This is a genomic window from Idiomarina sp. (assembly GCF_019431395.1).
In the GTDB taxonomy this organism is placed as follows: domain Bacteria; phylum Pseudomonadota; class Gammaproteobacteria; order Enterobacterales; family Alteromonadaceae; genus Idiomarina.
Genome location: NZ_CP080268.1, coordinates 805,635 through 1,036,320, shown reverse-complemented (window position 1 = coordinate 1,036,320; position 230,686 = coordinate 805,635). Strand labels below are relative to the sequence as shown.

Below are 230,686 nucleotides of genomic sequence, written 5' to 3'. Positions count from 1 at the left end.
TTGATCAGGCGGCGGTTGACTGGTTGGCCGAGAAAGGTTATGACAAAGCCATGGGCGCGCGGCCTATGGGTCGCATTATCCAGGAAAACATTAAGAAGCCGTTAGCTAACGAAATCTTATTTGGACAACTGACGCGCGGCGGCAGCGTAAAAGTCTCGAAAGGCAGTGATGACGAGCTGAAATTTGATTACGACAGCTCCAATGAAACCGTTGAAGGCTAGGGCATATCCCTAGCCAATAACATAAAAAAGCTGCTCGTTCAGTTCGCACTGAGAGCAGCTTTTTTTATGCCGTTTTCAGTAATGACTTAACGGGCGCGGAAGACAATACGTCCCTTGCTCAAATCGTACGGAGTAAGCTGAACGGTTACCGTATCGCCGGTTAAGATACGAATATAGTGCTTACGCATCTTGCCAGAAATGTGAGCGGTAACAACGTGCCCGTTTTCTAACTCGACACGGAACATTGTGTTAGGCAGTGTGTCTAGCACCGTGCCCTGCATTTCAATGCTGTCTTCTTTCGCCATTAATATCCTCTGCGTTTATCATTATTGTGCGATTGTTCGCACGATTAGCTTAAAGTGTGGGCGATTTTACCGCTTTTTTCCACTGATTGCCAATGAGACGTTCATTTGGCGTGAATTTAGCTTTGTAATTCATCTTATTACAGGCATCAATTTGGTAGCCAAGGTATAAATAATCTTTGTTTTGCTGCTGACACAGCTCGATAAGCGCCAGAATCGAGAAGGTACCGGGCGAGCGTTTATCATGGTCTGGCTCGAAAAAGGTATACATTGCTGACAGCGCGTTAGGCAGGGTGTCGATTACCGAAACCATGATGAGCTTATCGTTGGGGTCGCGCCACTCGACAAATTGTGTCTGCATCCAGTCGCAATCACACCAATGCCAAAAGCTGTCAGGATCCGGCGGGTACATGGCACCGTCTTTATGCCGTAACTCGATAAAGCGACAGAACAGTTGGTCATAGTCGGGCTGTGGTTTAGTAGCAATGCGTTGCGTCAGATCCGCGTTTTTATTTATCACCCGGCGCTGACTGCGGCTGGGCCTGAATTCAGGCGCCAACACACGCAGCGACTGACATGCCTGACACAGTCGGCAGTAGGGGCGATAGACGTCATTGTGCGAACGGCGGAATCCATGCTCCAGCAAATGTTCATAGAGTTCCGCGGTCATCGGCGGATTACCGTCTGTTACAGCAACGAGTAGTCGTTCCTGCTGCTGGCTTAAATAACCACACTGGGACTCACGGGTAACGCCAAACTGCAACGTCATAGCGCTATACCCAGCCTGGCATCAGCGATGGTGCGTGGTTGCCAAAACCCTTGGCTAAGGTTAGCTTCCTGCGCAATATGCAATTGCACCAAAAACTTGTCGCGGTCAATGTTGCGGGCCCCTAATGAACTTAAGTGCGGGTTTGCGACCTGACAGTCGATTAACTGCCCGCCGGCTTGGGCAAATGCCTGTGCAAACGTATTTAAGGCAATTTTAGAGGCGTCTGTTTTGGTGTGGAACATGCTTTCGCCACAAAACGCCCGGCCAACCGATATACCATACAGTCCGCCGGCCAATATGTCCTCACACCAAACCTCTACTGAATGCGCATGGCCCAGCTGATGTAGTTGGCTGTATGCTTCGCGCATCGGTTCAGTAATCCAGGTACCTTCCTGATCCCGTCGAGATGCCGCACAGCCTTCGATAACCGCATCGAAATCCTGGTTAAGGGTGACCCGCCAAGGAGATCGACGCCAGGACTTTTGCAAGCTGCGGGAAACATGAATTTGCTCAGGGTAAAACACGGCGCGGGGATTTGGTGACCACCATAAAATAGGGTCATCAAGGCCAAACCAGGGGAATATACCGTGCCGATAAGCATGCATCAAGCGTTCGGGAGATAAGTCACCGCCGACCGCCAGTAAACCGTTAGGTTCATGTAACGCGGTCGCCGGTGGAGGGAAGCTGATTGAGCGGGGATTTAACTGAACTATCATCAATTATTCAATCATCGTTGCTCAATCGCCTCCGGGCTACTTAGTCAATGCGTCTAAATAGCGCTCAGCGTCCAGGGCTGCCATACAACCGCTGCCAGCCGAGGTAATAGCCTGACGATAGATATGGTCCATAACGTCACCCGCGGCAAATACACCCGGTACGCTGGTCGCTGTCGCGTTACCTTCTAAGCCGCTTTGTACTTTTATGTAGCCGTTATTCATTTCCAGCTGACCATCAAAAATACCGGTATTGGGTTGATGACCAATGGCAATAAAACAACCTGCAACGTCGAGTTCTTCAGTGCTACCGTCTGCGGTACTCTTAATACGGACGCCGGTCACGCCCATGTCGTCACCGAGTACTTCATCCAGCGTTTTATTCAAATGGAAGGTGACATTGCCGTTTTGTTCTTTGTCATGTAACCGGTCAACCAAAATTTTCTCAGCGCGGAACGTATCACGGCGATGGATTACGTGGACTTCACTGGCAATGTTTGACAGATAAAGGGCTTCTTCGACAGCGGTATTTCCGCCGCCAACTACACAGACTTTTTGGTTTTTGTAGAAAAAGCCATCACAGGTTGCACAGGCCGATACGCCTTTACCCATAAAGGCTTCTTCCGAATCCAGACCAAGATATTTAGCTGATGCACCGGTGCTGATAATAACCGAGTCAGCGGTATATTCGCCCACGTCGCCTTTTAGGCGGAACGGGCGCTCCGAAAAATCGACAGCATTGATATGGTCAAACACGATTTCGGTGTTAAAGCGCTCAGCGTGCTGCTGCATACGAACCATCAAATCAGGGCCGGTTAAACCTTCGGCATCGCCGGGCCAGTTTTCTACGTCAGTGGTCGTGGTCAACTGACCGCCTTGCTGCATACCGGTAACCATCACCGGATCTAAGTTAGCACGTGCCGCGTAAACCGCTGCAGTGTAGCCTGCAGGCCCTGAACCCAAAATCAATAATTTACAATGCTTGGCGTCTGCCATGGATAACTCCTGACTGCTTGTATTCTTTTAATGTAAGATAAGAGATGTATGGGGACTGATTGTAGGGTTTGCAAGCCTGTGGAACAAGACAAAAAATTAAAAAGCCCGCGACTAAAGCGGGCTTGATACTTTATGTAACATGATTATGAGTTGATTAACTCTGCAACGCCTCACGCGGGTCTTGGTAATCCAGGCCTAACTTCTCGCCTAAGTCATCATGTACCGCTTTGTAGGTGATCTTGCCTTTGTGCATGTTAAGACCTTTGAGCAGGTGCTCGTTTTCCAGCATCGCTTTAGGGCCTTTGTTTGCCAGTGCTATACCATAAGGCAGGGTAGCGTTGTTCAGCGCGATGGTCGAGGTACGCGCAACACCGCCTGGCATGTTAGCGACACAGTAGTGCACTACATCGTCGATAACGTAAACCGGATCTTGGTGCGTGGTCGCTTTCGAGGTTTCGAAACAACCGCCCTGGTCGATGGCAACGTCTACCAGCACTGAACCTGGCTTCATGTTTTTGATGTTCTCGCGGGTCAGCAGTTTTGGTGCTGCAGCGCCTGGGATCAGTACTGCGCCAACAACCAAGTCAGCTTCGCGGGAGTATTTATCGATAGCATCAACGGTTGAGTAAACGGTTTGTACCCGACCGGCAAAGATATCGTCTAATTCACGTAAACGCGGCAATGAACGATCTAAAATAGTGACTTCTGCGCCAAGGCCGATAGCCATTTTCGCTGCATTGGTGCCAACCACGCCGCCGCCGATAATCAGTACTTTACCGGGGGCAACACCCGGTACGCCGCCCAGCAGGGTACCGCTGCCGCCATGGGCTTTTTCCAAGTAATGTGCACCCGCCTGAATCGACATACGACCGGCGACTTCGCTCATTGGTGCTAACAGCGGCAAACCATTGCGGTTGTCGGTAACGGTTTCATAAGCAATAGCCGTACAACCTGATTTACCTAACAATTCAGTTTGCGTCGGATCCGGAGCTAAATGCAGGAAAGTATAAAGGATTTGGCCTTCGCGCAGCATCTTACATTCGTTTGGCTGTGGCTCTTTTACCTTAACGATCATGTCAGCGCGGGCAAAAATCTCTTCCGGTGTATCGATGATTGTCGCACCGGCTTCGATATATTGGTCATTGGTAAAACCAATCGCCGCACCACCGTTATTTTCGATAATAACGTCGTGACCATTTTCTACGTATTCGCGCACCGCTGCCGGGGTTAAGCCAATACGATACTCATGGTTTTTAATTTCTTTTGGTACACCAATTAGCATTTCACAGCCTCTAAATTGTTAGTGGTTAGAACATCAAAATTTGCGGCAAATTATAGACGCAAAATGCAGTGTGTGACGTACTTTTTTTAGGCTTAAAATTAGCGTAAAATCCATTTATCAATCACTGTTTTAGAATAAAACTATGTTTATTGCCGAAGAACCCGCAGAAATCACTATTGACAGGATCGACCGTAAGATTCTGCGACTATTGCAGGATGATGGACGTATCTCGAATGTGGCCCTCGCTAAGCGGGTCGGATTAAGCGCAACCGCATGTCTGGAGCGGGTTCGCAAGCTAGAGCGGGAAGGCGTGATCGAGAGCTATCACGCTAAAATCAACCCCGCCAAACTGGGCGCAAACCTGATGGTGTTCGTCGAAATAACATTAACCCGAACGTCGGCTGATGCCTTTGCTGAATTTAGTGAAGCTGCGCGAAAAACCGAAGAAATTCTAGAGTGCCACTTAGTTGCCGGTGATTTTGATTTTTTAATAAAAGCACGGGTGCCGGATATGCGCGCTTACCGTAAACTGCTCGGCGAGACCTTGTTAATGATGCCCGGCGTTGATGAATCGCGCACCTATGTGGTGATGGAAGAGGTCAAACAAGAAAATAAAGTATTAGTAAAGGGCTAACATTCAGCGTCAGTTTCGCTACAATCAATGCGTTAGCAGGATATAACGATAATAAACAGGATACTCGATACGCGCGATGACAGGTGTACAACGTTTACTTGAAGCGGGATTATTGCTGAGCGGAGCGCTGGCGATTTTTATATTTTTGTCGCTGGTTAGCTTTAACCCGGCGGATCCCAGTTGGACGCAAACTGGCTTTGAAGGCTCAATTCACAATGCTGGTGGTGCGGTAGGTGCCTGGACGGCCGATGTCCTGTTATTTACCTTTGGCTTCGTTGCTTACCTGATTCCCTTTGCTTTTGCCGGGCTGGGTTACCTGCTGTTTCGACAAACACACAAACTGCTTGAGCTTGATTACCTGGCCGTCAGCCTGCGTTTGGTCGGGGCATTGCTGACCTTGATAGGTGCGTCCGCGCTATCGTCGATTAATTTCGACGACATTTATTATTTCTCGGCCGGGGGCGTTTTTGGTGACGTGATCGCGGCATCATTACTTCCTTATTTAAATTTTGTTGGCTCAACCCTGCTGTTATTAACCTTTTTAGCTACGGGGTTAACCCTGGTCACCGGGGTTAGCTGGTTACAAATCGCCGATAAACTGGGCGAATGGGTAATCACCGGCGTGGTGTGGCTGGTAGAAAAAGTGCAGGCTACCTGGAGCCAGCGTGGTGATAAAGAGCATGTGCAAAATTCCGTGCAAGAGACAGACGGGGCGCAACAACCGGATGACAGCGTGCTGGCTATCGAAAGTGACGAGCGCGGCCGCGCCGATGAGCCTGAAATTGATTTAGAAGGTCTGTTTGGTAAGAACGAATCAGAAGATGACAAGGCCGAACCGACGCTTGATTTACCATCAATCAGTGCCACCGATGACGAACCAGAACCTGAGCCGCCGCGCTTTTCTAAACAAGCGGCCGAGAAAAAATCAACGGCTGTCGCGGTCGCAAAAACGGTCGACAATGGTCAAGACAATAGTGAAGACGAAGGTGAACAAGATCCATCGCTGCCGCGGTTGCCATCCATTGAATTGCTAGACCGGCCTAACAAAAAAGAGAACCCGATTACACAAGAAGAGCTGGATCAGGTTTCGCGAACCGTCGAAACCGTGCTGAAAGACTTTGGTGTGGATGTGACTGTTGCACATGTGCAACCAGGCCCTGTAATCACGCGCTTTGAACTGGATTTGGCGCCGGGAGTTAAGGTTTCAAAAATATCTAACCTGGCTAAAGACATCGCCCGCACGTTATCAGCGGTGGCAGTACGCGTGGTTGAAGTGATACCGGGTAAATCTTACGTCGGATTAGAATTACCGAACAAGCATCGCGAGGTGGTGCAGCTTAGCGAAGTGATTAACTGTGATGCATTCCAGGGCAGCAATTCGCCACTGACGATGATTTTAGGTAAAAGTATTTCCGGGTCTCCGGTCGTGGTTGATCTGGGCAAAATGCCGCATCTATTGGTTGCTGGTACTACCGGCTCCGGTAAATCGGTGGGTGTTAACGTTATGATCCTGAGCTTGCTGTATAAGAGCACGCCCGAGGACGTTCGCCTAATTATGATTGATCCGAAGATGCTCGAGCTGTCGGTTTACGAGGGTATTCCGCATCTGTTGACCGAAGTTGTCACCGACATGAAAGACGCTGCCAATGCGTTGCGTTGGTGTGTGGGCGAAATGGAACGTCGCTATAAATTAATGTCGGCGCTCGGTGTTCGTAACTTAAAAGGCTATAACGCTAAGGTTGTCGCTGCGCGCGAGGCGGGCAAGCCATTGCGCGATCCGATTTGGAAGCCGGGCGATTCGATGGATGAATTACCACCGGAATTAGAAAAACTGCCGAATATCGTGGTGGTCATTGATGAATTTGCCGACATGATGATGATCGTCGGTAAGAAGGTTGAAGAACTGATTGCGCGTATCGCACAAAAAGCTCGTGCGGCGGGCATACACTTGATTTTGGCAACACAACGGCCGTCGGTCGATGTTATTACCGGCTTGATAAAAGCCAACATACCTACTCGTATTGCCTTTCAGGTTTCATCAAAAGTGGACTCACGCACTATCCTCGATCAACCGGGAGCGGACCAGTTGTTAGGGCAGGGTGATATGCTCTATCTACCGCCGGGCAGCGGCTCGCCGGTGCGTGTACATGGTGCTTTTGTTGATGACCACGAAGTTCACGCTGTGGTTGCCGACTGGAAAAAACGCGGTAGTCCGAATTATCTGGATGAGATTTTATCTGGTGATCAGGGTGAAGAAGGTCTATTACCGGGCGAGCAGAGTGAAGACGACGATGCTGAGTCTGACCCTTTGTATGACGAGGCGGTTGCCTTTGTCACCGAGGCCCAGCGGGTTTCTGTATCCAGCGTACAGCGTAAATTCAGAATTGGTTACAATCGCGCTGCGCGTATTGTCGAACAAATGGAAATGAGTGGTGTCGTAAGTACAGCCGGCAACAACGGTCAACGCGATGTACTGGCACCCCCGCCAGTGCGTTAAAAGATTGTCATTGATAAGGAAAAGCAATGCTCAAAGTTGTTTCTACACTGTTTGCAGCCACGTTATTAAACGCGATACCAGCGGTTGCCGCCGACGCTAAACAAGAGTTGCAGCAAAAACTGGAATCCATGCAAAGCCTGCAGGCCAATTTTTCCCAGCAAGTCACTGCAGATAATGGCGATGTGCTGCAGCAGCTGACGGGTGAGCTGACTATCCAGCGGCCCAATAAAATGCGCTGGAAGACTAATCCCCCTGATGACACCCTGATGATCGCTTCTGGCGACACGGTTTGGTACTACAATCCGTTTGTTGAGCAGGTGACTATTTATCAGCAACAGGATGCAACCGCCAATAGCCCGATGCTGTTGTTGTTAACAGGTAGCGATGAGCAGTGGCAGGGGTATCAGGTAACTGAGTCTGCACCTAACGAATATCACATAGTCAGCGACACAGCCGAGAGCGAACTGAACCTGGGCTTTACAGATGACACGCTGACCGATATCGAATTGCAACAACAAGGCGGTGATACCATTACCCTGGAGCTGACCGACGTTGCTGTTAACCCTTCGTTAGAACGCCAATTATTTACCTTTGACGTGCCCGATGGGGTTGACGTGGATGACCAGCGATAGTTTGGATCTTGATTTCAAACCCGACTTTCAGCCGCTGGCTGCGCGTTTGCGTGCCCGCTCTTTGGATGAATACGTAGGTCAGCAACACCTGTTAGCGCAAGGCAAACCACTGCGTACTGCAATTGAGCAAGGGCATTTGCACTCGATGATCTTATGGGGCCCGCCCGGTACCGGTAAGACCACCCTGGCTGAATTAATAGCTCGGCATGCAAACGCTTCTGTGAGCCGTTTAAGTGCGGTTACTTCAGGGGTAAAGGACATTCGTCTGGCTATCGACGAAGCTAAGCAGCGCTCCCAGCAACAGGGGCGTCGCACGCTGCTGTTTGTGGACGAAGTGCACCGCTTTAATAAAAGCCAGCAAGACGCGTTTTTACCCCATATCGAAGACGGTACCGTCGTTTTTATTGGCGCAACCACCGAAAACCCTGGCTTTGAATTAAATAATGCGTTGCTGTCGCGGGCTAGAGTTTACCGGTTGCAGAGTTTGACTCAAAACGATTTGGAGCAGCTGTTGGAACGGGCGCTGGCAGATACTGAAAAGGGTTTGGGCGAACGTAATATCCAACTAGCGGCAGATGCGCGTGCACGGTTACTTGATTTGGCCGGTGGTGATGCGCGTCGATTACTGAATTACCTGGAAGTGGTGGCTGATTATTTACCTATGGATCAACGCCAGGTCAGCGTCGAACTGATTACCGACGCCATCGGTGAAAAAGCCACCGCGTTTGATCACCAGGGCGACCACTACTACGACATTTTATCGGCGTTTCATAAATCGGTACGCGGGTCGTCACCGGATGGTGCATTGTACTGGTATGCACGGTTATTAGTCGGCGGCGGCGATCCATTAATTATCGCGCGGCGGCTGTTGGCTATTGCATCAGAAGATATTGGTAATGCGGATCCCCGGGCAATGCAGCTAGCGCTTAATGCCTGGGACACCTTCCATCGGGTAGGTCCTGCGGAAGGTGAACGTGCCATTGCCCAGGCGACCATCTATTGTGCCTGTGCCGCAAAGAGCAACGCGGTTTATAATGCCTTTAAGCAGGCACTGCGAACGGCAAAAGAACATGGCGATGCGCCGGTACCTGAACATTTGCGCAATGCGCCCACTAAAGTTCACAAGGCACAGGGCTACGGCGAGGATTATCGCTATGCGCATGATTACCCGAACGCGTATGTGGCGGGCGAACAGTATTTACCGGACGAGCTTGCAGGTACCCGGTTTTACCAGCCGAACGAACGCGGTCTGGAGATAAAAATTAAAGAGAAACTGCTGCGTTTACAATCGCTTGACGAGCGCAGCCCGTGGGCAAGGGGACGTAGTGATGGCAACAATTAATGCGCTGTTACTCGTGGCAGCTGGCGGTGCGTTAGGCGCATCGGCCCGTTATGGCGTAAGTTTGGCGTTGATTAACAGCGCCGGGCGGTTCCCTTTTGCCACGCTGACCGTTAACATATTGGGCTCATTTTTATTGGGTTTGCTGTTTGCTTACTCACAACACACCGCCATTAGCGAAGGTTGGCGGCTGTTTTTAGCCGTTGGTGTGTTAGGCGCCTTTACCACCTTTTCGACCTTTTCGGTGGAGGTGGTGGCATTATTGCAGCAGGGCGAGCTGGGTAAAGGGCTGCTTCATGCCGGCCTCAATATGATTTTATGTATTGCCGCTGTCGCACTGGCTATCGTTTTAATGAATCACTTGTTGAATCTTTCTGTTAAGTAGGACACTCATGCTAGACGCGAAACATTTCCGCGAAGAATTAGAACAAACCGCAGAACAACTCAAAAGCCGCGGTTTTAAACTGGATGTAGCAACGCTGCAGCAGCTTGAGCAGCAGCGTAAAGAAATTCAAATACGCACAGAGCAGTTGCAGGCGGAGCGTAATAGTCGCTCCAAAGCCATTGGCAAAGCAAAGGCTGCCGGTGAAGATATTCAGCCGCTATTAGACGCAGTGAGTGATTTAGGTGATCAGTTAGATTCGGCCAAAGAAGAACTGAAAAGTGTGCAACAGCAGTTGCAGGATATCATCATGGGTGTGCCGAACCTGCCTGCGGCGGGTGTGCCCTTAGGCGAGGACGAAGCCCAGAACGAAGAAGTCAGCCGCTGGGGTGAGCCACGCTCGTTTGATTTTGAACCGGCTGATCACGTGGATGTGGCGGAAAAACTTGGCAAAGGGCTGGATTTTGAAACCGCCGCTAAGTTAACTGGTGCGCGCTTTGTGGTTATGCGTGGTGGCATGGCACGTCTGCACCGTGCGTTGACGCAATTCATGTTGGATCTGCATACCGAACAACACGGTTACGCCGAAACCTATGTGCCTTACATGGTTAACCACGATTCACTTTACGGTACCGGGCAGTTGCCTAAATTCGGCAAAGATTTGTTTCACATCGAAGGTGAGTCACAAGACCAAATCCCGATGTCGCTGATCCCAACTGCCGAGGTGCCGCTGACCAATATGGTGCGCGATGAAATCGTTGACGAAGATGCGCTGCCGTTTAAGTTTGCCGCGCATACGCCTTGCTTCCGCAGTGAAGCGGGTTCTCACGGTCGGGATACCCGTGGTTTGATCCGTCAGCATCAATTCGATAAAGTTGAACTGGTGTGGATGGTTAAGCCCGAAGACTCAATGGATGCGTTAGAACAACTGACTAACCACGCCGAAACTGTGCTACAAAAACTCGAGCTGCCATACCGTAAAATGCTGCTGTGTACCGGCGATATGGGCTTTGGCGCAACCAAAACCTATGACTTAGAAGTATGGTTGCCGGCACAGAATACCTACCGTGAAATCAGTTCGTGTTCAAACATGTGGGATTTTCAGGCGCGCCGGATGCAGGCACGTTTTCGCCGCAAAGGGCAGAAGAAACCCGAACTTTTGCACACCCTGAATGGCTCAGGCCTGGCCATAGGTCGAGCATTGGTAGCGGTGCTGGAGAACTACCAGCAAGCCGATGGCTCAGTGGTAATCCCCGAAGCGCTTAAACCTTATATGGGTGGGATCGAAACGTTAACCCCTTAATGGCTTAAATACATTTTGCCGGCTTGGGCAGCCCGGCTATCCGGGTTGCCTGCTTGGCTGGTCCTTTGGGGAACAGCTTGTACAAATAGCGGCTGTTTGCCTTTTCTTCGCCTAACTGCTTTTTCATGGCTTTAACCAGCACGCGCATAGCCGGACTGGTATCAAATTCTTTGTAAAAATTCTGCACAAAGTAGACGACTTCCCAATGCGCGTCACTCATCTCAATGTTTTCCAATTGTGCTATATGCAAGGCCAGGTCTTCATTCCAATCCTCAATATTGGCTAAATACTCGTGTTTATCGGTTTGGTATTGGTGACCGTTAAATTCCAGCATGTGATGATTCTACCAGGTGATTTGATGGGGAAAGTTTAACACCAATTCGAGCCATTGCGGATCGTCAATTAGCGTGACGTAATCGGGCAGGGCTGTCGTTATTTCTTGACTCAGTGCATAACAGGTGTTGTTTAGGGGCGCACTGCGAGGCAAATTCTCGAGCCCTTTATCGCTCAGCAACAAGGCGTCGTTAACGTCTAATAATGAACGGTTTTGCTCAAGCCACTGGCTTAATGAAGTGGCTCTAATCCAATGTAATGTCATGAGAACTGCAACACCTCGTCAAATGAATCAAGTAGCTCACGCAGCTTCGCGGTTGCGATAATTTGCGTATCTAGACCAGGATCGATGTTGAGGTCGTTATCGCTAACCAGCCCAATCGGCTCAGCATCGAGTAACTCCAGCATGGCATAGCGTTTAGATGGATTTTGCTGCAGAACCTTAACGGCATCGCCCGATAAAACTAGCTGTACTGGCTGATCCATACTAGCCAGTGCCAGCGCCATATCCAGTGCTTCGGTTGCGGTATTAGCGTTAGCGGATGTTTGTAAAATGGCCGTTCTTCGCGTCATGGTCTGTTGCTCTTAAAACTGTAAGGTTCGGTCTGCGCTAGCCATCGCTTGCACCAGCGCCGTTAATCCAGCGTCCTGGTAGCCTGGGGCAAAATCACTTAAACCCATACGTTCAGCTACAGTATGACAGACGATCAATGGCACTTGCTGTTGCGTAGACCAACTCTGCCATTTTTGTTGCAGGGCTTGTGCTGAGCCAGACAACTCAGTTTTGGCATGGTTAACGGCAGAGCGGTAAAAAAACACGCAGTTAATCTGATGGCCTGCGGCAACGGCCTGCTGTGCAAAACGCAGGGCACGCTCGCTGTAAAGATGCTCACTAATACTCTTTTGAAGGATTAAACAAAGTTGCACCGGCATGTCCTACTAACTGGCTCAAACAAAAACGCCCCGCAGTGCGGGGCGTTTGATTACAATTTACTGTGCAGCGGTTCTATTCGTCGCCGCCACCAAACGCCATTAACAATGTTAGCAAGTTTACAAACAAGTTATAAAGCGAAACATACAATGTGACGGTTGCCATGATGTAGTTGCGCTCGCCACCGTGAATGATGTCACTGGTTTGCCACATGATTAACATTGCCATCAATGGAATCATCAAGGCTGACAATGCAAGCTGCAGCGCAGGTAACTGGAAGAAGAAATTAGCAATCATAGCAACAAATACCATGATGATGCCGGCGGTAATTACGCCGCCTAACTTCGACATATCCTTTTTAGTGGTCAACACATAAGCTGACGTTGCAAAGAACGTTAATGCGGTGCCACCAAGCGCTGTAGCAACCATCTCGCCACCACCTGGCATGGACAACGCCATATTAAGCAATGGCCCTAAGGTGTAACCCAAAAATCCGGTCAGCGCGAAGGTTAATACAATGCCCATACCGCTGTCTTTGGTTTTGTGAATACCAAACAGCAGGCCAAAGTAAGCAATTATGGTGATGAAGAAGCCAGGGTATGGCAAGTTCATCATGGTGCTGATGGTTGCGGTGACGGCACTGAATGCCAGTGTCATCGCCAACAGCGAATAAGTGTTACGTAGTACCTTGTTGACGGCCAGTGTCGATGCTTCTTGACCGACATACATCTGACTGCGATCGTTCATAGTTGTCTCCGTGGTTAACGACTATTTATAAGACTTTTTATACGTTAAAAAGTTTCTATACCAGTGCATGAATTTACTGTGTTCGATACTACCGTATAAATGGGGGCGTTGGGTAGCCAAATCAATGCCTTTTCGTAGCGTTCAATACGTAGATTGATGGAATATCGATCGGTTTGACTAATTAGTCACCAAACGAACCAAAAACTGCAATTTTGTTTCAATTTTTACTTTACAAGAGAATCTCAGCCCTTTAATATTCGCTTCGTCTTGAGGCAACAGCCCCACAGACCAAAATTTGGAGAGGTGGCAGAGCTCGGTTTAATGCACCTGACTTGAAATCAGGCGTAGGTTCATCCCTACCGGGGGTTCGAATCCCTCCCTCTCCGCCAAATTTAAAAAGAAAAGCCCTACTCATCGAGTAGGGCTTTTCTTTTTGCGTTTGAGGAAAGGGCGGCTCGATGAGAACCCCACGGATAGCACGAGTCAATCCCACCCGTGAAGCCTGTCCCCTCCGACCGAAACGCTGTGGTGTGTGCTATATTGCTGACAACATCCTTTGTCATTATGGTGATTATTGGTATTCTTAATGCCTAATTCAAACAGGTGTTTAATAGGGAAAGTCCATGCAGCTTCATCAAACTTTAGCGTTAATCGAAGATAACAAAAACAATCAGACCATCGAGTTGCCTGAAGGCTGGGCACAAGGTCGTGCATTTTTTGGTGGCTTTAGCGCGGCGTTAGCTGCTCAGTTTTTATTGCAGCAATTTCCGGCGGATTACCATTTACGCAGCTTTGCTATCTCGTTTGTGGCACCCGCCGCTCCGGGGGCAGCAACACTGAGTTACCGGGTACTAAGGCAGGGGTCTTCGGTGCTGCAGGTTGCGGTGGAACTGCTGCAGAATGATCAGGTCATGCTCGCCGGACTTGCCAGTATGGGTAAAGCACGGTCGTCGATGGTTAATGTTAGTGGCGAAACGGCGCCGGATCTAAAAACGGTCAACGACGGGCCGGGACTTCCCGATGCGGAGATTGTGCCTGAATTCGCCAAGCACTATGACTACCGCATAACCTCCGGTGGTATGCCGTTTAGTGGACAGCCGGGCAGAACCTTTGGTGGCTGGGTACGGTTTAGGCACGAACAGCAGCAACTAACAACCGCCGCTATTATTTCTTTAGTTGATGCCTGGCCGCCGGCGGTATTGCCTCACCTCAATAAACCCGCACCGGCGTCATCACTTACCTGGACAATCGAGTTTCCTAACCGCGATTTGAGCCCATTCAATACCCATGACTGGTTTCAGTACGAGGCATTTATCGAGCACGCCGCTGATGGCTATGGTCATAGTCGGGCAGGGTTATGGTCTGAGCAAGGCGAATTACTGGCAATTAGTCGCCAGTCCTTTACTGTGTTCGCGTGATGGGTTCAATATGAACCTGCCGCCACGCAAAAATGAACCCATCATAACTAAACAGCGATAAAACGGTTGCGATAATGGCGATTATTAACAAAGTTTAATGCTGATGTCGCAGGGTAGAAAGACGTAATATGATTACTGTGGTCGCAGGCATCGATTTACACGGACGTTTTGTTTAATTACTGTAAAAGGATAGCCACTGTGCATCATATTATTTTAGCAATATCTAACCCATTCACCAGTGCCGGAATGGCCTCTATTCTTGAAGATGGCCTTAGCCATAGCATCGAAACTGTTACCTCCATGATGCAACTACGTACTGCATGTCACAAACACGATGACGCCATCGTTGTGCTGTGCAGTCAACTCGGTAAGGATTCGACGGTAGAGGTTTGGCGGCGGTTAGTACGCCGTTTTAAGGAGCTTCGTTTAATTGTGTGGGGCAAAACTTACCAGGATGTACTGGATTTTCAGTGTAGCGTTCCGCATGTGGATGGCTATTTGCTGGAATCAAGCACCGGCCAGGAACTAAAAGAAGCCGTATTAGCGATAAAACATGGCGGTGTTTATGTTGCTGCTCCGGTTGCCTGTTATCTGGCGAAAAATCCGCACTTGGATCGCTCGACGCCCATGGTTGATAAGCTCAGTGAACGGGAATTACAAGTCGCGCAGATGATTAGTCGTGGCGTTAAAGTGTCAGAGATCGCTGATCATCTTAATATCAGCAGTAAAACCATTAATACCTTCCGCTACCGAATCTTCTCTAAACTCGGCGTGCAAGGTGATGTACAATTGACCCATCTTGCCATTAGTAATGGCCTTGTCGAGGTCAAGCAACAAAGGGATTATGACGCACGCATTTGACGCTGAAAACTTCCTTCGTCACCTGACTCATCAGCCAGGCGTTTATCGCATGTATGATGAGGCAGGTGACGTTATTTATGTAGGCAAAGCCAAAGATCTAAAAAAGCGCGTTTCTAGTTACTTCCGTGACAAAGTTGATCGCGTCAAAACGCAAGTTCTGGTGAAGCAAATTTGCGATATGGACGTCACGGTAACTAACACCGAAGCCGAAGCGCTAATCCTCGAAAACACCTTCATTAAAAAATATCGCCCGCGTTATAACGTGCTGTTACGCGATGATAAGTCGTACCCTTATATTATCATGACCGATCATCAGCATCCGCGGCTGGGCTTTCACCGCGGCGCGCGCCGCACTAAAGGTGAGTATTTCGGACCATTCCCCAATGGCGCAGCGGTACGCGAGAGTCTGCGCCTGATGCAAAAGATTTTTCCGGTGCGTCAGTGTGAGGACTCATACTATAGAGCGCGCAGCAGGCCATGTTTGCAATATCAGTTGCAACGTTGCCTGGCGCCCTGTGTGAATGTGTGCACCGATGAAGAATATGACGAGCAAGTACGCTTTGCTAAACGCTTTCTACAGGGCAAAAATCAGCAGGTAATTGACGAGCTGGTGAGCAAAATGGAGCAGGCGAGCGAGGCGCTGGATTTTGAAAGGGCAGCGCGTTATCGAGATCAGATTGCGATGTTGCGACGTACCCAGGAACGCAACTCAGTTACTGGCTCTCAGCAAGAGCTCGATGTTATCGGCCTGGCGCGGGGCAACGGCATGGTCACGGTTCAAATGCTGTTTATTCGTGATAACCACTTACAGGGCAGTCGCAGCTACTTCCCGAAAGTGCCGGCAGATACCTCAGATGAAGAAGTACTGCGTGCGTTCTTACTGCAATTTTATCTATCTGATACAGCGGGTCGCAAAGCGCCGGCCGAAATCGTCCTGCCGACCGCAGTTGAGCGTGACGAAGTACTGGCTGAGGTTATGGGACAAGCGCTGAATAAAAAAGTACGTTTATTGCAAAACGTACGCGGCGAACGTAAACAATACCAACAGCTAGCACACAAAAATGCCGTAAATGCGTTGGAAAGCAAGTTAAACCAACAAAGCACCATGAACCGCCGTACCCACGCATTGCAGCAAGTGCTGGAGCTGGGTATACCGATTCAACGTATGGAGTGTTTCGATATCAGCCATACCATGGGTCAGCAGACTGTCGCATCCTGTGTGGTATTCGACCAGAATGGCCCCAAGAAATCCGATTACCGGCGCTATAATATCGACGGTATTACCCCAGGCGACGATTATGCGGCCATGTCTAAAGCGTTGGCCAAGCGCTACGATAATGCTAAAGACGCCGGGAATATTCCGGACATCCTGTTTATCGACGGGGGGAAAGGGCAGCTGGCACAGGCAGAAAAATATTTTGCGGACTGGGGTAAAGATGCCCCCATGCTAATCGGTGTGGCCAAAGGAGAGTCGCGCAAGCCGGGTTTAGAAACGCTGATTATGGCCGGCAGCCACGAGACCATACCGCTGAGTAAGGACGCAAGTGCGTTGCACTTAATTCAGCATATACGCGATGAGTCACATCGTTTTGCCATTACCGGCCACCGCCAAAAGCGTGGTAAAGTTAAGCGCACTTCAAGCCTGGAGCAGATCGAAGGCATCGGCGCTAAGCGTCGGCAAAAGATTTTGCAAAATCTGGGTGGATTACACGAGGTGAAAAACGCTAGTATTGAACAAATCGCCAATGTACCGGGAATCAGTCGGGCGTTAGCAGAAAAGATCTATTATTCATTTAGAGATGAGTGATACAGCCTAAAAGGAAATGGCGGATAATGAAGTGGAATATCCCGAACATTTTAACCAGTTTTAGAATTGTCCTGATCCCGGTCTTCTTGATCATCTTTTACTTGCCGTTTGAAGAAGCGCGCTTCTGGTCAGCGTTTATCTTTTTGCTGGCTGCGGTAACCGATGCACTGGACGGTTTTGTAGCACGTCAATTTAACCAATACACCGAGTTTGGCGAGTTTTTAGACCCCGTTGCCGATAAAGCCATGGTGGTAGCCGCGCTAGTCGTTGTCGTGGAAGATTTTAATGCCTGGTATATTACCATCCCGGCTTTGACCATGATTTGTCGTGAATTAATTGTCAGTGCGTTGCGCGAGTGGATGGCACAACGGGGCAGTCGCGGCAAAGTGGCCGTATCCAATTTGGGTAAATTAAAAACAATTGCGCAAATGGTGGCGTTGATCGGGTTGCTTTGGAACGCAAATATTTATATCTTTTGGCTTGCGCTGTTCTTATTCATCGTTTCGTTTGTGTTAACGGTGTGGTCAATGTGGGAATATTTACGCTCAGCCGGCAGTGAATTGACTAAGAATTAACTGCTTTGTCGTAAATTTAGCCAAACAGTCACAAAAATAGCAAAAAGTCGTTGACTGAAACCGAATAGACAGTAGAATGCCACGGCAGATGACGGTGCGGGAATAGCTCAGCTGGTAGAGCACAACCTTGCCAAGGTTGGGGTCGCGAGTTCGAATCTCGTTTCCCGCTCCAAACATCGGCGGGTTGGCAGAATGGCTATGCAGCGGATTGCAAATCCGTGGATCTCGGTTCGACTCCGGGACCCGCCTCCATTATTCGAGAACACTTCTATGTAGTGCCCGGGTGGTGGAATTGGTAGACACAAGGGATTTAAAATCCCTCGCTGGTAACAGCGTGCCGGTTCAAGTCCGGCCCCGGGCACCAATTCCGAATCAGTAGCTTGCGCTTTCAGCGCAAGAGTAAGCTCCGATTATTTCAAAATCAATGGCTTGCGTCCTGACGCAAGTAAAACCTACTACCATGGGACCTTCCGAAGCAAAATATCTTTAAACATCACCCAGTCGCCCAGCAAGCTGTAAAAAGGGTGGGTGAAGGTTGCTGGACGGTTATGTTCAAAAAAGTAGTGGCCGACCCAGGCAAATCCATAGCCCGCCACCGGCATGAGCCAGAGGTAAACATAGTTGCCGCTGAACAAGGCATAAAACAGAATCGCGAGAACCACTAAACTGCCGGCAAAGTGTAAGCGGCGGCAGATTTTGTTTTTATGCTCTTGCAAGTAATAAGGGTAAAACTCCTTAAAACTATTAAATGATTTTTTATCGGCTACGCTACCCATTTTAGCCCCTCATCAACACAGTTTATTCGTTAGCCTAGCAATTTAGTCAATAAGAAGACACATAAATTGCTGAGTCCTGAATTATTATCGATAACTCGCAGAAGATGAGGCAGCATGATTCAAATAAATACGCCTCCGAATTTACTGGTTCGATTCAAATTTTTAACTGCGCTGATCTTTTGATGATTCCATAACAACCATTGTGGTGATGGCATTGACATGCGGGCACTCACCCAGCACGTTGGAGTGTATGCGTTGAAAATGTTTGAGGTCAGTTGCCTCAACGCGCAACAGATATTCATGGGTCCCCGTTACGTTGTGACACTCAACGACTTCGGGTACATCCGCAACGTGTTGCTCAAACGCTAACTGCGAGCTTCTGCGGTGATCACTTAAGCCAATGGTGACGAATGCGACAAAGCCGATTTGGAGCTGCTCAGGGTCTAAAATTGCGCGATAGCCTTTGATAACACGCTTGCGTTCAAGTTCTTGTACTCGTCGAAATGTTGCCGACGGCGATAATCCAATACGCTCTGAAAGTTTGATATTGGAAATTCGTCCGTCGCTTTTCAGCTCTTGCAATATCTTTTCGTCAAATTTATCCATAAAAGAATATCGTTTCTTAATTTACGCAATTACTGGCAATAAAAGCATAAAATTTCATAGCATTCCAGTTATTCTATGCGTCATATTTTACTGACAAAGGTTGCTGTCATGGATCAGTCATTAGTGGCGCTTGCGCTGTTCGCTTTTGTTTCTACCTTTACACCGGGCCCCAATAACATGATGCTGATGGCGTCGGGGGCCAACGTAGGCTTTAGACGGACTATCCCCCATATGTTGGGCGTCATCTTTGGCTTTGGCCTTATGATTTTTTTAGTGGGACTGGGTTTAGCCGAGGTTTTTAAGACCTTGCCCAGGGTCCATGATGTGCTGCGCGTAATTTGTGGCGTGTTTCTCGTTTACATTGCATTAAAAATTGCGCGTAGCCGTCCGAAGGTGGAGAACGCCTCGTATCAGCCGATGACGTTCTCGGCCGCTGTTTTGTTTCAATGGGTAAACCCAAAAGGTTGGACCATGGCTTTATCGGCGGTGAGTCTGTATAACCCGACAGCAAGTTTATTTGGACTGACGTTGGTCACACTGGCGTTTGTATTCGTCAATATGCCTTCCGCCTCAATTTGGGCATACGCAGGCAAAAAAATCAGTCGAGTATTAAAACAGGAATTGCACATGCGGCTTTTTAACTGGAGTATGGCATTGATCTTGGTAGGCTCTACTTTGCCGATGCTGGTTTAAAGTTCTGCGGCCTTCAGTGGTAATATATAGAGATACTTTACGGCATGAAATTGCTTATTTTGCTGCAGGCCCATCTCTGGAGATGCTCGAAAAAAATTAATGATTTCTCGGAAACAATAGAGAAAGCCCCGCTGGCGATTAAACCGTACGCAGTTAAAGCGCCAATGTCCGCCCCTGGCACAAACCCGCCTAAATACAAAAGGAACCCTATGCCGCATAAACCGATAAACTTCGAAGAAAAACTGAGCCAGTTTAACGAACAATGGTCGCCGAAAGTGATTGCCGAGATGAACGATTATCAGTTTAAAGTGGTTAAGCTGCAGGGTGATTTTGTTTGGCATGACCATAAGGACACCGATGAAACGTTTATTGTGCTGGCGGGGCGGTTGCGCATCGATTTCAGAGATGGTTATGTCGAGCTGTGCGAGGGTGAAATGTATGTCGTGCCGAAGGGGGTTGAACATAAGCCGTATGCGAAGGAAGAAGCCCAGGTGCTGCTGATTGAACCCCGGGGTGTGGTCAATACCGGTGATGAAAATGACAGCAAGACGGCGGAGAATGACGTTTGGATTTGATGTAGGGTATAGTAATCAATCGATTCATTAAAACGAGACGCTCACTGAGTGTTTGCTTTTAAGTCTCTGCAAAGGTTAACGATGGAGCTAACAATTAAAAAAATAATCCCATTTTTAAGTCTGGCGCTGTCCTTATCGGTAAGCACTTTGCAAGCTCAGGAAAGCGTGTTTGATGCCACTCCCAAAATGTTACGAAATGGTGAGGTTAGTACAATACTGGCTGAGTTTTCTGAGCAACCGCAAACGCTGGCTCAGATTTATGTGAATATGGGACGTCCGGATAAAGCTCACGATTTGATGGAGCGTTTTTCAAGCGCAAGTTATTGTGACGTTGAGCCCGAATTTGAAAAAGTGTCGGGCAAAGCACTGGCTGAAGAATTGTTGGCTGATCAACGCATTTTGATGATCAACGAAAACCATTTTAACCCCGCAGCGCGAACTCTCGCGCTAAACTGGCTACCATGGCTCAAGGCGCGGGGAATTACTCACGTTGGTTTTGAAGCTTTTGAACCCGATGCACAACCAACGGAAGCTTTCTACATTCAAGAACCTATGATGTCGAACCTGTTTCAAGAGGCGACGAGGCTTGGTTTAAACGTGTTTGGCTATGAGGCAGAGACACCGGCTCCAAAAGGTGCAGGTTTTGTGGAACGCTTTGAATTTCGTGATAAACAGCAAGCGGAAAACATTGTCACCCGCATTGATGATGCGCCAGCAGATGCCAGGTTTCTGATCTTTGCAGGATGGGGGTATATCGCAGAGGCGCCATTAACCGGTCCTAACCTAGAGCCTTACCGTGTTATGAGGGATTTTCTTAATAACCGTTATGGCTATGAGACTTTGAGCATTGATACCACAGCCTGCTCGTTTGAGGGGAGGAACAAAGACCCTCTGGCTACCTATGCGTACCGGCATGATGACAATATCATCAATGTGGGATCGGTGCAGAATGTCGATATTCAACTGCGTCTTCCTATGGCTCCTGCCGATGACCCCAGTTACTTTCGTCAATTATTGGGCGAACCGTATTTACCAAACATCGATAAATGGCCTGAAAATGCGAGTGTCATTTTACAGGCTTACCATACTGAGACGGGGTTTCCTGCCGATCGGGTGTTGTCCGAAGCAGGACAAAAGTTACCGTTGTATCTTAAAAGCGGCAGTTACCACGTCACACTGCACGATCTTGACGGAAACTTGCTGTGGGACAAACGCATTAATTTAAGGAAGAAATAACGTCATATATAGCGGACTGTACTGTTTTTTTTGATGATTTAACTGGGCAATCTGCCCAACTGATTGCTGGCACTTCGAACGAGAGCAAAAATGTTAATAGCCGAGGCCAGGAGGTGGTTGTCATGCACCAGCGATATCAGGCAGCTTGAGCAGAGCATTTATACGTTTTTTATCTTTTGCTTATCCGTAGCAAGCTGATATAGCTAATAAGAGGTAAGTTTAGACAACCTAAGGATTGGACAATGTCAGAACTTTTTACAGATATGCTTCGTATCGTTGCGCCCATCGCACTTATTGGCAGTGTTGTCCTGGCCAATCGGCTTATTGGGCTTAAATACCCTCTGGGAGCGCTCTCTTGCATTGCTGTATTTTGTCTTTTTTATTTCGGAATAGAGCTTATTAGTTCATATGCCAACGACAAAGAAAGCACGTCGGGGCCGTTAGACAGTATTTTTGACGTGGCTGTGCCGGTGTTATTGGCTGTTATTACACTATGGGCTGATGTGATTGCATCCAAATTGTTTCCGGGGCGGCAAAGGGTTATGCAGACCAGGCGAATATTCGATAACCGAACTGGGCGTTAGACAACTGGCCATTTTTGTCGCTCACTCATACGGACGCTGGTTGCAGGTTGTTTAATTCATTTGCAACACACCACAAACTTCGGGCATAGTATGAATTGCATATACAGACGTTAAAAAGGCTCTTAAACATCCTATGAAACAAGCTCTTATTGCAGCTACACTGTCGTTTTTTATTGTTAGCTGTGCATCGACCGAAGAAGCAACGATCCCCGCTAACCAGTTTCTAAACTTGACCGCAGAAGAAGACGCTGATGAAGTCGAACAATATTGGCAGGTCAAAAATCGTGCTGCGCCGATGTATCCGCCTGAAGCAGCAAGAAATCGCGTTAACGGCTGCGTCGATTTGATTTTTGGTATTGGTTCGGATGGTACAGTTGAAGGCTATCGAATTGAATCTTCATACCCGAAGGGTGTGTTTGACGATTATGCCGCTGCGGCCTTGATGAAGTGGACTTATGAAGCGGCACCGGAAAACAGCGAACGCATACCGGTATTAACCCATGTTCAGCTTAACTTTACTGTAGAAGACAGTGGACCGGACCCTAAATATGACACCAACTGCAAAGACGAAGAGAACTCCTGATACTCACGTTAAAATAACGGGGAACTAGCTGCTACCGGTCTAACTCACTGGCCTCTGCCTGCGTTGGCAGAGGCTCCCCCTCATCATCCCGTAGCTGATAATCGAAGGCGGCTTGCAGGCCGGTTTCTTGCTCGGGCACTTGCGTATCGTCTTCGATATGGACTGGGTAAAACGGCGATAACAAGCTGGCAAAAATACCGATGGTTGCAAATATCGAAAAACTTGCAGCGTAGCCAAATTCACTCACTAGAAAACCGATAACCGGCGAACCTATTGACTGACCAAGAGCACAGGCCACGAAGGGTAAGACCGGTCCCAATGACAGCCGCCCGGGTAGTAACCGAATGCCCGTCATTAAGTAAAGGCCGGTCAAACTCATATAGGCTAAGCCAAACACTAACGCCGAAAACACGGCAAGATAAATTTGATCGGGACTAGCAGCTAGTAGCGTCAGGCTGGTGGTTAACATCATCAACATCAATGCATGTGTAATTGCCGGGTTATTGCGATCTGCGATGTCGCTGATAATCGCGCCGCCTAAACCAGCTACACCGACGGCCAACCATAGCCAGCCACTTTGTCCCGGCGCTAACGCGCCTAATTGGGTGACTAGATCCGGACCAAACGTCCAGTATGCGGCGGCCACAAATCCCATCGCAAAAGCAAAAACAAATAGTTTGAACAGGCGCACTGCTCGTTGTGCCGTAATTTTTCCCGGCGGTGCGGCATTAGATGGGGTGACTCGAGAAACTGACGGGATTAGAAACCAGGCTAGAAAAACACCAACAATGGCTAATAACGCGAATGCAAACGCCAGGAATTCATAAAGAACAATACGGCTGGGCCTGACAGGGCGACACCAATACTGGTGCCGGCATTCATTACCGAGCTAACGCGGCCATGAATCGAGCGATCAACAAGTGCCTGCATGGCTGAGGTTAACGCCGGCATCATTAGACCGGTCGAGATACCGCAGGCGAGGGCGCCTAAGCCAAGTGAAATAGGGCCAATGGCCTGACTGATTAGAACCAACCCAAAGGCCGCAAAAGCAGCGGATAACACCGTGGTATTGCGTGCGCCAAAGTATTTAGTAATTAGCGGTGCAACAAGACTTACGATGACAAAGCTGATGAGCGGCAGCGCCGCGATAATACCAATAAGGTTTGCACTAAGTCCCAACGCATCCCGAATCTGCGGCACGAACAAACCAAAGGCAAAACGCGCCAAGCCAAAACTGATAGCAATCAGTATGGCACCGACGGTGGCAAAGCGCATGCCTGATATCTGGGTCATTGATGGCCCTCTACGGCTTTTTCCGCCACTGACCATCAACTTTAATGAAATGACCGGATGCGCTGCGTTCGATAGCGCGTTTGCCTGCCAGTAATTCAACATCGGCAACGGCAATATCGTTTTCTTCGGCTATGCGAGTATATTCCTGACGACGTGCCTCATTAATTCTTTCGGCGATCTGTTGTGCGGTCGCGGTTTGTTCAACAACGCCCAGATAACCATTTGGCTGCTCGCCTACCCAGCCGTTTGCTTTGGCTTGTTGTAATTGGTCCATGGCCTGCTGCAAGGTCATTTGCTGCGCATGGCTGGCTGTAGATATAGTGACGCTTGATAACGTAAGTAGGGCGATAAATGTGCTGACTAAGAACTTTTTCATAAGACAATCCTTTGTTAATTAAAACAGACCGCTGGATTCAGAAATCACATCGTCGAGCGCTCTGTCGACTTTGACGTAAATTTCATGCTCGATTTTAACGTTAAGGTTAATGGTGATTGGCTCTTTTGGAGCGGCAACCTGAACCGTTGGTGTGCAAGCAGATAATAGCAGAAATGCTGTAAATGCCATACTGATAGGCGCTAGATATTTCATATCATCCCCTGATGTTGCGGTGCATGTTAATTAACACGCTGTTGTATTCGCTGACGAATGACGTCACTTACACTATTACTTAACTGTAGCCCCTGGATTAGAGCGGGCAAGTCCTCTTGCAAGGTAATATTCAGTTTAACGGTACGTCCATTTTCGACTGCCGGGTTGTAACCGGTTAATTCTAACCCCAGCGTCAGGTCGCCATTCTCATCGTAATCAATAACACTGGCAAGCTCTTGATAATAGAAGTTTTCTAACACGCTGGCGAGTGTTTGCAAGCTGGGATTGCCGCCGACCGCTGACCGCAGTGCGGAGGAGTCGACCTGTAACTTGCCACCGGGCGCTACCGCATTTACATAGCCACGCTCAACCGTTAATTGTTCTGAGTTCCAGCGTAGCGGAATAGTTCCGGACACCTCGCCATCAATAGCGATTTTATCAGTTGGATATTGGCGCATCAGTTCCCCGAGATTTAACCGCTCAAACACAATGGGTATAGGTAAATCCTGGCTCAATTGATAGGACTGATTGGGTAGGGTGATGTTGCCACCAAAGGCTCTAATACGGTGCTGCTGGAGCGTTACCTGACTTCCTGCAATGTCACCTAACGGAATTTGTGCCGTAAAATTGGCGCCCATAGGGCCGACACTAAAACCTTGCTGAATACTGCCTAACTCTAGCGATGCTTGCGTTAATGATAAGTTAGCAGGCGTCAGGCTAAAATTCGCATCAATATCCAGGTCTGCAATGGCTAGCGTGTCGTATATCCCGTCCACATCCTTGATGGTTAGCTTCCCATCCGTCACTCCCCAATCCGATGTTTTAAGATCCGCGTGCATAACCGCCTGAGTCTGGATATTGCCGTTAGATAAAGTCAGTAGCGGTGCAAACTGGCTGAGAATAGGTTTTAACCGGCGTTGCGTAGAACTTGCGGCCAGGCTTTCAACGTTGGTTGAAATGGTCGATGACAGCTGCAAATTTTCATCAATTTGGGTGTTGTGACTAACTGAAATACCATCACCAAAGACAATGTCGCCGTCGATAGTGGCGTGCCGATCGTTATAACTAACTCGCTGACTTAAGACCGGGTCGTAAATGTTGTTAAAATCGGCAAAAAGCCTTTTATTTACGTTAATATCGCTAATATTAAGCGAAAAATCGATACTGGAACTTAGTGGCTTGCTGGTGTCGATAATAGCATTGAAGTTGCCTATATCTGCATCAAAAGATAACATTTTGGTTGTTAAATGTGACGAAAATGCATTATTAAGTTTTAGCTCGGCTTTACCTCCGCCAAAGCCTATATCAGCGTTAAAATAGCCTTCTGTTGTTGTGATTTTAGGCTGTTTTTCACTGAATTGTGGCAATTGAACCCGATCATAACGAATGTCTGTGTTGGGAAACTCCGTTGCTAAAAACTGACCGGCTTGTTGGCGTATGCTACCGTTTAGTTTTACGCTCAACTTATCAATATCATCGCTATTCTTGCCTGCGTTAACATTGACGACCAAAGGCCAACGGGTTTTCTGCAGAGCCTTGCTCGGCATTAATATATCTACTGCCAGGCGATCAGAGCTTTGCAGTTGCCAGTCGATGTCGCCGAGCTCCATGGGAATGTCCTTGGTTGGGGTAAGCAGCCCGGATAAGTCGAGTCGATAATGGTTCAGCATGCCGCTATCGACTGCAAATGTTGCACTGCCGAGTACTGTTGCCGCTAATTTCGGGTGTTTAATTGCCAGTTGTTCGTCTAGTTGTATCTTTGTATCGGCATTGACTTGTCGTAACAGCGCCAGCGGATCAGAAACCGGGGTTGTTGCGGGTAGCCTACCGTTAACCAAAGCAAGTACAGGCAAGCTTTGAGTGATATACCCTCGGCTCCAGCGGTTAACATGCTCTGTGGTTAGCAAAGCCCTGGCGTTTACATCGAAACCGCCTATAGCTGCATCGTAGTTGAACTGGGCATTAATGATGGCGTGTGAAAGCGTTGCGCGAATGCGTTGGGCATGTCGCGATACCTCAAGCGTGGCGTTAGCAGGGCGTTTAAGTGATACCGTGATTACAGGCTCCTCACGCGTATCAATGCGTAAACCACCGACAATTTGTTCAACGCTGTCGATGTTTTTAACCGTTACCTCAAGTTGATTAATGACTATCTGTGTGGGTAGCCAGGAGGGTAGTTTGTAATTGACTACATCGCTAATGGTCAACTCATGCGTATCGGACGTGTTACTCGGTGTGGTGTCTTGTTGATAGGTCAATTGCAACTCATCGATAACGAGTTGCTCGGCACTAATTTGGCCGACCTTAATGTGCCAGTCAGTTACGCCACTATTGGCGAGCCATTTATCAGCAAAGGTTGGCGCCAACCACAGAGCAAACAGTATAAACATCGACAGCGTCAGTAACGCGCTGCCGAATGCGACTAGCGGACGCCAAAGGTGACGCCAGCGGTACATGGTTAGTCCCAGTCAGGAGAGAAGTCGGGATCGATCAGGCGGTCACGTTGATCGAGCGCTTCGATATCAGCCATGTTTTCGTCGGTTAAACGCAGTTTCTGTGCCGCCAAGTTACTGCGCAAGTGAGAAACCTTGGTGGTCGACGGTATCGCTACAAATCCTTTATGCAACTCCCAAGCAAGCGCAATCTGTGCTGCACTGGCATCATGCTCAACCGCGATGCGCTGCAAGGTACTGTTATCCATTACTGCGCCTTTGGCCAGGGGCAAATAGGCGGTTACCTTTACCCCCAGCTTTTCGCAGGCTTCAGTGACCTTGCGGTTTTGCATAAACGGATGCACTTCGATTTGGTTGGTCATGATATTTTCGGCGCCAACGTGATCGACCGCGCGTTGCAGCAAATCAACAGTAAAGTTTGATACACCAAAATGTTTAATCAGGCCGCGGTCACGCGCCTCTGTCAATGCATCCAGAGTTTCTTCCAGCGGCACCTCGTCATTAGGAGAAGGCCAGTGAATAAGCGCTAAATCAATACAATCACGTTGTAACTTGTCAGAACTGATTTTCAAACTGTCCAGCACCTGCTGATATTTTAAACTTTCGTACCAGACTTTGGTGGTCACAAACACGTTGTCAGATTGCGTCTGGCTGAGTGCTTTACCAACATCTGCCTCGTTATCATAGAACTGCGCGGTATCGATCTGCGGATATCCCATCTCGATGGCTTCGCTGACCAGGTCGGTTAATGATGGGCCACTTAAACGAAAGGTTCCCATACCAAAATTCGGGATCATAACAACTCCTTATTTTCTTTCCCTGTCATAAGGGTAATACCCAATAGATCGAAAAAAAGTCCAATCCGTCATTGGGTTGCTCGATGTCAGCATTCGAATAATGCGTGTATTGTATCGATACCCGGGCATCAGATTTGGCACTGTACTGCCACGACAACCCAATACGATCTTCGAATTGAAACCGTGTCGATAGACGACGATTGCCGATGTGTGTTTGATCAATATAGCTACCGCCAATGCCGGCTTCAAGAAAAAGCGGCTGCGATGAGTCGGTTAGTTGCCAACTGACGATAGGGGAAAAAGTTACTGCAAAGATATTATCAGCGGTATCGTTACTGTTTTGCCACTGATTTAGCGCGCCTTCAAATGCCAACGTTGGAGAGCCGGCCCAATCCAGCCAGTCGTATTGTTTAGCTTCGGTACGATAACCAACTCGCGCACCGCGCATTTGGTCGGCCGAATAGGCTGCGCCAATATGTATTTCGCTGCTCAAAGCGGGCTGACTAGTGGTTAGCAATGGTAGCAGCGATACCAAGCTTGCGGTCAACAATAAACGTTTCATCAAGTACTCCAAAATCTTCAAAAAACGAATTATCATACATGCACGAATGTATGTAAATGAGGGTTTTTCGATTAACGCATTCTAAAAGTTAGGTTGATCCGTACATTTCCGGTGAGTGGATGGCGCCCGTCAGCGAGCTTTTTAATGCCATGATAGCGCAATCGATCCTCCCGACCCCAAACCAATACATCACTGTGTTGCAGAGGAATTTTTTGAGGGCTGCCGCCACGTTTTAAACCGCCCCATAAAAAGGTTACGGGTAAGCCAAACGAAAATGAAACGATAGGTTGTCCGAAGTCACTTTCGTCTTTGTCTTGATGGAGACCCATGGCGGCGCCGGGTTTGTATACATTAATTAAGCACACATCCGGCCTAAAGTCGGTAAAACCACAGTGTTTAGCTGCACTGATCGCACGCTGTCTTAAGTCATTGGGCATTGCCGGCCATGGTTTTTCTGTGACCGGATCGACTTGAGCATAGCGGTAACCCCGGGGGTCAGCTACCCAGCCATAATCGCCGCAGTTACTGCTTAGTACTGACATCGACTTGCCACTGGGAGTGGTGAAGTGCCGTAACGGCGATATCCGCACGCAATCTCGCACGCGGTCAATCAATCGTGGAGCATCGGCGGCTAACCATGCCGGCAGGTGGAACCCGGCCTCACTAAACTGAAAAGGTTCACGAGCATCATCAACAGTTTGTGAAAATAAATCATGCTGCATAACAATAACTACGCTAAAGACTTATTTGCTGATCAATTGCAGCCATTGCGTAAAGGCAACCAACGCAACCGACTGTTGACGGCGTTTACGATAAAACACGGATAACTGAGGTTTTAGCGGTTGTGCGAACTCGTTAAATACCTGTAGCGCCGGAAACTGCGGAGATTGCGTATAGCGCTTGTCGATGAGGGTGACGCGCGGCTGTGATTGCAGCAATTCCAGTGCCATCAAGGTGTCATCACAGTGCACTAAGTGGGTTTGTTTGAGCTCTGTTGTGTGCTCTTTTAAAAAACGTTGGTGGCTAACGTTATCTTTGTTAATTAACCAGGGTAGTTGCCATAGTCGCGCGGGCTCGGCCTCGGCAGAAACGGGAACCAGCTCGATTTCACCCAATGTTTGTGAGCTGATATTTTTGTCACGCAACGTCGCTGCTGCAATAACTAAATCGACACTGTCGTGGCTAAGGCGCGCTGCTAATTGCGCTGTTTGTTCTGCATCAGGCACGTCGCTACAGGTAACAAAATTAAGTTGCACGTGCGGGTAGAGTGACTGAAAGTCGTCCAACTGCTGATTTAGCCAAAACCGTAAGCGTGCAGTGGCAATAGCGACAGTCAGGGTGGTCGTGTTATTCTCACTCAAATGTTTGGCTCGCTCGAGAGTTTGGTCGAGCTGCTTAAAAATTGATTCCAGTTGCGGAGCAAGCTCTAATCCGGCCGGTGTCAGCGCATGGACGCGATTATCGCGATGGAATAGCGTCATTTCCAGCTGTTTTTCCAATGCCTGAATTTGTCGAGTCACGGCGGCTTGGGTTACCCCCAGTTGCTGAGCTGCTTGTTTAAAGCTTTGGCAACGCGCTGCAACATCGAACACGCGCAGTGCATTAAGCGAGGGAGCGGCTTTTCTGGACATGATTTTCTCTTTATTAAAAACTAATCAGTATTAACTTAAAGTAAACCAACTTATACGGAGTCGCAAGCCTTGTCATACTGGACAGAGTTTTTAACCATTGCCTTGGTGCATTTGCTGGCCGTCGCAAGCCCGGGTCCTGATTTTGCCGTGGTGTCGCGTTACGCGCTGAGTTTTGGGCGCAAAGCTGGCTATTGGGTCGCGGCGGGTATCGCCACCGGCATCATTATTCATGTGGCTTACTCGTTGGTTGGGGTTGCAGTTATCATTCATCAGAATGACTGGGTTTATTTAACACTGCTGGCAATTGGGGCGCTGTATCTTGGCTATATTGGTTTGGGTGCGATAACCGCAAAGCCACGTGCACAAGTTGGCGATGATATTGATGCGGTTAAACTACCGCGCAAACGCAAGGCATTCTGGGTTGGTTTTTTAACCAATGGACTTAATGTTAAAGCAACGCTGTTCTTCTTAACCTTGTTTACCACGGTTATTAGTCCAACCACACCGTTTAGCATTAAACTTGGCTATGGCGTGTATTTAACGTTGGCTACGGGGGCTTGGTTTGTGTTTTTGACCTGGTTACTGACGCAACCTAAAGTATTCAAAAAGCTCTGGCCGTACAGCCACTGGATTGATCGTTTGATGGGAGCGATTTTAATCGCTTTATCACTGAGTTTGTTATGGGAGTGGCTGCAGTTAGTGCTATAATGCGCCGCAATAAAAGACCGTAGGTAGCTGTTGTAATGCAATTATTTGTTAACGATTTAACTGTTATTGATTGTTCCTATTTGTGCCCTGAGCGCGGTATTGTCGGCGAGAGTTGGATCGTCGATATCGTGCTGGATGGCGCCTTAAATGAGCAGTCGATGGTGCTGGATTTTGGCCGGGTTAAAAAGCAAATCAAACGTATTATCGATGATTCTGTCGACCACAAGTTGGTGGTGCCGGCAGAGCACGCCTATACCAGCGTTACCTACAACGACGACGAGAGCTCGCAGTGGGTTGATTTTATGCGACCTAACGGCAAATCAATCCATTTATATTGCCCGGCTGACGCCTTTGCTTATATTGATGCCGAGCAAGTTAATGAGTTAACCGTTACGGATTACCTGCGCGCCGTGATCAAACGCGAATTACCCGGTAATGTCGAAGGGCTAAAACTGATGCTGCGCCTCGAATCGATTGATGGTTTTTACTACCATTACACCCACGGTTTAAAAAAACACGACGGTAATTGCCAGCGTATTGCACACGGGCACCGCTCTAAGATCCAGATTTTTCTTGATAACATTCGCCAGCCGGTGCTGGAAAAACAGTGGTCTGATCGCTGGGCTGATATTTATCTGGGCTCAACTGATGATCAGGCCGACCTTAAATCGTTATTGCGTTCGGGCAACGCTAAACAGGCGGCAACGGCGGCGACACATATCGGCTACAGCTATACGGCAGATCAAGGTTTATTTGAATTATGTGTACCCAAAGCTGAGAACTACTTAATCGATACAGACTCTACGGTCGAGTGTATCGCGCAATATTTAGCTGATACCATCAAAACATCGGTAGCGGAACAAGCTGTGCAGGTTCGTGCCTACGAGGGCGTTGGAAAGGGAGCAATTGCCTATGCTTAAGTTTATAAAAACAGCACTGGTTGCAGGTTTATTGCTGGCCACCACCCATGCGATTGGTGAAACCACTACTGACGTACCGCTACAGTTAAAAGGTAAGCTGACTCAGGGGGCTTTATTGCTGGGTAAAACCGCACCAACGGCCAAGGTTGAGCTAAACGGCGATGCAGTGACAGTAACACCTGAAGGCCATTTTGTTATTGGTTTTGCCCGCAAAGCTGATCTGGAACAACAGCTCAGTGTGACAGTAAAAGGCGCGACTCGCACCCAGACGTTGCAGCTTAGCGAACGCGAGTACAATATTGAACGTGTTGATGGGGTTCCCCAGCGTACGGTCACGCCGGATCCGGAACAAGTTAAACGAACTAAGCGCGAAGCGGCAAAGGTGTGGAAAGCCCGCCAGACAAAGTCGCAGCGCAATGATTTTTTAACCCCGCTGGTTAAGCCGGCAGAAGGGCGTATTAGTGGTTATTATGGCTCGCAGCGTATTTTAAATGGTGAGCCACGCAACCCGCATTACGGCGAAGATATTGCGGCGCCAACGGGTACTCCGGTTAAAGCACCCTGGTCGGGTGTTGTTACCCTGGCCGAGCCGGATTTATTTTACTCTGGTGGTACCATCATCATTGATCACGGCTATCGGGTTAATACCACCTATTTACACTTGAACTCGGTCGATGTCAGTGTTGGCGACACCATAGAACAAGGCGATGTTATCGGCACTATCGGTGCTACCGGCCGTGCCACAGGTCCACATCTTGACTGGCGCGTAAACTGGGGCAACGAGCGGCTGGATCCCAGTCTGTTGCCCGCACTTTACCAGCAGCCATTAGCGCTGGATTAATTCCACTCAAGCCAGCCATTTAAGTGTTCTGGGTGTTGAACGCTTAAGTGGTAGCTGGTTTTCTTCGGCTCATCAAAGGTTAGCGTCAGCGTTAACAACTCATCTCGTCTGAACGCATGCACGGTAACACTATCCCCCGGCTTAAAGCGATTAAGCAGCGATGTAACGTTATTTTCACTGACTTGCAGATGGTCAATCGCAATAATTCTGTCGCCGGCCGCTAGTCCGGCACGGTACGCTGCTTCATCGTGATACACCGCGAGCAACTCCGCGCCGGTGGCTGCGCCTTTAAAACGTGCGCCAAGCTGTACGGAGGCCCCTTTATCAACCGCTTTACCATTGCTGCTGTTATCGTCTGCCGGCACCTGGCGCCGCACGCTGATACCAAAGTTTTGCAGTAGTGTATCCAGCGGTAATGACTCTTTGTCGTATAACGCATTATGCAGCATGTCGGTAACGTCAATACCATCATACTGTTTTAGAAATTCAATAACCGTATCATCAGCCGTGCCCATGCCTGTTTTGCCAAAAGCATGCCATAAATCTTTCATGACGTGCGCCAGGGTTAACTGATGATCACTTTGCAGCCGCAAGGTAAGGTCAAGGCTTAGCGCGATCAATGCCCCTTTGGCGTAATAACTGACAATACTGTTAGGCGCGTTTTCGTTCTGCTGATAAAACTTGGTCCATGCCAGATAACTCGATTCAGTCACTGATTGCTGGTATTGCCCGACGCCTCGCTCAACTCTGGCAATGGTATCGCCCAGTACTTTTAAATAACGTTCGCTATCGATGACACCACTGGCATGAGTTATATAGTCATCAAAATAAGATGTCATGCCTTCGTAGAACCAAAGCTGCTCGGTGTAAGACTCTTTATCCAGCTGATAAGGTAAAAAGGCCTGTGGTTTTAATGTCTTAACATTCCAACTGTGGAAGTACTCGTGGCTACACAGGCTTAAAAAGGTTTGGTAATCATCATTCATGCCGTTCTGCGTTGCGCTGATTAAGCTCTTACGACTGCACAACAGGGCGGTTGAATTACGGTGTTCGAGGCCGCCAAAACCGTCGCCGACGACCATTGTTAAAAAGGTATATTGTTTGAACGGAGCCTCGCCGAACAATTGTATTTGGTGCTCGCAGATACGTGCCAGATCAGAGGTAATTCTGGACAGATCAGCGTAATGACGGCCACTCAGTACCAGCGCGTGTTTAATGCCATGGGCAATAAATTCTTCGATGGTTAAGTCGCCCATTAAAAACGGATAATCGATAAGTTCGTCGTAATTTTCCGCTTCAAAACTACCAAACCCATGCTCAGCGCCCGAGGTTCGCGGCATACCGGTAGCAAGCTTCCATTGTGGTTGTTGATCTGGGGCACTAACGGTCAGTGATATTGGCTGATGCTCCTGCCCGGCGACTGCCAGACACAGACTGGTGTTATTAAAAAATCCTTGTTGCTGGTCAAGGTACGCTGAGCGCACTGATAAATCCCAGGCGTAAACTTGATAATGAACGGTAACGGGCTCGTCATTTGTTTTTGTATCGAGTTGCCACTCGTGTTTACTAATTTGGTCGGCCTTGACGGGCGTTTTACCGCGTTCGGCATATAAACCGATTATATGTTTGCTAAAGTCGCGTATGAGGTAACTTCCGGGTATCCAGTTAGGTAACCATAAGCGTTGTTGCTGGTCGGGGGCTTTGATCGTGAGTGATACTTCAAATAAATGACCGTTTAAATCTAACGGGCGGACATGGTAATGGATCAAAGTTTACTCCTTTTCTTGACACATGCTGACATCTGGCGATCATAATAGCATACGTAGAAAGCCCGATAAGAGGACTTCATGACGGGAAAAATACAGCAATTAACCGTGGGGCAACGGGTCGAAATTCAGATTTCAGGCTTGAATGTTCCGGCCCGGTTTCAAACCGATTTTGTCGGCGTTATCAAGGGCCGCTGGTTTATTGTCGCGATGCCTGATGCCAAGCGCTATGGCGAGTTGAGGGAACACTTGCATGAAGGCGTGCCGCTCATTGTAAGGTTTGTATTGGAAAATGATAACGGCGAAATCTGCGCCTTCAGAACCGACATAGACTTTGTCGTAAACCACCCGACTAAAATGTTGTTTTTGGATTGGCCGGGGCAGGTCGAGAGTCGTGTCATCAGGCAAGGGCGTCGGTTTGATGCATTTTTGCCAGCCGAAATTAACCGTTTGACTGAGGATAATGGTAGCGACCTTACCGATAACGGTGTCATTTTGGATGTTTCTGAAACGGGTTGCCGGTTAAAGCATAAATACAGTACTGATGAAGACGGCGAGCCGCAAAAACCTGATTGGGAAAGCGGCCAGCGTGTGCAACTCACTGTCCAGCAAAAAGGCAATGGCGAAATAAAACTTGGCTGTATAGTGCGGCAAATAAAGTGCAAAGAAGGCGAGTGCGAGCTGGGCATGCAGTTTAACGGCAACCAGAAAGACGCAATTAACGCGCTGTTTTCCGGAAGTTTAGTGGATATTAATGCACTGGCCCGCTCGGGCGAATAGCGGGTTAGTAAATCAGAGGTATTATGGCAGTTATCGATCGGTTTTTGGCTGGCTCGTTGTTTGAACACCGTAACCGGTCGTTTTGGGTGCTGCAAATCGGCGGCTGGGCAGGTTATGCGCTAGTCAATTATATCGGCTCGTTAATGCACGAGATGCGCGATATCTATACCATCGTCTTGTTGCTGGGTGCTTACGCCGGCTTTTTACTGACGATTCCACTGCGCTATCTTTATCAACGTATCTGGGAGCTGCATCCTATCTGGCTGATGTTGGTGGTTATCAGCACGTCCTATGTCTGTGCCTCCGTGTGGGCAGTGATTGACAATGCGACTTACTGGGAAATCTATAAATTTGGCTTTCGGCCTGACAGCAGTTTTTTCTACTTTAAAAATAATCTGGCTAAGTTTTATATTATTTTAAGCTGGAGCGGTCTGTATTTTGGTATTAAGTATTACCAAATGCTGCAGAGTGAGCGCCAAAAGGCGTTATTGGCATCATCGCGTGCGCATCAGGCGCAACTTAAAATGTTGCGTTATCAGCTTAATCCGCATTTTTTATTCAATAGCTTAAATGCCATTTCGACATTGATCATGGTTAAAGAAAACGATGTTGCGAATAAGATGGTCAACCGCTTAAGCCACTTTTTGCGCTTTTCATTGGATAACGACCCCATAAAGAAAATCACACTACAAAAAGAAGTGGATGCACTGATGTTGTACCTGGATATCGAGAAGGTCCGGTTTGACGAGCGGCTTGATATACAGGTTGAGTTATCTGATGAGGCAAAGGTCGCGCTGGTACCAAGTTTATTGTTACAGCCGTTAATTGAAAATGCGATAAAGTATGCCATTGCCAAAGTCGAAACCGTGGGCGTATTGCAATTGCAAGCCTGGCAACACCAAAACGAACTCCTTATTCGGCTATGTGATAATGGCCCGGAAGCGCCGGAGCATCCCGAATTATTATTAAAAAATTCAGGTGTCGGTCTGCAGAATACACGCGACCGTTTACATGCACTTTATGGTAAACGGTTTAACCTGACCATGAAGCGCAATCAGCCGCAGGGCCTTTGTGTCGAAATTAAACTGCCTTACGAAACCTTGGAGAATCCATGAAGCCGCCACTAAAAGCGTTTATTGTTGACGATGAATCGTTGGCACGTAAAGGGCTTGCTCTGCGCTTAGAGCCGTTTGAGCAAGTGCAGCTAATTGGTGAGTCGGGTAATAGTCGCGACGCACTTGAACAAATTGTTGAGCTATCGCCGGATGTCGTTTTTGTTGATATTCAAATGCCCGGTCTCAATGGCTTTGAATTGTTACGTGAATTACAACAAAGAGTCGATAATCTGCCCGCGGTGGTTTTTGTTACTGCCTTTGACCACTACGCTATTCGCGCATTTGAGGTTCGTGCACTGGACTATTTGCTGAAGCCCGTAGATGAGGAACGGTTGGCGGAGACGCTGGAACGGGTGCAACAAGAGCTAGCGCCTAACAGCTACCAAAAAACACAGCAAAAGCTGGTTAATTTAGTTTCTGAGGTGACCGGGCAACAGGGCGACGCGATTCTTGAGCAACTTGCCCGTGGGGCGGATATTTCGGAGTTGAATCGATATCCGGAACATATCGCTATTAAGGATAGCGGCGAAATTACCCGGGTACCGGTGAACACTATTGAGTGGGTTGATGCAGCCGGCGACTATATGTGCATTCATGCTGCCGGAGAGACCTTTATTCTGCGTCGCACCATGAAAGAATTAGAGCAGGAGCTCAATCCAAATCGTTTTCAGCGTGTGCATCGCTCGGCCATCGTCAATATTGATCAGGTCGAAAAACTCTGTACCCGGCACAATGGTGAATATCACCTGGTATTAAAAAATGGTCAAAATCTAAAAGTCAGCCGTAGTTATAAGGACCGTATAAAACAACTGATATTGAGCTAGATGAAACGACTGCTGATTACCTGCATTACCATAACACTGGTGCTAACCGGCTGTACTGCCCAGCTGGGCTATCGGTTTGCTGACACTTTTATTGAGTGGCAACTGGACGATTATGTTGAGTTAAACGATGCCCAGCAACAGCAGGTTAGCACCCTTATTGACGAGCTTCACGTCTGGCATGCGCAAAATGAGCTGCCGAAATATCGCGAGGAACTGGCTCAATTACGTACCAAAATAGCCGAAAACACCTTAGTTTATGACGATATTGATCGGGTTGAAAATAAGCTATGGGGTTTTTGGTCGACTGTTCAGCAGCGAGTGGCTGAGCATGCCGATTTGCTGCAGCAGCTGTCGGCGAGCCAGCGTAAAGCGTTAATCGGCGCTATGCAGAGCAAGCTGGAAGAACAGCGCGATGAAGAGCAGGAAGAAGCACAGAGTGAATTGTTAGAACAGATTGATCGCGTCAGCCGTCGCGAGGAGCGCATTAAAGATTGGACCGGCAGTATTACTGAACAGCAGCAAACGATTGTCCGGCAATGGGTGCGTGAACGTCCCACGGGCGGTTACTGGCTGGATTATCGAGCGCGGTGGAATGATGAGTTTGCTGATGCGCTGTTGTCTGAACCCATGGATATGGACGCGATTAATGCATTGATCGTAGAGCCACGACAACTGCGTTCGCAAGCACATAAAGACTACACTGAAGTGCGCACGGCGGTGCGGCACAAGTATTTGTGGAAACTGCATCAATCATTAACGGATCAACAGCGGCAACGGTTACTTGAAAAGGCCGACGAGTACTTGGCGTTACTCGACGACCTGATTGCGGATTTTGCTGATAAGTAAGTTAACAGGGAGTGCGTTAGCGAACTTCGATGATCTTGCAGGTGTTGCTGGAACCAACGGTTTCCATTACGTCGCCGTGTGTCAGGATGACTAAATCACCTTTATTGACATGGCCCAGCGATTTGATCAGTTCAACAGCATCCAAAATAGGTTGTTTGCTGCTGGTCGAATCGAAGTTGACCGGGTAAACGCCGCGATACAGCGCACATTTATTGCGGCTATCCGGGTGACGGGATAGCGAAAACACCGGTAAGTGCGAGGTAATACGTGACATCAATTTAGCCGTAAAGCCTGACTCAGTCAGTGCGATAATGGCTTTAACGCCGGTTAAGTGGGTTGCGGCATACATAGCTGACATCGCCGCAGCTTCTGAAATACTGCTAAAACTCTCTTCTAAATCATCGTGGCGCAACTGTGCACTTGGATGCTCTTCGGCGCCCAGACAGATTTCCGCCATGGCTTTGACCGTTTCCACCGGGAATTTACCGGCAGCCGTTTCGGCAGACAACATGACAGCGTCAGTACCGTCGAGTACGGCATTTGCAACGTCCATAACTTCTGCCCGAGTCGGCATCGGGTTTTCGATCATCGACTCCATCATTTGCGTTGCGGTGATGACTACTTTATTTAACTGGCGAGCGCGCGAAATGATTTGTTTTTGCTTACCAACCAATTGCGCATCACCAATTTCGACACCTAAGTCACCGCGAGCGACCATTACAGCATCAGATGCCCGAATGACGTCATCCAACGCATGCTCACTGGCAACAGCCTCGGCTCGTTCGATTTTGGCACAGATAACGCCCTTACCGCCGGCCTGGCGCAGTAATTGACGAGCCTCGTTAAGGTCTTCACCACAACGCGGGAACGATACCGCGAGATAATCAACACCGATCTCGGCTGCGGTTTTAATATCGCTATAATCTTTTTCTGTCAGCGCCTTTGCCGACAGGCCGCCACCCAGACGATTGATACCTTTATTATTGGATAAAGTACCGGCTACGGTAACCTTGGTATGCACAGCACTACCGTCGATATAGTCCACTTTAAGACGGATGCGACCATCGTCCAGCAATAAAATATCACCGCTGCTAACATCCTGCGGTAGTTCTTTGTAATCAAGACCAACGATGTTGTTGTCACCACCCTTGGGATCAAATTCTGCATCCAGGGTAAACTCCTGTCCCAGTTTTAATTCGACTTTGTCGTTTTTAAACCGTGCGATGCGAATTTTTGGACCCTGCAAGTCGCCGAGTATCGCAACGTGAGCATTTAACTTCTTGGCAATTTTGCGCACATTAGCGGCGCGTTGCTTTTGCTCATCGGCGCTACCATGAGAAAAATTCAGTCGTACAACATTGGCACCAGCCAAAATGAGTTGTTCTAGAACGTCGGATTGATCGGTCGCGGGACCTAGTGTCGTAACAATTTTTGTGCGGCGTAGCATGCGAACTCCAGCAAGCAATTAGGTGAAAGTGTTTTATTGTTGTATAAAAAGTCTAGCATAGCGGTGATGTCAGAAGTAAGTCTAAAGGAGTGTTTATGTCGAAAAGTGATAACAAAGATCCCGAATGGCAACAGTTGAGTGATGAACAGTGGCGTGAACGTCTGTCCGATGAAGCTTATTACATACTGCGACAGCAGGGCACCGAGCGGCCCGGTAGTGGCAAGTATTTAAACCTGGATAAACAAGGTAATTATTTATGCGCCGGCTGCGGGCAGCCGATTTTTAAGGCCGATCACCAATTTGATGCACATTGTGGCTGGCCCAGCTTTGATCAAGCGATAGAGGGTGCGGTGGAGCATCGCCGCGACATGAGCCACGGTATGGTGCGAACAGAAATTGTTTGCAGTCGGTGCGGCGGCCATCTGGGCCATGTGTTTGATGACGGACCAACCGACACCGGACAGCATTACTGTATTAATTCAGTAGCTATGACGCATCAGGACGACGTTTAAATTCGCCGTCCTCAATCTCATCAACGATGTTTTCGGCCAAGTCCTGCCAGTCGTCATACTGTTCGTCGGAGGCGTTAACGATAGTTCGCATCTGCTGTTCGTTCATTGTTTCGGAACCGAACGCAATGGCTACTCGAGCCCAGATGATTGCATTGCTTTGGTGTTTTCCAGCACTAACAGTTGCTCTAAAGCGTCGGTGTCGCTGCGGTTAGCCCAGTGCCAATACAGTAACAAAGGTGCATCGCTGGTTGCCGTTTTATCCGCCAAAGCCTTAATTGCGTCCAGGCTATTTAAATAAGCCTCGATACGATGAGATTGTTTTGACTTGAGTTTACGGTGCTCGATGCCCGACGCCAACTCAATGCATTGCGAGTTTTTTTGCAAATCTTTGAGTAAATAATACTGATTCTCCGGAATCTCTTGCAGCTTGTTGGCATAGCGGGAGATGATCAGCTGACGCCGTTCCGCACGACACCAGTTGTCCTCGTTAAGAACAGCGCACAAGCCAGGGTCCTGGTCACACATCTCGCGTACGGTCGGCATCCGTTCTCCGCAGGCAGTTAGTCCCAGCAGCGCGGTTAAGCTTAACAGCGCTAATTTGTTCATCCATCTTTGCATCTTGCTACTCATTTAATCGAACTTTTACTTCGTTTGGATTGGCTATAGAGCCAGCTTTTCAGTACAATAGCGCCGAATTTTCCTAAGCTTACCACAGAACGAGGACAGAGCTAATGAACTCAACTCAGCAAGATCCAACGCTGTCGAGCTGGCAAGAACGCCAGGAATATGCCGAGTTAATGCAGCCATTGATTGGCAAATTATACCGCAATTTTGGTGTCGAGATCTTGGTTTATGGCCGTTCTTTATTGAACGTCGATACCATTAATATCATTAAGGCACATCGCCTGATCCGTCGTTATGAAGGCCAGAAGGTCCGTTTGCGCGAGAGTTTCCCGTTTTTAGAAGCGATGGCGAAAATGCAATTAGCGCCGGGTCGTGTGGACTTGGGTAAATTAGCTTATGGTTATTTGTTTGCCGGCAAAGACGATGGTTTGTCGGTTGAAGACTACATTCGTCGTGAACTGAGCGACATTGTCGATGTTGCCGATAGCATTGAACCTCGTGATGTGGTTTTGTATGGCTTTGGCCGTATCGGTCGGTTATTGGCACGGTTACTGATTGAGCGCAACGGGGCTAATAACAAAATGCGTCTGCGTGCAATCGTTGTACGTGGCGGACGTGAAGGTGATTTAGAAAAACGCGCCAGTTTGCTGCGCCGTGACTCGATTCATGGTCAGTTTAACGGTTCGATTACTGTTGATAAAGAAAACAACAGCATAAAAGCCAATGGCACCAGTATTCGGGTTATTTATTCAGATGGCCCTGATCAAGTTGATTACACGCAATACGGTATCGACAACGCCATCGTTATTGATAACACCGGTATCTGGAAAGACGAAGATGGCCTGGGCTTGCACCTAAAATCAAAAGGCGTAGCCAAAGTTCTGCTAACAGCGCCGTCGAAGGGCGATATCAAAAACATTGTGTTTGGTGTTAATGATAAAGACATCACTGATGGCGACCGTATCGTGTCCGCCGCATCTTGCACCACCAACGCAATTACGCCGGTACTGAAAGCGCTAAACGATGAGTTTGGTATCAACAACGGCCATGTCGAAACCGTGCATTCGTACACTAATGACCAGAACTTGATTGATAACTATCATAAAGCCGAGCGTCGCGGCCGTTCTGCGCCTCTGAACATGGTTATTACCTCTACCGGCGCAGCTAAAGCCGTAGCGAAAGCGTTACCGGAACTTAAAGGTAAGTTAACGGGTAATGCCATTCGAGTGCCGACCCCGAACGTATCCATGGCCATTATGAATTTGAATTTAGCTAAGCCGACTAGCCGTGACGAGCTCAACGCGTACCTTCGCGATACTGCGCTTCACTCGGAGCTAGAAAATCAGATCGATTATACCGCATCGACCGAAATCGTATCGTCGGATCTGGTCGGTTCACGTTACGCCGGCATTGTCGACTCTCAGGCTACTATCGTTGAAGACGACCGCGCTGTGCTGTATGTGTGGTACGACAATGAATTTGGTTATAGCTGTCAGGTCGTGCGTGTCGCAGAAGCGATGGCAGGGCTGAAAGTGCCCAGCTTACCTCGATAATTCAAAAAAAGCGCCGTTTAACCGGCGCTTTTTTTACATGTCGCTATTTTGCAGTACGCAATATTAAGAACTAATTAAAGGATTCATTTATGCACATTAACGCTAATTTCGATAGCGGTAATATTGACGTAATCAAAGCTGACTCAGCCGATGATATCCGTCTAGCGATTCGTAAAGACCATCAATCAGACTTCTATCAATGGTTTCACTTCAAGTTATTTGGTGAAGCGGGCGAAGAGCATGTCATGACCATTGAAAATGCAGCAGGTGCAGCTTACCCTGACGGCTGGAAAGGCTACCAGGCACTGGCATCTTACGACCGTGAAACCTGGTTTCGCGTGCCAACCGACTATGACGGCAAGCAATTGACCATCCGTCATACGCCTGAGCAAGAGTCTGTATTCTACGCGTATTTTATTCCGTATTCTTACGAGCGTCACCAGGACCTTATCCAGTCAGCACAGCAGTCGGTGGATTGCTATCATGAGCTACTGGGCGAGACGCTGGATGGACGTGAGTTAAACTTACTGGTTATCGGTGAGCCGGCGGCGCATAAAAACACGATCTGGGTCACTGCAAGACAACATCCGGGCGAGACCATGGCTGAATGGTTTATGGAAGGCTTTATCGCGCGCCTGCTGGATGACGAAGATGGTGTCGCGCGTAAGCTGCTGGAACAAAACGTGTTCTACGTAGTACCAAACATGAACCCTGACGGCAGCGCCCGCGGTCATTTGCGCACCAATGCGGTTGGTACCAATCTAAACCGGGAATGGGCTGAGCCGAGCCTGGAAAAAAGCCCGGAAGTTTTCTATGTGCTTAAGCGTATGCAGGAAACAGGCGTTGATATGTTTCTGGATGTACATGGTGATGAGGCATTACCATACAACTTTGTCGCCGGTTGCGAAGGTATTCCGTCGTACGATAAACGTCACGAAGATCTGGAAGACACGTTTAAGGCCGCGTTACTAGCTGCGACGCCCGAATTTCAAACACAATACGGTTATGAACGCGACGAACCGGGTAAAGCCAATATGACAGTGGCTAACTCGGCGGTTGGCGAGCGCTTTAAGTGTTTGTCCTATACACTGGAAATGCCGTTTAAGGATAACGCGGACTTACCGGATGAAGATTTTGGTTGGTCAACAGCCCGTTGCCAACGTTTAGGTGAAGATGTTTTAACGGCAATGTTGGCAGTATCACCTAAATTGCGTTAATAATAGATAGACAACCAACAGCAACAATAACAATAACCAGGGGAGCTAACGTTGGAAGCGCTCAATAATTTTCTACTTTGGATTGACGGGTTTTTAGGTTCTGCAGCTTATTTCCCGTTCCTTTTACTGGGTGTGGGTTTGTTTTTCACACTGTATCTTGGTTTTCCACAGGTACGCTACTTCCGCCACGCATGGAAGGTGTTAGGCGGTAAGTTTGACAAAAAGGGTACCGAGGGCGATACCAGCCACTTCCAGGCCTTGTCAACGGCATTATCGGGTACCGTAGGTACCGGTAATATCGGCGGCGTGGCACTGGCCATATTTCTGGGTGGTCCAGCGGCTATCTTCTGGATGTGGATGACGGCGTTTATGGGTATGACCACCAAGTTTGTGGAGGTCACCTTATCGCATAAATACCGGGTTAAGACCGAAGACGGCACTATGGCGGGCGGCCCCATGTACTACATGGATCGCCGTTTGAATATGAAATGGCTGGCAGTAATTTTTGCTATCGCAACCATTGTCAGTTCATTTGGTACCGGCAACATGCCGCAAATTAACAACATTGCACAGTCGATGGAACAGACGTTCCAGATTGATCCCGTCTGGACCGGCGCAGTTTTGTCTATTTTGTTGGCGATGGTCATTATCGGCGGTATTAAACGGATTGCAGCAGTAACCTCAAAGATAGTACCGATTATGGGTCTGCTGTATGTGATCGGTTCATTAAGTGTCATCTTCTTCAATATTGATAATATTGGTGAGTCGTTCGTGTCGATATTCCGTGACGCATTCACCGGCTCTGCAGCGGCAGGGGGCTTTTTGGGTGCCAGCTTTGCTTACGCTTTTAACCGCGGTGTTAACCGGGGTTTATTCTCGAACGAAGCAGGTCAGGGCTCGGCGCCTATCGCACACGCCTCGGCACGTGCTAAAGACCCCGTATCAGAAGGTTTGGTTTCTATTTTAGAACCGTTTCTGGATACCATCTTAATTTGTACGCTAACCGGCCTGGTTATTCTGTCGTCAGGTGTATGGACTGAGAAGTTTGAAAACAACTTTGCCCGCAGCGATCTGGAATTTATTGTTGGTGATTACAACGATAAAGAACAAGCGGACCGCGAAGCGCTTTACGCCTACCTCAATGACACCTCCGAAAATACCATCGAACGTTATAATGGTCAGATTCAGGTTATTGACGGTGAAGCGCAAAGCAACGGCCAGTTTACTATTCTGCATGCCCGTTCAGTAGCCGAAGACGTACGCTTTATTGTAGCCGGTGAGGATGCTTACACGGGTGTCGTTAATGTCAAAAACGGTGACCTAATTAAAGAAGACATTGAGGTAGTTGGTAAGTCGTTGGTGCACTCTGCCGCGCTGACTTCACTGGCCTTTGCGAATGGTTACTTTGGTGACTACGGCCAGTATATTATTCCGCTGACGCTACTGATGTTTGCCTTCTCTACAGCCATTGCCTGGTCCTATTACGGCGATAGGGCGGTCGTTTATCTGGTTGGCCAGAAGGGCGTTATGCCATATCGGATTATTTATGTTGCCGGTTTCTTCTGGGCATCATTTGCTGATACGACCCTAGTCTGGACAGCATCGGCAGTAGCGATTGTATTAATGACACTGCCTAACTTGTTGGGCATGATCCTGCTGCATAAAGAGATGAAGAGTACGGTCAAGTCTTACTGGCAGGACTTTAACAAAGAAAACCCACCGAAGAAGTAACGTGGGGGGGTAAGCAAACGGCTGGTCGGTTGACCGGCCGTTTTTAATTCTGCACTACCCTTGAAATTATGGCTAAAAGCCTTATATTGCAGGGATTGCGCAAAATTGATGACCTTCAGAAAGTAGGAAACCGCATGTTATGGCTTTAGCTCAGTGCCCGTCGTGTCGCAAACGTGTCTCGTCGAAAGCGACAGAATGCCCGCATTGTCAGTTTGTCTTTGCCGGACAATCTGAACAGGATTTAGAGCGTGAGTTTATTCGTATTCAACAAGAAAAGCGGGATAAACTGGTATCGCGGTCGATGTTGGCTTTGCTGATAGCTATCGCTGGCTTCGTTTATTTATTTTTGCAGCAACCAATGCCCGAAACCTGGCAATATAATGTCGCGGTCGGCGTATTGGTGGCAGGGCTGTTATGGTTTGTAGTTAACCGTGTGCAGTTATTGTTTGTTAAGCGTAAACGCTAGAAAGTGAGAAACCATGCAGTTTGACGATTTAGTTGCTTCTATGAGCCGTGACACCTATGACCGTCTGGTGGCTGCGGTAGAGACCGGACGCTGGCCTGACGGCAATAAATTAACGGCGGAGCAACGCGAGAATTCGTTACAATTGGTGATGGCCTACCAGGCTCGTTATATTCCCTCCGACCAGCACATGAGCATAGGCGCGGATGGCCAGATGCTGATGAAGTCCAAACGTGAATTGAAACAGCAGTACAGTGATAAGCCAGAGCAGTCGATCGCGCGCTTTTCGCTGAATGAAGAACAATCCAACACCCGGGATAGTTAATGTTTGATCTAAATAGCCACAGCGATTTATTACTGCAGTGCAAAGCAGTTACCGAAGACGAACCCGACCTGATTGCCAACTTAGCGAACATCAGTGCTATTATCTTTGATGGTATGGCCGATATTAATTGGGCTGGGTTTTACTTTAGCCGTAGCGACGATGAGCTCGTACTGGGACCTTTTCAAGGCAAGGTTGCCTGCGTGCGAATTGCCTTTGGTAAAGGTGTGTGTGGCGTAGCAGCAGTAACAAAGCAATTGCAACATGTTGATGACGTGCACCAGTTTAGCGGCCATATAGCGTGTGACGCGGCATCTAATAGCGAAGTGGTGGCGCCAATTATGGTTAACGATAAGGTGGTTGCAGTATTAGATATTGATAGCCCGAAAATTGCGCGTTTTTCTGAGCAGGACGCTGCACAAATCGCAGCGATAGCTGAATATTGTCAGCAGCTTGATTGGTCACAGTTGTAACACCTATGCTTGATCCATTCGATATTCATTTGTATTTGGTCAGCCATACGGACACTTGGTTTTTTGAGGACCATGAAGAACACGCGGCTGATAATATCAATGAAATGCTGCATTTAATTAACCACTATCGGGACGAATCTGATAGTTTAGAGCAATTGGAAGAAGCGGTACGCAAAACCCTGTATGATTGGATTGAGGAACCTGCGTTACTGGATTTAGAATTCGAAGAAATGGACGATTACGTAAAATCCGTTTTAAAAGTTGTTAGAGAACAGGAAGAAGATTGGAATGAATGAACCGGCTAAGCTAACCAAAAGCAAAGATGTTATCGCCTATTTAGCGGAACAGTTCCCTCAGTGCTTTTCAGTAAAAGGTGATGCAAAACCGCTAAAAATCGGTATCTTTGATGATTTAGCCAAACGTCTGGAAGACGATCCGATGGTTAGCAAAACGCGGTTGCGCACTGCGCTGCGCCATTACACCAACAGTTGGCGTTATCTACACAGTGTGAAGCAGGGCGAACAACGTATCGACCTTGATGGCAGTGCTGTTGAGCCCGTGACTGAAGAGCATCAGCAACACGCGCAGGAATCGCTAAAAGAATCTAAAGCGAAAGTTGCAGAACGCAATAAAGCACGTAAACAAGAACAAGCAACTGATAGCGATGCAGCAAAAGAAAAACGTGTGCAACGCGCTAAAGTTCCTGCGAAAGGTAATAAACCGTCTGCTAAAAAAGCACGTAAACCTTCTAGTAAGCCAAAAGCAGCAGCAAGCCCAAAACTAAACGATGTGGAACTTAATAGCCTGAGTGTAGGTCAACAGGTTCAGGTTAAGGCGGGTAATAGTCCAATGCCGGCTACCGTCACTGAAATTGACAAAGACGATATTCAGGTTCAGTTAGACAATGGTTTGAGCATGAAAGTTAAGATTGCAAACGTGTTTGTCGCTGCCGAGTAGTAACTTAATAGTTTGAGGTAGGAGTCGCCTGTGAAGTATTCGGTTTTTAAGAAGAGCGCCCTGGCGTTGATGCTGGTATCACCATCACTGTTGGCGATTCCCCCGGCTCACCAAGTCAGCGAGCTACCGGAGCTAGAACAAGAAAGTCATCACGATACAGCCGCAGAGCGGGCAACCGCGTACTTTACGCGCTATCATTTTTCGCAGCCTTCATTAAACGACGCGTTGTCTGAGCAAATCCATGAGCGTTATTTAAAATTACTTGATTACAACAAGATGTTCTTGTTGCAGTCGGATATTGAAGCGTCTCAAGAATATGCGACGCTTTATGACGACATGTTAAGCAGTGGTGAGTTGGATGTGGCTTATGACCTCTACCAAACCAGCCTCAAACGTCGTTTTCAGCGCTACGAGTACGCGCTATCTATACTTGATGAAGAACAACCGATGGATTTTACCGTCGCAGATGATAAGTATTATTACGACCGCGAAGAACAGCCATGGGCAAGTTCTACAGAAGAGCTCAACGACCTATGGTATGCGCGGGTAAAATATGATGCACTGAATTTAAAGCTAGCGGGTAAAGAGTGGCCGGAAATTGTCGAAACTCTGGGCAAGCGCTACAACAGTGCATTGAATCGTCTGACCAAGTCAAAAAGCGAAGATGTTTTTCAAACCCTGTTAAATGCTTTCGCTCGCTCCGTTGAAGCCCATACCAGCTATTTGTCACCGCAAAACTCTGAACGATTCCGTCAGAACATGAACCTGGAACTTGAGGGTATTGGTGCAGTATTGCAGTCAGAATATGACTATACCGTTATTCGCAGTTTAGTACCTGGTGGTCCGGCGGATAAAACTGACGAGCTTTCACCAGAAGATAAAATCATTGGCGTCGGACAAGGCGTTGGTGAAGACGCCGAAGATTTTGTTGATGTTATTGGTATGCGACTCGATGACGTAGTCGATATGATCAAGGGCCCCAAAGGCACACAAGTTCGTCTGCAAATTCTGGAAGCATCGCAGGGCGCTGGTGGCACACCGAAAGTGGTCGAAATAACCCGCGATAAAGTTAAATTGGAAGATCGTCAGGCAAAACTTGATATCAAAACCATGGATGACGGACCTTATAAAGGTCGTACTATGGGAGTTATCGAGATCCCGGGCTTTTATAACAACCTAACCGCCGATGTCCGCGCATTACTCGAGCAAGTCAAAAACGAAAAGGTTGAAGGCGTGATGGTGGACTTGCGCGGCAACGGTGGCGGCTCGCTGGCTGAGTCGATTAATCTCACGGGTTTGTTTATTGATCAAGGGCCTGTTGTTCAGGTCAGTGACGGCCGCGGTCAGGTCGATGTGAGTTCAGATCGGGATGGCAAAAGTTACTACGATGGACCTTTAGTGGTTATGGTCGATCGTTACAGTGCCTCGGCTTCGGAGATTTTTGCTGCCGCTATGCAGGATTACGAGCGTGCACTCGTTGTAGGTGAAAATACCTTCGGCAAGGGTACTGTTCAGCAGCACCGTGGGCTGGCACGTCGTTTTGACTTTTTCGATGAGCCGCTCGGTAGTGTGCAGTACACTATTGCCAAGTTTTACCGCATAAACGGCGGTAGCACCCAGTTAAAAGGCGTTCAACCGGACATCGTATTACCGTCTTATGTCGAGGCGTCGGAGTGGGGCGAGAGCAAGGAAGAGAATGCGCTGCCCTGGGACCAAATAGATAAAGCGCCTTACAAGCCGGTAAATCAAGTTGCTGAGGAGGAACTCCCGCAACTGCAACGTGCAGCTAATGAGCGCATAGAGAACGATCCGGAGTTTGACTACATCTTTGATGATATCGAACGAATTCGCGCTGAGCAGGACAAGACCTGGGTTAGTCTGGATATTAATGCGCGCAAAGCTGAGCAGGAAGAGCAAAAGGCATTGCGGTTAAAACGTATCAATGACCGCTTAAGGCGTTTAGGCAAAGAGCCGCTGGAATCAGTCGATGCAATCGATGAGCTGGATGAGGAAATACTAGAAGTCGATCCTTACCTAGAGCAAGCAATGGCAATTGGCTTTGATTATATTGACGAGACCAAACTAGCAAGTAATAAAGCGAGTTAGCCAAATTGGTGCTGCTTAAATCGTTTAAAAAACCGCCACTCACGGCGGTTTTTTGTTGTTTGAATGGCAAACAATGGCATTTTGTGGTCAACTATTCCGTTATTAAAAATTGACCTAAAGCAACAATGACAACAACAAATACAATATCAAGCCGTTGGTCAAGTAGACTATCTTTTGTGCTGGCCTCTGCCGCAGCCGCAGTTGGCCTCGGCAACATCTGGAAATTCCCGTACGTGATGGGTGAGAACGGCGGCGGAGCTTTCGTTCTGGTTTACCTGCTGTGTATCGCCTTTATTGGTTTGCCGATTATGATGGCCGAGGTGGTTATTGGTCGACGTGGCCGCCACTCGCCGGGATATGCGGCTAAATCAGTAGCGCAAGAATCCGGTAAATCATCTGCCTGGCAGCTTGCCGGGTGGTTGGGGATGTTAACAGGCTATCTGGTACTCAGCTTTTATGCTGTCATCGCCGGCTGGGGAGCTGCTTACGTCGCCAAGGCGGCGCAAGGTGTGTTTACTGGCGCGGACGCCGAGCAAATCGGCAATACCTTTGGTCAGTTACTGTCTTCGCCGTTGGAGCTTACCGCGTGGCATACGTTGATTATCGTGGCTACCATATTAGTGGTGGGCAAGGGGGTTAATAAAGGGCTAGAGCGTGCGGTGAGGTTTTTATTACCGGCGATGATTGCTTTATTACTCGGTATTGCTGTTTATTCCGGCGCCATTGGTGATTTTTGGCAGGCATTCCACTTTATGTTTGACCCGGACTTTAGCAAGTTATCGGTTAACGGCGTGATGATTGCACTGGGCCATTCGTTTTTTACTCTGGGGCTGGCATCGGGTGTCGTTATTATGTACGGCGCTTATTTGCCTAAAGAAACGTCGATTGTGCAAACCAGTATCTGGATCGCAGTGCTGGATACCTTTGTCGCGTTATTGGCAGGCTTGGCAATATTCCCATTGGTGTTTGGCTTTGGCTTAACGCCAAGCGAAGGACCCGGTCTTATTTTTACCACCTTACCCATTGCCTTTAGCGAAATGACCGGTGGTGCTTTGGTCGGCACGCTGTTCTTTTTGATGCTGGTTATCGCGGCATTTACCTCGGCTATCGCAATGATCGAATCCTCGGTTGCCTTTGTTTCGGAAAAATTTAACGTCGGCCGCTGGCCTGCCACCATCATATCGGGCACAGTACTTTGGGGATTAGGGCAATTAACGGTACATTCATTTGCCGGCGCCAGCTGGACGCAACTTGATATGTCATTCTTTGGTAAGCCATTGGCCAGCATATTCGATCTTATAGATGCGTTAACGTCCAGTTTACTGCTGCCGCTTGGTGGTTTATTACTCGCGTTACTGGCAGGCTGGGTTATGCAACGTCAATACTCGGAAGACGAGCTGGACAGCACTCGCGGTCTCTATGATGTATGGCTACTGTGCCTGAAATATGTAGCGCCTATTGCTATCATCATCATCTTTTTGCAATTAATCGGTGTAATTCAACTGTAGGTCACTTATCTAATGACGCAATCAACTAAACAACCGTCACTTTTGCAAGCGCTCATCCCGTTATTAGCGCTTATTATTATGCTGGCTTCATCGGTGTACTTTTTTGGTGAGGACTCCTCTTATGGACCAAACCAAATAGCACTATGGGTCGCCTCCGGTATTGCGCTGATCATTGGCTTTAAGAATGGCTTTAGCTGGGCCCAAATCGAAGAAGGAATCACTGACGGGATTTCTGTCGCGCTTGGCGCCATGCTAATTATTCTGGCGGTTGGTTCATTAATTGGTACCTGGTTATTATCGGGTACCGTACCGACTTTGATTTATTATGGTTTGGAACTACTCAACCCCAGCCTTTTTTATGCGGCTAGCTGCATAATCTGTGGCGTGGTAGCGCTGTCTATCGGTAGTTCCTGGACCACAGCGGCTACCATCGGTGTTGCCTTGATGGGCGTTGCATCGGGTATGGGCCTGGAACCGGCAATTGCAGCGGGTGCTATTGTTTCGGGTGCTTATTTTGGTGACAAAATGTCGCCATTATCCGATACCACCAACCTCGCACCCGCGGTAGCCGGTACCGACTTGTTCTCACACATTCGCTACATGGGCTATACCGCTATTCCGGCATTTGTTATCTCTGTAGTTATTTTTCTGTTTTTGGGGCTCAATGCCGACACCAATGTCAGCCTGGTAAGATTGGAAGAAATGCAATCGCAATTATCCGACACCTTTAACATAGGCTGGGAAATGCTGGTGCCTTTAGCGGTGCTGCTGTATTTAGCTGCAACCCGCAAGCCGGCGTTGCCAACGGTATTTTTCGGGGCTCTTTTAGGTGGTGCATGGGCATTAATTTTTCAGCCCGATATGGTTGAGCAAATGGCCGGAGAAACAGGGTTATTAGCGGGTATCAAAGTGGTGTGGCTGGCTATGTCCGACGGCACCACCGTCAGTACCGGCAGCACCAACCTGGATTCGTTATTAAGCGGCGGCGGCATGGTCAGCATGCTCAATACCCTGTGGCTGATTTTAAGCGCCATGACCTTTGGCGCTATTATGGAAAAACTGGGACTGCTTAAGCGCTTCATTCAAGGCATGCTGAAAGCATCCAAAAGCGTTGGCTCATTAATTACCGGTACCATCTTCACCTGTTTTGGCGCTAACGTGTTAACCGCTGATCAATACATGGCTATTGTGCTGCCCGGACGTATGTTTAAAGAAGAGTATGCGCGCCGTAATCTTGATCCAAGGGTATTGTCCCGAACGTTAGAAGATAGCGGCACCATAACGTCTGCATTAATTCCGTGGAATACCTGTGGTGCGTATATGTTTAGCGTGTTGGCGGTTAGTCCGTTCGAGTACGGCATCTATGCGTTCTTTAACTATTTAACACCGCTGATAGCGATTGTATTTGCCTACACCGGTTGGACGATTTTGTATCTTAAACCAGAGTCTGATGCGCAAACGCAAAACGCTTAGTCATCATTAACTAATAATGGAAGGTTATGTCACAAAAAACGGCAAAATATCGTAAGGATTATCAAGCGCCCGATTTTACTATTCATTCGGTCGATTTGACCTTTGAACTGGATCCCAACCAGACGCGTGTGACCAACACCATGGTGGTTGAACGTCAGGGCAGCCACCAACAGCCGTTGGTGCTGGATGGCGAAGGCTTGCAGTTGGTACAGGCCAGTTTGGATGACAAAACATTAAACGGCGATGATTATTCGGTGAACGATCAGCAATTGGTACTATCAACCGATAAAAACCGTTTCACACTGACCATTATTAACGATATTAACCCGAGCCAGAATAAAGCCCTCGAAGGACTCTATTTGGCGGAAAATACTTACTGTACGCAATGCGAGGCAGAAGGATTTCGGCGCATAACCTATTATCTTGATCGTCCCGATGTGTTGGCGCGTTTTACCACCACTATTATTGGCGATAAATCGCAGTACCCTTATTTATTATCAAATGGCAACCTGATAAAAAACGAGCAGCGCGGTGACAAGCATGTTGCGGTATGGCAGGACCCTTACCCTAAACCAAGTTACCTGTTTGCACTCGTCGCCGGTGATTTTGACGTATTACGCGACAGTTTTACAACCCGCGAAGGGCGTGATGTTAAGCTGGAGCTGTTCGTCGATAAGGGTAACCTTGACCGTTCAGAGCATGCCATGACGTCGCTAAAGAATGCGATGAAATGGGATGAAGAGCGTTTTGGCCTGGTTTATGACCTCGATATCTACATGGTTGTGGCGGTTGATTTTTTCAACATGGGCGCGATGGAGAACAAAGGCTTAAACGTATTTAACGCTAAATACGTGTTAGCCAATCCAGCTACCGCAACTGACCAGGACTTTCTAAATGTTGAATCGGTGATTGGCCACGAATACTTTCATAACTGGACCGGCAACCGTATTACTTGTCGCGACTGGTTTCAGTTAAGTTTAAAGGAAGGCCTGACGGTATTCCGCGATCAAGAGTTTAGTTCGGATTTAGGCTCTCGTGCAGTCAATCGTATTCAGGACGTTAAAATTATCCGCTCGCATCAATTCACTGAAGATGCCGGACCGATGGCTCACCCGATACGCCCCGACAAAGTGTTGGAGATGAATAACTTCTATACTGTCACCGTTTATAACAAGGGGGCGGAAGTTATACGTATGCTGCACACATTGCTGGGTGAAGCAGGCTTTCAGCGCGGTATGCAATTGTATGTCGAGCGCCATGACGGTCAGGCGGTTACCTGTGAAGATTTTGTCGCTGCGATGGAAGCTGCGAACGAGCAGGACTTCAGTCAGTTCCGCCGTTGGTACTCGCAGGCGGGAACGCCGCAGGTAGAGGCCGATGTGGACTTTGATCAGGATAAACAACAGCTCAACATTGCGTTGCGACAGACTACGCCTGCCACGCCCGGGCAAAGTGAAAAGTTGCCGTTTCATATACCGGTTAAGATTTCTGCTGTAGCCCCGTCGGGTCAGGTCATCACCTTGAATGAGGGCTTGTTGCACCTTCAAAAGGAGCAACAACAGTTTGTCATTAATGGCGACTTTAGCGCAAAACTGCAAGCCGGCGAACAGCCCGTGGTGTCACTGTTTGATAATTTTTCGGCGCCGGTGAAGGTATCGCGTAAGATAAGCGCAAATGATTTACGAACACTGATGGCACACGCGCCGGATCCGGTGAGCCGTTGGGATGCATCACAACAATTGTTTGGCGAATTAATTCATCAGGCAATAGCGCAACAAACGACGGTTAAGTTAGACCAACAAACAATCTCGGCATGTCGGCAACTATTAACTAGTGACGCAGATCCTGCTCTGATCGCATTGGCTTTGACGCCTCCCGGTGCTGCCACACTGGCTGATAACTATGACGAAATTCCGGTAGAGCAACTGCGTCATAATCTTAAACAGTTAAAGAAACAGTTAGCGCAGGCGCTGAAGGATGATGTCATGGCGCGTTATCAGCAGTTAACTGCAACATTAAAAGCGCATGACTATCAGCTGCAGGGGGATGACATCTCGCAACGCCAGTTACGCAATACCTTGCTAAGTTATTTAGCTGAAATTAACGATGACGCGGCATGGTTCGAGTCAGTCTATGAGCAAGCAGACAACATGACTGATACGCTGGCTGTTCTGCAAGCGGTAACCTGGACTGAGCATAGCGTCGCTGAAGAGCTTTTAAACCGCTTTGATCAGCAATGGCAGGGCGAAAAACTGGTGATGGATAAATGGTTCCAGACCCAGGCTCTGGCAGATAACGATGCTACTGTCGCACGCATAGAAACATTGATGCAGCATGCTGATTTTAGTTTGGATAACCCTAACCGGGTGTATTCACTATTAGCTGCATTTACTCAAAACCTTGCACAGTTCCATCGTGCCGACGGCGCTGGTTATCGCTTAATTGGTGGTGTTATTCAAACGCTGAATGACAGCAACCCACAGGTTGCCTCGCGCCTACTTAGCGCGTTTATGTCCTGGAAACGCTATGATGCGAACAGGCAGGCGTTAATGAAGCAACAGCTGGAAGAATTAAGCGCGTTACCGAATTTAGCCAGTGATTTGCAGGAAAAAGTGGAAAATAGTCTGGCTGCATAACTATTACAGTCAATGCAGGCCACTAGGGTGTTCTATGAGGCGTAATAATGACCCTAAGCTATGAGTTTTCGGTGTCGATGACTTACCAGGAGTTCACCGAAATATACTATGGCGGTGGCGCACAACAATTAGTCGTTACCGCTACAAACGGCATGCGTGTTGCTATTCCGGCAGGGCGCATGGTGCCGTTTGTGGATTCTTCCGGCGTTCGGGGGTTGTTCAGGCTTACCGTTGATAGCCAGAATAAATTCAAGGGGCTGGAACGCTTACGTTGAGCAAGTTTTCAGCGCCGTTATGAGTTTATGGGTTAATTATGTCAATAAAGCTCATATCCTTTAAAATTGGCTGGTCTAAAGAGTGAAGTATTACGTCAAATAGCGTTGAAAGCCTAGGCTAAATGTCCGACAATAACATCCATCATAGATTATCGGGCCGTGGGTCGCTGTTCGGCTTACCTACGACGTTTCACTAATAAAGCTCAAGGACACTGCAATTATGTCGTTGGTCGATGGTCAAACTCCAGTTTTACTGGAGAAAGTTGTTGATTTAATCAAGAACAAAGTCCCTTCTTCTCAATCCCAATTGGTACAGGAGTTTGCTAAACGTCTGTATCGCAACATTGCCTCTGACGACCTCAGTCACCGCAACGACAGCGATATGTATGGTGCTGTACTCGGTTTATGGCACAGTTTTAATGAATATAAACCCGGTGATAAGGCGTTAATAAAAGTCTATAACCCGGATGTGCCAAACGACGGCTGGGAATCACCACATACCATTATCGAGATTATCCAAAGCGATATGCCGTTTATGGTGGACTCGGTGCGTATGGCGCTGCAGCGACTGGGCATTACTACGCACTTGTTGTTACATATGCCGATTAGTCACGAACGCGATAACGACAATCAAATATCGTCGATGTTAAAGCCGGGCACGCGCGGTGATAATCACGTCGATACGGTGTTCCTGATTGAGATTGACCGTCAAACCAGCAAAGACGACATTAAAGCCATTCGCAAAGAATTAATCTCGGTGATGGAAGAGATCAGCCTCGCGGTTAGCGACTGGCAGCCGATGCGCGAACGGTTAAAAACGGTTGCCGGGCAGGTAAGTGCCGATAGCTATCCCGGCACTAAGGCTCATAAGAAGGAAATTGAACGTTTCTTAAGCTGGCTGACCGACGATAATTTCACGTTAATTGGCTGTCGATCCTATGACCTTAAGCCAGTTAAAGGCGATTACGAGCTGAAACAAGTCAAAGACAGCTCGTTGGGATTGATGCGTAACTCCGTTAGCGATAAAGGTCGCTTAATTTCGACATTGCCGGAAGACGGTCGTGAAATTAGTCACGACGACCGCATATTATTGCTGACCAAAACCAACAATAAATCACGCGTTCACCGTCCGGCCTATTTTGATTATATCGGTATAAAGCGTTTTAACGAGCAGGGCGAGGTTATCGGCGAAGAACGCTTTATCGGTTTGTATTCGGCGCACTTCTACAACGATAGTGCCCGCGATATTCCGCTGGTTAGCGAGAAGATTCAACGCGTGCTCGAATTGTCGGGCTTTGCGCATCAGTCTCATGCAGCTAAAGCCTTGTTAAATATTCTGGAAACGTACCCGCGCGATGAAATTGTGCAAGCAGACGAAGAAGATTTGCTAGACGTCGGTTTAGGTGTTCTGCAAATGCAGGAACGCGATATGACCCGTGCCTTCGTCCGCCGTGATATTTTCGGTCGTTTTATGTCAATTATGGTGTATGTACCAAAAGAGCGTTACAACACCATTCTTCGCCAACGCACACAACAGATTCTGCAACGCACGTTACAGACTGATTACGATGTCGACTTTACCACGTATTTTTCGGAAAGCTCGTTGGCCCGTACGCATTACACCGTTCGCTTGCGCGATGAACAACAGGACGTGAACGTGAAAGAACTAGAACAGAATTTAATTGAAGCCGCCCGCACATGGGAAGATAACTTTGAGCGTATCGTTCATTCAACTTTTGGTGAAGCGAAAGCAACGCAGCTTTTAAAACGCTACGGTTCTGCGTTCCCGCGTTCCTATAAAGAAGAAGTTTTACCATCGGTCGCTATTTCTGACTTAAAACAGTTAGAGTCACTCGACGATGACCACAAGCTTGGCATGGTGTTGTATCGGGCGCAGGAAGAGAAAGATGACAGTGTTCATCTGCGGCTTAAGTTGTTCCATAAAGACGAGCCGATCCATTTGTCTGATGTGTTACCTATGCTTGAAAACTTCGGTTTACGGGTGATTGGCGAAAGTCCATACCCTATCCGAACTGCCGACGGCGTGGTTTACTGGGTGCTGGACTTCCAGATGATCCATACCGGTGGCCCACTGGTGTTGGAGGAAACGCGTGAGCTATTCCAGGCAGCCTTTGCCAAGGTGTGGAATGGCGAACTCGAGGACGACGGCTTTAACCGTTTGGTACTGGGCGCCGGAATGACCGGTCGTCAGGTAACTATTTTGCGCATGTTTGCTAAATATATGCGTCAAATTGGTACCACCTTTAGTCAAAACTATATCGAAAGCACGTTCAGCAAATATCCGCTGCTGGCGAAGCTGGTGGTAAAAATGTTCTTCACTCGCTTCGAACCCGGCACCAAGGACAGCGACAAGAAGCTGGACGCTTTACATACGCGTATAAACACCGAGTTGGATAACGTCGCCAACCTGGATGACGACCGCATCATCCGTCGTTATGTCGAGTTGATTGATGCCGCTCTGCGCACCAACTTCTTCCAGCAAGACGAGCAGGGTAACGATAAACCTTATATCTCAGTTAAATTTCTGCCTGAACTGGTACCGGAAATGCCGTTACCACTGCCAAAATTCGAAATCTTTGTGTATTCGCCACGGGTAGAGGGTATCCATCTGCGGGGTGGGAAAGTTGCCCGGGGTGGTCTGCGCTGGTCAGATCGTCGCGAAGATTTCCGTACCGAAGTTCTTGGCTTGGTTAAAGCACAACAAGTTAAAAACACCGTTATTGTGCCGGTAGGTGCAAAAGGCGGGTTTATTTGTAAAGCCTTACCGGATGACCGCGAAGGCATGATGGCCGAAGGCCAGGCTTGTTATAAAACCTTTATTCGGGCGTTACTGGACATCACCGACAATATCATTGAAGGCGAGATCATCCCGCCTGAAAACGTGGTTCGCCATGATGAAGATGACCCGTACCTGGTGGTCGCAGCGGATAAGGGTACTGCAACCTTCTCCGATATTGCTAACGGCATCTCAGCAGAATATAAGTTCTGGCTTGGCGATGCGTTTGCGTCCGGTGGCTCGGTCGGTTATGACCATAAAAAAATGGGTATTACTGCCCGCGGCGCGTGGGAGTCAGTTAAACGCCACTTCCGTGAGATGGGCATAGATTGCCAAACAACCGATTTCACCTGTGTGGCGGTTGGCGACATGGGCGGGGACGTGTTTGGTAATGGTATGTTGTTGTCTAAGCACACTCGCTTGCAGGCAGCGTTTAACCACATGCATATCTTTATCGACCCGAACCCGGATGCTGCCAGTTCGTGGGAAGAACGCGATCGCTTGTTTAAACTGCCGCGTTCGAGCTGGGAAGACTACAATGCTGAATTAATTTCTAAAGGCGGTGGTGTATTCAAACGCAGCGCTAAGGCGATTGAACTGACGCCGGAAATGAAGCAGATGTTAGGTTCACAGAAAAAATCAATGACACCTAACGAATTGATCAAAGCCTGCTTAACCATGAAGGTCGATCTGATCTGGAACGGTGGTATCGGTACTTACGTTAAAGGCAAGCAGGAAACCGATTCTGATGTTGGTGATCGTGCTAACGACGCCTTGCGTGTTAACGGCAGCGAATTAAACGCTAAGATTGTCGGCGAAGGCGGAAACCTCGGCTTTACCCAATTGGGACGTATCGAGTTTGCCCAAAAAGGCGGGCGTATTAATACCGACTTTGTTGATAACGTGGGTGGCGTTGACTGTTCAGATAACGAAGTCAATATCAAGATCCTGTTAAACGGGCTGGTTAACAGCGGTGATCTGACTAAGAAGCAGCGTGATCAGTTATTGTATGACATGACTGACGAGGTGGCAGAAATCGTTCTTGATGACTGTAACCGTCAAACGCAGTCTATCTCGGTTACTGCGCTGCGCGGTGCCGATCAAATTAAAGAGTTACAACGCTTTATTCATGAGCTTGAGCGTGAAGGCTCGCTTAACCGCGCGCTGGAGTTTTTGCCCAGTGATGACGAGTTAGCCGAGCGTCAGGCCGCCAATAAAGGGCTGACACGTCCGGAACTGTCGGTTATTACGGCGTACGGCAAAATGGTATTAAAGGAACAGCTGATTTCTGATGAAATTACCGAAGACCCTTACCATGCCCGCGAACTGTTTGACTCGTTCCCGAAACCGTTGCGTAAACGCTTTGCAGAGGCTATGGAGTCGCACCCGCTGAAGGGACAAATTATTGCCACTAAATTGGCGAATAATATTGTCAACGACATGGGTCCGAACTTCGTCTTACGTAAGCAGGAAGCGACTGGTGCGACTGAAGCCGAAATTGCAACGGCCTATGTTATTGCGCGTGAGTGCTTCCGTGTAGAAGAGCTGAATGAAGAGATTGAAGCGCTTAATAACAAGGTGCCGGCCGAGTCACAGAATGAAATTTTATTCCAGCTGCGTCGCATGGTACGTCGCGCAACACGTTGGTTCCTGCGCCATCGTAACCCGTCGTTGAACGGAATCCAGGAGCACCTGGACTTTTATATGCCGGCTTTTGATGATCTCCGTGACAACTGTCTGGATTACATGACGGAAGACGAGGCAACCGTGCTTCGTGATAATGCGACTAAATACGAGCAGTTGGGTTATCCGGAAACGCTGGCTAAACGCATCGCGTGTTTGAGTACCGTATTCTCGGCAATGGATGTTGCTGAAATTGCTCATAATACCCAGCAGGACTTTAATACCGTTGGGCGTTTGTACTTCTTCCTTGGCGCTAAGCTTAACCTGCACTGGTTCCTGAATCAGATTAACGGACAGCCGGTCGCTAACCACTGGCAGGCCTTGGCTCGCGCGGCGTTCCGTGAGGAGCTGGACTGGCAGCAGCGGTCGTTGACGCTAGTGGTGCTGAAGTCAACCGAGGATAGCAGTAAGCCAGAAGCACGCTTGCAGGAGTGGATGGAACAAAACGAGGTGTTACTGCAGCGTTGGCAGAGCATGTTGTCTGACTTCCGTACGACTAAGAGCCACGAGTTTGCGAAATTCTCAGTCGCTTTACGAGAGCTCATGCTGCTTAGCCACAACTGTGCGCCTAAGATTGTTGGTTAATGAATAGGAACTGATAACAGTGTATTCATTAGTCAAAAGCTGGCTGTTTAAACAGGATGCCGAGCGCTCGCACGATCTAGCGCTGGGTATGCTGCAACGCTTTTCGCGTACGCCGTTGGCGCTGTTTTGGCGTCAGCGGGTGCCTTCCAGGCCTGTCACTGTGATGGGTATAACCTTTGACAACCCGGTTGGGTTGGCTGCCGGTTTAGATAAGAATGCCCGTTGTATTCATGCATTTTCACAAATGGGCTTTGGTTTTATCGAAGTTGGCACTGTTACCCCAAAGCCGCAGCCAGGCAATGCAAAGCCGCGATTATTTCGATTAACCCGGGATCAGGCGATTATTAACCGCATGGGTTTTAATAACGACGGCGTTGAGGCTTTGGTCGAGCAGGTAAAAGCGACCCGCAGTAAGGGGTTTGGTGGTGTACTGGGCATTAATATCGGTAAAAACAAAACCACTGAGGAAGCTGATGCGCTGGACGATTACTGCCAGTGCCTGGATAAAGTCTACCCGTGGGCAGATTACGTGACGATTAACATCTCGTCACCCAACACACCGGGGTTGCGTAACTTTCAGCATGGTGATGCTCTGGACAACTTGCTTAGTGGCTTAAAGCAACGCCAGGCGGAGCTAACTGAACAGCACGGTCAGTACGTGCCATTAGTGGTTAAAATTGCACCCGATTTATCAGCATCAGAGATCAGCACCATGGCTGCGGCGTTTAACCGCACCGGGATCGATGGTGTGATTGCTACCAACACCACGTTATCGCGCGACGGTTTGCAAGATCAAACGCTGGCGGGCGAAGCAGGGGGTCTAAGTGGTCATCCGGTGCGATTGCCAAGTACAAAGGTGATTAAAACGCTGCGTCAACATTTAGACCAGCACATTCCAATTATAGGCGTTGGCGGTATCGACTCAGCCGAGAGCGCTCAGGAAAAGCTATCCGCAGGCGCAAGTTTGGTGCAGGTTTACACGGGCTTTATCTATCAAGGTCCAAAGCTTGTTAAGAACATTGTTCAGGCGTTATAACGAATAATAGAACTTTGCCCTTGTAAGCGAGGGCAGGTTTTAGTATTTTATTTGCGCAATTCTAAAAAACAAAACCATAAAGGATTGATTTTGCAAGACGCAATGCAATGGCGCTGGCTCTATAATGAGCAGCAGCAACTCGCTATCGATACGGGTGACGGCGATGCTGGTATTTATCGTCTTCCCTACAAGCCGCAGCAACTGGTTAATATATCTTTTGCGGAGCAGCCATTCGATATTGATGATGCCAATGCTTACCAGACCTGGTCAGAAGCCTTGCAACACTATGGTGATGATACCTTGCCAGTTGATGCCCACACAGCCGCCTTGTGTGCGGTTGCCTTTATTCGTTTTGGTTGCCCTCAAATGCCACAAAGCTGGCACTTTCAAAAATCTGACCTAGAACAATGGCCTGCGGAACGCACACTGTGTGAGCTTAATTCAGGCTTTGATCAGGGGATTTTCTTAATTCTCGATATCGATGACGAATTTGCAAGCTGCATGTTGCTAAGCCCGTCTATGCAGGTTTCAGCGATCAAGACTTTACGTCAATATCAGGTGATGAAGGTATTGAACAATCGCTTATTACCGGCAACGATCGATTTAGCTAAGACAGCACAAACTGCTTGGTCGATGAAGTTAGCCTAAAAGATTATTTGAGATATTCGATGAAAAGCATTGAGTAATAAGGAAAGAATTGGTTGCGGGGGCAGGATTTGAACCTACGACCTTCGGGTTATGAGCCCGACGAGCTACCAGACTGCTCCACCCCGCGTCCGATGCGATGCATAGTAGTGATTATGTGACGCCAACGCAAGCGTTATTTTGGTATTTTTATTTGTTCGGCTAATAAGTCATCAAATTGCTGTTAAATCATTCAGTTGGCTTAGCTACAGACACCTTGCCTCGCATTCTGTATAATCATCGCAGTTTTAACGTCAGCTAAGAGAAACTTCCATTTTGATGCAAACCTACTTCATTGCCTGTGCTAAAGGTATCGAGCCGTTATTGTTTGAAGAGCTTAAACAGCTGGGCATTGACGATGTAAAGCAAACCATGGCCGGTTGCCAGATTACCGCGTCATTACAACAAGCCTACACTGTCGCGTTATGGTCACGTCTGGCCAGCCGAGTTCTGCTGCAGCTGGGTAGGGCAGATGTTACTACCGCTGCCGACATACAGGCGGTTATTACCCAATTTGACTGGCAGCAGGTGATGCGTGCGGATAACACACTTATCGTCGATTTTAACGGCCGCAGTGATGAGATCCGGCATAGTCAATTTGGTGCGCAAATCATTAAAGATGGTATTGTTGATTACTTTACCGCGCGCGGCTTTGCCCGCCCCAATGTCGATAAACAAGATCCGGACATTCGCATCGCTGCGCGCTTGGCAAAAGGGCAGCTGGTTTGGTCACTGGATTTTTCCGGCGAAAGTTTGCATCGGCGCGGTTACCGGCAACAACAAGGCGAAGCGCCTTTGCGCGAAAACCTTGCGGCGGCGGTATTACAGCGGGCAGGAATCAGTGATGCGTTAAGTCAGCCGTGTTTTAACTTTTTCGACCCTTTCTGTGGCTCCGGCACTCTAGTTATTGAGGCTGCATTAATGGCAACCGACTGTGCACCTGGGCTGGGTCGAGCTAATTGGGGCTTTTTGTCCTGGCAAGGTCACCAACCTGCCGTCTGGCACGAACTGTTGGAGCAGGCTGAAGCCCGCTTTAAGAAAGGGCGGGCGCAATTCAACGGTTCTATTAGCGGGTCAGATACTAATCCGCACTTAATTGATGCTGCACGCAGCAACGCAAAACGCGCGTTACTTAAAGACATTGTCAGTTTTGATGTTGCCGATGCGTTGCAAACACAGGCGCCTGCATCTGACGGGCTATTAGTAACCAACCCGCCTTATGGCGAGCGACTGGGTGAAGAAGTCGAGACTTTGCTGTTGTACCGTCGCTTCGGACGCCAGTTAAGCGCTCAATTTCAGGGCTGGAAGCTCGGCATTCTGGCCGGCGATGAAAGTTTGTTAAAACGCCTGAAATTGCGCAGTGACAAAAAATATAAGTTTCTTAATGGTGCGCTAGACGTGACGTTGGCGTGCTATGACTTAACTAAAGAACAGCCCGTATTTACAGAAAGTAAAGGCGATGACATTGCTAACCGGTTAAAAAAGAACCATCAAAAGCTGTCTAAATGGGCGGCCAAAGAAGGTCTGGAAGCATGGCGCCTGTACGATGCCGATTTACCCGACTACAACGCGGCTATTGATGTTTATGCCGATTATTTAGTCGTGCAGGAATATGCACCGCCGAAAACGATTCCGGAAGGTGTCGCCCGCGATCGCCTTTGGCACTTGCTCGAGACCATTAGTGATGTATTGCCATTTGCCGAAGAGAACATCATATTAAAAGTACGTCAACGCCAGTCAGGAACGCAGCAGTATCAGAAGCGGCAACAGCGGTCTGAAAGCGTATGCCTTAACGTGCGGGAGTACCGTGGGTTGTTTGAGGTTAACTTAACCGATTACCTGGATACCGGTTTGTTTCTTGATCACCGGCTAGTTCGCAAAGAGCTATTTGATAAGTGTGACGGGCTTGATGTTCTGAATTTATTTGCTTATACCTGTTCGGCCTCCGTTCAGGCGGCTCTCGGTGGTGCTAATCGAGTCGTTTCGGTTGATATGTCGAAGACGTACTTGCAGTGGGGTAAACGAAATTTTGCGCTAAACGACTTACATGGGCCGCAATACGAATTCATTCAGGCCGATTGCTTTAACTGGTTAAGAGAAAATCGCGACAGCGCACCATTCGATGTTATCTTCCTTGATCCGCCGACCTTTAGTAACTCCAAACGCATGGACGGCACGCTGGATATTCAGCGTGACCATGTCGGGTTAATAAAAACTGCGGCTCGTTTGCTGACTGATGACGGGGTTATTTTGTTTTCTAATAATCGCCGCAAGTTTGACATCGACGTAGATGGCCTCGATAAAGCCGGTTTTAGCGTTAATGACCAGACCCAGGCGTCGATCCCGGAAGACTTTAAACGCCATAAAGGCATACATCATTACTTTATTATTTCTCGTATTTAGTCGAATTTATCATGTATTACTTATTGACCAAATCGAACTGTCCTTTATGTATCCAGGCGTTGCAGTTGCTTTATGCGCTTGACCTTGATGAGCCGATCGATCTGAACGTCGTCGATATTGCTGCCGATGCTGCTTTACAAGAAGAGTACGGGTGGCTGGTACCGGTACTAAAAGATTCACACGATAATGAGCTGCGCTGGCCCTTTGACCAATCGCAGTTGCTGGAGTTTGTCACGGCATGAATTTATTGAGAGTTCAGGATGCACAACTGGCCTTCGGTGCCGATGCAATTTTAGACCACGTAAACTTTGTGCTGGAGCCGGGTGAGCGGGTTTGTCTGGTCGGCCGAAACGGTGCCGGCAAGTCAACGTTGCTAAAAGTTATTTACCAACAAGTAGTGCTTGACGACGGTCAGGTACAATACGTTGGTGATACGGTGGTCACGCGGCTACCTCAGGATCCCCCGGCACAATCTCCGCAACGGGTTTACGATTACGTCGCAGAGGCGTTGGCAGAAAGCGGTGAGTTACTGGCACGCTACCATTTACTGTCCGAGAAGATGGCAGCAGGCGATGCCAGTAGCGGACTGTTGAGCGAAATGGATTCGTTACAAGCGAAAATTGACGCACTTAATGGCTGGCAAATGGAAACCCGCATTGAACAGGTGCTTACCCGTTTAAATCTGCCGGCGGATACGTCGATGGCAGAGCTATCCGGGGGCTGGTTACGGCGTGTGGCTCTAGCGCGCGCACTGGTGGTCGATCCCGATGTACTGCTGCTGGACGAGCCGACCAACCACCTGGACATCAGCATGGTGCGCTGGTTAGAAGAACAAATAAAAGAATTTAAAGGGGCGGTGCTGTTCATTAGTCATGACCGTGCTTTTATTCGCCACCTGGCCACGCGAATAGTGGACTTAGACCGCGGCCAGTTAACCAGTTACCCCGGTGATTATGATCGCTATCTGGCTAAAAAGCAGGAATTACTTGAAGTAGAAACCGCACAAAATGCCGAATTTGATAAGAAATTAGCGGCCGAAGAAGTCTGGATCCGCCAGGGCATTAAGGCTCGGCGTACCCGCAACGAAGGTCGGGTGAGGGCGCTACAGGATTTACGTAAACAGCGTCAGCAACGGCGTGAACTGCAGGGTAAAGCCAACTTACGGGTTAACGAGGCGAGCCGCTCAGGCAAGCGCGTGTTTGAGGGCGAACAGTTACAGCTGCAATTTGACGATAAACCGATCATTCGCGATCTTGATCTGTTGTTGCAGCGCGGAGACAAGGTTGCTTTCGTGGGCCCGAATGGGTGCGGAAAAAGTACCCTGATTAAAGTGATTCTGGGGGAGCAGGACGTTGACGGCGGCAAGGTCAAGCTCGGCACGAACCTGGAAGTGGCGTATTTTGATCAACACCGTTCGCAACTTGATCCGCAAAAAAGTGTGATGGACAACGTCGGTGACGGCAAACAAGACATTGTTTTCCAGGGGCGTCCGCGCCACATTCTGAGTTACTTACAAGACTTTTTGTTTTCGCCTAAACAAGCGCGTACGCCAGTGTCCGCTTTGTCGGGCGGCGAGCGGAACCGTGCATTGCTGGCTAAAATACTGTTAAAGCCCAGTAATCTCCTGGTGCTGGATGAGCCGACCAATGATCTTGATATCGAAACGCTGGAACTGCTTGAGCAAATAATAGCTGAGTACCAAGGGACTGTGTTGCTGGTAAGCCACGATCGGGAGTTTGTCGATAATACGGCGACCGCGGTGTTGTATTTTGAAGGTGACGGCGTGATCACTGAAATTATCGGCGGCTTTAGCGAACTCGAACACTATTTAGCTATGAAGTCGGCAACAGCCCCGAGTCAGGATAAATCAAGCACTCAGGGAACCAAAACTGACGCGCAACGGTCACATAGCACAAGTTTGTCGGATAAGGGTTCTGCACAACGTCAGAAAAAGTTATCCTACAAGTTACAGCGTGAGCTTGACGGGTTACCCGCAGCGATAGAAGAAAAAGAACAACAGCTGGAACAGATTCAGCAACAACTTAATGAGCCGGAGTTTTTTAGTCAGCCTTTAGAGGTGACAGAACCAGTGATGCAACAGGCAGCAGAATTAGAAGAAGCGTTGATGATGCTGCTGGAACGCTGGGAAGAACTCGAAAATTTATCAAAACAGAGTAGTTAGTTAATGATGAAACAATTTGCACTTAAAGGGTTAAGCGCAGCAATATTGGCGTCGGTAAGTTTGACTGCAACGGCCGATATTTTCGAAATCGAAGAACTACCAACAGCAGAAAATTACCGCAATAGCTTTCCTAAAGCGATAAATGAAAGCGGATTTGTAGTCGGTATCTCACGGTTTCCGACAAATATTGATATCGATTTGAGTCAGGTGTCGCCGACAATTTTAGCCAATGCCGGTATTACCGACATAGAAGAAGTTGATGAGCTGACGCCGGAACAGTATGAGTTCATACTGAACAACGTTGCGATTAACGCAAACAATAATGTGCAACAAATCCAAATCGGTTTAAATACCGCGTTTTTGTATGACGGACTGACACAGTCGGTTCCTTTACTGGGCGATACACCGGTTATAACTGCTGATAGCTTTTTATACAGTATTAACAACGCCAATTCAGCGGTAGGGGTTACCACGGGTCCGTTTTATCCGACCGAATTCACCTACACTAACTCTGATGACGAAGAAGTTACCCAGACGTTTTACGTGCGTGACTATATAACACGCGGCGTATGGCATCGCGATGGCACCACTACCATGGTTGAACCGGCAGAAACAGCTGTTTTGGGTGGTGAGAGTGCGATTATGGACGTAAACGACTCAGGTTTGGCGGCAGGTTACGCCAGCACCGCACTTAGCCCGTTTGCGCAAGAGCGCATTGATGCCTGTAGCAGCGATGACCCTGATGCTATTGTGACGCGCCCTGACGAAGTCTGTGTCTATGGTGTCTGGTTAGAGCTTTATAACCAAAGAGCGTCAAATATCGCGCCAAGTTTCTTTTCTCGCAGTGATTATGCAGCCCGTCGTTCAATCTACGACATTCGCGGTCATTTATGGCAGCTGGATAGTAATGGTGAGGTCATCAGTACGACTGAGTTAGGCACACTGCAGCAGCGCAACGAAGAGGATGATCGGGACTTTTCCAGTTATGCCTTTGCGGTTAACAATAATGGCATTGCTGCCGGTCAGAGCTGGACTTATCACCCTCAGCGTGGCGCCGTTCGTATGCCGGCAATTTTCCAAAATGCAGATGCTATACCTGTGACAGAAAATGAAGACTTTTTCTGGGGCGCAGCAACGGATATTAACGATAACAATCAGGCTGTTGGTTATTTAGTGGAGAGCCGTGCCGGTAACCTTCGCAATACAGCTTTTATCTATGATGTTGATGCTGCATCTGACGAACAACCGTTAACCTTGTTACCCGGGTTCTTCTCTGGTTCATCAACTGTGCCAAATGCGATTAACGAAAACGGTATTGTTGTCGGTACCGGCGAAATCGAAGCGACCTTATCGTCAGTCCGCCGTCGGGTCGGGTTTTGGTACGACACAACAGCCGAGACGCCCGAGTTCATTAATTTGAATGACGCGGTTTCCTGTGACAGCCCGTATTTTATTGTCGAAGCTAATGACGTTACAGAGTCCGGTGAAGTGTTAGCGACTGCGCTTAAAACTCAGGAGTACGTCGATAGTAATGGCGATACTCAAACCCGTGAGGTGGCGGTTGCGATTAAAATGAATCCGATAGACGGTGACGTTAATAGCTGTCGTGAAGAAGAAAATCGCGTCGAGCGCAGTGGTGCGGCATTTGGCTCAGGGGGCTTAGCTGGACTAGCCCTGCTGGGTTCACTTATAACTTTTGTGCGTCGCAATCGTCGTCAAAATATCAAAAAATCATAAAGAAAACGTCATCAAAAAGTAACACAGATTCAACTTGTTATCGTTTTGCAAGTTCACTGTGTTACTTTTTACCATTGAACTATCACCAATAAAGACTATCAATAATAGTGAGGGCGCTAATAATGTCCTCCGATAATCTTTAAAAACAATCTGTGAAAACAGGCACAAGGGGTAGTTCTATGAAAAGACAAAAGCGAGATCGCTTTGAAAGAGCCCATACTCAAGGCTATAAAGCCGGATTATCTGGACGTTCAAAAGAGAATTGTCCGTATCAAACGCAGGATGATATTCGTTCGCAGTGGCTAGGTGGATGGCGTGACGCAATGGAGGCGAGAAATACCGGCTTGTTCCGCTAATTTGTCTCTGACACAATTTTAGAACACGGCGCCGACAGCAATCGCTGTCGGCGTTTTTCGTTTTATCGACGACTAAAAAGTTGTGGTATCGGTAAATAAACCCACTTTAAGATCTTTGGCAGTGTAAATAGGGCGGCCATCAACCTCTACACGGCCGTTACCAACGCCCATAAACAGCCTCCGCTTGATAACGCGAGTCATGTCGATGTAATAGCTGACCTTTTTGTGTTCCGGCAAAATCTGCCCGGTAAACTTAACTTCGCCAACACCGAGGGCGCGACCGCGTCCCGGACCGCCAGACCAACCCAGGTAAAAGCCGACTAATTGCCACATAGCATCCAGACCTAAGCAACCAGGCATTACCGGATCGCCTTTAAAATGGCAGTCAAAAAACCATAAGTCAGGGTTTATGTCGAGTTCGGCATGGATAAATCCTTTACCATGTTCGCCGCCATCGGCATTAATCTCAACGATCCTGTCCATCATTAACATGTTGGGGGCAGGCAAGCGGCTATTGCCTTCGCCGAAAAGTTTACCTTCACTACAGTCAAGAAGATCCTGGCGCGAAAAACTGGATTGATTCATAACAACCTTTAGATTTATGTGAAAAAATAGGATGTTGGCGAGTTTAGCGTACAGCTGTACGCTAAACAACTCCGATTAGTCAAACAAACGCTTCCACCAGCTTTTGCGAGGTTCAACATTGTCATGAATACGTTGTCTGACCGCATCAAATAACTGCTGCTTGGGTAAGTCAGTAAGTAATGTTAACGCTTCTTCGACGTGTTCAACCGTGTGGATCTGGAATAACCCATTGTTAACAGCGTCAATCACCACCGGTGCTAAGTTAAGCTGGGGTTGATTGGCGGCAGGGATAATAACCCCATGAGAACCATCTAACCCGCGTTCGCGACAGAGCTCAAAATAACCTTCGATTTTCTCATTAACAGCACCAATGGCCTGCACGTTACCAAACTGATCCATGGCACCGGTTATCGCTAATGATTGCTTAAGCGGTTCTTCAGCCAAAGCCGAAATCAAACAGCACAATTCAGCCATTGAAGCGCTGTCGCCATCAACTTCAAAATACGATTGCTCAAATACCACGGTGGCTGATACCGACATGGGTTCATGGCGGGCAAACTGATTGGCAAGGTACGCACTTAAGATCATTACGCCTTTTGTATGAATGTTGCCTGACATTTCTGATTTGCGTTCGATATCAATAATGTCGCCGTCACCATAATGGATCGTGGCCGTTATCCGAGAGGGTTCACCAAACTCTGCGCCGCCGATGGTAATCACGGTTAAACCATTAAGTTGGCCAATGACTTCGCCAGCGGTGTCTATACGTACCTGATTCTCGATAATGCTGCGACGACTCAGCTCAGCGATCTGGCCCTCACGATTACGTTGTTGTGCAATCGCCAACTCAACCGAGTCACCATCAATTAACGTTTTAGAGGCAGTCGTCGCAATATCATGTGCTTCTTTTAACAGCTGCAATAAAAATACGCTATCCAGGCTGAGCTCCTGTTGAAACTCAGTGCGCCGCGCGCTAGCGCAAAGTAGGGCGCTGTACCCTGAGTCATCCAGTGGTAATACGTCAGCGCGTTGCCAGACGTGCTGTAAATAATGAAAGTAGTCAGCGATAGGTTCGCGGTAAAGCGGAAAATCACGGTGAAAATCAGCCAAAAACGGAAACAAATGATCAAAATCTTCGTCGTATTCACGTAGCTGGCTGTATTCGTTGCGGTTGCCGACTAACACAATTTTGATATCAATTGGCACCGGTTGTGGCCGGTAAAAGTAGGCAGCGCCGCTATCTGGCGATGGCTGAGGCCATTCGAATTGGCCACTCAACAAAGTATCTTTAAGGCGTTTCCACAGCTCGATTTGCTCTAGTAACTGGTTAACTTCGAGTGCTAACACGCCACCATTGGCTTTATGAATTAAGCCGGCTTCTATTAAGTGCAGGTCTGAACGCACAGTGCCTTCAACTGATTGCACACCAATTTGGCCAAACAAACGGTTTTCTGTCACCCGATCACATAAATAATAAGGTGCAGGGTGTTCGTGTCCGACGATAACCGTTGCTAATTGGTCGCTGGCAAAGTCATCAACGGTTTTCGTCATAATCCGCTGTACGTAATCACGTAGAGCCGGCGTATCAAAGCGTTCAATCACTTGCTGCTGTAATTGCGGACGTGCGTCCTTATCAGACTGAATAAACTGTAACAGCGCCTGCATTATATCCGTTGCGGTTCCCGACGGTACGTTAACGCATAATGGCCGGAGCGCATCATCAGGATCTGCCAGGTACAACCAATCAAACCACTGGCTGTGATGCCATTGGTTATCAGCAAAATAAGCCTTTAAAACCTGATGTTTTTGTAAACCGGTGGGAATAATGGCAAACGAATTTGAATAGCGGCCGCGCTGACGCATCGATTGCGTCAAGGCATTAACCGCACGTTGTTGGCCGACTAAAAGTTTCTCCTGACATTCGTTGGGTCGCTGCTGCAACCAAACACCGGTGTCGGGGCGAAGAGCCTGCGACGATAACTTCATCGTTGTTTGTTCCTTAAACCGAAAACGCCTTGATAAGCGCAGTAAGTGCTAATGCAGGCATTCTAACAGAATTTGCTAAAAAGCCCGCTAAAAGCCTTAAATATTGAATTGCGTATAATGTATATTATGTTAAATACGCTATATAAATGATATTAGAGCACGGCTAGTACTAACTATTTAAAATGCGCGCTCTGCTACTTTTGGGAGTTTTTCAGCCAGATAATCTATTAATACACGCACAGCTGGCTTTAATCCGCGTCGATGTGGATACGTCATGTGCATGATGCCGACGGGCAAGTTCCAGTCCGGTAGTAGTTGCTGTAAACGACCTTCGGCAACCGCCTGTTGACATAAATAGTTAGGCAATGCGACCACACCCTGACCTTCGATTGCTGCCTCGCGCAGCAAAATCATGTCGTCGCTGATAAGGCGAGGCTCAAACTGGAGTTGGGTGCGATTGCCGGATTGATGTGTTAACACATAGCCGTAACGGCCACTGGTATAGTGCAAACTGAGTTGTGGGTAATGCAGTAAATCCGTCGGCTCCGCTATGATGGAATCGCCGATCAGTTTGGGTGCTGCAAATAGCGTTTGCGGTGCATCGCTTATCGGTCGTGCAATTAACGACGAGTCTTCAATGCTGGGCCTTACCCGCAGTGCCAGGTCAATATTCTCATCCAGTAAATTGACCGGTCGATTGGTGACCATCAGGTTTAGCTGTATCTCGGGATAACGCGTCATAAACTCGGGTAGCACCTGCGTCAGCAAACTTTGGCTAATAGCATAAGGCGAACTGACGTTAACGCGTCCCCTGGGTTTGGCTAGTAAATGCTGGGTTACCTGGGTAGCAGAATCTGCTGCATCGACCAAGGCGTCACAATGCACTAAAAATGCTTCGCCAACATCGGTCAGTCGCAATCCCTGTCGCCCCCGGTGAACCAGTCGAACGCCCTGCTCTGTTTCTAACTGGCTTATACGTCGACTAATAGTTGACTTGGGTAGCTCCAGCTCTCGTGATGCCGCATTAATACTGCCGCAACGCACGGCTTTAGCAAAAAGATAATAATTTGCGATGTCAGGTAGTGCCATAACGCCTCTGGTTAAAATTAATTATGTTCCAAATATGGAACGCTAAATCCCATTATAGACACTTTTTTGCTTAATGCGGAACGAATAGAATAGCCTTAATAAATTAATCAGGAGGTTAATATGAAGGTATTGCATTTAGATTCAGGCATTTTTGTCGATGGCTCTGTTAGTCGTCAGCTCAGCAAAGACGTTGTCGCAAAGCTCAGTCAGGATAAGGCTGCAAGCGTTACTCACCGGGATCTGGTCGTTGACCCTATTCCACACTTGCAGTCAGACGAATTATTGGCAGAAGATAAGCCACTCATTAACGAGTTGGTTGCCGAGTTGCAAGACGCTGACGTTATTGTCATCGGCGCCCCGATGTATAATTTTACAATTCCGACCCAATTAAAGGCATGGTTTGATCGCGTCTTACAAGCCGGTGTTACCTTCCGCTATACAGATAATGGTCCGGTTGGTCTACTGGAAGGTAAAAAAGCCATTATTGCGTCGGGCCGCGGTGGTGTTTACTCAACCGGTGATGCCGTAGCACTCGACCACCAGGAAGCCTACCTTAAAACAGCCTTAGCCTTTATTGGTATAACGGATGTCGAAATCGTTCGTGCAGAAGGCTTAAATATGGGCGACGAAGCGCGCAGCGAAGGTTTGTCCAAAGCCAAAGATCGCATTGCTGAACTCAGTTAAAAGTCCGGTTATACTTTTTATTAAGGCGGGTATATAACAACCCGCCTTAATCCTTCGCGATAGTTATTACGTAGTGGATAGACAAGTGCCCAACTAACCTGTCTATTTATGAAACGAACGTCGCTTATTACGCTATTTTACACCGTCGCTTTGTTTGTTCTGTTTACCACAGTGGCTTTGTCATTTCCTGCGGCTGCACAAAGTTCGTCGGCAGAGGCAACCAAAGTAGACGTGGTACCTGTTACCCGCTATCGAACTGGACTTACCATTCGGAATTGACGTGACCGAAACATCAATTCTGGTTAACAATGCGTTAAGTCAAGCTCCTAATTACGTAGACAATGTCGATCAGCCAAGAATATTTGCAGCTTCTTTCTCGAGTAACGCGTTTATGTATTTTCGGGTCGCTCCCCTGCCCGATAATCCAAAGAATATCGACATGGTGCGTATGCGTGACTACATCGAGGACAACGTTCGGCCACGTATGTCATCGGTGGCCGGCGTCACCGTTGGTCGCTACGACAGCCTGGAGCAAATGCAAAACACCATCATTAAACGTGATGGCGATCGCATTGTTCGGCTTAATGATATAGCTGAGATCGATTTAGACCATTTTGAAACCAATAGCGAATCCTGGTTTAAAGACGAACAGGTACTGAGCTTGCAGGTAAAGCGTGAGTCCGGTTCAAATGTTATCGACATTAAATATGCAATGCTGCAAGAGGTTGAGCGGATCAATGAAGATTTGCTGAAACCGGCTGGCATGCAAATTATACTAAATTCCGATGATGTCCGTTACGTCGAAGCGTCAATCTCCAATGTGTTATTCAATTTATCGTTGGGTGCCGTTTTTGCGACCTTAGTCATGTACGGGTTGATGCACTCTGGGCGCGCTACCATGATTGCGGTGATCGGTATTCCTATTTGTACACTGGCCGGCATTGCATTCGCCATTGGTATGACGCTGGACAATACCATTGTGGTGTTAGAGAGCATTGCGTTAGAACGACAAAAAGGTGCAGACCCCAAGCGAGCCGCGGTGTTAGGCGTGCAACGAGTATGGACGGCAGTGTTGGCGTCAACACTAACGACGGTGATGGTGTTCTTGCCTATTCTCTTTATCGTGCAGGAAGCCGGCCAGTTTTATTCAGACATTGCCATTGCCATCTCTTCTGCGATTATCGCCTCAATGGCGGTATCAGTCACATTGGTGCCGTTATTGTCAGGCTACATTAGCTATAGTGTATCGCCCAGTAACATGCGTATTATTGCTGAAACACGCGTTCCTAATCGCATTGAAGAGTTAATGGATGCCATAACAACCGTATACGAACGGTATCCGGGCATGCGTGCTTTTGCGACTAAAGGCTCGATTATCAGTAGTAACGATGCTGGGTTTTCTCATCTTAATGGGTACGGTTATCAATAACCCAATATTAGTTGTCGAACGTGCGGTATATCTTCGCGACAAAGAGGGCTACGAATTAATAGAGGCTATAAAAGAAGGTCTGCGTTCACGCGTCCGCCCTATCACTATCACGACACTAACCACCTTGTGCGGGATCGCCCCACTGGTGTTTATCCCCGGCGAAGGTACCGAACTCTATCGTGGCGTTGGCATTATCGTCATGTTCGGCCTAATCGGCGCCGCCCTCGTCACCATCCTAACCCTACCCGCCCTAAGCGCCCTGGTGCTGAAACCGCGGCTCGGCAATAAACATATGGCGGGTGATTGACACTCCTTACCCAAGGGATGCAGTGGTTTATTAGGCACTGGGGTGGCTTGCCAAAGGGACGCTGTAAATACATCCCTGTACGCTTGTTTCCGGCCATCCATGGCCTCCAACACCCTTTGACAAGCCACCCCAATACCTAATACCACTGCACCCCAAGGGTAACGACCGATTGTCTTAACGTGCTGCCTTTATAAAAGTGATGACTTAAAGAGTGGAACTGATAAAAGGTGAGAAAAAGGGATTGGGTTAAAGGATTGGCGCTAAGTGATTGAGCAGCTCCTTAGACAAGCCCTACAGGGATGTACTTGCGGGCGTCCCTTGGCTAAGGAGTGTCAATCACCAGCCAATCGTTTAGCCCAATCCCCGTCTATTAGCTTCTTTAGTTTACGGGGTAATTACTTGATCGATGACGTGAATTACGCCGTTGCTGGCATTGATGTCAGCTTTGATCACGGTGGCGCCGTCGATGGTTACGCCATCAGTGGCGTCGATGCTGACGGTGCTGCCCTGGACAGTTTCTGGCATCAGGGTTTTGCCGGCAATGTCACCGCTCATTACTTTGCCGGGTAGCACGTGGTACGTCAGTACTGCACTTAGCTGCTCTTTATCTGCCAACAGGCTTTCCAGCGTGCCTTCAGGGAGTGCGTCAAAGGCCGCGTTAGTGCATGCTTAATGCTAGTTTGCGAAACATAAAAATGCCTCCTCATAATGTTAGGGCATCAACTATTACGCAGGGAGTTTGACTATGGTCTACTTTTAAAAGTGTAAATAATGCGTAAATTAGGACGATAAAATAGAAAACAGACATCTTTAAGGGAACACGATGGGGTTTATTCAGCGTTTTAGTATTACTCAGCGACTTATCGCTTTGTTAGGAATTGCTGCGTTCGGCACGGCACTGATGGTTGCGTTTATGATGTTTATTCTTAACGGATTGTTAGTCGACGAAGAAAAACGCAAGCTGGATGCGGTGCTGGATTCGGCGTATACCACGGTCGATTATTACTACCAGCAGGCGCAGGATGGCGTGTTGAACGAGGAGCAAGCGCTGGAGCAAGCTTTTGCGCGGTTGGATGAGATCCGCTACGAGGGTTCTGAGTATCTGTTTACCCTGAACCGCGATGGCGTGATGGTGCAACACCCGTTTACCAAGTCGTTGGTTGGCAAAAACGTGCTGTCCTATGAAGATCCGGAAGGCACACGACTGTTCCAGCAAATGGTCACTAAAGCGCGTAGCAGTAATCGGGCTACGGTTGAATATATTTGGCAAAAAGGCAGCGATAGTAACAATTTAGTGCCCAAGATTAGTCGTATCCGCGTATTCGAGCCATGGAATATTATTATGGGTACGGGTCAATACACCGATAATATTCAGGCCATGCTGTGGCAGGAGTTTTTTAAACTGGCGGGTCTGGCGCTGGTACTTTCGGTTCCGTTGTTACTTTTATTTGTGTTGATTATTCGCAGCATCACCCGCCCGCTTAAGCGTATTAATGCGGCCATGGTTGATATTGCCCAGGGCGAAGGCGATCTGACTCGTCGCTTAAGTGCTGAGGGTTCTGATGAGTTGTCGCGGCTGGCCACGTCGTTTAACGAATTTGTTAGTAAAATTCAGCAGTTAGTTAAGAGCGTGCAAAACAGCGCCCGCGAGGAAGAAATTGCTGCCGAGCGATTATCGTCGCTCAGTAATCAAAGTAGCGCGCAAAGTGACGAGCTAAGAGCGCAAACCGAATCTGTTGCTACAGCTATTAATGAGTTGTCGTCATCTGCAGGTGAAGTTGCAGATCACGCCCGCAAGGCTGCTGAGTCGGCAAACACGGCTGACGAGGAATCAGGACGTTCAGCCGTTATCGTGCGCGAAGCGGTGAATAATATTGATGCGCTTACGCAAGAGTTGCGTAAAGCCGGTGATAAAGCGCGTTTGCTGCAGGATGGTTCAGATAAAATCGGCAATATTCTGGGTGTTATCGTGGCTATCGCCGAACAGACTAATCTGCTGGCACTAAACGCAGCGATTGAGGCGGCGCGTGCAGGCGAAGCCGGCCGCGGGTTTGCAGTCGTCGCGGATGAAGTGCGCACACTGGCTACCCGCACACAGCAGTCAACGGACGAAATTTCGTCGATTGTTGATAGTATTCAGGGTGCAATCAAAGACGTGACACAAATTATTGCGGGAGTTGAAGATCGCTCTAAAACCACTAATGACGGTGCATTAAAAGCTGAACAAGCGATTAGTCAAATTCAGGAAGCGGTTGCTAATATTTCCTCCATGAACGTACAAATTGCTTCGGCAACAGACGAGCAAAGCCGTGTTACCCGTGACTTAAGCGAGAACGTAACGGGTATCAGTGACCTTTCTAACGACAACCAAAACGCCAACCAACAAGTGGCTGAAGTAAGTCAGCAATTGACTAAAAACAGTATTGATCTAGGTCAATTGGTGTCGCGATTCAAGACAGAATAGCCTTTATTATTATGGGGATATTAGTATTATCCCCTCTGTACCTTTGCGTACATAAGGTGTAAAATTCGAGTACTTTTACAAGGAAGCTGACTTTTAGTTAAGCGGGTAAAAGTCACCATTTTCCTGATCTCAATCACCGCGGAATAAAAAGATGAGTCAAACAATTCCACAACAACCGATCGAATATAATATGAAGGTCGTGCGCCAGTTTACTGTCATGACCATTATTTGGGGTATCGTCGGCATGGCGTTGGGTGTTTTGATTGCGGCCCAGCTAGTCTGGCCGGAACTAAACTTCAATACGCCCTGGCTTACTTACTCTCGGCTTCGTCCGTTGCATACCAATGCGGTAATTTTTGCATTTGGTACCAGCGCCCTTTTTGCTACCTCGTACTACGTGGTACAAAAAACCTGTCGCACACGTCTATTTTCAGACAAATTGGCCTCGTTTACCTTCTGGGGTTGGCAGGCCGTTATAGTCGCAGCAGTCATCACGTTACCCTTAGGCCTGACCAGTACTAAAGAATATGCTGAGTTAGAGTGGCCTATCGATATTTTGATTGCGGTGACCTGGATCGCCTATGCCATTGTCTTCTTTGGCACGCTGGCGATTCGCAAAACGTCTCACATCTACGTAGCGAACTGGTTCTATGGTGGCTTTATCGTGGTTATTGCGATGCTGCACATTGTTAACAGCATGGCAGTGCCGGTAACCTTCACCAAGTCATATTCGATGTACTCCGGCGCCGTCGATGCGATGATTCAATGGTGGTATGGTCACAACGCGGTTGGCTTCCTGCTGACAGCTGGCTTCCTGGGTATGATGTATTACTTTGTACCGAAACAAGCTGAGCGTCCGGTCTATTCATATCGCTTATCAGTGGTGCATTTCTGGGCGTTGATTTCGCTTTACATCTGGGCTGGTCCTCACCACCTGCACTACACTGCCCTGCCTGACTGGACTCAATCATTAGGTATGGTGATGTCGGTGATTCTGTTTGTTCCTTCCTGGGGTGGCATGATTAACGGTATCATGACGCTGTCCGGCGCATGGCATAAACTGCGCACCGACCCGATTCTACGCTTCTTGATCGTGTCGCTGTCGTTCTACGGTATGTCGACCTTCGAAGGTCCGATGATGGCAATCAAATCGGTTAACGCGCTGTCGCACTACACCGACTGGACAGTGGGTCACGTTCACTCTGGTGCACTGGGTTGGGTTGCGATGATCACCATTGGCTCGATGTACTACCTGGTACCGCGTTTGTTCAACCAAAAACAGATCCACAGCATTAAACTCGTCAACGTGCATTTCTGGTTGCACACCATTGGCGTGGTTTTCTATATCGTCTCAATGTGGATTTCGGGTGTTATGCAAGGCTTAATGTGGCGTGCTACTAACGCCGACGGTACGCTCACCTACAGTTTTGTTGAGAGTGTCCAGGCTTCTTACCCGTTCTGGGCAGGACGCTTCGTTGGTGGTGTCTTTATCGTAGTTGGTATGTTGCTAATGGCGTACAACTGTTATCAAACTATTCGGGCTGGCCGTCGTGAGACTGCTGCCGGTAACGTCATTCAAACCGCCTAAGGAGAGCACAATGAGTCGCATTAAACACGAATTTGTTGAAAAGCACCTGGGTTGGTTGTCTGTTTTGATGATTATAGCGGTATCGGTTGGCGGTATCGTCCAAATCACACCACTGTTATTCCAAAGCCAGGTACAGGAGCCGATCAAGGGTCTTGAGCCCTATACTGCGTTGGAGTTAGAGGGACGTGACATTTACATGCGTGAAGGTTGCGTTCAGTGCCATAGCCAGATGATTCGCCCATTCCGTGCCGAAACTGAGCGTTATGGTCATTACTCGCTAGCGGGTGAACACGTTTGGGAATTCCCTTTCCTTTGGGGGTCTAAGCGTACCGGACCTGATTTGGCTCGTGTTGGCGGTCGTTATAGTGACGAATGGCATTACGTGCACTTGATGAACCCGCGTAACGTAGTGCCGGAATCAAACATGCCGGCCTTCCCTTGGTTAGCCGAGAATACCCTAAGCGGTGAAAATACTGCGAAAAAGATGCAAGTGATGAAGCAACTGGGTGTTCCTTACACCGAAGACGACATTGCTGGTGCTAAACAAGCAGTACAAGGCAAAACTGAAATGGAAGCGCTCATTGCTTACTTGCAGTCCCTGGGTACTGCGTTATCACAGGCTGATAAGTAATGGGTTTTGGTGAATGGCACGGCATTTGGACGATTATCATACTGGTCTTATTTTTGGCCATTGTAGGATGGTCGTTCTTTAGCCGACGCGCAAAAAAACAATTTGATGAAGCTGCTAATTCAATATTTGAAGAAGAAAACGCAGAATCATCAGTGAAGGACAGCGACAAACCGGAGTCGAAGAAAGATGAGTAGCTTCTGGAGTGCATGGATAATCGTTCTGACATTAGCAACCCTGGTCGTATTGATCTGGTTGTTACGCTGGAACATGAAGAACTACACCCACATCGAAGAAGGTCAGGAAATGGACCATGAATTCGATGGAATTGTAGAGATTAATAACCCATTACCTAAGTGGTGGACCTATTTATTCTGGGCTTGCTTTGCCTGGGGCTTTCTGTATTTAGCGCTCTACCCTGGCTTAGGTAATTTTCAAGGCTTGTTGGGCTGGAAGAGCTCTAACCAGGACGTGCGCTCACTGGAAGAGTCTCGTCAGGCGATGCAGCAAGCGCATGAAGACGGCATGCTGGTCGAATACGACCGTGCGGTCCGCGATGCAGAAGAAAAGTACGGACCTATCTTTGAAGCTTTTGCGGAGCAACCAATTCCACAACTGGCTAAAAACGAAGATGCACTAGACGTAGGTCAGCGTTTATTCCTGCAAAACTGTGCTCAGTGTCATGGCTCTAATGCCATGGGTGGTCCGGGCTTCCCTAACCTGACCGACGATGATTGGTTATATGGTGGTGAACCCAACGATATCAAAACGAGTCTGTTGCAGGGCCGTCAAGGTGCTATGCCGGCGTTTGGCGAGCAATTCACTGATCAGCAAATCACCGAGTTAGCACACTACGTAGCTAGCTTGAGTGGTCGCAATGTGGATCCTGCACTTGCTGAGGCCGGACAACAGAACTATGCCGTATGTGCGGCATGCCATGGTCAGAATGGTAAAGGTAACCAACAATTGGGCGCACCAAACCTTACCGATAATATCTGGTTATATGGTGGTTCAATTAATAACATTGAAGAAACTCTGCAGCATGGTCGAAATGGCGTGATGCCGGCATGGAAAGATATTCTCGGAGAGGATAAAATCCATGTGGTATCGGCTTACATTTACAGCTTGTCAAACGACTAACTGTTCATTGTTGTGTAAACCCCGCTACGGCGGGGTTTTTTGTATGAGGTAGTTATTATGGTGAAGCCCTGGTATAAGCAGTTTTGGCCGTGGTTTTTAATATCAGTGCCGGTGGTAGTAATGATTGTATGCGCGATCATCATTTACCTGGCGGTGACGCAAGGCAACTTCTCGATGGTTGTTGACGATTACTATAAAAAGGGTAAAACCATTAACGCCGTTATTGAGCACGTTGAGCGAGCTCAGGAACTGAATATTTCGTTTGAATTTAAAGCTGATGATGAGCAACTGGCACTGCGTTATAAAAGTGGTGCACCCGAGCAGTTAGCAGCACTTAGTGTTAAATTCGTGCACGCAACAGATGCTGCAAAAGATTTTAGTCGACGGGTTACGGTAGCGGCGGACGGCATTTATCGTACCGATATTCCGGCCAACATCGATGGTCGTTGGACGGTTACAATTGAACCTTTCGACAGACAATGGAAAGTGAGCCAGAAGTATACCTTACCGGCGATAGACTGGACGCTGGTAGAACCCCTCCTGTATGGCGTTTAATAAGGTTCGGTTGTACTAATGCAGGAACTCCCTAAAGACGCATGTTTTCATTGTCTGCAGCCCATTCCGCGTGGCGTCGAGCTAACCGTTGATTATGAGCAGCAGCCCCGGCGGGTATGCTGCGCTGGCTGTCAGGCCGTTGCCGAAACGATTATTGAACATGGCCTGAGCGCTTATTACAAACACCGTGATCTGGATAAGCCACAGCAAACACCGATACTCCCGGATGAACTGAACAACCTTGATGTGTATGATCACCCCGATGTACAACGTGAGTTTGTGCGGGTGCTCGATGGTGACATGCAACAGGCCGCGCTTACGGTATCCAATATCACCTGCTCAGCTTGTGCCTGGCTGATTGAACGAGAGTTACAGGCAATTACCGGTGTTGATAAAGCGGTAGTTAATTTATCCAGCCAACGGCTACAGGTCACCTGGGACCCGAATCAGGTATCGGTGAGCGAAATGATCAAGCGCCTGGCCGGGATCGGATATCAGGCGTTACCCTTTCAGCCAAACCAGCAAGAACAACAGTTTAGCCGCCAGCGCAAAGGGTTTATTCGACGCCTTGGGTTAGCCGGCCTGGCGACGATGCAAGTTATGATGCTGGCATTTGCGCTCTATTTTGGGGTGGTCAGTGACTTAGACGAAACGACCCGCGATTATATCTGGGCGGTAAGCCTGGTATTTGCAACACCGGTAATTTTATACAGTGCCCAGCCTTTTTATATGGGGGCATTGCGAGCACTGCAGGCCAAGCAGCTAAATATGGACGTGCCGGTGAGCATTGCCCTGCTTGGCGCATATACCGCCAGCGTTTATGCGGTATTTAAGGGCACTGGCGAGGTATACTTTGAATCGATATCGATGTTTACGTTTTTCCTGCTCTCAGGTCGCTACCTTGAGCTGTTAGCAAAAGAACGGGCACTGCGTTTTGCCACCAACCGACTTACCTTAATGCCGCAGTTAGCGACGCGTGAAACCGAGCAAGGTAACGAATCAATTGCTGTTAAGCAGTTACAGCAAGGCGATGTGATTGTCGTTAATCCGGGTGAAACGATCGCAGCGGACGGAGAACTATTGTCCGCAGAAGCCTGGGTTGACGAGAGTCTGCTAAGCGGTGAAAGCCTGCCTAACCGGCGTGTTACAGGCCAGACCGTGGTTGCCGGTAGTATCAATCAACAATCAGCAATTCGAATAAAAGTAACTGCGGCGGCACAACAAACGGTACTTGCTGGCATCGTTGCCATGCAGGACTCGGCACTGGCCGAAAAGCCTCAGGTACAACAAGTGATTGATAAAGTCGCAGGTTACTTTGTCAGTGGTATCTTAGTTATTGCCACCCTCACCTTTTTAAGTTGGTGGTGGATTCAACCCGAACACGCGCTTTGGGTAACCTTGGCGGTGTTGGTTGCGACCTGCCCTTGTGCACTGTCACTGGCTGCGCCGACGGCGATTACCGGCACCATACATCGGCTTAATCGTCAGGGTATTTTGGTAAAAGGCGCGCAGGTGCTTGAATCGGTTAAATCACTGGATGTAGTTTGCTTTGATAAAACCGGTACCTTAACCGAGGGCAAGTTCAAATTGGTTGATCGCATTGATGTTGCTGATATTGAATACACCAACGCGTTGATCTCGGGCATGGAGGCATTTTCTGAACACCCTCTGGCGTTACCGCTTAAACATCTTAGTGACCGGCCCTACGGTTTTGAGCAGCAAATAAAACTGGTAGCCGGAATGGGATTGGAAGCAGTCACTAATAAAGGTGAACATTTACGCTTGGGTAGCGCCGAGTTTATCCGACAGTGGTTGCCTGAGGCTGACATTGAGCCCGGCTATAATGTTATTTTAGCGAGCCAGTCGCAGGTACTGGCACAACTTAAAGTTGAAGATGAATTACGCGAAGATGCGGCCGCGACCATCAACAAGCTTCATCGGCTTGGCGTTCAAACTCAATTGATTAGCGGCGACGATATGTCGCGGGTCAGAATGGTTGCTGAACAACTCGGAATACACGAGTATTACGGGCAACAAAAACCCGATGACAAGCTGACTTTAATCAAGCAGTTGCAGCAACAAGGCAAAACCGTGTGGATGGTTGGTGATGGCTTAAATGATGGTCCGGTGCTGGCTCAGGCACATTTGTCGATGACCTTTGCCAACGCCTCTGATTTAGCGAAAACCGCCGCCGATGTGGTCATACTGTCCAATAAACTGGGTAGCGTTAACGATGTCATTGAAAGTGCGCAAAAGTCTCGTGTTATCATGCGGCAAAATTTTAGTTGGGCGTTACTTTACAATGTATCGGTTTTGCCGGTCGCCGCATTAGGAGGTCTAATCGCGCCCTGGGCTGCAGCATTAGGCATGTCATTAAGTTCGCTGTTGGTCATTGCTAACTCGTTGAGGTTATATCGCGAATGAGTGTAATTTACGCATTAATTCCGGTTGCAATTCTATTTGTGATTCTGGCCGTCGTTATTTTCTTTTGGGCGGTCAAGTCCAATCAATTCGAAGATATTGAGCGCGACGAAGGCATGCGCATTCTGCTCGATGACGACGAAGAACAAACTCAGCAACAGCAACAATCAGCTAATAAAAAAGCGGATGATGAATCAAAACATTGACGTAATAACTGCCTTTATTATGGGATTGGCGGGAGCCGGCCACTGTTTGGCAATGTGCGGCGGTATTGCCAGTGCCATTGGTGTGCAGCAGCGCGGGCTTAATATTGTGCTGTATAACCTCGGCCGCATGTCATCCTATATTCTGTTAGGCGTGATTGTCGGTGGTGCGATTGCATTAATAGCGCCGGACTCACCGCATACTACAATCATCCTGCGCTGGCTTGCGGTCGCGTTTTTGTTCGCGCTGGGGCTTTACTTTACTGGTTGGTGGCCGGTATTAAGCCAACTGGAGCGAGCAGCAAAACCGCTTTGGCAAGTCATTAAAAAACTAGCACCACAGCAACGCGGCGGCAGCCTAAGCGTATTTTTTGCCGGCGCGGTTTGGGGCTGGTTACCATGCGGACTGGTTTATAGTGCATTAAGTTATGCCGCGGTTAGTGGTAGCGCCGTGCAAGGCGGCTTGTTGATGGCGGCTTTTGCTATTGGTACCTTCCCCGCAATGATCGGTGCCGGTTATTTTAGCCACTCCTTACGCACAATACTGCAAGCTCAGGGTTTTCGTACGGCCATTGGTGTATTATTGCTGGTTTACGCGCTGTGGACCGCGCTTACACTAATCCGACCTCATTTTTAGTGATTTTTTGTCCGCGATCACTAGGTAGTCCGCATTATCTAAGCTAATCTTTAGGTTAGACTCTTAATCGTAAAAGGTAACCGTTATGGATGCTTTCCGTCATATTCTGGTGGTTGTTGATCCCGCTGATGAGCAACACAAAGCCATTAATCGTGCGCTGCATATGGCTCGCCTGAGTGATGCGCGGCTGACCTTGTTTTTATCGATTTACGATTTCTCTTACGAAATGACAACCATGCTGTCACGGGAGGAACGAGATACGATGCGCGCTAATCTTATCGCAGACCGAAAAGCCTGGTTAACCGATGTGCTTGCTGACTATGATACGACTGAAGTCAGAATGGATATTGAGGTGGTCTGGCATAATCGTCCATTCGAGGCCATTATAGAAACTGTAATAAAACACGGTCACGACCTTATCATTAAAGCTTCGCAAGTTAAGTCCAGTCTACAAAATTTGTTGTTTACACCCACGGACTGGCATCTATTACGCAAAGCGCCCTGTGCAGTATTACTGGTAAAAGAGCATGCCTGGCCCCAGCATGGTCAGATTATTGCTGCGGTGCACAGCGGCTCTGACGAGGTTCATCACGAAAGTTTGAACCAACGTGTTATCGAACATGCAGAAGCCATGAGTCACGTATTAAAGGCCAGCGTGCATTTGGTTAACGCCTACCCGGGCGCGCCCGTTAACGTGGCAGTCGAAATCCCCGAATTCGACGTTACCCAATATACCGAAGAGCTACAGCATCACCATCAACATAAAATGCGTGAGCTGGGGCGCCGTTATCAAATCGCCGAAAAGCAACAACATGTTGCGCAGGGCCTGCCGGAGCAAGTTATTCCGGAATTCTCGGAAAAGCTGGATGCAGAACTGGTTGTTATGGGAACCATTGGACGCACCGGAATTAGCGCCGCACTGCTGGGCAATACCGCCGAGCACGTATTAGAGCAATTAAATTGCGATGTGCTGGCCGTTAAGCCGGAAGATTTTGTTAGTCCGCTAGCCTAAGCTGCTTGCTGTCAGGTATAATCCCGCGCTGTTTTATAGGTGAGTAACAATTAGCAAACGAATGGGTTAATGATGGCGGCAACGGCAGAGCAAAAATACGCATTTAATAAACTGCAAAAACGTATTCGACGGGAGACCGGCAAAGCGATAGAGCAGTTTGGCATGATCGAAGCCGGTGACAAGATCATGGTTTGTTTGTCCGGCGGCAAAGATAGCTACACGCTGCTCGATACCCTACTCTATTTGCAACGCGTTGCGCCAATTCGATTTGAGCTGGTGGCGGTTAATCTTGATCAAAAACAGCCTGGCTTTCCCGAACACGTGTTACCTGAATACTTAAACGACTTAGGTGTCGCCTACGAAATCGTTGAGGAAGACACCTACAGCATTGTTAAGGACAAAATCCCGGAAGGCAAAACCACCTGTTCATTGTGTTCGCGACTGCGCCGCGGCATCCTTTACAAAACCGCGAAACGTTTAGGTGCGACCAAGATCGCACTGGGTCATCACCGAGATGACATGATTGAAACACTGTTTTTAAATATGTTTCATGGTGGCAAGCTCAAGTCGATGCCGCCGAAATTAGTTAGTGACAATGGCGAGCACGTAGTGATTCGACCACTGGCGTTTTGCCGGGAAAAAGATATTGCTCGCTATGCCGATGCCATGGCCTTTCCGATTATTCCCTGCAACCTTTGTGGCTCACAAGAAAATTTACAGCGCAAACACATCAAGCAAATGTTGAATGACTGGGACAAGCGTTTTCCCGGTCGCATCGAAAGCCTGTTTACAGCGATGCAAAACGTGACTCCATCACATCTAGCCGATGCCTCGCTGTTTGACTTTAAAGCAGTGGAAGCAACCGGCGTGGCGGATGAGAATGGAGATACGGCGTTTGATGCGCCGCCATTTACTGAAACAAAAAAAGGGCCGCAAAGCGACCCCGTTAATACCATTAAGATTACGCAAATCGCCTAGTTGGCGGTTTGCTCCTGGCTTTGTTTTACCGCGTTAACGATGGGTCGGTTAACACGGATCATTGCCTGTAGTTCGTCAATGTATTCGTCACCGCGCTCAGAGTAACTGCCCAAGCCTTCAACCAGTTCAATCGCTCTTAGCTCTTGATCGCGAAGTCGCTTACGCTCGCGTAATAGACGCAGGTCAGCGTAAGGCGGATGGGTGTTAATGTTACGCATGTAGCTGCGCACTGACTGATTTACCGAGTCAAACTTTGCTACTTCATAAATTTGGTCTTCCGGTCGTTGAGCAGGAATAATCCCACAGCCTTCGCGGTAGCACCATTGGCCAAACAAATTTAATCCTTGTTGGGCGAAGCGTGACGTTCCCCAGGCAGACTCATTGGCTGCCTGCACTAACACCATCATTTCTGGCACAATATCGACACGGCGTTTAAGCAACGCAAACTGTTCCTCGGCCGGCAAGCTCGGGTCAACTTCGTAGTAGCCCACCATTTGCGCCAACTGCGCACGATCAGCGTCCGAGATCATATTTGCCTTGTAGTTCTCTTCGATTTCAAACAGCTTTGCGCGCATGTGTAAAATGCGTAGGTTTTCCGCCTCTATCAGCGGCAATAAATAGCCGAAGAATTCCGATTTTTTCTGTTGCACGTCGGTGTATTGCGAAAAGTCCGGTAGTTCGTCATAGACGCCCAGCTTTGGCACGGGCGGTAGTCCTTCAACCCTAATTTGCCCGGCTTCAGGTCGTTCGAACTCTGTTGTAAATGGCAGAAGTAAAGCGAGCAAGCTTACAATGATAAAAAATACAATAAATGCAATGCGCATAGTCAGCCTCAATATTATGCAGACCAGGGAGTTTGATCATCGTCGAGAGATTGCGTTTTGTCGAGTTTTATTGTCACCCCGACAACCTCTTTGTAAACGACGCCCACCAGGTTAAAGATCAGTGGTACGACAATGATCAACGGCAAAAAGAAGGCAAACGAACTAATGATAATCAGCCCTGTAACCACGAATAACAAGATCACAAATAGCGGTAATTTGTAGTGAACGATCCGCACTGAGTAATAAATAGCATTAAGCGGCGTAATAGCGCGTTCGATAACCAAGGGTAATGCAAATGCAAAAATAACGCTAAAGTAGATTTGCGCTAGCACGCTGATAAGCCAATGTATTTGGCCTGTTAGCAATAATGCCAGCTGGGTGATAACACTGGTCGTCAGCAGCGTTATAATTAAAGCCCCTGCGCGCGAAAAGCCATCAAAAACGTCAGCCGCTTTGGTGGGAATATCGACACTATGACGAATTCCCATAAGCACTAAGCCACCCCAGAACGGGGCTCCAACCGCTGAACCTATCAATGATAAAACTAATAGTCCGTTTTGCCCGACCTGCGGGTTGGATTCAGTCGGTATAACCTGATTGACCCAGGCTTCCGGCAGTAGGTTGAATGCGACTAATGTCAGAATCAATAAAATGCCAAAAAATGCTAAAAACCCCAAAAACAAGGGTGCCCAATGACTCTTGGTGACAGTAAATGTTTGTTTAAAGACCTCGCCTAAACTTAAATGATATTTGCCAGCCAGCGCCTCTGTTAGGTTTCCGCCAATAATCATTGGTTGTTGTTCGTCATTATGTTCTTGCATGAGTTACCATAGGCTTAAAACGATAGCGCTATATAGTAGAGGATCTGCCCCCTGCTTAACAATCAAAAGGACGTATTCATGCAGCGAAAACGTAAAAATCACAGTTCGCGGCCCCGCCCGGCAAATCCCAAGCTGGTGTTACTAAACAAGCCTTTTGGGGTTCTGTCTCAGTTTACGGGCGAGCCCGGTGACGCCACACTAAAAGACTGGGTGCCTTTTAACGATGTTTATCCTGCCGGCCGCCTGGACAAAGACAGCGAGGGTTTAATGCTACTGACCAACGATGGCGTTTATCAGGCGCGACTGTCTAACCCTAAATATAAGGTATGGAAAACCTACTGGGCTCAAGTCGAGGGAGAGCCAACCAGCGAGCAATTAACGCAACTTCAGCAAGGCGTCGAACTTAATGATGGCATGACGCGCCCCGCTGAAGCTTTTGTGATGGCCGAACCAATGAACCTGTGGCCCCGTAACCCACCGGTACGAGAACGCAAATCAGTACCTGACACCTGGCTGTGCATTAAGATCCGGGAGGGAAAAAATCGTCAGGTGCGGCGTATGACCGCACACGTAGGTTTACCAACATTGCGTTTAATCCGGGCTCAAATTGGTCCCTACAAACTGGCCCGATTACAGCCGGGAGAATGGCGCGAAGAGCCACCGGTGTGGTAGAATACGCGCCAATTTAATGATGTAATTAACTTATGCGGTGTTTTGATGACAGACGTAACAGCCAACGCCAATAAAAAAGTCATTGTCGGTATGTCCGGCGGTGTAGATTCCTCAGTTTCTGCTTACCTGCTGCTCCAGCAAGGCTACCAGGTCGAGGGTCTGTTTATGAAAAACTGGGAAGAAGATGACTCTGACGAGTATTGTGCGGCCGCTGATGACTTAGCGGATGCTGAAAAAGTTTGTCAGACACTGGGTATTGAGCTGCACACAGTCAATTTCGCAGCCGAGTACTGGGATAACGTATTTGAACACTTCCTGGAAGAATACAAGGCGGGCCGCACCCCTAACCCTGACATCATGTGCAACAAAGAAATTAAATTTAAGGCGTTTCTTGAGTTTGCAGCAGATGCGTTAGGTGCAGACTATATCGCCACCGGGCATTATGTGCGACGGGCTTATGATGGCAAACACTGGCAGTTATTGCGCGGTGTAGATAATAACAAGGATCAAAGTTATTTCCTCTATACACTAAGCCATGAACACGTCGCGCAGACATTGTTTCCGGTTGGTGAACTAGAAAAGCCTGAGGTGCGCCGGATTGCTGAAGAGCAAGGTTTAGTGACTGCCGATAAAAAAGATTCAACCGGCATCTGTTTTATCGGCGAACGTAAATTTAAAGACTTTTTGCAGCAGTACTTACCGGCTCAGCCGGGTCCCATCGAATCAGTAGACGGCGATGCGCTGGGTCAACACGAAGGTTTGATGTATCACACCATTGGCCAGCGTAAGGGCCTGCATATTGGCGGCCTGGCTGAAGCCAGCGATGAGCCCTGGTATGTGGTCGATAAAGACACTGAACGTAACGTATTGATTGTTGCGCAGGGCAAAAAACATCCGCGCCTCTTTTCGAACGGCTTAATTGCCGGTCAATTACACTGGGTTAATCGGCAATCACTGGCTGAGCCTTTGCGTTGCACGGTTAAAACGCGTTATCGGCAACAGGACATTCCGTGTCTGCTAACGCCTCGTAACGACGGTAGCGTAGAGGTTACCTTTGATAATCCTGTCGCAGCAGTAACCCCAGGCCAGTCAGCGGTCTTTTATCTGGATGAAGTTTGTCTGGGTGGCGGCATTATCGAACAACGACTTACCGACTTTGAGGTTAAACTATGAACGACTGGCAGCAGCGCGTCGTAGCGCTTGCCGGTATGGCGCTGAGCGCGGCCGCAGTGCAACAACTGGCGCGTTCTGGTCAGGTACTGCACGATACCGTTACCGAAACCCTGCTTAATAGCACACTAAATTTAACCCCCGACTCGACCCTTGCGGTATATGGTTCGATTGATGAGGTTCGTCCCGGGCTACGTACGCTGATCCAACAAATGGGCAGTAGCCGCCAAAAAGATTTAGAGTTGACGCGCTATATGGTGGGCATGATCCACCTCTCGCGACGGTTATTGGCTAATGATGACGCCATGAACACGTTAGGACAACGTCTTGAACAGGTCAGCAGGCAATATCACGAGTTCGGTTTTGAACGCTACCGTATTTTAGAGAGCCTTGCCGGCATCTATCGCGAGGTTATCAGTCCGTTAGGCCAACCTATTAAGGTCAACGGCAATCCCGTACATTTAAAAATAGAATCTAACCAACACCATATTCGCGCACTGTTGCTTGCCGGAGTGCGCAGTGCTGTGCTGTGGCAGCAGGTTGGCGGCAAACGTCGCCACTTTTTGCTATCGCGTAAGCGGATGCTGGAGACTGCTCAGCAATTGGTAAAACTAAGCTGATTAATTACCTGGAACTTTTATTATGAACACTGGAGAACCCACCATGCTGCCCTTTTCTACTCTGACTGCGTTATCCCCTGTTGATGGCCGCTACGCCAATAAAGTGGAGGCGTTGCGTCCGATCTTTAGTGAGTACGGGCTGATAAAATACCGTGTGACGGTAGAGGTTCGCTGGTTACAAATGTTAGCTAACGAGGCTGGCATTAAAGAAGTTCCGGCGCTAAGCGCCGATGCCAATAAGGTGCTGGATGCGATTGTAGACGAATTTAACGTGGCCGATGCTGAGCGTGTGAAAGCCATTGAGAGCACCACCAATCATGACGTTAAAGCGGTCGAGTATTTGTTAAAAGAAAAAGTAGCGACGCACGCGGAATTGGCCAAAGTTACTGAATTCATTCACTTTGCCTGTACCTCCGAAGACATTAACAATTTGTCTCATGGGTTGATGCTGGAAAGCGCCCGCGAGCAGGTATTAGTGCCGGTTATGGAGCAGATTGTCGATGCCGTAAAAGCTAAAGCGAAAGAATATAAATCTGTTGCCATGATGGCGCGCACGCACGGTCAGCCCGCCACACCAACGACCATGGGTAAAGAATTTGCCAATATCGCCGTGCGCCTGCAGCGCCAACTCGACCAGCTTAAAGCGGTTCGCATAATGGGTAAAATAAATGGTGCTGTAGGTAACTATAATGCCCACCTTGCAGCTTATCCTAACGTCGACTGGCATGGCCTGTCTGAGCGTTTTGTTAATTCGCTTGGTTTGGACTGGAATGCTTACACCACACAGATTGAACCGCACGACTATGTGGCAGAGCTATTTGACGCTGTTGCCCGTTTTAACACGGTATTAATCGACTTTGACCGTGATGTGTGGGGCTATATTGCGCTTAACCACTTTAAACAGAAGACGATTGCCGGTGAAGTTGGCTCTTCGACAATGCCACATAAAGTTAACCCTATCGATTTTGAAAATTCTGAGGGTAACCTGGGTATTGCCAACGCAGTGATGTCACATTTGGCGCAAAAATTACCGATTTCGCGCTGGCAACGCGACCTGACCGATTCCACCGTACTGCGTAACCTGGGTGTTGGTATTGCACATGCTGTTATCGCCTACCACGCAACGCTTAAAGGCTTAAGCAAGCTTGAGGTTAACGAGGCGGTATTAGCCCGCGAGCTGGATGCCAACTGGGAGCTGCTGGCTGAGCCGGTACAAACCGTCATGCGTCGTTATGGTATTGAAAAACCTTATGAGAAATTAAAAGAATTAACCCGTGGTAAACGTATTACTCCGCAAGACTTGGCTAACTTTATCAATGCCCTCGAGCTGCCGAATGCAGCCAAGGAAGAAATGAAAGCGTTATCGCCGGCCACTTATATTGGTCGCGCAGAAGCATTTGTGGATGAGTTATCGTGAAACTGAATCCGACAGTTTTTAACCGGCAAACGTTTTTAACGTCTTACTGGCAACAACGTCCAGTCGTTTTAAAACAGGGATTTGACGACTTCGTTGACCCGGTAGCGCCGGAAATTCTGGCCGGTCTGGCGATGGAAGAAGGTGTCGATGCGCGTGTCGTTCAGTGCCAGCAGCCAGACGCCCCACTTGGCTGGAAGGTCACTCATGGTCCGTTTAGTGATTATGAAGCGTTGGGCGAAAGTCATTGGACGTTACTGGTGCAATCAGTTAATGAGTGGCTACCGGATGTTGGTGAATTACTGACGGCGTTCAACTTTTTGCCCGAGTGGCGCGTTGATGACGTGATGGTCAGTTTTTCCTGCGAAGACGGAGGAGTTGGCCCTCATCTTGATCAGTATGACGTGTTTATCATTCAGGGTCAGGGGCGCCGTCGTTGGCGTGTCGGCGACCGCGAAGCCATCAACAGCTTTCAGCCCTGTGCTGATCTGACGTTGATTGAGCAGGACTTTACCGCGGTTATCGACGAAGTGCTTGAGCCCGGCGATATTTTGTATATTCCCGCAGGTTGCCCGCACGATGGTATTGCGCTGGAGCCAAGCTTGAACTATTCGGTTGGATTCAGAGCGCCCTCTCAGGCGGAGTTGTTGCTGCAGGTAGGAGACCTAGCCTTACAGCACGACGTGTTTACCCGCCGTTATCAAGATCCTGAGCTGTCAGCTGATAACAAGCATTTTGTTGTTGACGAGGCACAACTACAGCAAGCTAAACAATTACTGACTGATGCCATGAGTGCGAACACCGCGGATGATCTACTAATGCGGGTGTTTTCGCAAAGCAAGCGGCCGCTCGTTGAACCAGAACTGCCCTATACGGCGGAACAAGTCCCGGAGCTGCTTAGGCAACAGGACGCCGTGGTTAGTCGGGCACCAGGGGCGCGTTGGCTGCATTGTAAGGTTACCGACAGCTTTTACAGCAATGGCGAGCGTTTTGAAATGAACTCTAAAGTCAGAGCCTTTGCGCTGGCGTTGGCCGCAATACAACAGGAGCAATCGGCATCTGGCATAGCCGAGCTTTGTGATAACGCAGCTTGCGCCGACATGTTTGCGGAATTATTGAATATGGGTACGTTTGCGGTTTTTTTGGACAGTGATTAGCAGTTTACGTCAACTGTAAACCCAAGTTGCTAAACACCCGTTTGAAATCCTGATTTTAATTATGCAAGACAGTAGCGCGCCCCAAACCATAGTGGTAATGTGCGCGCAATTTCGAGAACCAATGAGGAAGGAAATTCATGTCTCTGTTCGAGCATCCTGAATTTGATCATCACGAAGAAGTCGTATTTTGCCATGATGAAGAGTCCGGTCTAAAGGCTATCATCGCCGTTCATGACACTACCTTAGGCCCGAGCCTGGGCGGCACCCGATTGTGGAATTACAGCTCTTCGGCCGAGGCGCTGACTGACGTACTGCGTTTATCCCGCGGTATGACCTATAAGAGTGCAATGGCAGGCCTGCCGCTCGGTGGTGGTAAAGCGGTTATCATTGGTGATGCTAAGAGCATCAAAAGCGATGCCCTGTTCCGTGCTTATGGTCGCTTCATTAATAGCCTGGGCGGTAAATATATTACTGCCGAAGACGTTAATATTCGCACCTCAGATATCGACATCGTTGCGCAGGAAACACGTCACGTTGCAGGAACCGCAGACAAAGCCGGCGACCCTTCTCCACATACTGCGTTAGGCACTTACTTAGGTGTTAAAGCCGCAGCTAAACATCGCTTAGGCAGCGAAGATCTTAGCGGTGTTAAAATTGCTGTGCAGGGTCTGGGCGCTGTGGGTTACGCTTTCGCCAAATATTGCCGTGACGATGGCGCTGAACTCATCGTTACTGATATCAATGAAGAAACGCTGGAGCGGGCAAAATCAGAGCTTGATGCAACGGTTGTCGGTTTAGACGAAATCTATGGCGTTGACGCTGACATCTATGCACCCTGTGCACTGGGCGCTACCATTAACGATGAGACCTTGAAACAACTTAAATGCAAGATCATAGCGGGTAGTGCCAATAACCAGTTGGCCAATCCTAAGCATGACAAAGTGGTTAAGGATATGGGCATTTTGTATGCACCAGATTACGTGATAAACGCCGGTGGTGTTATTCACGTTTGTTCAGAAGCCGCTGATATGTCGCTCGAAGAGACCGACAAGCGTGTTCGTGATATCTATAACACCCTGGACAAGCTCTTTGCCCGCGCCAAGGAAGAAGACCGGCCGACCGGTGAACTGGCCGACCAAATGGCTCGTGAGATTATCGCTAACGCTAAATAAGCGATTAACTCAAGCAGGCAAGAATAACTTCAAGCGGGTGTCTCACCCGCTTTTTTTCCATCCGTTTTATTTGCGAACGGCAGGAAAAACCTGTCGCAACAATGCCCATATTGCCATAGGCATCGACAGCTTGTTCCCAACCCATTTTGTACAGTGCTTTACTGTCTTGCTGATTATTCTTCTCATGACCAAAGGTCCCGGCCATACCACAGCAACCAACACTGACAACATCCAGCTTTAAACCGAAGGCACTGAATAGCCGTTGCCAATGTTTTGCCGACTCAGGAATAAAGCTTTGCTCAGTACAATGCAGCAATAAGCCATAGGTTCGGTTAGATATTTCTGCCATCGGTGACAAAGGCTTGCCATCAAACCACTCTACTACCGTTTTGACGCATAACTGCGCGGCATCACTGCCCAGTACTTGTTGATATTCGTCGCGAAATACCAGTGCCGTAGAGCTGTCAACGCCAACCAAATCAACACTCGCCTCATGCAAAGGCAATAATTGCTCCGCAACCCGTCGCGCTGTTTGTTCAAAGGCCTGCAAATAGCCTTTAACGTGTTGCGCTTTGCCGTGCCCTTTAAACGGCAATAATACCGGAGTATAGCCCAGGCGCTTAACCACATGGGCGAATGCCTCGACGACCTCGGCTTCGTAAAAACTGGTAAAAGGATCCTGTACGATAACCACATAATTTGAGCGTTGCTGTGCATCTGCTGCAAGAATTTGTTCCGTCGTCAGCTGCAGATAGCCGGCTTTCGACCAGCGGCTGCTCAGGTTGGGAGCAGAAAAACTGGGCGTATCCACATAACCGACCGCGTTAGCTAACACAGACTTTGTTATCGGGTTATTGACCAACAGGTTACTAAAACGCGGTAGCTTAGCCCCCCACTTTGCTGTGGTTTCGACCGTTTTAACTAAGTTGTCCTTAAGCGGGCGACTGTAGCGACTGTAGTAGTGCTCTAAAAACCTTGCTTTAAATGTAGGCACATCAACGCTAACCGGGCATTGATTAGTACAGGCTTTACAGGCCAGGCACTTATCCATCGACTGCTTAACTTCGGCGCTAAAATCGTCGCCGCTGCTAAAACTATTTAGCCAGCGCTTAAACCACGGCAGTGGTGTCGCTGTTTGCGTGGCATCATAACCCGCGTTGCTGTTAAGGCGCAGCCACTCCCGCATCAGCGACGAACGTCCCTTAGGCGAATAACGTCGGTCGCCGGTAACTTTGTAGCTTGGACACATAACCGCTGCGGCATCGTAATTAAAACACAAGCCATTACCATTACAGTCCATGGCGTTGCGATAACTGTCGCGGGTGGTTACCGGGATTTGACGATCGTAATAGCCACGCTTAGTCGCATCCACCGAGACTAAATTATGATCGCCCTGCAGCGGCGTACAAATTTTCCCGGGGTTTAACTGGTTGTATGGATCAACGGCAGTTTTTATCTTCCGTAACTCGGTAAATAGTTGTTCACCAAAAAATGCCGGTGCATATTCGGAACGATAGCCTTTACCATGTTCGCCCCACATTAAACCGCCATACTTTTCGGTCAACGCAGCTACCTTGTCGCTAATTTGGCGCAATAGGGTTTCGTCTTCCGGCTCGGTTAAGTCTAATGCCGGACGGACGTGCAGAACACCGGCATCAGCATGGCCAAACATGCCGTAATGCAGTTGCGCTTCATCCAGAATAGCTCGGAACTCCATAATGAAGTCGGCTAGTTTTTCCGGCGGCACGGCGGTGTCTTCGGCAAAGGCAACGGGTTTGCGGCGTCCCTTGGTTGCGCCTAACAGCCCAACCGACTTTTTACGCATGGCGTAAATCGTCTGAATGCTGGCAAGGTCATCGCAAATTTGATACCCGATCACCCCTTGGTTATCTTTGCTCTTAATTAACTGATCAAGTCGCTTGCACAGCGCATCGATTTTAGTCTGGTTGTCCTGCTCGTCGGTGCTGGCAAATTCGACCATGTTAATACCATCCATGGTCTGGCCTTCGACATCGGTAAGCAAGGGTTCAACGCTGTGCCAGATAATATCTTGTCGGGCAAGGTTCAGCACTTTACTGTCGATGGTTTCGACCGATGTGGCATTTGCCTGCACTAAAAAAGGCGCATTCCGCAATGCCGCCTGAAAGTCACTGTACTTGACGTTAATCAGGGTACGGTACTTGGGGATTGGGGTGATGTTAAGTTTAGCTTCGGCAACGAAGCCTAGGGTTCCTTCCGAGCCCGCAATTAGCCGCGACAGATCAAGGGTATTATGCTCGGGATCATAACAGTGCTTTAAATCATAGCCGGTTAAAAAGCGATTCAATGGCGGGAACTTGGCTTCAATCTCATCACGATAACCAATACAGGTATCTAACGCCTGTCTGTAAAGTCTCCCACGAGCATTGTCCTGTTCGCTTAAGGTCTGTGCCTGCTGTAGCGAAACCGGACCGCTATCCAGCCGTTCACCGCCAACAAGGATGGTAGATAACGCTAAAATATGGTCACTGGTTTTACCATAAACCAATGAACCCTGCCCTGACGCATCAGTATTGATCATACCGCCAAGGGTTGCGCGGTTACTGGTCGACAGATCCGGCGAGAAGAAATACCCCAGCGGACGCAAGGCATCATTCAGCTGATCTTTTATTACGCCGGCCTGAACTCTGACCCAGCCCTGCTCTGGATCGATTTCTAACACCTGGTTCATGTGCCGACTCATATCGACGACTAAGCCCGGTGTCAAAGACTGGCCGTTGGTGCCGGTGCCACCGCCACGCGGAGAGAACTGAATCTCATTATACTGGGACTGACCGGCAAGTTTTAAAATAACCTCTAGGTCAGCTGCACTGCGTGGGTATAGAACCCCTTGCGGGATTTGTTGGTAAACGCTGTTATCGGTGGCGGCAATCAGCCGCCCCGAGTAACTCACATCCACATCTCCGCTGTAACTGCTGTCGCTAAGCTCACGTAAAAAATCGCGCGTCACTTGCGGTAGGCCGCTTTCGGCGACCAGTTTAGGGAGTTGTGTCATGTTGGTTTACCGCTCCTTACTTATTGTATAAAAAGGCGTTATTACAGGTTATCGGCAAGATACATCCAGGTTTCCACAACGGTATCCGGGTTCAGCGATACTGAGTCGATACCGTGCTCGACTAACCATGCGGCAAAGTCCGGATGGTCGGAGGGCCCCTGCCCACAAATTCCGACATATTTGCCACGCTTTTTGGCCGTTGTAATAGCCATCGCTAACAACCGTTTAACCGCTTCGTTACGCTCATCAAACAAGTGTGCGATAACACCCGAATCGCGGTCCAGACCCAGGGTCAATTGGGTTAAATCATTAGAGCCAATAGAAAAGCCGTCAAAAATATCAAGGAATTCGTCAGCCAAAACAGCGTTCGACGGGAGCTCACACATCATAATCACGCGCAGGCCTTGTTCGCCCTGTTTTAGCCCCTGTTCTTCCAGCAGCTCTATAACTTTGCGGCCTTCTTCTAAAGTACGTACGAATGGGATCATAATTTCGACGTTGGTCAGCCTCATATCGTTACGTACCCGCTTGATCGCCTCACACTCCAGCGCAAAGCAATCACGAAACTCTTCCGAGATATAACGCGAAGCACCACGGAAGCCTAACATGGGGTTCTCTTCATCAGGCTCGTACTGGCTGCCGCCGATTAAGTTAGCGTACTCGTTAGATTTAAAATCACTCATGCGTACGATCACGCGTTCCGGCGAGAAGGCAGCGCCCAGCGTTGCAATACCTTCGGCTAATTTAGCGATATAATATTCACGTGGGCTTGAATAGCCGGCAATCATGCCGCGAATGGTAGCCTGTAATTCCTCACTTTGCTCGTCAAAATTAAGCAAGGCTTTGGGATGCACGCCAATCATCCGGTTAATGATGAACTCCAGCCGCGCCAGGCCAATACCTGCATGTGGTAAGCTGGCGAAATCGAAGGCTCGGTCAGGATTACCCACATTCATCATGATCTTCATCGGCAAAGGCGGCATCTTGTCTACCGCGGTTGAGGTGACGTCATAGTCCAATTCGCCATCATAAATATAACCGGTATCGCCTTCTGCACACGAGACAGTCACTTTACGACCGTTACTAATAAGCTCGTCAGCATTGCCACAGCCAACCACGGCTGGGATACCCAGTTCACGCGCAATGATAGCCGCGTGACAGGTACGTCCACCACGATTGGTGACAATAGCGGCAGCCCGCTTCATGATAGGTTCCCAGTCGGGGTCGGTCATATCGGTGACCAGCACATCGCCGGGCTGGACTTTATCCATTTCGCTAATGTCATTAAGCACTTTAGCAACTCCTGCACCGATACGCTGGCCAATCGCCCGGCCTTCGCAGATAACGTCGCTTTTGTCTTTTAATGCAAAGCGCTCAATGGCCTGACCTTTTTGATTAGAGCGAACAGTTTCCGGGCGCGCCTGCACTATGTACAATTTGCCATCAATACCGTCTTTGGCCCATTCGATATCCATCGGGCGACCGTAATGCTTTTCGATAATAACGGCCTGGCGAGCGAGCTCTTCAACTTCGTCGTCGGCTACCGAAAAGGTCATTGATTTCGCCGGTTCAATGTCTTCGATCAATGTCTGTTTACCGTGTGCACGGTCTTCAGAGAACACCATCTGTATCTGTTTACTACCGATATTACGGCGTAATACTGCAGGACGACCTGCCGCCAACGTAGGCTTGTGTACATAGAATTCGTCGGGATTGACTGCGCCCTGCACGACCATCTCGCCTAAGCCATAAGACGAGGTCACAAACACCACATCTTCGAAGCCAGATTCGGTATCGATGGTAAACATCACACCTGAAGACGCGATATCACTGCGCACCATCCGTTGTACACCGGCTGACAGGGCAACACCACGATGGTCATACCCCTGGTGAACCCGGTAAGAAATAGCACGGTCGTTAAATAGCGAGGCAAATACGTGCTTTATTGCCTCCATTACAGCATCTAAACCACGTACGTTCAGGAAGGTCTCTTGTTGCCCGGCGAAAGATGCGTCCGGCATATCTTCGGCTGTGGCAGAGCTACGCACTGCAAAACTGAACTCGTCATTGTCTTCGCTGAGTTCTGAAAACGCCGCTTTGATGGCTTGTTCAAATTCAGGCTGAAACGGGGTGTCGATTATCCATTGGCGAATTTTCTGGCCCGCCTTAGCCAGCTCACTCACATCGTCAACATCAAGGCTATCAAGTAAGTCGTGAATCTTATCGTTCAGACCGCTTTGCTCCAGGAACTGGTTGTAAGCATCTGCGGTGGTGGCAAATCCGCCGGGCACTTCGACGCCGGCGCCGGCCAGGTTGCTTATCATTTCGCCTAAGGAGGCGTTTTTACCCCCTACTCGATTGACGTCCTGCATTCCTAATTGCTGATACCACAATACGTATTCTTGCACGTCACTATCCTCAAAGTTGTGTCGATGGAGGTGAAAGTGCTCAGTATTTTACACTTTGGCGGTCAACAAGTTAATATCTGTGGAGATATTATTAAAATAAGAACTGTAAATATGCGCACCGCCTTTTATATATCCGACGGCACCGCCCTGACTGCTGAAGCCTTCGGTCATGCATTGTTATCGATGTTTCCGGTCGAATTAAACCACAAAACACTACCTTTTATCGATACTCAGGAAAAAGCCGAAAATGTTTGCCGTCAAATCAAACAGGCGCTTAACGACGATGGCGAGCCGCCGCTAATATTTCATACTTTTGTTAACGAAAAGCTTAAATCCAAAATTGTTAATTGCGGCGGTATTGGTTATGACTTTTTAGAACAGTTTAAAGGTTCAGTAGAACAACAGCTGCAGGTTAAGGCTCAGCCAAAAACGCACCGTACGCATGGCGCACATAAAAATTATAACTTCCGCGTCGATGCAATTAATTACGCACTAGACAATGATGACGGTAAAAAACTAAACCAATTAGATGAAGCTGATATTATTTTAATTGGCGTGTCACGAACGGGGAAAACGCCTACCAGCCTCTATCTGGCGCTGCAGTACGGTATAAAGGCAGCCAACTACCCGATTACCGACGATGATGACTTTGAACGTCTGGATGTACCACGAGAATTAAAGTTACAACGGCACAAGCTGTTTGGGTTGACGCTTAACGCGCAACGTTTGCATGAAATCCGTAGCGGGCGGCGCCAGGGTAGTCACTATGCATCGATGCAACAATGCCGGTTTGAATTGCAGGAAGTTGAAAAGCTTTATCGGCGCGAAGCCATTCCGTTTATTAATTCGACGCACTTTTCAGTTGAGGAAATTGCAGCCAAAATCTTGGCTAAAACAAACCTGCAGCGACGCCGGTTCTAACCGACGTCGTGCAGTTAAGTGTTAGGATGCGTTAGTGCTTTCAAATATCTTGTCGGCAGAGGCGGCAACAAAGCCCGTGTAAAGTTTACCGTCTTCTAGTTCATAACGCTTTGCAAACTCATAGAAGCAGGATGGAATCTCTACAGTTTGGTCGGCAAATTCAACCGGCACACGATTGGCCATCGTTGACGATTGTTCCAGATAAACTTCGGGCGAACCTTTGATTTCGCCACCCGATGTATTCAAGGTGAAACCAGACTGTTTAAGTGTTTCATTGACCTGCTCTAACGAATCAAAGCCCGGTAAATAATTAACACTCACGGTAAAGTGGTTGGCACAAAAACCGAACGCCGCCATCCACGCTGCATACTCGCTTTCTTCCAGCAACTCAAGGTAGTCAGCATGGCTAACCTGCCAGTGTGTGCCGGAATACAGGAAGTTATCAGCTTTAACCGCAGCTGCGTCGACTTGTGCAACCATCGCCTTAACTTTCTGTTGCAGCGAATCACTAAACTCTTCCGTCATTAATTCGCTGATAAACACCTTCGGTAGCGTCGGATCATCGTGCTCGAAGTGTTTAGCGCGTAATTTCTTCGCTTCAAAATGATAATCACCGCCTTCTTTGTAACCTAGCGCTAAAAAGTGCTCGGCCAGTGCTTCTAAGCGCACCGGGGCGATATCAAAAGTACGAAACGCCACGTGGTCATTAACAATGTCGTGACCTTTACCTAAGACGTCGTGAACTTTAGGTGCTGATGGCGTACGCGAAATGTAATCTTGCCATAAACGCTCAAATAACTGCTCAACTTGCTGAGACATGACAATAAAATCCTTTACTGCTAAGTAATGAGAAAATGTTAGCCGTGTCCGTTACGCGCTGAACGTAATGACTCAGCCACCAAAAACGCCAATTCTAACACTTGATCGGCATTAAGTCTTGGGTCACATTGTGTACGGTAGCGGCTAGACAGGTCAGCTTCGCTTATCTGGTATGCGCCACCGGTACATTCAGTAACGTCCTCTCCGGTCATTTCTAAGTGAATACCACCGGCATAGGTGCCTTCTGCCTGGTGTACGGCAAAGAATTGACGGAGCTCTTTATGGATGGCGTCGAAATTACGGGTCTTTAAGCCGTTGTCAGCCTTAGTGGTATTGCCGTGCATCGGATCGCTGGACCAGACCACGTGCCGCCCTTCCGCTTTAACCCGACGTGCCAGTTTAGGCAGGTTATCAGCCAGGTTATCAGCGCCCATTCTCGAGATTAAGGTGATACGACCCGCTTCATTATCCGGGTTAAGCACATCCAGTAACTGAATTAGCTCGTCTTCCGGCATCGTTGGCCCAACTTTAACGCCGATGGGGTTGTGAATGCCCCGCATAAACTCTACATGCGCATGGTCAAGTTGACGGGTGCGCTCGCCAATCCAGATCATGTGAGCTGAACAATCGTAAGGTAACCCCGTTAACGTATCAGTACGCGTCAGTGCTTGTTCATAAGGCAGTAGCAACGCTTCGTGTGAGGTGAACAGCTGCGTCTCGTGCAGGGTCGCATTATTGTCTGCATTAATACCCAGCACTTCCATAAACTGTAGAGCCGACTGGATTTGTTCGGCAATCTGTTGGTAGCGGTCTTTTAGCGGATTAGCTGCCAAAAAGCCAAGGTTCCATTTATGCACTTTGTGCAGGTTAGCTAAACCACCTTGCGCAAATGCCCGCAGCAAATTAAGCGTTGCCGCCGAATGGTGGTAAGCCTTTAACATCCTTTGCGGATCCGGTTGCCGCGCGGCGTCGGTAAAATCAATACCGTTAATAATATCGCCACGGTAACTTGGCAGACTGACATCATTGATGGTTTCTATGTCGCTTGAGCGTGGCTTAGCATATTGCCCCGCCATACGCGCGACCTTGGTTACCGGGCAGTTGCCGGCAAAGGTCATGACAATCGCCATTTGCAAAATAACTTTGAAGGTGTCGCGGATCTTCGGCGCATTGAAGTCACTGAACGATTCGGCACAATCACCGCCCTGAAGTAAAAAGCCATTACCATGGCAAACGTCGGTAAGTTGCGAACGTAAGGCCCGTATTTCTTCGGCAAAAACTAACGGCGGATACTGACCGAGTTCCTGTTCAACCAGTTTAAGTTGTTCAGGATCGGTGTAATTCGGTTGTTGTTGGATGGGCTTATCGCGCCAACTACGTGCATGCCACTGGCTCATAACTGCATACCCAGATGTTGAATGATTAGGAACACTCAAATCTAACGGGGATAGTCGCTAAAAGCAACGCCATCCCCGGTTTTTCTTAGCAATTAATTAACGGCGCTGACTGACGCAACGCATGGATACGTTCATCCAATGGCGGGTGTGACATAAACAGTTTACTGAAACCACTACGCTTGCCGTTAATGCCGAAGGCTAGCATCGAACCCTCTAATTTCGACTCCTGAGCACGTTTTAGTCGCTCCAGCGCTGCAATCATTTTTTCTGGTCCAACTAACGACGCAGAGCCTGCATCGGCGCGAAATTCGCGCTGCCGCGAGAACCACATAACAATAATGCTGGCAAAGATGCCGAATATTACCTCTAACACCATCACTACGCCGTAATAAGCAAATAGACCCAGGCCCCCGCCCTGTTGATTATTGCCGCGCAGCGCATTGTTAATGATCGACGCTATAATTCGGGCAAAGAACATCACAAAGGTGTTTACCACGCCCTGGATCAGCGTCATCGTAATCATGTCACCATTAGCAATATGGCTAACCTCGTGAGCCAATACAGCCTCGACTTCTTCCTGACTCATGGCGTCCATCAATCCGGTCGAAACCGCAACCAGCGACTGCTTTTTACTCCGTCCGGTAGCAAATGCATTAGGTTCAGGTGACGCATAAATAGCGACTTGGGGCATAGGCAGCCCTGCTCGTTGCGCCTGTTGCTTTACCGTCTGCAATAGCCATTGTTCGGTGCTGTTGCGCGGCTGTTCAATGACACGGGCGCCCGTTGCGCGCAATGCCATCCAACGAGATATCCATAACGACACCAGGGCGCCACCAAAACCAAACAAGGCACAAAAAATTAATAATCCACCGGCATTTTGCAAGCTAACGCCGGTGGCGCGGCTAATAATGTTATAGACAAAACTAACCACCAGTAAAATAGCGAGGTTAGTGGCTAAAAATAATGCGATGCGTTGCATACAACCCTCATCAAGTTAACTAACTGACCCTTATATGCCCTCTTGGCGCTCAGTTTACAAGTGATTTACCGACAAAAGTCATTGATATAGGTAGACAGATCACGACCTCGCCAGTCAGGCGTGTATGGCAGAATACCCAGGCACGGTGAGGTTAAGCGGCGAGTTAAGGTCGCAATATTCTGCTCTCGATACGGCATTTCAGCAGACTGCGTATCGACGGCTACCCAGCCGGCTACCCGCATATCATCGGCGCGAATAGCCCGTTCCGTTAACACCGCATGGTTTAAACAGCCCAGTTTTAGGCCAACCACCAGCACAACCTCAGCATTGGTTTGTTTAACAAAGGTAGGCATGCTCAGGGTATCCGAGAGCGGTAATTCCCAGCCACCGGCACCTTCGATAACTACGACATCGGGTTTTAACGCACGCACATCATTAAAAGCCCCGATTAACACCTGCTCGGTTATTTCGATATTTTGTTCGGTTGCTGCGATATGTGGTGCGATAGCCGGTTCAAACGAGTAAGGATTGGTTAACGAGTAATCGCAATCCATTGTCATGACTTCGCGCAAAGCTAACGCATCGTCATTAACCCAACGACCCCGCTGCTTAAAGCATCCTGACGCAACGGGTTTCATTGCCAGGGTACTGAGTCGTTGCCCGGCAAAATAGTTCAACAATGCTTTTGCCGCGACAGTTTTGCCCGCGTCAGTATCCGTTCCGGTGACAAAAAAAGATTTCATAAGGTTAATTCACATTAATTTTTAGTTAATTTTACTTAGAAAATAGAACTGCCCAACTTGCCAGTTTAATGGTAATCCGTTTTCTGTTCGGTATTGCTCGTAGTTCTCAGAAAGCCGTGCGAATCGCCGCGGCGTCATTAAGCCCGGATTATTATCGCGGCCAACGAAGTTAGCGCCGACGCCCTTAATGCTGCGCATCAGCGACTTTAAATCGGCAAACCACTGAGTATGCTCGATAACTGCGTAGTGATAACCGGTAATGCCTGCCTGTTCGATCTGGCTTAATACCGTGTTGAGTGATTTAAACGGTTGGGTATGTGGCAGATCGTCCAGTTGTCGCCAACTTTGTCGCAACTCGTTAAAGCTTCCTTCAAGAGGCAGGTTAAATGCGGCTTGTCCATGTGGTGTCAACACGCGCTTCATCTCGGTTATTGCCTGGATCAGGTTTGCGCACCATTGCAGGCTCATATTGGCAAAACAGACGTCAACGCAGGCTGTTTGCAATGGTAGCGATTCTGCATCGGCTAATAACACAGTATCCGTTCTCTGTAACTTGCGACGTGCAACCGCGACCATTTCTGTCGCCACATCAATGCCGACATAATGATCGCCTAATGCTCTTAACGGCTGATACAGAGACGCCGGACCACAACCAATATCAGCGATGCGTCCGCCAGGTTCTGATAAATACTGCATCAAACGCTGCCCAAGAATCTGTTGGATCTCGTCGTGGCTGGTGTAGGCATGCGCTGCACGAGAAAAATGACGGGCAATTTGGTGGCGCCGCTGCGCGCTTAGATTATTAGCCTCCATCATGACAACTTATCCAGTTGTTGGCACAGCGCGGCAATGTGCTGAGGTTGATGTTGCGCTTGCAGGCTAAAGCGTATCCGGGCACTGCCCTCAGGCACAGTCGGCGGGCGCACTGCACTAACAGCAAAACCAGCCTGCTGTAATTGTTGTTTAAGCAACATCACCTGCTGATCATCGCCGACAACCCAGGATTGAATGGGTGAGTCTGATGCAATCAGGTTTAACTGCCGCTGTTGTAGCTGACCTTTAAAGTTATCAATGTTGTGCGCTAACCGAGCTCGTAGTTCGGCTCCTTCGTCGCTACGGATAACGGTTAAAGCTGCCTGGATAGCAGCTGCTTGCGCGGGCGCAAACGCAGTGGAATAAATGTATTCGCGACAAAACTGAATTAACTCTTCAATATCGTCGCCTGAGCCGGCAACAAACGCTCCACTGGCGCCAAATGCTTTGCCGAAGGTGCCGGTCAGCAAACGGATATTGTCGCGTAATGCCCCATAACTTGCCAGCCCCTGCTCGCCCCAAACGCCCAAGCCGTGGGCATCATCAAGCAAAACAGAAACCTTGCTGCGCTGCTGAAGTTCGCTTAGCTCCTGCTCCGGAATACGGTCGCCATCCATACTAAAGGTACCTTCAGAAACAACCCAGTCTTCTGCTGTCGGGGTCAATTCAGCAGACAAGTCAGCAATACGATTATGCTCAAAGCGCTTAAAGCGTCGTTTGGTAGACCGTATGCCATCGATAAGCGAGGCATGACTGAGGCGGTCAAAGTAAATAGTCCCGGTCTGAATGAGTGTGCTGATGGTGCCATGGTTAGCAGCAAAGCCGCTGTTAAACAGCACCACAGCCTCGACATCCAGCCACTCGGCCAGCGCTTCTTCCAGCTCACGGTGTGCGTTGCTGTAACCGCTTAACAATGGCGAACCGCCACTACCGAACCCCCAGCGATCCAGCGCATCCTTAGCTGCTTTTAGCACCTGCGGATGCTGACTTAACGAGAGGTAGTCATTACTGGCAAATTGTTGTTCTATGGCAGTCGCTGTACGCGTTTGACGACGACGGAAACGTGACGATTCACGCCGCTCGTCAAGACGCGTCATAAAACCGTGCCGGTTGCTGCTGTTCATGTATGGCGTCTTCGATAACGGCACTATGAACTTCGTCGTCGTAGCCTTGATGGGGTTCAGGTTCAATGCCCAGGCGCTGAAATAAACGTAAGTCCTTATCCGCCTGCGGATTAGCCGTGGTCAGCAGCTTTTCGCCATAAAATATTGAGTTTGCACCAGCAAAAAAGCACATTGCCTGCATTTCGTCACTCATATCCTCGCGACCTGCCGACAAACGGACATGCGATTGCGGCATTAAAATTCGAGCGACAGCAATAGTGCGCACAAATTCTATTGGGTCTAAATCTTCTAGTTGTTCAAAGGGTGTCCCTTTTACTTTTACCAGCATATTAATAGGTACACTTTCAGGGTGCTTAGGCAGGTTAGCTAGCTGTACCAGCAAGGATGCGCGGTCATTAACCGATTCGCCCATGCCAACGATGCCGCCAGCGCACACTTTCATACCGGCATCCCGAACATTTTTTAGTGTCTGCAGCCGATCCTGGTACGTCCGCGTGGTGATAATGTCACCATAAAATTCCGGCGATGTGTCCAGGTTATGATTGTAATAATCGAGACCCGATTGTTGTAACAACTTAGCCTGTGCGTCACTCAGCATGCCCAGTGTCATACAGGTTTCTAAGCCCAATGCTTTTACCCCTTGAATCATTTCGATTAAGTAAGGCATGTCGCGATCTTTAGGATTACGCCAGGCAGCGCCCATACAAAAACGACTCGCGCCTTTTTGTTTTGCTGCTTCGGCTTCGGCGAGCACTTTTTGTACTTCCATCAGTCGTTCGCGATCCAGACCGGTATGATAGTGTGCACTTTGTGGACAATATTTACAGTCTTCCGGACAAGCTCCGGTTTTTATCGACAGCAAAGTGCTAACTTGTACATGGTTGGGATTAAAATGTTGCCGATGCACCTGCTGCGCTTCGAACAGTAAGTCATTCAGTGGTTTTTTAAGTAACGAGACAACCTCGTCGATACTCCAATCCGTTCTTATTGACGTCATATTTTGCCCTGGGTGTTAATTACTAGCGTGTTGTTGTTGCCACTAATGCGCTATGGATGCGCCACAAATATCGACTAGCCTAATTCAGACAGGTAAACTGTCAATTAATTTGAAGGGTTTAAACTTTACTAATGGTTAAATATTAATCTATGACATCCACTGACAGCGCACAACCTTTATGGCAACAACAACTGGACTTTGATCAGCAGCACATATGGCATCCATATACGTCAATGACACACCCGCTGCCCTGCTATCACGTAAAATCAGCTGCCGGGGTGTCAATAGAATTATCCAGCGGAGAATATCTCATCGATGGGATGTCCTCCTGGTGGGCAGCTATTCATGGCTACAATCATCCACGCCTGAACGCTGCCGCCCATCAGCAAATAGATAAAGTCGCTCACGTGATGTTCGGGGGCTTGACTCACGAACCGGCGGTAACGCTGGCCCAGCAGCTGATCGAATTAACGCCGCCGCCGTTAAACCGTGTTTTTATTGCAGATTCGGGGTCAGTAAGTGTAGAAGTCGCGATTAAAATGGCGTTGCAATATTGGGTTGGCCGCGAGCTGCCGCAAAAAAATCAGCTACTGACGGTTCGCGGTGGTTACCACGGCGATACGTTTGCGGCGATGTCGGTGTGTGACCCCGTAAACGGTATGCACCATTTGTTCAAGCATGCATTGTGCAACCAGCGTTTTGTCGAGCGCCCGGCGTTACGTTACTGGGATGACTGGCGCGATGACGCGGTCGATAGCTTGCGTGACGCATTTGATCAACATCACACGCAGCTTGCTGCTGTTATTATAGAGCCGGTTGTGCAAGGTGCTGGGGGCATGCGTATGTACCACCCTAATTACTTGCGCGAATTACGCCGCCTGTGCGATGCCTATGGGGTGTTGTTAATTTGTGATGAAATTGCTACGGGGTTTGGTCGTTCCGGTAAATTATTTGCCTCGGAGCACGCCGATGTATGCCCTGATATTATGTGCTTGGGCAAGGCATTAACCGGTGGCTATATGACATTGGCGGCGGCGGTGACAACAACCGAAGTGGCTGAGGGCGTCAGCAGTGAGAACGCCGGCGGAGCACTTATGCACGGCCCCACCTTTATGGGCAACCCACTCGCCTGTGCTGTTGCCACGGAGTCATTGCGGCTGGTCGCTGAAAATCACTGGCCGGCTCAGGTTGCCGCTATTGAGGCACAGTTAAAAACGCAGTTATTGCCGCTGGCGCAGCATCAACAGGTCGCTGATGTACGTGTGTTGGGTGCCATTGGCGTGGTGGAGATGCAGCAACCGATTAATGTCGCCGAGGCACAACAGTTATTTATCGCGCACGGTGTTTGGATTCGTCCGTTCGGCAAGCTGCTGTACATTATGCCACCGTATATTATTGAGCCCGAGCAACTAGCGCAGTTAACAACAGCGATTAGCGCGTATGTGCATAGTTAAAGTGCAGTTTTAAAAGCCAAAGAAGTACAAGGCCAGACCACCAAGGAAGGTGCATATCAGGATCATCGTGTTCAGCCAGAGGTGCTGCCGGTGTTGGCTAAATAACACGATATTAATGGTAAAGGTGACTAGGCTGATTAACAGGCCAAGTAGTAATAGCAAAACAAATAAGTCGCCCAGTGTGATATGCCAATGCTGGCGTACTGAAATACCAAAAATTTCTGTTAGAATGGTGTCATGTTCGGGGCGTGCGTAATGATATACAATTAGCGCGGCAATAAAAACAGCCCAGCCGATAATTGAGAGCCAGCCTAAAACCCGGCTCCAGAACGACAGCTGTTTGAGTTCCTGTAAGCTACCAACGCGCATATCAGCCCCTTTTAAGATCAGGTTGTTCTTGAGTCTGCGCCAAAGCGCGGTAACATAGCAACCTTTATCGCCAAATTTGTATCATAAAATTCGTATTTCGGAGAATAGTAGCTCATGTCGTACGCTTCTGTAGTTGACGTTTTAGCAGGCAAAGTTGCGGTGGATGATACCGTAACCGTTCGTGGTTGGGTGCGCACCCGCCGCGACTCAAAAGCAGGTATTTCGTTTATTAACCTGCACGATGGTTCATGTTTTGACGCCATTCAGGCGGTGGTCCCTGCTGAACTGCCCAATTACACTGATGAAGTACTGAAGTTAACAACCGGTTGTTCGGTTGCTATCACCGGCGTTGTGGTCGAATCACAGGGTAAAGGCCAGTCCTACGAACTGCAGGCCACTGGTGTAAAAGTGTATGGCTGGGTTGATGATCCAGATACTTACCCAATGGCTCCGAAGCGTCACAGCATGGAATATCTGCGTGAATACGCGCATCTGCGCCCGCGCACAAATGTAACCGGTGCGGTGATGCGGGTTCGCAACACCCTGTCGCAGGCTATTCATCGGTTTTTCCATGAAAATGGTTATCTTTGGGTCAGCACACCTATCATCACTACCTCTGATTGCGAAGGCGCGGGTGAAATGTTCCGCGTATCAACCTTAGACATGCTTAACGTGCCGAAAACAGAGCAAGGCGAGGTTGATTTTAGTCAGGACTTTTTCGGCAAAGAAGCGTTTTTGACCGTATCAGGGCAGCTGAACGTTGAATCTTATGCTTGCTCGTTAAGCAAGGTGTATACCTTTGGCCCGACTTTCCGCGCCGAAAACTCAAATACCAGCCGTCACCTGTCTGAATTCTGGATGGTTGAACCCGAGCTTGCATTTGCCGACCTCAATGATATCGCTCATTTGGCCGAAGACATGCTGAAGTACGTGTTTAAAGCGGTATTGGCAGAGCGTCCTGACGACATGGCATTTTTTGAACAACGCATTAACGCTGACGTGGTTAAACGCATGGAACAGATGGTTGATGCTGACTTCGTGCATATGGATTACACCGACGCTATTGAGATCCTTAGAAGCTGTGGTAAGAAGTTTGAGTACCCGGTTGAATGGGGAGTTGACTTGCAGTCAGAGCATGAACGTTACCTTGCCGAGGAACACGTTGGCGCACCCATTATTCTGAAGAACTACCCGCGTGATATTAAAGCGTTCTACATGCGCCAAAATGAAGACGGTAAAACTGTCGCCGCAATGGACGTATTAGCTCCGGGTATTGGCGAAATTATTGGCGGTAGTGCACGTGAAGAGCGCCTGGACGTACTTGATAAGCGCATTGCCGAAATGGAGCTGCCAGAAGAGGAATACGGCTTTTACCGTGACTTACGCCGCTATGGTACAGTCCCTCATGCCGGCTTTGGTCTAGGCTTTGAACGCCTGGTAGCATATGTAACGGGAATGCAAAATATTCGTGATGTCATTCCGTTCCCGCGAGCACCTAAATCTGCACAGTTCTAATAGCACGGGTTTTCGCTATAAGCCGGCAACTACGCCGGCTTTTTTTGTACCTATTCGCTGCGTAAGATATCAGCGCCATTAATAAAAAACGGTTCGGCTTGCTGCTCTGGCTTGACCGGCGTTGGCACAGCTGGCGTGCCAACATATAAAAAGCCAACCACCTCGTCATCGACACCACAGCCGAGTTGTTCCCGCACATAGTCATCTTCAGCCAACCAGCCGGTGCGCCAAATTGCACCCAGTCCCATCGCGAAACATGCCTGCTGCATTGCCATGGTGGCACAGGCAACAGTCGCATATTGTTCATGACGGGGTACTTTTTCGTTATCGACATAACGTAGACAAGTGGCGATAATCATTGGCGCGCGAAACGGAATTTGTCCGGCCTGCTCGACCCGTTCACTGGAAAAGTTATTAAGTCTTGCTGCCTGTTGATAAATATCAGCCAATAGCTGGCGGTCGCGGCCAAGGAACTCGATGAACCGAAACGGCGACAAGTTCATGTGATCAGGCACCCGAATGGCTGCTTTTCGGATCATTTGCAGCTGTTGCGGCGTTGGCGCAGGCTCAATTAAACGCGGCATCGAAGAGCGCGTTGTCAGTAATTCTAATGCGTCCATGTCAGTCCTTAAAATTCTTATACATTTGTCACGCTTCGTTACATTATTACGATGGTACTGATAAGATGGATTGTATAAGCTAAAACATAATAAATAGTAAAAAGCGAGATGTTATGCGGTTTCTAGGCTCAATGTTCAGGTATTTGTGGCGTTTTATCAACGCTATTCGGGTTATTTTACTTAATATTGTCTTTTTTGCGTTGTTAATCGGTTTTATCGCCGTACTTATGCAAGAGGAAGATCCTGTAGAGGTACCGGATAACGGCATTTTGGTACTTAACCCGCAGGGTATTCTGGTTGAAGAAAAAACCTATATCGACCCTGTTGATCAGTTTTTCAATAAAGCTTTTGGCGCAGAAGATCCTGTTCCTGAAGTGCTCCTGAGTGATGTCGTTGATGCGCTTGAAAAAGCCAAGACTGACGAGCGTATTGGTGCCGTTTTTCTTGATGTTTCGGGTCTGTTCCCCAGCGGTATCAATAAATTACAACGGGTTGCTACAGCGCTGGAAGAGTTTAAAACCACTAATAAACCAGTCATCGCTGCTGCCGATTACTATGCGCAATATCAATATTTCCTGGCATCACACGCGGATACGGTTTACCTGAATCCACTGGGTTCAGTCGCGTTTGACGGCTTTGAATATGGTGGCATCTACTTTAATGACATGCTGACTAAGCTCAAACTAAAGCCACATGTATTTAAAGTTGGCTCTTATAAATCTGCCGTTGAGCCATTTATTCGTAATAGTATGTCTGACGAAGCACGCGAAGCGAATGCATTTTTATACGATGAATTGTGGCAGCAATTTAAACAAGCGGTGGTCAACCAGCGCAATATCGATAATGCCGTTATTGACGGTAAACTCGACCCTTACATGGCTGCATTTGAAGCTGCCGATGCCAATATGGCTAGAATGGCGTTGGATGCCAATTTCGTTGATGCATTAAAAACTCGCGCCGAGGTGCGTAACGAGCTGATCAATTTAGCAGGGCTTGACGAAGACAAAGACACCTATCGCCATGTCGCTTTTGCTAACTATGTTCGCGAAAGTAATGGTGAACAGTCTGCTTCAATGCCGGGTAAGGATAAACCGCAGGTAGCGGTTGTCGTGGCACGTGGGCAAATCGTCAATGGTAGCCGCCAAGCGGGAATGATTGGTGGTGACAGTACCGCTGAACTCATTCGCAAAGCGCGCGAAGACGAGAACACCAAAGCTATCGTGTTGCGTATCGATAGCCCCGGTGGTAGCGGCTTTGCTTCAGAAATTATCCGCCAGGAAGTGTTACAGGCTAAAGCCCAAGGCCTTCCGGTCATCGCCTCTATGAGCAGTGTTGCTGCTTCTGGTGGTTACTGGATAGCCGCGGACGCGGATCAAATTTGGGCAGCGCCCAGCACCATTACCGGATCTATCGGCGTATTTGGTCTAATGGTGACAGCTGAGGATAGCGCAGAAGCACTCGGTATCTATAGTGATTCGTTTAGTACCACGGAGCTGCCGTCAATTAATGCGCTGGAAGGCATTACTGACGCGCAAAAAGATTTACTTCAGCGCTCCACCGAGCAATTCTATGATTATTTCCTTGAGGTTGTTGCCAATGCGCGTGACATGACCAAGGATCAAGTCGATGCTGTCGCACAAGGTCGTATCTGGACCGGAACTCAGGCACAGCAGCGTGGCTTAGTCGACTTTTTGGGCAATTTCGACGATGCCGTGACAGCCGCCGCAGAAGCTGCCGGTTTAGAAAGTTACGAAGTGAATACGGTAAAACAATCGCTGAGTCCGCAACAGCAGTTCTTTGCTGAACTCATGGGCGATGCTACCGTTGGTGCGCTGTTAAGCAGTTCTTCACCAGAGCCACAGCACTGGCTAATGGGTACGGTTAATACGGTATTGCAGCAAAGTAAAGCATTGCAGAACTTTAACGATCCTAAAAATATCTATTCCTACTGTGCACTCTGCGTTCAACCGCGATAAAATAACGGCCATCACCTACTCAATTTTGGATATTTGATGGCCGTAAAGCGTAAAAGAATCTACGTCGCCTACACTGGCGGTACTATTGGTATGCAAAAATCGGCTCAGGGATATGTTCCGGTCGCGGGACACCTGAGCCAATGCGTCGAGCGCATGCCTGAATTCTATCGCGAAGAAATGCCCGAATTTCAGATTCATGAATATCAGCCGTTGATGGACTCGTCGGATATGACCCCATCGGACTGGGTGACCATAGCCCGTGATATCGAAGCCAACTATAACGACTATGATGGTTTCGTTATTTTGCACGGCACCGATACCATGGCCTATACCGCATCGGCATTGTCTTTTATGCTGCAAAACTTGGCTAAACCTGTCATCGTAACCGGTTCGCAAATTCCTTTATCAGCGCTGCGCAGCGATGGTCAGACAAACCTACTCAATGCCCTGTATATAGCCGCTAATTACCCAATTCATGAAGTTGGTCTGTTTTTTAACAACACGCTGTTTCGTGGCAATCGCTCAACCAAAGCCGACGCTAATGGTTTTAACGCATTTGCCTCGCCTAACTACCCGTCTCTACTCGAAGCTGGTATTCAGATTAGCCTGAATGCAGGTAAACTGCGTGAGGTAAAAGACAACGAGTTACACGTGGTCGAAATGACACCGCAGCCGATTGGCGTAGTAATGCTTTACCCCGGTATTTCGGCCCAACTGATTGATAATCTGTTACAACAACCCGTTAAAGCAATGATTATCCAAAGTTACGGGGTCGGCAATGCACCGCAGGATCCTGCCTTGCTGGCGAGCTTTAAACGCGGTATCGAACAAGGTATTACGATTGTAAATTGTACTCAATGTTTCCGCGGCCGGGTTAATATGGGTGGCTATGCTACCGGAAACGCGTTGGCCGAAATCGGCGTTGTTTCAGGCTCAGACATGACTATTGAAGCGGCACTAACCAAGTTACACTATTTGCTTTCGCAAGATCTGTCCAACGAGGTTATTGCGGAACGTTTAACCGATAACTTGCGCGGCGAACTGACCACCGCGTAAAATCGTTAGACAATCGATAATTTATAATAATAAAGATAATGACAACCTTATGACAACACGTTCACCCGCTTTTGCTTCACGCCTAGGGTTTATTTTAGCCGCTGCCGGTTCCGCCGTCGGAGTTGGCAATATTTGGGGATTTCCAACACAGGCTGCCAGTAACGGCGGCGGTGCTTTTCTGCTTGTTTATCTTATTATGATAGCGCTGCTGGCCTACCCCATGTTGGTAGCAGAGATAACTATTGGTCGTATTCGTCGGCAGAACCCCATCGAAGCGTTGCGAAACATGTCAGAGCGCCCTTTTTGGCGTGGCTTTGGTCTGTTAAGCGGTATTGTCGGACTGGTTGTGTTAAGTCTCATTCTTAGCTTTTATGCGATCGTATCGGGCTGGTTAATTGCCTACATGCTGGCGCCTTTAATGGAGCTGTTGGGGCTGGCAAGTACCGCAGAATGGCTATTGACGTTTTCGTTAGAGCGCAACCTCATTACGATGTTGTTCTTTATGCTGTTAACCATCTACGTCGTGCGCTCCGGCGTCAACGACGGTATCGAGCGGTGGTCACGGCGGTTAATGCCATTGTTATTTGTTTTGCTGATTGCCATGGCTGCTTACATCCTGACGCTGGATGGTGCGATTGACGGATTGAAAATGTATTTAGTGCCGGACTTTTCAGCGATTTCCGATCCCAACCTGATTGTGCGAGCCATGGGCCAGGCGTTTTTCTCATTGTCACTCGGTGTCTGCGTAATGATGACTTATGGCGCGTACCTGTCTGAGAAAGAAAATATTCCAAAAACTGCAGCCTGGGTGGCGGGCATAGACACTTCTGTTGCTTTCTTAGCAGGCCTTTTAATTCTGCCAGCTATGTTCGTAGCACAGAATAATGGCGTGGCTATATATGCCGATGACGGCTCGCTACTATCTGCTGATACCCTGGTGTTTACCGTTCTACCGGCGATGTTTGATACCCTGGGCAGTGTCGGCCCGTTCGTGGCTATCGGCTTTTTCCTGCTGATGGTCATTGCCGCTATTACCTCGTCCATCTCCATGCTGGAAGCACCGGTTAATGCGTTACGTGAAGAAACGGCCTGCAACCGCCATAGCGGCGTGTGGTTGGTAGCATTTGTAGTGACCATACTTTCAACCATTATCATTTACCACTTTGAGACCCTATTCAGCTTTGTGATTACCCTCAGTACGGTCTATATGCAGCCGATAATGGCGCTCATCTTTGGTGTTATGTTGACCTGGGTGCTACGCCAGCATCGTTTGCTTAAAGCACTTCAACAAGGTTCACCGCAAATTAATCAGAGCCTGTTCTGGAAAATCTGGCCATGGTACGTCAAGTTTATTTGCCCGGTCTTAATCCTGCTGGTGATCTGGCGCGGTTAACCCGCGCCGTTTAGGTAACCAATAAGTCCATAAACTGGTTAACAGGCGTGTTAACCAGTTGCTGAGGGTCGCGATACAAACGCATAATCTGCTCCACCCGCTGACGCGCAAAACGCGTACGAAGATTGTTTTCAAACTTCTGCTCCAGCACCTTGAAGCCCTCTTCACGGCGACGGCGATGCCCGATTGGATATTCAACCTCAACCTTATCGGTTGCGCTGCCATCATTAAAAAAGACTTGTACCGCATTAGCGATGGAGCGTTTGTCCGGTTGGTGGTATTCCTCGCTGTAACGTTTGTCTTCACTGACAACCATTTTTTCGCGCAATGCATCGATTAGCGGGTTAGCCTGGTGGAATTCATCCTCGTAGTGATCGGCGGTCAGTTCACCGAAGATCAACGGTACTGCCGTCATATACTGTAAACAGTGATCGCGATCGGCGGGGTTAGCCAGCTCTCCCTGCTTAGAGATAATACGAATGGCGGACTCGTGGGTTGTTATTTCGATACGTTCAATCTGGTCAAGTTTATCCTCAACCTGCGGGTGTAATGTAACCGCAGCTTCGCACGCCGTTTGGGCATGAAACTCAGCAGGAAATGACAACTTAAACAAAATATTCTCCATCACGTAGCTGCCGTATTCTCGTTGAAATGAAAACTTTTGCTCGGCCTCTGGCTTAATCTGCTGATCTTTATTTGTTTTACTGAACAGCACATCGTAAAAGCCCCATTGCGGTGCGCTCAGCGCACCGGGGATGCCCATTTCTCCGCGCAGGCTAATATCCGCCAGGCGCACCGCACGAGAGGTGGCGTCACCAGCGGCCCATGATTTGCGCGAGCCCGCGTTTGGCGCATGCCGATAGGTCCGTAGTGACTGTCCGTCAACCCAGGCTTGCGAAACAGCTGCCATAACCTGCTCGCGGTTACCTCCCCACAGCCAGGTAGCGACGGCGGTAGAGGCTACTTTAACCAGCACAACGTGATCAAGACCGACTCGATTAAAGCTATTCTCAATGGCCAGGTTTCCCTGTATCTCATGAGCCTTAATCATCCCTTCCAGTACATCCTTAATGGTAAGCGGTTTATCCCCTCTTGCGACGCGCTGTTGCGAGATGAAATCAGCCAGTGCCAGAATCGCACCTAAGTTGTCTGATGGGTGCCCCCACTCGGCTGCCAGCCAGGTGTCGTTAAAATCAAGCCAACGTACAATACAGCCGATATCCCATGCTGCTTTAACCGGATCCAGGCAATACGACGTGCCGGGCACACGCGCTCCGTTCGGCACCTGCGTATTGGCAACAAGCGGCCCTAAATGTTTGGTACATTCGGGAAAACGTAATGCCAGAATGCCGCAGCCGATTGTGTCAGCCAGGCAATGCCGCGCGGTTTCCCACGCTTGTTCCGAGGTGACCTGATAGTTAATCACGTAATCGGCTATACGCTGTATCTCTGCATCATAATCAGGACGGTCTGTCCGCTCTGCAATAGTCATAGTATCCTCTCGAACGATTGGAATAACTGTTGTTAGTATAGCTACGCAGAATCGACAGGAACCGATCGATAGATAAAAAAAACCCGGAACCAATCCAGATTGTTCCGGGTATAGGGGAATGGCTCATGGGATGAGCCGTGCGCTAACTCTAAAAAAAGCGGTTAATTTTTAGTCTAGCCAAATTTTAGAAAAATACATAATTTTTTTTAAAATTTTTAAGTTAATAAATTATAAACGCTTTATTACCCCTATACCCAGCTTATCCACAGCTTACGCAACGCCTTTAAACAGCTTATAAAAGTTGGACGTTGTGGTTTCTGCAACCTCATTAAGCGTCAGTCCTTTAACATCAGCAACGCATTTTGCAACGTCTACCACATAGGCGGGTTGGTTTTGCTTGCCCCGATGCGGCACTGGCGCGAGCCATGGGCTGTCCGTTTCGATGAGTAACCGCTCCAACGGCAACGCCTTAACTACCTCGCGTAACGATTTAGCGTTAGCAAACGAAGCGATACCCGATATTGAGATATAGAAATCCAGTTCATCGATAGCTTGCTTTGCCATCTCCAAAGACTCTGTAAAGCAGTGCAGTACCCCGCCCGATTTTTCAGCACCGCCCTCTTTTAGTAAGCTAATAGTATCTTCACGTGCATCGCGGGTATGAATGATCAGCGGTTTGTCCAGCTCTTGTGCAACCTCAATATGGGCGGCGAAATTCTGTTGCTGTAGCTGTTTGCTTTCGGGATGATAGAAATAGTCGAGGCCAGTTTCACCGATAGCGACGACTCGACTATCGCTGGCCAGCTGCCGCAAGGACGATGCTACTTCATCAACGGGTGTCTGACTGTCTTGGACGTACAACGGATGTACGCCGCACGAAACCGAGACATCAGCATATTCCGCTACGGCGGCCTGCATGGCAGCGTAGTCTTCTAAGGTTACACAGACACACAGCATGTGCTGCACGTCATTATTACGCGCATTTTCGATAATCTGAGGTAGTTCCAGGCCAATTTTTTGCGGATCTATTTTATCTAAATGACAATGCGAATCGACGTACATTAAAACTCCTGCTAAGCATATATTTTTGCGATCAGTCTACCATATTCATGGCTTAACGTGTGTGTCAGGCGCCGTATTCGTTGCTCAATGTCGGTATCCTGATCGTCGACAATAGCCAGCCCAATCCAACAACTGCCGCCCGGTTGCCGCAACATGCACGTAACACTAGCAGTGATATTCGGATTATATTCACCACTATCAGGCAAATTAATATCGATATGGATTGTACTGTGCAGCGGCGGTATATCGACGGTTGCCGGCAGGGGTACAAAAATTAATAGTTGTTCGAACCGGGCTAAGGTGCTTTGAGCAAGCTCCAGAGCATCATTAAAACGATGGCTAAGTTGTGGTATTGAAGCCATGATAAGTCCATTGTTGCCAACAAAGACTTAACAATAGCGGTAAATTTAATCCTTTTGACTGACGATAGCGCTGACGCAATTGTCGGCATTCATCGACAGCTTTAAGCAGTCGCTCTGTATGCAAGTTGTGCTGATTTGTCAGCTCCCTGTAGCGTGGTTGTAACTCGGTGTAATTAAAGCGCGCACTGGCGATGCTTTGTGTCGCCGCTGACAGATCAAGTAACAAGCGTTCAGTTATGTCAAGCCACTCAGTAGCTTTGCTCTTGTCTTTGATAACCGGTGGCAGGGCCCCGGCAAACAAGGTGCTTAATAAACTGTTGGCCGACTCGTGATCGTCGTTGCCGGCTACCGCAGGTAATTGCAAATTAATCCATTGCATGCGGCTTCGTAAAGTTGGTAGCAGCTGTTCGGGTTGCTGTACCGAAATTAGCCAAAACATATTAGCGGGTGGCTCTTCCAACACCTTTAGTATGGCATTACTCGCCTGCTCAGTCAGTTTATCCGCGGGTGTTAAGATGGCAACTCTGGCACCGCCCTGGTTTGCAGTCTGTAGCAGTTTATTCTGCAGTTTACGCACTTCGTCGATGCCAATACTGGTTTCTTCCCGCGCGTCGATATGCCAAAAATCAGGATGACTGCCAGCCTGGTATAGCTTACATGATTTACACTGCCCACAGGCGCTTTTATCGGGCTGCTGGCACAGCAAAAAATTGGCCAATGTCTGCAAGAACTGGTCACTACCCTGTTCCGGCGCATGCCGCAAATAATATGCGTGTGCTAAACGTTGCTGTTTAGCACTGTCGATAAGACGAAGCCAAGGTTCACGTAACCAGGGATAACTCATACAAATAATTTCTCTTCGATAGCGCGGAGTATATCTTTGTGCACCTGTTGCATGGGTTGCGAGGCATCGATAGCAACTATTGAGGGGTCTGCAGCCACCAGTTGCTGGTAACGTGCCCGGGTGCGTTCAAAGAACGCTAGATCTTCTTGTTCGATACGATCCAGTTCGCCTCGCCCCTTTGCGCGCTCCAGGCCGGCCTCAGCATCGATATCCAGATACAAAGTAAGATCCGGCTTAAACTCACCCAGAGTAAGCTGCTTTAGTTGCTGTAGTTTTTCACTACCCAATTGTCGGCCGCCACCCTGATAGGCCTGTGACGACAAGTCATGGCGGTCGCCGATGACCCAGCGACCTTTATCCAGTTCCGGTTTAATCACGTTATCGACAAGCTGAACGCGACTGGCATACATGAGCAATAGCTCTGTCATTGCACTCACTTGTTCCTGCCACTGCTTCTTTACTAAGTCTCTCAACGCTTCAGCCATCGGTGTGCCACCGGGTTCTCGAACAGTTTCTGCCCTTATACCCTTGGCCTGCAGATGGCTCACGATACTTGCAATAGCCGTACTTTTACCGGCTCCTTCAAGCCCCTCTATAACAATAAACTTGCCGTTCATATTATTCCTTGTCCTGCTGATGCGGCTTGATCTGATACTTATAAACCGCTCGGTTATGCTCCTCAAGCGTTTTAGAGAAAACATGACCGCCGCTATTGTCCGCAACAAAATAAAAGTAGTCCGTTTGTGCCGGCTGAGCCGCCGCAGCTAATGATTCCGCCGATACCATTGCAATGGGTGTTGGCGGTAAACCGTCGATGCGATAAGTGTTATAAGGCGTTTTCGTACGCAGGTGCTGACGCGTTAAATTGCCATCAAAATCATCAATTCCATAGATCGTTGTCGGGTCTGACTGCAGCCGCATGCCGTTATTGAGCCTGTTACAAAATACACTGGCTACGGTTTCACGCTCACCGTCGATACCGGTTTCCTTTTCGATGATAGAAGCCAGTATCAGCAACTCATAAGGGGTTGATACCGGACACTCGCGGTTACGAGCGCGCCACGCATCGTCAAGTTCTCTTTCAAGTTCTTCGTGCGCCTGGGTTAGTAACTCAAGATCACTGGTCTGCGCGCGGTAGCTGTATGTTTCGGGTAAAAACAAACCCTCCGGGCTGGGGTAGTCCTGCAAAAAAGGTAGTTGTTCAGACAAACTGTCAGTTGTTAGTTCAGCACTCAAATAAGGCTGCTGTTTAAGCTGCTGCAGCCACTCACTAAAACGCAGTCCTTCGATTAATGTCACCTTAAACTGCTTTTCGTCGCCACGCGCTAGTTTTTGCCAGAATTGCTGCCAGGAGTCAGCAGGAGATATTTCATAAAGCCCTGCTTGTATGCGATCAACGCCAATAAAAAATTGTGCTAAACGATAATCGAGGGTGTTACTGGTGCGAGCAAAATGCTGATTAACTCTGGCACTAATCGAGCGGGCTGTATCGCCTCGCTTTACTTGCAGTAACATTTGCTCGTGTGTCGAGTTGGCTAAGGGCTTTTCAAGGTATGCAAGAGCCATACTGCGCACTGCCAGCCCGGCAATAGCCACGGTAATGACTAACACAACGACACTAATGATGAGTTTTTTTAGCATGCAGTCAATTGCTTTAACAGCTCAGGTAAATCAGTACTCAAAACTTTACCATTTAATTGTTTAATTGGCACGGCTCCACGCACACTATTGCAAACAAATGCTTGATCTGCCTGGTATAAATCCTCAAGTGTAAACACGCCCTGGTTTACCCTTCCCAGCCATTGCTGGTCGATTATGACTTGTCGCGCAACGCCTGCTACCCCGGCCTGTTGTAATGACGGCGTAAACCACTGGTCACTACTGCGCCAAAAGATATTACCCTGGCAGCACTCGAGCAACGCATTGTGATGATCGAGTACCAAAAGGTCGTCCACGCCCCTCTCTTCACGTTCCCGGGCAAGTAACACCTGTTCCAACCGGTTCAGTGTTTTTAAGCCGGCTAATACCGGCTGACGTGCCAGTTGCAGCGCAGCCACGGCAACTGTGTCGATAGTTGCTGCAACCGGCGGTAACGGACTAACTTGCATATAGGTATTTGACTCTACCGCCGCCGGAGGCATATATCCACGACCACCAAATCCGCGGGTAACGATAATTTTTGCCACGCCGTCTGGCTGGCCTGCGGTCAACTCTGCCAACCAGGCCTCAACTTGTTGCCGCTCAGGCACCGGCAGTGCCAAGCGCTGGCTGGCTAGCACTAACCGCTGCCAATGGTAATCCCACCATAAAGGCTTACCATTATGCAAACGTAGGGTTGTAAAATGGCCATCGCCAAACTGTAAGCCACGATCCAGCGGCTGGTAATGTTGTTTTCCGTTGCACAAAATCATGATTTATCGTCAGTGCGTGTCGCTCCACAAACAAAAAAGGCAGCCCCAAGGACTGCCTTTCGCTAATTAAAACGTAGCGGTTGACGATTAATCGTCAGAGTGAGCCGATACGTAATCAATAGCTGCTTGAACAGTTTTAATTTTCTCAGCTTCTTCATCTGGAATTTCTGTTTCAAATTCTTCTTCCAGTGCCATCACTAGTTCAACAGTATCCAGTGAGTCAGCGCCCAGGTCGTTTTCAAAAGAAGCTTCTGGTTTAACTTCTTCTTCTTTAACGCCCAACTGCTCGATGATGATTTTCTTTACGCGTTCTTCGATAGTGCTCATGATATTAAAATCCTTCAATAGTCGTCACGAGTGTCAAATTTGGCTGTAGTGTAGTGAATGCAGCCACAATAATAAAGTAAAAATTAGCTTAAAATAAACAGGTCGTACCCCTTGAGGGTTAAACCATTGCCATTCCGCCGTTTACATGAATTGTTTCGCCGGTAATATAAGCTGCCCCGGGCGAAGCTAAAAAGGCAACTGCTGCTGCGACTTCTTCAGGTTTGCCCAGACGTTCTGTTGGAATATTGGCAAAAATCGCTTGTTTCTGATCATCAGTCAAGGATTTCGTCATATCGGTATCAATAAAGCCCGGCGCAACGCAGTTGACGGTAATGCCGCGCGCCGCCACTTCTTTTGCAAGGGACTTACTAAAACCCACCAACCCGGCTTTTGCCGCACAATAGTTAACCTGGCCCGGATTGCCCGTGGTTCCGACCACCGAGCTGATGTTTATGATGCGCCCATTGCGACGTTTCATCATGCCGCGAATCACGGTTTTACAAACTCGGAAAACAGCTGACAAATTGGTATTAATCACTGAATCCCACTCATCATCCTTCATTCGCATCATTAAATTATCACGGGTGATACCAGCGTTGTTGACCAGAATATCAATTTTGCCAAACTCTTTTTCCAGTCCCTTCACGGTTTCGGCTGTCTGCTCAGCATCGGTCACGTTGAGCGCAATACCTTTACCCTTTTCGCCTAAATAATCACTAATCGCACTAGCCCCTTGTTCAGAAGTTGCGGTGCCAATAACAAAAGCACCCTGAGCAACTAATGACTCAGCAATGGCTTTACCAATGCCGCGGCTTGCGCCGGTGACCAGCGCCACCTGTTCTGCTAGAGATTGCATAAATTTATCTCCCGTTATAATTGTTCAAACGCATCCGGACTGTTAAGTGCTGTACAGCCAAATGCTTTGGTTATGCGTTTATTAAGCCCGGTCAGAACCTTGCCTGGTCCGATCTCGTAGGCTGCTTCAATATCCATGGTGGCTAGCTTTTCAATTGTTTCGGTCCAGCGTACCGGATAGTACAACTGCCTTACCAACGCATCTTTAATCGCTTCTTCATCGCTGTTGGCACTGACATCGACATTATTAATAACTGCCACAGTCGGTGTATTAAAATCGACATTTTTTAGCGCTGCACGCAATTGCTCGGCTGCTGGCTTCATGAGTTCACAATGTGACGGGACGCTTACCGGTAACGGTAACACGCGTTTGGCTCCGGCCGCCTTTAATGCTTCAGCGGCGCGGGCAACGGCGTCTTTATGGCCGGCAATTACCACCTGACCGGGGGAATTATAATTGACCGGTGTAACCACCTCGTCTTCTGCCTGTTGTTGGCAAATTTCAGCAATTTGATCATCGTCTAAGCCGATCACCGCTGCCATTGCGCCAACACCGGGCGCTACAGCTCCCTGCATGGCCTCGCCGCGTAAGGCAACCAAACGTACGGCGTCAGCAAAGTTAATGACGCCGGCACAAACTAATGCCGAGTATTCGCCCAAACTGTGACCCGCCATGGCGTTTACATCGCCTAAACCGTTTTCTTTTGCGACACGAAATAGCGCGACACTGGCCGTTAATAGTGCCGGCTGTGTTTTGCGGGTATCATTGAGCTGCTCTTCGGGGCCATTCTGAACTAATTCCCATAAGTCATACCCCAACACCTTACTCGCCTCGTCAAAAGTGGCTTGAATCTGCGGGTACTGAGCGGCGACATCGGCTAACATACCAACGGTCTGTGAGCCTTGCCCCGGAAATAATAATGCTGTTGTTGTCATATTGCCCTCTTAATACTTAACCAGTGCGGAGCCCCAGGCAAAACCGCCACCGAAAGCTTCTAATAATAAGGTTTGTCCACGTTTTACGCGACCATCACGTACCGCCCAGTCTAATGCAATGGGCACTGACGCTGCAGAGGTATTGCCGGTTTTATCCAGGGTTACTACAACCTGCTCCATCGGCATGGATAACTTTTTTGCCGTCGCCTTAATAATACGTAAGTTTGCCTGATGCGGAATCAGCCAGTCTAAATCGGCCGAAGTCATCTGGTTAGCCTGCAAGGTTTTAGTCACTAACTCACTAAGCTTTGCCACCGCAACCCGAAAAACTTCGTTTCCTTTCATATACATCCAGCTGCTTTCCGGCGTTCCCTCAGCACTTATACCGCGCGTAGTTCGAACCGGTTGTTTAGCGCCCAGTAAATGGCCATATTCACCAGCGCTATAAAGGTGAGTTGAAATAATACCTGCGCTTTCACCAGCTTCCAGTAACACCGCCCCGGCACCATCACCAAATAATACCACGGTGTTTCGGTCATCCGGATCACAGAGTCGCGCTAATACATCGGTGCCTATGACTAAAATCTTTTGATGCTGACCCGTACGTATGAATTGGTCAGCAACACTGAGTGCATAAATAAAGCCTGAGCAAGCGGCACCAACGTCAAATGCCGGAATCGAACTCACTCCCAACATTTGCTGAATTTCACAGGCTGCACTTGGGAATGCATGCTCAGCAGAGGTTGTCGCGACGACGATCATGTCCACCTCAGTGGCACTGCAACCAGCAGCATCTAGCGCACGTTTTGCCGCCTCAAAACCTAAGGTTGCGGCACTTTCATCTGCGTTTGCGATGCGTCGCTCTTTTATTCCTGTTCGTTCTGTAATCCACGCGTCTGAGGTGTCGACTCGCTGTGATAAATCATCGTTCGTCAGGCGTTGCTCAGGTAAATAGTGACCTGTGCCTGCGATAGTTGAATAGCTCATAACTGTGCTTAATGTTGTTCTAACAGGACCGACTCAACCCGATCTTTTATCCGCTCGGGGAGTTGTGCTTGTGCTTCTGTTATCGCTTGCCTTATTGCACTACCGAATGCTTTTGCATTGGCACTACCATGGCTTTTAATAACCACACCGCGCAATCCTATCAAACTCGCACCGTTATAGTGGTCGGGCTTCAACCGATCCCAGGATTTTTGTGTGCGTTTTTGTAAAAAACGAAAGAATAAGCGGTACATCCAGTGAGACATTAACGCGGACTTAAGCTGATCGACAATCAATGTTGCCAGGCCTTCACAACTTTTAAGTGCAATATTGCCAACAAACCCGTCACACACGATGACATCGGCTTTACCACTAAACAAATGATTGCCTTCGACAAAACCGGTGTAATTGACATGTTCGGAGCTAGCCAACCGCAACGCGGCATTTTTAACCACGTCGTTACCTTTAATTTCTTCCTCACCCATGTTCAGTAAAGAAACGTTTGGACTACTGATATCTTCCAATATTTGCGCGGCAACACTACCCATTACGCCAAATTGAAATAACGTTTCTGAATCGCAGCTTGCGTTAGCACCTAAATCAAGAAGATAAGATCGGCCACCCAATTGATTGGGTAACGCCGCCATTAACGCAGGACGAAGTACGCCGGGCAATGTTTTTAGCTGAAAATAGGCCTTGGCCATTAATGCGCCGGTGTTGCCGCCACTGACTACGCCATCAGCTTCGCCTTTCGCCAGCAGTTCCAGCGCGATACTCATCGATGAGTGAGGTTTAGCACGTAGTGCCTGGCCAGGTTTCTCATCCATTTCGACCACTTGATCGGCGTGCACGAAGGTGACTTGGGGGTGTTCGTCTAGCTTATATTGGGAAAGTAAAGGAATTACACTATCGTGTTGACCCACGACGAGGAAGTGATGAGGTGTGCCCTCATTGATTAATTGGCACAATGCGTCAATTACAATAGAGGGGCCGTTATCGCCCCCCATTGCATCAATCGCTAATTTAATTTCAGGCATGGCCTGGAAATTACTTATTAACGACCTTACGACCTTTGTAAAAACCGTCAGCTGTTACGTGGTGGCGACGATGTGTCTCACCAGAGGTAGAATCAACCGACAGTGTAGGGCCGCTGATTGCATCGTGTGAACGACGCATGTCGCGTCTTGAACGACTTTTCTTGCTTTTTTGAACAGCCATTTACGCTATCTCCTAGTTATTTACGCTTTAATTCTTGCAACACCGAAAACGGGTTTTCCGAGTCATCTTCTGACGGCTCTTCAATTTCGCCCCACGTCATCGCGTCGCGATCTACCTGACAATCTTTAGGGTCATGCTTGGCCACCAAAGGCATCGCCAGAATTAATTCATCTTCGACTAAACCGTGCAGGTTAATCTCGCCAAACTCATTTACTTCGACCGCTTCGTAGCGTTCAGGTAATTCGTCTGAGCTCTGCTTAGAAGAAACAGGAGCATACGCAAATTGCGCCGAGATATCAACCGCAAAAGGCTCATTACAACGCTGACAGGTTAACTTGACTGCAGTTTTTGCCGAACCGGCGAAATAACTTACACCTTGTTCGTCAATACCAAACTCGACGTTAACGTCCGGATCATGTTCACTGACTTCCGCCAGTAAGCTTTGAAAACGCGACAGCGTTTTTACCGGAACTAAACCATCAAACGTTTGCTTTTTATTCGCACTTTTAACGGGATCAACCGTTACGGGAATTCTTACCTTTTGCATAGCGGGCGCAGTCTACCTTAGTCGTTGGGTCTAGGCAAGCGAATTATCGCCAGCCAGCGGGTTAATCTGGTGCTTACGTAACATCCTTAGCAATTCAATACATGGCAATCCAATCAGGGTGTTAGGGTCATCACCTATGAGCGAATCGAACAAGCTAATACCTAATCCTTCGCTTTTAAAGCTACCCGCACAATTCAGCGGTTGCTCCAGTTCAACATACTGCTGTAATTCAGCAATTGTTAAATCATTACGGAATTTCACCGAAAAAGGCACACAAATAACATCTGCCTTATCGGCCCGGGCATCATATACACAAAGCCCGGTTAAAAACACGACGGTTTTACCGACAAAACGCTGTAGTTGTGCCACTGCTCTTGCAGTGCTGTGAGGCTTGCCTAAAATATCACCGTCACACACAGCGACCTGGTCCGAACCAATAATAATCGCGTCAGCAAAATCGGGGTTTTGCTTGGCCACCGCACGCGCCTTTTGCTCTGCCAATCTGGCAACGAGCGTCTGCGGCGCTTCATCGGCGAGCGGCGTTTCGTCAATGTCAGGCTTTGCGACCTGATAATCTAAATGTAGTTTATCCAGAATAGCACGTCTAAACGGGGACGATGAGCCCAGTACTAAGGTTCGCTTACTCATAATATCTCTTCGGCGTTCGTTTAAATAAGTGTTGGTAACTGATTCAAATCGCTAATCACAACATCCGCACCGGCGGCTGTTAGCCTGGTTGCATCATGCACACCAAAGTCAACACCGATAGCATAGGTCCCTGCCGCTTTTGCCATTCTCATGTCGTGTTCAGAGTCACCGACCATTACCGTCTGGTGCGGCTCAAATTGCAGTTGCGCCATTAATTCGTGCAACATCTGCGGGTGCGGTTTGCCGCGTGTTTCGTCAGCGCAGCGCGAGGCGTCAAAAAAGTCACTCATGGCAACCTCACGCCACACACGGTCAAGCCCCTTCCTTGCCTTACCCGTTGCCACAGCAATAATGTGCTGACGCCTTTTCAACTCTTCAAGCACTGCAAGCGCAGTTGGAAACAATGGCGTTGGGGTTACATTTAAATCGACATACTCATCACGGTAGCGGGCTAAAAACGCATCATACTGAGCACTGGGTAACACCCCGAACAAACGCTCAATCGCAGGTTCCAGACTCAGTCCGATAATATCTTTAACGGCCTGTACCTCAGGCACTGGTAGACACATATGTTTTGCTGTCACCTGCATAGACGACACGATGCGGTCAATCGAGTCCATCAGCGTGCCGTCCCAATCAAAAATAACTAAACGTGACTGCATTTATATCGCCGTTAATCGTGTTAGTAAGTCGCTCAATGCGGGCTCAAGTGGGGCTTCGAAGTGACATTCCCGTTCGGTTTTTGGATGCGTAAACGTCAGCTGCCAGGCATGCAAAAACAACCGCCGCAAGCCCAGCTGCTGCATCTGTTCATCAAACTCGCGGTCGCCGTATTTGGGATCGCCAGCAATCGGGTGACCGGCATGTAAGGCATGCACTCGAATTTGATGGGTGCGGCCGGTTACCGGAGAGGCTTCCACCAGGGTTGCCTGTTGATAACGTTGCTGGATTCTAAAACGAGTCAACGACGGCTTGCCTTCGGCATCAACCCGAACCATACGCTCACCTGACTGCAGCGTATTTTTTTGTAACGGTGCTTCTACCTGACGGCAACTTTTCTGCCATTGCCCTCTAACCAGGGCTAAGTATTGCTTGTTGACGGACTTTTCCCGTAATTGTTCATGCAGTGCTTTAAGTACCGAGCGCTTTTTGGCCACCATTAATAGGCCACTGGTATCCCGATCCAAACGGTGTACCAGTTCCAGATTTTTATCGTTAGGTCGCAACGCCCGCAATGCTTCGATTAGTCCGAATTTAAGCCCTGAACCACCGTGCACCGCAATACCTGAAGGCTTGTTAACCACCATCAAGTGATCATCTTCATAGATAATGGCGTCCGCCAGTGCCTGCACTTGTTCCAGTTTCGCGGACGGTAACTCAGGACGTTCCGACAGCTTAACCGGTGGAATACGGATGGTATCGTCGGGTTGTAACTTGTAATCGGGTTTAATCCGCTTCTTGTTAACCCGAACCTCGCCTTTGCGGACAATACGGTAAACCAACGACTTCGGCACTCCCTTAAGTTTCGTCATAAGAAAGTTATCGATGCGCTGTCCGGTTTCGTCCTGGCTTACCTGATGAAAGGTAACTTCATGCTGAATCATTTTCATGGCGCGGATTTTATCACTAAGCTCAACAACATGCATGCAAATTGTCGCTTGTATTAGGGGTTGTTTATGTGAAATAATGAAGTGTCAAAAAATATCCTGTGACGGGACAAGAAGGTATAAAAAGTGCCAGATGAGCTGGCCGCCCCACAGGTGAAAGCGACACATATAATTTGAGTTTCGCGCAATTGACACATTTTGCCGGAGTCCTCCACGTCCTCATACGACCAACTACACGTGTTGTGTAATGTAGCGTCGAGATGAGGAATGCACGGAGCTGATAACGTAAAGAGGCAGAATGCAGGTTCAGTTGCTGATTAACCTAATAGCGACAGCATGACGCGTAACGTTAAGCGAAAGCGCTGAGTTACCAAGCACAGTCAAGCCAATTTTTGTTACACGTTATTGAATTAATGACGGGTAACGCAGCATTGTAACGCTGCAAACAAACAATTTAACGATAGTGCATTAGCGCTGCTTTAACAGCGCGTCATGCTGTGGCGTAGCAAGATTGAGTCACAGTAATGAAAAGAATGTTAATTAATGCCACGCAGTTAGAAGAACTGCGTGTAGCGCTGGTAGACGGCCAACGCTTATATGATCTCGATATTGAGAGTCCCGGCCACGAGCAGAAAAAAGCCAACATATATAAAGGCAAAATTACTCGCATCGAGCCAAGTCTAGAAGCTGCTTTCGTCGATTACGGCGCCGAGCGACACGGATTCCTCCCCTTAAAAGAAATCGCAAAAACCTACTTCCCCGAGGGTTACACGTTCCAGGGTCGTCCCAACATTAAAGATGTTGTAAAAGAAGGCCAGGAAGTCATTGTCCAAATTGACAAAGAAGAACGCGGCCAAAAAGGCGCAGCCTTAACGACCTTCATCTCTCTTGCCGGTAGTTATTTGGTATTGATGCCAAACAACCCGCGAGCAGGTGGTATCTCGCGTCGCATCGAGGGCGATGAGCGCTCAGCGTTAAAAGAGGCCTTGAGTGAACTTAACGTGCCCAAAGAAATGGGGCTTATTGTTCGTACTGCCGGTGTGGGCAAATCAAAAGAAGAACTGGAGTGGGATTTAAATGTTCTACTGCATCATTGGTCTGCCATCAGTGATGCAGCTAGTGACCGCCCTGCTCCGTTTTTAATCCATCAGGAAAGCAACGTTATCTTCCGAGCGCTGCGTGATTACTTACGCCGTGACATCGGCGAAGTACTGATAGACAGTAAAAAAGTTTTCGAACAAGTCCGCAATCATATTCAGTTGATCCGTCCTGACTTTGTTAATCGGGTTAAGCTTTATGACGGCGATGTACCGCTGTTCAGCCATTACCAAATTGAGAGCCAGATAGAGTCTGCATTCCAGCGTGAAGTTCGGCTGCCATCAGGCGGTTCTATTGTTATAGATCCGACCGAAGCATTGACCTCGATAGATATTAACTCATCACGCGCTACCAAAGGCGGTGATATCGAGGAAACTGCGTTACAAACCAACCTGGAAGCGGCTGAAGAGATTGCACGCCAGTTACGTTTGCGGGATTTAGGCGGTTTGGTAGTCATTGACTTTATCGATATGACCCCTGCCCGTCATCAACGCGAAGTAGAAAACCGGTTGCGTGACAGCCTGGCTCAGGATCGGGCACGTATTCAGGTGGCACGAATTTCCCGCTTTGGTTTGCTGGAAATGTCGCGGCAGCGACTGCGTCCTTCACTGGGCGAGTCAGCCAACAGTGTTTGCCCCCGCTGTGATGGCCAGGGCACTATTCGTTCCAGCGAATCGTTGGCTTTGTCGATTCTGCGCTTAATCGAAGAAGAAGCGATAAAAGACAATACCGTACAAGTGCAGGCTCAAGTGCCGGTACCTGTGGCGACTTACTTATTAAACGAAAAACGGTCAGCGGTTAACAAAGTTGAAGAACGTCACAACGTTAAAGCGGTTATTATTCCCAATCATCATTTGGATACACCGCACTTTGAAGTCATCCGCATTCGTGATGACGAAGTCCCTGAAGCTGCCAGCTTCCAGTTGGTAAATAAACAGGAAAAGGACGAATCAGTAGCAATAACACTAACCAAAGATCGTCAACAGTTAGAAGAACCGGCGTTGAAGGGTCTGCAGGCGCCTGCAGCTGCACCACCGCCAGCACCGGCTGCAGCAGCTCCAACTCCGGCAGCAACAGCGGCTTCTGGTCCTTCATTGTTTGCGCGGTTAGGTAAGTGGTTGGTCAGCTTGTTTGCCAGTGGCGATGAGCAACAACAGCAAAGCCAGAACAACGACCGCAATAATCGCGGACAGCGCAGTAACAATAACCGTGGTGGCCGCAATCAGCGCGGCGGCAATCGCCGTTCGCGTCAGCGCCCGCGTAATGACAATCGTAAAGCGACTGACGACTCGAAAACAGACAACAAAGCGCAAGAAGAGCGTCAGGATGATCGCCAGGACAATCGTTCAGGTGATTCGCGCTCGAATAACTCGCGTCGCAGTAATAATAACCGTCGCGGACGTGGTCGCAATCGCAACCAAAATCGTAAACCTGAGCAAGAGCAGAACAATCAAACAGCTGCGCAGGAAGCAGAAAAAGTCGAGCGCGAGCAAAAGCCAGCTCCGGCTAATGAGCAGGAACAGCCGCGGACACCGAAAAAACGTCGTTCACAAAAGAACCTGGAACGTTCTGTTCGTGTTAAAGGCGCAGCAACCGACAGCGCTGCGACTGAATCGTCGGTAGCGGCTAAGACTGAGAAAAAGCAGGACGCTAAACCTGCGGCTGACACCGCGACTAAATCGGAGTCCGCAGCTAACGATAAACCTGCACAAGAGAATTCAACTGCGGATCAAGCACGCGAGCCTCGCGAGCCGTCTCCGAAAGTGTTGGCTTCTAAAGTGAATGACCCGCGTTTGCAAGCGGCAGCCGAGTTAGTTCAGGCGGAGCAACAGCCAGCTCCTGAGCAACAGCAGGCTGAACAGGAACCCGTGCAGCAGCCTGAATCTGAGCCTTCGACACCTGAACCTGCCACTGCAGAGCAGCCGGAAGCTAAGGCTGATTCAACGTCTGTAGAAGCGACTGAGCAGCGCCCTGCTGAATCTGACGCTGAAGCTGACGCGAGCCTCCAGGCAGAAACTGCGGCTGAAGAAGTAGAAACAGCTGAGCCTAAGACTCAAACGCACAGTAATGCTGGTGAAACTGAGCCAACAATTGAAGACAATGAGCCTGAAAAACCGGCTAAGACTGAACGCAACCGCTCGCGCCGGTCGCCACGTCACCAACGTGCAGCCGGACAGAAGCGCAAACGTGAGAAGCAGGAAGCGGGTAATGACCAGGCGGCCAACGCGGTAGTCAGCCCAATCTACCCCAGCAGCGCTAAAAGTAAGGCTTTTGCCGATATGACTAAAGCTAGCCCGAGCCCTCGTGAAGGTGAGTTTACGCCATTCCCGGTGGCACCGGCTACAGCGCGTCACGGCTATGCCCAACCGCAGAAAATTACCTCGGTCACACAGCCGGCATCTTCGGCGTATGCCGATATGGCGAAGTGCTCTCCTGACGCGTACTAGCAGTCAAACGCGGATAAACAAAACCCCGCAGTCCTAAACAGGATTGCGGGGTTTTTAATAGTCAGTTAGGCAGATTAATTAATTCGAATGAGTGCTTTGTTCTTTTCTAGGGTTTTTAAGCCGATGCCTTTTACATCCAGCAACTGCTCAAGCTCGGTGTAACCGCCCAATTGCTCGCGTAGCTTAATAATTTCTTCGGCCCGTTTTACACCCACGCCAATCATTACTGCTGACAACTCCGCCGCCGTGGCTGTATTAATATCTAACAGTGTTTCCTTTGCGGGCGTTTCTGCCGCCTGAGTATAAACAGCCATGGGCTCAGGTGCGGCTGCACTGGTTAACGGAGCGGCACTCACTGCTCCGCTGGCAGTTACAGTAAAAGCGAGTGATGCAATTGCAGATAAATAAGTTTTCCGTAACATAAGGCTTCCTCATCGTTAGTTTGTTTACGCTTGTCTTATTAAGAAAAACAGCAAACTAACTATAGTTCAGCCATAGCAACGTCTAACCATATACGATAATGCGCTAACTTAATTCAGCCAATATCTCAAGCACGGCCTGGTGTGGGTTGTCTGCCTGAGTGACAGGACGCCCAATCACCATAAAGTCTACACCGGCCTGTTGCGCCTGACGCGGCGTTAAGGTGCGCTTTTGATCATCCTGTTGCGCTGCTGCCGGCCGTATTCCCGGCGTCATTAACTTAAACGCGGCGCCAAGTTCATCGTGCAACATTTTTGCTTCCTGCGCTGAACAGACAACGCCATCTAAACCTGCACGTTGCGTTAGTTTTGCCAATCGTAATACCTGCTCACGTACCGGCACGATGATGCCAATATCCGCAAGGTCACTTTCATCCATTGATGTAAGCACCGTCACAGCAATAAGCAAGGGCCTCTTGTCCGTTGGTAATTCCTGTAATGCCGCGTTGGCAGCCTGCATCATTTTTAGACCGCCACTGGCATGCACGTTAACCACGTCGACGCCCAGCTTGGCAGCAGCAGTAACGGCTTTGGCAACGGTATTAGGAATATCATGGAATTTTAAGTCCAAAAACACAGAAAAGCCTTTTTCTACCTGCTCACTAACCCAGTCCGGCCCTTCTGTCGTAAACAGCTCTTTACCGACTTTTATACCGACCTTGCCAGGATCAAGTTGTGACACCATAGCATCAGCTTGTATTCGGTTATGATAATCCAATGCAATATAAACGCTTGGTAAGCTCATTATTATTTCACCTATTCACCGTCAATACCAAAAATGGGTTTAGTTGTGCTCCAGCTTTTGCAACTTGGGCATTGCCAATACAGGGTGTGCCCCGAAAATCCACAATGCCTACAACTATACTTGGGTCGTTGGGCGATATGTTCCGCTACCATTCGCTGCAGTATTTTTAGGCTTTCACGCGCACTTCCCACGTCGGCTGCGCGAATATGAAAGTCCATTAGCTGATGGAAGCCTCGCATGGTTGGGTGCTGCTCCATAGAGCTGCGTATAAACTGCTCGGCAGCATCGCCACCCTGAGTTGCGAAGATATATTCGGACAATGCAATCGTAGCACTGGTACCCGCATTTTTTTCTACACAATGGTGTAAAAACTCAATATAGGGTGTTTGATCGCCCTGTTTTTTATAAATGCTTTCTAGTGGTTTTAATACTTCACTGACAAAACTTTTATCTTGCTGCAAAACTCGTTGCAGGTAACTTGTTGCCAACTCTGTTTGATTATCTTGTTGGTACAATAGTCCCAAAGCAATACTTGCCCGCACACAGTTGTCGTCGTGCTTAAGCGCCTTTTTATAATGTTTTACCGCTTCGCTGCCTTGCTCCATTTGCGCTAATTCACAGTAAAGCTGAGCTACAACTATCTCGATATGTCGGTCATCCCGAGTTAACCGAAGTGCTGTTTTTATCGCTTTATCCCACTCATGGGTTGCTTGATACAGCTCTAACAAATTTTTGCGGCTGCGCTCACGAAAATACTTATGCCGTTGTAAGCCGGAAAACATTTGCTCAGCGCGGTCGTAAATACCCGCAGCGAGATAATCTTTGCCGAGCTCGTACATGGCAGTTAGACGGTCATTTTCGGTGATATTTGGACGTGAGGTTAAATTCTGGTGGATCTTTATGGCACGCTCAACTTCGCCGCGGCGGCGAAAAAGCTTACCCAGCGTCCAGTGAGTTTCGAGGGTTTCACTATCTACATCTAATAGCTCAACAAATAAATCAACCGCCTTGTCCGGCTGATCTGACAGTAGCAGATTTAAGCCGGTGGCATACTGTTTTGAAAACCGTTGTTGTTCTTTGCGCTCTTCACTACGTACACTGTTCCGCCCCATAAACCAGCCATAAGCGGCGGCAACAGGTAATAAAAGGAACAGTAACTCAAGCATTAGCTATTACGCCTCGGCATCTGGTTTTGCTTCTGACTCGTTCTGTTGGCGCAGCTTGTTAAACTTTCTAAGCAGGCGCTGGTAGCGTAGCTTCCAACGTAATGTCGAAAGAAAATAAAAAATTAACGAAATTAAAAAACCGAAGCCCATAAAAATGCCGGCAACGGCGGCAATGGATAGCTCTGCGCTAAACGCCAGAAAGTTTACTTGCACCTGGCCGGCATTCTGCGCGCCAAACGCTAATGCAACGAAAAATATCACCAGGATTGGGATCACGACTAACAATTTTTTAAGCATGTGCATCCTCAGCTGCTACCCATAAAAAAACGGCATGCCAGTATAGCATGCCGTTTTTATCATTCGAGTACAAAGATTAACTAAAATTATCAACGCGTTCTCGTAATTCCTTGCCTGCTTTAAAGTGAGGGACATATTTTGCATCCAGCTCGACTTTTTCACCAGTCTTTGGATTACGGCCGATACGCGGCGCGCGATAATGCAACGAAAAACTGCCGAAGCCTCGTATTTCGATGCGTTTTCCGTGAGCCAGACTTTGAACCATCTGCTCAAGGATATCCTTAACACTCGCTTCAACGACCGTAGGAGGTAAGTCCTGATACTTCAGGGTTAACCGGTCAATCAGTTCTGATTTGGTCATGCTACCTCCTCCTTATTAATAAAACGTGCGCCGAAGACGCACGTTACATCAATCTTAGTCGTCAGTTTTAGCCGCTTTAAACGCGTCAGCCATTGCACTGTTAATGCCAGAGCTGTCTTGCTGCTTGTTGACTTGCTCAACCGCTTCTTTCTCTTCAACTTCGTCTTTCGCGCGGATAGACAAGCTCAGAGTACGGTTTTTGCGATCAACACCCATGAAGCGCGCTTCGATAGCGTCACCAACAGATAATTCAGTTGATGCATCTTCTACACGTTCACGAGAAATGTCTGCAGCACGAACGTAACCTTCTACGCTGTCAGCCAGTTCAACTTTTGCACCTTTCGCGTCAACTTCAGTGACGGTACCAGTAACAATAGAACCTTTCTTGTTAGCTGCCAAGTAGTTGTTGAACGGATCTTCTTCAAGTTGCTTAATACCTAAAGAGATGCGCTCACGTTCTGCGTCAACCTGCATTACAACGGCAGTAACTTCTTCGCCTTTCTTGTAATCGCGAACGGCTTCTTCGCCAGTTGCGTTCCAGCTGATGTCTGACAAGTGAACCAGGCCATCAATACCGCCATCCAAGCCGATAAAGATACCGAAGTCAGTGATTGACTTGATCTTACCAGTAACTTTCTCGCCCTTGTTGTGGTTCTTAGCGAACTCTTCCCAAGGGTTAGGCTTGCATTGTTTAAGGCCAAGAGAAATACGACGACGCTCTTCGTCGATTTCCAGAACCATAACTTCAACCGTGTCGTCCAGGTTTACAACCTTAGATGGGTGAACGTTTTTGTTAGTCCAATCCATTTCAGATACGTGTACCAGACCTTCAACACCTTCTTCGATTTCGACGAAGCAGCCGTAATCAGTCAAGTTCGTAACACGACCGGTTAGGCGAGTACCTTCTGGGTAACGGTTAGCGATATCCGCCCATGGATCTTCGCCTAATTGCTTAAGACCCAATGATACGCGAGTACGCTCACGGTCAAACTTCAATACTTTAACAGTGATTTCGTCGCCAACATTGACGATTTCGCTTGGGTGCTTAACACGCTTCCAAGCCATGTCAGTGATGTGCAATAGGCCATCAACACCACCCAAATCAACGAACGCACCGTAGTCAGTAAGGTTTTTAACGATACCTTGAACTTCTTGACCTTCTTGCAGGTTCTCAAGCAGCTCTTCGCGTTCTGCACTGTTCTCTTTCTCGATAACAGCACGGCGAGAAACAACAACGTTGTTGCGCTTCTGGTCAAGCTTAATAACTTTGAATTCAAGGTCTTTGTTTTCAAGGTGTGTAGTTTCACGTACTGGACGTACGTCAACCAATGAACCTGGCAAGAACGCGCGAACGCCGCCTAAGTCCACAGTGAAGCCACCCTTAACCTTACCAGAAATGTAACCGGTAACTGTTGCGTTTTCTTCGTGCGCTTTTTCCAGCTGCAGCCAAGCTTCATAGCGCTTAGCTTTTTCGCGTGAAAGAATCGTTTCGCCGAAACCATCTTCAACAGCATCAAGTGCTACGTCGACTTCATCGCCAACGCTAACTTCCAGTTCACCTTCCGCGTTACGGAATTGTTCTGCCGGGATAGCACTTTCAGATTTAAGGCCAGCGTCAACTAATACCAAATCTTTCTGGATAGCAACGATGGTGCCTTTTACGATGGAGCCCGGGCGAGTTTCGACTTCCTTCAGGCTTTCTTCAAACAGCTGTGCAAAATTTTCTGACATATTAAATATCTTCGCTTTTAAATGACGTCCACTGAAATTCCGTAGTCAGCGGGGTTATGAATAAAGTCTGCATGTATCCTTACGGCAGACGCCTAAATAACCCACCCGGCCAATTTGCCGGGCAAGCTAGCTAGTCATGTGACAGTTTGCTGTGAGCAAACGTCAAAATATCTTCTACCACCTGATCGATGCTTAGTTCTGTACTATCAATGTACAGCGCATCATCAGCTGGTTTTAACGGCGCCACGCTACGCGATGTGTCACGTTCGTCACGTTCTTGAATTTCGGTTATTAATTGGTCAATATTAGCATCAAAGCCCTTTTCGAGCAATTGCTTGTAACGCCTTTGTGCGCGTTCCTGCGCGGATGCTGTCAGAAAGATTTTTGCATCGGCCTCGGGAAACACGACGGTTCCCATATCACGTCCGTCGGCAACCAGCCCAGGCAAGTCTTTAAAGCCACGCTGGCGGCGTAACAGCGCTTCGCGGACACGTGGCAATGCCGCTACCTTAGAGGCCATGTTGCCGACCTTTTCAGTGCGGATAGTCATGGTCACGTCCTCACCCTCGAGGATAATATGAGTTAAACCATCATCTTCCTGCGCTTCAAATTTAACATCGAGGTGTGCGGCCAGGGTAACCAGGCTTTCTTCATCTGCCTCACTAAAATTGTGATGCAGTGCTGCCAGTGCCAGCACACGGTAGATAGCGCCACTATCCAATAGATGCCAGCCCATTTTTTCTGCCAAAATACGACTAACGGTTCCTTTGCCCGAACCACTAGGTCCATCAATGGTAATAACTGGGGTGGGTGTTGCCATAAAGTCCTCTGATTGCCCTGCCAATTGCAGTATTAAGCGGCGCAATTATACGCATTTATCAAAATTTTGCACCCTCAATACGCCAGCGCTAAGGTAAAAGATCGATATGACAGAGGCGTGAAAGCTCATTGAAAAATTGCGGGTAGGTTTTTTTACAACATCCAGGGTCATTTACGTTCACCCCATTTGCAGAAAAACCAAGCAATGCAAAACACATGGCAATGCGATGGTCGTCGTAAGTATCAACAGTCGCTTGCTTAAGCACTGCCGGCGGGTCAATGATCAGGTAGTCCGCGCCCTCTTCTACCGTTGCACCAAATTTGCGCGCCTCAGTAGCCATAGCTGCCAGGCGGTCGGTCTCTTTTACCCGCCAATTTGCCACGTTACATATTGACGTTCGACCTTTTGCAAACAACGCCAAAGGTACGATGGTCATAGCCGCGTCAGGAATTTGGTTACCATCAAAATCAATGGGCTGTAACGCGCCGGAACCACTCACCGTTACCGAGTTTTCACCCCACTCAACGGTTGCGCCCATGCGTTGTACGACGTCAGCAAAACCAATATCGCCCTGAATAGAGTGCTGACCGACGCCCTGTATGGTTATCGGGCCACCGGCGATAGCTGCGGCTGCCATCCAATAGCTGGCTCCGCTGGCGTCTCCTTCAATAAAATATTCGCCCGGCGACCGATACTGCTGGCCTCCGGTAATAGCGTACTGTCGTTCAGAAATAGGCTTGATAGTAATGCCGAAACTACCCAACATAGCAATGGTGAGATCAATATAAGGGCGTGATACGACGTCACCGGTTAGCGTTAGCGTTGAGTCTTCAGCTAACAGCGGTAGTGCCATCAGCAAGGCACTAACATATTGACTGGAAACACTGCCATCAATGGTAAAATCACCAGCTTGCAGACCGCTGCTCACGGCTAAAGGCGGATATCCCTGGTTTTGCAAACAATCAAGCGCCGCGCGCCACGCTCAACTAAACTATCAATAAGGTCACCCAGCGGTCGTTCCCGCATGCGGGGGTCACCGTCAAGAGTAACCGATTGTTTACCAGTTAACGTTGCCGCCAAAACCGCGACCAACGGGCGCATTGCTGTACCCGCATTGCCAAGCAGTAAACGCTCCGGCACAGTCGTCCACTGCCCGCTACAGCCATGCACAACCACCTGCGTAGGGGTAACTTCCTCTACCTCTACACCCAATGCGTTTAATGCCTCTAACATGCGCGCCGTATCGTCGCTGCGCAACAAGTTCTTAAGCACAACCGGCTTGTCCGCGAGCGCGGCTATGAGCAATGCGCGGTTAGCGATGCTTTTTGAACCCGGCAGTGTCACTTCGCCGCGGCAATGCTTAAGACCGCTTACCGTCAAGGTTTGTGGAAGTTTTTGCATTAGTAGCTTATGCGGCGCATCGCATCAATGAAGGCTTGGTTTTCATCCGCCAGCCCAATACTCACCCGTAAATGATTTGGTAGTTCATAGCCTGCTACAGGACGCACAATCACCCCTTCATGTAATAGCTTTTGATAAATATCAGCAGCTTTAGGGCCAACTTCGATGGTTAAAAAGTTGCCGTGCGATGAAATGTAGCCGAACCCATCCTGTTGGCAAAACTCAATCAGCTGTTGCATACCGGCCGCATTAACCTTAATGGCCTGCTGTAGATAATCATGATCATCCAATACCACTTCGGCAGCTTTTAATGACAACGAATTAACATTAAACGGCTGACGAATGCGATTAAGTAAATCAGCGATTTCAGCACTAGTTACTGCGTAACCGGCTCGCAGGCCGGCTAACCCGTAGGCCTTTGAAAAGGTTCGTGAGACCACCAGGTTAGGATAGTCTTTCAACCATGCAATTGAGGGCGCACGTTCATGTTCTGCAACATACTCGTAGTAGGCCTCATCCAGCACCACCAAAACGTTCGACGGCACCTTATCCAGAAAGGTTTTTATGGATTCAGTCGATAAAAACGTGCCCGTCGGGTTATTCGGATTGGCGATAAAGATCATTTTAGTACGATCCGTAATCGCCCCCGCCATAGCGTCCAAATCGTGGCCATAATCACTGGCAGGCACCGCTACCGCTTTAGCGCCAATTGCCTGAGTAACCAGTGGGTAGACCACAAAGGCATGTTGCGAAAAAATGACTTCGTTATCAGCGTTAACAAAGGTACGCGCTAAAATCTCTAACACATCGTTAGAGCCATTACCTAAGGTGATTTGATGAGTATCCACGCCCTGCAATTCGGCCAGCTTACTTTTTAAGTAAAAACCATTAGCGTCGGGATAACGAATCAAGTCCGACAACTCGCCCTGCAATGCAGTGCGAACTTTTTCACTTAAACCGAGCGGGTTTTCATTAGACGCCAGTTTCACCACGTGTGACAAACCCAGTTCTCGTTGCAGTTCGTCCATCGGTTTACCGGCCTGGTAAGGCTGTAACTGACGAACGCCCGGGTTAGCTGCTGCGGTTGCATCAAAACGTGCCATAGTCATCATTACCTTTATTGTTTTTTTAAGCTTTACGTGCAAACTCATCCATAAAATCGATAAGCACCTTAACGCCTTCCAACGGCATCGCATTATAGAGGCTGGCTCGCATGCCACCGACAAAGCGGTGTCCCTTCAGCCCCATTAAGCCAGCTTCTTTCGCCTCGGCTAAAAAGCGCTCATCAAGGCGCTCATCCGCTAGCTGGAAAGGAATATTCATTATCGAGCGGTAATCCGGGTTAACCTGATTACGATAGAAATCTGACCCATCAATGTAGCTATACAAGGTGCTCGCTTTTTGGTGATTAGTTTGACCCATCGCCGCTAGGCCACCCTGCTCTTTTAGCCATTTAAACACCAACCCGGATAGATACCAGGCAAAGGTGTTTGGTGTGTTGTACATTGAGTTATCTTTCGCCTGCAACTGGTAGTCCATGATCGAACTCAGTTCAGGCTGCGGGTTACCGAGCAGGTCTTTTTTTACAATCGCAATAGCGAACCCGGACGGTCCAATATTCTTTTGTGCGCCGGCATAGATAACCCCGAAGCGGCTAACATCCAGCGGTTCGGCCAAAATATTCGATGACATATCCGCTACAATGGGAGCATCCACATCAGGGATATCATGCAATGCGATACCGTCAACTGTTTCATTAGGACAATAATGAAAGTAGGCAGCATTGTCTGACAGCTTCCATTGATCGCGCGGAGCAATGGCCTTGCCCTGTCCGGTTTCCTGGTTACCTGCGACAACGTTTACAGCGCCCACATACTTTTGCGCTTCGCGTATGGCATAACCTGACCAAATACCACTGTCCAGATAGTCTACCGTAGATGTTTTAGAGGCGATATTTTGCGGTACGGCGGAAAATTGACCACGTCCGCCCCCTTGCAGAAACAGCACTTCGTAGCCATCAGGTACATTTAGCAAGTCGCGCAGATTTTGTTCTGCTTGTTTAGCCATTGCTACGTAAGCCGGGTCCCGGTGTGAAAACTCCATCACCGAAACGCCGGTATTATTCCAGTTTAATAACTCAGACTGCGCCTGCTCCATGACCACTTTAGGGAGCATGGCAGGGCCGGCAGAGAAATTAAAAACACTATTACTCATCAGCACTTTCCTGTCCGGCTTCCGCGTCGCTGTCTCCCGCATCATGCTCTTCGCTATTAGGCTGTTCACCGTCAATAGCCTCGGTCAGCACTTCGTCCTCGTCAATTTCATCGATACGTTGTAAACCAACCACTTGTTCGTCATCGCCTGTGCGAATTAAGCGTACACCCTGGGTGTTACGACCCACGGTAGACACTTCGTTAACACGAGTGCGCACTAGCGTGCCTTTATTACTGATCAGCATAATTTCGTTGCCATCAATAACTTCCATAGCACCGACTACAATGCCGTTGCGCTCACTGACTTTTATTGATACCACGCCCTTGGTAGCGCGCGATTTAGTCGGATAATCACCAACGGGTGTACGTTTACCATAGCCGTTTTCGGTTACCGTAAGAATCGCAGCCTCGGCTTCTTCGTAAGTACGCGGAACAATCAGCGAGACAACCCGTTGTCCATCCTCTAACCGAATACCACGCACACCGGTAGCAGTACGACCCATCGAACGCACTTGATCTTCTTTAAAGCGAACGACTTTGCCGGCATCCGAGAACAACATAATTTCTTGTTCGCCATCGGTGATATCAACACCAATAAGCTCATCACCATCATTTAGATTTAGTGCAATAATGCCACCGTTACGTGGGCGCGAATATTCAGGTAATGGCGTTTTCTTAACGGTGCCGTTTTTGGTCGCCATAATGACGAACTTGTCTTCCGGATAATCCCGGGTCGGCAGAATAGCGGTAATGCGTTCATCCGACTCCAGCGGTAACAAGTTTACAATCGGTTTACCGCGAGACGCGCGACTTGCCAATGGCAACTGGTAAACCTTCATCCAGTAAATGCGACCATAGGTTGAGAAGCACAAAATCGTATCGTGGGTGTTTGCTACCCATAGTCGCTCAATGAAGTCTTCGTCCTTCATTTTAGTGGCCGCTTTGCCTTTGCCGCCACGGCGTTGTGCTTCGTATTCGGTCAACGGCTGATACTTGACATAGCCTTCGTGCGACAGTGTCACCACAACGTCTTCTTCGTTAATCAGGTCTTCCATACTGATGTCGTGCGCCGCCGCTGTTATCTCGGTTTTACGCTCGTCACCAAAGTTGGCCCGTACTTCGACCAACTCTTCGGTAATAACTTCCATTAACCGTTCGCTGGAGCGCAAGATGTGCAATAGCTCCGCGATTTGATCAAGAATGCCTTTATATTCTTCGAGAATTTTTTCGTGCTCGAGACCGGTTAGTTTATGCAAGCGCAAGTCAAGAATGGCCTGAGCCTGTTCTTCAGTCAGGTAATAGTTGCCGTCACGAATACCGTATTCTTCCGGTAAATGATCAGGACGTGCCGCATCAACGCCAGCACCCTCGAGCATCGCTGCCACATGACCCAACTGCCAGCTGCGCGAGGTTAATCCCTGCTTAGCTTCTGCCGGCGTCGGTGAGTGACGAATTAATTCAATAACTTCATCGATATTAGCCAGCGCAATAGCCAGGCCTTCTAATATGTGCGCACGCTCACGGGCTTTGCGTAACTCATAAACCGAGCGGCGGGTAACAACCTCGCGACGATGACGCACGAATGCGTTGAGCATGTCATACAGATTAAACAGTTTTGGCTGGCCTTTATCCAGCGCCACCATGTTAATGCCGAAAACAACCTGCATCTGGGTATTGGCATACAAGTGATTCAATACCACTTCAGCAACATCCCCACGCCGAATTTCGATAACGATGCGCATGCCGTCTTTATCTGACTCGTCACGCAGACCGCTGATACCCTCGAGTCGTTTTTCTTTGACTAACTCGGCGATCTTCTCGATTAAACGTGCTTTGTTAACCTGGTACGGTATTTCCGTCACGATAATGCTTTCGCGGCCGGATTTTTCGTCTACTTCAACTTCGGCTGTGGCGCGCAAGTGAATGCGTCCGCGCCCTGTTTTATAAGCTTCAATAATGCCTGAACGACCGGAAATACTCGCTGCAGTCGGGAAGTCAGGACCCGGAATGAATTCCATCAGCTCATCGATAGTGATGTCCGGGTTTTCAATTAACGCCAAGGTACCGTTAATCACTTCGTTAAGGTTATGCGGCGGAATATTGGTGGCCATACCAACCGCAATACCTGAGGAACCATTAACTAAAAGATTCGGAATACGTGTCGGCAATACATCAGGAATGCGCTCGGTACCGTCATAGTTATCAACAAAATCAACGGTTTCTTTATCAAGGTCCGCTAACAGCTGATGCGCAATTTTTTCCATTCGAATTTCGGTATAACGCATCGCCGCAGCAGAGTCGCCGTCGACTGAACCGAAGTTACCCTGACCATCGACCAAGGTGTAACGCAATGAAAATGGCTGTGCCATACGAACAATCGTATCGTAGACCGCCGAATCGCCGTGCGGGTGATATTTACCGATAACATCACCGACCACACGCGCTGATTTTTTATAGGGCTTGTTAAAGTCATTACGCAATTCGTTCATCGCGAACAAAACGCGTCGGTGAACCGGTTTAAGACCATCGCGCACATCCGGTAACGCACGGCCGACAATGACACTCATCGCATAATCAAGATAAGAACTCTTGAGTTCGTCCTCGATATTAATGGGTGACACTTCTCTGGCAAGATCGCTCATACTGTTGTCCCTAAATCCCTAACAAAATGGCTAACTATTCTGTTTTTATATTGATCTAGCCATTGTACCCATCCGCATGCATGATCGCACCCTCTTTTTAACATTCCTTTGCTGCGGTATGCTATGCGGCACAATGACCGACCGAAGGCGGCGTTAAGCCGGTATAGAAATGATTCAAAATGACCAAAAAAACGTCAATCAAAACGTCGATCCGGCAGAAATCGAAAAGTTTTCAGCGATAGCTTCACGCTGGTGGGATACTGAAGGCGAATTTAAGCCCCTGCATAAAATCAATCCCTTGCGTTTGGACTTTATCGAACAGCATGTCGGCGGTCTATTTGGCAAGCAGGTTGTTGATATAGGCTGTGGCGGTGGTTTACTGACTGAGGGAATGGCTCAACGCGGCGCGAAGGTACGCGGTATCGACTTAGCTGAGCAATCACTGCAAGTTGCGCGCTTACATGCGCTCGAAAGTGAGTTAGACATACCCTACGACTGTATTGCCGCTGAAGACTTTGCTGAACAACACAGCGCTCAATTTGACGTCGTCACCTGTCTGGAAATGCTCGAACACGTGCCCGACCCCGCATCGATTGTCGGTGCCGTAAGCCGTCTGGTTAAGCCCGGCGGTAAGGTGTTGTTCTCTACCCTGAACCGTAACGTTAAAAGCTGGCTGTTAGGCATTTTCGCTGCTGAACATGTACTTAAATGGGTGCCCAAAGGGACCCACGACCATCAGCGTTTTATCAAACCATCTGAGCTACTGGCAATGACTGACCGTTATGGATTGCAGGCAAACGCAATCAATGGCATCGTCTACCATCCGTTACAGGGCTTTAAGCTAAGCCAGCAAGACGTTGACGTTAATTATATCGTTGCGCTGACTAAGCCAGGCGCTTAAACGATAGCGAAACTAAAAGGGCAAACATGACTAACGCAGTTAACGCGGTGCTGTTCGACCTCGATGGCACACTATTAGATACCGCTCCTGACCTGGGTGCGGCACTTAATCACGTGTGCAGATTACATCAACGGCCGCAAGTCAGTGCAGAGCATTTTACCCCTTTTGCCTCGCATGGTTCCCGTGGCCTGCTGAATTTAGTCTTTGACCAGGATATTGCCGGCGACGAAACTAAGCTGCCTCAATTAAGGGAGCAGTTCCTGAGCTATTACAACGATAATATCGCGGTTCATACGCGCCCGTTCGATGGTATCGAGAACCTGTTAAACGCGCTCGATAGCGCAGGCATAAAAACGGCTATCGTCACCAATAAACCAGAAGCACTAACCCAACGTCTGCTCCCTTACTTTGACGCATTTGATCATATCGAAGTCGTTGTGGGCGGCGATACCCTGGACGTAGCAAAACCGCACCCTGAGCCCTTGCTACACGCGGCTAATGCCTTGCAGGTAGATGCCAGCCGGTGTCTATACGTAGGCGATGCCGAACGTGATATTCAAGCCGGTATTAACGCCGGCATGGCGACGGTTCTGGCCGCTTACGGTTATATTAGTGATGACGACCAGCCACAACGCTGGGGTGCGGATTACGTTATTCAAACACCGGCAGAACTATTAGATATCTTATCTATCACCGCCTTAGCGACTTAATTAGTAAGGTAAAGCGTTTTGCTTAGAATATCGCTTTCTAAGAAAGAATTTTAAAAGATAAAAAAATTATAAATACGCAAACGCAAGTGGCTTAAGCGTTTCGACAACCTATCGTAATTTGCAACCAATATTTACACATAATTTCATCTAATTTGACTTGATCGTTGGGTGCGTTACTTCTAGCATACTGAATATCCCAACACCCCTAGATATTGTGTTCATTCGTTAATCAGTGAGGAATTTACACAATATCTTGTGGTTACAACAACATAACAAATAGATAAGAGTCGGCGCTAAAATGAACGATCAACTATTCGTCACTAAACGTAATGGTGAACGCGAACCATTAAACCTCGATAAGATTCACCGTGTCATCATGTGGGCTGCCGAAGGCCTTCACAATGTGTCAGCCTCTCAGGTAGAAATTAAGTCTCATATCCAGTTTTATGATGGGATAAAAACCGAAGATATTCATGAGACGATTATCAAGGCGGCTGCTGATTTAATTTCGGAAGAAGCACCTGACTATCAATACATGGCCGCGCGTCTGGCTATCTTCCATTTGCGTAAACGTGCCTATGGCAAGTTTGAACCGCCACGCTTGTATGACCACGTAAAAAAAATGGTGGCCGAGCATCGCTATGACGAACATCTGTTAACTGACTTCAGTGAACAAGAGTTCGATCAAATGGACGAGATTATCGACCATTGGCGCGATATGAACTTCTCTTACGCGGCGGTAAAACAGCTCGAAAACAAATATCTGGTGCAAAACCGCGTCACCGGCGATATCTATGAAAGTGCGCAGTTCTTATATATTCTGGTTGCAGCATGCTTGTTTGCTAATTATCCAAAAGCAACTCGCATGGACTACATTAAGCGCTTCTATGATGCCACCTCGACATTCAAAATTTCGTTGCCGACGCCTATTATGTCGGGTGTTCGTACACCAACCCGTCAGTTTTCGTCGTGCGTATTAATCGAAACCGGTGACAGCCTGGATTCTATTAACGCCACTGCCAGCGCCATCGTTAAATATGTATCGCAACGCGCAGGTATCGGTATCAATGCGGGTCGAATCCGTGCTTTAGGCAGCCCTATTCGCAACGGCGAAGCATTCCATACCGGTTGTATTCCCTTCTATAAATACTTTCAGACAGCGGTTAAAAGCTGCTCGCAAGGTGGTGTTCGGGGCGGCGCTGCTACCCTCTTCTACCCCTTGTGGCATCTGGAGGTAGAGAACCTACTGGTATTAAAAAATAACCGCGGGGTCGAAGAAAACCGAGTTCGCCACCTGGATTATGGTGTGCAATTTAACCGCGTTATGTACCAGCGCCTGATTAAGGACGATTTCATCACCTTATTCAGCCCATCCGATGTACCGGGGCTTTACGATGCATTCTTTGAAGATCAGGACGAGTTCGAGCGTCTGTATGTTAAGTACGAACAAGACGACAGCATTCGTAAAAAACGCATTAAAGCGATTGAGTTGTTCAGCTTATTCATGCAGGAACGTGCCAGCACAGGCCGCATTTATGTGCAAAACGTTGATCACTGCAATACGCACAGTCCATTCGACTCTAAAGTAGCACCTATTCGCCAAAGTAACCTGTGCTTAGAGATCGCGTTGCCAACTAAGCCATTGAGCCACGTTAATGACGAAGAAGGCGAAATCGCGTTATGTACTTTGTCAGCGTTTAACCTGGGCAAGATCGAAAAACTGGAAGACTTTGAAGAGCTATCTGATTTGGCGGTACGTGCGCTTGATAGCTTACTCGATTATCAAGAGTATCCGGTACCGGCAGCATACAACGCCACCATGAATCGCCGCACCCTGGGTATCGGCGTTATTAACTTTGCCTACTACCTGGCTAAGCACGGCGTTAAGTACTCTGATGGTTCGGCTAACTCTCTGGTGCACCAAACCTTTGAAGCTATCCAGTTTTATCTGATGAAAGCATCGATGAATTTAGCCAAAGAAAAAGGCCAATGTCCTAAGTTTAACGAGACGACTTATTCTAAGGGGATTATGCCAACCGATACCTATAAAAAGGATCTGGATGCATTCTGTAACGAACCTCTGCATCTGGACTGGGATCAGTTGCGTAAAGATATTCAGCAGTATGGTATGCGTAACTCGACCTTGTCAGCATTGATGCCATCAGAAACCTCATCGCAAATTTCCAATGCCACCAATGGTATTGAGCCTCCACGCGGCTTTGTCAGCGTTAAAGCCTCTAAAGATGGCGTAACCAAACAAGTGGTGCCGGATTACGAAAACCTAAAAGACAAGTACGAGCTGCTTTGGCAGATCCCGGATAACAAGGGTTACCTGCAATTAGTCGGAATTATGCAAAAGTTCGTTGATCAGACTATCTCGGCGAACACTAACTATGACCCGAGTAAGTTTGATGCCGGCAAAGTACCTATGAAGCAATTGCTACAGGACTTGTTAACAGCATACAAGATGGGCGTTAAAACATTGTATTACCACAATACCCGTGATGGCGCCGCAGATAATCAGGCAGATATTGCTGAAGGTCGCAAGCAAGCCAATAAACCACAAGCGCAGAGCCCTGCCGAAGTCATTATCGAAGAAGACGATGACTGTGCCGGTGGCGCTTGTAAGATTTAAGCAAAGGAGTTTGTTTCGTGTCGTATTCAACCTTTAGTCAAGAACAAAGCAACCCGTTAACCGAACCGATGTTTTTCGGCAACTCGGTTAACGTTGCCCGCTATGACCAGCAAAAACACAGTATTTTCGAAAAGCTTATCGAAAAACAAATTAGCTTTTTCTGGCGCCCGGAAGAAGTCGATGTGAGCCGTGACCGTGTTGATTTTAACAAGTTAACCGCCAGTGAACGGCATGTATTTATCTCCAACTTAAAGTACCAGACGCTGCTGGACTCGATTCAAGGCCGTAGCCCTAACATCGCGCTGCTGCCTATTGTTTCGATTCCTGAATTGGAGACCTGGATAGAAACCTGGTCATTTTTCGAGACCATTCACTCACGCTCGTATACGCACATACTGCGTAACTTATTCAGTGACCCGAGCGAAGTATTTGAGGATATCGTTATTAACGAGCAGATAAAAATGCGCGCTAACGATATTTCGCAATACTACGATGACCTGATTTTTTACACGCAGCTTTGGCAGACTCATGGCGAGGGTGAAGTTGAGATCGACGGTACCGTGCATAACGTGACTAAGCGCGAGCTTAAGAAAAAACTGTTCCTGTGTATTAACTCCGTTAACGCGCTAGAAGCGGTTCGTTTTTACGTTAGTTTTGCTTGTACCTTTGCTTTTGCTGAGCGTGAATTGATGGAAGGCAATGCCAAAATCATTCGACTGATTGCACGCGACGAAAACGTTCATCTGACCTCGACTCAGCATATGATCAACCTATGGCAATACGGTGAAGACGATCCTGAAATGCAGGAAATTGCCGAAGAATTGCGCGACGATGCGTACAACATTTTCATGACCGCCGTTAAACAAGAAAAGCAATGGGCGCATTATCTATTTAAAGATGGCTCTATGATTGGTCTTAACGAAAGCATGTTGTGCCAGTACGTCGAGTACATTGCTAACTTGCGCATGCAGGCGATTGGCTTTGATGCGCCCTTCCCTGAACAGCGTTCCAACCCACTACCGTGGATGAATAAATACCTGGTATCCGATAACGTGCAGGTTGCACCACAAGAGGCGGAAATCAGCTCTTACCTGGTGGGTCAGATCGATAGTAGCGTTGATGCCTCAGACTTAGGTGATTTTGACTTATAAGTTAACCACACCATGAGTCAAACTATCTTTAAGGTAAAAGTTAACGGAGAGCACGAGCTCTCCGTTGATGCATCTGAAGGCACCTTACTTGAGGCCCTTGAAGCGCATCAGCTAGAGGTTCATTACCATTGTAAAAGTGGCTTTTGTGGTGCCTGCCGTTCTACCTTAAAAAGTGGCAGTGTCCGTTATATCAATGAACCACTGGCGTACGTTCGTAAAGGCGACATTTTACCGTGCTGCTGTGTGCCTACCAGCGATCTTGATTTAGATCATTAACGTAGTGTTATCTCGAATCTATCTGTTTTTTCGATAAGACTAATCGCAATCATGCATTGTGAAAGTGGCATTAAAAATGGATAATGTGCACAAAGTTTAAACGCTAGTTTTAAAATACCCGACGTTGTGGAGAGAGGGATTATTATGTTTACCGTTATTTTTGGCCGTCCAGGCTGTCCGTTTTGTGTTCGTGCAAAAGATGTTGCCGACCAGTTAAAATCAGACCGTGATGACTTTGATTATCGCTACGTTGATATTCAAGCCGAAGGCATTACTAAAGCTGACCTGGAAAAAACCGTCGGTAAACCGGTGCACACCGTACCGCAGATTTTTGTCGATGAGAATCATGTCGGCGGCTTTACCGAATTTGAAGCCTACGCTAAAGAACACCTGGGCCTGTACGCGGCTTAGTTAAGAATACCAGCTCGCGCATCAAGCGCGAGCTTCTTTCATTGCATTTTTTACCCGCTTTTCAGATACCGGATACTTTGTTCCCAGTGTCTGCGCAAAAAACGAAACACGCAGTTCCTGTAGCATCCAGTATATTTCACTGACCTCATCCGGCACTACGCTGGGGTATTTCTTCAATAATTTCTTATAGTCCTGCTCCAGGCTATCCAGCGTCAGCGTTAACAAACGGTCTTTGTTAGGATCCACCGGCAGTTTTTCTAAGCGTTTTTGCAACGCGTTTAAATAGCGCTCTACGTCTTTTAATCGCTGAGCACCAAGGCGGCTGACAAAACCTTTAAACACCAGTTCATCTAACTGCTTTTGCACGTCGCCACGTGATTGGATTTGATCCAGCGGGATTTTGCCTTTTAGCTGTTTACGAATAGCCTGGCTTTGCAGCAAACAGCGCTCAACGGAACCCGCGATGGCTTCCACGCGCTCGTTTAATTCCGCTCTAACCTGCTCTTTAACGGCATTAAAGGCTTTCTCATCACGAATAAGTTCACCCTGCTGCTTATGCTCGGCGATAATTTCATCGACCGCAGCGGCAATACAATCCTGGATCAGCACATCCACTTTACCCCAGGGATTAAAATACATTGCCAACTTGGCTTTATTCGACAGGCTTTTCTGTAGATGTTTTATCGGTGACGGTACTTGCTTTAGCACCAGTTCACGTACACCACGCAGGTGCTTCTGCTCTGCCTCCGCTGCCGTGTCATACATTTGTACCGATAATTTTCCATCGGCATGGGCCAGCGCCGGGTAGGCTTTAATCTCAAAGCCCTGTTGTTTCTCGGTAACAACGCGGGGCAAGGAATCAAAATCCCAAGCTTCAACGTCGGTACGTTTTACCGAGTCGCCTGCTGATTTATCCAGACGCTGTTGTACACGGCCGGAAAGCTGCTCTTTTAAAGCGGTTAAATTGCGCCCCTGCTTAACCAGCTTTTTGCCATCAAAGATTTTAAAGTTCATGCGCAGGTGTGGCGGCACCGCCTCTTCGTTCCAGGATTCAGGTTCAACCGTTACCCCGCTCATTCGCCGTAGCTTAGTTGCCATCGCATCGAGCAGCGCGCCCTGCATTGGCTCAATATCCGCCATTACCGCCGCCGCGTAATTGGGAGCCGGTACAAAGTTACGGCGAATAGGCTTAGGTAAAGACTTGATTAACGCAGCAATACGATCTTCGCGCAAAGCCGGAATGTGCCAGTCAAAACCCTGCTCGCTAACCTGGTTGAGGATAGCCAACTGAATATTAACACTGACGCCATCATCTTCTGCATTCGGCTCAAAGTGATAACTTAGCGGCAACCGCAGGTTATCCTGACGCCAGAACTCAGGGTATTCGTGTTCAGTAATATGCGAGGTATCGGTGCCAATTAAGTCTTCGCGTTCAAAAAACAGTAGCTGCGGATTTTTCTTCGCGGCTTTGTGCCACCAACCGGCCAGCAATTTTTCCGTATAAATACCTGCCGGCACGTGACGGTCGTATGCATCATACAGCTCTTGCTCATCCACCAGAATATCGCGCCGGCGCGACTTGGCCTCAAGCTCCTGCACACTCTCAATCAGTTTAATATTGTGCTTAATAAAAGGTAATTGGCGCTTTATTTGACCCTGCACTAAGGCTTCGCGAATAAACAACTCGCGCGCCTTAAGCGGCGCAACCGGCCCGTATTGAACGCGCCGGCGGCCGACTAAAATCAGTCCCAGTAAGGTGACCTGCTCATCGGCAACGACCGAACCTTGTTTTGCTTCAAAATGTGGTTCCAGGTACTGACGTTTAACTAAATGTGATGCTGCCTGCTCTATCCACTCCGGCTCGATAGCCGCGTTAACCCGGGCAAACAAACGTGATGTCTCTACCAGCTCTGCACTCACCACCCACTTAGGCGGCTTACCAAAAAGATGCGACCCCGGGAATATATGAAAACGCGTTTGTCGGGTACCCTGGTATTCGTGTTTTTGCTCTTTTAAGCCCACCTGCGAAATTAAACCCGTTAAAATAGCCCGGTGGGTTTGCTCGTACGTGGCCGGTTCATCGTTAATGCGCAGTCCCATCTCGCGCACGCTTTGACGGCTTTGTGTATAAATATCCTGCCATTCCCGAATACGCATAAAGTGCAGGAATTCGCGTGCAATCTGTTTACGAAACTGATTACCACTGAGCTCCTTTTGCTTTTGCTGCAGGTAATTCCATAGATTTAAGTAGGCATTAAAATCGGAACTCTTATCAGCAAATCGCTGATGCCACTCATCAGCCTTTTGCTTTGCATCATGCGGTCGTTCGCGGGGATCCTGTATGCTCAAAGCGGAAGTGATAATCAACATTTCGCGCATGCAGCCGTGTTGTTGCCCGGCTAATACCATGCGCGCTAAACGCGGATCCAAAGGTAATCGTGATAATTGCCGGCCGGTTTCGGTTAATCTCGGCTGTTGCTGCTTGCGCCCTGCCTCGATGGCATGAATTTCTTCTAATAAGTTAAGACCGTCTTTGACAAAACGTTCATCCGGTTTTTGTACAAACGGAAACTCACGAATATCACCTAACCGTAAAGACGACATCTGCAGAATAACGGCCGCCAGATTAGTCCGAAGAATTTCCGGGTCGGTGTACTCCGGCCGATTAATAAAGTCATCTTCGCTATATAACCGAATACAGATCCCCGGACCAATACGGCCGCAACGTCCTTTGCGTTGGTTGGCGCTGGCCTGAGAAATGGGTTCAATGGGTAAACGCTGTACTTTGGTGCGATAGGAGTAGCGGCTAATACGCACCGTACCCGGGTCAATCACGTAGCGAATGCCCGGTACAGTCAATGAGGTTTCTGCCACATTGGTCGCAATGACGATACGACGCCCGCCATGAGGGTGAAACACCCGATTCTGTTCGTGGGAGGACAGTCGCGCGTACAAAGGCAGTACTTCGGTATCGCGCAGCTGCAGCTCGTTTATCGCATCAGCATAATCGCGGATTTCGCGTTCACCGCTGGCAAATACCAATATATCGCCGGGACCCTCTGCCTGAAGTTCCTGTACGGCATCAAGCAGCCCTTGCAGTACGTCTGTTTCTGATGCTTTGCCGTCACCGGGCGGCCGATAGCGCAGCTCGACCGGGTAGGTTCTGCCACTCACGGTCAGTACCGGTGCATCATTAAAATGCTGAGAGAACCGTTCGGTTTCGATGGTTGCTGAGGTAATAACGACTTTTAAATCACGGCGCTTAGGGAGTAATTGATGCAAGACACCCAACAAAAAATCGATGTTAAGACTGCGTTCATGCGCTTCATCGATGATAATGGCGTCATATTGCAGCAGCAGCGGATCATTTTGCAATTCCGACAGCAACATACCATCAGTCATCAATTTAATGGCTGTGGTCTCTGCGGTTTGATCCTGAAAGCGGATTTTATAGCCGACCTGCTGTTTTTGCGTATCCTTGAGCTCTTCACCGATGCGGGCAGCAACACTGCGCGCTGCTAATCGACGCGGTTGCGTGTGACCAATGACACCACGCCGACCATAACCGAGTTCCAACAACATTTTTGGTAACTGTGTCGTTTTACCTGACCCCGTTTCGCCGGCAATAACTACAACTTGGTTATTTTTTATCGCTGATTTGATCTCGTCACGCTGCTGCGCAACCGGCAGTTGCTGCGGATAATCAATAGTAAAACGCTGCTCACTGCGGGCTAAATAGGCAAGTTCGGCGGCCTCAATATCCTGTTTTATTTTCTCCAGTATCTGTTGCTGCCGCTCTGCTTTTTTAACTTTGTGCAGACCACGTAAACGGCCGCGCAATTGCGCGGCCTGTTGTAGTGTGCATTGTTCCAGCTGTGCCTGATACTGCTTAATCAGTGCTTTAGGATCCATACTGCTCCGTTGTGTTAGTCGTCCTCGCGGTAAATGGCAATATGCGCCTTACCATCGGCCTTCATATATCCGCGATACATGCCCTCGGTATTAAACGGCATGGCGATGTTACCGTTTGCATCGATAATAATCACGCCACCAGTACCGCCAGCTTCCTGCAACACACCGTGAATGACTTCATCGCCCGCTTCGGCAACGCTTTTGTTCTGGTACTTAACCCGTGAACAAATATCAGCAGCAACATGATAACGAATAAAATATTCGCCATGCCCGGTTGCCGAAACCGCGCAACTATCATTGTCAGCCCAGGTGCCAGCGCCAATAATCGGCGAGTCGCCAATTCTACCATAACGTTTCAGAGCAAAGTGGGAACAGACCGGGAACAAACTGGGAACAGCGTCCTAATCAAAGCGCTACGCCACAGCCGCAACCACAGCAGAGTGGTCTCGGCACAACAATGCCAGGCACCGGCTCTCAAGGAAAAAACTGGAAGGGTCCTGCGTCAGCAGCACAAGACTTTGACGATGATATTCCGTTTTAACGAACACGTTTTTTGAATGAGGTAACTATGATGCAGCAGACAGTACAAGACAATCGACACATTGAGGTAATGACCGTTAAGGAAATATGCGACCTGCTCCGTATTTCACGCAGTACCTTTTGCCGTGTAACACAAAAGCATGAGCAGTTTCCGAAGCCTATTCCAGGAACCGGGAGCAAGTTTCTGTATCCTGCTAAGGATGTCAGGAAGTTTGCTGGTCTTCAGTAATTCTTCTGGCCGCTGCCTCGGCGGCCTGGATGACTAGCTGATACCACGCGTCATAGGCTTCTCTCTGCTCATTTATCCAGTCATGGCGGTTGTATATGGCTAATACGCCGCCCAGACTGTGTCCCAACATTTTTTCAACCACATGCGGCTGTACACCCTGCTCTGATAACCGTGTAGCGAGTGTTCTGCGAAAGTCGTGAACACGCCACTCTTCCATATTCAGTTTTGCTCGCAAACGTCTGACGGCTCGCTGAATTGCGTGCGTTGTGATCGGCTTTTTAAAGTCGTTGTCCATTGAGCCAAACACATAATTAGGACTGGGCGCGGACTTCATCGTGTTCACTAGCTGAAGCATGTCATCAGTCAACGGTCGGCGAATAGCCACACCTGTTTTGCTGCGCTCCTTGGATACGGTCCAAATACGATTATCAAAGTCGAACTCTTTCCACTTAGCTTCTCTGGCTTCGGAGTTCCTAGCGCCGGTAAGCATGATGAGTTTAATACAGTTGCGAACGGCCAATGATAGCTTGGTGTTCTCAATGGCCATCCAGATTAAGCCGACCTCATGTAATTCCAGTACTCTGTCACGTTGGCTTTTGCTGGTCCCAATTGTGCTCACCTCGAGGTTCATCACGGATGGCGGGTTGATTAACTCCCGACGCATACACCAGCCGAGTGCCCGCTTGGTAACCTTAAGGACGACGCCGGCATTATAAGGCGATGTGTTCTCTGCTATTCCGTCAAACAGCGTTAGCCACTCATCCATCCGGATGCGCTCAACAGCGATTGAGTAGCGCCCTTTCAAGTGTTTATCTACGATGCTCTTGTAATTGACTTGAGTTGTCTGTCTGTAAGCATAAATATCCAAAATAGCACGCAGGCATCAATTTATAGCACGCTAGTAGCATATAGAACTTTACTTACAAAGAAAACACCAGATAAACAGAAACAACTAGCGACACAGATAAACACAGCAAAAGCCGCGCGGTATAAGACATGCAGCCATATTCAGACAATAAAGGCCACAACGAGAATCACGATTAATAACCAGATAGCCTCTTAACCCCTTTATAGCTTCAATCGAATTATTTCAAAAATAAGAAATAGCACGCAGGTAGCACTATGATTAAGGAAAATATATTTACAGTTTTCGCATTTATTGCAGTCTTTTCTCTTGGTTCTGCGATTGCGTTTAGCAAAGATGATGTCAGTACTTGGTTTGACTTTATCGGCGCTTTCTCTGCACTGGGACTTTTAGGATTATCAATTTATGCTTTGTTTTACTGGCGGAAACAAGAAAAATATAAAAACCGTGCGCGGGTGGCTTCTACTATAGTCGAAGAATTAGCTAAACCCGTTTGGCAATTGGAACTCGCTATAGCTCGACATCATGTTAGTAAGTTTACTGCTAAATCTGAGGGAAAGCACCCCCAGCCGGATTTTGAGCAGATGGTCATGGATGAACTTTCAAAATTAGGCACTACGCTAAAAAATGATGTGGCATATTTAACCCCCTTCATTAGCGATGAGTTCAATGAGGTTTGTATGAATTGGGTTTTCGAACTTGCGACTAGTCCAAAAACTAACGAAATCATTAATTACGGCTCTGAGGTCGTTATAAAATTTAGAGAGATGCGACGGCAGCTTTTACAAGTCGCATCTTTCGAAATCAAAAATTTAAACACTAAAGAAATTCAGTCTAAAACTACTAGTTACAGTATTCATAAAGGATTTTTCAGTAGCGAATGGAAAAATTCAACTAAATACTCCAAATAGCAGCCATGTTCTCCACGGCAAGTTTATGAGCCTCTTTAATCTCGGCCTTGGTACAATCCGTCATTACGCCCGTACCATCGTTCGCCAGTGACCACGGAATAATTGTTGTGTCAGGCTCGTCGCTGGCAGCGGTAAGGGCATTGACCATTCGGCTCATGCTGGCCTCGTCGGCATCAAACTCCTTACCACTGGTCGTTGTAACAACGGCCTGGTCTAAAAGCTTCTGACGACTTTCTTTGAACAACCGGACTTCTTCCTCAGGAGAAGGCAAAAACTCGACGTTATACTCGCTAGTTTCTTCGTCATAACCGAGTGCTTGTTTAGCTTCGGCTTCGCCCGAAAAATCGTAATAGTAAGTTTTAGACACAAAGCTGGGTAAATCAGTACGTATGGTTTCAGACTCCGATAAGCCCTTAATGCGATCGTGACTCATTACGTAGTATTTTAGATCGTTGTACTCATCCGCGCTGACCTTGTTACCTTGCTCGTCATATTCTGCTCGTTTGGTAGGAACAATGCCTATTAGTTTAATCGTCATGTTATTGCTCCGGTGCTGTTAGGGCGATAGCTTCTTCGTCTGATATAATAGATGGTGATACTATACTCGTCTTTATAGGTTGATCGTAATTTCCCGGAAGCGTGCCGGAACCCAACACCAGGTTAGTAAAGTTGCTAAAGTCTTTACTAAAAGAGTTAGAAGCAACCTGCTCCCCATTGATGAAAATCCTGTATGAGTCCCGACTTTTTATAAACATCACCCTGTTTTTGCTTAGCATTTTATTTTTGTGGAAAGTCAAATAACTAACCCCGGTTGAATCTCTAGCAGAAAGAGCCATAACATCGTTCAATGAATTGCGGTAAAACCGTATTTCACCATTTGAATTGCCAGAATTTACAGACCAGACTGTTTTTATTTCATTTCCAGTCTCTCTGTAAAAGAACTCTATGTATGCTGTAAATCTCTCAGAACTTAAACTAATCGGTGTACTAGCAGCAGCCGGCCCCCTCGCCATCTGACTACCGCCTGTAAGCTGGTACGGTGTCGGGTAGCCTTGTTCTAGTTGTGCGCCTATGATGTAAGCATCAGTTATAAGCTGGCTTCCGAAGTTTGAAATAACCGAGTAGTTTTTACCTGACCCGTCTGAATTTATCAGTCCTTGCGATAGTCTATACCACCTACCAACTGGTAGCTCGTTGCCTTCAACATCAAATTGGCCTGTTGTGTTTGCATAAACGTAAAGCGTAGGCGTGTAATCAGCCGCCGGTAGAGTTAAATATCTTCTTAGCTGTGAGCCTGCGACCGCGGTCCATCTCTGCGCCGGATATGGCTGACCCGTTGATTTGTTGATTATATGCGAGTCTATTGTGTCGTTTGGGTCTATCGAGCCTCCACTGGCAGCCGCCCAATAAACGTCAAAAACTAAAGACTGCTCAAACAAATTCGTCGTACCCGGCGCAGTCTGCAAACCCAAGCATTCGCCTGTCTCCGGGTCGTAAACAATCGGCGGCTGATTAACGCCTGCCGTTTGAATAGTACCGTCCGCAGCAACCCCGGTAATGCCATCTGGTGAAGTGTAAGTGATACCATCAGCGACGCTAGTTGCGACTTTCGACAGACCATTCGCTTTCACCACACGGTCTTCGGTGAACTTACCAAGGAATACCGCGTCGCGCTCTAGCTTGGCCATGGCCTTCTGTCGAAGTATTGCTAAGGAGTTGGATGAGATGGCTTGCTCGTTACTTTCACCTTTTTGTTTTACTGGCGCAAAGTCCTGTAATCGAACAGCATCATTGTCGTCCTCAGGAGCAGCCGTTCGAACAGTGCCTCCGCTGGAGCGCTTAACAAAGGAATCAGGCTCTGCCGATACACTTGCCGTATTGACCTGCTCCTCACCTATTTGGATGAGTCGACGAACATCATCGGCCAGCGTCTTAAACTCTCCCAATGACGGAGCTACTGTCGCACGTTGTCCGCTGATAGGTCCGAACTCCCAGTCATCGAACAGCTCGATGGTTTTTACGCCCGAATCAGTAACAAAGGTTCGTTTGATTTCCATGATGTGACTGGAGCCAACCATGATCCAGCTATTGGAGCGAATGGCTGCTATATCCTCGCCGCTTTGAACCGTGATTAAATTAGAGCCGTTAGTCGCTGTGACCGACGCTGCTGTCCAAAGAGTACTCATGCTTCCTCCGAAATGATTGATAAACGCTGGGTGTTGTCGTATGTGGGCACTGAGTGAATAACCTCTAGCCGGTACGTTCTGTTAGTTGCAGTCTGAAGTGTGTCAGTAAACGTGAACGAGCCGTTCAAGTTCCACTCCTCTCTGTATTTTATGGTGCCGCCATAAGCCATATGCGATCCTTGTACCGTGTGTGACGAGACCAGCACTTCGCCGCCTGATGTTTCTCTGTAAAGTTTGAGAGTTGCTGTAGGGTCGAAGCCGATTGGCTGTTCGCCGTTGGGAATGTCTCTGAAAGCAGATATAGCAATCGAGCTTTTTATTTCGATGATACCGCCGTTTGAGCCGAACGGGCCTAGCACGACGTCGACGGGTGAACCTATGGTTGAGTTTTGCATTGCGTTTTTCAGTGTGCCGGCAGTAATCGAGCCGCCGAAGTACTGGTCGCCGTCTTCGCTGAAATAAGCAAGCGCGTTGGCTTTGGTTAGGCCGTCAAACTTCACTAGCTTGTTGGTCTCGTCATAGGTAAAGTTATTTCGTGGGCCTTTCCATTCGAGAAGGTTGTTAGGCCCGAACGCGCTGGCTGTCTGTATGCTCATGTAGTTGCTGCCGACCAGCTCTATGCGGCCTGACTTAATGACTGGCGAGTTAAGCTCTGTGCCAGCAATAAAACGGTCACCTGCAATGGTGCCGGTGGCCACCATGCTACCGTTAATTTGCAAGGCGACTGGGTCCCACCCATTGTTTGCGGGGTTGCGTTGCCGCGCGTCAGAGTCTGACCCGTCAGTTAAGGTTTGCACGAAGATGTCACCCGGAATCGGGTTCCGCCCCACCAGCGCCTGAAAGCGCGAGTAACCCTGACTCCAGTTGATGGTGTCGTAGCGGCCTCCAAAAAAGCCAGGTCCGGTCGCGCCATCGCTTCCGGCGGGTCCTTGCGGTCCTTGTGGGCCCTGTGCTCCGTCCTCGCCTCTAAACCGTGACCAAGTGTAGTCGCTTGGGTTGCTGGACTCAGATGCCGTAGTTTTGTTTGTCGCAATACCGATATACTTCGTATTGCTGTTCGGCACCTGATACATACCAGAGCCGTTAGCGTTATCTGAATACGCAATCCACGTGTAGGTTGTCTGGCCATCTTCACCAGGCGGACCCTGAACACCATCCGTGCCATCCTCACCACGGAAACGTGACCACGTGTAATCCGATGGGTCGTTCGACTCCGTCGGGCTCGTCTTGTTGTAGGCCAAGCCCATGTAGGTCATGCCTGATGGACTGTTGCTTATGCCTTCACCGTTTGGTCCAGTCGCATATCGGATCCACGTATAGTAAACCTGACCGTCTTCACCCGGTGGCCCCTGTACACCTTGTGGCCCTCGTACCCCATCCTCACCACGGAAGCGTGACCAGGTGTAATCGCTCGGATTGCTGGACTCAGATGCTGTAGTTTTGTTTGTAGCAATACCGATGTACTTGGTATTGCTGTTCGGCACCTGATACATACCAGAGCCATCGGCATTGTCCGAATAAGCTATCCATGTGTACGTTGTCTGGCCGTCTTCACCAGGCGGACCCTGAACACCATCCGTGCCATCCTCACCACGGAAACGTGACCACGTGTAATCCGATGGGTCGTTCGACTCCGTCGGGCTCGTCTTGTTGTAGGCCAAGCCCATGTAAAATTTACCATCAGGCTGATTGCTGATCCCGTTTCCATTGATGTCATCGGCGTAACGTATCCAAGTGTAATAGACTTGGCCATCAGCGCCTGGCTCGCCAGGCACGCCCTGAGGGCCAGCTGGTCCTTCAGGACCTTGTGGTCCCGGTGGACCTTGCTCGCCGTCAAGGCCACGTATATCCTCTTCTCGTGTGACTGAGAACCCATCATCTAGCACGAGTCTGGCGCGCAAGTAAGCAACGCCCTCCTCGGTATCATAATGCAGTAGCATATTGCCTTGCGTGTCTTCCCACTGAAATACATCGCCTCGGAAGCTGATGGCATTCTCTGAGCCGCCAAAAGTGACGCCTGTTAATACAGCGCGTCCATCCTGGACTTGCTCAACGCCGAGGAACGCGTAAGCCTCGTATGCCTCAAGTGTTTCGTTGTAGCTCGCATTCAACTGCAATTGCGCTTCGGCAAACTCTTCCTGACTGCCTACGCGAGCACTCATTATTTGTAATGCACGTGCATAGCCATCGATCGTGGTTTCAGCTAACGCAAGGCGTTGCGCCTGCGCTTCAATCGCTTCGCCGTCTTGTTGAGTTACTGCCTGTAAGCTCTGTATGCTTTTAGCGAGCGAGCCCTCAGGGCCAGTAATAGCCTGAAGCTCTTCGATGGCCAGCGAGAACCGAATGTCTTTATCTAGCTGGTCAAAACGATATAGCCCGTAATCAACCGCTGATTGCAAGTCCTCGAGGATATTCGACTCTAACCCTTCGCGGTTTGATGATGTTGAAAGTGCCTGGCTTCGGATCCGGCCTTCTTGCGCATCAAGTTGATTTTCTACGGTAGTGAACTGTTGACTGATGGCCTCGCCATCCTCATTAAGACGCTGGTTCAGGCTCGTAACATAGCTGGTAAACGTACCCTCATAACCATCAATGAATAACGCCGCATCATTGGCCTTTTCAATGAGCCCATCGTCATTTATTTCCTCGTAAGTGACCTTCATCTTGGCGTAGGCATCAATACCGTCAAGCACGCTTTCAACGTTAGTGCGGGTTACGCCTTCCTGTGTCCAGGTTTCAACATCAACCTTATCTTCAACCTGTCCCGATAACGCATCAATGCGAGAGCTCGCGGTAACGACTTGCGCCTGAATGTTAGTTAAGTCTTGGAGTGCTGCGTCCGGCTTGCCAACACTCAACGACTTAAGCTCGAACGTGTCGGTATTATCCTGACCAAGAGTGACACGTACTGATTTGATATCACTGTGGTACGAGCTAAGTGCGGTAAAATCAACGATGCGAATAACGTCTGTATCGAGCACTTCAACTGGCTCTATAATTCCCGCGTAGGACTCAGTGGAATCATCTAGGAATGTCACTTCAACATTACCCAGCCAGTTTTCTCCGGCTGTACGTCTGACACTCATCCGGATCACCGAATATTCCTGGCCATTGTAGGCAAGGTCACTATTAACAATATCACCGGTCTCCAGCAGCACCCGGTTAACGCCTGGCGTTATGGTCCCGGTAACCGCTGTCCAGCCTTGTGCGCTGTCGAAAAAGTTAAATGCGTGTGCTGGTTCAAGCGCGGCAATAGAATCCGCCACGATAGCTGTGGCGCGCTGGTCTATAACACCAGGTAAGAGTTTGATTTCAGCACCAAGCTGTGTGACGCGCTCTTCGTTAAAGGTTAAGCGCTCAACAGTCGCGTTGATTTCACCGGCTACACCATCAAGACGTAGCTGTGCTTCTGAAAACCGGTTATCAGTGTACTCAAAAGCTCGGTTCGTAATAGTACCGGTAACCGGGTCCACATCAAGCACAGCGCCTATAAGTTGTTCTCCACGTTCAATGCGTCGACGTAACTCGTCCCGGGAAGCCGCTGCATCGATAATACTGCTCAGAACAGCAGCATCATTCCGTTCACGCTCGAACAGTTCATTACTGAACCGAACGCTGATTTCCTGCGCATTGTCGTTAACCAGCTGTTGAAGGTTAGCGAATTCATTATCGACAAATGATTGAAAGTTGCTATCAACGGAGTCAAGCCGGTTAGTGTAGGTCTCAATAATCGGATCGACCTGCGACGTGTCTTTGGTCGTTGTAATCGTCTCGTGCCGCATGGCCGAACGGCCCAATATGTTAACCGTGCGTGCGTAAACGTTGTGCTCGGTATCTGGCGTTAACCCGGGTATGACTATGCTCGCGCCACGCCCGATGATTTTGTCCGGCGTGCCATACGCAAACTCGAACATGGTGCCCAGTCCAATGCCGGCCAACGTCGGTGCCAGCGTGATTTCCCAGTTGCCGGCAGTTGCACCTAAGCTCGTTGGCGGCGATGGCTCATTCAACGTCAGCGATATGGTTGCGGGGACCGATGTGCGCTCATAGCGGTTGCGGGCGTAAACTTCAATACTGTACTGACCAGCATCGAGGCCGTTGATGTCCTGCTTAAGCTGTACTCCGCTACGGGCAATAACGGGGTATTCGACAATATCGTCACCGTCTTTGCGCACAAGCACACGATATTCAGTTACAGCACGTGGGGTTGGATGTGACCAGGTGACATAACCCTGACGATGAGTTGATACCGAATCAACCTCAAAGGATACCGACTCGGGTGCGTCCGGGCGCGTGAAGTCGGGTAGTTCAGTGTTAGGGGTGACATCGCCCTCAGATGGCACCAGACTATCGCTGTATAATTCTGGGGACTCTTCCTCAAGTACGAGCTTCGTTTTCTTCGTCTTAAAATCAAACTGCCAGTCCTGAACGATGAACTCTTTATCGATACCCTCGTTCGGCAAATCCACCCGAACCGTTGTGCCGGCCAGTGCCAATAGCCCCTTCGACTTGCATGGAAACTCAAGTCGCATACCGGCGCGATTGCGTTCCAAGTGATACTTCATCAGGCGCTGAGCCATTGTGGAGGAGTTCGTAAAGTTCAGCTGAAGGTCGTCTTCGAGCTCCATGCCATCACGATCCACGTAAATGCTGTTCGTGACGACTGGCGCATCGGTCGGCTGATAGCCTTTTTTTGGATCTTGAAACGACGCACGCACCAGGTTACAACGGTCTTTTAATTCACGATGCGGAGTTATCGTGATTTCATCTGCGGCATCGGTATCAGTCAATGTGATTTCAGCCATGCCGTGATAGCTTGCCGTTTGCAAATACATTTTACCGCCACGGCGATAAGGCTTTCCGCCGCATGAGCTCATGATTCGCTCAAGCACTCGTGATGGTGACTGGTCAAACGTCCATGAGCCGTTGCACGTGAAACGCTTCTCAGATTTTTGCTGATTATTACTATCGTTGTAGCTAACCATCTCATCACAGATATTGGCTTGGTCCATGATGTGAGCAAGGTCAAACTTATTCAGTCCAAGCTGCTTGTAGCCGTGAAAACGCTGGTAATCAAGAGCGCAAAGTATGCTGTTATCAGACCATTCCCACGTCGCTTCGTCATTGGCGCGGTGAGGGCCATCGCCACCGACTGTTGTGTCTTTGCGCGGGTCGTAAATGCGCTTGCCTTTTACTTTGAAGGTTACGTTCTGCAGGCCAGAGGGCATTTCTTCCGGATCAATAGGAATTGTGACAACCGCATAAGACACACCAAAGCCGATATGCTCATTAGTCCAGCCATCACAGTATTGTAATGCCGTCTGGCTGACCGTCGTCTGATCACCTTTAAAAATTTGGTAAGTGGTTCCAGAAGGCTTAGGCTTGCCGTTTACCTCATAAAGTTCGGCGGACTCGATGTTATGACCGGCTAAGGTGATCACGACAACATGAGCTTCTTTCTCGCCCATTTTACGTTTGCCGTAGCCAACGATTGAGCCGGAGACTACCGTTTTACCGTAAATACCACGGCGGGGCTGGAGCGGCTCGGTGGTTAACGTTTGTGCCTCACGAGATGATTCATCAACGCCCGGCATATCGGGTTTAAGGGAGCTTTGCAAAGCAGCCATCCCAATTCCAACTGCAACCCCAACAATGACTGAGCTGGCCGCGACCCCAGCAGCGATACCCGCGGCAACTGCGGCAATAGCTGGTGGCATTAGCTATGACTCCATGATTTTATGACAGACTCAAGCGGCATACCTTGCAGGCCCTTCTCCGTTAATACCCAAGGCTTGTGATAAAACACACCGGCTACCTGTTGGCCATCCGATTCAACAGCAACAATTGCGCCGCGCATCAATTTGCCGTCCGGCTCGCCGAGGCGCTGAGTCAAAAGCTCAACGACACTGTTGGCACCGATATTTTTCATAATGCGTCGGGCGCCGAGGGCTGTTTTGTAGCGACCTCTTACGTCCTCTGCTACATCCTCCCCGCCCATGGCAATAATGGCGTCAGCAGCAAACAAACAGCAGTCGTTTTCGCCCCATTGAAACGGTTCACTGCGCTTAGAAAGTAAGAATTCAGCCAGCTGGGTTGGCCAGTCATTTGAACGTTTCATCGTTGTTGTAGGTTCCTTCTAACTCGAGGTACGCCACCACCGCCACCAGGACCGCCAACGCTTTGTCCTGGAACATCGCTATCAATGCCCTTGGCGAGCTTCTCTACTTGGTTAAAGAACTTATCGCCCGGGTGCCTGGCTTGTTGCGCTTCGTCGGTCATGCGGAAGTTTTGAACGGGATTGCTCCACCGCTCATACCAATCCGTCAACTTAAGAGTGATCACAAACGGGCGCCCTTTCTTGACTGAAACCGCACCAATGTCGCCATCAAATAACAAAGCCCCTTCGGTAACCCGACGGTTCTCATCAAGTCCAACCAAGTGCAATCGTGCAACGCCATTGGTTGGGTCTTCTTGAACCGTGTCCGCAAACAGCGTGATATCATCGACTACCAAAGAAACGTCAAAGCCACGGCTACTGCGACCGCCGCTCTCTTTGAACTGACCTATCTTGGCCATTTCGCCCACGCCTTTATAAACCTGTCCCTGGTACGTTCTGTCGCCTACCCCTGTGTGTGCCCGAACCCAGCCTGACGGAAACTGAAGCTCCCCAAACACCAATAGCCGCTTAGGGTCATAACTGGAAAGCATTTGCTGAATAGACGCATCGCTAAACCTCACTGAGCGCCTCCACAAACTCTAACTGAACGTTCCGAACACCCGCCTTACTGCCGGACCAGTCGGGTATTTGACTGGGATTGGCTAGGCGGAATAAACCTTTAGGCATGTTGCTGATAATGAAGTCGCCATCGTTAGGAATGGTCTTTATCTCGGGCTGGAATTGCAGCCGAACGCGGCCCGTGCTGTCGGTCACTGCGTCTTCGGTTAATTCGTGGAGTCGGTTGTTTAACTGGAATCGGTCACCGCGCTTAGCAACCGTTTGAGACGCTGCAAATCCCCGGGCATTGAGTACGACACCATACTCATCCACACCATCAACCACAGGCGTGCCATTCCAGGAGCCCTCATTACTGTGTGCGGTGTCATGAATGAACAATGTGCCAACTTGGCCACGCAGTGCCGTTAACGCGCCACGCAGTTCTCGCGCTTCAGCTTTGGTCAGGAATGAGAACGCTAGGCGCGCCTGCCACATATCGCCAGGCTCTTCCCAAACTTCTTCAACCTGGTTATAGGGCGAGCGGACAAGGCGAGTCGCCGGCTGAACTTTAAAGCCAGAGCGTGTTCTCGGTATGTCGGGAAAATTTGCGGGCATTCAGCCAATCCGTAGTTAAACGACAATGGCTGGATTGTGGGAAGTTTATGCTTGGGTGACTACCCGTGTTTTGTTCCACGGGCAGCAAGTTTACATGTCGATACCGTATGGAATACGTAATCCCGCTAGCGGTGTATTCAGTAGTAAACTCTTTAATGTGTTTGTTGCTGACGCTATTGCAACAGGTCTGAAACGAGCTTCGTTTTCCTCAAAAAAACGACTCAACTCACTTTCGTCTACTTTTGAGTAATTTTTCGGAACACTATACACGTGATCAAAAACCACGCTGGCTTCAAATATCTGTTCAAGCTGAGTTTCAGCTTCATCGTTAGGGGCCGACTCAACATCTCCTATTAAACCTTTAACTCTTGCTTCCCAACCGACCAATAAAACACATTCATCTTTTTGTGTTATAAAGTCAAAGTTCGATATACTCAGCCCCAAGTCGAGACTCATTGAGGTATTTTCGGAATGAGACTCAACAGTTTCTCTATCGTATTCAAATGCCGATTTGTTCACAAACATGTATGTATGTTTGAAGTCAGATATTTTTAAAGGACTTTTAGTTCCGGCTTTTGACTTTTCCATCCCGATCCACCTTGATCTGAAGTTAGCTTTTTGGGTTCGATCACCCTGTTCTCAACTTGCGACCGCTTTTCGGTGTCGAAGTTATATATGTGATTAAATACATGGCTTTTGTGAACTCCGTCATGTTTCACATAATCTGAACAGGCGCGTACTACATATTCATTGATACTAACGTCTTTCGCCCGAGCCTTGATTGCCACTTCTCTATGCAGCTCTTTCCCAAGCCGAATATTTAATGTACCCGAGAATGGTTTATCGGGGTCTTTGCCGACCTCGTTGCAGAACTCCAAATAGTCATCAACCGCTTTATGAAAGTTCTCACGCAACTCAGGAAAGGTCTCACCGAAATATACAATTTTGTCACGTACATGGAGTACGCTACCAGCCAAGCACTCGTCTTCTACAGACGTTTCTGCGGTGCCATAGTAGCCTTTATATTCGAGCAAGCTCATTATGAAATATCCTTTATTTCGAGTTCTTCCAGAAGGTCAACAACTTGGTTTATGAAATACCTTTTACAGTCTTTTTTCGGGTGAGGATCAGCTAAAATAATCACCGCATCGTATCCTGGGTGATATGCCTTACCGTGATTTCCTCCACCGTAAACCTTAAAACCAACAGACTCTAAGACCGAAACGACATCCTTGAATTTCATCGTTTTGGGGCGCTCGAGCAGTTTATCGAGCTTTTTCTGTTTAGCGGACATTAGTATTTACCATGCAATCCAAGTTTGCAACTAAAAAGTAGTACCACGCATTGCGCGATGTGTATTCCTTACGTTACATGGTTGTTGGGGATTGCACAAGAAGCCCTTAACCCGAAGCCTTCAGCCGCTGGTAAAGCGGGCCGCCGCTGGCGAAGTCGTCATGGATACGTTGCATCAAATGTTCATTAGCTCGATCCACTGCTTCCTCTACACCCTCATTATCATCACCGTTACCAGTTGCCCCTTTTGATTCGACATTTATCGTCTGGTTAATGGTAATGCTGGGCTTCCTATCGCCTCCAATACCTCCACCCTGGGCTCGCTGACTACGCACCGCATTAACGACCTTTTCAAAGTTCTCGCGCTGCTGTGGGTTGAGGACCATCTCGTTACGCTTGAGCAGGTAGGTACCCTCGTTGCCCATTGGGACGCGCGATAACCCATCGTGCGCCTGACCCTGGAGTTGGCCACCACCGCCCATTGATGTGCCTTTGATGGTACTCACAATGCTTGCTGTCTGGCTGGCTACCGTTGCCATTGCCGCCAAGTTCATGGGAAATGGTTGGTTGGCCGCCTGAGCGATACCTGATTGAATAGCCACGATGGACTGAGCTATAGAGAACGCTTTGCTCGCCGCAAACATAGTTTTGTATATTCCGCTCTGCTCGCCAGCGAATGCTTTGGCCATGCCGGCCATGCCATCAAAGAGCTGTTGGCCATTAGTAAGGCTGTTCATTAACTGCTGTTTCTGCAGAGCTTCGCGCTTATTCTCATACTGGGCAATCACCCGGGTTTTCATTGCCTCGGCTTCACCCAAGAGCATGACTTCCTGTTGCGCATATTGGTCGATGATTTCTAATCGAGCGTCTTTCTCTGCCTTCAACTTATCGAGCGGCGTTGATTCCTCATTGTTGAGGTCGCTCTGTAGCTGACCAAACTGCTCTCGCGTATCCGCCCTGCTCTCTGCCTGCTGGTATTGTCCCCATGCCTGGTCGAATTGGCTACGCTGTTCTTTGTTCAAATCGCCGTAGCCCGCCTTTTGCTTAAACCGGTGCTCCTCACGTTCTTCCGGCGTCATGCTGGCCATCTCTGACATATTATTCAGCTCATCAATGACGCCCTCAAAGTTAGCTTCTGCCTTAAGCGTTCGGACACGATCGATTAAATCATCCAGGTGGCTCACCTGCGCGTCTGTGAGGTTAGCGCCAGCACTTTGGAGGATGTTCCAGCGCTCCCACTCATCGTTCGTGTACTGGAGTTCAATAACGGTTTTAGCCAGCTTATCAATGGTCTTTTCAAAGCCGCTGTTGAGATTACTCATATCCACGCCATTGGCGTTTTGATTCATCGTTTTTAGCGACTCACCGGCGCTAGCAGAGCGGTTCTTGAGTTCAAGCAAACGACTGACGACGTCTTGGATAGCGGCTTCTACCCCTTTTTGCTCGACCTGGTTTAATTCCAACTCCTGCGTTAACCTCGCAATTTCCTGTTGTATGGCCGTGAATTGGCTGGCGCCCAGTTGAACAAATGGATCCTCTAAGTCCTGACGCAAATCAGCAATTTTTGAGCGCAACTGGTTGGCGTCCTCCATGAGGTTGCCCATCCGCCCGGCTAGCTCCTCTTGTCTATTCCGTGCTTGTGCTGCCGTTAAGCCATCGAAGCCCTCTGTTAACTGCTTTAGTTTTGGCACCAGGTCATCAATTTTATCTTCAGTCGTCTCCGCACTCGATACAAATTCATACAGAGAAAAGGCAGCCATCGCAGTGACGCCAACAGGCCCACCAAGTAGCGACATACCTCGAGAGGCAAATCGTGCGGCAGTACCAACGGCTCGAAGTTTCACCGCAGCGGAGCCCGCAATGCCATTCATCCGCATATAGCGCCCAATGACTTGCTGTTGGTATGCGGCATGGAGAATAAACGCCTGGCTGGCGCTTCCTACTGAGGCAACCATACGTGAGGCATAGACAGCGGCTATTGCCTTGGCCACGTTAATTATTTTGTCGCCGTTCTCATCGACAAACTCTGTCAGGCCGGCTAACGCATTGGTCGCAACATCAACCCCATCAGCTATGGTCTCACCGAGTCCGGCATCGTTCATACGCTTAACGGTAGCAGTCCACTGATTGTTTAAGTCCGCCAGGGCATCATTAACACCGTCTAACTGGCTTTCCATATAACCGCCAAATTCATTCTCGCCCAATGAGCGCAAGTATTCTTCAATGTCCTGGGCGCTGTTCCCGATAACCTCAGTAGTACCCCGGAAGCTAACAGCTACCTTATCGCCCTCTTTGCGGGCTTTGATACCGAACTCGTTAAGGCGCTCATATTGCCCCATAGTGGCATCAGCAACCGCCTCTACAAACTGCTCGAGGCTTTTACCGGTAGCACCCGCGGTATTCATATAGCTTAGAATGGCATCCTCTGACGGGTTCAGACCGACATTGCGCAACTGAACAAACGCCCGAGTTACTTCCTGGACGTTCGCACCAATGTCAGAGGCAAACTTTGTTAGCTGGTCAAATTTGCGGTTGCCGGCTTCCATGCTCCCCATAGCCACAGCCAGCTGTGAGGATAACCGTTCCACCTCCTTGGTCGTATCAAAGATTGCCCGAGCAGTGGTAGCGGCCCCATAAGCGCCAGCTAAGGTGCCTGCCACGTTAACAGCGGTAGTCTTGAATTTGTCGAGTTCGGCTCTACCCTCACGGGTGGCCTTTTTAAGATCACGGTTGTTACCGGTAAAGAGTACGGACAATCGCATCGGCATGTTATTTCTCCAGGCGGCTATTGAGCTCTCGGGTTACGCACTTTGTTAAAAACCGTAGGTGCTTGTATTGCTCTGGGGTATATTCTCTTGCTGACATTTGTACGTCAGCCTGAATGGACGCAATATCGATACCGGTACAAACGCCCTGAACATATTCAAACTGATCGTCAATAGCCAGAAACCACTGCAATACCGGCCAGTTTTCCTCAATGACAATACAGTCTTCTTCAGCGGTGTTTGCTTTTAGGTAGTTCTCGATATCTTCATCAGTCGCGCCAAAAGCCCGCATTTCTGCTGTCAGCTCCTGGCGCTCCTTTTCATTAACGGTGGGACCATGCGCCCAGTAGTGGGCCACCGCTTCTAGTTTTTTGCCGGGGTATACCCAAACATCAACTCATTGTAGGAACGCAATAAGGCAGTTCGTACAAAGGTGTACTGGCACAAGTCCTCGAGCGCGTCTTCGCTGAATGCCACGTCATTGCCGTTGTCATCAACAACACCGTCCCAGCCCACAACAACCGTTTTTAACAACGCCAGGTCATCTGTGCGCCCTTCTGTTCGCTCACGATACTCATCATGCTTCATGACTTCGAACTTAGCGGTAAACTCCTGCGGCTTTTTCTGACCTGGTACCGACACTGACACCGTGGCATCAGACTTGATGGGATGTTTTGCTATTTTAAAGGCCATTATTTAACTCCTTACTTAGTTTCGATGACCGGGTCATCAATAAAACGAAACGGCATACTGATGGTCAGCTTGCCCTCGCGGTCGCCATAGGTAGGCTTACCCAGCTGAATTGCGCTTGATGTGATAGACACAATGTTGCCCGCCACTAAACCGTGGGTGATGGATAGCGGCATTTGTGCGTTCGATGTCGCAATTGAGAACGGGTCAAAGTCGCTCAATGCCGGCGCTTCAATTACCATGGTGCCGTCAGGCTTCCAATCGGTGATATCGATTTCTTCATCGACAGTGTTTTCCGAGTAGCTGACTTCTGCATTCTCTTCGTACTCGAATTCGAACATTGGATATTCGGTGCCATCGAGCATGAATGTCGTGTTCTCATGACCTACCTTCAGCGGAGTTTCAAAGCCAGAAAAGTCCGGAGTAGCCGGCATTCCCTGTTCGACAACACCGCCGTACAGGCCGGTAATTTCGAACGTAAAGGTAGGAAGCTCACCGACTTTCAAAGATGCGCCAGAGGTTGCGCGAGCGCCCGTGAGCTTATGAAGCGAGCCATCATTAAAGTAGTAAAACGTAGCATCGGGCTCTGAGTTGTCAGTAATACGGTTGTACTTAACTTCGGTGGTGCCAACTTCCACGCTACGCCCAGCACACTGCAGGATAGACTGGTACTTAACCGGAGTAATTGCATCACCCGAGCCAGCAGCTTCTACACTTCCGCTGAGCTTCACATGGATACCCGACATGATCATCGGTTTGCCACCCGATTTACCGTCATCCAGCTCACGCTCAATTTCCTCACCCTCGAGCGGAGTGATTTCTAAACCGGTCGTTTGGATCGCTTGCCCTGGTGTACCACCATCCAGCAAATCTGTGCCGTAAGGATTCGTACCATCGTTGGCCAAGCCGACAATTAACTTTTTCTTGGTTCTGCGGCTCATTTCTCAGCGTCCTCTTTTTCTTTGATGTGCTCCACCGACAGACGTGCGTCGGCATCGATTTGCGCAAGCTTGGCAGCCGAAAGCTGCTTAAATTCGTTCTTGCCTTTTTTGAAGTCAATGCCAGCGCGACGGCATTTATTCTCGGCGGTCACAATGATCATGATTGCCCCTCGTACAATGTTTCCGTGACGTACTCTTCCATCCAGAAAACGCCACCCCGTTTAAATTCCAGTAAGTTGCCTTCAACCAGCATGATGGGCTCGTAATTCGCATCAGGCGTCCAGCCCATCAGGGCGCCGCGTATCTGCTGTTTCATAAACTCAAGGCGTTTGGTCACACCCTTGCCCATCCGATCGTTAACCGCTCGGCAGACAATCAAAATGCCAAAGCGAGGCCGCATGAGCTGACTGAACCGGCCGGTTGTGCGCTCGTTAGGGTCAGCGCCATCGGACACAGGAACCACAAACGCGGCGTCTTTCTTTACCGTATTGGCATCAACAATCGTCTGTGGGTCGATGACCTGGTCTACACCACTGAACAGTGCCTTACCCTCAAACTGTATGGCTTCCAGTCGCTGTTCAATCTGCTCAAGTAGCATTACCTTCGGCTCCTAATTCCCGCATGTACTGACCGAACACCCGTACAATCTTGCGTTGCTGTGGTTGCTCGATTCCCAGAAACGGACGGGCTTCGATATTCATCTTTCGCGTATGGCTTTTAACCGTCTGGTAAACACCGGTTTTCAGCTTGCGACCAAAGGCCTGATTTATCAGGCGTGTATGCGTTGGTACCGTTACTGCTTTATCAACACCGTCCTGATGCGCTGGACCATAGCCCACATTGGTACCGACCTCGGTACTGTCGCTCGTCGCCCGCATCGTTAAACTGCCTTGTAGGCGGCGAGTATCACGAAGCGGTTGGCCGCCACGTTGTACCGGTTTCCAAGGATTGCCGCGCGGAGAGCGCCCGCGCCTAAAGCCCATTTCAAAGTCAGTTTTTAAGGTGCTACCGACGCGGCGAAAAAAGACCTTCCGCTGGTCGCTACCAAGCCGGTCAAGAGCCTGCCTTATTCGCAGCAGTTCTTGTTCGTTAAACTTGGTCTGAACCTTCATTTAAAAATCATCCAGGCTGGTGCGCGTGAACGTGCGGTTGCCGGCATTGGTCGAAGTCGTCGCATAAAACACTTCTTCCTGATTCTCAATACCCAGGGACACATCGCCTTTAACCACTTTCTTGAGCCACGCAATAGCGTCCTCATACCGCTTGCGTACTTCTTCACTGACCGCATCGTCCCAAAGGCGAAAGCGGGTGATGTCGCAACAGATGGTTTTTAAATAAGGATTCGGGTCGGTTAGCGGTAACGAGTAAACCGAGCCAAGATAGGTATTCATTTCGGCAGAAGCATCATTCAGCGCTGATTCCACCTTGCTCTTCTGGTCAACGGTACCGGTATCAGAAGGAGCCAGTTGCTCCAGCTCCTCCTGACCAAACCGCATTTGCATATCGGTTACTTGTGCGTACATCGCTATTCGCTTGCCTCAAGCTCTTCAATGGCTTTAACCAAATCTGCTTTTCTCATACCGTCGGCACCTTCAACGCCTTTGGCAGTCGCAATGGTTTTCAGCTCATCGACTTTAAGGTCGCTTAGCGAGCGCTGCTGTTGCTCTTGTTGTTTTACAGCACCCGCCTCGCGTAACTGCTCAGCGATGGTTGCACTAACCGATACTGGCTCGCCGGTCACAGGTACCAGCTTGCCGTTAATTCGTGCCGGCATAGTCAGCACGATGTTTTCTTTGCTATCACTCATAATCATCTCCGGTTAAGGTGAGTGAACGGTGCCGTTAAAGCACCGAGTTGAAGTAATAGCCGGCTTCTTTGGCCACCAACACTTCTTTGACCGACTCACCGACACGAACCCGGACACCACCGCGTAAACCGATGTCGCTGTCTTCACGCGTCATGGCAACACGCTCACCATGCTCGGCAGTGAGTGAGAACGTCACATCGTCACGCAGTGCGGCGATTGGGTTGATGTATAGGAATGACGCACCGCCTGACCACAAGCGCGACAGGCTCATATCCTGCCCCTTATTGGCGGTGTTGTAGCGGCTCGCTCCTACCCAGATGTTCTGAATTCCGAACAGCTGACGGATGAAGTCCCACGGCACCATGCCCACATCACCGGTCGAGCCGTTAAAGGCTTTAACCAGGCTTGCGTTACGACGCATGGCAGTCGCTTCCTTCTGACCGAGCACCAGCGTGTTAGGACGCACCAAAGGCGTATCTAGCGCATCACTGATTTGCTCAATCAGGTTAGAGCCCGCATCATTCCACTTGTCGGTACCGCTAAGGGTTTCGGTGTGGTTATAGTTGCTGGCATTCATCACCATGTCGGCGACACGCTTCTCACGACTTAGCGCAATAAGCTCGGACAGCTTCATCGTGGCACGGCCCTGCGGGTCAATCGCTGGGTTGTTGCGCGCTTCTTCGATGTCTGCGTTAGGGATTGGGTCTTCCAAACCCCAGTCGACAACTGAGTCGGTGTGCTCGGTCGCGCTGAACTCAACTTCGTTCGGACGTGACTTACGGCCAACCAGCGTATTAGGGATAGTGAACGTGTCCTTAGCTTCGAACTCGGTCCACTTGAAGTTGGTCGCGCCAACCGGCGTACGAGGCGACACCTGGTCAGCGATGAATTGCGCATTTTTATAGCCCAGCGCAATTGCCGTCAGGTTGGGCTGTTGTACAAATGGTGTGCTCATGACTTAGCTACCCCTTAACCTTTCTGAATTTCGATACTGATGATGTCTCCAGCGACGTTAGCAGCCGTTAAAGCACGACCGATGGTTGAGTCGGTACCCGCTGCTGATGCAACCGCACGACCCTGGGCGTCAACGGTGACTGAGGCATTCTTTGCAACAGCAGCGCCTGCCTCTACCTCAACAATGCCCGAGAACGTCACATCGATACGTTGACCGATTGCGATATTCTGCGGCTCTTCATTGACGCCAATAAGTGGATCGCCAACATCCGTTGCGAGCGCAACTTCGTTATCGCCGGCGGCCAGTTTCACTACCCGATGTTTAGGAATGGCCGTGGCGGCGATAAACTGCTTGATTAAACCTGCGTTTTTCATCTGCGTTTACTCCGCGTTTTTAGTGAAATGACTAACCGCCTCGGCAATAGAGATATTGCGGCCGGCCTTGCGTTGCTCTTCCTGATACTCAACTGCTTTAGCAGCTAAGTTCTGAGCGGTTTGTGGCTCATCACCACCGGTTTCGTCACCGGAGTGCTCGTTGAAATCAACAACGGGCTTACGCTCTTCCAGTGACTTCAAATACTCATCCTGAGCATTCAATCCTTTTTGGTCTTCAGCTTCGCCAAAGTCGACCGTTTGGTCACCTAAGCGCTCGGCAAAGGCGATTACCTTGTCACGCTCTGCTGGCGCAACCTTGCCGTCTTTAACTAACGCATCTACCTTGGCAGTCAGCGCTTCTTTGCGACGCTTATTTTCAGCTTCAGTGAAGGAGGCAACCTTTGATTGCAGGCCCTTGTTCTCATCAGCTAGCTTTTGCTTGTCAGCTTCAAGCTGCGTGTTCTGGCTTTCCAGGTCGGTGACCTTGGCCAGTGCTTCTTCCAGTTTCATATCGTGCTCCGGGTCAGTTTCGCTTTCGCTAAAATCAGTCACCGGAGAGGTGTCTGCCTTACGGCGCTCTTCCGCTGACGTTCGTAATTCTTCAATGAGGTAATCTGGGAGGGTCTTATCCGCTTCGTCTTTGCTGAATTTGTCGATAATGAATTCACGCATTGACTTAAAAACTCGGGCGATAGCCGACATATCCATAGCCGTGCGCCAGTCTTCCTCGAACTCCACCACGCCCTCTTCTGACTCAGCGAAGTCGACAGGGGCAAGCCCTTTAATTGCTGGCGGCTGAGCGCCTAAAAAGCCTACGTGGCGCAGATAAAGGTTGCCCGGACTTGGGTTATTAGGCGCATCAGGAAGATAAAAGCTGGCGCTGACTTTCTTAAACGCACCCGACTTCACCATTTCGGCAAAGTCCTCGTTTACTTGGTCAGGGATTGCATCAAGGTTGCCCTCGGCAAACTCAACAGACTTAATCCAGCCATAGGCTGGGCCATTGTCTTTAGGGTGGCCAATAACGATCGGCGCTTCGTGAACGGATGGACTGTAGGACTCAGCCGAGCCCTGTAGCTTATCTTCGGAGAAGTCCAGGGTCGCTCCGTTTGAGCTGGTATGCGTCCCGGTTTTAAAAATGTTGATTCGTTTCATACACGGCAATCCTCTATGACTGCCGTGATTGTCAACCTAAGGGGGTTGGGTGACTACCCGTGTTTTATTCCACCTAAATAAATGTTGGCCCAACCCCCTGTGGGTGCGTTATTTCTCTGCCATCTGGTGTTCGGTAGGTCTGCCAATTAATATTTGGTGCGTCCGACACCTGTAACCCATAATCCTGTAAATCTTCCCATGACATCTGAATGACGCCACAACGACAGTTATAATCAAGGGGAGCTTTGTGCGTATCCCAGAATGAGTGGCCGACAGGCAGCACAATGCCATCAAGGCGCGCATGCTCTGGCCGTGTTCTGCTGTCATCGACCGCATCAAACATCAGGTATGGCATCGAACTCATGTTCTCCTCAATGGATTGCCACTGGCCTTTTGCATAGGCGCTTTGAAGGTTGGTTCGGAATATCGTTTCAAGGCGGCTGGCGCTGCCCAAACGCGCCTCGATAACCTGCCCGCTGTATGGTTCCAAAACATCACGTTTGCCCCACCAGCCGTGGCGCTGTAGCGCTGGTGCAATCTTATCAGCGAAGTCTTTGAAGGTTTCGCCTGAGTCAATAACCTTCGTTAGCTCTTTTTTCACAAAATCGAGCAAGTCGCCATTCATTAACTTGGCAACGGTAAAGGCCACATCATGCTCGTTACGCACCATCTCATCCCATCGGAATGAACGGCTAAGTCCTTTCTGCAGGAAGAACTCAAACGCTTCTTCCGCGGTCAGCTCAAATTGAGCGGCTGCTTCGTAGTAATTGACAATGCCTTTAATTTGCATAGTTTACCCAGCGTTCTTGGTGTAACCACGCATACGCGCCATGATGTTGGCGTTACGTACACGCTCAACGACTTGGTTATCCGGGTCCTGCTCTGCCAGTTCATCCAGACGTTTAACGAACTCTTCCTCGCTACCTGCTGTCTGCGCGAACTCGATAATCTTGCGTACTAGCGGTCCGACAGCCTGCTCAGGATTACTGGCAAGGTATTCACCAGCATCGACAATGTCGCGCTGGTCACGGCGGTGCTGAACACGCTTCTGGGTGAGGGGCGACACTTCCGCAAACTCTGCACCCATCGGCTCAACCTGATTACCAAAAGGCATTGACGGTGGTGTCGTTCGCTTGCGCCAACCTGGACCATAGGTTTCTTTAACGTATTCCTCTGTTGGCTCGTATCCCAGTTGCATTATTTTACTGTCACGCTCAGCAATCTGCGCCAGGTCTTCTTCTGGCTCGGTCTTGCGCCAAACCTTAGGCGGTTGTGCATTAGCAAAGTTGAGCGCTATCAACGGCTCAATCACCTGCTTATTGAAGCTATCGCAGATCATGTCAGCATCGGCTTTTACGATGTCGTCTTTCACACCCTTGTGAACTTGTGCCTGGGACAGGCTTGAGCCATCGTCAGTAGTCATCGTCTGCGACAGGATAATTTTAGAAATGGCTCGGTCCATTGCTCCCTGAAGCTGATAATAGTCTGCGGTACCACTGCGTGAGGCTTCCACCAGTTCAATGACCATATCCTCTGGTACAACTACACCACTATCCGCCTGGATAGCATCGAGTACAGCCAATGCCTGGTCACGTTGTTTACGATCTTTAATTTGGGCGCTTGGGAGCTTGGCAGTAGCTGTTGGCATTCCGAACTTCTCAAGGAATATTAGCCAGAACTTTATGCCGTTGCGTTTGAAGAATACCGGCCAATAAAGGGAGTGCGCCAAGCCCTCGCCGTAGGGATTATCATCGTGGTCTGCACCATGGCTGAATACCCAGAACTTGTTAGCCGGCATAGGAAAGGTCTTGCTGTCTTTTTTTAGCAACAGGTCATTGGTGGCGCTAAAGGCAAAGCGCCCACGGTCACGCACTTTAACCTGGTTAACGACAATCCGGTTTTCTTCCTGCGCAAACATTAGTTCAGCCACACTCCAGCCAAAGTGTATTGCGTAGAGCATCTTATCGGTCAGCTGGTCGAAACCAATACGGCTGAGCATATCCTCAACGAATAGCGCCGCCTCTTTATCCTGGGCACTCTCTGTAGCTGGTGTAATCTGATATTCCGATTGCGTCACCGCTGTACGGCGCTGCTGAAAACAGCTTTTAACCTGGTCGTCACGTAACAAGTCCTTGTAAATATTGAGCTGGCCATTGCCTTTGCTTTTCAATATCGAGTCGGGGTTGTCGATCATGATTTCGATGAGCGCCTTGGCCATCTGCTTGCCATGGTCGACCTTTGATAATTCAGTAAACTTCGGCTTCTTCGTATCAGCCATTATAAAAATCCTCCAAAACGGCCACGGCCACCACCGGAGCTCATATCACCTAAACCTAAATCACCGGCATTGCTTGTATCCCTGCGCCCGGTGCTTGCGGATACGACATCAACCGTTCGGTTGCTTGCCCACTCCAAATACTGCGTTGTACTGTCCACCTGGTCATCATGTGTCGCCAGTGGAAACCCGAACAGCTCGGACTCGTAATCAATTAACCAGGGCTCATGCTCTGGTAGCCACACACGGCCGGCCTCAAACTGTGAGCTGACACGTATTGCCCGGTTCAACTTACTTCCCTCCGGCTCTATCGCTATCACCGGCATCACGATTTTGTTCGGGTACTGTGACAGGGTTACCCCCTGCCTCAGCTCCTGTATCAGCGACTGTCCGGACGCCTTATCCTCAATGAGCACCGCATCGGCTCGCCAGTTCATGTAGTAGTTGGCCACAATGCGCTTAAGCTCCGGGTATTCGACACGGTCACGCCACACGTGAAGCAAGTAATGCCCCTGCTCTACTTCGCCCCAGATACTCAATACACTCGGGTCGTTGTGTTGCTCCGGCTTGTAAGCGGTATCCAGAGACATAACCAGCCGCATGAATTCAGCCGGCCTTGTGTTGTAACGCTTCGGCCAGATGCGTTTAATGATGGACCCTTCGAGCGGCTTAGGTCGCTGCTGGTAAAGTGATTCCCAGTTACGGCTGCCCTGCGATAGCTTTTCCTGTGCCCAATGCTCAGGCGAGAACCAGTCAGTCCATAGCCATTCGCCAATCTCACGTCCAAGCGGATCATCCTCACGTTCACATTGCGCTTGCAGGCAAACGACATACCACTCCTCGCCATCCTTTGCCGTCACATAGCCACTTTCACCGTCCCAGTCATCCGGCAGTATCCGCCCGGCCAAGTCATCTTCATGCCAGCGCGTCTGTATCAGCAATATCCAGCCGTTAGGCTTTAAGCGGGTACGCAAATCTGATGTGTAAGCTTCCCACGTCTTCTCACGTATCGTCTGGCTGTCTGCCTGCTCTCGCCCCTTAACCGGGTCATCAATCACCAGGCCATCCGCGCGGTTACCGGTAATGCCTGAGAGAATACCGCCGCACATGTAACTGGACTGGTTCTTCAGCGACCAAAACTCTAGCGCTCGGTTATCCGGCACCAGCTCCGTATTAAATACCTCACTGAACTTGGGGCTCTTTACAACCTGCCTCACCTTACGTGAGAACTTCAGCGACAAGCTCGAACCGTAGCTGGTACTAATAACCGACTTGCCCGGGTTACGACCCATATACCAGGTCGGGAATACGACCGTTCCGTAAGTCGACTTAGCAGACCCCGGCGGCATCATCACAATGACCCGCTTCTTTCGGCCTGCCTCGAGGTCCATCATCGTATTGTTAATGAGCTCGTGATGCTCTGCCGGCGTCACGCTGTCCGGATAAAACTCTTCACAATCTTCATCGTCGTTAAGCGGTGCTCCGGGGACATCGATATAACGACAGTAAGCATTGAGGTCGTCACGCGCTCTCAATGCTAGTTTGCGCTCAAGTAGCGCTAATAACTCCTGCTTGGCCGCCAGCGACATTACCCCAACTTAGCCAGTAACTCATGGATCCGCGCGTCAATTTCATCAGGAGCGATTTGCTTATACGGCTCATCACCATCTGGGTTAGTTGGAGCCAGTTTGGTTGGCGCATCAAGACCCAGTAACTTACTGCGACGCTCGATGATATTGAGTATCACGGTCATGTAACGGGGATCGCCCGTTTGTGCACCTGTTTCTGTTTTATCAATATCGCCCTGAGCGGTCTCACCTACTGTATGCTTCCAATAGTCATCGCACGAACGTTCCAGCTCGTGCCATGCTTTCGCCTCCAGCAAGTCCAATCGCGCCAATTGCTCTTCACGATGTGCATCAAAGTCACGCACCGAGCTTTGGCGCCAGCGCTTACGTATTTCCCGCAAGTCATACTTGACCTGATTCATCGACAGGTTGAGCTCTTCCGCAATTTCGTACATCTTGAACCCTTTCAAGTAACGCTCAGCAATCTTTGCCTGGTCTCGCATTACCTGGTCGGGAGTACGCTTTGTCGCTGCCATCGTGCGTTTACCTCGTTACTTCTGCGCGCGTTGCTTCATAAACTGGGTCATAAACGGCATCACGTTCTTCACGGCGCGCTCGCCAAACAGGAACCCAAGCACCAGAATGTTGATCACCCAAAGCGCTGACTCCTGCTGCTCGGATAAGCCTGACCAGTTGCCATTAAACCACTGAATATCCATATACATGACGAGTCCGCCCCATACCGGACGCTGACAGCCCCGCAGGAATACAACAATGCGACCAAGCCAGCCGAACTGAGTCAGGTCTTTGGCTGTGCCCTCGAGGTCACGAATGCGGTTGTTGAACTCTTCATCCTGCTCAGCCGCCAAAGTGAGTAGTTCTACTTCTCGCTTATGTGATTGCTCTTTGATGGCTATCTCGAGCTTTGCCTTTTGCTCGGGGGTCATGTCCGGCGGAAAGTAGGCCTGAATACCGTCGACAATTTTTTCGCCCAGACCGCCGGTAAAGAAATTGGTTACTTTGCTTAAGAAGCTCATACGCTCACCAATTCAAAATGTGGCCCATCAAGAAACTGGTGGTCACTGGAGTCACCGTCACGGTCCCAGTCGCCACCCCAACGTAAATCAACATCAAGTTCACGAGCCGCCTGAAGCATTGCATCAGCAACACGCCGGAACGCGCTAAATTCATCCCAGGGAATTTCGCCATTCAGCCATGGCCAGAGGTCAACAGCATGGCTCATTCCATCCTTTTGCGGCAGATGCTTGCTGTTCATGGTCTTAGAAACGCCTTTGCGGACGATCTCACGTTGCTCATCAAGGCTACGAATGCCGGCACCGACAATGAAGTCGACCTGGCTAATCTGAATGGCCCGGGCAACAACTACGCATAACTGCGGGTGACACTGCTTGAGGTTGGAAAGGCTTCGATTACTCAATTTGAATGCCATTACTCAACCTCCTTGCCGCGGTAAACCTGCCCGGTCAGCTGACCATTTAGACCAATCAGCGTTCGCTCAGCGTCATAAAAAGCGGTTTTGAGTGCGCCAAGAACGGTCGATAGCATGGCGCTGGTCTTATACCGGTGGTCGGTGGCTATCTGGCTCTCTTCGAGTGTGCCAATGGTGTGTGTGATAAAGCCAAGCGCGGGGACATTCCAGGAGCGAAAGCGCTCAATGACAACCTCAGGTATGCCCTGGTCACGAAATTTGTGCTCATAATCAGCAACCGCCTTGCTCAACGCATCAGTGGCTTTGCGTTGCCAATCGGCGTTGCTGTCAGCGCTGGAGAGGTCTTTTAGGTTAGCCTGTAAGTGTTCGGTCATCGTGCTGATGAGGATTTTTAGCATATCCCGATACATCTCACTGCGGATCGGAAACTTGTCCGGAAACGGAATTCGGTCGATGCCCAGACGCATCCAGTAGTTACAGACCAGGAACAGTCGATGCTCATCGAGTGAAGCACCCTCTTGCAGGTACTGGAGCTCTGACGCATCACAGGCTTCTTTAGGCGGAAACCGGTTATCTAACCAGCGGTTAACAAACTTACCACTGATGGTGACCAGCGCCACCGCCAGCGCGGCCAGCCATCCGTATTGCTCGCCAACCTTAATCAACATTTCCGTTTCAAACATCGTAACCGTGCCTCTCGCGTAGAATTTTTTTAATATGCTTTGCGTGTAGCCGGTACTTTGAAGCGAGCTCGGTGATTGTTCTACCCGTGTTTTGTTCCCTTTCGATGGCTTGGTTGCGTTTGATGCGCCAGAGAATAGTTGGCACGTAGACATCCAGCCCGCCGCATTCTGTGCTGAGTTTTGACGCCGCAGACTCGCCTATGGCGTTGATTACATCTTCACGAGGTTCGACGTGTACGTGTAGGTACGAGCCGCCAAACTTGGCTTCGAGTTTAAGCAGCGCTGTCTCCCCTATGATTTCGATTAAGTCCTGCTCCCATACGCTGTTTGTTTTCGTTTTTGTCACGGGATATCTCCTCAACTGGGTCAGTATGGCTCGATAATTACCCGGGCGTTGCCAGGCTTAGTAACGGGACCGAATTCAACGGTCAGGCGTTTAATGAGGTTGTCGTCGGTTATGACATGAGCATGTGTCAGCGCATCCAGTAGCGCTTTGTTGTAGTTATCGATATCCCGTCTGTGATTGCTCGGTGGGTTCAGCGTAATGTTGACTGCCAGAGGTTGACTGAGTCCGATGCAAGCTCGTTGAGCGCGGCACTGCCAGATGACCTCTTCACGGTAGGCTCGCCCCTTCTTGCTGATGAGCGTCCGGGGCTTGCCGCGCCAGATGATATTGCGCCAATAAGTATTGACGCTGGGTGGGAATGCGAGTGTCAGCTTAAGCGGCGTCATCGGTTGCGCTCTGCTCGTCCTGAATGCGCAGATAGATTTCCTCACGGTAGACCTTGACGTCATCCGGTGCGTTGATGCCAAGCTTCACCTGGTTGTCTTTAACGCCGATAACGGTCACTGTGATGTTGTTGCCGATATTGATGGTTTCACCGGGCTTTCTGGTCAGTAATAACATGTTGCTGGTCCTTTTTGTTTGAGAGAAATTGGCGGCATTTCCAGCCACTGGCGCCGCCTTTCCAGTTATCGTTCTACTCACATCGGCTGTTACACGTTACTCACGGTTACTCCGCGTCAGTTGCTCACGTAGTGCGGTGAGCTGCTACCTGCCATCCACGGCCGTATAGCGCGACGTGTCACGCGCCCCTTCCTGCTGCCACACCCGCCGTTGAGTGTTCTTGCTGGTTATCTTTTTTGAATGGGTTGATGCCAAAGCGCTTAAGGACGCTCTCGGCTTCGCTCGTGTTAAGCAGTTTGCCCATTTGCTCAACGCGACTGCGCTCTTCCGCGTGGCGGGGTAAGCGGTTCTCATATGTCGGTAACTTACCCACACGGGCTTGTTCGAGCAGTCGGTTGTATTCGGTCTCGCAGAGCTTGTGGAAATCTTTAATGCTCAGCTGGCGCATCTGGTACCCCACGCGCTCGTTCAGTGCGCGGACTAAGTCATGCGCAAAGGGATATTTTTCAAAGCGCCAGCGGCCATTGGCTTCGGTCACTTCGTGAATGCAATGCTCAAGCTCGGGAATACCTAACTCTTTGGCTGAGGGCTTGCACATATCGACGAACTCAGCTGGCGTTGGCGTAAAACGACTCGGTGCTTTGCCGGCTTTCAGACATTCAATGCCGCGATTGAGTCCCTTACGCCCGACTTCGTTTTTAATCAGCTGCTCAGCGTACAGGCGCATGATGTCGTTGGAGTGCTCCCCAAAGCGCGAAGCGTAATCCGGACAGCAGGTGCCCAGTACCGGTACCAGTTCAGAATTTAATATCGTCATCAGATTCATCTGCCTGGTCGTAATATCCGCTTTGGGCGAGTTGCTGTGAGTACCCTTTTGCGTCATGCAAGAGCTTGTTTGTTGGATTTTGCGAACGCTGGTTGCCGCCAGCTCCGCTACGGGGGTTGCGTTGTTGTTTGGTTGCATATTTCTTTTCTCCTGCCATCCAGGTACGCCATTCTGCTCGCCACTGCATCATGTCCCGCAGTGTGCTGTGATGATTTCTGTGGAAGCGGAAATGGTCGAATGTTGCTTCGATTTCTTCAGGTGTGGAATTTGGTGGCCCGTAATTTCTGCCCATTTGCAAAAATTCAGCGTTGAACTCCAAATCAGAGCCGGTCGTCGTCGCGCGGGCGCGCGCGTTGAGAGAGAGATCTTTATCGGAAGTATCGGAGGTGTGGCGCTCCTCCGGTGGCGCTCCTTTGGCGCTCATCTTGGCGGTGGTAGTGTTTTCAGCCCTTGTATTTACTGGGTTTTGCTGTGGCGCAGATAGTGGCGGTGCTCCGGTGGCGCTCATTTGGCGCTCCTCATTTGAACGGAGCGATTCCGGTACAGCGTAAACAAGCCTAAAAGCCATAAATTCAACCAGCTTTTGAGTGTGCAAACGCTCTATCCAGCCATACTTTTCCAGTTTCCTCAGTAACCGCTTTATCTGGTCGTTGGTCGGCGAGTATGGCTTTTCACGACTCCCACGCTCAGGATTAAACTCCAGATGCTCCCGTATCGACTGATACGATATCCGGCGCTTAATCCCGACGATGGCTGTGTCGTAATCCATGTGCCAACGCAGATACAAGTACAAGGACCGCTCACGGTCACTGATATGACTATCAGCAAACACCGCTTGGTACTCGTTGCGGTTCATTGTTTATTGCCACGCTCAAATGCATCAAGCTGCCGTATTAAGCACATGGCCGTGCTGACAACATCCATCAGCTCGGTACGTGTGTCATGTGCCTGCGCCAGCTCAGACTCACTCAGCTTGTTATCCGCCAATACCTCGCTGAGCTTATGAATGGCCTCTCCGGTTTCTTTGACGAAACTGCCAAGGTCAGCCAGTCGGTTTGAGTCTGTCGGCTTTTCCATCGGGATAAAGCCATATCGCTCGCATAAAACCCGAGCACAGGTTGAACGCTCCGGCTCGGGTAATGCGTTAACCAGTGCTTCTTCTAACTCACTGGGTATAAACAACGGATACTCGCCATGCGGCGTATGTACAATGCGTTGAATGCGCTTATGCGCCGCCTGCAACCCCTTCACTGAATCCACATCAAAGGGTTTCAGCTCGCGGTTACGCTCCCATACCGTCGTGTTGTAATTCAGCACCACGGTTTCGACATACTGCTTGAATAATAGTCCACGGCGGTTAATGGCTGAGCTGACGTAATAGCGTATGACCTGTGGCCTGCTCAGCCCCTGCTCGTGGATTTGTACTTGATCGGACGTTCGTCTTGTTGGTGACACTTTGTAGACTCCCTGTATACATGTTGCGTGTTAATCGAGTTGCCGCTCGAGAAACTTAGATTAGTTTATCTTACCTGACCGATCAAGACTTATGATTAGTTTTTATCATTTGGGTGGGCATATTTTTAACGTATTCAGTTTTGCTAAGGGCTTCACATGCAGGGACGAACTATAAAAGATAGAATTAAGAGTGCCAGGCGCGAGCGAGGACTAACACAGCGACAACTTAGTGCGATACTCGATATTTCATCGGCAAATATTTCTTTTTGGGAACAAGGCGTAAACACACCCAGCACTAAGAACCTTTTAAAACTCGCCGACGCCCTAAACGTATCCATCGACTGGCTCGAACACGGCGACAAAAGCGCTGGCCCTGAGTACATTCCACCGGCCAACGCCTGGGAACTTCCCGACGACGTTGACCTATCCGATGCCGAATATCGCGACATCATGGTTCCCCGCCTGGACGAAGTGTCTCAGGACAACTATTTGGGCGAGCCGAACTACAAGAAACTGTTCCCGGTGCGCAAGGAATTGCTGCAGCTGTATAGCCTACAACCACGAAGCCTTGGCGCTTTAGTCATGCCTGATACCTCGATGGAGCCCTCGATTGCCAAAGGTGACATGCTACTCGTGGATACCAGTGTTACAGCCATCGAGCGTGATAAGCAGCGTATTTATGCCCTAGTTAAAGACAAAACGAAGCTTGTTATCTGCCGGGTTGAAGAAGACGCCCTGGGCAAGCTTATGTGGACTGACTCACGTGGCCAGCACAAAGCCGCTTCGATTAGCGATCGAGAATGGGCGCAATACACGATTGCTGGGCGGGTTGTTATGCGGACTGGGGCTTTGTGATTATGCGTAGTTATTGAAAAGCCAGTCTCGTTCACGCAGTAAACTTTCGAGCGCTTCTTTATAGCGAACAATCAATTCTTTATCCTGAACGGGAATTTGTAAGGCAACTGCCGAGAGGACTTCATATTGGTTGTATAAATGATTAATATCATCAATTTTTAAGTACATATCGCCACCTACAGCGAGGTAACGTTTGATTTTAGAAACAATGTGAATGCCTAATAAAGCATAGTGTTCTAGAGTTTCCCCAGCTGTTGCCGCATCTAAACATGTAGATGCGTCCTGGATGATACGTTCTAACTGCTCCAGGGGCATTTTTTGGCCAGATTCTCTCCACTCTTTCAGTTCTAAATCGGAGTGAAATTTGCGTAACTTTTTATAGTGACCATCTAGCTTTTTTAATGCGATTGGCAAGGCTTTATCAATCTGCTCCTGCTCCTGCAGGTTTAATCTGTGCTCTTGGTCGCGTTTGTGAACATCGGTAGATTTTCGCATCTCTTTTCTGGTCTCAGATAGCTCTGTTTTTTGAACGATGATCGACCTAAAAAAGAGCATAACTGAACCAAGCGCCACAACTGGCGTCACAATTCCCGAAAAGTAAGTAGCAAAGGTAGCCCAGTCGTCTGGCCCTCCAAAACGAAGTCCCCAGAATGCCCCAATAAAAGCGATTATCGCGAGCACCATAGTGACTATTGCGAATTTGATAACCCTGAGACTCTCCTTCTCCAGTGGCTCGTTCTTATTCACTACAGGCTTCTTATCCGTGCACATGAAATCTCCTTCTCAATCAAGTGGTTAATGACGTTTATCATAATGCTCTGTGATCTTTCGATAATATGATCTGCTGAGTCTCTTGTCACATTTTATTGCGTCAAGTACATTACAAATATTAAATGATTAAAGGGATTAGCGTTCGAACACAGTAGGTCCGGAGCTAAAATTTGAAGGGATAAAGTTGAAAAAATTAGATATCAAAGAATCACTGCGTATAAAGGTGTTTAACGAAAAGCTTCGGCGAAATCTCCGTCGAAAAAAGCTACTAAGAGTGAAACAGAAAGGCACCTTAAATAAAAGCGTTTTGAAAGACCGGATGATAGAGCTTAGCCTCTTGACTGCGATAACTTCATTAAACCCAAGTAGATCTCTTAGGTCACAGAAAAAACTGGCAGTGAAAATACCTAAAGTATTTTCACTTTTTCATTGCACCGATGAAGTGCTTGAGTTAATCACAAGAACAGCCTATCTTCATCGCTCCAAACGACTTAAGGAGATTGAGATAGATCATTCTGATTGTGAAGAGAATGATTTAGCCGCAGAAGTTCTTTTATCGGGCATAATTAAGGCTCTCCGGAGTAACCGGAAAAAGTCTGGGAAAACGGCCCGGGCTCATGGCTATCTAAGTGCTGAGAACGAATTTATCAACCGGCTTATTAAGTCAATTGGCTTAGTTCGTGAGCTAGCCAGAAAGCGCCATAAATTAGAAAATCTAAAAGAAAATAGAATTAGCCTTTTCCGGGCTGACAGTCTTATTCATGAGAAACCAAATCAAAAGAAACCGATGGAAGTTGACAGGAAAAATCGAGCTACTTCCCGTTTAGCCAACCATTTGAATAAATCTATTAATTCTATAGATAAAAAACTTAAAGAGGATTCAATCTCTTTTTTAATTGAGTATATCGGCGAGCTCATCGATAACGCTGAAGAACATTCAGGAAAAAACATTTGGCGGTGTTACGGTTATTTAGATTCAATAAAAACAGCAGGTGGGATGTTGAAATCTGAAATCGTCGTTTTGAACTATGGAAAAAGTATTTACGAAACATTTATTGAAAAGAGTGGAAGCCCATCTGTTTGGAAATTTATTGATCAATATCTACAGGGCTTAAACGAAACAAGAGATAACAAGACCTTAGTAACTATCGCAGCACTACGGAAGTTTATTTCATCCAAAAAGGATGAATCAACTACTCGAGGTCGTGGCACGTGGAGCGTCATCGAAACCTTTCATAGAATATCTAAGGCATGGCAAGCCGAACTGGGTGGTACACAAACTGACTACATACCAGAAATGATAATAGTTAGCGGTGAAGTAGCAGTAAGATTTACTCCTGAACTGATCATAAAAAGTATTGAGTCTATTGACTACTCCTCAGACAAACACGCATCAGAGAAATATGTTGTTGCCTTTAACGAAACAAACGATCCACTGAAAAAACCTGACAAAAGGTTTGTCTATAGCTTAAAATACCCCTTTCCGGGAACCATAGTGAGTATAAAGTTCCCTGTCGCAACTACTCTTACAGAGGCTGTGACTCATGATTAAAAGAGGTAAAGGAGTGGAAGTGGACCTAAATCGTCTACCTGGTGAGACCCTTGTCGGCCGAAGAAATGGGTTGATAGCCAAAGAATATTTCAAGCTAGATGAGCTCTTTGCTTCTAAAGAGCAAATATCTATAAGTATTCCCAATCGCTTCAAAGCAATAACCAGTTCGTTTTTTTTGGGAATGTTTGAAAGTTACATTTTGAAGCTTAATTGCGACAAAAGCCAGTTTTATGAGAGGTTTCATTTCGCAGCTCCTGAAAGGTTGCGACGTCAGATTGATACCGGGTTACAAGACGCAATTGAAGCAAATCATGCTTAGCAACCAGCTAAAAACACTATTGAAAAGCTTTTTCTCAGCTTTGACGGTCGTCGTGCTAGTTTTTGCTATCATGTTCTTGGTATATGACAATTCCTCATTCTCGAAAATTGAGGCAAGTGACATACCTAACGACATAAAAGAAAATAACGAGCAGGAGCCAAGTGACACCGAAAATCTGAATAGAACCGCCTCGAGAACACGGAGCCAAGATGATTTAAGATTGTTAATATTTGGTGGTTCATTGGTTGTGAACTGCCTAGCATTTTTATTTACCCTATTTTGGGCTGTTTTTACTCATATAAAAGAAAACAAAGTAAAGAATGAACAACAAAAGCTCGAAACAATCGACAAGTTTTGGCTTCGTGAAGTTATTTTAAAGCATAACATTTTGCCAGTGCTTGAAAATTTGAAGTCATCTCAGGTTCATGTGGAAATACTGAAAAACCAAGAGAAAACACAAGAATCAATAGCTTTTCTTAAAGATGTTTTCGGCGATCAATTTTTAGCTATGCGAAACGAGCTTTTGAGCTTAAAAGCGCTACCGGGGTTTGATACATGTTATTCAGAATTAAAAGACAAACTCAATAAAACTCAAGACTATGTTTTAAGCTTAACCTCGGATAAAGAAGCTCAAGATGAATTTGAACGGATTCTTATCGACTTGCAAGAGGATGGAACGATAGAAATAACCGAGGTGCCAAACACCCAAGAGTTTAGCCCTCAAGAAATGTATTTGGAAATAATAAAAGTCATTTCAAGCAAGCAACTTAACGAAAACGGGTTTTATAAAAAATAGATTCTATGAAGCTCAAGGAACTGAGCGAACTGGCAAGCACGGAGCAGATTGACCTTGCCGACATTCGCAAACACATCAACGCCCTGCCTGATTCTGACCAGGCTCTGGTTATTTCGGCCATCCAAGCGGCGGAAGCTACATTCACGCGCCAGCAATATTCGCTGGCTAATTTCCTATCGTTAACGCGCGATGAGCAAGCCAGCTACTTTGCCGCTGTCTGTAAAATGCGTGAATATTACTTCAATGCCGGCGACTGGCCCCAGGTCATTGGCTTCCACTTCCTCATCCATCAGTTGCAACGGATAATGTTCGAACCTGTGTAATTTTGTTGATAACGCCCTAGCCTACGCCACAAAAGGCATTAGCAACCAGTAGCCAGATTTTAAAAATGTGCTAGCGCCAGTATTAAAGCGCTTTAATCCCAGTCAGTAGCGCGAATATCAGAATATGGTTTCATAGTCATCGCCGCCGAAAATTTACCGTGTAAAAAAGTAGATGGCGAAAAATTCCGTGGGACGATAGTTCTGCGCATTCATTGAAACCGAGCAAACCAGGACTGGCCCCCTGGTTAATTATCCGGATAAGCGCTCATCAACTAGGGATTATGATAATGAGTGAAGTACAGAGTGAAGTGTATTACGTCTTTTTTACTGACAAGGAAACCGGCCTAGTCGGTGCCATCAACTGCGTTGATTATGAGACCGCGGTTAAATCTGCTGAGGAAAAGCGACAGGAGGCTCGCTACAGTGGTGTGAAAATTAAAGCCAATTATAATGGTCATTGTAGCTATTAACTTACAATGCCGGCACCGTGAGTGCCGGCGTTTTTGATCATGACATGGGGTCTTGACTATGGATGACTTGCGAATACTTCAGCAACAGCAAAAACAAATGTCCGATTGTGTTGAAAAAATATATAAGAAAGCGGAAAGGATGAACCATATAGTTAATGTATCTATTTTCACCGCTCTAGCCCTATTCCTAACTGTCCTGATATTTTTTTAAGTGCTTGGGTTGTTAGCTGAATTAGGCTTGGTTACGGCTCTACTTCGCATTCTATTTTCTCATTCACGAGGTTACAATCAGATTGGAGTAAGCCGCTTATACCAGCGTAAGTTATTTCGACGCCATCAGGGCGTTGTAATGATGCACTATTGTCTAGCTTCCGTCCTTCTCGTCTCGTTTTGACGCCTGAGCTTAATTCTTGCGACCCAAGGTAAGCAACGTGTACTTTTTTACCGCCTTTAAGCAGAGATGCCTCCATTATTAGGCGGTATTTTTCGATATTAGCAGGGAGGCTCTTTACCTCCCATTCGTAAAAAACACCGTAGTCACCGCGACTTTTTTGAATGGAAGATGAATTAATTTTTATACTCGACCTAATTATTTCATCTGCCTTAGCTATTTCAGTTAGTTCATGGATTTTTTCAACGTCATGAAGAAAGCAGGAATATTCTGGTATCATCTCCCCAAACAAGCGGCAATACTCTGAGGTTAGGCTTTTATACTCTGTAAATAACTCTTGAATCTTCTGTGCACCAATTTCCCGAAGATGCTTAATATTTCGACTTGTAGTACGTCCACCAGTTATGAAGTCACCATAAACCAAGCCGCCAAAAAAGGATTCAATCTCTAGCTTCTTAGCCTCAACTCTATCAAGTTTATCACTTCGATCTTTGTGCTTTCTCACTTCATTTAATATCTCTTGAGCACCGACCTTTACGGTGTTTTCCTTAATTATCCAGGCCTCTAATTCAATGTTATGAAAGTTCAATTTATCTTTGGTTAGCAAGCCCTTTTTGTAAATGTTTAAAGCATTATCAAACGCTTCACCGTCACTTCTTAGTGCCTCAGTGGAAAACCGGCTTAATTCTGCGTATAACTTTGGTTGTTTAATCGTGACGTAGGCGGTTGTGTCATTTTCTTTTGAATTAATATCAACAGTGTATCCAAACGCTTCAAGTAAAAACTGCTCGAGTTCATAATATTTGCTGGCAGGGGTTAGCTTTGATTCAGGGAAGTAATGTTTACCCAAATGAACTTCTTCATCCCACTCTTTCCTGCTTACATCCTGACGATCACCTGCCGATAGCATTTCATAGTGAAATTCACCATTATCGATAAAGTCTTCAACGATTTGTTTTGCCGTTTTCTTAACAGACTTTTCGTCCTTAGAACAAGAAACTAGTAGCACTGCTGTCAACACAATGAATATTAAAGTTCGCATGTACCTTTTCCTTTAATCTCTCGTGACCATCATTTGAATAGCAATGAAATTATTAGAATGACTTATAACCCTCATTGAGGTCGAAATCTGAAATATAACCTGAATTGCTAACCAAGCATTTGTAATTATAGTTGGTCCAAGCGCCGTAACCATTCTGCAGTTTTGCGCCACCCTCAATGATCATCTTTCCATTTTCTGAACTGTGGTAGCTATATCCACCTTGCCGAATATTAGTCGACAAAATTTCAGCCTGGTGCTTTGCGCCCGAATGAACCTTGTTGTGACAGCTTTCAATTTCTGACTGATGCCAGAAGTTACAGCCAGATAAAAACGTAACTAGCAACACTACCCAAAAAACTCGCATGCCACACTCCCTCGTGAGTTACAAAATATCAACATTTTAATAATGACCTACGCCGAGCCAAATTGGAAGTGAGTTGCACTGTCCATAGGCATACATATAACTAAGTAAATCGTGTAGAAGCTACTACACAAAATTATTTGATTATTTTTTATTATTTTTAGTTGACATCAATAAGTAAGATAAACTAATCTCTTACACACAGCGACACAGAAAGACACAAAGAGAATATGAAAGGAGTGTTGTGGCGCTGAAACGAAAACGCCCCGCAGGCGGCAACCTAACGGGGCGATATCCAGCAAGCTGGATTAAGCAACATGTTTTTCGGCTGGACCGGGCGGCAACCCGGAAAAGCCTAGGGAGGCAAGTGTTACCAACAAGACGTTGGTCCTTGCCAACCAAACAACATCGAACCGGTAAACCGGCTCAACAACATTATTAAATCGGCTAACGCCGACTCAACAACAAATGGAGTATAGCAACATGGCTAATACTGCTCAACAATTACCTGACGTCCGTCAGAGTACATTAAATGACCTGATTGAACAGGCCAGCAACCATCACGCTGCCCTGCTTCGTACCCGCCAGTTTACTGGTCAAATCCTTATCGACGAATACGCATTCCGCATCAAGATTGAAGAAGACGATGCCGTGCTGTTGGTTCGCAATGTCGAATTCGACGACCCACTGGCCATTTCACGCATGACCTCAATTATCCGGACCATGCAACAACTGATGCCGGCAACTGCCGCATTTACTGTTGGAGGTGCGGCATGAGCGAGCAACTAGCACAATTCCAGAATCAGGCGCCAGCTGAGCATCGCAATACCACTGACATGGTGCTGGACTATCAGGCTATGGCACAAATGAGCAACCTTGCCGACATGATGGCCAACGGGCGCGCAACCGTACCTCAGCATTTGCAAGGCAACCCGGCTGACTGTATGGCAGTCATTATGCAGGCCGCACAATGGCGCATGAACCCTTTTGCGGTTGCACAGAAGACTCACGTTGTTCAGGGGACGTTAGGCTATGAAGCGCAGTTGGTTAACGCCGTAGTCTGCTCATCAACCAAAGTAAAAGACTCATTTCATTACGAGTGGTTTGGTGATTGGACTCGTGTCATTGGCAACTTTGTCACTAAGACTTCTCAAAAAGGCAATCAGTACCAGGCGCCCAATTGGACCGCTGCCGATGAGAAAGGCCTTGGCGTTCGCGTATGGGCAACTTTAAAAGGTGAAAGTGAGCCTCGAGTGCTCGAGCTTCTGTTGTCCCAAGCTCAAGTACGTAACTCGACCCTTTGGGCATCCGACCCCAAACAACAACTCGGATATCTTGCCGTTAAGCGCTGGGCTCGACTTTATGCGCCAGACGTCATCTTGGGTGTTTACAGCTCCGACGAATTGCAGGAGCAACCAGCAACAGAGCGTGAAATCAATCCGCGTGAAGAAGCCTCAACCGGTCGTCCGGAGCGTGAGCTTTACCCCGATGATGACTTTGAGAAGAACTTCCCGCAGTGGAAAAAAGCCATTGAAGCGGGCAAGCGCACCGCCCAACAAATCATCGACATGGTGAGCTCTAAAGCTGACCTGACCGATGAACAACAAGAACAAATCAAAGCGGTTGAGAGTCAGCCTGCCGACGATAATGAGCAACCAGCACAGGGAGACGAGTGATCATGAATATTTTAAATTTAGTTCAGGGTTCACCCGAGTGGCATGCGGCCCGAGCAACCCGAATGACGGCATCAGAAGCGCCAGCGATGATGTCAGCAACCAAGAAAATGTCGCGTAACGAGTTATTGAAAGCTAAGTCACTCGGTACCGAGAAAGAAGTCAGTGAGTACGTTCAGAAATTCCTGTTCGATAAAGGTCACGAAATGGAAGCGGCTGCTCGCCCACTGGTTGAAGAAATCATTGGCGAAGAGCTCTACCCCACGACTGGCGAAACCGAAGACGGTGTTTACCTGGCATCGTTCGATGGCATGACCATGATGGGTGGCATTCTGTTTGAGCACAAGATGTGGAACGAGGCCCTCGCCGAAGCGGTACGCAAAGGTAAGTTGCCGGCTGAGTACTACTGGCAGTTAGAGCACCAGCTGATGGTGGCCGATGAAGCCGAGAAAGTCATCTTTGTGGTATCGGATGGTACCAAAGAGAACTTCGAGTATATGTGGTACACCCCGGTGCGCGGCCGTCGCAACAAACTGATTAAAGGCTGGGAGCAGTTCAAAGCAGACTTAGCCGAGTTTGAGCCGGCGCCAGCAAAAGAAGAAGTGGTTGCCGAAAAGCCAAGTGAATTGCCAACGTTAATGATCAGCGTTGATGGCGAAGTTAAGAGCAGCAACCTGGCCACTTATAAAGACACTGCGCTGACATTCGTGAAAAGCATCAGCACTGACCTACAGACTGACCAGGACTTTGCCAATGCCGAAGAACTGGTTAAGTTTTGCAAAAAGGCTGAGGGCGAGCTGGATAACGCCAAGAAGCATGCGCTGGCACAAACGCAGAGCATTGATGAGCTGTTTAATACCATTGATGAGCTCAAAGAGCAGTTGCGCGGTAAGCGTCTGCAACTGGATAAATTGGTTAAATCTCGCAAAGACGAGATCCGCGGCGACATCAAAAAGATAGCCCTGGAAAAACTGCAGAAACACGTTGATGGATTAAATGAAGACCTGGGCGATTTTCAGGTGCCAATGCCGGACGTTGATTTTGCATCGGTGATGAAAGGTAAGAAAACAGTCGACAGCTTACAAGGGGCCGTTGATGACCACCTGGCGAAAGTAAAAATCGAGCTTAACGATTTGCATGTTCAGGTGATGATGAACTGGCAGACGTTCCTTAAGGAAGTCGATAAGGACCTCAAATTCTTGTTCCCGGACATCAAAGACCTGGCACTAAAAGAAAACGACAGCTTTGCCGCTATCGTTAAGCAGCGCCTGACTGAGCACGAGCTGGCCGAGCAGAAACGGAAGCAGGCGGAGGATAAGCCTGAGCCAGCGCCCGAACCAGCGCCAAAGGCGAATGATTTAGTTGAAGCTGAAGCTGTGCCAGCTAAAGCAAGCAACCCGATTACTGATGATTACACACCAACGGATAACGAGATTATTCAGGCTGTGGCGTATCAATTTAACGTGTCGCAGGGCAAAGCCACGCTATGGATTGCTGGCATGAAGATGCACCAGGAAAGCACTGCCGAGGTCTCAAACCTGGCTAATTTCCTTATCGATAAGATTGCGGACACGACCAATCAGCGTGACCTCGAAGCCGTTGGTAAAGAAGTCAGTAATGCCAAGGCCCGGGGTTACTTAAGCGAGGCGGATTATCAGGCCCTGCAAACGTCCTATCGTGCGCAGAAGCCCAACACCCGCAACGTAGCGTGAGGTAACTGTTATGACCGCAAAAGAGAAAGTAATTCAGCGGCTGGATTTTATGGCCAGCCATTATGAGCAAATGGGTGGCTCTGAACAGGCTGGCACATTACGCGCAGCAATCCGTTTCATCTCGGACAGTGACGACAAGAACGATAGCGTCGAGTTTAATGCGCTTGAGCATAAGTGCAATGAGCTAAAGGCATCACTTCGCCTGCTTAGTAAAGACCTGGTTGCGCTCGCTGATGAATCCACCGGCGTTGCCGGCTGGCACCTGAACGGTGACATCGCCAAGTGGGATGAATTTGAAGGCATGATGAAAATTGCGCGAGTTGCGTTATGAAAAACAAAATGATGGATTTGCATAACCACTTGTTTGCGCAACTCGAGCGTCTAGGCGATGAGAGCCTCACTGATGATGCATTAACGCAGGAGTTAAAACGCGCTGATGCCGTAGCAAAGGTGTCGATGACTATCGTTAAGAATGCGGACGTCTGCCTAAAAGCTGAACGTATGAGAGCCGAAGGTCTTATCGAAAAGTCACCGGAGATGTTGGAGGTGAAGAACGATGGGTAGATTCTTATACCAGCCCCATCATATCGATTTTATCGATTCGTGCTGTGGCGAAATGTCGATACCAGATGTGGCCAGGCTGTTTCATTTTGTTTTTGGCAGAAAGTTAACTCCTGCCGCTGTTAAGTGTGTGGCTACACGTTATGGAATAAGCGTAGAGCATAAGGATTCTTACACGCGTGAACTTAAATACAATGCTGAGCAAATTGATTGGATCAAAACGGCTTATCGCACGATGACGCCAAAACAAATGTGTCAGCCGTTTAACGAGCGCTTCGGCACTAACGAAACGTGGAACCAGTTGCGGGCGTTTATTCATAATCACGGCATTCAGAGTGGCCGCACAGGCCGTTTTGAGAAAGGAAGTACGTCTTGGAATAAGGAAAAAAAAGGATGGACCGCTGGTGGTCGTAGTGCGGAAACACGCTTTCAAAAAGGCAATATTCCGGACAACCACAAACCAGTTGGTACCGAGGTTATTGATAGCTATGGCTATCGCAAACGCAAGGTGGCAGAGCCGAATCAGTGGGAATTTGTTCACCGTTTGGTATGGGAAAAGCATAACGACCCTATTCCTAACGGAAAATTTGTTCGGTTTATCGATGGAGACAAGGCGAATTGCAAGCTGAACAATCTGATACTCATCGATAGAGCTGCTAACGCTATTTTGAACCGTTGGGTTACCCCGCTGAGCAAGTTAGAGCCAGAGGTAAGAAAAAGCATGGTGGGAGTCGCAATGCTTCGTTCAGCGATAAGTGCCCGCGGCTCAACTAATGGCAAGGAGGCGTCATGAAATACCTCTACGCCGGCTCTCAGTCCAACGAACGTTTTGAATTGCTTCTGAGCCTAACGCGCATCAATAGCGAGGACGTTGTTGCCGCCCTATTCGACCACTTGGTTAACGGTGCCAGCGAAAGTAGTGCCGCCATCATGAACGGCATTTCAATGTCGAACTTTAACCGGGCGTTTAAGAAGCTCGACTCAGTCGCTGCTGCAGTAGAGCGCATTAAAGAAATCGACCTTCGCAAACCGAATCAGTTAAGCGATAACAAACATAACAACACATTGGTGAATCATGAGTGATTTAGTAGATAACGCAAACGACACGGCTCAGTACCTGTCAGAGCTCGCAGTTGCAGATGCACGGTCTAGCCGTGACTGGCCAGAAGCCTCCGGACATTGTTTGAATTGTGGCGAGCCACTCAACAACAAACGCCGCTGGTGCGACAAGGATTGCGCCAGTGATTGGGAAAAGCTAAATAAGCGAGGTGTCGCATAATGGCTAGCAGAGGCGTTAATAAAGTAATTTTAGTCGGCAACCTCGGCTCTGACCCTGAGGTTCGCTACACACAGAACAGTACGGCCATTGCCAACCTGTCTATTGCGACCAGTGAAAGCTGGAAAGATAAGCAAACCGGCGAGCCGCGAGAGCAAACCGAATGGCACCGCTGTGTGGCTTACCGCCGTCTGGCAGAAATTGCGGGTGAGTACCTTAAAAAGGGTTCAAAAGTTTATGTTGAAGGCCGCTTACAAACGCGCAAATGGCAGGGTCAGGATGGCCAGGACCGTTACACCACTGAGATTGTGGTAAATGAGCTGCAAATGCTTGATAGCCGTGGCACAGAGCAAAGTGGGAACAGACCGGGAACAAACTGGGAACAGCGTCCTAATCAAAGCGCTACGCCACAGCCGCAACCACAGCAGAGTGGTCTCGGCACAACAATGCCAGGCACCGGCTCTCAAGGAAAAAACTGGAAGGGTCCTGCGTCAGCAGCACAAGACTTTGACGATGATATTCCGTTTTAACGAACACGTTTTTTGAATGAGGTAACTATGATGCAGCAGACAGTACAAGACAATCGACACATTGAGGTAATGACCGTTAAGGAAATATGCGACCTGCTCCGTATTTCACGCAGTACCTTTTGCCGTGTAACACAAAAGCATGAGCAGTTTCCGAAGCCTATTCCAGGAACCGGGAGCAAGTTTCTGTATCCTGCTAAGGATGTCAGGAAGTTTGCTGGTCTTCAGTAATTCTTCTGGCCGCTGCCTCGGCGGCCTGGATGACTAGCTGATACCACGCGTCATAGGCTTCTCTCTGCTCATTTATCCAGTCATGGCGGTTGTATATGGCTAATACGCCGCCCAGACTGTGTCCCAACATTTTTTCAACCACATGCGGCTGTACACCCTGCTCTGATAACCGTGTAGCGAGTGTTCTGCGAAAGTCGTGAACACGCCACTCTTCCATATTCAGTTTTGCTCGCAAACGTCTGACGGCTCGCTGAATTGCGTGCGTTGTGATCGGCTTTTTAAAGTCGTTGTCCATTGAGCCAAACACATAATTAGGACTGGGCGCGGACTTCATCGTGTTCACTAGCTGAAGCATGTCATCAGTCAACGGTCGGCGAATAGCCACACCTGTTTTGCTGCGCTCCTTGGATACGGTCCAAATACGATTATCAAAGTCGAACTCTTTCCACTTAGCTTCTCTGGCTTCGGAGTTCCTAGCGCCGGTAAGCATGATGAGTTTAATACAGTTGCGAACGGCCAATGATAGCTTGGTGTTCTCAATGGCCATCCAGATTAAGCCGACCTCATGTAATTCCAGTACTCTGTCACGTTGGCTTTTGCTGGTCCCAATTGTGCTCACCTCGAGGTTCATCACGGATGGCGGGTTGATTAACTCCCGACGCATACACCAGCCGAGTGCCCGCTTGGTAACCTTAAGGACGACGCCGGCATTATAAGGCGATGTGTTCTCTGCTATTCCGTCAAACAGCGTTAGCCACTCATCCATCCGGATGCGCTCAACAGCGATTGAGTAGCGCCCTTTCAAGTGTTTATCTACGATGCTCTTGTAATTGACTGCTGTGCTATCTTTCAATTGCCGTGCTACATGTTTGTTTAGCCACTCGTCTAAGCACTTATCAAGTGTCCATTCGCCGCCTGAATAGCGGGAACGTGCGGCGACTTTGGGATCGCCTCCTTCTTGCAGCACCACGGACAATCGTGTAGCCTCATCTCGAGCTGATTTAAGCGTCAGCAACGGATATGAGCCAAGCGTAATGCGCGTATTGCGACCACCGATACGATAGCGAAACTGAAACGAAATTGTGCCTTTATCCGTTACCCTGGCATAAAGGCGATTACCAATTGAGATTTCTTGAGTTTTGTCCGGAGGCGTCTTGGTCCAGCTCTTGAGTTGTCTGTCTGTAAGCATAAATATCCAAAATAGCACGCAGGCATCAATTTATAGCACGCTAGTAGCATATAGAACTTTACTTACAAAGAAAACACCAGATAAACAGAAACAACTAGCGACACAGATAAACACAGCAAAAGCCGCGCGGTATAAGACATGCAGCCATATTCAGACAATAAAGGCCACAACGAGAATCAGCCTACCTTTTACTTCCATGACTACGAGACCTGGGGGGCTAATCCGCATGTGGATCGCCCGGCGCAGTTTGCCGGTATCCGCACCGATGCGGAGTTAAAACCCGTTGGCCGCGCACTTAAACTGTATGCTCAGCCAACGCCGGATTTTTTGCCCAACCCGGAAGCGGTTTTAGTTACTGGTATAACGCCGCAACTGGCCCTAAATCAAGGTGTTAACGAAGCAGACTTTAGTCGCGCCATTCATGAACAATTTTCGCAACCTAATACAACGGTGATCGGGTATAACAATGTTCGTTTTGACGATGAAGTCACCCGCACGCTGTTTTACCGCAACTTTTATGACCCTTATGCCTATGCCTGGCAAAACAATAATTCACGCTGGGATTTAATCGACGTAACCCGCGCTTGTTACGCACTGCGTCCTGACGGCATCACCTGGCCCGACAACGCTGAGGGACGCGTAAGTTTGCGGCTTGAGCATTTATCAAAGGCCAACAATATTGATCATGGCCAGGCGCACGATGCAATGTCCGATGTTTATGCAACGATTGGACTGGCTCAACTGATTCGTGAAAAACAACCTAAATTGTGGCAGTGGGCCTATAAAATCCGTCGCAAAGCGGCATTGCTGGATTTATTTAATTGGCAGCAACCGCAGCCTCTGGCCCACGTTAGTGGCTTTTATGGAAGTGATAACCGCTATTTAAGTGCCGTGTTACCCATTGCTTTTCATCCGCGGCAGAATAACGCGGTCATTGTTTGGGATTTACGCTGTGACCCCAGCGTGCTTAACGAGTTAACGGTCGAACAAATTATTGAGTATACCTACACCAGTAAACATGAGTTAGCGGCTAAAGGCCTGCCACAGTTAGGGCTGCAGTTAATCAACTTAAGCCGCTGCCCGTTTCTCGCCCCCATCAATACTATTTCTGCGGAAGCTGCCGATGCTGCCCAGCTAGACGTCGAGCAAGTTAATCAACGTGTACAATGGCTAAACCAAGCAGCTAGGGTGCGGGATAAACTCACCACCGTTTACGAGCAGGAACGGGAGTTTGCAACTAAAGACGATGTTGACCTGCAGATCTACCAGGGATTCTTTAGTGATCAGGATCGCAATAACATGGCCATGATCCGCGAGGCCAATCCACATCAATTAGCAGGGTTGCAGTTAAATACCGCCGACAAGCGTTTGCCGGAATTGTTATTCCGCTATCGCGCCCGCAATTTTCCAGCGACCTTAACCGACAAAGAACTTGAGCGCTGGCGTCAGTTTTGCCAACAACGTATGCTAGCGCCACCGGATGGCTTTTTATCTGCCGAGGCCTTTATGCAGCGCTTAGAGGAGCTGGCCGGTCAGCAAAACGAAAACACCCACAATTTGCGCTTGTTAAAGTCGCTTTATGACTATGCGGCCTCGCTGTGATGTGATACAAAATTGTTATGGTTAAAAAAACAACATAACAACTATGACCACCCATTATCGCCAGCACCACTACGATTATATTATCGTTGGCGCTGGCTCCGCCGGCTGTGTGCTGGCTAATCGTCTTTCCGAAAACGGCAAACATCGAGTTTTATTATTAGAGGCAGGTCCGGGTTCAGGAGGCTTCTTCTCGTCTATGCCGTCAGGGTTTGCGCGCTTTATGCATTCGCGTAAATTTAACTGGCTATATCGCAGTCAACCCACGCCGGCATTGCGTAATAGTCAGGGTTTATACACCCCGCGCGGCAAAATGCTCGGTGGCAGTAGCGGTATTAATGCCATGATCTATACCCGCGGACTAGCATCTGACTACGATGGTTGGGCTGCTAACGGATGTGATGGTTGGTCCTACAAGGATTTACTGCCCTACTTTAAAAAAGCGGAGGGCAATCAGCGTGGCTCAGACGCCTATCACAATGATTCCGGGCCACTTAAGGTTTCTGACGTCCCCCCATGGTACAAGGTATCGAGACGATTTTTAGCCGCCTGCGCGGATTACGGACTACCGTTTAACCCGGACTTTAACGGCGAGCAACTGGAGGGTTACGGTGCCTACCAATTTACCATCGCTAACGGTAAACGCTGTGGCGCATACGATGCTTACTTAAAGCCCATTAAAGACCGGCGCAACTTGGTTATTTTAAACGAATGTCTTACCGAGCGTGTATTGTTCTCAGACCACACTGCCAATGGTGTTTGTTATCGACGTGCCGGCCATCGCTATGTAGCCAGCGCCAGTAAAGAGGTCATTCTTGCATCCGGTGCGTTTAACTCTCCACAACTATTATTGCGCTCCGGCATAGGCCCTGCCACCGAACTGGCGCCGCATAATATCGAAGTGATGGTTGACAGCCCTGAGGTTGGTAAAAACCTGCAGGAACACGTTGATATCTCTATTCACGTTAAAAACGCCCGCCGCGACGGCATGACGTTAACGCCTTTTGGGCTGTTGAAAATGGCACCGGCATTTCTTAGGTATTTGCTTAAAAAAGACGGTCAGTTGGCGCGTTCACTGGCAGAAGTTGGTGCCTTTATTCGCTCTTCTGATGCGGTTAGCGAGCCGGATATTCAATTGCATTTGTTACCAGTCATGTTTAACAACAGTGGCTATGATTGGTGGCCTACGCTTAAACACGGCTTTACCTGTCATGCCTGCTTGTTACGGCCACGCTCACGCGGTGAGGTGACATTAAATCCCGATAACCCACTAAAAGCACCACTGATTAACTATGGCTTTTTAACTGATAAAGCAGACCAAACCGACCTCATCAATGGTATCCGCAAAGCACTGGCTATTATCGAGCAACCTGGCCTGGCAGCGCACAATGGTGGGGTATTGTTCCCCCGCCCCGTGGATGATGACAATGAACTACTGGCACAAATTCGTCATCAATGTGGATTAATTTACCACCCTACCAGTACCTGCCGGATGGGTGCTGATGAGCAATCCGTTGTTGATCCACAACTAAAAGTGCGAGGCGTTAAGAAGTTAAGGGTGGTTGATGCGTCAATTATGCCAACAGTGATTAGCGGCAATACCAATGCACCGACTATTGCTATTGCAGAAAAAGGCGCCGACCTGATTAAAGCCGACGCCTAGTAGGTCGCGCCTTGGGCGCGACAAAAGCAAGTCACAAAGAGTCGCGTCAGGACGCGACCTACTTAGCTTTGTTGCCTACACGTAATAGTCTAGCCAATGATGGAATAAGGATTAATGCACCCAACATATTCCACAAGAACATGAAGGTGAGCAATATGCCCATGTCCGCCTGGAACTTAATTGGTGAGAAGATCCAGGTTGCCACACCAATGGCCAATGTCAGGCCGGTAAACGCGACCGCTTTGCCGGTATTTTCTAATGCATAGTGATAGGTCTGTTGCAGATCCATACCCTGCTCCAAGCCTTCTTTCACTTTACTGTAGATATAAATCCCGTAATCAACACCGATACCAACACCGAGTGCGATAACCGGTAAGGTTGCCACCTTGATGCCAATACCCAGTACCGCCATCAGACCCTGACTCATGATAGTCGTTAACATCAACGGTAACACGATACAGGCGACTGTGCGCAAGCTGCGGAAGGTGATCAGGCACAGCGCTATAACGACGCCATAAACCCACAGTAGCATTTTGGTTTGCGCGCCTTCGATTACCGAGTTGGTTGCCGCTTCGATACCGGAGTTACCGGCCGCCATCAACAGATCCAAACCTTCTTGCTGATACTGGCCGTTAAACTCCTCCACCGAAGCGACGACGTTTTTCAGTGTCTCGGCCTTGTGATCATCCAGGTAGATGATGATTGGCGCCATAGAACAGTCATTATTAATGAGTCCGTCAGGAATTCGACTTAACGAAGCGTTAGTAACAAACTGGTTACGATTTAAACTGGACCATTTCAAGTTACCTTCGTTAATCGCAAACATGCCCATTTTCGACACATAAACTATCGACTTAACGTCCTGCACACCGGCGGTGTTTTCCATATGCCAGCTAAAGCGTTCCATCAACTCCAAGTTTTGATAGGCAATACATTGCTGTGGCTCGGTTGCTGCCATCACCACAAAAATATCCGTGCTGGAGCTGTAGTTATCAACAATAAAGGCATTATCCTGATTGTAGCGACTATCAGGACGCAATTCCGGAGCCCCTTTATCAAGGTCGCCGATTTGTAATTGCTGGCCTTGGTACAAACCCCAGCTCAGCATAGCAAGCGCAACGACCAATGCACTGTAAGCCCACTTGGGCTTAGCAAACTGTTCGAAAAAGTGCACGATCGGATGCTTTTGCTGTTGCGCTTTTTGTTGATAGTCGACACCGTTTTTAGAGATACCAAAAAACGACATCAAAATCGGCAATAACCCGAGATTCGTTAATACCACCACGGCCACGCCAATACTCGCTGCAATGGCTAACTCTTTGATGACTTCGATATCGATAACCATCAGCGTGGTAAAACCAATAGCATCAGATACCAGTGCGGTTAGGCCTGCAATATAAAGGCCACGGAAAGCCAACCGCGACGACTGCATTTTGTCGTAACCGTGGGTCCGGTTATAGCCAATGGCATTGATAATCTGCACACCATGAGATACGCCAATGGCAAACACCAAAAACGGCACCAGCATCGAATACGGATTAATGCCACTGCCAATTAAATCAATGATGCCAAGCTGCCACACCACGGCGATAATCGAACATGCCAGCACCGCGAAGGTGCTGCGCCAACAACGACTGTAGATGTACAACATCACCAGCGTAATGGCGATAGCCAACAAGAAGAATAAGCCGACCTGATAGGCGCCCTCGATAAGATCGCCGATCAACTTAGCAAACCCGGTAATATGCAGTTTAACTGAATCGGATTGGTACTTATCACGAACCAACTCCTCGAGCTTTTGCGAGAAATCGGCGTAATCAAGCTTTTCGCCGGTGTCAGGATTAACCTCATCAAGCGGCACGTAAATGATAGTCGATTCAAAGTTATTGGCGACTAGGTTGCCGACTTCGCCCGAGCGCAACACGTTCTCGCGCAATTGCTCAACCGATTGCTCCGAGCCATCATAGCCATCCGGAATAACCGGGCCACCAACAAAACCTTCTTCGGTGACTTCCATCCAGCGGACATTTGGCGTCCACAAACTGCGCAACCCTGAGCGGTTCACACCCGGGATAAAAAACACCTCGTCGGTGATATTTTTTACAGTTTCCTGAAAGTCAGCATCAAAAATATCGCCCTCGGTATTTTCCACCGCGATGCGTACGACATTACCCAGGCTGGATAAATCACGTTGGTATTCAAAATAGTTTTGAATAAACGGATGCTGCGTCGGGATCATTTTAGTAAAAGACGCATCAGGACGCACTTGCGCTGCGTTGTAACCTAAGAATGCTGTTAATAGCGCAAAGATTACCAACCACACCCAACGAAAATTAAAAAGTAAGTTTTCCAGCAGCGAGGGCTTTTTTTCAAAAACTTGTTTATCCACGTTACTGCGCTCCCTGAGCTGTTAACACAGCCTCTTCTTTACTGATGCGTGCCGGCCAATATAAAAGCCCGCTACGCCCGGTTAAGACTTTTTCATCGCCAACCTGAATAATGTCAGTGATGACGGCGTTACTGGGGTGGGAATACTCTTTTGCACTAAGCTCGGTATCGATTTGTACCAGCGTACCCGAATTACCCACTAGCCATTGATGACCATTACCATCAGTTAAACCCGCAGATAAGTTGGCATTGGCTGCACTTTCGACTTTAATATAGGACGCGCCTAAATCATCACTGTAAAAAATATTGCCGCGCAACCCATAGGTCCATAAACGACCCTGGTTATCAAAGTGCGCGCCAAAGAATGATCCCGGGTACGGAGGAGGAACTGCCTGCCAGGTCTCACCGCGATCCCGGCTACTATAGGCAGTGCCGGCTTCACCCGCGATAAAAAGATGATCGCCGTTCTGGCTGATCGCGTTTAAATGAAAGCCATTGGGGTTATCCAACTTATCGTTCAACAAGTCCCAGTTAGCGCCACCGTCCGTGGTTTTGACCAAGGTGCCATAAGCGCCAATCGCAATCGCAATGTCATTGCTCAACGCAACGATATCCAAAAAGGGTTTGCTGGGGCCACTTTCCTGCTGCGCCTGTTGCACGTTTTCTAATTGAAACTTAGCGGTATCGAGATCCCACTCTAAATCGCCAACGTCAGCATCATCAGCTTGCTCGATTGCCGCTTCGAGTTCGGTAATTTGCCGCTGATAAAAACTCGCTTCAAGTTCCAATAATTTGAAACCATCCAGCACACGTTGCCAGCTGTCGCCGCCGTCAGTCGATTTAATAATGACACCATGGTGACCCGTTGCCCAACCGTGTTGCGCATCACTAAAGTCGACGCTGGTTAACAATACACTGGTCGGAACAGACGCCTGTTGCCATGTGTTAATATCTTGTGAGTCAGATACGATAATGTTGCCATGTGCGCCTACAGCGACCAAACGTTCGCCTGCGCGCGCAACTTCGATTAAAATCGATTCTTTAATTTTATTTGATGTTAGTGCCGGTGCTTCAATCACTTCATACTCGGCGGCAGACCCAGAGTCCGTACTGCCTTCCTGTGCGATTGCATTCATGCTTAGCGTACCTGCAAGCAACAACCCGACATGGGTTGGGGACAAACGCATGGAACCTCCTGCTTACCTAAAATGTCATAGGATTGTATAAGGTTAAGAATATTTGAAAACCTTTTTTGTCCATTTTCCTGCTTTTTTTAATTAAACTATTGCCTGACAGGTCGAACCTCTGGCAAAGTGATGTACGAAAGTAGAACAACAAGGAAAATTATAATGAACAAACTGATGCTCAAAGCTGGTGTTTTTGCCCTCTCGGTCATCTCCGCTAGCGTTGCCGCGAAAGTCAGTCCGGAAGAAGCGGCTCGCTTAGGCCAGGATTTAACGCCAATAGGCGCCGAGAAAGCGGGTAATGCAGACGGTTCTATCCCCGCCTGGGACGGTGGTTACACCGACGAAAGTGTTGAGGAAGTTCGCGGTACCAATCCGTTTGCCTCTGACGAAATCCTTTTTACAATCACGCATGACAACCTCGAACAGTACAAAGAAAACCTGACTCCTGGTCAGATTGCGATGTTCGAGAAGTATCCAAGTTACAAAATGAATGTGTACCAAACGCGTCGTTCAGCGACCTACCCTGATGCCCTGTGGCCGCAGATTCAGGAAAATGCTGAGAATGCGGAGTTGGTAGCTGGTGGTAACGGTATTCAAAATTATTCAACTACCACGGTGCCGTTTCCGATCCCTGGGAATGGTGTCGAGGCAGTATGGAACCATATTACTCGCTATCGGGGTGGTGCCGTCACACGTAATGTGGCGCAATTCCCTGTGCTGTCCAATGGTGACTATGTACCGGTTGAACTAAAAGAAACTTTGGTGTTCCCTGAGTACCTGGCAACCGGTCGCGAAGCCGATGACGACAACGTGCTGTTTTACTTCTTGCAAGAAGTTGAAGCGCCTGCTCGTTTAACCGGTACGGTGTTGCTGGTACACGAAACCATTAACCAGGTAAAAGAAGGTCGCCGTGCTTGGATCTACAACGCCGGTCAGCGCCGCGTTCGTCGTGCACCTAACGTTGCTTACGATGGACCGGGTACCGCTGCGGATGACTTGCGTACCTCAGATAACCTGGATATGTACAACGGTGCGCCGGATAAGTACAACTGGGAGCTGAAAGGTAAAGAAGAAGTTTATATCCCGTATAACAACTTCCAAATCATGGATCCTGAGCTTGATTACAAAGATATTATCCAAGCCGGTCACATGAACCAAGACCTCATCCGTTATGAAAAACACCGTGTTTGGGTTGTCGAAGGCACACTTAAAGACGGCGAGCGCCATATCTACTCTAAACGTACTTTGTACTTAGATGAAGATACTTGGACAGCATCATTGGTTGACCATTACGATGGCCGCGGTGAACTGTGGCGTGTTGGTGAAGCGCTGAATACGCAGTTTTATAACGTCAATGTGCCGTGGATGGCCGCTGAAACGTTATATGACCTTGATTCAGGCCGTTACATCTCACTTGGCTTAGGTAACGAAGAACGAGACTACATGGACTGGGATATCGAACCCAAACGTGAAGACTTCAGCACTAACGCCCTGCGTCGTGCGGGTATTCGTTAATTTGGCTTTAGCCACACCAAACCAAAAAAGGCCTCGAAAGAGGCCTTTTTTCTATCCCGGCAAAGCCCTAACCCCTTGGTTTGGGCGCTTCGCGCGGTTTGGGGACTGCGGCCGGTTTGGGCGCTTCGCGCGGTGTAAGGTGTTAATCCTTCCAATCACCCGCTAGCTTGTCCAGGCGTGCCATCAGGCTTGAGGTGTCCCAACGGCTTCCGCCCATGGCCTGAACTTCGCCATAAAACTGATCGAGCAATGCCGTTACTGGTAAAGCTGCACCTCGGCGCTGAGCTTCTTTTAAAGCAATACCCAAGTCTTTGCGCATCCAGTCGACCGCAAAGCCATGTTCGTACTCTTGATCCCACATGGTACGGTAGCGATTGACCAACTGCCAGGAACCGGCTGAACCGGCACTCACTGCTTCGACTAATTTATCCGGGTCCAGACCCACTTTACGCGCCAGATGCAAGCCCTCTGCTACCCCCTGAACCGCATTAGCAATACATATTTGATTAACCATTTTAGCGAGTTGACCGCTGCCGGCCGGGCCCATCAATACCCGAGTCTTGGCATAACACTCCAATACCTGTTGCGCTTTATCAAAGGTTTCCTGCTCACCACCGACCATGGTCGTCATAACACCATTTTCCGCACCCGCCTGGCCGCCGGAAACAGGCGCATCCAAAAACGCACCTTCTTTCTCACGAACAGCTTGATCCAGCTCTTTGGCCAACTCCGCTGACGCGGTAGTATGGTCAATAACAACAGCGCCCGGCTTTAATTGCGCTAACAAGCCATCATCGCCATAAAATACGCTGCGCACGTCATCATCGTTGCCCACGCAAACCATAACAAAATCGCTGTCTTTTGCAGCCTCCGCAGGAGTTGTACCCATTCGTCCCTGATACTCGCTAACCCATTGTTCAGCTTTGCTGGCTGTGCGGTTATACACACAAACGTCAAAACCGGCATGTTGTAAATGCCGCGCCATGGGGTAACCCATCACGCCAAGTCCGATAAACGTACACTTCATGGTTGTATCTCCTTACTAGGTACTCTGACTTTAATAAAGCTCTTGAGAGTGGTGGCTTTGCCGGCATTCGGCAACGGGTAAAGCTCGCCATCAATTTCCAAAGCCGATGCAGTAAACGTAAATTCGTTATCGCGGGTTACTTTAACCAAGGGGTGGCGCATATGTTTGCCACGTAATACCGACCATAACACACCGAGTAATTTTCGCTTTGACGCAGCCGCAACAACAACCTGCGTTAATTGACCATCCCGCCGTTTGGCTGTGGGTGCCAGTTGTATTCCGCCGCCAAGGTAACGGCCAACTAACACCGAGCTTAACACAGGCGTAGATTGACCCGTATAACGATATCGCAACCACCAGCCAAGCACGCCTGTGAGGTAACTAAATTTGCCCAGCCAGCGTTTCATACCCGCCGATTGTTGTCGTATTAAATCTACCGGCAAGCCATCACTCGCAGCATTCAAAAAACGTATGCCGTTAATTTCGGCTATGTCCAGTTGTCGTTGACTCAGTAACTCCTCTGGCTGCATTCTCCAATCGGCGCTATAAAGACCAATATCGCGGGCAAAGTCGTTACCGGTGCCACAGGGAATGACAGAAATTAATAAACGCTGAGCTTGCTCCTCGGTTAATTGGTTAACTAACCAGTGAGCCGTGCCGTCTCCGGCCAGCAAAATCACCTCGTTAGCGCGCTCCAGCAAGCGGTGCAGATTTAATATATCAATGGTTTCATCAGCCTGCGTCTTAAGCGTTAGCACATCATGCCCTTGCTGCTGCAACCAGTTTTGATATCGGGGCTGCCAATGTCGAGCGCGTCGACTGGCGCCATGTTCGATTAACAAGATCGTCATACGGGCTTCTCGATCAGCCAGTGTTGGTAACGACCTAATTCTTTAAACGGCGATTGCTGATTGTATTTAAGTTCCAGCTCCAGTAGCTCGTCAAAACGCTGCTGATCTTCGATATCGCGCAAATAATCATGAAAACAGCGCACACCGGTTTGTTGTGTTACGTTCAGGCCGGTCTGCTTTAACCAGCTTAAAACTTGCTCAGGATCATGCGGCGTTTGCGGGCTCAAACGCACGGTTTTCTTTACTTTTAAGCCGCGAGCAATGTAATCAAAGTTACCATATACCGCATTTGCCATCAGTTGTGCATTACGATTATAAAACATCAACGACAGCACCCCGCCGGGCTTCAGTAGCTCTGATAATTGCCGGATTGCCTGTTGTCCATCCTCTACCCACTCGAGCATGGCATGGCATAAAATCAAGCTGAACTGTTGTCCGGGCAATTGACTCGGTAACTCGTTAAGCGGTGCAGCAATGTATTGCGCAAAACGCCCTAAACTGAGTTGCTCGTGCCGTTGCTGAGCCTCTTGCACCATTTCCAGCGATATATCGGTGTGAATGAGGTGATGCCCTTGCGCCAAAAACCATTCGTTTACCTGCCCCAGCCCTGCTCCAACATCCAAAACAGTACGTTTAGGCCCGTCAATTAAAGGTAGCAGGTCTCGCTTAAGCACCGCCATGCGCAGTCGGCCTTTGGTACTGTCATAAATATTGCGGGCGAATTTTTTACTGATCCCGGTAAAGTCACCACGCTGCGCTTTCGGCTGGCCGTGCTTTTTATTTTTGGCCTGACTCACGCGGGGTTATCCACGTCAATGAATTCGACATCTAAATCAAACTGCTGTTGCAAGTGCTCGCCCAAAGCCTTTGCGCCGTATCGCTCGGTAGCGTGATGTCCGGCAGCATAAAAGGCGACACCCTGCTCTCGGGCACTGTGAACCGTTTGTTCCGATACCTCGCCGGTAATAAACGCATCAACACCCAATGCCGCAGCTTGATCAATAAAGCCCTGCCCACCGCCGGTACACCATGCTAACCGCGTGATCTGACGGTCCACCGGCACATAACAGGTCAATGGCCGTTGTAATCGTTGCGCTAACTCCTCAGCCATTGCATCACTTGATTGCGGAACACAACGACCAATAACCAGCGCACAAGCAGGATCATACGCATCAGCGGGTCCTTCAATCTGCCAATCCATGAGTTTAGCAAGCTGCGTGTTATTGCCCCAATCCGGATGAACATCTAAAGGCAAGTGATAGGCTAACAAGTTAATCTCGTGCTGCAGTAAACGTTTAATGCGCCGTTGTTTCATACCAACAATAGCCTGGGGCTCATTCTTCCAAAAGTAGCCATGATGAACCAACAGTGCGTCCGCGTTTGAGCTAACAGCATGTTCAATAAGTGCCTGACTTGCAGTAACGCCGCAAACAATACGCTCAATACGGTCACTGCCCTCGACCTGAAGGCCATTAGGACAAAAGTCGCGGATTTTATCAGCGTTCAACTGCTGATTTAAATAGGCCACTAATTCATCACGATTTACTGCCATACGGCGAACTCCCGATAGTTGTTGTATCGATCTAATACGGTTATCCGCTAAATTCTACCCGAAATTAGACAATAATCCGAAAAAACGGTATAAACAGTGGTGTAGCGTAATTTTTGCACGAAAATGTTATTTAATTTGAGACCGAATAGGAATCGTTGAATGAGCAAACTGGACAAAGATAAAGTACTTGCCGAGTACGAAGAAGCGTACAAGAAGGCGCATGGTAAAAAGCCGACTATCGAGGCAAGTAACGGTTGGTATAGTGTCGATGGTGGCAAAAATGTGCGCCTGGCGCAGTTAGCGGAAGAAGCCAAAACCTTAGCCGGCGGAAAGACTGCAGAGAAAAAGGCACCTGCGAAGAAAACCGAGAGCAAGAAGCCAGCGTCGAAAGCCTCAACGGCTAAGAAACCGGCCGCGAAAAAAGCTCCGGCGAAAAAGTCGGCAGCTAAAAAGTCATCAGCAAGTGGTGGCCTGACGGCAAAAGAGTTGTGGCGTCAAAAACTCGAGCAAGATGCGACCGAGTGTCGTCTACCGAGGGGTACAGCCTAATACAAAAGGTCGCGCCCTGGGCGCGACCTAGAGGACGTCGGGATTTTTCCCGGCGACCTTGTCAATAGGGACCTTAATTTTGCGGTAGCGATACACCAGAAATTGATTACGCTTTAGATACACTTTCTCAGTACCAAAGTCTGCCTGGCTCACAAGGTAGCGCCCGTCATTAAGCTCTTCTTTTACAATACCCAGCTTTCCCGCATGTTCTCCGCGTTTTACAAACACGGTTTGCCCGTTAATTCTGGGGTTGTTATAAGAAAATGTAGGTCCGCTCATGTTCTCTGCTATTCCTCTGGGTACAGACTGCTGCGCCATTATACTCAGGTTATCGGCAGTGAACAGCGGATCTTAACGTTTGTCGGCCTAGCGTTTGCCGATATAGAGCGTTATTTCACCCACTGGAATACCGAGTTTGTACATTTTGGTGCGGTTGATCATGTTGTCTTCGTCGATCAAGTACATCCAGTCATCCAGGCTCAATGCCATCGTGCTACCGTCTTCCATGGTCACGTTAAGCACGTATTGCCAGTTAAGTGCATTACCTGCTGTAGTACCAACCGCTACGCCCTCGACATCGCTTGCACGGCCTTCATAGGTATTGGGACCGGTTTTGGTTAGTTTCCATATCCGTTCCTGAGTGCTGCCGTCAGCGTAATAGAACTGTTCGTCCAGAGTGCCTTCGTTGCCATCCCAGGTGCCGACCATCTCGACCCGAAAGCGTTGAATAACATCATCCGAATAATCTTGCACCGTTCCGTAGGCAACCAGTTCACCATTGAAAAACTCTTCCAGTTGCAACTTGGGTTCACGCCCCTGATAGTCTTCGATACTAGTAGAGCATGCGGTAAGCCCGAGCGCGGTAACAAAAATAACAGCAAAACGTTTGAATAACTGACTCATGAGGATGCTCCTGTTAGCTCATCACGCTCGTCTTCATAGCGCGACTCGGGCGATAACCAAATCGCTAAAAACTGTTCGGTAAAGGTGGAATTTTCGATCGTTCCCAGCAACTTATCGCCTTGGTAAAAATCTGCATGACCGTCTTCGTTTTCAACCAACGCCAGACAATCCCCTTCTTTTATATTGGGCCAAATTTGGTTAAGCGTATCTAACCACTGTTGCTGCTCTTGGTGATCAAATCCGAGGCGTTGCCATTCTTCGGCTGTCTTATCAACCAAGTCCGCGACCTTGATGTCGCGTAGATAATCTAACACCAATGTTTTGCGCTGCTGTTTTCTTTGCTGCCAGTCAAAGTCGCCATTGGTCGTAAACAAGCGGGCATCGTAAACGTCCCAAAACAGCACACTTAAACGAGTTTCACCCACCTTCGTTTGCTCATCCGGCACCGCAACATCGCATTGACTTGCAAGCGCTAATGACGGACTCAAAACAGACATCAAGCCAACTACAAAACTTACATTAAGGAGTTTGTTCATAACACTAACCTCTCGTTGTCACCGGCTTTCAGCGCACGACAAAAAAACAACATAAACAACGCCCAGACAATGGCATAGGTCACTACCAGCTGAATAACCGAATCACTGGTGCCGGCACCAAAACTGACGCCAACCCAGTAACTGAAAGGGCCGGATATAGCTCCCGCCAACGCCGCTATTGCCGGTTTTTCGGCAAGCCAGTCTAACGACAGCGGTGCCATTGCAGCAAAGCCGACCCATAAGAACGCCAGCCATAGCGGGAACAAACCGCCAGTAAAGTCTATGGTGCCCAGCCCCGTCGCTATAGCTTCGAGTAAAAGTCCGACCGCCAGCAGTTGTAAAATAAGCCGTAACCGGATTTTGGCGACAAATAAGCTGTAAACAATTTGCACAACAACCAAAGCAGCGGTCAGCCAAATGTAATCCGCTCGTCCTGCAACCGCGGACATCCACAACACATTAAAGATGACAAATGCGGCAATCTTGTGCTTCAATGAATCACTCATAACGCCCTTTACTCGCTGTTAACTGAACAACAGAAACGGACTCTTCTAAAAATCCGCCCTGGCAATAACTAAAATAGTAATTCCACAAGCGCGAGAAGCGCTCGTCATAGCCCAATGGCTCCAGCTCAGCACGCTTGCTGTTAAAGGCTATTTGCCAACGCTTAAGGGTTTCGGCGTAACTCTTACCCATATCCTGAACGTTACGAACAACCATCTGAGTTTGCGTCTTGTATAACTGCGACATAAGCTGTATCGATGGCAAAAAGCCACCCGGGAATATATGTTTTTGAATAAAATCCACCGAGCGTGAATAACTGTTATAGCGCTGATCGGCTATGGTTATTGCCTGTAATGCCATGATGCCACCCGGCTTCAACCTGTCGTTACAGGTCTTAAAAAACGTCGGTAAATATTGTTTACCAACAGCCTCTATCATTTCGACTGATACCAGCTTGTCATACTGACCGGTTAGGTCCCGATAATCCTCTTTCAACAGAGTAATACGGTTTTCCAGACCTTCGGCTTTTACCCGTTGCTGAGCATACTGATATTGCTCTTCAGAAATGGTCGTGGTGGTCACGTGGCAGCCATAGTGTTTTGCGGCATAAATAGCCAAGCCACCCCACCCGGTACCAATTTCTAACAGGCTATCGGTGGGCTGCAGATCCAACTCACGACACAAACGATCAAGTTTTTGCTCCTGCGCTTGCTGCAAGCTGTCGTCTTCTGACAAAAACAACGCGCTCGAATACTGCATGTGCGGATCTAAAAACCGTTTATACAGTTCATTACCCAAGTCGTAGTGCGCGGAAATATTCTTTTTTGCTTGTTGCTTGTGATTGCGATTGGCCCAATGATTAATCTTATTAATTGGAAAGCTTAGCCAGGCAATACGTGACTCAAGCTTATCTAAAGCCGGTAAATTGCGGGCAAAGATCTGAATGACCGCGGTTAGGTCGTTGGTATCCCAGGTTTTATCGATGTAAAGTTCAGCAGCGCCAATACTGCCACCCACTAACAGTCCACGGTAAAAGCCCGGCTTTTTAACGTCGATCTCCGCACGCAGGTCGCTATGTTTTTGACCAAACTGGGCAACCATGCACCCTTGTTCTGTTAAAACCAGCGTACCGTACTGCAGATGGCTCAGTATTTTCATCGCCAGGCCGCGAAATAACTTGTCCATGCCTTTAAATTCAAAAGGTGCCGCTAGCGCACTTTCACCATTTGCCATGGTTTTTTTCCTCTTGTATAACTGCTCGTGTTAAAACACGTATCGTTTTAAATAAATTGTTTAGGGATGGCCATAAAATGGTGTGCGTTTTACAAACAGCTTAAGCGCCTGCCAGTAAATACCGCCGATAATTTTTGCTGCCATCACCGGTGTTGTTTTAATTACGCGCTTAATCTGTTCTCCGTTTAACGGCGAACGCGATAATTTCATACCGGCGACAAAGTCTTTTTGCTCGGTCTCTGCCGCAAGTTGTATAAAACAGTCGTCTTGCGGTGGAGTTATCTTCCAGCGGTAGGTCATATCCAGCGGGTTAAAAGGTGAAACGTGAAACGCTTTTTGCGTGGTTGCGTCTGGTTTGGCGAGATCCACCAAATAATAATGGCGTTCTAACCAAGGCGTGTTACTAACTTCAGCTAACATCATGGTGTACTCACCATCTTGTTGCAGGAAATAAAAGTTAACCGGACTGAAAAACAGCCCGAATGTACGAATGTTGCCCATAAAAAACACTCGCCCCTGCAACGTCTGCCCGGCAAGCTTAGACATTTTACTTAATGCCGCCTGCTGTAAATCGCCGGCTTCGTCCTTCAGGTAGTCTTTGCGCCTAAACCAAAGTGGCGCAAAACCTTTAGTCGAAAACCAACGCGACTCGCTGTGAGCTTGCTCTAGCTCATCCAGTGCAATAAACCACTGCATAAAGCGGTAGTTAAAGGTGTGTTGCGTGGGGCGATAGCGTTGATGAAACACATCGCCCCAGTAGATACCGCTACTCAACGCCATCTTCGTACTCGTTATTGATCGCTAAACTGGGGTCAATACGATTAACCACGTCGATGGCACTGCGAACACCATCCTCGTGAAAACCGTTATACCAGTACGCACCACAATAATGCGTATGTCTTTGACCACAAATCTTATCTCTTTGTTCACGTGCACGTAGCGACGGAATCGAATATTGCGGATGATCGTAACTAAACCGGCGAATAACCTTTGCCGGATCAATCGCTGCAGTATTATTAAGCGTAACGCACAATGTCTGCTCGGTACGCAAACCCTGCAGAATATTCATGTTGTAAGTAACTGAACTGGGTTTGCTCGCCGCGTCACCCTCCGTGCGCAGCAAGTAATTCCAACTTGCCCAGGCCAGCCGTTTTTTCGGTAGTAGTCGGGTGTCAGTGTGCAGCACAACGTCATTGGGCTGATAATCGATAGCGCCGAGTATCTCCTGCTCATCATCACTGGCATCACCCAATAGCCGCAGTGCCTGATCACTGTGCGCAGCAATCACGACTTCATCAAAATATTCGCTTTTACCATCGCTAAATTTAATCTGCACCTGCGCTTGCTGGCGAATGACTTGGCTAATTTCGGTCGACAGATGAAGACGCTCGGCATAAGGTTTAGTTAGTGCCGGGATATATGACTTGGAGCCACCGTTAATGGTATGCCACTGCGGACGGTCGGCAATATTGAGCAAGCCGTGATTTTTGAAAAACCGCAAGAAGAAGCCTAACGGAAACTGCTCTGCATCCTCGATGCTGGACGACCAAATTGCCGAGATCATGGGTAGCAAATATAGACGCGCAACGTCGTCTGACACCTTAAGCTCGCCTAAAAATTCACCCAGTGTTTTCTGATCAACGTCTTCGCCGTTCTCTAGCGCGGCCTTAGCGGCGTTATTAAACTTAACGATACCGCTCAACAATTTGTAAAAGCGCGGCTTCAGCAGATTGCTGCGCTGCGCAAACAAGGTGTTGAGAGTATGGCCATTGTATTCAAGACCCGAACGTGGGTCAGTAACACTAAAGCTCATTTCTGTGTCACGCCAGTTAACCTGCAATTCACGCAACAGGCGTTTAAAGCGCGGATAGGTTTTATCGTTAAATACGATAAAGCCAGTATCAACGGGCACTGTCTGGTTGCCAACCTTAATATCGACGGTGGCAGTGTGACCGCCGATGTAATCGTTCTTTTCAAAAACCGTAACGTCGTGCTTTTTACTCAAATAATACGCCGCGGTCAGGCCCGCGATACCACTACCAACAACTGCAATTTTCATTCGCTCAGTTTTCCTTGCTAAGAGTTCTTTGCCATACGCCGTGATAAGGCGATTTGCATTCCTTGCGGCAACAACGACATAACCCGTAACATGCCACTAAATAACGCGGGAAAACCAATATCCCGTTTGCCTTTTTCAATACCCTTGCGAATAGCCTTGGAGGCAAATTCGACACTCACCCGCATTGGCATTTCAAAATCATTGGCGTCAGTCATGGGTGTTTTTACAAAACCCGGCGACACGCCAAGTACGTCAATGCCATAGGCTTCTTTTAAATCGACTTCTAAGGTGCGGGTAATATATTCAATAGCGGCTTTCGAACCACCATATGCCTGTGCTTTGGTAAATGGCAATAGCCGTGCCAGGCTACCGACAATGACCAACTTACTGCCCTCAGGCATGATCGGCAACAATGCTTCCACAGTATTCATGGTGCCAAACACGTTTACACGAAATACGCGCTCAAACATACCGGCATCAAACTGTTTTACGTCGAGGTATTCACACATACCAGCACTTAAAATGGCTAAGTCGACACGTTCGATATCGGCAAGTGCCTGTTTTGTGTTTTCGATATTAGTAATGTCGAAGCGCAGTGTTTTGATATTATCCCGATCAATATCGGCTAACTCATCCAATGCCTCTTGATTGCGTCCGCAAGCAATCACCGTATGCCCTTGTTTGGCATAATCTTGCGCCAGTTGATAGCCGATCCCGGAGGTGGCCCCTGTTATTAATATATTCATGAGTCCGTCACTAATCGGTTTTTGATTTTGTCGATCACATAGCCTACTAAGGGCACGTGCTCGTATAACATCGCGCCTAAGTCATAATGATCTTGCTGTTCGCGAATTTTTCCGTCCTCAAACTTTAAGTATGAGACGCCCGGCAGCACGATCTCCATGCCATTACCCAGTTTGGGATGGGCAAAACGCATCTGCCACAGTAAAAAGGCTTTGTCTTCGCCGACACATTCATCGTCAAAGGCAAAATGGCAGTATTCCACGTTTTCCATGGTGTGTTCGAAATACTTTTTAAGATCATCCAGACCCACCACCTGATGAATGGGGTCGGTTAAGCTGGCGTTGTCGTGATATAAGTCATCCAGCTGGTCCAGATTGTCTGTTTTAAACTCGTCATAAAACGACTTCAACTTATCGACTAATTCTTGGTTATCCATTTTTCACCTGCTTAAAAGTTGTTAAAAACCGTTCCCTAGCAGCACTATGGTCCACGATAGGTGCGGCATAATCCTGTTGATTGCGCTGCTTTAACCAAGGATGCGGCCAATGAATGTGTTTGGTCGGAACATCTTTTAACTCGTCTATCCATTTACGGATGTAGCTACCGTCGGGATCAAACTTCTCGCTTTGGCGAATCGGATTAAACACTCGGAAATAAGGCACCGCATCAGTACCTACCGATGCACTCCACTGCCAGCCACCGTTATTCGCAGGAAAGCTGCCATCGATCAGGTTTTGCATAAAATACTGTTCGCCTTTGCGCCAATCGATAAGCAGATCTTTAACCAAAAAGTTTGCCGTAATCATGCGCAATCGATTATGCATCCAGCCGGTCTGATTAAGCTGCCGCATACCCGCGTCGACAATCGGATAACCCGTACGTCCCTCACACCATCGTTTAAAATCACCTTCAGCATCACGCCAAGGCAAGCCCTGGGTTTGCTTCTGATAATTTTCGCCACGGCTCAGGCGCGGTTCAAAAAACATCAGGTGTTGGTAAAATTCGCGCCACGCGAGTTCAGTTAGCCAAGTATCTGCGCCCTTTTCTAAGCCGTGAGGAAAAGACGGCGAAAGCGACTGTAGATTACGTGCCAGCGTTTTAGGCGACACCACGCCAAGCTCAAGGTAAGCCGACAGTTTTGACGTGCCCTCGATAGCAGGTTGGTCGCGCTGCTCGTGGTAGTCAGCGAGGCTATGACCGACAAACTGACCAAACTTACTCAGTACGCTCTGCTCGCCCACAGGCCAATCGCTACTGGTGTCGGTGCAAGGTGCAGGACAGTCCGGGATTTGTGGCGTAACGCTAACCGTTGTTTGCTTTGCTGTTGGTTGAGTCAGTTGCCAATCGGTATGCTCTGCTAATACCTTGCGCCAGGCTTTATTAAACGGCGTAAACACTTTGTAGTAATCGCCCTGCTGGGTTTTCGCCTGACCCGGCGGAACCAATAATAATCCGTGCTTTATTATTGTCGTGACATTGTGATGTTTTAAAGCAACTTCAACAGCCTTATCACGACGCGCCTCATGGACCGGGTATTCGGCGTTAAAATAGACTTCGTTAATTCCATTTTTAGCGCAGAAACCAGAAATAATAGAGCCTGATTGAGAAAATGTATCATGACACTTAACTTTTAGTAATACCCCGCTTGCCGCTAAATCTTGCTGAAATTGCTGCAGGTGACGCCATAGCAAATCGGTTTTCCGGGGTGACCAAAAATGCGTATCGACAAAGGTTGTTTTGGGAAATAGATATAGTGCGTAAACTTTGTCGTGCTCCGAACAGGCTTGCGCTAACGCCGGATTATCCTGAATTCGCAAGTCATTACGAAACCATACCAATGCTGCCATAATGACTCCTTTACAGTCCGTAACGTAGCTTTAAATCTTCAGGGTATGGCTGGATATACCACTGCTGGGCTAGATAGTCGTTGGGAAACTCGCGCAAATAATGGCGGATTAACGTCAGCGGCGCCATAATCGGCAAGATGCCATCGTGATACTGCAATATCATCTCTGACAATTCCTGTTTTTGTTGTGCGCTAAGCTGGCCTTTAAAATAGCCCTGAATATGCTGCAACGTATTAGTATGGTTGCGCTTAGAAGCAGGCTCCGACAGTGCCTGCATTACGTCAATAATGTACTGTTGAGCGAAGGCTTCGTCTATTTTTTCAGCCTCACCCAAACGTTTACCAAGCTCGCGATAAGCCGGCTGATCATGCGCTAAAAGCAGCAGCTTACAGCGGGTATGAAAATCCAGTAGTGCTTTCTTGGTTAGCGGCTTTGGCAACGCTTGCCAATGACCATAAACCCATACGCGCAGGATAAAGTTTTCACGCAAGTGCGGGTCGTTGAGCCGGCCGTCTTCTTCCAGCGGCAATGCCGGATTAAGCTCGCGCAAACGCGCAGCAAAAATACCCATCGCCTCTTTTTGGGCATGTCCTGTATCCGGGTCATAGAGTTTTACCCGCTCCATGCCGCAACTCGGTGACTTTGCGCACAGCACGTAACCGCTCAACTGTTGTGCTTTGAGTTGAATTTTATCCGCAAAATCGCTTAACTTCTGGGTAACGTTGGCACCCGTTTTCGGAATTACCGCATGGACGTCGTTATCGTGCTTTTCCAGACGGATGGTTGGCCGTGGAATCGGTAAGCCGATCCCAACTTCAGGGCAAAAACGTACAAACTCGACATGACGCGACAATTCGTCATCGCAAAAGGCCGAACGTTTATGGCCGCCATCAAAACGCACTTCATCGCCTAATAAACAGGCGCTAATACCCACGGTTAATTTTTTTGTATTCATCAGTTACGTCCAGTATTTACTGCTCCAATAAACCTGTCCTTTATAACGTATTACAGTGAAGAAAAGTTTGCCGATTAACAAATTATTCAGATCCAACTAATTGTGCATTGCGTAACACTTTACAACTCAATCAAAACAATGGCAGTTAGGTAATATGACGCAGTACGAAGAACTACCGCTATTTCCTTTGACAGCTCATGTGCTGCCGGAAGGTCGTTTACGCTTGCGCATTTTCGAGCCACGTTATACCCGTCTGGTGAAACGCTGTATGTCGGAGCAATCCGACTTCGCCATTTGTATGTTTGACCCAAACCAGAGTAAAGAAGCTGAAAATTATATTTTGCCGTTCGGGACGGCGGTCCAGATCATCGATTTTGAAATGCTGGATGATGGCTTTTTAGGCATTACCGTTGAAGGTAAAGACCGGGTTCATATACACGACCACCACGTCGAAAGTGATGGTTTAAACCTGGGTCACGTTGAGCGCCTGCCTGCCTGGCCAAATAAAGCGCTTTCTTCAGACAAAATTGTTCTAAAAGAGCGGCTGGAAGAGATCTTTCAGGTCTACCCGGAACTGGCGAACCTGTACCAGGACGAGCGGTTTGACGAGCTTAGCTGGCTATGCCAACGCTGGCTTGAGATATTGCCGCTGGACGTGCACGCCAAACAACAACTTATAAAGGCAGATAATCCTCTTGAGGTTTCTGAATATCTGCTACAATTAGTCTCGTAGTTACCATTTTTTTCTGACTTTGGTGATCCAGTGACTACAGGATTACGTTCATAGTAAGACAACACGCAACAAAAATATGCAGGTCTAATTATGCAAGTGATGTCAGAGAGAACTTCGCAACGGGGCGTTATGAATACAACCCAACAAGACACTGCCGAGAAGGCAGCTGAGCTTCTTGCTAAAGTAGCAGAGACTCGTAGCAGAGCTGCATTTAGTGAGTTGTTTAGCCATTTTGCTCCTAAGCTGCAGGCCTATGGCACACGTCAGTTTGGCAATGAGCAAACCGCGATGGATTTGGTACAAGAAACGATGACTAATGTCTGGCATAAAGCACATTTGTTTAAACCAGACCGCGGTTCCCCGTCCACTTGGATCTTCACGATCGCGCGCAACATTCGTTTCGATTTGTTACGTAAAAATAAAAAACGCAAGGACGATATCAGTGCCGACGAACTTTGGCCTATCCTTGCTGAACAGAATGATAATTTGGATGACGGTTATGCCTTAGATAATGATGTACTAATGCAAGAAATCGCCCATTACTACGCTCAATTACCTGACCCACAACGGGTGGTGGTTGAAAAAATTTACATCGAAGGCAAGTCACAGCAAGAAGTATCGGATTCGTTAGGCATTCCGTTAGGTACTGTGAAGTCTCGTACCCGACTGGCATTGAAAAAGTTAAAAGAGCTGATTGTAGAACATGATTAAATCCCATCCTAGCGAAGCTATCCTGTATCAGTACGCGTCAGGTGACTTGAGTGCGGCTATGACATTAGTGGTTGGCACCCATGTTGATATGTGCTCGGTTTGTCAGCAAACCGTTTGTGAGATAGAACACGACTTGTGTCACAAGCATTTAGACACAGTGGTGGATACGTTGAGCAAGCCATCACATGGCTATAGTGGTTTAAGTAAAACCGAAACCGATAGCATACTTGAGAAGATCTTTGCCTCCGAGACTAAGCCGTCAGTGCAACCTGATGAACTGATTTGTCTGGAGGGACGGCGTTTTGTATTGCCTCGAACACTGGCACACAACCGCCAACGTATCGGCGACTGGACCAACCTTGTAGGCAAGTTATGGCGCGCTCCCATCGATGTGGGTGACCAGGGCCATACTAACCTCATCTACATGGAGCCCGGCACGCAGGTACCTGAGCATACGCATAAAGGTCAGGAAGCAACGCTAGTGGTCGATGGTGTATTTAACGACGAGAAAGACGTTTACTACAATGGCGACTTTATCTTGCTGGATGCGGAACGTACGCATACGCCTCAAACAACGGCGCAAGATTGTTTAACATTGGCGACCTTAGACGCCCCACTCTACTTTACCTCGGGCATCAGTCGCTTGCTAAACCCATTTAGTAGTTTGTTTTTTAGAGCGTCTGCGTAAACAACGCTTACTCTTTGCTTAAGCAGAAATAAAAAAACCCGAGGTTAATCCTCGGGTTTTGCGTTTTCTACACGGCTTTTGAACTTTTGACCGGGTTTAAACGTAACCACCCGCCGTGCCTTAATAGGAATATCTTCACCCGTTTTTGGATTGCGGCCGGGTCGTTGGCTTTTGGTACGCAATTCGAAGTTACCAAAACCTGACAACTTCACTTGGTCACCGGCTTCTAAAACAGAACGTATCTCCTCGAAAAAGTTCTCTACCAGCGTTTTTGCATCCTGCTTATTTATGCCGTGCTTTTCAAAGAGCATTTCCGCCAATTCTGCTTTAGTCAGCGCCATGGTTTAATCCCTCAAGGTTGCATTAAACTCGTCTTTTAGCGTCGTTACAAACTGTTCAATAAGCTCGTTAACTTCGGCCTCTTCCAGCGTCTTATCAGTATCCTGTAACGTGATACTCAACGCCAGACTGCGTTTACCTTGCGCCAGATTCTCGCCTTGGTAAACATCAAAATAAGTTTAGACCAACTAACTGTTTTACGCCAACATTTTCCAACGCAGCTAACACTTCACCTGCCGCAATTTGCTCATCTAAAACAATCGCCAGGTCGCGTCGAATGCTCGGATAACGAGAAACGGCTGAGCCACCGGAATGCGTCGAACCGCAATGGCATCAAGCTCAATTTCGAACACAAATGCACGTTGGTTTAAACCAAGCGCTTTTTCGTGTTGCGGGTGCAATGCGCCAATAAAGCCAACTTTACGTTCACCTTTATAGATAGCAGCCGACTGGCCCGGATGCAACGCATCATGCTGGTCAGCGACAAAACGGAATAAATGCGCCTCGCCGGTTTTTTGCAGCAAGGCCTCGACATCGCCTTTAACATCGTAAAAATCAACCGCTCGTTCACCTTCAGACCAGTGCTCCGTGTGAGCTTTGCCGGCTCGAATACCGCCTAAGACCGGCTCCTGACGCACGCCATTCTCCGCGGTTTCATCAGGAATAAAACGTAGTCCCGTTTCGACAAAAGCTAAAACTGCCTGTTGACGCTTTTGGTTGTGCGCAACCGCAGCCGCTAAACCCGGCCACAGGCTAACGCGCATTGAGGACATTTCGATAGAAATCGGATGTGGTAAGGTTAACGCAGCCGTTTCGTTAAACAACATGGCTTGGTGTTTAGGGTCAACAAAGCTATAGGTAATCGCTTCTTGATAACCGCGCTCGACCAAGGCATTGGTTAACGTATGACGACTTACTGCGGCCTCTTTGCGGTCGGTCATTCGCAGTTGTGCCGCTGGTGCAGCCGCCTGAATCGCGTTGTAGCCGTATACTCGCGCGACTTCTTCAATAAGATCTTCTTCAATCGCAATATCAAAACGATAAGAAGGCACCTGAACCTGCCACTCGCCATTGTTGTAGGTCACTTCCAGACCCAGACGCTGAAGAATCTCTGTGACTTCTTCATCGGCGATGTGTACGCCCAGCACTTTGGTCAAACGCACACTGCGTAATGTCACCTTAGCGCGCGCTGGCAGATGTTGCTCAGAAACTGCTTCAGTAATCGGCCCGGCTTCGCCACCACAAATATCCAGCAATAACTGTGTTGCACGCTCCATTGCTTTGCGTTGCAATTGTGGATCCACACCGCGCTCATAACGATGTGACGCATCCGTATGCAGACCAAAACGACGAGCTTTACCTAAAATGGCATCAGGCGCAAAAAACGCGCTTTCTAAGAAAATGTTTTTGCTTTCGACGGTCACACCACTATTTTTACCACCGTAGACACCCGCCATTGCTAAGGCTTTTTGCTCATCAGCAATAACCAGAACATCGTCATCAAGCTCAACCTCTTCGTCATCGAGTAACGTCAGTTTCTCTTTGGCCGCCGCCAGGCGCACGTGAATATCGCCTTGCAACGTATCTAAGTCAAACGCATGCATTGGGTGGCCCAACTCAAGCAATACGTAGTTGGTAATATCCACCACCGGATCAATACTGCGAATACCACTACGACGTAGTTTTTCACTCATCCAAATAGGCGTTGGACGTGACACATCAATGCCTTTAACCACACGACCTAAGTAGCGCGGGCATTGCGCCGGCGCATCTAGATGAATCGCCTTTTGCTCGTCAATTTTAGCTGCTACGTCATTAATTTCCGGCTCATTGACGTCCAGACGGTTTAACACGCCAAGTTCACGGGCAATACCACGAACACTTAAGCAATCACCGCGGTTAGGCGTTAGATCGATATCGATGCTGTGATCGTCTAAACCGAGGTATTCGCGATAATCGGTACCGACGGGAGCGTCTTGCGGTAATTCAATAATACCGTCGTGATCATCAATTAAGCCCAGCTCTTTAAATGAGCAAAGCATGCCGTGCGACGGATGTCCGCGCAGTTTGGCTTTTTTGATTTTAAAATCACCGGGTAAAACAGCGCCGACTTTTGCGACCACCACTTTAATGCCCTGGCGACAGTTGGGTGCGCCGCAAACAATATCTAAAAGCTCACCGTCGTTGGTATTAACTTTAGTGACTTGCAGCTTGTCAGCGTCGGGATGCGGACCGCATTCAACGACTTCACCGACAACGACGGTATGGAATTCTGCGGCGACAGGTTCAACACCGTCAACTTCCAGACCCGCCATGCTGAGCTGTTCACTTAATTCATTGCTGTCTACGGCCGGATTAACCCACTCGCGTAACCACTGTTCACTTAATTTCATGATGCCAATGCCCTTAAAATACTGTAATTAGTTGAATTGTTTTAAGAAACGTAAGTCGTTTTCGAAAAACGCGCGCAGATCGGTTACGCCATAACGCAACATGGTTAGACGCTCAACGCCCATACCAAAGGCAAAGCCGGTGTATTTTTCCGGATCAATGCCAACCGCTTTCAACACATTGGGGTGCACCATTCCGCAACCCAGTACTTCTAACCATTTACCGTCTTTACCCATCACATCGACTTCTGCCGAGGGCTCGGTAAACGGAAAATACGAAGGGCGGAAACGCACTTGCAATGACTCTTCAAAAAAGTGAGTGAGGAAATCTTCTAAAATGCCTTTAAGCTGAGTAAACGACACGTCGGTATCGACCATCAAACCCTCGACCTGATGGAACATTGGCGTATGAGTCTGATCGTAATCATTACGGTAAACGCGGCCTGGCGAAATAATACGTAAAGGCGGCTTCTCAACTTCCATGGTACGAATTTGAACGCCCGACGTCTGCGTACGCAGCATCGTTGAGGGAGTAAAATAGAAAGTATCGTGATCGGCACGCGCCGGATGGTTAGCCGGAATGTTCAGCGCATCGAAGTTATGAAAACCGTCTTCGACTTCGGGGCCTTCTTTAACACTAAAGCCCAGGTCACCAAAGAACTGCTCTATCCGACGAATCGTTTGCGTTACCGGGTGTACACCGCCTACAGCGCTGTCACGGCCAGGTAGACTCACGTCTAAACGTTCTGCTTCTAACTTGGCTTTCAACTCTTCGGCTTTCAGCAGCTCTTTACGTGCATTAATACTGCTTTGCACCTGTTGCTTAGCTTCGTTAATTTTCTGCCCCGCTTCGCGACGCTCGGACGGGTCAAGTTTTCCTAAGCCCTTTAACAAATCAGTTAACTGGCCTTTTTTACCCATGTACTGAACACGAACGTCGTCCAGCGCCTGCGGATTATCCGCATTGGCGATAGCCGCTTCGGCTTGTGCAACGATTTCTTGTAATTGCATTGTTTCCCTCAACACTCACGACATGCTTACAAAGCAAAAATTTTAAAGGCGCTATTCTAGCAGAAAAACGATCAAAAAAGGGAGCCAATTGGCTCCCTTTGAAATCTGTTTAAACGAACTTAAAAAGTCGTTATTACAGTGCGCCTTTCGCTTTCTCAACCAAAGCAGCAAAGCCGTTTTGATCGTGAACTGCGATATCAGCAAGGATCTTGCGATCGATTTCTACTGATGCTTTTTTCAGGCCGTTGATAAAGCGGCTGTAAGACAAACCGTTTTGACGTGCCGCAGCGTTGATACGAACAATCCACAGTTGACGGAATTGACGTTTCTTGTTGCGACGGTCACGGTATGCATATTGACCTGCTTTAGTGACTGCCTGTACCGCGACGCGATAAACGCGACTACGAGCACCATAATAACCTTTCGCCTGCTTCAGGACTTTCTTGTGACGCGCTCTCGCGATTACACCACGTTTTACTCGTGCCATTTGCTAATCTCCCCTTATGCGTACGGTAACATACGATCGACTAATTTAATGTCCGCTTCGTGGACCATGCTCTTAGCACGCAGCTGACGCTTACGCTTAGGAGTTTTTTTAGTCAGAATGTGACGCAAGTGAGATTGCTTGCACTTATAACCGCCTGAAGCAGTCTTTTTAAAGCGCTTAGAAGCGCCTTTGTTTGATTTCATTTTTGGCATGAAATTAAACTCCGCATTGTTGATTGAAAGTGTGAAAGGGTGAGACAGCCAAGCTGCCTACTTGTAGACCACGATCACTTCTTAGATGGCGCCAGAACCATAATCATCTGGCGACCTTCAGCCCTTCTAGGGAACGACTCAACAGTTGAGATTTCTTCTAAATCCGCTTTTACACGGTTTAGCAATTCAATACCCAACTCTTGGTGTGCCATTTCCCGGCCACGGAAACGGATAGTGACTTTAGTTTTGTCACCTCCCTCGAGGAAGCGACGCAGGTTGCGCAGTTTTACCTGGTAGTCGCCCTCATCAGTGCCAGGTCGGAACTTAACTTCCTTAACCTGAATCTGTTTCTGCTTTTTCTTTTGCTCTTTTTGTTCTTTGCTCTTCTCAAAGAGGAACTTGCCGTAATCCATCAAGCGGCAGACCGGTGGTTCCGCGTTAGGGCTCATCTCCACCAAATCGACACCAGCTTCCGCTGCTGCGTCAAGAGCCTCGTTAATACTGACGACACCTGCTTGTTCACCATCGGTACCGATTAAGCGAACTTCATCAACGCCGGTAATTTGGTCATTGATACGGTTTTTATCTGCAGCTTTTTGAGTTCTTTTTCCGCCTTTAATGGTTTATTCCTCCAAGTAATTATTAAATTTTGCGTGTACGTACTTCGTCTTCAACTTTAGCAATGAAGTCTTCCAAAGGCATTTTACCCAGGTCTTCACCGCCACGGGTACGAACCGCAACCTCACCAGCTTCGACTTCTTTATCGCCGACAACCAGTAAATAAGGAACTCGTTTAAGAGTATGCTCTCGGATTTTAAAGCCAATCTTCTCATTTCTCAAGTCGGCTGAGGCACGAATTCCCTTTTCATTCAAAGATTTTACCACGTTTTTAACATAATCGCTCTGATTATCCGTGATATTCATTAAAACAACCTGCGTCGGCGCCAGCCAAAGCGGGAAGTGACCTGCGTATTCTTCGATTAGAATACCCATGAAACGTTCCAGCGAGCCTAAAATTGCGCGGTGAATCATCACCGGCGTATGGCGCTCGTTATCTTCGCCTACATAGGTTGCGCCTAAGCGCCCCGGCAGTGCAAAGTCCAGCTGGATAGTGCCACACTGCCAGGCACGACCTAAACAGTCAAACAGGGTAAATTCAATCTTAGGACCATAAAACGCGCCCTCACCCGGTAAATAATCAAAATCAATATCGTGCGCTTTTAACGCATCCGCCAATGCTTTTTCGCTGCGATCCCAGGTAGCATCGTCGCCTAAGCGTTTTTCCGGACGTGTCGACAGCTTCACGTCAATCTTGTCAAAACCGAAAGTTTCATAGGTTTCATAAACCATTTTGATACAGGCTGCTACTTCCGGCTGCACCTGATCTTCGGTACAAAATACGTGCGCATCATCCTGGGTAAAGCCGCGTACACGCATCAAGCCATGCAAGGCACCTGATGGCTCATTACGGTGACAAGAGCCAAACTCAGCCATGCGCAGTGGCAAGTCGCGGTAAGATTTTAGACCCTGGTTAAAGATCTGCACGTGACCCGGACAGTTCATCGGCTTAACCGCGTACTCCCGGTTCTCAGATGCCGTGGTAAACATCAAGTCAGAGAATTTCTCCCAGTGACCGGATTTCTCCCAAAGCACACGGTCCATCATCATCGGACCTTTTACTTCCTGGTAATCGTATTCACGCAGTTTTTCACGCACATACTCTTCTAACTCACGGAAAATGGTCCAGCCATTGTGATGCCAGAAAACCATGCCCGGCGCTTCTTCCTGCCAGTGGAACAGGTCCTGGTTTTTGCCAATTTTACGGTGATCGCGCTTTTCCGCTTCTTCTAAACGCTTTAGGTAGGCTTTTAGCTGCTTTTTATCCGACCATGCCGTGCCGTATAGCCGTTGCAGCATTTTATTGTCGGAATCACCGCGCCAATAGGCACCGGCCATTTTCATCACTTTAAAGTGTTCGCAGAACTTCATGCTAGGCACATGCGGGCCGCGACACATATCGATATATTCTTCGTGATGATAAAGCGCAGGATAAGAATCGGTTGGGATATTCTCGTCCAGGATCTCTATTTTGTAGGGTTCGTGGCGGTCAACAAAGGTCTCACGCGCTTCTTTCCAGCTGACGTTTTTCTTAATCACTTTATAGTCAGTTTTAGCCAACTCCTTCATCCGCTTTTCGATCTTCTCCAGATCTTCCTGGGTGAAGGTGTGGTCAACGTCGATATCGTAATAAAAGCCATTGTCGATAACCGGACCAATCGCCATTTTCGCATCCGGCCACAGTTGCTTAACCGCGTGGCCCATCAAATGTGCACACGAGTGGCGGATAATATGTACACCGTCCTCATCTTTAGGCGTTACGATCTCGACTTTCGCGTCGTGTTCAATCATATCGCAGGCATCGGCCAACTCGCCGTCGATGCGGCCTGCTACCGTCGCTTTCGCCAGACCAGGCCCGATATCCATAGCGATATCATAAATTGAAACGGGTTTATCAAATTCGCGTTGACTTCCGTCAGGGAGAGTAATTACAGGCATGAAACTTCCTTTGCAACCAGTGGTGACACCTACCAAGTGCCACGTGCTCTATTTTGGCTCAATGCAACGCTGTTATAAGTGTGCAAAAAACCTTACGAAATATTGGGCGTTCGGTACCATCGAACGCAAGACGCTACTATAATCGACCGCTTACATTTGAGCAACCTCAGAGCCTGTTTTGATATCAGAGACGATAGGTCAAATGGCGGCATTATTGGCCGCTAGCTTTTGGGCAGTAGCAACGGTGCTCTATCACCGCGCAGGCAGCCATTTCTCGCCACTGCAAATGAACCTGGTTAAAGGTGTTATTGCGACACCGTTATTATTAATCGTCAGCTTGCTGCTGGGCAACTCGTTAACGCTAACCAGTGGCCTTTGGTTACTGGCGTTAAGCGGCGTTATCGGCATCACCATTGGCGATAGCTGCCATTTTGCCGCGTTACGACGGCTTGGCCCCTGGCATGCGATGCTTTTAGAGTACCTTGCCCCGCCGCTAGCCGCGTTTATGGCCTGGGTATTTTTAGCTGACGGCTTAACCGCTATCGAAGTCGCTGGTGCAGTCATTACCTTAAGCGGCGTATTGGTTGTAGTGACCGAAAAAGCCCCTGACAAACAGCCGGCACTGTCGTTAGCCGGTATTTTATTCGGCT

At 48.5% G+C, this 230,686-nt stretch carries 232 protein-coding genes, 5 tRNA genes and 5 pseudogenes (2 of these 242 only partly in view); 106 read left to right on the top strand and 136 right to left on the bottom strand.

Annotation, left to right across the window (positions count from 1 at the left end; translation table 11 throughout):
• Positions 1–221, top strand: the end of a protein-coding gene (gene clpA / locus KZ771_RS05150) for an ATP-dependent Clp protease ATP-binding subunit ClpA (protein WP_290654574.1). 2,050 nt of this gene lie to the left of the window's left edge; the window shows 221 of its 2,271 coding nt (coding positions 2,051–2,271); the start codon falls outside the window, past its left edge; it ends in the stop codon at positions 219–221.
• 86 nt (positions 222–307) lie between these two features.
• Here the strand turns inward: clpA and infA are convergent, their stop codons facing one another.
• From infA to ald, 5 genes are all read right to left on the bottom strand, one after another.
• On the bottom strand, positions 308–526 hold the full coding sequence (infA, locus tag KZ771_RS05145) for a translation initiation factor IF-1 (RefSeq protein WP_071463778.1): 219 nt from the start codon (positions 524–526) through the stop codon (positions 308–310).
• 49 nt (positions 527–575) lie between these two features.
• Complete coding sequence (locus KZ771_RS05140; RefSeq protein ID WP_290654573.1) at positions 576–1,292, bottom strand: arginyltransferase; 717 nt, start codon at positions 1,290–1,292, stop codon at positions 576–578.
• Positions 1,289–2,008: a leucyl/phenylalanyl-tRNA--protein transferase gene (aat, locus tag KZ771_RS05135; protein ID WP_290654572.1), complete on the bottom strand. Its 720-nt coding sequence runs from the start codon at positions 2,006–2,008 to the stop codon at positions 1,289–1,291. The genes KZ771_RS05140 and aat overlap by 4 nt, the downstream gene beginning before the upstream one ends.
• A 36-nt stretch (positions 2,009–2,044) precedes the next feature.
• Positions 2,045–3,001 (bottom strand): thioredoxin-disulfide reductase, encoded by a 957-nt coding sequence (trxB, locus tag KZ771_RS05130; protein ID WP_133538299.1) that lies wholly within the window; start codon positions 2,999–3,001, stop codon positions 2,045–2,047.
• Between the two features lie 154 nt (positions 3,002–3,155).
• Positions 3,156–4,283 (bottom strand): alanine dehydrogenase, encoded by a 1,128-nt coding sequence (ald, locus tag KZ771_RS05125; protein ID WP_290654571.1) that lies wholly within the window; start codon positions 4,281–4,283, stop codon positions 3,156–3,158.
• Positions 4,284–4,425: 142 nt separating this feature from the next.
• Here ald and lrp point away from each other — a divergent pair, with 142 nt between their 5' ends.
• The 6 genes from lrp (at position 4,426) to serS (ending at position 11,070) form a co-directional block, all read left to right on the top strand.
• A complete protein-coding gene (gene lrp, locus KZ771_RS05120) occupies positions 4,426–4,917 on the top strand; it encodes a leucine-responsive transcriptional regulator Lrp (protein WP_133538302.1) in 492 nt (163 codons plus the stop codon).
• 76 nt (positions 4,918–4,993) lie between these two features.
• The gene (locus KZ771_RS05115) at positions 4,994–7,414 is read left to right on the top strand and encodes a DNA translocase FtsK (RefSeq protein ID WP_290654570.1); all 2,421 of its coding nucleotides are present in this window, start codon (positions 4,994–4,996) and stop codon (positions 7,412–7,414) included.
• A 26-nt stretch (positions 7,415–7,440) separates the two neighbouring features.
• On the top strand, positions 7,441–8,046 hold the full coding sequence (lolA, locus tag KZ771_RS05110; RefSeq protein WP_290654569.1) for an outer membrane lipoprotein chaperone LolA: 606 nt from the start codon (positions 7,441–7,443) through the stop codon (positions 8,044–8,046).
• Positions 8,033–9,388: a replication-associated recombination protein A gene (locus KZ771_RS05105; protein ID WP_290654568.1), complete on the top strand. Its 1,356-nt coding sequence runs from the start codon at positions 8,033–8,035 to the stop codon at positions 9,386–9,388. Before lolA ends, KZ771_RS05105 begins: the two co-directional genes overlap by 14 nt.
• On the top strand, positions 9,384–9,770 hold the full coding sequence (crcB, locus tag KZ771_RS05100) for a fluoride efflux transporter CrcB (protein ID WP_290654813.1): 387 nt from the start codon (positions 9,384–9,386) through the stop codon (positions 9,768–9,770). Before KZ771_RS05105 ends, crcB begins: the two co-directional genes overlap by 5 nt.
• A 7-nt stretch (positions 9,771–9,777) precedes the next feature.
• Positions 9,778–11,070 carry a serine--tRNA ligase gene (gene serS / locus KZ771_RS05095; protein ID WP_290654567.1) on the top strand — a complete coding sequence of 431 codons (1,293 nt, stop codon included), beginning with the start codon at positions 9,778–9,780 and terminating at the stop codon, positions 11,068–11,070.
• Between the two features lie 4 nt (positions 11,071–11,074).
• Here serS and KZ771_RS05090 read toward each other — a convergent pair whose 3' ends face one another.
• From KZ771_RS05090 to KZ771_RS05070, 5 genes are all read right to left on the bottom strand, one after another.
• Positions 11,075–11,404 (bottom strand): TusE/DsrC/DsvC family sulfur relay protein, encoded by a 330-nt coding sequence (locus KZ771_RS05090; protein WP_133538307.1) that lies wholly within the window; start codon positions 11,402–11,404, stop codon positions 11,075–11,077.
• Positions 11,405–11,413: 9 nt separating this feature from the next.
• The gene (locus KZ771_RS05085; RefSeq protein WP_290654566.1) at positions 11,414–11,668 is read right to left on the bottom strand and encodes a hypothetical protein; all 255 of its coding nucleotides are present in this window, start codon (positions 11,666–11,668) and stop codon (positions 11,414–11,416) included.
• Positions 11,665–11,976 (bottom strand): DsrE family protein, encoded by a 312-nt coding sequence (locus KZ771_RS05080; RefSeq protein WP_133538309.1) that lies wholly within the window; start codon positions 11,974–11,976, stop codon positions 11,665–11,667. The genes KZ771_RS05085 and KZ771_RS05080 overlap by 4 nt, the downstream gene beginning before the upstream one ends.
• Before the next feature lie 12 nt (positions 11,977–11,988).
• Positions 11,989–12,330 carry a DsrE family protein gene (locus KZ771_RS05075; protein WP_243734390.1) on the bottom strand — a complete coding sequence of 114 codons (342 nt, stop codon included), beginning with the start codon at positions 12,328–12,330 and terminating at the stop codon, positions 11,989–11,991.
• Between the two features lie 79 nt (positions 12,331–12,409).
• A complete protein-coding gene (locus KZ771_RS05070) occupies positions 12,410–13,081 on the bottom strand; it encodes a Bax inhibitor-1/YccA family protein (protein ID WP_133538311.1) in 672 nt (223 codons plus the stop codon).
• Between the two features lie 297 nt (positions 13,082–13,378).
• On the opposite strand from KZ771_RS05070, the gene KZ771_RS05065 reads away from it, so the two are divergent.
• The 8 genes from KZ771_RS05065 (at position 13,379) to KZ771_RS05030 (ending at position 18,106) form a co-directional block, all read left to right on the top strand.
• A tRNA-Ser gene (locus KZ771_RS05065) sits at positions 13,379–13,470 on the top strand.
• A 234-nt stretch (positions 13,471–13,704) separates the two neighbouring features.
• Positions 13,705–14,499, top strand: coding sequence for a thioesterase family protein (locus KZ771_RS05060; protein ID WP_290654565.1), 795 nt, complete (start codon positions 13,705–13,707; stop codon positions 14,497–14,499).
• Between the two features lie 198 nt (positions 14,500–14,697).
• Complete coding sequence (locus KZ771_RS05055; protein WP_133538313.1) at positions 14,698–15,360, top strand: LuxR C-terminal-related transcriptional regulator; 663 nt, start codon at positions 14,698–14,700, stop codon at positions 15,358–15,360.
• Positions 15,344–17,167 (top strand): excinuclease ABC subunit UvrC, encoded by a 1,824-nt coding sequence (uvrC, locus tag KZ771_RS05050; RefSeq protein WP_290654564.1) that lies wholly within the window; start codon positions 15,344–15,346, stop codon positions 17,165–17,167. The genes KZ771_RS05055 and uvrC overlap by 17 nt, the downstream gene beginning before the upstream one ends.
• A gap of 26 nt (positions 17,168–17,193) precedes the next feature.
• Positions 17,194–17,742: a CDP-diacylglycerol--glycerol-3-phosphate 3-phosphatidyltransferase gene (pgsA, locus tag KZ771_RS05045; protein WP_133538315.1), complete on the top strand. Its 549-nt coding sequence runs from the start codon at positions 17,194–17,196 to the stop codon at positions 17,740–17,742.
• Between the two features lie 96 nt (positions 17,743–17,838).
• Positions 17,839–17,914, top strand: a tRNA-Gly gene (locus KZ771_RS05040).
• Positions 17,915–17,920: 6 nt separating this feature from the next.
• Positions 17,921–17,994: transfer RNA gene (locus KZ771_RS05035), tRNA-Cys, on the top strand.
• A 25-nt stretch (positions 17,995–18,019) separates the two neighbouring features.
• Positions 18,020–18,106: transfer RNA gene (locus KZ771_RS05030), tRNA-Leu, on the top strand.
• Between the two features lie 91 nt (positions 18,107–18,197).
• Here the strand turns inward: KZ771_RS05030 and KZ771_RS05025 are convergent.
• On the bottom strand, positions 18,198–18,518 hold the full coding sequence (locus KZ771_RS05025; protein WP_133538316.1) for a DUF962 domain-containing protein: 321 nt from the start codon (positions 18,516–18,518) through the stop codon (positions 18,198–18,200).
• A 162-nt stretch (positions 18,519–18,680) separates the two neighbouring features.
• Entirely contained in the window at positions 18,681–19,124 is a 444-nt protein-coding gene (locus tag KZ771_RS05020; RefSeq protein WP_290654563.1) for an Lrp/AsnC family transcriptional regulator, read from the bottom strand.
• A gap of 108 nt (positions 19,125–19,232) precedes the next feature.
• Here KZ771_RS05020 and KZ771_RS05015 point away from each other — a divergent pair, with 108 nt between their 5' ends.
• The 5 genes from KZ771_RS05015 to KZ771_RS04995 all read left to right on the top strand — a co-directional run bounded on the left by KZ771_RS05015 (position 19,233) and on the right by KZ771_RS04995 (position 22,795).
• Positions 19,233–19,817, top strand: a complete 585-nt coding sequence (locus KZ771_RS05015) for a LysE family translocator (RefSeq protein WP_290654562.1) — start codon at positions 19,233–19,235, stop codon at positions 19,815–19,817.
• Between the two features lie 209 nt (positions 19,818–20,026).
• The gene (locus KZ771_RS05010; protein WP_290654812.1) at positions 20,027–20,392 is read left to right on the top strand and encodes a cupin domain-containing protein; all 366 of its coding nucleotides are present in this window, start codon (positions 20,027–20,029) and stop codon (positions 20,390–20,392) included.
• A gap of 48 nt (positions 20,393–20,440) precedes the next feature.
• Positions 20,441–21,628 carry a hypothetical protein gene (locus KZ771_RS05005; protein WP_290654561.1) on the top strand — a complete coding sequence of 396 codons (1,188 nt, stop codon included), beginning with the start codon at positions 20,441–20,443 and terminating at the stop codon, positions 21,626–21,628.
• Between the two features lie 242 nt (positions 21,629–21,870).
• Positions 21,871–22,212, top strand: a complete 342-nt coding sequence (locus KZ771_RS05000; RefSeq protein WP_133538323.1) for a hypothetical protein — start codon at positions 21,871–21,873, stop codon at positions 22,210–22,212.
• Positions 22,213–22,345: 133 nt separating this feature from the next.
• A complete protein-coding gene (locus KZ771_RS04995) occupies positions 22,346–22,795 on the top strand; it encodes an energy transducer TonB (protein WP_290569888.1) in 450 nt (149 codons plus the stop codon).
• 31 nt (positions 22,796–22,826) lie between these two features.
• On the opposite strand, the gene KZ771_RS04990 is transcribed toward KZ771_RS04995, so the two are convergent.
• From KZ771_RS04990 to KZ771_RS04950, 9 genes are all read right to left on the bottom strand, one after another.
• Positions 22,827–23,555, bottom strand: a complete 729-nt coding sequence (locus tag KZ771_RS04990; RefSeq protein ID WP_290654811.1) for a hypothetical protein — start codon at positions 23,553–23,555, stop codon at positions 22,827–22,829.
• 32 nt (positions 23,556–23,587) lie between these two features.
• Complete coding sequence (locus tag KZ771_RS04985; protein ID WP_290654560.1) at positions 23,588–24,088, bottom strand: MFS transporter; 501 nt, start codon at positions 24,086–24,088, stop codon at positions 23,588–23,590.
• Between the two features lie 10 nt (positions 24,089–24,098).
• Positions 24,099–24,464: a YdbL family protein gene (locus KZ771_RS04980; protein ID WP_133538326.1), complete on the bottom strand. Its 366-nt coding sequence runs from the start codon at positions 24,462–24,464 to the stop codon at positions 24,099–24,101.
• A gap of 18 nt (positions 24,465–24,482) precedes the next feature.
• Complete coding sequence (locus KZ771_RS04975) at positions 24,483–24,677, bottom strand: YnbE family lipoprotein (protein WP_290569885.1); 195 nt, start codon at positions 24,675–24,677, stop codon at positions 24,483–24,485.
• A 26-nt stretch (positions 24,678–24,703) separates the two neighbouring features.
• The gene (locus KZ771_RS04970; protein ID WP_290654559.1) at positions 24,704–27,133 is read right to left on the bottom strand and encodes a YdbH domain-containing protein; all 2,430 of its coding nucleotides are present in this window, start codon (positions 27,131–27,133) and stop codon (positions 24,704–24,706) included.
• A 2-nt stretch (positions 27,134–27,135) separates the two neighbouring features.
• Positions 27,136–27,927, bottom strand: a complete 792-nt coding sequence (gene dkgB, locus KZ771_RS04965) for a 2,5-didehydrogluconate reductase DkgB (RefSeq protein ID WP_290654558.1) — start codon at positions 27,925–27,927, stop codon at positions 27,136–27,138.
• 25 nt (positions 27,928–27,952) lie between these two features.
• Positions 27,953–28,489: an acyloxyacyl hydrolase gene (locus tag KZ771_RS04960; protein ID WP_290654557.1), complete on the bottom strand. Its 537-nt coding sequence runs from the start codon at positions 28,487–28,489 to the stop codon at positions 27,953–27,955.
• A 71-nt stretch (positions 28,490–28,560) separates the two neighbouring features.
• Positions 28,561–29,211 (bottom strand): DNA oxidative demethylase AlkB, encoded by a 651-nt coding sequence (gene alkB, locus KZ771_RS04955; RefSeq protein WP_290654556.1) that lies wholly within the window; start codon positions 29,209–29,211, stop codon positions 28,561–28,563.
• 21 nt (positions 29,212–29,232) lie between these two features.
• On the bottom strand, positions 29,233–30,120 hold the full coding sequence (locus KZ771_RS04950; RefSeq protein WP_290654555.1) for a LysR family transcriptional regulator: 888 nt from the start codon (positions 30,118–30,120) through the stop codon (positions 29,233–29,235).
• A gap of 69 nt (positions 30,121–30,189) precedes the next feature.
• On the opposite strand from KZ771_RS04950, the gene KZ771_RS04945 reads away from it, so the two are divergent.
• The 3 genes from KZ771_RS04945 to KZ771_RS04935 are packed head-to-tail and all read left to right on the top strand — an operon-like array spanning position 30,190 to position 32,589.
• Complete coding sequence (locus tag KZ771_RS04945; RefSeq protein WP_290569879.1) at positions 30,190–30,828, top strand: LysE family translocator; 639 nt, start codon at positions 30,190–30,192, stop codon at positions 30,826–30,828.
• 35 nt (positions 30,829–30,863) lie between these two features.
• Positions 30,864–31,748 carry a 6-carboxytetrahydropterin synthase gene (locus KZ771_RS04940; protein ID WP_290654554.1) on the top strand — a complete coding sequence of 295 codons (885 nt, stop codon included), beginning with the start codon at positions 30,864–30,866 and terminating at the stop codon, positions 31,746–31,748.
• Complete coding sequence (locus KZ771_RS04935) at positions 31,741–32,589, top strand: M23 family metallopeptidase (RefSeq protein WP_290654553.1); 849 nt, start codon at positions 31,741–31,743, stop codon at positions 32,587–32,589. The genes KZ771_RS04940 and KZ771_RS04935 overlap by 8 nt, the downstream gene beginning before the upstream one ends.
• On the opposite strand, the gene KZ771_RS04930 is transcribed toward KZ771_RS04935, so the two are convergent.
• A complete protein-coding gene (locus KZ771_RS04930) occupies positions 32,586–34,358 on the bottom strand; it encodes a PDZ domain-containing protein (RefSeq protein WP_290654552.1) in 1,773 nt (590 codons plus the stop codon). The two genes, KZ771_RS04935 and KZ771_RS04930, sit on opposite strands and share 4 nt — an antisense overlap.
• 78 nt (positions 34,359–34,436) lie before the next feature.
• Between KZ771_RS04930 and KZ771_RS04925 the strand changes: the two genes are divergently transcribed.
• Genes KZ771_RS04925 through KZ771_RS04910 form a run of 4 tightly spaced genes read left to right on the top strand, consistent with a single transcriptional unit; the run spans position 34,437 to position 37,920 of the window.
• Positions 34,437–35,135, top strand: a complete 699-nt coding sequence (locus KZ771_RS04925; protein WP_290654551.1) for a flagellar brake protein — start codon at positions 34,437–34,439, stop codon at positions 35,133–35,135.
• A 23-nt stretch (positions 35,136–35,158) separates the two neighbouring features.
• On the top strand, positions 35,159–36,250 hold the full coding sequence (locus tag KZ771_RS04920) for a histidine kinase (protein ID WP_133538336.1): 1,092 nt from the start codon (positions 35,159–35,161) through the stop codon (positions 36,248–36,250).
• A complete protein-coding gene (locus tag KZ771_RS04915; RefSeq protein ID WP_290572431.1) occupies positions 36,247–37,074 on the top strand; it encodes a LytTR family DNA-binding domain-containing protein in 828 nt (275 codons plus the stop codon). The genes KZ771_RS04920 and KZ771_RS04915 overlap by 4 nt, the downstream gene beginning before the upstream one ends.
• Entirely contained in the window at positions 37,075–37,920 is an 846-nt protein-coding gene (locus KZ771_RS04910) for a DUF6279 family lipoprotein (protein WP_290654550.1), read from the top strand. It begins immediately after the preceding gene.
• Between the two features lie 16 nt (positions 37,921–37,936).
• Here KZ771_RS04910 and pyk read toward each other — a convergent pair whose 3' ends face one another.
• Complete coding sequence (gene pyk / locus KZ771_RS04905) at positions 37,937–39,367, bottom strand: pyruvate kinase (RefSeq protein WP_133538339.1); 1,431 nt, start codon at positions 39,365–39,367, stop codon at positions 37,937–37,939.
• 95 nt (positions 39,368–39,462) lie between these two features.
• Here pyk and msrB point away from each other — a divergent pair, with 95 nt between their 5' ends.
• Complete coding sequence (msrB, locus tag KZ771_RS04900; protein ID WP_290654549.1) at positions 39,463–39,879, top strand: peptide-methionine (R)-S-oxide reductase MsrB; 417 nt, start codon at positions 39,463–39,465, stop codon at positions 39,877–39,879.
• On the opposite strand, the gene KZ771_RS04895 is transcribed toward msrB, so the two are convergent.
• Both KZ771_RS04895 and KZ771_RS04890 read right to left on the bottom strand, forming a co-directional pair.
• Complete coding sequence (locus KZ771_RS04895) at positions 39,854–39,985, bottom strand: hypothetical protein (protein ID WP_290654548.1); 132 nt, start codon at positions 39,983–39,985, stop codon at positions 39,854–39,856. The genes msrB and KZ771_RS04895 overlap by 26 nt on opposite strands.
• 23 nt (positions 39,986–40,008) lie before the next feature.
• A complete protein-coding gene (locus KZ771_RS04890; RefSeq protein WP_290654547.1) occupies positions 40,009–40,497 on the bottom strand; it encodes a DUF2989 domain-containing protein in 489 nt (162 codons plus the stop codon).
• 113 nt (positions 40,498–40,610) lie between these two features.
• Between KZ771_RS04890 and KZ771_RS04885 the strand changes: the two genes are divergently transcribed.
• From KZ771_RS04885 to KZ771_RS04810, 16 genes are all read left to right on the top strand, one after another.
• Positions 40,611–42,056: a glyceraldehyde-3-phosphate dehydrogenase gene (locus KZ771_RS04885; RefSeq protein WP_133538341.1), complete on the top strand. Its 1,446-nt coding sequence runs from the start codon at positions 40,611–40,613 to the stop codon at positions 42,054–42,056.
• 89 nt (positions 42,057–42,145) lie between these two features.
• The gene (locus KZ771_RS04880; protein ID WP_290654546.1) at positions 42,146–43,273 is read left to right on the top strand and encodes a M14-type cytosolic carboxypeptidase; all 1,128 of its coding nucleotides are present in this window, start codon (positions 42,146–42,148) and stop codon (positions 43,271–43,273) included.
• Between the two features lie 51 nt (positions 43,274–43,324).
• Positions 43,325–45,004, top strand: a complete 1,680-nt coding sequence (locus tag KZ771_RS04875) for an AGCS family amino acid carrier protein (protein ID WP_290654545.1) — start codon at positions 43,325–43,327, stop codon at positions 45,002–45,004.
• Positions 45,005–45,143: 139 nt separating this feature from the next.
• The gene (locus KZ771_RS04870) at positions 45,144–45,470 is read left to right on the top strand and encodes a hypothetical protein (RefSeq protein WP_290572446.1); all 327 of its coding nucleotides are present in this window, start codon (positions 45,144–45,146) and stop codon (positions 45,468–45,470) included.
• Positions 45,471–45,483: 13 nt separating this feature from the next.
• The gene (locus KZ771_RS04865; RefSeq protein ID WP_290654544.1) at positions 45,484–45,792 is read left to right on the top strand and encodes a DUF1315 family protein; all 309 of its coding nucleotides are present in this window, start codon (positions 45,484–45,486) and stop codon (positions 45,790–45,792) included.
• Entirely contained in the window at positions 45,792–46,262 is a 471-nt protein-coding gene (locus KZ771_RS04860) for a GAF domain-containing protein (RefSeq protein ID WP_290654543.1), read from the top strand. Before KZ771_RS04865 ends, KZ771_RS04860 begins: the two co-directional genes overlap by 1 nt.
• A 5-nt stretch (positions 46,263–46,267) precedes the next feature.
• Positions 46,268–46,558, top strand: coding sequence for a hypothetical protein (locus tag KZ771_RS04855; RefSeq protein ID WP_290654542.1), 291 nt, complete (start codon positions 46,268–46,270; stop codon positions 46,556–46,558).
• The gene (gene proQ, locus KZ771_RS04850; protein ID WP_290654541.1) at positions 46,551–47,219 is read left to right on the top strand and encodes an RNA chaperone ProQ; all 669 of its coding nucleotides are present in this window, start codon (positions 46,551–46,553) and stop codon (positions 47,217–47,219) included. Before KZ771_RS04855 ends, proQ begins: the two co-directional genes overlap by 8 nt.
• A gap of 30 nt (positions 47,220–47,249) precedes the next feature.
• Positions 47,250–49,325, top strand: coding sequence for a carboxy terminal-processing peptidase (prc, locus tag KZ771_RS04845; RefSeq protein ID WP_290654540.1), 2,076 nt, complete (start codon positions 47,250–47,252; stop codon positions 49,323–49,325).
• Between the two features lie 125 nt (positions 49,326–49,450).
• Positions 49,451–50,833, top strand: a complete 1,383-nt coding sequence (locus KZ771_RS04840) for a sodium-dependent transporter (RefSeq protein ID WP_290654539.1) — start codon at positions 49,451–49,453, stop codon at positions 50,831–50,833.
• Between the two features lie 12 nt (positions 50,834–50,845).
• On the top strand, positions 50,846–52,306 hold the full coding sequence (gene nhaC / locus KZ771_RS04835) for a Na+/H+ antiporter NhaC (protein ID WP_290572462.1): 1,461 nt from the start codon (positions 50,846–50,848) through the stop codon (positions 52,304–52,306).
• Between the two features lie 26 nt (positions 52,307–52,332).
• Positions 52,333–54,942 (top strand): aminopeptidase N, encoded by a 2,610-nt coding sequence (gene pepN / locus KZ771_RS04830; protein WP_290654538.1) that lies wholly within the window; start codon positions 52,333–52,335, stop codon positions 54,940–54,942.
• Between the two features lie 47 nt (positions 54,943–54,989).
• Positions 54,990–55,217, top strand: a complete 228-nt coding sequence (locus KZ771_RS04825; protein ID WP_133538360.1) for a DUF2835 family protein — start codon at positions 54,990–54,992, stop codon at positions 55,215–55,217.
• A gap of 220 nt (positions 55,218–55,437) precedes the next feature.
• Positions 55,438–60,282 carry an NAD-glutamate dehydrogenase gene (locus tag KZ771_RS04820; protein WP_290569857.1) on the top strand — a complete coding sequence of 1,615 codons (4,845 nt, stop codon included), beginning with the start codon at positions 55,438–55,440 and terminating at the stop codon, positions 60,280–60,282.
• Positions 60,283–60,301: 19 nt separating this feature from the next.
• Entirely contained in the window at positions 60,302–61,318 is a 1,017-nt protein-coding gene (gene pyrD, locus KZ771_RS04815) for a quinone-dependent dihydroorotate dehydrogenase (RefSeq protein ID WP_290569858.1), read from the top strand.
• Positions 61,319–61,420: 102 nt separating this feature from the next.
• A complete protein-coding gene (locus KZ771_RS04810; protein ID WP_365996726.1) occupies positions 61,421–61,966 on the top strand; it encodes a cell division protein ZapC domain-containing protein in 546 nt (181 codons plus the stop codon).
• Positions 61,967–62,016: 50 nt separating this feature from the next.
• Here KZ771_RS04810 and KZ771_RS04805 read toward each other — a convergent pair.
• Positions 62,017–62,093, bottom strand: a tRNA-Met gene (locus KZ771_RS04805).
• A 188-nt stretch (positions 62,094–62,281) separates the two neighbouring features.
• Between KZ771_RS04805 and rlmKL the strand changes: the two genes are divergently transcribed.
• From rlmKL to rmf, 5 genes are all read left to right on the top strand, one after another.
• Positions 62,282–64,405 carry a bifunctional 23S rRNA (guanine(2069)-N(7))-methyltransferase RlmK/23S rRNA (guanine(2445)-N(2))-methyltransferase RlmL gene (gene rlmKL, locus KZ771_RS04800; protein ID WP_290654537.1) on the top strand — a complete coding sequence of 708 codons (2,124 nt, stop codon included), beginning with the start codon at positions 62,282–62,284 and terminating at the stop codon, positions 64,403–64,405.
• Positions 64,406–64,416: 11 nt separating this feature from the next.
• Complete coding sequence (locus KZ771_RS04795; RefSeq protein WP_290654536.1) at positions 64,417–64,647, top strand: glutaredoxin family protein; 231 nt, start codon at positions 64,417–64,419, stop codon at positions 64,645–64,647.
• On the top strand, positions 64,644–66,587 hold the full coding sequence (gene abc-f / locus KZ771_RS04790) for a ribosomal protection-like ABC-F family protein (protein ID WP_290654535.1): 1,944 nt from the start codon (positions 64,644–64,646) through the stop codon (positions 66,585–66,587). The genes KZ771_RS04795 and abc-f overlap by 4 nt, the downstream gene beginning before the upstream one ends.
• 3 nt (positions 66,588–66,590) lie before the next feature.
• Positions 66,591–68,324, top strand: a complete 1,734-nt coding sequence (locus tag KZ771_RS04785) for a DUF3466 family protein (RefSeq protein ID WP_290654534.1) — start codon at positions 66,591–66,593, stop codon at positions 68,322–68,324.
• 179 nt (positions 68,325–68,503) lie between these two features.
• Positions 68,504–68,680 (top strand): ribosome modulation factor, encoded by a 177-nt coding sequence (gene rmf / locus KZ771_RS04780; protein WP_133538369.1) that lies wholly within the window; start codon positions 68,504–68,506, stop codon positions 68,678–68,680.
• A 72-nt stretch (positions 68,681–68,752) separates the two neighbouring features.
• Here rmf and fabA read toward each other — a convergent pair whose 3' ends face one another.
• From fabA to KZ771_RS04765, 3 genes are all read right to left on the bottom strand, one after another.
• Positions 68,753–69,265 carry a bifunctional 3-hydroxydecanoyl-ACP dehydratase/trans-2-decenoyl-ACP isomerase gene (fabA, locus tag KZ771_RS04775; protein ID WP_290654533.1) on the bottom strand — a complete coding sequence of 171 codons (513 nt, stop codon included), beginning with the start codon at positions 69,263–69,265 and terminating at the stop codon, positions 68,753–68,755.
• A 75-nt stretch (positions 69,266–69,340) separates the two neighbouring features.
• Positions 69,341–71,251: an AAA family ATPase gene (locus KZ771_RS04770; RefSeq protein ID WP_290654532.1), complete on the bottom strand. Its 1,911-nt coding sequence runs from the start codon at positions 71,249–71,251 to the stop codon at positions 69,341–69,343.
• 177 nt (positions 71,252–71,428) lie between these two features.
• Positions 71,429–72,340 carry a LysR substrate-binding domain-containing protein gene (locus KZ771_RS04765; protein WP_133538395.1) on the bottom strand — a complete coding sequence of 304 codons (912 nt, stop codon included), beginning with the start codon at positions 72,338–72,340 and terminating at the stop codon, positions 71,429–71,431.
• 120 nt (positions 72,341–72,460) lie between these two features.
• On the opposite strand from KZ771_RS04765, the gene KZ771_RS04760 reads away from it, so the two are divergent.
• The 3 genes from KZ771_RS04760 (at position 72,461) to KZ771_RS04750 (ending at position 74,760) form a co-directional block, all read left to right on the top strand.
• Complete coding sequence (locus tag KZ771_RS04760) at positions 72,461–73,024, top strand: NAD(P)H-dependent oxidoreductase (protein ID WP_290654531.1); 564 nt, start codon at positions 72,461–72,463, stop codon at positions 73,022–73,024.
• Between the two features lie 280 nt (positions 73,025–73,304).
• Positions 73,305–74,453, top strand: coding sequence for an efflux RND transporter permease subunit (locus tag KZ771_RS04755; protein WP_290654530.1), 1,149 nt, complete (start codon positions 73,305–73,307; stop codon positions 74,451–74,453).
• Complete coding sequence (locus KZ771_RS04750; RefSeq protein ID WP_243734407.1) at positions 74,413–74,760, top strand: efflux RND transporter permease subunit; 348 nt, start codon at positions 74,413–74,415, stop codon at positions 74,758–74,760. The genes KZ771_RS04755 and KZ771_RS04750 overlap by 41 nt, the downstream gene beginning before the upstream one ends.
• 384 nt (positions 74,761–75,144) lie before the next feature.
• Here KZ771_RS04750 and KZ771_RS04745 read toward each other — a convergent pair.
• Positions 75,145–75,411 (bottom strand): annotated as a pseudogene (locus KZ771_RS04745) (fasciclin domain-containing protein); the annotation flags it as partial.
• A gap of 172 nt (positions 75,412–75,583) precedes the next feature.
• Between KZ771_RS04745 and KZ771_RS04740 the strand changes: the two are divergent.
• The 11 genes and pseudogenes from KZ771_RS04740 to ttcA form a co-directional block, all read left to right on the top strand.
• Positions 75,584–77,224: a methyl-accepting chemotaxis protein gene (locus KZ771_RS04740; RefSeq protein WP_290654529.1), complete on the top strand. Its 1,641-nt coding sequence runs from the start codon at positions 75,584–75,586 to the stop codon at positions 77,222–77,224.
• A gap of 151 nt (positions 77,225–77,375) precedes the next feature.
• The gene (ccoN, locus tag KZ771_RS04735) at positions 77,376–78,812 is read left to right on the top strand and encodes a cytochrome-c oxidase, cbb3-type subunit I (protein WP_290570024.1); all 1,437 of its coding nucleotides are present in this window, start codon (positions 77,376–77,378) and stop codon (positions 78,810–78,812) included.
• A 10-nt stretch (positions 78,813–78,822) separates the two neighbouring features.
• Positions 78,823–79,443: a cytochrome-c oxidase, cbb3-type subunit II gene (gene ccoO, locus KZ771_RS04730; RefSeq protein WP_290654528.1), complete on the top strand. Its 621-nt coding sequence runs from the start codon at positions 78,823–78,825 to the stop codon at positions 79,441–79,443.
• Positions 79,443–79,637, top strand: a complete 195-nt coding sequence (locus KZ771_RS04725; protein WP_290570027.1) for a cbb3-type cytochrome c oxidase subunit 3 — start codon at positions 79,443–79,445, stop codon at positions 79,635–79,637. The genes ccoO and KZ771_RS04725 overlap by 1 nt, the downstream gene beginning before the upstream one ends.
• Positions 79,630–80,580, top strand: a complete 951-nt coding sequence (gene ccoP, locus KZ771_RS04720; protein WP_290654527.1) for a cytochrome-c oxidase, cbb3-type subunit III — start codon at positions 79,630–79,632, stop codon at positions 80,578–80,580. Before KZ771_RS04725 ends, ccoP begins: the two co-directional genes overlap by 8 nt.
• A gap of 57 nt (positions 80,581–80,637) precedes the next feature.
• Entirely contained in the window at positions 80,638–81,135 is a 498-nt protein-coding gene (locus KZ771_RS04715) for a FixH family protein (RefSeq protein ID WP_133538408.1), read from the top strand.
• Positions 81,136–81,153: 18 nt separating this feature from the next.
• On the top strand, positions 81,154–83,559 hold the full coding sequence (locus KZ771_RS04710; protein WP_290654526.1) for a heavy metal translocating P-type ATPase metal-binding domain-containing protein: 2,406 nt from the start codon (positions 81,154–81,156) through the stop codon (positions 83,557–83,559).
• The gene (ccoS, locus tag KZ771_RS04705; protein WP_290654525.1) at positions 83,556–83,762 is read left to right on the top strand and encodes a cbb3-type cytochrome oxidase assembly protein CcoS; all 207 of its coding nucleotides are present in this window, start codon (positions 83,556–83,558) and stop codon (positions 83,760–83,762) included. The genes KZ771_RS04710 and ccoS overlap by 4 nt, the downstream gene beginning before the upstream one ends.
• Positions 83,743–84,396 (top strand): sulfite exporter TauE/SafE family protein, encoded by a 654-nt coding sequence (locus KZ771_RS04700; RefSeq protein WP_290654524.1) that lies wholly within the window; start codon positions 83,743–83,745, stop codon positions 84,394–84,396. Before ccoS ends, KZ771_RS04700 begins: the two co-directional genes overlap by 20 nt.
• Before the next feature lie 85 nt (positions 84,397–84,481).
• Entirely contained in the window at positions 84,482–85,408 is a 927-nt protein-coding gene (gene uspE / locus KZ771_RS04695; protein WP_290570039.1) for a universal stress protein UspE, read from the top strand.
• A 69-nt stretch (positions 85,409–85,477) separates the two neighbouring features.
• A pseudogene (ttcA, locus tag KZ771_RS04690) lies at positions 85,478–86,308 on the top strand (tRNA 2-thiocytidine(32) synthetase TtcA); the annotation flags it as partial.
• 74 nt (positions 86,309–86,382) lie between these two features.
• On the opposite strand, the gene KZ771_RS04685 reads toward ttcA, so the two are convergent.
• Positions 86,383–87,210, bottom strand: a complete 828-nt coding sequence (locus KZ771_RS04685; protein WP_133538417.1) for a glucosaminidase domain-containing protein — start codon at positions 87,208–87,210, stop codon at positions 86,383–86,385.
• Positions 87,211–87,224: 14 nt separating this feature from the next.
• On the bottom strand, positions 87,225–88,031 hold the full coding sequence (locus tag KZ771_RS04680; RefSeq protein ID WP_290654522.1) for a hypothetical protein: 807 nt from the start codon (positions 88,029–88,031) through the stop codon (positions 87,225–87,227).
• Between the two features lie 78 nt (positions 88,032–88,109).
• Here KZ771_RS04680 and KZ771_RS04675 point away from each other — a divergent pair, with 78 nt between their 5' ends.
• The 6 genes from KZ771_RS04675 to KZ771_RS04650 all read left to right on the top strand — a co-directional run bounded on the left by KZ771_RS04675 (position 88,110) and on the right by KZ771_RS04650 (position 94,236).
• On the top strand, positions 88,110–88,703 hold the full coding sequence (locus tag KZ771_RS04675; protein WP_133538420.1) for a pseudouridine synthase: 594 nt from the start codon (positions 88,110–88,112) through the stop codon (positions 88,701–88,703).
• Positions 88,704–88,745: 42 nt separating this feature from the next.
• Positions 88,746–89,876, top strand: a complete 1,131-nt coding sequence (mnmA, locus tag KZ771_RS04670; RefSeq protein WP_279513203.1) for a tRNA 2-thiouridine(34) synthase MnmA — start codon at positions 88,746–88,748, stop codon at positions 89,874–89,876.
• Positions 89,873–90,493, top strand: coding sequence for a high frequency lysogenization protein HflD (gene hflD, locus KZ771_RS04665; RefSeq protein ID WP_133538423.1), 621 nt, complete (start codon positions 89,873–89,875; stop codon positions 90,491–90,493). Before mnmA ends, hflD begins: the two co-directional genes overlap by 4 nt.
• 46 nt (positions 90,494–90,539) lie before the next feature.
• Positions 90,540–91,910, top strand: a complete 1,371-nt coding sequence (gene purB / locus KZ771_RS04660) for an adenylosuccinate lyase (protein ID WP_290654810.1) — start codon at positions 90,540–90,542, stop codon at positions 91,908–91,910.
• On the top strand, positions 91,907–93,064 hold the full coding sequence (locus tag KZ771_RS04655; RefSeq protein WP_290654521.1) for a cupin domain-containing protein: 1,158 nt from the start codon (positions 91,907–91,909) through the stop codon (positions 93,062–93,064). The genes purB and KZ771_RS04655 overlap by 4 nt, the downstream gene beginning before the upstream one ends.
• A gap of 137 nt (positions 93,065–93,201) precedes the next feature.
• A complete protein-coding gene (locus KZ771_RS04650) occupies positions 93,202–94,236 on the top strand; it encodes a Glu/Leu/Phe/Val dehydrogenase (protein ID WP_133538427.1) in 1,035 nt (344 codons plus the stop codon).
• A gap of 4 nt (positions 94,237–94,240) precedes the next feature.
• On the opposite strand, the gene KZ771_RS04645 is transcribed toward KZ771_RS04650, so the two are convergent.
• A complete protein-coding gene (locus KZ771_RS04645) occupies positions 94,241–97,270 on the bottom strand; it encodes an FAD-binding and (Fe-S)-binding domain-containing protein (protein WP_133538428.1) in 3,030 nt (1,009 codons plus the stop codon).
• 41 nt (positions 97,271–97,311) lie between these two features.
• Complete coding sequence (gene ppsA / locus KZ771_RS04640) at positions 97,312–99,678, bottom strand: phosphoenolpyruvate synthase (protein ID WP_290654520.1); 2,367 nt, start codon at positions 99,676–99,678, stop codon at positions 97,312–97,314.
• 111 nt (positions 99,679–99,789) lie between these two features.
• Between ppsA and KZ771_RS04635 the strand changes: the two genes are divergently transcribed.
• Positions 99,790–100,599 (top strand): pyruvate, water dikinase regulatory protein, encoded by an 810-nt coding sequence (locus tag KZ771_RS04635; protein ID WP_290654809.1) that lies wholly within the window; start codon positions 99,790–99,792, stop codon positions 100,597–100,599.
• Between the two features lie 21 nt (positions 100,600–100,620).
• Here the strand turns inward: KZ771_RS04635 and KZ771_RS04630 are convergent, their stop codons facing one another.
• The 7 genes from KZ771_RS04630 to bioB all read right to left on the bottom strand — a co-directional run bounded on the left by KZ771_RS04630 (position 100,621) and on the right by bioB (position 107,471).
• The gene (locus KZ771_RS04630; protein WP_133538432.1) at positions 100,621–101,418 is read right to left on the bottom strand and encodes a DUF1338 domain-containing protein; all 798 of its coding nucleotides are present in this window, start codon (positions 101,416–101,418) and stop codon (positions 100,621–100,623) included.
• A 38-nt stretch (positions 101,419–101,456) separates the two neighbouring features.
• Entirely contained in the window at positions 101,457–102,815 is a 1,359-nt protein-coding gene (locus KZ771_RS04625) for a class II 3-deoxy-7-phosphoheptulonate synthase (RefSeq protein WP_290570064.1), read from the bottom strand.
• An 85-nt stretch (positions 102,816–102,900) separates the two neighbouring features.
• Positions 102,901–103,794 (bottom strand): protease HtpX, encoded by an 894-nt coding sequence (htpX, locus tag KZ771_RS04620; RefSeq protein WP_290654519.1) that lies wholly within the window; start codon positions 103,792–103,794, stop codon positions 102,901–102,903.
• A 65-nt stretch (positions 103,795–103,859) separates the two neighbouring features.
• Entirely contained in the window at positions 103,860–104,537 is a 678-nt protein-coding gene (gene bioD / locus KZ771_RS04615) for a dethiobiotin synthase (RefSeq protein ID WP_290654518.1), read from the bottom strand.
• Positions 104,538–104,558: 21 nt separating this feature from the next.
• On the bottom strand, positions 104,559–105,353 hold the full coding sequence (locus tag KZ771_RS04610) for a methyltransferase domain-containing protein (RefSeq protein ID WP_290654517.1): 795 nt from the start codon (positions 105,351–105,353) through the stop codon (positions 104,559–104,561).
• Positions 105,350–106,474: an 8-amino-7-oxononanoate synthase gene (locus KZ771_RS04605; protein ID WP_290654516.1), complete on the bottom strand. Its 1,125-nt coding sequence runs from the start codon at positions 106,472–106,474 to the stop codon at positions 105,350–105,352. Before KZ771_RS04605 ends, KZ771_RS04610 begins: the two co-directional genes overlap by 4 nt.
• Complete coding sequence (gene bioB / locus KZ771_RS04600; protein WP_133538444.1) at positions 106,434–107,471, bottom strand: biotin synthase BioB; 1,038 nt, start codon at positions 107,469–107,471, stop codon at positions 106,434–106,436. The genes KZ771_RS04605 and bioB overlap by 41 nt, the downstream gene beginning before the upstream one ends.
• Before the next feature lie 149 nt (positions 107,472–107,620).
• Between bioB and bioA the strand changes: the two genes are divergently transcribed.
• A complete protein-coding gene (gene bioA, locus KZ771_RS04595; protein WP_290654515.1) occupies positions 107,621–108,925 on the top strand; it encodes an adenosylmethionine--8-amino-7-oxononanoate transaminase in 1,305 nt (434 codons plus the stop codon).
• A 9-nt stretch (positions 108,926–108,934) separates the two neighbouring features.
• On the opposite strand, the gene KZ771_RS04590 is transcribed toward bioA, so the two are convergent.
• Positions 108,935–109,294 (bottom strand): hypothetical protein, encoded by a 360-nt coding sequence (locus tag KZ771_RS04590; protein WP_290654514.1) that lies wholly within the window; start codon positions 109,292–109,294, stop codon positions 108,935–108,937.
• A gap of 114 nt (positions 109,295–109,408) precedes the next feature.
• Here KZ771_RS04590 and asnS point away from each other — a divergent pair, with 114 nt between their 5' ends.
• Positions 109,409–110,809 carry an asparagine--tRNA ligase gene (gene asnS, locus KZ771_RS04585; protein ID WP_290654513.1) on the top strand — a complete coding sequence of 467 codons (1,401 nt, stop codon included), beginning with the start codon at positions 109,409–109,411 and terminating at the stop codon, positions 110,807–110,809.
• Between the two features lie 50 nt (positions 110,810–110,859).
• Here the strand turns inward: asnS and KZ771_RS04580 are convergent, their stop codons facing one another.
• A complete protein-coding gene (locus tag KZ771_RS04580) occupies positions 110,860–111,429 on the bottom strand; it encodes a nitroreductase family protein (protein WP_290654512.1) in 570 nt (189 codons plus the stop codon).
• 113 nt (positions 111,430–111,542) lie between these two features.
• Here KZ771_RS04580 and sppA point away from each other — a divergent pair, with 113 nt between their 5' ends.
• Genes sppA through KZ771_RS04565 form a run of 3 tightly spaced genes read left to right on the top strand, consistent with a single transcriptional unit; the run spans position 111,543 to position 115,854 of the window.
• Positions 111,543–113,405, top strand: a complete 1,863-nt coding sequence (gene sppA / locus KZ771_RS04575; RefSeq protein WP_290654511.1) for a signal peptide peptidase SppA — start codon at positions 111,543–111,545, stop codon at positions 113,403–113,405.
• Positions 113,406–113,441: 36 nt separating this feature from the next.
• Positions 113,442–114,461, top strand: a complete 1,020-nt coding sequence (gene ansA, locus KZ771_RS04570) for an asparaginase (protein ID WP_133538472.1) — start codon at positions 113,442–113,444, stop codon at positions 114,459–114,461.
• 49 nt (positions 114,462–114,510) lie between these two features.
• Positions 114,511–115,854 (top strand): sodium-dependent transporter, encoded by a 1,344-nt coding sequence (locus KZ771_RS04565; protein WP_290654510.1) that lies wholly within the window; start codon positions 114,511–114,513, stop codon positions 115,852–115,854.
• Between the two features lie 10 nt (positions 115,855–115,864).
• On the opposite strand, the gene KZ771_RS04560 is transcribed toward KZ771_RS04565, so the two are convergent.
• The 17 genes from KZ771_RS04560 to rluC all read right to left on the bottom strand — a co-directional run bounded on the left by KZ771_RS04560 (position 115,865) and on the right by rluC (position 129,150).
• Positions 115,865–117,346: a bifunctional 2-methylcitrate dehydratase/aconitate hydratase gene (locus KZ771_RS04560; RefSeq protein WP_290654509.1), complete on the bottom strand. Its 1,482-nt coding sequence runs from the start codon at positions 117,344–117,346 to the stop codon at positions 115,865–115,867.
• Between the two features lie 270 nt (positions 117,347–117,616).
• Positions 117,617–118,408 (bottom strand): TatD family hydrolase, encoded by a 792-nt coding sequence (locus KZ771_RS04555; RefSeq protein ID WP_290654508.1) that lies wholly within the window; start codon positions 118,406–118,408, stop codon positions 117,617–117,619.
• Between the two features lie 11 nt (positions 118,409–118,419).
• Positions 118,420–118,770 carry a hypothetical protein gene (locus KZ771_RS04550; protein WP_133538476.1) on the bottom strand — a complete coding sequence of 117 codons (351 nt, stop codon included), beginning with the start codon at positions 118,768–118,770 and terminating at the stop codon, positions 118,420–118,422.
• Complete coding sequence (locus KZ771_RS04545) at positions 118,748–119,614, bottom strand: DNA polymerase III subunit delta' (protein ID WP_290572686.1); 867 nt, start codon at positions 119,612–119,614, stop codon at positions 118,748–118,750. The genes KZ771_RS04550 and KZ771_RS04545 overlap by 23 nt, the downstream gene beginning before the upstream one ends.
• Positions 119,611–120,231 (bottom strand): dTMP kinase, encoded by a 621-nt coding sequence (gene tmk / locus KZ771_RS04540; RefSeq protein ID WP_290654507.1) that lies wholly within the window; start codon positions 120,229–120,231, stop codon positions 119,611–119,613. The genes KZ771_RS04545 and tmk overlap by 4 nt, the downstream gene beginning before the upstream one ends.
• Before the next feature lies 1 nt (position 120,232).
• Positions 120,233–121,255 (bottom strand): endolytic transglycosylase MltG, encoded by a 1,023-nt coding sequence (gene mltG, locus KZ771_RS04535; protein ID WP_290654506.1) that lies wholly within the window; start codon positions 121,253–121,255, stop codon positions 120,233–120,235.
• Positions 121,249–122,025 carry an aminodeoxychorismate lyase gene (pabC, locus tag KZ771_RS04530; RefSeq protein ID WP_290654505.1) on the bottom strand — a complete coding sequence of 259 codons (777 nt, stop codon included), beginning with the start codon at positions 122,023–122,025 and terminating at the stop codon, positions 121,249–121,251. The genes mltG and pabC overlap by 7 nt, the downstream gene beginning before the upstream one ends.
• 87 nt (positions 122,026–122,112) lie before the next feature.
• The gene (gene acpP / locus KZ771_RS04525) at positions 122,113–122,352 is read right to left on the bottom strand and encodes an acyl carrier protein (protein WP_133538481.1); all 240 of its coding nucleotides are present in this window, start codon (positions 122,350–122,352) and stop codon (positions 122,113–122,115) included.
• A gap of 118 nt (positions 122,353–122,470) precedes the next feature.
• The gene (fabG, locus tag KZ771_RS04520; RefSeq protein ID WP_133538482.1) at positions 122,471–123,208 is read right to left on the bottom strand and encodes a 3-oxoacyl-ACP reductase FabG; all 738 of its coding nucleotides are present in this window, start codon (positions 123,206–123,208) and stop codon (positions 122,471–122,473) included.
• 14 nt (positions 123,209–123,222) lie between these two features.
• Complete coding sequence (gene fabD, locus KZ771_RS04515) at positions 123,223–124,143, bottom strand: ACP S-malonyltransferase (protein WP_133538483.1); 921 nt, start codon at positions 124,141–124,143, stop codon at positions 123,223–123,225.
• A 9-nt stretch (positions 124,144–124,152) separates the two neighbouring features.
• Positions 124,153–125,130 (bottom strand): beta-ketoacyl-ACP synthase III, encoded by a 978-nt coding sequence (locus tag KZ771_RS04510; protein WP_133538484.1) that lies wholly within the window; start codon positions 125,128–125,130, stop codon positions 124,153–124,155.
• 8 nt (positions 125,131–125,138) lie between these two features.
• Positions 125,139–126,164 (bottom strand): phosphate acyltransferase PlsX, encoded by a 1,026-nt coding sequence (gene plsX, locus KZ771_RS04505; protein ID WP_290654504.1) that lies wholly within the window; start codon positions 126,162–126,164, stop codon positions 125,139–125,141.
• Positions 126,165–126,174: 10 nt separating this feature from the next.
• Positions 126,175–126,345, bottom strand: a complete 171-nt coding sequence (gene rpmF, locus KZ771_RS04500; RefSeq protein WP_133538486.1) for a 50S ribosomal protein L32 — start codon at positions 126,343–126,345, stop codon at positions 126,175–126,177.
• Between the two features lie 16 nt (positions 126,346–126,361).
• Positions 126,362–126,892, bottom strand: coding sequence for a 23S rRNA accumulation protein YceD (gene yceD / locus KZ771_RS04495; RefSeq protein ID WP_133538487.1), 531 nt, complete (start codon positions 126,890–126,892; stop codon positions 126,362–126,364).
• Between the two features lie 30 nt (positions 126,893–126,922).
• Positions 126,923–127,540, bottom strand: a complete 618-nt coding sequence (locus tag KZ771_RS04490; protein ID WP_290654503.1) for a nucleoside triphosphate pyrophosphatase — start codon at positions 127,538–127,540, stop codon at positions 126,923–126,925.
• Positions 127,541–127,560: 20 nt separating this feature from the next.
• The gene (locus tag KZ771_RS04485; RefSeq protein WP_290654502.1) at positions 127,561–128,202 is read right to left on the bottom strand and encodes an HAD-IA family hydrolase; all 642 of its coding nucleotides are present in this window, start codon (positions 128,200–128,202) and stop codon (positions 127,561–127,563) included.
• Positions 128,203–129,150, bottom strand: a complete 948-nt coding sequence (rluC, locus tag KZ771_RS04480) for a 23S rRNA pseudouridine(955/2504/2580) synthase RluC (RefSeq protein WP_290654808.1) — start codon at positions 129,148–129,150, stop codon at positions 128,203–128,205.
• A 521-nt stretch (positions 129,151–129,671) separates the two neighbouring features.
• Between rluC and rne the strand changes: the two genes are divergently transcribed.
• Positions 129,672–132,692, top strand: a complete 3,021-nt coding sequence (rne, locus tag KZ771_RS04475; RefSeq protein WP_290654501.1) for a ribonuclease E — start codon at positions 129,672–129,674, stop codon at positions 132,690–132,692.
• Between the two features lie 74 nt (positions 132,693–132,766).
• Here rne and KZ771_RS04470 read toward each other — a convergent pair whose 3' ends face one another.
• The 11 genes and pseudogenes from KZ771_RS04470 to gyrA all read right to left on the bottom strand — a co-directional run bounded on the left by KZ771_RS04470 (position 132,767) and on the right by gyrA (position 144,547).
• On the bottom strand, positions 132,767–133,114 hold the full coding sequence (locus KZ771_RS04470) for a helix-hairpin-helix domain-containing protein (protein WP_243734414.1): 348 nt from the start codon (positions 133,112–133,114) through the stop codon (positions 132,767–132,769).
• A 103-nt stretch (positions 133,115–133,217) separates the two neighbouring features.
• The gene (gene pyrF, locus KZ771_RS04465; protein ID WP_133538491.1) at positions 133,218–133,916 is read right to left on the bottom strand and encodes an orotidine-5'-phosphate decarboxylase; all 699 of its coding nucleotides are present in this window, start codon (positions 133,914–133,916) and stop codon (positions 133,218–133,220) included.
• Positions 133,917–133,927: 11 nt separating this feature from the next.
• Positions 133,928–135,082, bottom strand: a complete 1,155-nt coding sequence (gene lapB, locus KZ771_RS04460; RefSeq protein WP_133538492.1) for a lipopolysaccharide assembly protein LapB — start codon at positions 135,080–135,082, stop codon at positions 133,928–133,930.
• A gap of 6 nt (positions 135,083–135,088) precedes the next feature.
• Complete coding sequence (locus KZ771_RS04455; RefSeq protein ID WP_166635857.1) at positions 135,089–135,379, bottom strand: LapA family protein; 291 nt, start codon at positions 135,377–135,379, stop codon at positions 135,089–135,091.
• 76 nt (positions 135,380–135,455) lie between these two features.
• A complete protein-coding gene (locus KZ771_RS04450; protein ID WP_133538494.1) occupies positions 135,456–135,740 on the bottom strand; it encodes an integration host factor subunit beta in 285 nt (94 codons plus the stop codon).
• Between the two features lie 54 nt (positions 135,741–135,794).
• Positions 135,795–137,471 carry a 30S ribosomal protein S1 gene (rpsA, locus tag KZ771_RS04445; RefSeq protein WP_133538495.1) on the bottom strand — a complete coding sequence of 559 codons (1,677 nt, stop codon included), beginning with the start codon at positions 137,469–137,471 and terminating at the stop codon, positions 135,795–135,797.
• A gap of 130 nt (positions 137,472–137,601) precedes the next feature.
• Positions 137,602–138,291, bottom strand: a complete 690-nt coding sequence (gene cmk, locus KZ771_RS04440) for a (d)CMP kinase (RefSeq protein WP_133538496.1) — start codon at positions 138,289–138,291, stop codon at positions 137,602–137,604.
• A gap of 88 nt (positions 138,292–138,379) precedes the next feature.
• Positions 138,380–139,692, bottom strand: a pseudogene (gene aroA, locus KZ771_RS04435) (3-phosphoshikimate 1-carboxyvinyltransferase).
• Positions 139,692–140,795, bottom strand: a complete 1,104-nt coding sequence (gene hisC, locus KZ771_RS04430; protein ID WP_290654500.1) for a histidinol-phosphate transaminase — start codon at positions 140,793–140,795, stop codon at positions 139,692–139,694. The pseudogene aroA and the gene hisC overlap by 1 nt, the downstream one beginning before the upstream one ends.
• A gap of 25 nt (positions 140,796–140,820) precedes the next feature.
• A complete protein-coding gene (gene serC, locus KZ771_RS04425; protein ID WP_290654499.1) occupies positions 140,821–141,906 on the bottom strand; it encodes a 3-phosphoserine/phosphohydroxythreonine transaminase in 1,086 nt (361 codons plus the stop codon).
• A complete protein-coding gene (gyrA, locus tag KZ771_RS04420; protein ID WP_133538500.1) occupies positions 141,899–144,547 on the bottom strand; it encodes a DNA topoisomerase (ATP-hydrolyzing) subunit A in 2,649 nt (882 codons plus the stop codon). The genes serC and gyrA overlap by 8 nt, the downstream gene beginning before the upstream one ends.
• 169 nt (positions 144,548–144,716) lie before the next feature.
• Between gyrA and ubiG the strand changes: the two genes are divergently transcribed.
• From ubiG to KZ771_RS04390, 6 genes are all read left to right on the top strand, one after another.
• Positions 144,717–145,448, top strand: a complete 732-nt coding sequence (ubiG, locus tag KZ771_RS04415; RefSeq protein ID WP_290654498.1) for a bifunctional 2-polyprenyl-6-hydroxyphenol methylase/3-demethylubiquinol 3-O-methyltransferase UbiG — start codon at positions 144,717–144,719, stop codon at positions 145,446–145,448.
• Positions 145,449–145,474: 26 nt separating this feature from the next.
• Positions 145,475–146,158: a phosphoglycolate phosphatase gene (gph, locus tag KZ771_RS04410; RefSeq protein WP_133538502.1), complete on the top strand. Its 684-nt coding sequence runs from the start codon at positions 145,475–145,477 to the stop codon at positions 146,156–146,158.
• A gap of 298 nt (positions 146,159–146,456) precedes the next feature.
• Positions 146,457–148,793 carry a class 1a ribonucleoside-diphosphate reductase subunit alpha gene (gene nrdA, locus KZ771_RS04405; protein WP_133538503.1) on the top strand — a complete coding sequence of 779 codons (2,337 nt, stop codon included), beginning with the start codon at positions 146,457–146,459 and terminating at the stop codon, positions 148,791–148,793.
• A 17-nt stretch (positions 148,794–148,810) separates the two neighbouring features.
• A complete protein-coding gene (gene nrdB / locus KZ771_RS04400) occupies positions 148,811–149,944 on the top strand; it encodes a class Ia ribonucleoside-diphosphate reductase subunit beta (protein WP_290654497.1) in 1,134 nt (377 codons plus the stop codon).
• Between the two features lie 12 nt (positions 149,945–149,956).
• Positions 149,957–150,220, top strand: a complete 264-nt coding sequence (gene yfaE / locus KZ771_RS04395) for a class I ribonucleotide reductase maintenance protein YfaE (protein ID WP_133538505.1) — start codon at positions 149,957–149,959, stop codon at positions 150,218–150,220.
• Positions 150,221–150,364: 144 nt separating this feature from the next.
• Positions 150,365–150,631: a GrxA family glutaredoxin gene (locus KZ771_RS04390; RefSeq protein ID WP_133538506.1), complete on the top strand. Its 267-nt coding sequence runs from the start codon at positions 150,365–150,367 to the stop codon at positions 150,629–150,631.
• Positions 150,632–150,652: 21 nt separating this feature from the next.
• On the opposite strand, the gene hrpA is transcribed toward KZ771_RS04390, so the two are convergent.
• The 3 genes and pseudogenes from hrpA to KZ771_RS04375 form a co-directional block, all read right to left on the bottom strand.
• Positions 150,653–154,543: an ATP-dependent RNA helicase HrpA gene (gene hrpA, locus KZ771_RS04385; RefSeq protein WP_290654496.1), complete on the bottom strand. Its 3,891-nt coding sequence runs from the start codon at positions 154,541–154,543 to the stop codon at positions 150,653–150,655.
• A 14-nt stretch (positions 154,544–154,557) separates the two neighbouring features.
• A pseudogene (locus tag KZ771_RS04380) lies at positions 154,558–154,899 on the bottom strand (isoaspartyl peptidase/L-asparaginase); the annotation flags it as partial.
• 387 nt (positions 154,900–155,286) lie between these two features.
• The gene (locus KZ771_RS04375; RefSeq protein ID WP_290654495.1) at positions 155,287–156,078 is read right to left on the bottom strand and encodes a site-specific integrase; all 792 of its coding nucleotides are present in this window, start codon (positions 156,076–156,078) and stop codon (positions 155,287–155,289) included.
• A gap of 356 nt (positions 156,079–156,434) precedes the next feature.
• On the opposite strand from KZ771_RS04375, the gene KZ771_RS04370 reads away from it, so the two are divergent.
• Entirely contained in the window at positions 156,435–157,088 is a 654-nt protein-coding gene (locus KZ771_RS04370) for a hypothetical protein (protein WP_290654494.1), read from the top strand.
• On the opposite strand, the gene KZ771_RS04365 is transcribed toward KZ771_RS04370, so the two are convergent.
• The 34 genes from KZ771_RS04365 to KZ771_RS04200 form a co-directional block, all read right to left on the bottom strand.
• On the bottom strand, positions 157,072–157,626 hold the full coding sequence (locus KZ771_RS04365) for a hypothetical protein (protein ID WP_290654493.1): 555 nt from the start codon (positions 157,624–157,626) through the stop codon (positions 157,072–157,074). The two genes, KZ771_RS04370 and KZ771_RS04365, sit on opposite strands and share 17 nt — an antisense overlap.
• 1 nt (position 157,627) lies before the next feature.
• Complete coding sequence (locus tag KZ771_RS04360; protein WP_290654492.1) at positions 157,628–159,274, bottom strand: hypothetical protein; 1,647 nt, start codon at positions 159,272–159,274, stop codon at positions 157,628–157,630.
• Complete coding sequence (locus KZ771_RS04355; RefSeq protein ID WP_290654491.1) at positions 159,271–164,991, bottom strand: phage tail protein; 5,721 nt, start codon at positions 164,989–164,991, stop codon at positions 159,271–159,273. Before KZ771_RS04355 ends, KZ771_RS04360 begins: the two co-directional genes overlap by 4 nt.
• Entirely contained in the window at positions 164,991–165,392 is a 402-nt protein-coding gene (locus KZ771_RS04350) for a hypothetical protein (RefSeq protein WP_290654490.1), read from the bottom strand. The genes KZ771_RS04355 and KZ771_RS04350 overlap by 1 nt, the downstream gene beginning before the upstream one ends.
• Positions 165,389–166,012, bottom strand: coding sequence for a hypothetical protein (locus KZ771_RS04345; RefSeq protein WP_290654489.1), 624 nt, complete (start codon positions 166,010–166,012; stop codon positions 165,389–165,391). Before KZ771_RS04345 ends, KZ771_RS04350 begins: the two co-directional genes overlap by 4 nt.
• Positions 166,002–166,604 carry a hypothetical protein gene (locus tag KZ771_RS04340; protein ID WP_290654488.1) on the bottom strand — a complete coding sequence of 201 codons (603 nt, stop codon included), beginning with the start codon at positions 166,602–166,604 and terminating at the stop codon, positions 166,002–166,004. The genes KZ771_RS04345 and KZ771_RS04340 overlap by 11 nt, the downstream gene beginning before the upstream one ends.
• 90 nt (positions 166,605–166,694) lie before the next feature.
• On the bottom strand, positions 166,695–167,192 hold the full coding sequence (locus tag KZ771_RS04335) for a hypothetical protein (protein WP_290654487.1): 498 nt from the start codon (positions 167,190–167,192) through the stop codon (positions 166,695–166,697).
• Positions 167,156–167,644, bottom strand: a complete 489-nt coding sequence (locus KZ771_RS04330; RefSeq protein ID WP_290654486.1) for a type II toxin-antitoxin system HicB family antitoxin — start codon at positions 167,642–167,644, stop codon at positions 167,156–167,158. Before KZ771_RS04330 ends, KZ771_RS04335 begins: the two co-directional genes overlap by 37 nt.
• Positions 167,644–167,898 carry a type II toxin-antitoxin system HicA family toxin gene (locus KZ771_RS04325; RefSeq protein ID WP_290654485.1) on the bottom strand — a complete coding sequence of 85 codons (255 nt, stop codon included), beginning with the start codon at positions 167,896–167,898 and terminating at the stop codon, positions 167,644–167,646. The genes KZ771_RS04330 and KZ771_RS04325 overlap by 1 nt, the downstream gene beginning before the upstream one ends.
• 106 nt (positions 167,899–168,004) lie before the next feature.
• The gene (locus KZ771_RS04320) at positions 168,005–170,665 is read right to left on the bottom strand and encodes a hypothetical protein (protein WP_290654484.1); all 2,661 of its coding nucleotides are present in this window, start codon (positions 170,663–170,665) and stop codon (positions 168,005–168,007) included.
• Position 170,666: 1 nt separating this feature from the next.
• Complete coding sequence (locus KZ771_RS04315) at positions 170,667–171,020, bottom strand: hypothetical protein (protein ID WP_290654483.1); 354 nt, start codon at positions 171,018–171,020, stop codon at positions 170,667–170,669.
• Positions 171,021–171,025: 5 nt separating this feature from the next.
• Positions 171,026–171,355 (bottom strand): hypothetical protein, encoded by a 330-nt coding sequence (locus KZ771_RS04310; RefSeq protein ID WP_290654482.1) that lies wholly within the window; start codon positions 171,353–171,355, stop codon positions 171,026–171,028.
• A gap of 11 nt (positions 171,356–171,366) precedes the next feature.
• Complete coding sequence (locus KZ771_RS04305; RefSeq protein WP_290654481.1) at positions 171,367–172,293, bottom strand: phage tail tube protein; 927 nt, start codon at positions 172,291–172,293, stop codon at positions 171,367–171,369.
• Positions 172,290–172,454, bottom strand: coding sequence for an HI1506-related protein (locus tag KZ771_RS04300; protein WP_290654480.1), 165 nt, complete (start codon positions 172,452–172,454; stop codon positions 172,290–172,292). The genes KZ771_RS04305 and KZ771_RS04300 overlap by 4 nt, the downstream gene beginning before the upstream one ends.
• Entirely contained in the window at positions 172,451–172,891 is a 441-nt protein-coding gene (locus tag KZ771_RS04295; protein ID WP_290654479.1) for a hypothetical protein, read from the bottom strand. Before KZ771_RS04295 ends, KZ771_RS04300 begins: the two co-directional genes overlap by 4 nt.
• Positions 172,881–173,405 (bottom strand): phage virion morphogenesis protein, encoded by a 525-nt coding sequence (locus KZ771_RS04290; protein WP_290654478.1) that lies wholly within the window; start codon positions 173,403–173,405, stop codon positions 172,881–172,883. Before KZ771_RS04290 ends, KZ771_RS04295 begins: the two co-directional genes overlap by 11 nt.
• Positions 173,406–173,816 carry a DUF1320 domain-containing protein gene (locus KZ771_RS04285; RefSeq protein ID WP_290654477.1) on the bottom strand — a complete coding sequence of 137 codons (411 nt, stop codon included), beginning with the start codon at positions 173,814–173,816 and terminating at the stop codon, positions 173,406–173,408.
• 2 nt (positions 173,817–173,818) lie between these two features.
• Positions 173,819–174,100: a Rho termination factor N-terminal domain-containing protein gene (locus KZ771_RS04280; RefSeq protein ID WP_290654476.1), complete on the bottom strand. Its 282-nt coding sequence runs from the start codon at positions 174,098–174,100 to the stop codon at positions 173,819–173,821.
• Positions 174,101–174,134: 34 nt separating this feature from the next.
• The gene (locus tag KZ771_RS04275) at positions 174,135–175,055 is read right to left on the bottom strand and encodes a hypothetical protein (protein WP_290654475.1); all 921 of its coding nucleotides are present in this window, start codon (positions 175,053–175,055) and stop codon (positions 174,135–174,137) included.
• A 14-nt stretch (positions 175,056–175,069) separates the two neighbouring features.
• The gene (locus tag KZ771_RS04270) at positions 175,070–175,429 is read right to left on the bottom strand and encodes a capsid cement protein (protein WP_290654474.1); all 360 of its coding nucleotides are present in this window, start codon (positions 175,427–175,429) and stop codon (positions 175,070–175,072) included.
• Between the two features lie 6 nt (positions 175,430–175,435).
• On the bottom strand, positions 175,436–176,584 hold the full coding sequence (locus KZ771_RS04265) for a hypothetical protein (RefSeq protein ID WP_290654473.1): 1,149 nt from the start codon (positions 176,582–176,584) through the stop codon (positions 175,436–175,438).
• A gap of 73 nt (positions 176,585–176,657) precedes the next feature.
• Positions 176,658–177,374: a phage minor head protein gene (locus KZ771_RS04260; RefSeq protein ID WP_290654472.1), complete on the bottom strand. Its 717-nt coding sequence runs from the start codon at positions 177,372–177,374 to the stop codon at positions 176,658–176,660.
• Positions 177,375–177,377: 3 nt separating this feature from the next.
• Positions 177,378–178,862 (bottom strand): DUF935 family protein, encoded by a 1,485-nt coding sequence (locus KZ771_RS04255; RefSeq protein ID WP_290654471.1) that lies wholly within the window; start codon positions 178,860–178,862, stop codon positions 177,378–177,380.
• Positions 178,862–180,448 carry a phage terminase large subunit gene (gene terL, locus KZ771_RS04250; RefSeq protein ID WP_290654470.1) on the bottom strand — a complete coding sequence of 529 codons (1,587 nt, stop codon included), beginning with the start codon at positions 180,446–180,448 and terminating at the stop codon, positions 178,862–178,864. The genes KZ771_RS04255 and terL overlap by 1 nt, the downstream gene beginning before the upstream one ends.
• Positions 180,448–180,963, bottom strand: a complete 516-nt coding sequence (locus KZ771_RS04245) for an ECF-type sigma factor (RefSeq protein WP_290654469.1) — start codon at positions 180,961–180,963, stop codon at positions 180,448–180,450. The genes terL and KZ771_RS04245 overlap by 1 nt, the downstream gene beginning before the upstream one ends.
• A gap of 15 nt (positions 180,964–180,978) precedes the next feature.
• Positions 180,979–181,464, bottom strand: a complete 486-nt coding sequence (locus KZ771_RS04240) for a hypothetical protein (protein WP_290654468.1) — start codon at positions 181,462–181,464, stop codon at positions 180,979–180,981.
• Positions 181,461–181,877, bottom strand: a complete 417-nt coding sequence (locus tag KZ771_RS04235; protein WP_290654467.1) for a M15 family metallopeptidase — start codon at positions 181,875–181,877, stop codon at positions 181,461–181,463. The genes KZ771_RS04240 and KZ771_RS04235 overlap by 4 nt, the downstream gene beginning before the upstream one ends.
• Positions 181,877–182,560 (bottom strand): hypothetical protein, encoded by a 684-nt coding sequence (locus KZ771_RS04230; RefSeq protein ID WP_290654466.1) that lies wholly within the window; start codon positions 182,558–182,560, stop codon positions 181,877–181,879. Before KZ771_RS04230 ends, KZ771_RS04235 begins: the two co-directional genes overlap by 1 nt.
• A complete protein-coding gene (locus KZ771_RS04225) occupies positions 182,553–182,906 on the bottom strand; it encodes a Mor transcription activator family protein (RefSeq protein WP_290654465.1) in 354 nt (117 codons plus the stop codon). The genes KZ771_RS04230 and KZ771_RS04225 overlap by 8 nt, the downstream gene beginning before the upstream one ends.
• Positions 182,907–182,926: 20 nt before the next feature.
• On the bottom strand, positions 182,927–183,292 hold the full coding sequence (locus tag KZ771_RS04220; RefSeq protein WP_290654464.1) for a RusA family crossover junction endodeoxyribonuclease: 366 nt from the start codon (positions 183,290–183,292) through the stop codon (positions 182,927–182,929).
• Entirely contained in the window at positions 183,279–183,467 is a 189-nt protein-coding gene (gene csrA, locus KZ771_RS04215) for a carbon storage regulator CsrA (protein WP_290654463.1), read from the bottom strand. The genes KZ771_RS04220 and csrA overlap by 14 nt, the downstream gene beginning before the upstream one ends.
• Before the next feature lie 178 nt (positions 183,468–183,645).
• Entirely contained in the window at positions 183,646–184,284 is a 639-nt protein-coding gene (locus tag KZ771_RS04210; RefSeq protein ID WP_290654462.1) for a replication protein P, read from the bottom strand.
• Positions 184,265–185,149 (bottom strand): hypothetical protein, encoded by an 885-nt coding sequence (locus KZ771_RS04205; RefSeq protein WP_290654461.1) that lies wholly within the window; start codon positions 185,147–185,149, stop codon positions 184,265–184,267. Before KZ771_RS04205 ends, KZ771_RS04210 begins: the two co-directional genes overlap by 20 nt.
• Entirely contained in the window at positions 185,146–185,748 is a 603-nt protein-coding gene (locus KZ771_RS04200; RefSeq protein ID WP_290654460.1) for a hypothetical protein, read from the bottom strand. Before KZ771_RS04200 ends, KZ771_RS04205 begins: the two co-directional genes overlap by 4 nt.
• A gap of 156 nt (positions 185,749–185,904) precedes the next feature.
• On the opposite strand from KZ771_RS04200, the gene KZ771_RS04195 reads away from it, so the two are divergent.
• On the top strand, positions 185,905–186,603 hold the full coding sequence (locus KZ771_RS04195) for a helix-turn-helix domain-containing protein (protein ID WP_290654459.1): 699 nt from the start codon (positions 185,905–185,907) through the stop codon (positions 186,601–186,603).
• On the opposite strand, the gene KZ771_RS04190 is transcribed toward KZ771_RS04195, so the two are convergent.
• Positions 186,604–187,350, bottom strand: coding sequence for a hypothetical protein (locus KZ771_RS04190; RefSeq protein ID WP_290654458.1), 747 nt, complete (start codon positions 187,348–187,350; stop codon positions 186,604–186,606).
• Between the two features lie 208 nt (positions 187,351–187,558).
• Between KZ771_RS04190 and KZ771_RS04185 the strand changes: the two genes are divergently transcribed.
• From KZ771_RS04185 to KZ771_RS04165, 5 genes are all read left to right on the top strand, one after another.
• Positions 187,559–188,926, top strand: coding sequence for a hypothetical protein (locus KZ771_RS04185; protein WP_290654457.1), 1,368 nt, complete (start codon positions 187,559–187,561; stop codon positions 188,924–188,926).
• 19 nt (positions 188,927–188,945) lie between these two features.
• Entirely contained in the window at positions 188,946–189,245 is a 300-nt protein-coding gene (locus KZ771_RS04180) for a hypothetical protein (protein WP_290654456.1), read from the top strand.
• Positions 189,238–190,041: a hypothetical protein gene (locus tag KZ771_RS04175; protein WP_290654455.1), complete on the top strand. Its 804-nt coding sequence runs from the start codon at positions 189,238–189,240 to the stop codon at positions 190,039–190,041. The genes KZ771_RS04180 and KZ771_RS04175 overlap by 8 nt, the downstream gene beginning before the upstream one ends.
• Positions 190,042–190,046: 5 nt before the next feature.
• On the top strand, positions 190,047–190,364 hold the full coding sequence (locus KZ771_RS04170; RefSeq protein WP_290654454.1) for a hypothetical protein: 318 nt from the start codon (positions 190,047–190,049) through the stop codon (positions 190,362–190,364).
• 287 nt (positions 190,365–190,651) lie between these two features.
• Positions 190,652–190,834: a hypothetical protein gene (locus KZ771_RS04165; protein WP_290654453.1), complete on the top strand. Its 183-nt coding sequence runs from the start codon at positions 190,652–190,654 to the stop codon at positions 190,832–190,834.
• Between the two features lie 242 nt (positions 190,835–191,076).
• Here the strand turns inward: KZ771_RS04165 and KZ771_RS04160 are convergent, their stop codons facing one another.
• Both KZ771_RS04160 and KZ771_RS04155 read right to left on the bottom strand, forming a co-directional pair.
• Positions 191,077–192,267 (bottom strand): hypothetical protein, encoded by a 1,191-nt coding sequence (locus KZ771_RS04160; RefSeq protein WP_290654452.1) that lies wholly within the window; start codon positions 192,265–192,267, stop codon positions 191,077–191,079.
• Positions 192,268–192,319: 52 nt separating this feature from the next.
• Positions 192,320–192,631: a hypothetical protein gene (locus KZ771_RS04155; RefSeq protein WP_290654451.1), complete on the bottom strand. Its 312-nt coding sequence runs from the start codon at positions 192,629–192,631 to the stop codon at positions 192,320–192,322.
• A 480-nt stretch (positions 192,632–193,111) separates the two neighbouring features.
• On the opposite strand from KZ771_RS04155, the gene KZ771_RS04150 reads away from it, so the two are divergent.
• From KZ771_RS04150 to ssb, 9 genes are read left to right on the top strand one after another with little or no spacing between them, the layout of a single operon-like run.
• Positions 193,112–193,405, top strand: coding sequence for a hypothetical protein (locus KZ771_RS04150; protein ID WP_290654450.1), 294 nt, complete (start codon positions 193,112–193,114; stop codon positions 193,403–193,405).
• Positions 193,402–194,304, top strand: coding sequence for a RecT family recombinase (locus KZ771_RS04145; RefSeq protein ID WP_290654449.1), 903 nt, complete (start codon positions 193,402–193,404; stop codon positions 194,302–194,304). The genes KZ771_RS04150 and KZ771_RS04145 overlap by 4 nt, the downstream gene beginning before the upstream one ends.
• A gap of 2 nt (positions 194,305–194,306) precedes the next feature.
• Entirely contained in the window at positions 194,307–196,013 is a 1,707-nt protein-coding gene (locus KZ771_RS04140) for a YqaJ viral recombinase family protein (RefSeq protein WP_290654448.1), read from the top strand.
• 10 nt (positions 196,014–196,023) lie between these two features.
• The gene (locus KZ771_RS04135) at positions 196,024–196,344 is read left to right on the top strand and encodes a hypothetical protein (RefSeq protein ID WP_290654447.1); all 321 of its coding nucleotides are present in this window, start codon (positions 196,024–196,026) and stop codon (positions 196,342–196,344) included.
• A complete protein-coding gene (locus KZ771_RS04130) occupies positions 196,341–196,577 on the top strand; it encodes a hypothetical protein (RefSeq protein ID WP_290654446.1) in 237 nt (78 codons plus the stop codon). The genes KZ771_RS04135 and KZ771_RS04130 overlap by 4 nt, the downstream gene beginning before the upstream one ends.
• Positions 196,570–197,367, top strand: a complete 798-nt coding sequence (locus tag KZ771_RS04125; RefSeq protein ID WP_290654445.1) for an HNH endonuclease signature motif containing protein — start codon at positions 196,570–196,572, stop codon at positions 197,365–197,367. Before KZ771_RS04130 ends, KZ771_RS04125 begins: the two co-directional genes overlap by 8 nt.
• Positions 197,364–197,657 carry a PapB/FocB family fimbrial expression transcriptional regulator gene (locus KZ771_RS04120; RefSeq protein ID WP_290654444.1) on the top strand — a complete coding sequence of 98 codons (294 nt, stop codon included), beginning with the start codon at positions 197,364–197,366 and terminating at the stop codon, positions 197,655–197,657. The genes KZ771_RS04125 and KZ771_RS04120 overlap by 4 nt, the downstream gene beginning before the upstream one ends.
• The gene (locus tag KZ771_RS04115; protein WP_290654443.1) at positions 197,650–197,853 is read left to right on the top strand and encodes a DUF2116 family Zn-ribbon domain-containing protein; all 204 of its coding nucleotides are present in this window, start codon (positions 197,650–197,652) and stop codon (positions 197,851–197,853) included. The genes KZ771_RS04120 and KZ771_RS04115 overlap by 8 nt, the downstream gene beginning before the upstream one ends.
• Positions 197,853–198,380 carry a single-stranded DNA-binding protein gene (gene ssb, locus KZ771_RS04110; RefSeq protein ID WP_290654442.1) on the top strand — a complete coding sequence of 176 codons (528 nt, stop codon included), beginning with the start codon at positions 197,853–197,855 and terminating at the stop codon, positions 198,378–198,380. Before KZ771_RS04115 ends, ssb begins: the two co-directional genes overlap by 1 nt.
• Before the next feature lie 202 nt (positions 198,381–198,582).
• Here the strand turns inward: ssb and KZ771_RS04105 are convergent, their stop codons facing one another.
• A complete protein-coding gene (locus tag KZ771_RS04105) occupies positions 198,583–199,797 on the bottom strand; it encodes a site-specific integrase (RefSeq protein WP_290654441.1) in 1,215 nt (404 codons plus the stop codon).
• A 138-nt stretch (positions 199,798–199,935) separates the two neighbouring features.
• Here KZ771_RS04105 and sbcB point away from each other — a divergent pair, with 138 nt between their 5' ends.
• Together sbcB and KZ771_RS04095 are read left to right on the top strand one after the other, a co-directional pair.
• Positions 199,936–201,399, top strand: coding sequence for an exodeoxyribonuclease I (gene sbcB / locus KZ771_RS04100; protein ID WP_290654440.1), 1,464 nt, complete (start codon positions 199,936–199,938; stop codon positions 201,397–201,399).
• A gap of 43 nt (positions 201,400–201,442) precedes the next feature.
• Complete coding sequence (locus KZ771_RS04095; protein WP_290654439.1) at positions 201,443–203,059, top strand: GMC family oxidoreductase N-terminal domain-containing protein; 1,617 nt, start codon at positions 201,443–201,445, stop codon at positions 203,057–203,059.
• 58 nt (positions 203,060–203,117) lie between these two features.
• On the opposite strand, the gene KZ771_RS04090 is transcribed toward KZ771_RS04095, so the two are convergent.
• Both KZ771_RS04090 and KZ771_RS04085 read right to left on the bottom strand, forming a co-directional pair.
• Positions 203,118–205,448: an MMPL family transporter gene (locus tag KZ771_RS04090; protein WP_290654438.1), complete on the bottom strand. Its 2,331-nt coding sequence runs from the start codon at positions 205,446–205,448 to the stop codon at positions 203,118–203,120.
• A 1-nt stretch (position 205,449) separates the two neighbouring features.
• On the bottom strand, positions 205,450–206,634 hold the full coding sequence (locus KZ771_RS04085; RefSeq protein WP_290571380.1) for a YCF48-related protein: 1,185 nt from the start codon (positions 206,632–206,634) through the stop codon (positions 205,450–205,452).
• A 162-nt stretch (positions 206,635–206,796) separates the two neighbouring features.
• Here KZ771_RS04085 and KZ771_RS04080 point away from each other — a divergent pair, with 162 nt between their 5' ends.
• Positions 206,797–208,149 carry a DUF1329 domain-containing protein gene (locus KZ771_RS04080; RefSeq protein WP_290571382.1) on the top strand — a complete coding sequence of 451 codons (1,353 nt, stop codon included), beginning with the start codon at positions 206,797–206,799 and terminating at the stop codon, positions 208,147–208,149.
• Positions 208,150–208,291: 142 nt separating this feature from the next.
• Here the strand turns inward: KZ771_RS04080 and KZ771_RS04075 are convergent, their stop codons facing one another.
• The 4 genes from KZ771_RS04075 to KZ771_RS04060 are packed head-to-tail and all read right to left on the bottom strand — an operon-like array spanning position 208,292 to position 211,579.
• Positions 208,292–209,176, bottom strand: a complete 885-nt coding sequence (locus KZ771_RS04075; protein WP_290654437.1) for an NAD(P)-dependent oxidoreductase — start codon at positions 209,174–209,176, stop codon at positions 208,292–208,294.
• Entirely contained in the window at positions 209,173–210,027 is an 855-nt protein-coding gene (locus KZ771_RS04070) for a diacylglycerol kinase family protein (protein ID WP_290654436.1), read from the bottom strand. Before KZ771_RS04070 ends, KZ771_RS04075 begins: the two co-directional genes overlap by 4 nt.
• Positions 210,024–210,824, bottom strand: coding sequence for a methyltransferase domain-containing protein (locus KZ771_RS04065; RefSeq protein ID WP_290571388.1), 801 nt, complete (start codon positions 210,822–210,824; stop codon positions 210,024–210,026). Before KZ771_RS04065 ends, KZ771_RS04070 begins: the two co-directional genes overlap by 4 nt.
• Positions 210,821–211,579, bottom strand: a complete 759-nt coding sequence (locus tag KZ771_RS04060) for a Nif3-like dinuclear metal center hexameric protein (protein WP_290571390.1) — start codon at positions 211,577–211,579, stop codon at positions 210,821–210,823. Before KZ771_RS04060 ends, KZ771_RS04065 begins: the two co-directional genes overlap by 4 nt.
• A 159-nt stretch (positions 211,580–211,738) precedes the next feature.
• On the opposite strand from KZ771_RS04060, the gene KZ771_RS04055 reads away from it, so the two are divergent.
• Entirely contained in the window at positions 211,739–212,128 is a 390-nt protein-coding gene (locus KZ771_RS04055) for a hypothetical protein (RefSeq protein WP_290571392.1), read from the top strand.
• A gap of 27 nt (positions 212,129–212,155) precedes the next feature.
• On the opposite strand, the gene KZ771_RS04050 is transcribed toward KZ771_RS04055, so the two are convergent.
• The 11 genes from KZ771_RS04050 to KZ771_RS04000 all read right to left on the bottom strand — a co-directional run bounded on the left by KZ771_RS04050 (position 212,156) and on the right by KZ771_RS04000 (position 220,909).
• The gene (locus KZ771_RS04050) at positions 212,156–212,407 is read right to left on the bottom strand and encodes a DUF3912 family protein (protein ID WP_133538519.1); all 252 of its coding nucleotides are present in this window, start codon (positions 212,405–212,407) and stop codon (positions 212,156–212,158) included.
• An 87-nt stretch (positions 212,408–212,494) separates the two neighbouring features.
• Positions 212,495–213,031: a DUF3833 domain-containing protein gene (locus KZ771_RS04045; RefSeq protein ID WP_290654435.1), complete on the bottom strand. Its 537-nt coding sequence runs from the start codon at positions 213,029–213,031 to the stop codon at positions 212,495–212,497.
• Complete coding sequence (locus KZ771_RS04040; RefSeq protein ID WP_290654434.1) at positions 213,028–213,567, bottom strand: chalcone isomerase family protein; 540 nt, start codon at positions 213,565–213,567, stop codon at positions 213,028–213,030. Before KZ771_RS04040 ends, KZ771_RS04045 begins: the two co-directional genes overlap by 4 nt.
• Positions 213,564–214,073: a DUF2878 domain-containing protein gene (locus KZ771_RS04035; RefSeq protein WP_290654433.1), complete on the bottom strand. Its 510-nt coding sequence runs from the start codon at positions 214,071–214,073 to the stop codon at positions 213,564–213,566. The genes KZ771_RS04040 and KZ771_RS04035 overlap by 4 nt, the downstream gene beginning before the upstream one ends.
• The gene (locus tag KZ771_RS04030; RefSeq protein WP_290571402.1) at positions 214,066–215,304 is read right to left on the bottom strand and encodes a cyclopropane-fatty-acyl-phospholipid synthase family protein; all 1,239 of its coding nucleotides are present in this window, start codon (positions 215,302–215,304) and stop codon (positions 214,066–214,068) included. The genes KZ771_RS04035 and KZ771_RS04030 overlap by 8 nt, the downstream gene beginning before the upstream one ends.
• A gap of 60 nt (positions 215,305–215,364) precedes the next feature.
• A complete protein-coding gene (locus tag KZ771_RS04025) occupies positions 215,365–216,078 on the bottom strand; it encodes a DUF1365 domain-containing protein (RefSeq protein ID WP_290654807.1) in 714 nt (237 codons plus the stop codon).
• Positions 216,071–217,363: an FAD-dependent oxidoreductase gene (locus KZ771_RS04020; RefSeq protein WP_290654432.1), complete on the bottom strand. Its 1,293-nt coding sequence runs from the start codon at positions 217,361–217,363 to the stop codon at positions 216,071–216,073. Before KZ771_RS04020 ends, KZ771_RS04025 begins: the two co-directional genes overlap by 8 nt.
• 17 nt (positions 217,364–217,380) lie before the next feature.
• On the bottom strand, positions 217,381–218,109 hold the full coding sequence (locus tag KZ771_RS04015) for an SDR family NAD(P)-dependent oxidoreductase (protein WP_290654431.1): 729 nt from the start codon (positions 218,107–218,109) through the stop codon (positions 217,381–217,383).
• Positions 218,106–218,543, bottom strand: a complete 438-nt coding sequence (locus tag KZ771_RS04010; RefSeq protein WP_290654430.1) for a nuclear transport factor 2 family protein — start codon at positions 218,541–218,543, stop codon at positions 218,106–218,108. Before KZ771_RS04010 ends, KZ771_RS04015 begins: the two co-directional genes overlap by 4 nt.
• Entirely contained in the window at positions 218,536–219,954 is a 1,419-nt protein-coding gene (gene phrB, locus KZ771_RS04005; protein WP_290654429.1) for a deoxyribodipyrimidine photo-lyase, read from the bottom strand. The genes KZ771_RS04010 and phrB overlap by 8 nt, the downstream gene beginning before the upstream one ends.
• A gap of 10 nt (positions 219,955–219,964) precedes the next feature.
• Complete coding sequence (locus KZ771_RS04000; protein ID WP_290654428.1) at positions 219,965–220,909, bottom strand: DUF523 and DUF1722 domain-containing protein; 945 nt, start codon at positions 220,907–220,909, stop codon at positions 219,965–219,967.
• A gap of 154 nt (positions 220,910–221,063) precedes the next feature.
• Between KZ771_RS04000 and KZ771_RS03995 the strand changes: the two genes are divergently transcribed.
• The 3 genes from KZ771_RS03995 to KZ771_RS03985 all read left to right on the top strand — a co-directional run bounded on the left by KZ771_RS03995 (position 221,064) and on the right by KZ771_RS03985 (position 223,041).
• A complete protein-coding gene (locus tag KZ771_RS03995; protein WP_290654427.1) occupies positions 221,064–221,642 on the top strand; it encodes an LON peptidase substrate-binding domain-containing protein in 579 nt (192 codons plus the stop codon).
• A gap of 90 nt (positions 221,643–221,732) precedes the next feature.
• A complete protein-coding gene (locus tag KZ771_RS03990) occupies positions 221,733–222,353 on the top strand; it encodes a sigma-70 family RNA polymerase sigma factor (protein WP_290654426.1) in 621 nt (206 codons plus the stop codon).
• Positions 222,346–223,041 carry a ChrR family anti-sigma-E factor gene (locus tag KZ771_RS03985; protein WP_290654425.1) on the top strand — a complete coding sequence of 232 codons (696 nt, stop codon included), beginning with the start codon at positions 222,346–222,348 and terminating at the stop codon, positions 223,039–223,041. Before KZ771_RS03990 ends, KZ771_RS03985 begins: the two co-directional genes overlap by 8 nt.
• A 44-nt stretch (positions 223,042–223,085) precedes the next feature.
• Here the strand turns inward: KZ771_RS03985 and KZ771_RS03980 are convergent, their stop codons facing one another.
• From KZ771_RS03980 to thrS, 7 genes and pseudogenes are all read right to left on the bottom strand, one after another.
• Positions 223,086–223,382: an integration host factor subunit alpha gene (locus tag KZ771_RS03980; RefSeq protein ID WP_290654424.1), complete on the bottom strand. Its 297-nt coding sequence runs from the start codon at positions 223,380–223,382 to the stop codon at positions 223,086–223,088.
• 3 nt (positions 223,383–223,385) lie between these two features.
• A pseudogene (gene pheT / locus KZ771_RS03975) lies at positions 223,386–225,773 on the bottom strand (phenylalanine--tRNA ligase subunit beta).
• 27 nt (positions 225,774–225,800) lie between these two features.
• Entirely contained in the window at positions 225,801–226,781 is a 981-nt protein-coding gene (pheS, locus tag KZ771_RS03970) for a phenylalanine--tRNA ligase subunit alpha (RefSeq protein WP_133538534.1), read from the bottom strand.
• 133 nt (positions 226,782–226,914) lie between these two features.
• Entirely contained in the window at positions 226,915–227,268 is a 354-nt protein-coding gene (rplT, locus tag KZ771_RS03965; RefSeq protein ID WP_053953835.1) for a 50S ribosomal protein L20, read from the bottom strand.
• 14 nt (positions 227,269–227,282) lie between these two features.
• Entirely contained in the window at positions 227,283–227,480 is a 198-nt protein-coding gene (gene rpmI / locus KZ771_RS03960; RefSeq protein WP_053953836.1) for a 50S ribosomal protein L35, read from the bottom strand.
• Positions 227,481–227,554: 74 nt separating this feature from the next.
• The gene (infC, locus tag KZ771_RS03955) at positions 227,555–228,100 is read right to left on the bottom strand and encodes a translation initiation factor IF-3 (RefSeq protein ID WP_133538535.1); all 546 of its coding nucleotides are present in this window, start codon (positions 228,098–228,100) and stop codon (positions 227,555–227,557) included.
• A 22-nt stretch (positions 228,101–228,122) separates the two neighbouring features.
• On the bottom strand, positions 228,123–230,036 hold the full coding sequence (thrS, locus tag KZ771_RS03950) for a threonine--tRNA ligase (protein ID WP_290654423.1): 1,914 nt from the start codon (positions 230,034–230,036) through the stop codon (positions 228,123–228,125).
• Positions 230,037–230,238: 202 nt separating this feature from the next.
• Here thrS and KZ771_RS03945 point away from each other — a divergent pair, with 202 nt between their 5' ends.
• Positions 230,239–230,686, top strand: partial view of a DMT family transporter gene (locus KZ771_RS03945; RefSeq protein WP_133538537.1) — the 5' portion only. The gene runs 410 nt beyond the window's last position; the window shows 448 of its 858 coding nt (coding positions 1–448); the start codon lies at positions 230,239–230,241; the stop codon falls past the right edge of the window.

Coding starts and splice junctions, on each gene's coding strand:
- infA (WP_071463778.1), bottom strand. CDS start 526: ATGGCGAAAGAAGACAGCATTGAAATGCAGGGCACGGTGCTAGACACA.
- KZ771_RS05140 (WP_290654573.1), bottom strand. CDS start 1,292: ATGACGTTGCAGTTTGGCGTTACCCGTGAGTCCCAGTGTGGTTATTTA.
- aat (WP_290654572.1), bottom strand. CDS start 2,008: ATGATAGTTCAGTTAAATCCCCGCTCAATCAGCTTCCCTCCACCGGCG.
- trxB (WP_133538299.1), bottom strand. CDS start 3,001: ATGGCAGACGCCAAGCATTGTAAATTATTGATTTTGGGTTCAGGGCCT.
- ald (WP_290654571.1), bottom strand. CDS start 4,283: ATGCTAATTGGTGTACCAAAAGAAATTAAAAACCATGAGTATCGTATT.
- lrp (WP_133538302.1), top strand. CDS start 4,426: ATGTTTATTGCCGAAGAACCCGCAGAAATCACTATTGACAGGATCGAC.
- KZ771_RS05115 (WP_290654570.1), top strand. CDS start 4,994: ATGACAGGTGTACAACGTTTACTTGAAGCGGGATTATTGCTGAGCGGA.
- lolA (WP_290654569.1), top strand. CDS start 7,441: ATGCTCAAAGTTGTTTCTACACTGTTTGCAGCCACGTTATTAAACGCG.
- KZ771_RS05105 (WP_290654568.1), top strand. CDS start 8,033: ATGACCAGCGATAGTTTGGATCTTGATTTCAAACCCGACTTTCAGCCG.
- serS (WP_290654567.1), top strand. CDS start 9,778: ATGCTAGACGCGAAACATTTCCGCGAAGAATTAGAACAAACCGCAGAA.
- KZ771_RS05090 (WP_133538307.1), bottom strand. CDS start 11,404: ATGCTGGAATTTAACGGTCACCAATACCAAACCGATAAACACGAGTAT.
- KZ771_RS05085 (WP_290654566.1), bottom strand. CDS start 11,668: ATGACATTACATTGGATTAGAGCCACTTCATTAAGCCAGTGGCTTGAG.
- KZ771_RS05080 (WP_133538309.1), bottom strand. CDS start 11,976: ATGACGCGAAGAACGGCCATTTTACAAACATCCGCTAACGCTAATACC.
- KZ771_RS05070 (WP_133538311.1), bottom strand. CDS start 13,081: ATGAACGATCGCAGTCAGATGTATGTCGGTCAAGAAGCATCGACACTG.
- KZ771_RS05060 (WP_290654565.1), top strand. CDS start 13,705: ATGCAGCTTCATCAAACTTTAGCGTTAATCGAAGATAACAAAAACAAT.
- uvrC (WP_290654564.1), top strand. CDS start 15,344: ATGACGCACGCATTTGACGCTGAAAACTTCCTTCGTCACCTGACTCAT.
- pgsA (WP_133538315.1), top strand. CDS start 17,194: ATGAAGTGGAATATCCCGAACATTTTAACCAGTTTTAGAATTGTCCTG.
- KZ771_RS05025 (WP_133538316.1), bottom strand. CDS start 18,518: ATGGGTAGCGTAGCCGATAAAAAATCATTTAATAGTTTTAAGGAGTTT.
- KZ771_RS05020 (WP_290654563.1), bottom strand. CDS start 19,124: ATGGATAAATTTGACGAAAAGATATTGCAAGAGCTGAAAAGCGACGGA.
- KZ771_RS05015 (WP_290654562.1), top strand. CDS start 19,233: ATGGATCAGTCATTAGTGGCGCTTGCGCTGTTCGCTTTTGTTTCTACC.
- KZ771_RS05010 (WP_290654812.1), top strand. CDS start 20,027: ATGCCGCATAAACCGATAAACTTCGAAGAAAAACTGAGCCAGTTTAAC.
- KZ771_RS05000 (WP_133538323.1), top strand. CDS start 21,871: ATGTCAGAACTTTTTACAGATATGCTTCGTATCGTTGCGCCCATCGCA.
- KZ771_RS04995 (WP_290569888.1), top strand. CDS start 22,346: ATGAAACAAGCTCTTATTGCAGCTACACTGTCGTTTTTTATTGTTAGC.
- KZ771_RS04985 (WP_290654560.1), bottom strand. CDS start 24,088: ATGACCCAGATATCAGGCATGCGCTTTGCCACCGTCGGTGCCATACTG.
- KZ771_RS04980 (WP_133538326.1), bottom strand. CDS start 24,464: ATGAAAAAGTTCTTAGTCAGCACATTTATCGCCCTACTTACGTTATCA.
- KZ771_RS04975 (WP_290569885.1), bottom strand. CDS start 24,677: ATGAAATATCTAGCGCCTATCAGTATGGCATTTACAGCATTTCTGCTA.
- KZ771_RS04970 (WP_290654559.1), bottom strand. CDS start 27,133: ATGTACCGCTGGCGTCACCTTTGGCGTCCGCTAGTCGCATTCGGCAGC.
- dkgB (WP_290654558.1), bottom strand. CDS start 27,927: ATGATCCCGAATTTTGGTATGGGAACCTTTCGTTTAAGTGGCCCATCA.
- KZ771_RS04960 (WP_290654557.1), bottom strand. CDS start 28,489: ATGAAACGTTTATTGTTGACCGCAAGCTTGGTATCGCTGCTACCATTG.
- alkB (WP_290654556.1), bottom strand. CDS start 29,211: ATGCAGCATGATTTATTTTCACAAACTGTTGATGATGCTCGTGAACCT.
- KZ771_RS04950 (WP_290654555.1), bottom strand. CDS start 30,120: ATGTCCAGAAAAGCCGCTCCCTCGCTTAATGCACTGCGCGTGTTCGAT.
- KZ771_RS04940 (WP_290654554.1), top strand. CDS start 30,864: ATGCAATTATTTGTTAACGATTTAACTGTTATTGATTGTTCCTATTTG.
- KZ771_RS04935 (WP_290654553.1), top strand. CDS start 31,741: ATGCTTAAGTTTATAAAAACAGCACTGGTTGCAGGTTTATTGCTGGCC.
- KZ771_RS04925 (WP_290654551.1), top strand. CDS start 34,437: ATGACGGGAAAAATACAGCAATTAACCGTGGGGCAACGGGTCGAAATT.
- KZ771_RS04920 (WP_133538336.1), top strand. CDS start 35,159: ATGGCAGTTATCGATCGGTTTTTGGCTGGCTCGTTGTTTGAACACCGT.
- KZ771_RS04915 (WP_290572431.1), top strand. CDS start 36,247: ATGAAGCCGCCACTAAAAGCGTTTATTGTTGACGATGAATCGTTGGCA.
- KZ771_RS04910 (WP_290654550.1), top strand. CDS start 37,075: ATGAAACGACTGCTGATTACCTGCATTACCATAACACTGGTGCTAACC.
- pyk (WP_133538339.1), bottom strand. CDS start 39,367: ATGCTACGCCGCACAAAAATTGTTACGACACTAGGTCCCGCGACCGAT.
- msrB (WP_290654549.1), top strand. CDS start 39,463: ATGTCGAAAAGTGATAACAAAGATCCCGAATGGCAACAGTTGAGTGAT.
- KZ771_RS04895 (WP_290654548.1), bottom strand. CDS start 39,985: ATGAACGAACAGCAGATGCGAACTATCGTTAACGCCTCCGACGAACAG.
- KZ771_RS04890 (WP_290654547.1), bottom strand. CDS start 40,497: ATGCAAAGATGGATGAACAAATTAGCGCTGTTAAGCTTAACCGCGCTG.
- KZ771_RS04885 (WP_133538341.1), top strand. CDS start 40,611: ATGAACTCAACTCAGCAAGATCCAACGCTGTCGAGCTGGCAAGAACGC.
- KZ771_RS04880 (WP_290654546.1), top strand. CDS start 42,146: ATGCACATTAACGCTAATTTCGATAGCGGTAATATTGACGTAATCAAA.
- KZ771_RS04870 (WP_290572446.1), top strand. CDS start 45,144: ATGGCTTTAGCTCAGTGCCCGTCGTGTCGCAAACGTGTCTCGTCGAAA.
- KZ771_RS04865 (WP_290654544.1), top strand. CDS start 45,484: ATGCAGTTTGACGATTTAGTTGCTTCTATGAGCCGTGACACCTATGAC.
- KZ771_RS04860 (WP_290654543.1), top strand. CDS start 45,792: ATGTTTGATCTAAATAGCCACAGCGATTTATTACTGCAGTGCAAAGCA.
- KZ771_RS04855 (WP_290654542.1), top strand. CDS start 46,268: ATGCTTGATCCATTCGATATTCATTTGTATTTGGTCAGCCATACGGAC.
- proQ (WP_290654541.1), top strand. CDS start 46,551: ATGAATGAACCGGCTAAGCTAACCAAAAGCAAAGATGTTATCGCCTAT.
- KZ771_RS04840 (WP_290654539.1), top strand. CDS start 49,451: ATGACAACAACAAATACAATATCAAGCCGTTGGTCAAGTAGACTATCT.
- nhaC (WP_290572462.1), top strand. CDS start 50,846: ATGACGCAATCAACTAAACAACCGTCACTTTTGCAAGCGCTCATCCCG.
- pepN (WP_290654538.1), top strand. CDS start 52,333: ATGTCACAAAAAACGGCAAAATATCGTAAGGATTATCAAGCGCCCGAT.
- KZ771_RS04825 (WP_133538360.1), top strand. CDS start 54,990: ATGACCCTAAGCTATGAGTTTTCGGTGTCGATGACTTACCAGGAGTTC.
- KZ771_RS04820 (WP_290569857.1), top strand. CDS start 55,438: ATGTCGTTGGTCGATGGTCAAACTCCAGTTTTACTGGAGAAAGTTGTT.
- KZ771_RS04810 (WP_365996726.1), top strand. CDS start 61,421: ATGCAATGGCGCTGGCTCTATAATGAGCAGCAGCAACTCGCTATCGAT.
- rlmKL (WP_290654537.1), top strand. CDS start 62,282: ATGCAAACCTACTTCATTGCCTGTGCTAAAGGTATCGAGCCGTTATTG.
- KZ771_RS04795 (WP_290654536.1), top strand. CDS start 64,417: ATGTATTACTTATTGACCAAATCGAACTGTCCTTTATGTATCCAGGCG.
- abc-f (WP_290654535.1), top strand. CDS start 64,644: ATGAATTTATTGAGAGTTCAGGATGCACAACTGGCCTTCGGTGCCGAT.
- KZ771_RS04785 (WP_290654534.1), top strand. CDS start 66,591: ATGATGAAACAATTTGCACTTAAAGGGTTAAGCGCAGCAATATTGGCG.
- rmf (WP_133538369.1), top strand. CDS start 68,504: ATGAAAAGACAAAAGCGAGATCGCTTTGAAAGAGCCCATACTCAAGGC.
- fabA (WP_290654533.1), bottom strand. CDS start 69,265: ATGAATCAATCCAGTTTTTCGCGCCAGGATCTTCTTGACTGTAGTGAA.
- KZ771_RS04770 (WP_290654532.1), bottom strand. CDS start 71,251: ATGAAGTTATCGTCGCAGGCTCTTCGCCCCGACACCGGTGTTTGGTTG.
- KZ771_RS04765 (WP_133538395.1), bottom strand. CDS start 72,340: ATGGCACTACCTGACATCGCAAATTATTATCTTTTTGCTAAAGCCGTG.
- KZ771_RS04760 (WP_290654531.1), top strand. CDS start 72,461: ATGAAGGTATTGCATTTAGATTCAGGCATTTTTGTCGATGGCTCTGTT.
- KZ771_RS04750 (WP_243734407.1), top strand. CDS start 74,413: ATGCTGGGTTTTCTCATCTTAATGGGTACGGTTATCAATAACCCAATA.
- KZ771_RS04740 (WP_290654529.1), top strand. CDS start 75,584: ATGGGGTTTATTCAGCGTTTTAGTATTACTCAGCGACTTATCGCTTTG.
- ccoN (WP_290570024.1), top strand. CDS start 77,376: ATGAGTCAAACAATTCCACAACAACCGATCGAATATAATATGAAGGTC.
- ccoO (WP_290654528.1), top strand. CDS start 78,823: ATGAGTCGCATTAAACACGAATTTGTTGAAAAGCACCTGGGTTGGTTG.
- KZ771_RS04725 (WP_290570027.1), top strand. CDS start 79,443: ATGGGTTTTGGTGAATGGCACGGCATTTGGACGATTATCATACTGGTC.
- ccoP (WP_290654527.1), top strand. CDS start 79,630: ATGAGTAGCTTCTGGAGTGCATGGATAATCGTTCTGACATTAGCAACC.
- KZ771_RS04715 (WP_133538408.1), top strand. CDS start 80,638: ATGGTGAAGCCCTGGTATAAGCAGTTTTGGCCGTGGTTTTTAATATCA.
- KZ771_RS04710 (WP_290654526.1), top strand. CDS start 81,154: ATGCAGGAACTCCCTAAAGACGCATGTTTTCATTGTCTGCAGCCCATT.
- ccoS (WP_290654525.1), top strand. CDS start 83,556: ATGAGTGTAATTTACGCATTAATTCCGGTTGCAATTCTATTTGTGATT.
- KZ771_RS04700 (WP_290654524.1), top strand. CDS start 83,743: ATGATGAATCAAAACATTGACGTAATAACTGCCTTTATTATGGGATTG.
- uspE (WP_290570039.1), top strand. CDS start 84,482: ATGGATGCTTTCCGTCATATTCTGGTGGTTGTTGATCCCGCTGATGAG.
- KZ771_RS04685 (WP_133538417.1), bottom strand. CDS start 87,210: ATGCGCATTGCATTTATTGTATTTTTTATCATTGTAAGCTTGCTCGCT.
- KZ771_RS04680 (WP_290654522.1), bottom strand. CDS start 88,031: ATGCAAGAACATAATGACGAACAACAACCAATGATTATTGGCGGAAAC.
- KZ771_RS04675 (WP_133538420.1), top strand. CDS start 88,110: ATGCAGCGAAAACGTAAAAATCACAGTTCGCGGCCCCGCCCGGCAAAT.
- hflD (WP_133538423.1), top strand. CDS start 89,873: ATGAACGACTGGCAGCAGCGCGTCGTAGCGCTTGCCGGTATGGCGCTG.
- KZ771_RS04650 (WP_133538427.1), top strand. CDS start 93,202: ATGTCTCTGTTCGAGCATCCTGAATTTGATCATCACGAAGAAGTCGTA.
- KZ771_RS04645 (WP_133538428.1), bottom strand. CDS start 97,270: ATGACACAACTCCCTAAACTGGTCGCCGAAAGCGGCCTACCGCAAGTG.
- KZ771_RS04635 (WP_290654809.1), top strand. CDS start 99,790: ATGCGCACCGCCTTTTATATATCCGACGGCACCGCCCTGACTGCTGAA.
- KZ771_RS04630 (WP_133538432.1), bottom strand. CDS start 101,418: ATGTCTCAGCAAGTTGAGCAGTTATTTGAGCGTTTATGGCAAGATTAC.
- KZ771_RS04625 (WP_290570064.1), bottom strand. CDS start 102,815: ATGAGCCAGTGGCATGCACGTAGTTGGCGCGATAAGCCCATCCAACAA.
- htpX (WP_290654519.1), bottom strand. CDS start 103,794: ATGCAACGCATCGCATTATTTTTAGCCACTAACCTCGCTATTTTACTG.
- bioD (WP_290654518.1), bottom strand. CDS start 104,537: ATGAAATCTTTTTTTGTCACCGGAACGGATACTGACGCGGGCAAAACT.
- KZ771_RS04610 (WP_290654517.1), bottom strand. CDS start 105,353: ATGATGGAGGCTAATAATCTAAGCGCGCAGCGGCGCCACCAAATTGCC.
- KZ771_RS04605 (WP_290654516.1), bottom strand. CDS start 106,474: ATGAACAGCAGCAACCGGCACGGTTTTATGACGCGTCTTGACGAGCGG.
- bioB (WP_133538444.1), bottom strand. CDS start 107,471: ATGACGTCAATAAGAACGGATTGGAGTATCGACGAGGTTGTCTCGTTA.
- bioA (WP_290654515.1), top strand. CDS start 107,621: ATGACATCCACTGACAGCGCACAACCTTTATGGCAACAACAACTGGAC.
- KZ771_RS04590 (WP_290654514.1), bottom strand. CDS start 109,294: ATGCGCGTTGGTAGCTTACAGGAACTCAAACAGCTGTCGTTCTGGAGC.
- asnS (WP_290654513.1), top strand. CDS start 109,409: ATGTCGTACGCTTCTGTAGTTGACGTTTTAGCAGGCAAAGTTGCGGTG.
- KZ771_RS04580 (WP_290654512.1), bottom strand. CDS start 111,429: ATGGACGCATTAGAATTACTGACAACGCGCTCTTCGATGCCGCGTTTA.
- sppA (WP_290654511.1), top strand. CDS start 111,543: ATGCGGTTTCTAGGCTCAATGTTCAGGTATTTGTGGCGTTTTATCAAC.
- ansA (WP_133538472.1), top strand. CDS start 113,442: ATGGCCGTAAAGCGTAAAAGAATCTACGTCGCCTACACTGGCGGTACT.
- KZ771_RS04565 (WP_290654510.1), top strand. CDS start 114,511: ATGACAACACGTTCACCCGCTTTTGCTTCACGCCTAGGGTTTATTTTA.
- KZ771_RS04560 (WP_290654509.1), bottom strand. CDS start 117,346: ATGACTATTGCAGAGCGGACAGACCGTCCTGATTATGATGCAGAGATA.
- KZ771_RS04555 (WP_290654508.1), bottom strand. CDS start 118,408: ATGTACGTCGATTCGCATTGTCATTTAGATAAAATAGATCCGCAAAAA.
- KZ771_RS04550 (WP_133538476.1), bottom strand. CDS start 118,770: ATGGCTTCAATACCACAACTTAGCCATCGTTTTAATGATGCTCTGGAG.
- KZ771_RS04545 (WP_290572686.1), bottom strand. CDS start 119,614: ATGAGTTATCCCTGGTTACGTGAACCTTGGCTTCGTCTTATCGACAGT.
- tmk (WP_290654507.1), bottom strand. CDS start 120,231: ATGAACGGCAAGTTTATTGTTATAGAGGGGCTTGAAGGAGCCGGTAAA.
- mltG (WP_290654506.1), bottom strand. CDS start 121,255: ATGCTAAAAAAACTCATCATTAGTGTCGTTGTGTTAGTCATTACCGTG.
- pabC (WP_290654505.1), bottom strand. CDS start 122,025: ATGATTTTGTGCAACGGAAAACAACATTACCAGCCGCTGGATCGTGGC.
- acpP (WP_133538481.1), bottom strand. CDS start 122,352: ATGAGCACTATCGAAGAACGCGTAAAGAAAATCATCATCGAGCAGTTG.
- fabG (WP_133538482.1), bottom strand. CDS start 123,208: ATGCAATCTCTAGCAGAACAGGTGGCGCTGGTCACCGGCGCAAGCCGC.
- fabD (WP_133538483.1), bottom strand. CDS start 124,143: ATGACAACAACAGCATTATTATTTCCGGGGCAAGGCTCACAGACCGTT.
- KZ771_RS04510 (WP_133538484.1), bottom strand. CDS start 125,130: ATGAGCTATTCAACTATCGCAGGCACAGGTCACTATTTACCTGAGCAA.
- plsX (WP_290654504.1), bottom strand. CDS start 126,164: ATGCCTGAAATTAAATTAGCGATTGATGCAATGGGGGGCGATAACGGC.
- rpmF (WP_133538486.1), bottom strand. CDS start 126,345: ATGGCTGTTCAAAAAAGCAAGAAAAGTCGTTCAAGACGCGACATGCGT.
- yceD (WP_133538487.1), bottom strand. CDS start 126,892: ATGCAAAAGGTAAGAATTCCCGTAACGGTTGATCCCGTTAAAAGTGCG.
- KZ771_RS04490 (WP_290654503.1), bottom strand. CDS start 127,540: ATGAGTAAGCGAACCTTAGTACTGGGCTCATCGTCCCCGTTTAGACGT.
- KZ771_RS04485 (WP_290654502.1), bottom strand. CDS start 128,202: ATGCAGTCACGTTTAGTTATTTTTGATTGGGACGGCACGCTGATGGAC.
- rluC (WP_290654808.1), bottom strand. CDS start 129,150: ATGAAAATGATTCAGCATGAAGTTACCTTTCATCAGGTAAGCCAGGAC.
- rne (WP_290654501.1), top strand. CDS start 129,672: ATGAAAAGAATGTTAATTAATGCCACGCAGTTAGAAGAACTGCGTGTA.
- KZ771_RS04470 (WP_243734414.1), bottom strand. CDS start 133,114: ATGTTACGGAAAACTTATTTATCTGCAATTGCATCACTCGCTTTTACT.
- pyrF (WP_133538491.1), bottom strand. CDS start 133,916: ATGAGCTTACCAAGCGTTTATATTGCATTGGATTATCATAACCGAATA.
- lapB (WP_133538492.1), bottom strand. CDS start 135,082: ATGCTTGAGTTACTGTTCCTTTTATTACCTGTTGCCGCCGCTTATGGC.
- KZ771_RS04455 (WP_166635857.1), bottom strand. CDS start 135,379: ATGCTTAAAAAATTGTTAGTCGTGATCCCAATCCTGGTGATATTTTTC.
- KZ771_RS04450 (WP_133538494.1), bottom strand. CDS start 135,740: ATGACCAAATCAGAACTGATTGACCGGTTAACCCTGAAGTATCAGGAC.
- rpsA (WP_133538495.1), bottom strand. CDS start 137,471: ATGTCAGAAAATTTTGCACAGCTGTTTGAAGAAAGCCTGAAGGAAGTC.
- cmk (WP_133538496.1), bottom strand. CDS start 138,291: ATGGCAACACCCACCCCAGTTATTACCATTGATGGACCTAGTGGTTCG.
- hisC (WP_290654500.1), bottom strand. CDS start 140,795: ATGGCACGTTTTGATGCAACCGCAGCAGCTAACCCGGGCGTTCGTCAG.
- serC (WP_290654499.1), bottom strand. CDS start 141,906: ATGAGTAATAGTGTTTTTAATTTCTCTGCCGGCCCTGCCATGCTCCCT.
- gyrA (WP_133538500.1), bottom strand. CDS start 144,547: ATGAGCGATCTTGCCAGAGAAGTGTCACCCATTAATATCGAGGACGAA.
- ubiG (WP_290654498.1), top strand. CDS start 144,717: ATGATTCAAAATGACCAAAAAAACGTCAATCAAAACGTCGATCCGGCA.
- gph (WP_133538502.1), top strand. CDS start 145,475: ATGACTAACGCAGTTAACGCGGTGCTGTTCGACCTCGATGGCACACTA.
- nrdA (WP_133538503.1), top strand. CDS start 146,457: ATGAACGATCAACTATTCGTCACTAAACGTAATGGTGAACGCGAACCA.
- yfaE (WP_133538505.1), top strand. CDS start 149,957: ATGAGTCAAACTATCTTTAAGGTAAAAGTTAACGGAGAGCACGAGCTC.
- KZ771_RS04390 (WP_133538506.1), top strand. CDS start 150,365: ATGTTTACCGTTATTTTTGGCCGTCCAGGCTGTCCGTTTTGTGTTCGT.
- hrpA (WP_290654496.1), bottom strand. CDS start 154,543: ATGGATCCTAAAGCACTGATTAAGCAGTATCAGGCACAGCTGGAACAA.
- KZ771_RS04375 (WP_290654495.1), bottom strand. CDS start 156,078: ATGGATGAGTGGCTAACGCTGTTTGACGGAATAGCAGAGAACACATCG.
- KZ771_RS04370 (WP_290654494.1), top strand. CDS start 156,435: ATGATTAAGGAAAATATATTTACAGTTTTCGCATTTATTGCAGTCTTT.
- KZ771_RS04365 (WP_290654493.1), bottom strand. CDS start 157,626: ATGACGATTAAACTAATAGGCATTGTTCCTACCAAACGAGCAGAATAT.
- KZ771_RS04360 (WP_290654492.1), bottom strand. CDS start 159,274: ATGAGTACTCTTTGGACAGCAGCGTCGGTCACAGCGACTAACGGCTCT.
- KZ771_RS04355 (WP_290654491.1), bottom strand. CDS start 164,991: ATGCCACCAGCTATTGCCGCAGTTGCCGCGGGTATCGCTGCTGGGGTC.
- KZ771_RS04350 (WP_290654490.1), bottom strand. CDS start 165,392: ATGAAACGTTCAAATGACTGGCCAACCCAGCTGGCTGAATTCTTACTT.
- KZ771_RS04340 (WP_290654488.1), bottom strand. CDS start 166,604: ATGCCCGCAAATTTTCCCGACATACCGAGAACACGCTCTGGCTTTAAA.
- KZ771_RS04335 (WP_290654487.1), bottom strand. CDS start 167,192: ATGGAAAAGTCAAAAGCCGGAACTAAAAGTCCTTTAAAAATATCTGAC.
- KZ771_RS04330 (WP_290654486.1), bottom strand. CDS start 167,644: ATGAGCTTGCTCGAATATAAAGGCTACTATGGCACCGCAGAAACGTCT.
- KZ771_RS04325 (WP_290654485.1), bottom strand. CDS start 167,898: ATGTCCGCTAAACAGAAAAAGCTCGATAAACTGCTCGAGCGCCCCAAA.
- KZ771_RS04320 (WP_290654484.1), bottom strand. CDS start 170,665: ATGCCGATGCGATTGTCCGTACTCTTTACCGGTAACAACCGTGATCTT.
- KZ771_RS04310 (WP_290654482.1), bottom strand. CDS start 171,355: ATGGCCTTTAAAATAGCAAAACATCCCATCAAGTCTGATGCCACGGTG.
- KZ771_RS04305 (WP_290654481.1), bottom strand. CDS start 172,293: ATGAGCCGCAGAACCAAGAAAAAGTTAATTGTCGGCTTGGCCAACGAT.
- KZ771_RS04300 (WP_290654480.1), bottom strand. CDS start 172,454: ATGATCATTGTGACCGCCGAGAATAAATGCCGTCGCGCTGGCATTGAC.
- KZ771_RS04295 (WP_290654479.1), bottom strand. CDS start 172,891: ATGCTACTTGAGCAGATTGAACAGCGACTGGAAGCCATACAGTTTGAG.
- KZ771_RS04290 (WP_290654478.1), bottom strand. CDS start 173,405: ATGAAGGTTCAGACCAAGTTTAACGAACAAGAACTGCTGCGAATAAGG.
- KZ771_RS04285 (WP_290654477.1), bottom strand. CDS start 173,816: ATGTACGCACAAGTAACCGATATGCAAATGCGGTTTGGTCAGGAGGAG.
- KZ771_RS04280 (WP_290654476.1), bottom strand. CDS start 174,100: ATGAGTGATAGCAAAGAAAACATCGTGCTGACTATGCCGGCACGAATT.
- KZ771_RS04275 (WP_290654475.1), bottom strand. CDS start 175,055: ATGAGCACACCATTTGTACAACAGCCCAACCTGACGGCAATTGCGCTG.
- KZ771_RS04270 (WP_290654474.1), bottom strand. CDS start 175,429: ATGAAAAACGCAGGTTTAATCAAGCAGTTTATCGCCGCCACGGCCATT.
- KZ771_RS04265 (WP_290654473.1), bottom strand. CDS start 176,584: ATGAAACGAATCAACATTTTTAAAACCGGGACGCATACCAGCTCAAAC.
- KZ771_RS04260 (WP_290654472.1), bottom strand. CDS start 177,374: ATGCAAATTAAAGGCATTGTCAATTACTACGAAGCAGCCGCTCAATTT.
- KZ771_RS04255 (WP_290654471.1), bottom strand. CDS start 178,862: ATGGCTGATACGAAGAAGCCGAAGTTTACTGAATTATCAAAGGTCGAC.
- terL (WP_290654470.1), bottom strand. CDS start 180,448: ATGTCGCTGGCGGCCAAGCAGGAGTTATTAGCGCTACTTGAGCGCAAA.
- KZ771_RS04245 (WP_290654469.1), bottom strand. CDS start 180,963: ATGGCAGCGACAAAGCGTACTCCCGACCAGGTAATGCGAGACCAGGCA.
- KZ771_RS04240 (WP_290654468.1), bottom strand. CDS start 181,464: ATGAGCTTCTTAAGCAAAGTAACCAATTTCTTTACCGGCGGTCTGGGC.
- KZ771_RS04235 (WP_290654467.1), bottom strand. CDS start 181,877: ATGGCATTCAAATTGAGTAATCGAAGCCTTTCCAACCTCAAGCAGTGT.
- KZ771_RS04230 (WP_290654466.1), bottom strand. CDS start 182,560: ATGTTTGAAACGGAAATGTTGATTAAGGTTGGCGAGCAATACGGATGG.
- KZ771_RS04220 (WP_290654464.1), bottom strand. CDS start 183,292: ATGACGCCGCTTAAGCTGACACTCGCATTCCCACCCAGCGTCAATACT.
- csrA (WP_290654463.1), bottom strand. CDS start 183,467: ATGTTATTACTGACCAGAAAGCCCGGTGAAACCATCAATATCGGCAAC.
- KZ771_RS04210 (WP_290654462.1), bottom strand. CDS start 184,284: ATGACGATATTAAATTCTGAACTGGTACCGGTACTGGGCACCTGCTGT.
- KZ771_RS04205 (WP_290654461.1), bottom strand. CDS start 185,149: ATGAACCGCAACGAGTACCAAGCGGTGTTTGCTGATAGTCATATCAGT.
- KZ771_RS04195 (WP_290654459.1), top strand. CDS start 185,905: ATGCAGGGACGAACTATAAAAGATAGAATTAAGAGTGCCAGGCGCGAG.
- KZ771_RS04175 (WP_290654455.1), top strand. CDS start 189,238: ATGCTTAGCAACCAGCTAAAAACACTATTGAAAAGCTTTTTCTCAGCT.
- KZ771_RS04170 (WP_290654454.1), top strand. CDS start 190,047: ATGAAGCTCAAGGAACTGAGCGAACTGGCAAGCACGGAGCAGATTGAC.
- KZ771_RS04165 (WP_290654453.1), top strand. CDS start 190,652: ATGAGTGAAGTACAGAGTGAAGTGTATTACGTCTTTTTTACTGACAAG.
- KZ771_RS04160 (WP_290654452.1), bottom strand. CDS start 192,267: ATGCGAACTTTAATATTCATTGTGTTGACAGCAGTGCTACTAGTTTCT.
- KZ771_RS04155 (WP_290654451.1), bottom strand. CDS start 192,631: ATGCGAGTTTTTTGGGTAGTGTTGCTAGTTACGTTTTTATCTGGCTGT.
- KZ771_RS04150 (WP_290654450.1), top strand. CDS start 193,112: ATGGCTAATACTGCTCAACAATTACCTGACGTCCGTCAGAGTACATTA.
- KZ771_RS04145 (WP_290654449.1), top strand. CDS start 193,402: ATGAGCGAGCAACTAGCACAATTCCAGAATCAGGCGCCAGCTGAGCAT.
- KZ771_RS04140 (WP_290654448.1), top strand. CDS start 194,307: ATGAATATTTTAAATTTAGTTCAGGGTTCACCCGAGTGGCATGCGGCC.
- KZ771_RS04135 (WP_290654447.1), top strand. CDS start 196,024: ATGACCGCAAAAGAGAAAGTAATTCAGCGGCTGGATTTTATGGCCAGC.
- KZ771_RS04130 (WP_290654446.1), top strand. CDS start 196,341: ATGAAAAACAAAATGATGGATTTGCATAACCACTTGTTTGCGCAACTC.
- KZ771_RS04125 (WP_290654445.1), top strand. CDS start 196,570: ATGGGTAGATTCTTATACCAGCCCCATCATATCGATTTTATCGATTCG.
- KZ771_RS04120 (WP_290654444.1), top strand. CDS start 197,364: ATGAAATACCTCTACGCCGGCTCTCAGTCCAACGAACGTTTTGAATTG.
- KZ771_RS04115 (WP_290654443.1), top strand. CDS start 197,650: ATGAGTGATTTAGTAGATAACGCAAACGACACGGCTCAGTACCTGTCA.
- ssb (WP_290654442.1), top strand. CDS start 197,853: ATGGCTAGCAGAGGCGTTAATAAAGTAATTTTAGTCGGCAACCTCGGC.
- KZ771_RS04105 (WP_290654441.1), bottom strand. CDS start 199,797: ATGCTTACAGACAGACAACTCAAGAGCTGGACCAAGACGCCTCCGGAC.
- sbcB (WP_290654440.1), top strand. CDS start 199,936: ATGCAGCCATATTCAGACAATAAAGGCCACAACGAGAATCAGCCTACC.
- KZ771_RS04095 (WP_290654439.1), top strand. CDS start 201,443: ATGACCACCCATTATCGCCAGCACCACTACGATTATATTATCGTTGGC.
- KZ771_RS04085 (WP_290571380.1), bottom strand. CDS start 206,634: ATGCGTTTGTCCCCAACCCATGTCGGGTTGTTGCTTGCAGGTACGCTA.
- KZ771_RS04080 (WP_290571382.1), top strand. CDS start 206,797: ATGAACAAACTGATGCTCAAAGCTGGTGTTTTTGCCCTCTCGGTCATC.
- KZ771_RS04075 (WP_290654437.1), bottom strand. CDS start 209,176: ATGAAGTGTACGTTTATCGGACTTGGCGTGATGGGTTACCCCATGGCG.
- KZ771_RS04070 (WP_290654436.1), bottom strand. CDS start 210,027: ATGACGATCTTGTTAATCGAACATGGCGCCAGTCGACGCGCTCGACAT.
- KZ771_RS04060 (WP_290571390.1), bottom strand. CDS start 211,579: ATGGCAGTAAATCGTGATGAATTAGTGGCCTATTTAAATCAGCAGTTG.
- KZ771_RS04055 (WP_290571392.1), top strand. CDS start 211,739: ATGAGCAAACTGGACAAAGATAAAGTACTTGCCGAGTACGAAGAAGCG.
- KZ771_RS04050 (WP_133538519.1), bottom strand. CDS start 212,407: ATGAGCGGACCTACATTTTCTTATAACAACCCCAGAATTAACGGGCAA.
- KZ771_RS04045 (WP_290654435.1), bottom strand. CDS start 213,031: ATGAGTCAGTTATTCAAACGTTTTGCTGTTATTTTTGTTACCGCGCTC.
- KZ771_RS04040 (WP_290654434.1), bottom strand. CDS start 213,567: ATGAACAAACTCCTTAATGTAAGTTTTGTAGTTGGCTTGATGTCTGTT.
- KZ771_RS04035 (WP_290654433.1), bottom strand. CDS start 214,073: ATGAGTGATTCATTGAAGCACAAGATTGCCGCATTTGTCATCTTTAAT.
- KZ771_RS04030 (WP_290571402.1), bottom strand. CDS start 215,304: ATGGCAAATGGTGAAAGTGCGCTAGCGGCACCTTTTGAATTTAAAGGC.
- KZ771_RS04020 (WP_290654432.1), bottom strand. CDS start 217,363: ATGAAAATTGCAGTTGTTGGTAGTGGTATCGCGGGCCTGACCGCGGCG.
- KZ771_RS04015 (WP_290654431.1), bottom strand. CDS start 218,109: ATGAATATATTAATAACAGGGGCCACCTCCGGGATCGGCTATCAACTG.
- KZ771_RS04010 (WP_290654430.1), bottom strand. CDS start 218,543: ATGGATAACCAAGAATTAGTCGATAAGTTGAAGTCGTTTTATGACGAG.
- phrB (WP_290654429.1), bottom strand. CDS start 219,954: ATGGCAGCATTGGTATGGTTTCGTAATGACTTGCGAATTCAGGATAAT.
- KZ771_RS04000 (WP_290654428.1), bottom strand. CDS start 220,909: ATGAATACAAAAAAATTAACCGTGGGTATTAGCGCCTGTTTATTAGGC.
- KZ771_RS03995 (WP_290654427.1), top strand. CDS start 221,064: ATGACGCAGTACGAAGAACTACCGCTATTTCCTTTGACAGCTCATGTG.
- KZ771_RS03990 (WP_290654426.1), top strand. CDS start 221,733: ATGCAAGTGATGTCAGAGAGAACTTCGCAACGGGGCGTTATGAATACA.
- KZ771_RS03985 (WP_290654425.1), top strand. CDS start 222,346: ATGATTAAATCCCATCCTAGCGAAGCTATCCTGTATCAGTACGCGTCA.
- KZ771_RS03980 (WP_290654424.1), bottom strand. CDS start 223,382: ATGGCGCTGACTAAAGCAGAATTGGCGGAAATGCTCTTTGAAAAGCAC.
- pheS (WP_133538534.1), bottom strand. CDS start 226,781: ATGCAATTACAAGAAATCGTTGCACAAGCCGAAGCGGCTATCGCCAAT.
- rplT (WP_053953835.1), bottom strand. CDS start 227,268: ATGGCACGAGTAAAACGTGGTGTAATCGCGAGAGCGCGTCACAAGAAA.
- rpmI (WP_053953836.1), bottom strand. CDS start 227,480: ATGCCAAAAATGAAATCAAACAAAGGCGCTTCTAAGCGCTTTAAAAAG.
- thrS (WP_290654423.1), bottom strand. CDS start 230,036: ATGCCTGTAATTACTCTCCCTGACGGAAGTCAACGCGAATTTGATAAA.